The organism is Rhizobium sp. CRRU65 (genome assembly GCF_048551595.1).
GTDB classification, from domain to species: Bacteria; Pseudomonadota; Alphaproteobacteria; order Rhizobiales; family Rhizobiaceae; genus Rhizobium; species Rhizobium leguminosarum_J.
Map to the genome: position 1 here is coordinate 1 of NZ_JBLYZH010000012.1, position 223,422 is coordinate 223,422.

The following is a 223,422-nucleotide window of genomic DNA, read 5'->3' on the forward strand; positions in this document are numbered from 1 at the left end:
GACGCGGGCAAACCGCCCAAGGTCGCCATCGTCGCCGCCATGCGAAAGCTCATCATCATGATCAACACTATTCTTAAAAGACGAACCCCATGGAACCAGCCCCAACAACACGGTTGCTGAGGTGCCCCGCAGGGGCCTCGAAGGGCGAGGCGGGCATTCCGCGTCGGACAATGCAAGGAGCAGCGTTGCGGCGTGTCCTTCGAGGCTCCGGCCTTTGGCCTCCGCGCCTCAGGATGAGGGACGTCAGAGGGTGGCGCGCTGTTACGAGGCCGATGAGTTCGTGACCGTCATCCGCTCCCCTCACTCCCACACATATTCCCCACCAAGCATGACTCTGATACATCTCGCCAACGCCGCAATGCTTCGCGCTTAACCCAGAGATCACAATCACGATGATGCAATCCAAGCTGGCATCCCTGACTCTGAAGGGTTTTCTCGCGTTCGGCCTGTTTTTCGGTGTGCTTTTCTCAAGTTTGGCCGCATCGGCCCAGCAGGTGTCCCCCTCGCTGCCGTTGCTCTTCGATGCGCGCGAACGTCTTGCCAGGCCCGATCTCTCCTCGCTGGTGCGATTGCGCTTCCTGACGTCGGTCGATTTTCCGCCCTTCAATTTCACCGATCAGAACGGCAAGCTCTCCGGTTTCAATGTCGATCTCGCCCGCGAAATCTGCAGCGAGCTGGAAATATCGGACAAGTGCCAGATCCAGGCGATCCCCTTCGCCGACCTCAGGGATGCGCTCGCCGCCTCGCAGGGCGATGCCGTCATCGCCGGTTTTGCTGTGACGCCGGAACTCCGCCGGCAATTCGTCTTCTCCAGACCCTATCTGATGCTGCCGGCGCGCTTCGTGCGCAATCTCGCCGTGCCGCTCGACGGAAAGACGGCTTCCGCCCTTTCCAGCCACCCGGTCGGTGTCGTCAGGGGGACGGTGCACGAGGCGATGCTGGCCGCCTTTTTCCCCACGCTCAAGGCCGAGCCGTTCGACACAAAGGACGCCCTGCTGGCGGCGCTCAGAGACCGCAAGGTCGATGCCGCCTTCGCCGATGCGCTGCAGCTTTCCTTCTGGGTTTCTTCGCCGGCGTCAGCCAAATGCTGCGCGCTGTTCGACGGCCCCTATCTTTCCGAGCATTTCCTCGGCGAGGGCATGACGATCATGCTGCGGCAGAAGGACAGCGTGCTGACGTCAGCCATCGACCACGCACTCGCCACGCTGTCGCGCAACGGCCGCCTCCAGGAAATCTATCTGCGCTACTTTCCCTACGGGCTTTATTGAAGCCGCTAAAAGCACGGGACGCGTTTTAGCTTTTAGCCCTTGCGGAACCGGGCAATCGCGCTGCGCTCGATCGCCGCACAGGTGAGCTTGTCGAGGCCGAGCCGGTCCCGCAGCAGGCTGAGCAGCCGCAACTCCTCCGCCTTGACCGAGAGATCGGCGGATGCCACCTCGACGGCCAGCGCATAGGCCGTGTCGTAGAGCTTTGCGGGGAGGGTGTCGCGCACGGTTTCGAGAACGACGTCGAGACCTTCCGGACCTGCAAGCAGCGAGGCGCAGTCGCGCGCCACCGCAATCAGTTTGTCGTCATCGAAATCCCGGAAAACTGGCAGGAATCCGATCAACTGGCCGATCCTTTCCATTTCCCTGTCGTTCATCGTGCTGTCGACGGCGGATGCCATCACCATCACGTAGATCAGCGCATCATGGGCGGAAAGCGGCTTGTTCATCTCTGATTCCTTTTTCGATCAGCCGAGATTAGGAATTGGCGGCAGCCATTACAAGGGATCGGCCCGATCCGGGACTGTCCGATCGCTGTCATGACTGCCGGTTTAATGGCGGCGCGGGTCGTCGCCGTAAAGGCCTTTTCCTGCTTGCCTGGCCTTTTCGGCGGCCGCCGTAAGCGGCGAACCCACTGCTGCTTCCGCCCAGCCGTTTTCGGCGAGCCATGCGCCGAGATCCTCTGTGCCGAGCCGGCAGGCAGTCGTTACTGTGTCCTTCCATTCCACCGTCTCGAGATCGCAGCTGACGCTGCGGTTGCGCAACAACAGGCGCAGCGCCGTCTTCGCCATCATGCCGCAGGGCCATTGCCGGCCCGCCGGCCCGCATATCCTGTCGACCGGCGTCGGCACGATCCCGGCAAGCTGAAGCCGACGCTCGCCAAAGGAAAGCATGCCGGCATTGTCGACCATCGGCCGCGCCAGCTCCACCGCCTTTTTCGCGCTCGGACTCGCTGTTTGCCCGGCCGCCGTGTCGGCTTGTTGCGGTAGATCGGCCGGTCTGGATGTCACCCCGTCGCCTGGCGCCGGAGAGGGCGAAGCCGCCGGTTCCGTTGAGCGAGCGATCATTTCGGCACGGTCGTCCGAGATCGCCGCACCTTCGTCGGCGTCGGAGGCAGCATCCACCGCTGCGGTTGCCGTCTCCTCCGCGGACGCCGTCTCTTCGCCAGCCGTGCCGCCGCCAAGCCTTGCTTCGCCTGCCAGCAGCAGGCCGGTCACCACGACCATCCCCGTGATACCTGTGATGAAGGCGGCAGGGCGCATGGAATATCTTCCTATTGGCTGGCCCAGATGATGCGGGCGATCCAGTCGACGTCGGAAAGCTCGAGGGTGCGGTTGGGATGTTCGGGATTGAGAGACAGCAGCTCGATCGACCGCGGGCTCTGGCGCAGCAGCACCTTGGCCATCACCTCGCCCTCATTTGTGCGCACGACGACGCGGTCGTTGCGGCGCACCTGCGCCCCCGGCTCGACGATCAGCACGTCGCCGTCGCGATAAAACGGCATCATGCTCTCGCCCTGCACCTCCAGCGCATAGACGCCGGCCTTTTGCGACGGGGCGGCCGGAAATTCCACCACGTCCCAGCCCTGGCCGGCCGGAAAGCCGCCATCGTCGAAGAAACCGCCGGCGCCCGCCTGGGCGAAGCCGAGCAGCGGAATGGAGCCGCCTTGCGGCGGAAACGCGTTTTCCTGCTGCCCGGCCGGCTGCTTGGAAAGACCGGCGTCCGGCCGCATGAAAGCCATAAACTGTTCCATGCTCGCCCCTGTGGCGTCGAGCACCTTGGCGATCGATTCCGTCGAAGGCCAGCGCAGCCGCCCATCGGCGGAAAGCCGTTTCGATTTGTTGAAGGAGGTCGGGTCGAGGCCGGCGCGGCGCGCAAGTCCGGATGGCGTCAGCTCGTGCCGTTCGGCAAGCCTGTCGAGCGCTTCCCAGATCTGGTTGTGTGACAGCATGCGCGCGATTCCGTCGCGGCATTCAACGCCGCGCTTCAACCATGTCGAATATTAATCGACCGTGCCGTCTGAGTAAAGATGAAAGAGGAATAAAATCCTGTTTCCAAAGGGAAATGTATCGTTCAGGCGACCATCGCCATATTGATCTTGCCGAGCTGGATGACGGCCTGCGTCCGGCTGTCGACGTCCAGTTTCAACAGGATCGCCGAGACATGCGCCTTGATCGTCGCTTCGGAGACGCCGAGTTCGTAGGCGATCTGCTTGTTCAGCAGCCCTTCGCCAAGCATGGTCAGCACCCGGCTCTGCTGCGGCGTCAGCGTATGCAGGCGGTGGATCAGGTCGGCGACATCGGGATCCTGCTCCTGCCCGTCGCGATAGCTTTCCGGCGTGGCGATGTCGCCGGCAAGCACCGTCTGGATGCCGCGGCGAATGTCGTCGATACCGGAGGATTTCGAAATGAAACCGGAAGCGCCGAGCTCCAGCGCCCGGCGGATGGTCGTCGCGTCGTCGGTTGCCGAGACGATGACGATCGGCAGGCTGGCAAATTCGGAGCGCAATGCCATCAGGCCGGAAAAGCCGCTGACGCCGGGCATGGCGAGATCGAGCAGCATCAGATCGGCATCCGCATGGGCGCCGGCGGCCCGGCGCGCGGCAGCGAAATCGCCGGCCTCGACGATCGATTGCCGGCCTTCCATGCCGATCACCGCCTGGCGCAGTGCGTCACGGAAAAGCGGATGATCGTCCGCAATGATGATGGTCTGTTCGTGCATCGAAAACTCCCTCCCAAGAGCCCGATCATGCCTTGCATGCGACGCCATCCCTCCGCGTTGCATGCCGGCTTGCTCATATCGACTATATCAGATCAGGTCTTCTGCGGAAGGGGATTGGTGTTTTCCTCGGCCTGGAACTCCTTCACCATCCCCATGAAACTCTTCATCATCCGCTCCATGATGCTGATCGAACGGTCGACCTCGGCGTCGCTCGGCAGCGCGCGCTGGGCGACATTGCCCTGTTCGAGCGCCGTCACCCGCTTTGCCAACCGGTCGAGTTCGTCCTCATAGGCCGCCCGCTCGTCGGCTGCCATCCGGCAGACGAGGGCGCCGTCCTTGTCCTGGCAGATCGACATTGCCCCGGTCTGCCGGTCGAGCCGGACGAAATGATCGCCGCTCTTCTCCAGCTGGAAGCGGCCGGCATCGGCTTCGGCCGCCGCGGCCGCCAACGGCATGAGAAAAACGCCAAGCGTGATAACGAATGCCTTCATCGTCTCATCCTCCGGATTTTCTGGAGCAGGATGCCGAAAAGTGTGCGCGGTTTTCGGACGACATCATGCTCTAATTCTGTTCCAGCTGTCCCGTTTTTCGGCGCCGGGGCGTGGACATCGCCGCCTCTTTCCGGCAAAGCCCTGGTGACCAAGGAACAGCCCATCGTGAGGCCATGATGACCCTGACACCGACCCTTTACAAGATCGTGACGGAAACGCTCTGGCAGCAAGCCAGACAAACCGGCACTTTTCATGGCGCCGGCATCGATCTCCAGGACGGCTTCATCCATTTCTCGACGGCAGACCAGGTAAAGCAGACCGCCGCCCTGCATTTTGCCGGCCAGTCCGGCCTGCTGCTGATTGCCGTCGATGGTGGCGGCTTCAGTGACAAGCTGGTCTTCGAGCCCTCGCGCGGCGGCGATCTCTTCCCGCACCTCTACGCCGATCTGCCGCTTGCCGCCGTGCTCTGGGAGGCGCCGCTGCCGCTCGACGAAGCCGGCGCCCATGTCTTTCCGGAGCTGCAGCCATGATCGATCCCTTCAAGCGTCTCGCCCGCAAGGGTCTCTTCCTGTTCGATCCGGAAACGGCGCACGGCATGTCGATCGCCGCCTTGAAATCCGGTCTCGTGCCCGCCTGCCAGATCACCCCCGATCCGCGCCTGCGCCAGACCGTTGCCGGCCTTACCTTCGAAAATCCGCTCGGCATGGCCGCCGGCTACGACAAGAATGCCGAGGTGCCGGAGGCGCTGTTGAAGCTCGGTTTCGGCTTTACCGAGATCGGCACGGTGACGCCGAAGCCGCAATCCGGCAATCCGCGCCCGCGCATCTTTCGCCTGGTCGAGGATGAAGCCGTCATCAACCGCCTCGGCTTCAACAATGAAGGCCATGATGCTGCTTTCGGGCGCCTCGCCGCGCTAACGGGCGGGGGCATGATCGGCGTCAATATCGGCGCCAACAAGGACAGCGAGGATCGCATCGCCGATTATGTCGCCGGCATCCGCCGCTTTTATTCCGTCGCGCGCTATTTCACCGCCAACATCTCCTCCCCGAACACGCCTGGCCTGCGCGACCTGCAGGGGCGCGAAAGCCTTGCGGTGCTGTTGTCATCAGTGCTTGCGGCGCGTGACGAGATGGCGGCGACATCCGGCCGGAAGATCCCGGTCTTTCTGAAGATCGCGCCTGATCTGACCGAGGAAGGCATGGACGATATCGCCGCCGAGGCGCTTTCGCATGCGCTCGATGGCCTGATCGTCTCCAACACCACGCTGTCGCGCGACGGCCTTAGGGATCAGCGCCAGGCGAAGGAGGCGGGTGGCCTCTCCGGTGTGCCGCTTTTCGAAAAGTCGACGGCGGTGCTCGCCAGGATGCGCAAGCGCGTCGGCCCTGATCTGCCGATCATCGGCGTCGGCGGCGTCTCCTCGGCCGAGACCGCGCTGGAAAAGATCAGGGCGGGCGCCGATCTCGTCCAGCTCTATTCCTGCATGGTCTATGAGGGCCCCGGTTTGGCCGGCGATATCGTCCGCGGCCTGTCGAAACTCCTGGACCGCGAAAAGGCCGCCTCGATCCGCGAGCTGCGCGATAGCAGGGTCGATTACTGGGCAGGGCGAAAGGTCTGATCGGCCCGTCGCTTGACGAGCATCGCCAGGAAGAAGCCGCGGAAGAGCAGGAAGGCGTTCATCGCCAGCCACAGGCCATGATTGCCGAAGAGCGGCACAAAGATCGCGAGCATCAAGAGATAACCGGCAAAAGAGATCAGCATGCGGTTGCGCATGTCGGCCGACCACGTGGCGCCGATGAAGACCCCGTCCATCACGAAGGCGAGCGCGCCGGTCAGTCCGGTGACCGCCGCCCAGGGCAGATAGGTTTCGGCCGCCTGCCGCACATCGGGTGAGGTCGTCAGCACCGAGATCAGCCAGGGGCCGGCGAGGAAGAAGAAGGCGGAGCCGAGCGCCGCCAGCCCGAAGGACCACAAGGTCGTGAGCTTCAGCCCCCGGTCGAAGGCCAGCCGGTAATGCGCGCCGATCGCCCGGCCGATGATCTGTTCGGCGGCATTGGCAAGCCCGTCGAGGTAATAGCCTGATAGTAGGAAAAAATTCATCACCACGGCATTGGCGGCTAGCGTCACCGCGCCGAAGCTGGTGCCGATCCGCGTCATGATGGTGAAGGCGCCGATCAGCACGAAAGTGCGGATCAGGATGTCGCGGTTGAGCGCGAAAAGCTCGGCCAGCCGGTGGCGGGAAAAGACCTCGGACCATGCCGGTCGCGCTGCCTTGCCGAAGCCGCTGAGCACGATGAAAAGCCCGGCGAGCGCGCCGACGCTTTCGCCGGCCATGGTCCCCCAGGCGACCCCCGCCACGCCCCAATCGAGCGTCAGGCCGAGATAGATGGAAAGCAGGATGTTGATGCCGTTGATGATCGCCTGCAGCAGCAGCCCGATCTTGCCCTGTCCGCGCCCGAGCACGAAGCCGAGGATGGCATAATTCGCCAGTGCCGCGGGTGCTGCCAGCATGCGGATCGAAAAGTAGGTGCTGGTTGCCTCGGCGATCGCTCCTTCCGCCCCCATCAGCCTCAGCCCGCCGGTGATTAGCAGCGGTGAAAGACAGAGCAGCGCCAGTCCGCAGCCGAGCGCCGAAATCATCGCCCGGGAAAAGACCGCCTGCTGCTCGTGCTGGTCATGACGGCCATAGGCCTGCGCCGTCAGCCCGGTCGTCGAGGCGCGCAGGAAGTTGAAGCTGCCGAGGATCAGATCGAAGAGCATCGCGCCGATCGCCAGCCCGGCCAGCGCTTCCGCATTGCCCATGCGGCCAACGACGGCGGTGTTCGTCAGCCCGAGCAGCGGCGTCGTCATGAAGCCGAGCGTCATCGGAAGGGCGATCGACAGCACCATCCGGTGCGTCACGTCGAATGCGAGCGCGTTGCGATTGCTGCGTGTATCCATGCCGGCCTCGTCGCGACGGCACGACGCGTCGTTTCAGACGCGCAACCGACGCTGCATCACTTGAACTGCTGCCGGCGGAATCACCTCAGCTGGAAAGCACCATGGCCCAATAGGGCAGGTTCCTGGAAGATGTATTGTGGGCGACGGCGACGCCAAGGCCGCCATAACGTCCGAGCATGTTTTCCAGGTGATGCGGCGAGTTGATCCAGGCCGTCACCACGGCATCGACGCTCTGTTGGCCCGACGCGATGTTTTCGGCCGCCGGCAACCGCACGCCGCTCGCCTTGACGCGCGCGCCGAAACTGTCGGTCATACCCATGAGATGCGCCATTTTGCCCACACTCGCCATGCGTTTTGCCTGGAACAAGGCGGCAGTACTCGCCGCCGGATCGATGGTAAGTGGCGGCAGGCCGTTTTTGGCCCTGAGCCGGTTGACAAGCGGCAGCACGCTCGCCGTCTCGTCCTCGCCGTCCGACGGCGTGCCGGCCATCCGCGGGGTCGTGGTGCAGCCGGCGATGCCGGCGGCAAGCGCAAGTCCGGAAAGGCGCAGCAGGCCGCGCCTGGAAAGATCGATGGATGTCATGTTACCGGCGGTAGCTGAAAAGACGAAGGATGATGAAGAGCGGGATGACGATCGTTGCTCCGAGGAGGAGATAGTCGCCGACGCGCCCAAGCGCCGAGAAGCCGCGGTACCAGATCTCCAGGATGAAATCGCGTATGCCGTAGATGATGCCCCACGGCGTCAGGCCGAAGACGGTCATGACGAAACCGACGATCAGCGACACCACGATAAGCTTTATCAATGTACGGCCGATCGAATCACCGAGGAACCTGTTCGCCTGATCGGACATAAGCCATCTCCTGTTTGCCCTTGGAATAAGGTCGCGGCGCGGCGCCCGCAAGCCCTTTCCGGAATTGGCCGCTTCGCCTCTGAAATAGGACTTGAGTTTTTTTGTGGCCGCCGCCAAATGCGGGCCAATGGATGTCGCCCGGAAGTGTGCAGCGGTTCCGGGAAAACGACATGCATAAAACAAAGAGCTACAGGCCCATTGATGCAGCCCCACCAGCTTTCCTCAGGCGATGTCATCGCCGACCGCCGCGCCGATTATGCCCGGATGCTCGAAGAAGGCGGCGAGCCGGAAGCGGCCGCCGAGCTGATGGAGCAGGCCCTCGAGCTCGTGCCTGCCTGGGCCGCCGGCTGGTATCGCCTCGCCACCTACCTGGAAAAGGCGGGCAGGGGTGAAGCCGCGATCGAGGCCTATCGCAGGACGCTTGCTCTCGGTCCCGATGACATTTTCGGCGCCGCCCTCAAGCTCGCCCTTCTCGGTGATGGCGCCGTGCCTGACCGGCCGCCGAGCCGCTATGTCGAGCGCCTCTTCGACGACTATGCCGACCGTTTCGAATCAGCACTTGTCGAAAAGCTCGACTACAGCGTCCCGCAGAAACTGGCCGCGCTTATCGCCTCCACCGGCAGGCGCTACGAACGCGCCGTCGATCTCGGCTGCGGCACCGGCCTGCTCGGCCCGGAGATCCGGGCCAATGTCGACCGCCTCGAAGGCTTCGATCTCTCGCAGAACATGCTGGCGAAGGCCGCCGAGAAACATGTCTATGACAGTCTCGCCCAGGCCGATCTTTCGCTCGCCCCCGATCTCTCCGGCGTCTTTGCCGATGCCGCGCGCCATCGCGCCGACCTGGTGACGGCAGCCGATGTGCTGATGTATCTCGGCAATCTCGAGAGCGTCTTTGCCATCGTCGGAGAACTCGCTGCATCAGGCGCCGACATCGCCTTTTCCGTCGAGGATGCAGGTGAGGGCGACGGCTTTCACCTCGCTCCCTCTCTGCGCTACGCCCATTCGGAAAGCTATGTCAGGATGTTGCTTGCCCGTCACGGCTTCCAAATCCTCAAGACCGTGAAGTCGGTCATTCGCAAAGATGGCGGAAAACCGGTTTCCGGCATTCTGTTCCTTACGCAGAAGCCGGCGTGAGCGAACATTTCTTGCGATTTTTTAATAGGTCAGCATTGCTTACCTATTTCGCTTGATCGGAAGACCGAAAAACCCGATACTGCACCGCATCGGCAGAGAGCCCGGCAATATTACGCCGAGGCGCTCGTGCTCCTTTCATGATCCAAAATTCCGTCGCGCCCGGGTTTTCCCAAGCGCGTTCTTGAACTCGTCTGCCGTGGAGACTGGCGACATGACACAGCTCATCAATGCCCTTGGCTTCTGGAATACGACTGCGACGCGCCACACGCCGATCGAAGACGTGCAGGGCATATTCTCCGGCAGCCTCGTTGCCGCTCTCGGCCTCTACGTGCTCGCCAGCGCCGGCCTTCTCACTGGCAGCACGGCCGGCGTCGCTTTCCTCCTGCATTATGCCTTCGGCGTCAATTTCGGGCTTGCCTTCTTCCTGCTCAACCTGCCGTTCTTCTATCTCTCCTGGAAGCGCCTCGGCATGGCCTTCACCATCAAGACCTTCATCGCCATCGGCCTGACCTCGGTGATTGCCGACGTGCAGTCGCGCTTCCTGTCCATTTCGAGCATCCATCCAGCCTGGGCGGCCCTTCTCGGCGGCCTGCTGCTCGGCTTCGGCCTGCTGGCGCTCTATCGCCACCGCGCCAGCCTCGGCGGTGTCGGCATTCTCGGTATCTACCTGCAGGAGCGGTTCGGCATCCGCGCCGGCCTCGTCCAGCTCGCCATCGATATGTGCGTGCTCGCCGCCGCCTTCTTCGTCACCACGCCGCCTGTCGTCTTTTATTCGGTTCTCGGCGCCGTCGTCCTCAACCTCTTCGTCGCCATCAATCACCGCGCTGATCGCTACATCGCGCTTTAGTTTTACGCCTGTCGTTGTAGCAAAATCGCCGCACACTTTTGCGCGACATGCTCTAACATTACCAATCGGTAAGCCATTCTAAATAAAACGTAACTTGCCTGTCATCGGTCTTGGCGCGAAACTCATCTCGCGCCGGATTTGATGAGGTGAGTTATGTCAGATTTGGAAAAACTTGTCAGACGCCGTATGCAGGAAGAATACGCCAAGGGCGCTTCCGCAGAAGAAATTGCGAAAGTCGTCCGAGACCTATTCAATAGCGTCGACCTCTCTGGCAATCGGTTTGACGCCGTTGCCGTACGGGCCACCAGGGATCACGAGTGACCCGATATTCGACCGACCCGAGATTTTCGGGTCGGTTGCAAGGATGATTTCCTCTCAGCAGATATCTCAGGCGGCCTTCGCTGCTGCATCAATCGGATGCTGCGAGCGGAACCCGACGGCAAGCCGGTTCCAGATGTTGATCGCGCCGATCGCCACCGTGATCTTCATCATTTCTTCTTCGGAGAAATGCGCCTTCAGCGTCTCGTAGTCGGCATCGGGCGCCCCTGTTTTGGCGATATTGGTCACTGAATCCACCCAGCCGAGCAGCGCCCGTTCGCGGGCGTCATAGACAGGCGATTCCCGCCAGACGCACATCAGGTTGATCCATTGTTCGGAGAGTCCATCATGGCGGGCTTCTTTCACATGCATGTCGACGCAATAGGCACAGCCGTTGATCTGCGAGGCGCGCAGCTTGATCAGGTGGATGAAGCGGCGCTCCAGCCCGGAGGACTGGACATATTGCTCGAGCGCGGCGACTGCCTTGTAGGCATCGGGAGCGGCTTTGGCGAAATTGAAACGTGGTTGCATGCTCTTTCTCCTTTGTTATGGCTCAACGAGCCGTCTTGCGTTCATGGATTTCAAGGAAGGCGCAGCCCCTAGCTGCGATCGATCCGTCGTCGACGGCGGCAAGTTCGATGCCGATATCCGCCAGGCTCGTCTTGGCGAGTTCGGCGCGATAGACCCGTTCGGCTTTCAGCATCGCCGCGTTGATGGTGCAGGGCTGGGCGAACAAGCGATCGGAGACCGGGTTCGGTCCGCGCTGGCGGATTTCGGCACAGCGGAACGCCGGCGCAGACCCCTCGACCGCGAGCACGATGTCGAGCAGCGAAATCTCCTTCGGCGCTTTTGCCAGCCGATATCCGCCCTTCGGCCCCGGTACGGTATCGAGGATGCCGGCGCCCGACAGCGCCTGCAGATGCTTCAGCAGATAGCTCGTCGAGACGCCGTGGAATTCCGCCAGCGCGGCGGCCGAAAGCACGCCGCCTTCGGAGAGGCCGGAAAGCATCGCAACGCTGTGAATGGCCTGCTCGACCCCATCGCCCATCTTCATGCACATGGCCTCCTCAATTCGTGGATAAAAAATATCCATGATTATGTCAGCTGTCAAGAGGTGTCCTCTCTGCTGCCACTTGCCTATATCCTGACCGCGGATAGAAGACGGAAACGCCGACAGGGGAACAACATGGCATCCAACGCTTTCGCAGGCATTCTGAATTCCAGCGCCGACCGTCATTCGCTCTTCGACGACGCCCAGGGCATCGTTGCCGGCAGCATGCTCGCCGTGCTCGGCGTAACGCTTCTCTCCAGCGCCGGGCTGCTTGCCGGCGGCACGGCGGGCCTTGCCTTCCTCGCCCATTATGCGACGGGCTTCAGCTTCGGCCTCTGCTTCTTTGTCGTGAACTTGCCCTTCTATTATCTCGCCTTCCGCCGCTTGGGCCTCGCCTTCACCATCAAGACCTTCGCGGCCATCGCGCTGACCTCGGTCCTGTCGGAATTCATCTCGGGCTTTGTCAGCATGGCGCATGTCGATCCCATCGCCGGCGCGCTCTTCGGCGGCCTCGTCATCGGCGCCGGCATGCTGGCACTCTTCCGCCACCGCGCCAGCCTCGGCGGCATCGGCATTCTCGCCCTCTATATCCAGGATCGCTTCGGCTGGCGCGCCGGCTTCGTCCAACTCGGCTTCGACGGTATCATCCTGGCGCTCTCCTTCTTCGTCGCTAGCCCCTTCATCATCGCCTGCTCGGTGCTTGGCGCGATTGTTCTCAACCTGACGATTGCCATCAACCACCGCAAGGACCGCTATATCGCCATGTGAATTGCTAAAGCGCGTCGCGATCTTTCAGATTCGCTCCTCGCGCTTTAGCTCTTTATTTTTACGCATGTCGTTATCGCAAAACCGCTGCACACTTTTGCGCGACATGCTTTGGCCGCTCTTCTCTTTCCCCGGCGTTTCACTACTTTCAGGGCGTGGACCAGATCGATTCCGAAGCCCGTACCCTGCTTCCTGCCGCCTTTACCCGCTGGTTTGCGGAAAAGGGCTGGCGCCCGCGCGCCCATCAGCTGGAACTGCTCGCCCGCGCCGAGGCCGGCGAAAGCACGCTGCTGATTGCCCCGACCGGCGCCGGCAAGACGCTCGCCGGTTTCCTGCCCTCGCTCACCGATCTCACCCGCCGCGGCAAGATCCCGCCGGGCTCGGCCTTCACCGGCATCCACACGCTCTATGTCTCGCCGCTAAAGGCGCTTGCCATCGATATCGAACGCAACCTGATGAAGCCGGTCGAGGAGATGGGCCTGCCTGTCACCGTCGAAAACCGCACCGGCGACACGCCGAACGCCAAGCGCCAGCGCCAGAAGCTCAACCCGCCGGATATTCTGCTGACGACGCCGGAACAGGTCGCCCTGCTTCTGGCAAACCGGGAGGCCGAGCGGTTCTTCAAGGACCTGAAATATATCGTCCTCGACGAGCTGCATTCGCTGGTCACCTCCAAGCGCGGCCATATGCTTTCGCTCGGCCTAGCGCGTCTCCGCCGCCTTGCCCCCGGCCTCAAGACCATCGGCCTGTCGGCCACCGTCGCCGAGCCGATGGACCTGCAGAAATGGCTGGTCGGCCAGGAAGAGGGTGGCGAACATCATGCCGGCCTCGTCGTCGTCGAAGGCGGCGCCAAACCCGATATCTCGATCCTGTCGACCGAAGAACGCATTCCCTGGGCCGGCCATTCCGCCCGATATGCCATTCCCGATGTCTACAACAAGCTCGTCGAACATCGCACGACGCTGCTTTTCGTCAACACCCGCAGCCAGGCCGAAATGCTTTTCCAGGCGCTCTGGACGATCAATGACGACAACCTGCCGATCGCGCTCCATCACGGTTCGCTCGATGTCGCCCAGCGCCGCAAGGTCGAGGCGGCGATGGCCGAAAACCGGCTGCGCGCCGTCGTCGCCACCTCCACCCTCGATCTCGGCATCGACTGGGGCGATGTCGATCTAGTCATCCATGTCGGCGCGCCGAAGGGCGCCTCGCGTCTTGCCCAGCGCATCGGCCGCGCCAATCACCGCATGGACGAGCCCTCGAAGGCGATCCTCGTGCCGGCCAACCGTTTCGAGGTCATGGAGTGTCAGGCAGCCCTCGACGCCAATTATATCGGCGCACAGGACACCCCGCCGGTCGGGCGCGGCGCGCTCGACGTGCTCGCCCAGCATGTGCTCGGCATGGCCTGCGCCGAACCTTTCGACATGCTGGAACTCTACGATGAAATCATCAGCGCCTCGCCCTATGCCGATCTGAGCTGGGAGACCTTCGAGCGTATCGTCGATTTCGTTGCGACCGGCGGTTATGCGCTCCGCACCTATGAGCGCTACGCCCGTATCCGCAAGACTGCGGAGGGCCGCTGGCGCGTCTCCAACCCTGCAGTCGCCCAGCAATATCGCCTCAACCTCGGCACCATCGTCGAAAGCCCGATGCTGAATATCCGCATGGTCAAGCGCGGCGAGGGCGGCAGGATCGGCCGCGGCGGCGCGACACTGGGGAAGGTCGAGGAATATTTCCTCGAGCAGATGTCGCCGGGCGATACCTTCGTCTTCTCCGGCAAGGTGCTGCGCTTCGAGGGTATTCGCGAAAATGAGTGCTTGGCGTCGCAGGCCTTTTCGCTCGATCCGAAGATCCCCTCCTATAATGGCGGCAAATTTCCGCTGTCGACCTATCTCGCCGAGCAGGTGCGGGCGATGATCGCCGATCCCGACCGCTGGCGCCGCTTGCCGGATCAGGTGCGCGACTGGCTGTCGCTGCAGAACGACAAGTCGATGCTGCCGAAGCGCGACGAGTTCCTGATCGAAACCTTCCCGCGCGGCAGCCGCGGCTATATGGTCGTCTATCCCTTCGAAGGCCGTCTCGCCCACCAGACGCTCGGCATGCTGCTCACCCGCCGGCTGGAGCGGATAGGCGCCAAGCCCCTCGGTTTCGTCGCCACCGATTATTCCCTTGCCGTCTGGGGCCTCGAGGATATGGGCCTGATGATCCGCAATGGCCGGCTCAACCTCTCCGACCTCTTCGACGAGGACATGCTCGGCGACGATCTCGAAGCCTGGCTGGACGAATCCTTCCTGTTGAAGCGCACCTTCCGCAATTGCGCCGTGATTGCAGGCTTGATCGAGCGCCGCCATCCGGGCAAGGAAAAGAGCGGCCGCCAGATCACCGTCTCGGCCGATCTGATCTACGACGTGTTGCGCAGCCACGAACCGGATCACATCCTCCTGCAGGCGACGCGGCAGGATGCGGCGACGGGACTTTTGGATATTGGCCGTCTTGGCGATATGCTGAGACGAATCAGGGGCCACATCACCCACCGCGCCCTCGACCATATTTCCCCGCTCGCCGTGCCGGTGATGCTGGAAATCGGACGCGAGGCGGTGCCGGGCGAGGCCCATGATACACTGCTCGCCGAAGCGGCGGACGATCTGATCGCCGAAGCGCTCGCTTGACGAGAATTGGGCCTGACTGACGTATTTGGGAATAGGAGAAGTGATGAACCGCCTGGCGCTCGCGCGCGACATTTCAGGACTGGCCGCGATACCAGGCATCGAGACATCGGTCCATGGCATTGCCGCCGTCTGCGATCCGCTCGGCGCCCTCTATCTGCCCGATGCCGGCCTGCTCGTCGTCTCCGACCTGCATCTGGAAAAGGGCGCAGCCTTCGCCCGCCGCGGCATGATGCTGCCGCCTTACGATACGCTGGCAACGCTGACCGTCCTTGCCGCCGTCATCTCGCGTTATGATCCGAAGCTCGTCATCTCGCTCGGCGACAATTTCCACGACCGCATCGGTTCCAAGCACCTGCCGGAGAATTTTCGCGTTCTGATCGTCGAGATGGCGCGCGGCCGCGAATGGATCTGGATCAATGGCAACCATGATCCGGATGGCATCGTCGACCTGCCGGGCACATCTGCCGACGAGATGTATTATGCCGGCCTGACCTTTCGGCACGAGCCGAAGAACGGCTTGCAAAGCGGCGAGATCGCCGGCCACCTGCACCCGTCGGCGACGGTCCGCCGCCGCGAGAAATCCGTCCGCCGCCCGTGCTTTGCCACCGACGGCGCCCGCCTGCTGATGCCGGCCTTCGGCCTCATGAGCGGCGGTCTGGATCTCGGCCATCAGGCGATGAAGGGCCTGTTCGACAAGGCTTTGCTGGTGGCGCATCTGCTGGGGCGGGATCGGATTTATTCGGTCAGATATGGGAACTTGAGGGGGTAGTGCCCTCCATATTTGGACGGCACCACCTAAACTCAATCGCACTCCTGCAGCTGCCGCTGATACGTCCCTGCCATCCGCGCAAACTTCTGCGCCGTCTGCTGCAACTGCCCGTTCGAGCGCCAGTCGCCGCGTTTGTATCCCGTCGGCCCGGAATAATAGGCGAGATAGAGATTATAGGCATCGTTCAGCGGAATGCCAGTCTCCACGCTGTTCTGATAGTGATACCAGCCAATGAAATCGATCGCGTCGGCGAAGTTCGCCCGCCGCGCGGTCCAGTTGCCGGTCTGCGACTGATAGTGATCCCAAGTCCCGTCGAGCGCCTGAGAATAACCGTAGGCGGTCGAAGGCCGGGTCCAGGGAATGAAGCCGAACAGCTTGGTGCGCGGTGGCCGCGCATAGGGCTGGAAGCCGGATTCGGTATACATCGTCGCCATCAGGATCGGCACGGGCACGCCGTATTTCTTCTCCGTCCGCTCGGCGGCACTCTGCCAGCTGGAGAAAAGCCCGTCGCGCTCGTCGAAGACGGCACAGATGTTCCTCGTCTGCTTCGGCGCCGTCGCGCAGCCGGCAAGCAGCGCGAGACCCACGGCCGTCAGAACGATACGAGTACGCATGACAAAACCTCTCGTTTCCGAGAGATTACTAACTCGTAAATGTTAAAAACCGGTTTTTAGTCGAATGCGAACTTCCGCGGCTGCCTCCTTGTGTGGCCAGGGATGGATACCCTGGCCTGACCACCGGGCCGGCATCGCATCAAAATCCCTACGCCTTGACGGGCTCGTAGCGCAGGATCACCGCGCCGCCCTCCGTTGTCGAGGATTCGATGAGCTTCAGCGGCAGCTGGCCCTCTGCCTGTTTGAAAAGCGGATTGCCGCCGCCGAGGATCACCGGCACCAGGCAAACCCTGACTTCGTCGATAAGCCCCGCTTTCAGCAGGCTATCGGCAAGCTCGGCGCTGCCGAAGATCAAGATCGTCTTGCCATCCTCCTGCTTCAGCCTGGTCAATTCGGGGATCGGATCGCTCACGACGCGGGCATTGTTCCAGCCGGGCTCGCTCATCGTCCGCGACACGGCGATCTTGGCGATGCCGTTCATATAGGTTTTGATCTCACCTTCGCCCTCGGCGGTCGGCCAGTAGGAGGCCATGCCCTCATAGGTCTTGCGGCCGAAGACCAGCAGATCGCTTTCCCTACCGAACTGTTCGGCATAGCGCTGCAATTCGGGCCCCCAGGCGAGATTGTGGAAGTCGATATCCCACGGCTTCGTGCCTTCGAAATAACCATCGAGCGTCATCAGGTTCCAGACGATAAGCTTTCTCATTTCCATCCTCCTTCTGAATTGCCGTCCATTAAAACTGGTTGCGTTTAACAACTGGTTGAAATTTAAGTCGACTGATAGCGAAATGCAAGCGGTTTTTTTGAAGCAGAACATTCGGGCAAGCAGCTGCTGCCGCGGGCCTTCGCGCTCAGCGTCTTGCCGAGCCTAGTTTCGGGAAGAAATCCTGAGCGCCTTGGCTGTGGATCAGTCCTTGCGGAAGATCAGGCTGGCACCCCAGCCGGTGATCACGGCGAGCAGCACGGCCGCAAAGCCGTAGAGGATCGGCTGATCATGCGCCGCATCGGTGATCGTCTGCTCGATGCCGGTCTTGATGACCCGCAGCGGCAGCGATTTCTCGGTCACGAAAAGGCCGCTCTTGAACAGATAGGCGCGCACACTGTGCACCCCGTTCGGAATGTTTGCCGGCAGGCGCAGGCTCGCCTTGAAGAGGTTGGAGGAAACGAACCGCACGCCGCTCGGGTTGCGGTCATAAAGCCCGCCGCCCTGCTGCAGCCGCCGGAAGGCCTCGCGGAACTCGCCGAGATTGCTGCCGTCGCCGACGAAGCCGACCGGCGTAAGCGGAATGTGGTCGATGCCGATCCCCTGATCGGTCAGGTCAAGCGGCGTCACGATGTCGTCGATCATGCGCGAGCTCGACATCGAATAGGAATGCGGTACCGCTTCGAAGGTCATCGAGCGGGTGTTCACCCAGATGCCGAAGACGCGTTCCTTCTTGCGCACCGTCGCATCCTCGCGCGGGCCTTCCAGCACCACGACCACATCATATTGGCCGACGGCGAGCAGTAGCTGGTCGGTGTTCGAGAGCGCTCCGAAGATGGTCAAATCCGCGCCGTGGAAATCCGAGGTGATGGCGATTTCGCTGGTCGACGTGCCGATTTCCAGCCCTTCACGCACCGCCTCCGTTGCCTGCCCCGGCAGCCACTGCGCTCCGGCCACCGCCGGTAGCAGACAAAGCAACGCGATGACGAAAACAAGCAGGCGCATCAGTTGCCCGCTCCCATCACCACCGAATAGACATCGGCCGGCGTCACCACCAGCGCGATCGCAAGACGCACGCCGACGGCGAGCACCAGCAGGCCGAGCAGCGCGCGCAGCTGTTCGCCGCGCAGTTTTTGGCCGACGCGCACGCCGTATTGTGCCCCGATGACACCCGCTACCATCAGGATGAAGGCAAGCACGATGTCGACGGAGAAGTTCGTCGCCGCCTGCACGATCGTCGTATAGGCGGTCACGAAGATGATCTGGAACAGCGAGGTGCCGACGACCACATTGGTCGGGATGCGCAGCAGGTAGATCATCGCCGGCACCATGATGAAGCCGCCGCCGACACCCATGATCGAGGTGAGGATGCCGATTGCAAAGCCGAGTGCGACGATCGGAATGACGCTGAGATAGATCTTCGATTTCTTGAAACGCACCTTCAGCGGCAGCTTGTGCACCCAGTGCTGGTGGCCGGGCTTGCGCGGTGCGGGCGGCTCGTTGCGCGCTGCTCGCCGCATGGCATTGATGCTTTCGAGCAGCATCAGTCCGCCGACTGTGCCGAGGAAGACGACATACATCAGCGAGATGATCAGATCGAGCTGGCCGATGGCGCGCAGCAGCGAGAAGATCCAGATGCCGACCGTAGCACCCGTAAGGCCGCCGACCAGCAGCACCGTGCCGAGCTTGACGTCGAGCGAGCCGCGCCGGAAATGCGTGATCGCGCCCGATATCGACGACGCCACAACCTGGTTGGCGCCGGTCGCGACCGCGACGACCGGGGGAATGTTGTAGAAGATCAATAGCGGCGTGATCAGAAAGCCGCCGCCGACGCCGAACATTCCAGACAGGAATCCGACGGCCGCCCCCATGCCGAGAATGATGAAAATGTTCACCGACAATTCTGCGATGGGCAGATAGATTGTCACAGCCGACCCCGAATGATGACCGCTCCTGCCGGGCGGTTTCTTGTCACGTCCCCGTTCGAATGCGCACCATACTGTGAAATCGTTGCCAGAGGCTTTCGATCGGCCCCATGATTAGCCATAGAGATTGGCGGAGAGATCGGTGGCAGAGGATTCGCCGAATGCGCGGATCGATATGTCCGGCATAATCCGGCTTTTTTCAGGTTTTGTGACAGGCTGCGGCAAAATTGGAAAAAGCCTTGCGGCATAGTGCCGCCAGGCGTTTTTCATTGCCCGGAAGAAAGGGTCGAGACGATCCCGCGTCGATGCGACGCGCCTCAGATCGCTTTGCCGGCCTGCTTGTTGCGTTCGAGCAGCGCCTTCACGGTCGCATCGGTCACCTTGCCGTCCGGCTCCTGGCCGACCGACTTCTGGAAGTTCTTGATCGCGGTCACGGTCTTCGCGCCCATTTCGCCGTCCGGCACGCCGGCGTCGAAGCCGTTATTGTTGAGGATCGCCTGGATGTTGCGGACCGCCTTCTTCATGTCGACGCTCGCCGTCTTCGCGCCGGTGCCTGCCCATTCGTCGGGAATGTCGATGGCGTTCGTGCGGTGGTCGACCGGCTCCGGTTTCCAGAGATCGACCTTGGCGCGCGCCCGTTCGAGCTGGTCGGGTTTCATGGCTTTGGCCACTTCGTCGCGCTTCTGCGCCGCATCCTTGTCGCCGCCCTTGGCGGCGATCGCAAACCACTTGTAGGACTCTTCGAGATCCGCCGGGACTCCGTTGCCGCGGGCGCAGAGGATGGCCAGGTTGAACTGGCTGTCGGTGATGCCGAGGTTCGCTGCCTTGGTGAACCACGAGGCGGCCGTCGCATAATCCTGTTGGCCAAGCGCGCCGGAGGCGTAGAGCACGGCGAGATTGTGCATGGCGCTGGCATTGCCCTGGTTAGCCGCCTGTTCGTAGAAGCCCTTCGCCTTGGTGATGTCGCGTTCGACGCCGTTGCCCTTCTCGTACATGCTGCCGAGCCGGTATTCGGCCGGCGCAAAGCCCTTGTCGGCCGAAAGCTGGTACCAGCCTGCGGCCTGCTTCTGATCGACCGCCATGCCGTTGCGGCCGTCCGAATAACGCGCGCCGATCTCGAACAGCGCCAGCGTATCGCCGCTGCTCGCCGCATCGGCAAGCGATTTCGGCTGGACGGTGTCGGGAATGGTGATGGCCGGTGCGGGTGCCGCCGCAGCCGGGGCGTTCGGAACGAAGCCCGATGTCTCCTGTGCCGCGCCGGACGGAGCGGGAGGGGCAAGGGTCGCTGCCCCTTCGCCGTCAAGCGGTGTCATATCGGTCAGATGGTCGCCGCCGGCCGGTGGGGTTGCTTCCGGCTGCGCCTGTTCGGCAGCGGGCGGGACAGCTTCGGCTGCCGGAGCGGTCGTTCCGAGAGCGGCGGCATCCGGCTGGGCAGGTGTCGCCTCAGGCAAGGCCGGCGCCGGGTTTTCCGCAGCACCCGTCAGCGCCGAGACTTCGGCTGGCGGCTGCGGCGCGCGCTCGCCGCTCGTCAGCGTTCGGGCAAGCGGAAAGGCCATGATCGCGAGCAGCACGGCGCCGACGGCCAGCAGGATCGGCCGCCGGTAGCGCGAAAAGGCGCTGGTCTTGCCCGTCTTGTCGGAAGCCTTGCCGGCCTTGTCGGCGTTTGCGCCCTTCTTCTCGGCCTTGACGGCTGCCTGTTTCGGATTGGCATCCACCTCCATCGCGGCCGCCTGCGCCGCACGGCGCGCAGCAGCGATATAATCGGCGCGATCGGTTTCGCCGGCAGGCTTGCCGCGTGCCGCACTCTGGCTGGCGCGAACCCGTTCAAGGATCTTCTTCACGTCAGGTGCGCCCGAGCCCGGCTCGAGCAATTCGTTTGCCGCATCCGTCGGCACCACGTCGGTGGGATCGATCGACGGCGCGGGGTCGATCATCGGCCGTTCGGTCGCCCGGCTCTCGGCTTTCTTGCCGGGCAGCAGCCGCTTGCCGAGGCTGGCGAGCAGGCTGGCCTTCGCCGGGGCCTGTGTCCGTGCCGCTGTCGCAGCCTCCGTCGTCCTGGTCGCGGCTTCGATGGCGATCGCGCTCGTTCCGCTCATGGCGTTGGTTTGTGCCGGGGCGGTGGCTTGTGCCGGGGCGGCAGGTTCGGCGGCGACCTCGGCCGTGCGAATAACAGGAGAAGCCTTCGCTGTCGGGGCAGCGGCCGGCGTCCTGTTCATCTCCGCTTCGGCCACCATCAGGGCATAGGGATCGACATCGAAATCGACGTCGGCGACCGGCATCTGGGCGAGCGGCCGGCCGCGATCTTCCATGCCGTCGAGGCGATCGGCGATATGCACCAGCGTCTCGTGCAGCGCCTGGAAAGTCTTGTGTGTGCGTTCCTCGCTATCGCGGCTGAGATCCTCGAGGTGGCGCAGATCCTCGGCCAGCGCCGTCAGCGCCGACATGTCGGCGGCCGGCATGACACCCTGCGGGCCGCCATGACGCGAATAGGCTTCGACCACGGCCTCTGCCGCCTGGCGTGCGGCCTCGATGATATATTCGTCGCTCGTCGCCATATAGTCTTCGATCGCGCCCATGCGCTGGTCGAATTCGGGGGGTATTACAGCGCTCTCGCGCGGCGCGCTCATCAGCGCCGACAGATTGGCGATCTGGTCTTCGAGGTTCTTCAGCGCGTGCGGATCGGTCGGAGGTGCCGATGTGCTCTCTTCGAGCCGGGCGGCAATGTCGCTCAGCCGTCCTTCGAGACGCTGGAAGGCGCTGTCGTCGACTACCGCGGCCGGTGCCGGCGCCTGCTGCTGATGGGCCATCTCGTCGATACGCCGGGCAAGATGGTCGAGCCGCTGCGCCAGCACGTCGTTGACGGCGCCGTTCTCAAGCGCGTCGATCTTGCGGGAAATGTCGGAAAGCGTGCCGGTGAGGTCGGCCTGCGGCGCCGTCTCCTGCGTGCGCTCCAGCAGATAGGAGAGATGTTCCAGCCGTTCGTCGAGCCGCGACGTCGCTTCCGCCTTCGTCATCTCCTCGACGCGTCCCGTCAGCGCCTCCAGCCGCATCGCCAGCTCGTCGGCCGGGTTCACGCGGCTGGCCGCATCATGGCTCATCAGGTCGATCTGATCGGCCAGCGCCTCCAGCCGATTTTCCAGCCGCTGCATCAGGCCCGGATCATTCGTGGTGGCCGTGCGCCCGCTTGCCGCGATTGCCCGGCTGATCTCGTCGAGCCGCATATCCATGGCGGCGAACTGTTCGGACATCACCCGGTCGTGCGGCTGGATCATATTGCCGAAATGCTCCATCGCCGTGGCGATCGAGATCAGCTTGTCTTCCAGCGCCCGAACGGCCGGGCTCTCGCCCATGCCGCCGATATGGCGCTTGATGTCGTCGAGCCGATAGGCGAGCGAAACGAGCTCTTCCTGCAGCCCCTCGGTATCGAGCGCCGCAAGCCGGTTTTCGAAACCGTCCCAGCGGTTTTCCATATGGCGCAGCGAATCCTCGCGCGCCAGCCCGTCCATCAGCGAGCGCAGCTCTTCGAAATCCTCGCGAAGGCCGGTGGCCTCCGGTGCGACGGAGCGGCCGGTCAGTTGGGTGATGCTCTGGGCAAGGCGGCCCATATCGGCGCGCATGTCGTCGGCGAAACGGCCGTCTCCGGCATTTGTTTTGATTTCGCGCAGCTCGGCGCGCAACGCGTTCATCTCGCGGGTGACGCCCTCGGAAATGTCGCGCTTCAGGTCCTGCCGCAGGTTGACGAGCGCCTGGGCGATCTCCGTCATCGTGTCGTTGCCGGCGCGCAAGGCCGGCGCCGGCACTGGGGCAGCGGCGCGAGGCGCAGGTTCACGAAGCTGCGGGGCCTGTTCGCGTGCATAAGGCCGCTCGCGGCTAGCTTCAAGCGCGCGCTGGCGTTGACGGATTTCGGCGAGCGGATCCGGCCGCGGCTCGGGCGGGGCCTTTGCGGGCCGGGGAGCATGGGAAGCGGCATAAGGATCGCGCTCGGCCGCTGCCGTGCGCGGCCGCTGTTCGCGCCCGCTGCCCATCAGCCCTTCGATGCGCGCCTCCAGCCCTTCGATCGTGCGGTTCAGCGCATCGAGCGAGGTCCTGTCGGACTGTCGGGAAGGATTTGATCGCGATCCGTTCATCTTCTTGCTCGCTTCGACTGCTCGACCCCTCGTCAGAGCTCGATCTTTGGCTTTTCGTCTGCTGCCCGCTTTACGCGGACCTGAGCGCACCATTCATAAGACGATAGTCAATTAGACTTTCCTCAAGCTGAACGATGTAGCGGCATCCTAAGGGAACGCGAGACTGGGAAAAGGAATGCGGATCGCTACTGCTCAATCCGCACCTTTCACGAAACGTGGTAAACAAGCCGTTAATGTCGATGGGAATTTTTTAACGTTTGTGTTCAAAACGCCGTTTTTGGCGGCAATTGCCCCCGGACGCGTCACATCGAATGGCGACGCTGCGCTCAGGCGGGCCTGGGATATTGCAGCTCGATTTTCACGCCTTCGGGGCCATAGACGAAGACCTGGCCGAGATCGGTGTCGGGAATATCGTAATATTCGTAGCGATAGCCGGTCGCCTTGATGCGTTCCAGCGCCGGCTCGAATTCGTAAAGGCTGAAGGCGACGTGGTTGAAGATGCCGGGCGGAAAATCGGTGCTGCGTGATGTCAGGCTGAGATGAATGACCGGGCACTCGTCGAGATAGAGCCAATGGCCGGGCGAGGCGAAGGGTGGCCGATAGCCTTCCCTGACGCCGAGCAAGGTTTCCAGAAAACCGATCATGACGGGGGCATCACGGGTTTCGATGGTGACGTGGTCCAGGCGCGGCATTGGTGTCCTCCCAGCCAGCATTGACGGCAAAGTCTAGCCTGTTTGAAGCCGCCGCGAAAGTTGCTGTATCCGTCTATAGCAAGAGCTCAGAAGCTCTCCGTCCAGGGCCGGACTTCCACCTCCAGCGACCATGCGCTGCGGTGCTGGCGAAGCACGTCGATATAGGTCTGGGCGATGGCCTCCGGCAGCAGCGTGCCATCCGGCTTCTCCACCCGGTCCGGCCGGATCTGCGAGCGCACCGCGCCGTCGATGACGAAATGCGCGACATGGATGCCCATCGGCCCGAGTTCGCGGGCTGCACTCTGGGCAAGGCCGCGCAACGCGAACTTGCCCATCGCGAAGGGGGCTGATTGCGCAAAGCCCTTCACGCTTGCCGACGCGCCGGTGATCAGAATGGCGCCGCGGCCGCGCGGGATCATCCGCCGCGCTGCCTGCTGCACCACCAGGAAACCGCCGAAAGCGGAGGTCGCAATCGCCTTCTCGACATCGGCGGGATCGAGTTCTGCGAGCGGGCCGCGCTGACGAGCGCTGGCATTGAAGATCACCACGTCAGGCCCGCCGATTGCGGCGGCAGCCTCTTCGAAGAGTGCTGCGACGCTCGCAGGTTGCGAGACATCTGTTGTAAAGGCGCTGGCGCCGGTCTCTTCGATGAGCCCTTGCAGTTTCTCGATATTGCGGGCGGCGAGCCCGACCTTGACGCCCTGCGCCGACAATTGCCGGGCAAGCGATGCGCTGATGCCGGAGCCCGCGCCGACGATCAGCGCACTCTCATAGGGAAAGTCGGTCATGATGTCTTCCTCGATGAATCGTCCGAAAGACTTAGGAAGTCCGAACGACTTGCGCTACTGCCCGGCGGTGACTCCGTTGCGATGGACAAGCAAGATGAGATGGCGTTTGCTCCTTTCGGCGCTTTATGGCCCGCGGATTCATGCTCTCGAATTTTTTCAAGAAAAGACGGCACAAGTGCGGACTTTGACGTTTACGCAAACGTCAATATTTTGTAAGACAGTGCCCAAGGCCGGCGCGATCCGGTCAGTCGAATGGGAGGAATTTGAGAGATGCCAGTCTACAAGGCCCCGGTGAACGATACGCTCTTCGTCTTGAACGACGTGCTGGGTCTCGAACGCTACAACAATCTGCCGGGTTTTGCCGATGCGACCCCCGATATGATCGAAGCAATCCTCGGTGAGGCCGGAAGGGTTGCCGAGGAAGCTCTCTTTCCGTTGAACTATTCCGGCGATCAGGAAGGCTGCACGCGCCACGACGATGCCAGCGTCTCGACGCCGAAGGGCTTCAAAGAGGCTTATAAAGCCTATCGCGAAGGCGGCTGGATCGGCCTTGCGGTGCCGGAGGAATTCGGCGGGCAGGGGCTTCCCTATACGCTGCATACCGCCGTCGGCGAATATACCTCCGCCGCCAACATGTCGCTGATGATGTATCCAGGCCTGACACAGGGCGCGATCGCCGCACTCCTCGTCCACGGCTCCGACGAGCAGAAGGCCACCTATCTGCCGAAGATGGTGGACGGCACGTGGTCCGGCACCATGAACCTCACCGAGCCGCATTGCGGCACCGATCTCGGCATGCTGCGCACCAAGGCGGTGCCGCAGGCTGACGGCAGTTACAAGATCTCCGGCCAGAAGATCTTCATCTCCGCCGGCGAGCACGACCTGACCGGCAATATCATTCATCTGGTGCTGGCCCGCATCGAGGGTGCGCCCGAGGGCACCAAGGGCATTTCGCTCTTCATCGTTCCGAAATTTCTCGTCGGCAAGGACGGCGCACCGGGCGCCCGCAACGCTGTCTCCTGCGGCGCCATCGAGCACAAGATGGGCATCCACGCCAACGCCACCTGCGTGATGAATTACGACGAGGCGACCGGCTTCCTGATCGGCGCCGAAAACCGCGGCCTCAACGCCATGTTCGTGATGATGAACGAGGCCCGCCTGATGGTCGGCCTGCAGGGCATCGCCATTTCCGAGATCGCCTATCAGAACGCCGCCAGCTACGCCCGCGACCGCATCCAGGGCCGCTCGCTGTCCGGCCCCAAGGCGCCCGACAAGAAGGCCGATCCAATCATCGTCCATCCGGACATTCGCCGCACACTGATGACCATCCGCGCCTTCAACGAGGCCGGCCGCGCCTTCCTGCTCTGGACCGCGCTGAAGTCCGATATCGCTCACCGCGCCAGCGACGAGAAGGAGCGCCAGACGGCCGACGATATTCTCGGCCTCGTCACCCCGATCCTTAAGGGCGTGATGACCGACAAGGGCTTCGATCATGCCGTCATGGCCCAGCAGGTCTTCGGCGGCCACGGCTATATCGAAGAGCACGGCATGAGCCAGTATGTGCGCGATGCCCGCATCGCCATGATCTATGAGGGCGCCAACGGCATTCAGGCGCTCGATCTTGTCGGCCGCAAGCTGGCGCTGAACGGCGGCCGCGCCGCGATGGCCCTCTTCAAGGAGATCGGCGATTTCTGCGAGGAGAACCGCGGCAACGAAAAGCTCTCCTTCTTCACCAAGCATCTGAAGAAGGGCTTGAACGATGCCCAGGGCGCGACCATGTGGTTCATGCAGAATGCCATGGCCAAACCCGACAATGCCGGCGCCGGCTCGACCGACTACATGCACCTCTTCGGCCTCGTCATTCTCGGCTATATGTGGGCGAAGATGGCCAAGGCCGCCGAGGACGGCCTTGCATCCGGCGATGCCGCCCGCGAGGAGTACCTGAAGAACAAGCTGGTCACCGCCCGCTTCTTCATGGAACGCCTGATGCCGGAAACCGCGCTTCGCAAGGCCCGCATCGAAGCCGGCGCCGACACGATGATGGAACTGGCCGCCGAAGCGTTTTGATTGTGTCCCTCTTCTCCCCAGCGGGGGTCCGAAGGACGGGTCGAGACCGGTGGCTCGACCCAGGCAGAGGTGGCCCGCTGGGGAGAAGAGGGAAGAACGAAATTCACCGGCGCCGCCGCGCCGTCAGGGAGATGAGACAATGACCGAGGTTTTCATTTACGACCACGTGCGTACGCCGCGCGGCCGCGGCAAGAAGGACGGCGCCCTGCATGAGGTGCCCTCCGTTCGCCTCGCGGCAAAGACGCTGGAAGCGATCCGCGACCGCAACGGGCTCGACACGGCCACGGTCGACGACATCATCATGGGCTGCGTCGATCCGGTCATGGATGCCGGCGCCGTCATCCCCAAGGCCGCCGCCTTCGAAGCCGGTTACTCCACCAAGGCACCCGGCATGCAGATCTCCCGCTTCTGCGCCTCCGGCCTCGATGCCGTCAATTTCGGCGCCGGCAAGATCGCCCAAGGCGCCGACGATATTGTCATTGCCGGCGGCGTCGAAAGCATGTCCCGCGTCGGCCTCGGCATGTCCGGCGGCGCCTGGTTCATGGACCCTTCTGTGAATTTTCCGGCCTATTTCATGCCGCAAGGTGTCTCGGCCGATCTGATCGCCACCAAATACGGCTTCAGCAGAACCGATGTCGACGCTTATGCGGTCGAGAGCCAGAAGCGTGCCGCCCATGCCTGGGAAAAGGGCTGGTTCGACAAGTCGGTCATCCCGGTCAAGGACCAGAACGGCCTGACGATCCTGGCAAAGGATGAGCATATGCGTCCCGGCACCGATATGCAGGCGCTCGCCTCCCTCAATCCGTCCTTCCAGATGCCCGGCGAGATGGGCGGCTTCGAGGCCGTCGGCATCCAGGCCCATCCGGAGATCGAGCGCATCAACTATGTCCACCATGCCGGCAATTCCTCCGGCATCGTCGATGGCGCCAGTGTCGTCCTGCTCGGCTCCAAAGCCGGCGGTCAGAGCATGGGCAAGAAGCCGCGCGCCCGCATCAAGGCTTTCGCCAACATCGGCTCCGATCCGGCCCTGATGCTGACCGGGCCCGTCGACGTCACAGAGAAGCTGTTGAAACGATCAGGCATGAGCCTTTCCGACATCGACCTCTTCGAACTGAACGAGGCCTTCGCTGCCGTGGTGCTGCGCTACATGCAGGCATTCGACATCGACCATGACAGGATCAACGTCAATGGCGGCGCCATCGCCATGGGCCATCCGCTCGGCGCCACCGGCGCGATGATCCTCGGCACGGTGCTGGACGAGCTTGAACGCCGCGACCTCAACACCGCGTTGGTGACGCTCTGCATCGGCGCCGGCATGGGCACGGCAACGGTTATCGAGAGGGTCTGACGATGGGCTTCAACACCGGCACGATCGAAACCGAATATGCCGAGGTCAGCGAGCACTGGTCGCCCCGCGTCATCGCCGATCTCAACGGCCAGAGCGTCAAGCTCGCCAAGGTTAGGGGCCAGCTCGCCTGGCATTCCCACCGCGACGAAGACGAGCTTTTCCTCATCTGGAAGGGAGCGCTGACCATCGAATATCGCGACCGCCCGCATGTGCATCTCAAGAGTGGCGATTTTCATGTCGTGCCAAGGGGTGTCGAGCATAATCCTGTTGCTGAGGAGGAATGCTGGATCGTGCTTTTCGAGCCGTCGCTGACCAAGCACACCGGCGATGTCGTCACCGAAAAGACGAAGACCTTAGACGCGCAGCGCAGCCATTTGCCGGCCTGATCGGGGAGGAAACCCAATGACCTACACCAATTTCACGCTCGAAACCGACGCCGATGGCATCGCTCTCGTCACCTGGGACATGCCTGGCAAATCGATGAACGTCTTCACCGCCGAGGTGATGGCCGAACTCGACGCCATCATCGACGCTACGACCGCCGATGCCGCCGTCAAGGGTGTCGTCTTCACTTCGGGCAAGTCCTCCTTCTCCGGCGGCGCCGATCTGTCGATGATCAAGTCGATGTTCAGTTCTTATCAGGAGGAGAAGGCAAAGAGCCCCGAGACGGCGGTGCAGAACCTCTTCGGTCTGGTCGGCCGCATGAGTGGCCTGTTCCGCAAGCTCGAAATATCGGGCAAGCCCTGGGTGTCCGCCATCAACGGCACCTGCATGGGCGGCGCTTTCGAACTGTCGCTCGCCTGCCACGGCCGCGTCGCCTCCAATGCCAAGAGCGTCAAGATCGCGCTGCCCGAAGTGAAGGTCGGTATCTTCCCCGGCGCCGGCGGCACGCAGCGTGTGCCGCGGCTGGCGAACGCCCAGGATGCGCTGCAGATGATGACGACCGGCCAGTCGCTGACCGGCTCCCGCGCCAAGGCGATGAACCTCGTGCACCAGGTGGTCGAGCCGGATCAGCTCATCCCCGCCGCCAAGCAGATGATCAAGGATGGCCTGAAGCCGGTCGCCCCCTGGGACGAGAAGGGCTTCAAGGCGCCCGGCGGCGGCATCTGGACGCCGGCTTCCGCCCAGCTCTGGCCGGCAGCTCCGGCAATCCTGCGCCGGGAAACATCGGGCAATTATCCGGCGGCACTCGCCATTTTGAAATGCGTCTATGAAGGTCTGCAGGTGCCTTTCGACACCGGCCTGAAGATCGAGCAGCGTTATTTCACCGAGGTGCTGCAGACCCGCGAAGCCTTCTCGATGATCCGTTCGCTGTTCATCTCCATGCAGGAGCTCGGAAAAGGCGCCCGCCGCCCGGCGGGTCATGCGAAGACCGAGCTGAAACATGTCGGCGTCGTCGGCGCCGGCTTCATGGGCGCCTCGATCGCTTATGTCACCGCCGCCGCCGGCATTCCGGTGACGTTGATCGACCGCGACATCGAAGCGGCGACCAAGGGCAAGACCGTCTCCGAAGGCCTGGTCAAGGATTCTATCGGTAAGGGGCGTCTTACGCAAGATGAGGCAGCCGCATTGCTCTCCCGCATCACCCCCTCGGCAGATTATGCCGACCTCGCCAATGCCGATCTCGTCATCGAGGCGGTGTTCGAGGATCGCGAGGTGAAGAAAGCGGTCATCGAGGCGGTCGAAGCCGTGCTGCCGGAAGGCGCGATCTTCGCCTCCAATACCTCGACCCTGCCGATCTCAGGTCTCGCCAAGAATTCGAAACGCCCGGCCGATTTCATCGGCATCCACTTCTTCTCCCCTGTCGAGAAGATGATGCTGACCGAGGTCATCCTCGGAAGCGACACCGGCGACAAAGCGCTGGCCGTCGCTCTCGATTATGTTGCAGCCATCAGGAAGACGCCGATCGTCGTCAACGACACCCGCGGCTTCTTCGTCAATCGCTGCGTGCTGCGTTACATGTCGGAAAGCTACGATATGCTGATCGAGGGCGTGCCGCCTGTCATGATCGAGAACGCCGCCAAGATGGCCGGCATGCCGGTCGGTCCCTTGGCGCTGAACGACGAGGTCGCCATCGACCTCTCGCTGAAGATCCTCAAGGCGACGGTCGCCGATCTCGGCGAAAAAGCCATCGACCCCAGGCATATGGATCTCATCTCCAGTATGGTGGAAAAGGAGGGTCGTTTCGGCCGCAAGAATTCCAAGGGCTTCTACGACTACCCGCCGAAACCGGCGAAGAAGTCCCTCTGGCCCGACCTCAAGTCCTTCTATCCGCAGAAGCAGGCAGATGAGGTTGATGTCAACGTCCTCAAACAGCGTTTCCTCGTCACCATCGCGCTGGAAGCTGCCCGCACAGTCGAGGAAGGCATCGTCACCGATCCGCGCGAGGCGGATGTCGGCTCGATCCTGGGCTTTGGCTTCGCGCCCTATACCGGCGGGGCGCTGAGCTATATCGACGGGATGGGTGCGAAGGCTTTCGTGGAATTGGCGGAAAAGTTAGCAGGTACTTACGGAAAACACTTCAAGCCGACGCCGCTGCTGAAGGACATGGCCGCCAAGGGCGAGACGTTTTACGGTCGGTTCGACCCCTATGCGAAGGTGGGGAAGGCGGCTTAGGCCGTCTTTGAGTCGTGCAGCTCTTGTCGGGTTTCAAACGTTGAATGGGGCAGGTGGCGATGGCAATCTGAACCGTAAGCAACCCGCGCCTCGCTGTCACCCGGATCGGACCGCCCATGCAACCGTCAACCGACATCCTCGCCTTCGCCGATCCGATGGAGTGGGAATCCTGGCTCTGCCTGCATCACGCGGCATCGACCGGCGCCTGGCTGAAGATCGGTAAGAAAAATCCGAAACGAACTCTCATCACCATCGACGAGGCGCTGGATGTGGCGCTCTGTTACGGCTGGATTGACAGCCAGCGCAAGGGGTTTGACGCGCATTCCTACCTGCAGCGTTATTCGCCCCGCCGCGCCAAAAGTTCGTGGTCGAAGCTCAATGTCGATCGGGTCGCAGCACTCGCAGAAACCGGGCGCATGCGGCCCGCGGGCCTTGCCGAAGTCGCTGCCGCCAAAGCCGACGGACGCTGGGCTGTCGCCTACGCTCCGCAGCGCGATGCCGGCCTGCCGGACGATCTGGCGGCGGCGCTCGCTGAGAACGCTGCCGCCGATGCTGCCTTTGCGCGGCTCGACAAGACCGGCCAATATGCAATCGTCCTGCCGCTCCTGAAGGCTACCACCCCGGAAGTCCGGGTTGCCCGCCTCGGCAAGGCGATCACCAGGTTGGCGCAGGCCGAATAGGCGGTATTTCAGCTTCTGCAAAAAAATCTCGCCCTCGGTTTTCCGCGCCGCGCGGCAGGCAAAGACCTGTCCGCGGTGTCTGAAACGTCACCGATTTCCCTGGCTGCGGCCTTGTCACGGACACAATTTCCGATTACATATCCGCGCATCGATCTTGCTAGATGAACTTTGAAACGGCCTCGTGTCGTTCCTGGCGAACTTCCTCCAAAATCGGTTTTCATCGCCGTTCGGCATTTATCCGGGCTGCATTCTTCTATGAACGATTCGAAAAGGATATCGTCATGAGCACAGGTACCGTAAAGTGGTTCAACGCAACCAAGGGCTTCGGCTTCATTCAGCCGGATGACGGCGCAGCCGACGTTTTCGTCCACATCTCTGCCGTTGAACGCGCTGGCATGCGCGATCTCAAGGATGGCCAGAAGCTGTCTTACGAGCTCGTCCGCGACAACAAGTCCGGCAAGATGTCGGCAGACCGCCTCCAGGCGGCCTGAGCCTTCAAGGCTCTAAATATCATCTCCGGATCGTGACCACGGATGTACTGGCGCGGTTCGTTGAGATAGCAGGGAAGGTCGGGTTCACCCGGCCTTTTTTCGTTTCCGGCCGGTTGATGTTGTGCCCTTTCCCAAGAATTGCGTCCGCGACACCCCCCTCTGCCCTGCCGGGCATCTCCCCTTAGCCGCCTTACGCCTCGCCACCTTCCAGCATCTCCATAACCCGCGCCATCACCACCCGTGCCGCATCGAGTTCCGCTGACGTGAAAGCAGCGCCCAGCCCGTCGGCCCATCCGGCTTGCGCGATCTCGATGACGCCGAGCCGCGCCGCCCCTTCTTCCGTCAATCGTACCAGCTTGGCGCGCTGGTGCTGCGGGTTGTCGGCATAGGCGATCAGCCCTTCATTCTCCAGCACATCGGCAAGCCGCTGCACGCCCTGGCGGGCGACGCCGAGCGCACGGGCGATCTGCGCCACCGACATGCCGCCGCGTCGTGCCGCCGCCAGCACTTGCCAGCGCGCGCTGGTTTGTCCTGCCGGCTTTGCCAACTGGTCGCCCGCCGCCGTCAGATGGCCGGCGAGGCGAAGGGCGGTGATCGCAAAAGCGGAAAAGGCATCCCCCTCCATCGTCCGCTCCGGTCGATTTTGTTTGACAACATGTTGTCGATTTTGTATCTGATTCATAATGACAACACATTGTCATATTTGGAGACTGAAGGCAACGCCGAAGCAGGAGAGCGCCATGAAGAAAACCTACAGAGGAAGCTGCCATTGCGGCAAAGTGCACTACCAGGTGGACATGGACCTCGAGGAGGGCACCGGCCGCTGCAATTGTTCGATCTGCGCCAAGCGGCGCTATTGGGGCGCCAACGTCAAGCCGGAGGATTTCCGGCTGATGTGCGACCAGGCGGAAACGTCCGACTATCAGTTCAACACCATGAGCGGTCATCACCGCTTCTGCCGCACCTGCGGTGTGCCGGCCTATGGCGACGGTTATGTCGAACAAATCGGCGGCGCCTATGTCTCGATCAACATCGCCTGCCTTGACGATATCACCCCTGAGGAACTGGCAGCACTGCCTGTCCGTTATGCCGATGGCAGGCACGATGCCTGGTGGAACGAACCGGCGGTGACGAGTTATCTCTGACGCAATTCCAAAAGTGCGCAGTGGTTCTATCGCTGATGTCGGATCGTCGTCCTCCCCTTCGTCCTCTGTCCATAACGGAGAAGGAGAACGACCGTGAAAGACGAAGCGAATGCCAGGATCGAGGAAGAGGCGATCATCGCCATGCTGATGATGCGCGCCAAGGCGCTGGGTGAGAAGAACGCCAGCGACGCGCTTTCCTATGAGGCCGAGGATTCCGTCGAATTTTCGCTGGCGCCGCCGCTCGTCTACCACGGCCAGGACGAAGCGGGTCTGCAGGCCTGGTTCGATACCTGGGAAGGCCCGATCGGCGGCGAGGTGCGCGATGCCAGACTGACCGTTGGCGAGGATGTCGCTTTCTGGAGCGGCCTCACGCGCATGAGCGGGACCAAGACCGACGGCACCGCCGTCGATCTCTGGTTCCGCCAGACCCTCGGTCTCGTCAAGCAGGATGGCCGCTGGCTGGTTGCCCACCAGCACGCCTCGGTGCCCTTCGCCATGGACGGCAGCGGCCGGGCACTGCTCGATCTCAAGCCGTGAACTGCTTTCTCAGGCCGCGCTCTCCGCCACCCTGCGCCGGTCGGCGCGAATGCTCACCATTCCGACGCCCATCAAAAGCAGGATCGCCGTCGCATAGATATCCGTCGTCAATGCGTAGCCGGCCGATTTCGCGAGGAACCCGGCCAGGATCGCCGGCAGGCTGAAGGCGAGGTAGCTCTGGACGTAGAAGGCCGATAGCAGCCCGGCCCGCTCGTCCGGTTTAGCAAGCGGCATGATGGTGCCGATCGAACCGAGGAAATTGGTGCCGAAACCGACGCCGGTGAAAATCGTGCCGACGAGCAGCAGCGGCACATTGGCAAGATGCACGCCGGCAACGACGGTCAGGATGCCGAGCGTCTTGGCCGACACGCCAAAAACCAGATTGGCCGATGCCGTCTTGCTGCGCCTGAGATAGACGGCGATTGCTCCGCTCACCATCAGCGCGGTGACGACGGCCCCGCCCGTCAGCGGCGCCCGGCTGCCGGTCGTGCTGGCGACCAAGGACGGGACCAGCGAGAGATAGAAGCCGGCAAGCGTCCAATTGGCAATGTTGATCGGCGTCACCAGTGAGAGCGGCCGCTTCACCTGCTGGGGAATGGTGACCCGCGGTATCAGCGAGCCGAGAGCCCCCGGCCGCGTGCCGCCGGTCTCGCCTGTCAGCCAGATGGCAGCCGCCTGCAGCGTGAAGGCGACGAGCAGCAGCGCATAGACCAGATGCATCGGGAAGGGCCCGTATTGGATCAGGGCGCTGGTGCCCACTGCCCCCACTGCCATGCCGCAAAGCGGCGCGATCGAATTGACGATCTGTCCCTTTGCCCGGTCGACATCGACGAGCGCCGCTCCGATCGAGGCGCCGGCGATCCCCGTTGCCAGCCCCTGCACGATCCGCGCCGCGATCAGCCAGGCGGGACCGCTCGCGACGACGAAGAGGCCCATCGCGGCGATTTCGAGCACGAGGGCGAAAAAGATCACCGGCTTGCGGCCGAGATGATCCGAGATCGAACCGGCGATCAGCAGCGCCGCCAGCAGCGCGAAGGCGTAGACCGCGAAGATCACCGTGATCAGCACCGGCGAGACGGAAAAACTTTCCTGATAGATCCGGTAGAGCGGCGTCGGCGCCGCGGAGGCGCCGAAGAAGGTGGCGAGCGTCAGCGCATGAAAGCCGATCGAGGGACGCGGCGAATTCTCGGTGGATTTGGCTGCGGCGAACATATATAAGCCCCTTAAAGCTAAACTGTTGCGTTAGCCTAAGTAGAGCGGGGACTTCGTAAAAGCAATTTATTTGCGTTAATAGTTCTATCAAAGATTTTGAACCAACGGTGTCAAAGGGCGAAGGTCGGGTTGCACGCATGACAGTAAAAGAGAACCTCCGTCCGGGCGGCAGAAGCGCCCGGGTTCAGGCATCGGTGCACAAAGCGGTCCGTGAGCTGATGGCCGAGATGAGCCGCGCCGAGGTGACGATCCCGCTGATTGCCGGCAAGGCGGGGGTAACGCCGTCGACCATCTATCGCCGCTGGGGCGACCTGCAGGAGCTTCTCGCCGATGTCGCCGTCGATCGGCTGCGGCCGGATATGCAGCCGATCGATGCCGGCAGCGGCAAGGCCGATCTCGAAACCTGGGCCGAGCAATATGCCGAGGAAATGTCCTCCGGCCCCGGCCGCGAAATGATCCGCGACGTGCTGGCGGCGCAGGCGGGCGCGAATGCCTGTAAATGCGCTGAATTTACCCGCCAACAGGTCGACGTCATCGCCGAGAGGGCCAAGGCTCGCGGCGAGGCCTTTCCGGATGTCGACCGCGTCATGGACCAGGTCGTGGCGCCGATCATGTACCGCATCCTGTTCGGCGATGTGCCGGCGACAGCGCGTGTGCGCGATCTGGTTGCGCGTGTCATGAGCGCGACGGACTAAGAGCAATTCCAGCAAAAGTGTGTAGCGGTTTTGCGTCCGGAATTGCGTGAAAACAAAGAGATAGAGCATCTCCGTGATTCGGAGAAAAACGGAAATGCTCTGAGTTTTCTGTTACTCCGCGGCGGCGCGCTTGAGGCCGGAAATCTGGGTGATATAGGCGCGTAGCGCCGCCGGCCGCACCGGCTTGTGCTGGACGGCGATACCATCTCGCTCGGCCTCGCTGCGCACCTCCGGCGTGCGGTCGGCCGTGATCAGCAAAGCGGGGATATCGGCGCCGAACTGCCGGCGCAGATGCAGGATGGCGGCAATGCCGGTGCCGTCGCCGAGATGATAATCGGCGATGACGATATCAGGTGGTCCCTCCTGGCCGTCGAGGGCGATGACGTCGGCGAGGCAATCCAGCGCCTCCACCTCGCAGCCCCAGCCGCTGATCAAGAGCCGCATGCCTTCGAGGATCTTCGGCTCGTTGTCGATGCAGAGGATCTTCAACCCGCTCAGCGGCTGGCCGGGACGGTCGGCAGGCGTGATTGCCGCCGTGGCCGCGGCCGGGCGCGAGACGTCGAGCGGCATGGCGATACGGAATTCCGTGCCCTTGCCATGCGTCGACTGCAGCTCGACCGGATGGTTGAGCACGCGGGCGATACGGTCAACGATCGACAGGCCGAGCCCGAGGCCGGAGGCGGTTTTCGCGCCTTCGTCCAGCCGCGCGAATTCCTTGAACACGGTGCGGAATTTCGACGGCGGAATGCCGATGCCGGAATCGATGACCTGGATGATCACCTGGTTGCCGCGCCGTCGCGCGCCCACCAGCACCTTGCCTGAAATCGTGTATTTGATGGCGTTGGAGACAAGGTTCTGCACCAGCCGGCGCAGCAGGTTGGGGTCGGAGCGGACCCGCAATGAGGTCGGCATGATCACCAGCTTCAGCTGTTTTTCACGGGCGATCGGCGCGAAATCGGTCTGGATACGCTCCAGCAGGTCGGAGAGCGCGACGGAGGCGAGCCGCGGCCGCATGGCGCCGGTATCGAGCCTGGATATATCGAGCACCGCCCCGAGAATGGTCTCGACCGATTCCAGCGCGGAATCGATGTTGCGCACGATCAGGCTGTTCTCGGATTGCGCCATGCGCTCGACCAATGCCGAGGAATAGAGCCTGGCGGCATTGAGCGGCTGCAGGATATCGTGGCCGGCGGCGGCGAAAAAGCGTGTCTTGCCGATATTCGCCTCATCGGCGGCGGCGCGCGCCTCGCCGAGTTCGCGGTTGACCCGGGTAAGCTCGGCCGTGCGTTCGGCGACGCGCTGCTCCAGCGTTTCATTCGCCTGTTTCAGTGCCTGGTCGGCGCTGACGCGCTGGGTGATGTCGGTGAAGGTGGCAACGATGCCCTTGTCGGGCATGGCGTTGGAGCGCACCTCGATGATCCGCTCGCCGCCGCCGAGCACCAGCGAAAAGGGCTTGTCGAGCGTCAGGAAATGCCGCACCGTCTGGCTGAGATCGCCGGGCGCGATATCGCCGCGCTGGATAAGCGTGGTGACGATATCAGACAAGGGAAAACCGACCTGGCCGGCACTTTCCGGAAGATCCAGCAATTGCCGGAAACGCCGGTTCCAGATCGTCAGCCGATTGGAACTGTCGAAGACCGCAATGCCCTGGTCCATCTGCGAAAGCGCCGTCTGCAGCATGTCCTGGTTATATTGCAGCGCCTCGCTCGCCTGGTCGAGCAGCCAGGCGGTATCGGAAGAGGCATCCTCGATCTTCTGCAGGATCAATGACAGCACCAGCCTGGCCGAGGACGAGCCGATGGCGCTGCCGAGCAGCTGTTCGCTAAAATGGATGAGCGCCATGTCGGCCGGCTGCTCGTCTTCCAGCTTGCGGCCGGAGCTTTGTTCGTAGGTCGTCAACGAGCGCTGCATGCGCTCTTCGCCGAGATAGCGCGAGATCGCCGCCTTGAGATCGCCGACGCTAATGCGGGTCTTCCAGCCGCGCGTGGCAAATTGCGAGCGCGAATGCCGTTTGACGAAGATACCGGCCTGGATGCGCTCCAGCGGCTTGGCGTTGCGGGTGAGCGACCCGACGACGAAGAAAGCGGTGTTGACGAGCAGGCTCATTGCCGTCGCATTGACCAGCGGATCGGCGTCGGGCGCGGTGAACAACGTCGTCCCGGGAAAGATGAAGCCGAGCACGGCGCTCGCCACATAGGAATAGTCGGGGCCGCCGAGCGAGGGCAGGAACAGCAGGTAGATCCAGATGATGAAGCCGGAGGAAAGCCCGAGGATTGCGCCGCGCGCGTTCGCCCGCCGCCAGATCAGCCCGCCGAACAGTGCTGGGGCGATTTGCGCGATCGCGGCAAAGGAAAGAAGGCCGATCGAGGCAAGGCCTGCCGTGCTGTCGGTCGAACGGTAATAGGCATAGCCGAACAGCAGCACGGCGAAAATGGCGCTGCGGCGGATGTTGAGCAACGTCTTGGCGAAATTGTCGCGCAGGCTGGCGCGGCCGGCGAGTTTGCGCCTGAGGAAGATCGGCATGATGATGTCGTTTGACACCATGATCGACAGTGCGACGGAATCGACGATGACCATCGCCGTCGCGGCGGAGAACCCGCCGATGAAGATGATCAGCGAAATGACGGGCATCTGGCCGGCAAGCGGCAGCGACAGCATGTAGAAATCGGCATTGCCGCTGCCGCCGAAGGTCAGCAGCCCGCCGATCGCCACCGGCAGCACGAAGAGATTGATGGCGATGAGATAGCTGGGAAACAGGATGCCTGCGAGTTTCAGCTGTTTCGGGGTTCGGTTTTCGACAACCGTCACGTGGAATTGCCGCGGCAGCAGGATGATCGCAAAGGCCGACAAGATGATCAGGGTGATCCAGCGGCTGATCGGCGTATGGTAGTTGAGCGCCGACATGACCAGCTCATTGTCGACGGTCCTGCGCCAGAGATCGGTCGGACCGTCGAACAGAAACCAGATGACGCAGACGCCGGCCGTCAGGAAAGCGACGAGCTTGACGACGGATTCCATCGAGACGGCGAGGATGAGGCCATCCTGATGCTCTGTCGCATCCGTATGCCGTGTGCCGAACATGATGGCGAAACAGGCAAGCACCAGCGTTGCGACGAGCGGCAGGTCGAGAAAATAGAGATTGCCGCTGCCGATGCCGTAATCGGACGGATTGACCATGGCGCTGACGGTGCTCGAGATCGCCTTGAGCTGCAGCGCGATATAGGGAATGGCGCCGATCAGCGAGATCAGGGCGACGATCGTTGCGACCGTCGGGTTCTTGCCGTAACGGGCGGCGACGAAATCGGCAACCGAGGTGAGCTTCTCCGCCTTGGCAAGCTCGATGATGCGGCGAAGCAGCGGCATGCCGAGCGTGAAGACCAGGATAGGGCCGATATAGATGCCGGCAAATTCCAGGCCGCGCTGCGCCGCAAGCCCGACGCTGCCGAAATAGGTCCAGGAGGTACAATAGATCGCAAGGCTCAGCGCATAGACCACCGGCCATCCGCCTTCCAGCGTGCCCCGGCCGCGGTCGAGCGTACCCGGGCTGCGGTTCTTGCGGTCGCCATAGCTTGCCACGGCGAAAAGCAGGAGCAGATAACCGAAGGCAGACGCGAATATGACCCAGCCTGGAAGCATTGACCCTCCGCCGGCGGAAAACCCGCCGGGACCTCCCGCAACATGGGTCAGCTTAAGTCATTTCAGACGCTTTGAAAATTCCTGGCCGTCTAGGCCTTAAGTCAAAGACCGCCGGGAGGTATCGCCGAATAATTGCGATTGCCGATTGATTAATTGCAATGAAGATGTAGCTAATAAAAACAATCGCATATCTTTGAAATGGATCAAAGGGAGACGGATCCGATGCTCAATGAGTTCAAGGCCTTTATCGCCCGCGGCAATGTCATGGATCTTGCAGTCGGCGTCATCATCGGCGGCGCCTTCGGTGGCATCGTCAAATCTTTGGTGGATGACCTTATTATGCCGATCGTCGGCGCCATTTTCGGCGGTTTCGATTTTTCGAATTACTTCCTCCCACTGTCGTCGGCCGTCAACGCACAGTCGCTCGCCGCCGCCCGCGAGCAGGGAGCGGTGTTTGCCTATGGCAGTTTCCTCACCGTGCTCATCAACTTCCTCATTCTCGCCTGGATCATCTTTCTGATGGTCAAGGGCGTGAACACCCTGCGTGCCCAAGTCGAGCGCCAGGAAAAGGTGGCACCGGAAGAGCTGCCAGCGCCGCCGGCAGACGTTCAGCTGCTGACGGAAATTCGCGATCTTCTCGCCACGCGCCCGACGGCTTGATCCGGGCTGGAGCCCGTCCGCTTCGGTCGGGCTCATTCATCACCAAAATCGATATGCCATCACTGGATGTCATGGGATTTGCCGGCGCAAATCCGCTATGAAGGCGGAAACCGGAGATTTGCATGTCGATCGTTAGCAGCCTCAGCCCGCGCGCACTGGCGGCGCCCGAAAGCGGGATCGTCGAACTCGTCAACTATGCCCGTGGCCGCGAAGGCCTGCTGCCGCTCTGGGTGGGTGAGGGCGACCTGCCGACGCCTGATTTCATCAGCAGGGCGGCGATGGACGCGCTTGCTAGCGGCGAGACCTTCTACACATGGCAGCGCGGCATTCCGGAGCTTCGCCAGGCGCTTTCGGATTATTACGACAGACATTTCGGAATCCGGCTTCCGGTCGAGCATTTCTACGTCACCGGTTCCGGCATGCAGGCGATCCAGATCGCCGTGCAGGCGCTGACCTCGCCGGGCGACGAACTGGTTTACTTGTCACCTTCCTGGCCGAACATTGCCGCCGCTCTCGAGATAGCAGGTGCGCGCTCGCTCAGTGTCGAGCTGCAGTTCGAAGGCGGCAAATGGGCGGTCGATCTTGACCGCATCGAAACCGCGATCACCCCGAAGACCAAGGGCATCTTCATCAACACGCCGTCGAACCCGACAGGCTGGACGGCAACGAAACAGGACCTTGGCGATCTCCTGGCGCTTGCCCGCAAGCACGACCTCTGGATCATGGCGGACGAAATCTACGCCCGCTACTATTTTGCCGGCGGCCGCGCCCCCTCTTTCCTCGATGTGATGGAACCGGACGACAAGATCATCTTCGTCAATTCCTTTTCGAAGAACTGGTCGATGACCGGCTGGCGCGTCGGCTGGATCGTCGCCCCGCCTGAAATGGGCCAGGTGCTCGAAAACCTCATCCAGTATTCGACATCGGGGGTGGCGCAGTTCATGCAGAAGGGCGCTGTCGCAGCCCTTGATCAAGGCGACGATTTCGTCGCTGCCAATATCGCCAAGGCGGCCCGCTCCCGCGATACTCTCTGCGATGCGCTTGTCGCCACCAACCGCGTCGAGACACTGAAACCGGATGGCGCGATCTATGCTTTCCTGAAGATCGACGGCGTCGCCGACAGCCGCACGGCAGCGCTCGACATCGTCGACAAGACAGGCGTCGGCCTTGCTCCCGGCACCGCTTTCGGATCGGGCGGCGAACTCTTCCTGCGCGCCTGTTTCCTGCGCGATCCCACACAGGTGGCGATCGCCGCCGAGCGCCTCTGCGACTATATCCTCAAGCTCTGAGAAGCACTGGCCGCAAGACGCGTCGTGGCGACCGAGGCGTCGATTTGTGCCGAAATCGCCGGATCGATAAAACTCTAGCAAAGCCCGAAATCGGCCTCTAACCACGACTCCAAACATACCCGTTCAAAGGCCTTCCAAACGCCGTTCGATAAGAAAATTGGAAAGAAAAACCGGCGCCTGATGCCCCTGCTTATAAAAAACGAAAGCAGGGATGCGGGACATGGCGGTTTTGGTGACGGGCGGCGCCGGATATATCGGCAGTCACATGGTTTGGGCGCTGCTCGATGCGGGCGAGGATGTGGTCGTGCTCGACCGCCTCTCCACAGGCTTTCGCTGGGCCGTGGCGCCGGCGGCGCGTTTCTATCTCGGCGACGTTGCCGATCCCGACATATTGAAAAAGGTCTTCATCGAAAACGACATCGAGGCGATCATCCATTTCGCCGGCTCCGCCGTCGTCCCGGTCTCGGTCGCCGACCCGCTCTCCTATTACGACAACAATTCCGGCAAGACCCGGGCGCTGTTGAGTGCTTCGGTCAAGGCCGGTATCCGCAACTTCGTCTTCTCTTCGACGGCGGCTGTCTACGGCCAGCAAAAGACCGACCTGCCTGTGAAGGAGACGGCTCCGCTCAATCCGGAAAATCCTTACGGCCAGTCGAAGCTGATGACCGAATTCATGCTGCGCGATGCCGCCGCCGCCTATGATTTCAACTATGTCGCGCTTCGTTACTTCAACGTCGCCGGCGCCGACCCGCACCACCGTGCCGGCCAGTCGACCTCAGGCGCCACACACCTGATCAAGGTCGCCTGCGAGGCAGCACTCGGCAGGCGCGACAGCGTCAATGTCTACGGCGTCGACTATCCCACCCATGACGGCACCGGCGTGCGCGACTACATCCATGTCAGCGATCTCACGGATGCACATCTGAAGGCGCTGCAGCATCTGCGCAGAAGCAAGGGCTCGCTCGTTGCCAATTGCGGTTACGGCAGCGGCTATTCCGTGCTCGATGTGCTGAACATGGTCACCCGCCTGCACGGACATTCCTTCAAGATCCACATGGCGCCGCGCCGCGCCGGCGATTCGGCGAGCGTCGTCGCAGACGCTTCGCTCGCAAGGCAGGTGCTCGACTGGAAACCCAGATACGATTCGCTGGAAACCATCGTCCAGAGTTCGCTCGATTGGGAACTGTTCCTGTCGAACAAGAACGTCGACGACCTGCACAGCATCCACCGGGCATTGGCCGCCGCTTCCTTCTGATCGGGGAACCCGTTTACCATCCCCGCGCCTGCGGGGGCGCATGCCGTCACGTGAATAAGGAAAAAACAAGCTTTCTCTGGCTGGCTCGGGCCAACGGAAAAGAGAAGATGAAGAACTTTCTGGCCTCATTGCAGCTGCAAAAAGACAATCCGACGCTTCTGCTGGCGCAGTTCCGGGCCCTGTCGTCGCAGATTCCCATTCTCTATGTCCTTCTGGTCATCAACGCCCTTGCGGTGGCGATCACCCACCTCAAATCCGCCCCCCTTTGGCTCTCGCTCTACATTCCCGTGGCCTTGAGCGTCGTCTGTGTCTTCCGTCTCTGCTGGTGGGAGATCCGCGGCAAGGAAAACGTCACCGCCGAGCGGGCCTACAGGCTGATGAAGCTCACGATATCAGGGGCCGGCATCCTGGCCGTCGCTTTCGGCAGCTGGGCGATCGCGCTCTACCAATATGGCGATGCTTCCCAGCAGGGTCAGATCGCCTATTTCCTCGTCGTGACCGGGATATCCTGCATCTTTTGCCTGATGCACCTGCCGATGGCGGCAGCGCTGACCACGGTCATCACCTTCTCGGCCATGGTCGCGACCTTCTTGTTCTCGGGCAATCCCGTTTTCGTCGCGACGGCCATTAGCGGCCTCTTCCTGATCCTGCCCTTCCTCAGGGTGATCAACAGCTATTTCCAGAATTTCGTCGGTCTCGTGCAACTGACCGAAGAGCTGAAGCAGAAGCAGGCGGAAGCCGAAGAGCTGAACCTCGTCAACAGCCGCAATGCGCTGCATGACCAGCTGACCGGCCTTGCCAATCGCCGCAGCTTCTTTCTCTCGTTGGAAAAACGGCTGCAGAAGGATTCGTCGACGCCGCCCGTCCTCGGCATTCTCGATCTCGACGGCTTCAAGCCGGTCAACGACGTCTTCGGCCATGCCGCCGGCGATCTCGTGCTGAAGGAGACGGCCCGCCGCTTCGTCGCGCTGGTCGGCGAAGAGGGCATCGTCTCCCGTCTCGGCGGCGATGAGTTCGGTATCATCTTTCCCTCCTTGATGACGCGCCAGGCGATCGCCGATCTCGGCCAGGCGCTCTGTGCTGCCGTCCGCGATCCTTTCGAAATCCCCGACGGCTCGGTCCGCGTCTTCGGCTCCTGCGGCATCGTCTATCCTGATATTGGCACATACACCGCCGAGGATCTTTACGAGAAAGCCGATTTTGCCCTCTACCAGGTCAAGAGCAAGCGCAGCAGCGGCGTCGAATTCTTCTCGGCCGAGCACGAGAAGATCCTGACGCAGCGCCACCTGATCGAACTCGAACTGCAGGCAAACGATTTCGCCAAGGAATTGAAACTCGACTATCAGCCGATCGTCGAATTGAGGAGCGGCCGCGTCGTCGCCTACGAGGCGCTCGCCCGCTGGGACAGCGCCCGCTTCGGCCGTATCAGCCCAGACGCCTTCATTCCCGCTGCCGAGCGCACGGCGGTCATCGGTCGCATAACCCGCATCCTCTTCGCCAAGGCGCTCGAAGCGCTGGCGATCATTCCACGGCATCTCAGGCTGTCCTTCAATCTCTCGGCGCGCGATATCTGCGACCACGAGACCTCGATGGCGCTGCTCGCCATGATCACCCGTTCCGGCATCGATCCGAAGCGCATCGAATTCGAGATTACCGAGACCGCATTGCTCTCCGATTTCGACACCGCCGATCAGGTGATATCCATGCTGCGCGCTGCCGGCATCTCGATTGCGCTCGACGATTTCGGCACCGGCTATTCGAGCCTCAGCCATATTCATCGTCTCGGCTTCGACAAGCTGAAGATCGACAAGTCGTTCGTGATGAATTTCGATCGAGACGCCCGCTGCATGAACATCACCCGCTCGGTCGCCAATCTCTGCCAGAACCTCGGCATCGCCTCCGTCGCCGAAGGCGTCGAAAGCGAAGAGATTGCCGAGGGATTGAAGGCGATGGGCGTTCGTCTGGCGCAGGGCTATCATTTCTCGCGGCCGCTGCCGCTCGAACTTGCCATCGACTACGCCGCCAGGTGCGAGGCCGCAGCCTCCGCCCGCAATTCGCTGTCTGCCTGACCGATCGATCTCGATCCGCCGCAAATCGACTGGAGCGATGCCGCGGGGTCGTCTATTCATGGTCGCAACAGATGAGGTGAACCATGCAGGACGGCGAAGTCATCATTGAACGGCGGGGTACCGCAGGCGTCATCCGGCTCAACCGGCCGCGAGCACTGAACAGCCTGACGTTGCCGATGATCCGCACGATCACCGCGGCCCTTCACGACTTTGCCGGTGATCCCGAGGTGGCGAGCGTCGTGGCGACGGGAGAGGGCGAACGCGGCTTCTGCGCCGGCGGCGATATCCGCGCCCTGCATGAGAGCGCCCGCGCCGGCGATGGCCTGGCGGCAAGCTTCTGGCGCGAGGAGTTCCGCCTCAACCATATGATTGCCTCCTATCCCAAGCCCTATGTCGCGCTGATGGACGGCATCACCATGGGCGGCGGCGTCGGCCTGTCCTCGCATGGTCGCCACCGCATCGTCACCGAGCGCACCCGCCTTGCCATGCCCGAAACCGGCATCGGCTATGTCCCGGATGTCGGCGCCACCTGGCTGCTGCCGCGTGGCCCCGGCGAGGCCGGAACATGGCTCGGTCTGACAGGGCTTGATATCGGGGCTGCCGATGCGATCCACGCCCGCCTTGCCGACCTTCAGATCGCCTCGTCGCGGCTCGGCGAAGCGATCGATGCTCTCTCCGCCCTGCCGCGCGCCAGCTCATCCGGCGATGTCGATGCCGTGCTGCAGGCGCTTCCGGAGCCTCAGGGAGAAAGCCGGCTCAGGCAGAACGCGGCGATGATCGATCGCGCATTTTGTTTCGACAACGTGGAGGAGATCCTGGCAACGCTTGCCGAGGAGGAAGGCGAATTCGCCGCCGAGACGCGCCGGGTGCTGCTGACGCGTTCACCGACCAGTCTGAAGCTCGCTTTGCGGCTGCTCAGAGCCGGCCGCAGCAGCGCCTCGCTTGCCGAATGCCTCGGCCGCGAACTCGGCGCCTGCCTGCGGATGCTTGATAATCCCGATTTCTTCGAGGGTATTCGCGCCGCCGTCATCGACAAGGACCGCAATCCGAAATGGTCGCCCGCATCAGTCGAGGCTGTGGAAGTGGCAAGGGTCGAGCATTTCCTGAAACCGGCCGAACCGCCGCTTTCGCTCTGAACGCTATCCGGCTATCGCCACATGCCGCGCATGCGGGCGCCGACATCGATGCGCACTTGCCGCGCGTGGGCTTGCGCGGCCTCCGATTTCACCTGCGGCCAGCTGCAGGCCTCGAAGAACTGCAGCAGCGTTGCCGGAATGAAGCGGCTGCGTGAGGCATAGACATGCCGGTCGCCCTGCGAGTTCTGCCCATAGGTGAAGAAGCGTTGCGGAACGACGAGGTCGAGACCATCCCGGGCGCGCGTCATCGCGACATAGAGCAGCCGGCGTTCCTCTTCGATTTCGGCGGTTGTGCCGACGGCGAGATCGCTCGGTATGCATCCGTCGACGACGTTCAGCATGAAGACCTTCGTCCATTCCTGGCCCTTGGCGGAATGGATGGTCGACAGGATGAGATAGTCTTCGTCGAGAAGCGGCACACCCGCCTGGTCGCTGGTCGCATCCGGCGGATCGAGGGTGAGCTCGGTGAGAAAGCGCTCGCGCGAGGCATAACCGCTAGCGATCTGCTCGAGCTGCAGCAGGTCGGCCTGCCGCGTTGCTGCGTCCTCGTGCAGCCGTTCCAGATGCGGCGCGTACCATTGCCGTGCCAGGCCGATCTCTGCCGGCCAGCCGGCCTTGCCGGTCTTCAGCTCCTGCAGCATCGCAACGAACATTGTCCAGTCCTCGCCGGAGCGCGGCGGTGCCGGCATGGCGCCAAGAGCAGTAATCGGGCTGGCATCCTCGGCCATCAGGTCGAGCGTCTTCTGTGCCGTCGACGGGCCGACGCCCGGCAGGATCTGCATCAGCCGGAAGCCCGCCACCCGGTCGCGCGGGTTCTGCGCGAAGCGAAGGGCGGCCAGCATGTCCTTCACATGCGCGCTGTCGAGAAACTTCAGCCCGCCGAACTTGACGAAAGGAATGTTGCGCCGGGTCAGCTCGACCTCCAGCGGCCCGCTGTGATGCGAGGCGCGAAAGAGCACGGCCTGCTGCTTGAGCGTGAGGCCTTCCTCGCGGTTATCGAGCACCATGTCGGTGATATACCGCGCCTGCTCGGCCTCGTCGCGCACAGTGACCAGGCGCGGCCGCTCGGACGATTGCCGCTCGGTCCAGAGGTTCTTGGTGAAGCGCTCCGAGGCGAGATCGATGACGGCGTTGGCGGCGGCGAGGATCGGCTGCGTCGAGCGGTAGTTGCGGTCGAGCGTGACGATATTGGCCGCCGGGCTGAAGGCGGCGGGAAAATCGAGGATGTTGCGCACCGTCGCGGCACGGAAGGAATAGATCGACTGCGCATCGTCGCCGACGACGGTCAGCCCTTGGCCTTGGGGTTTCAATGCGAGCAGGATGGAGGCCTGCAACCGGTTGGTATCCTGATATTCGTCGACCAGCACATGGTCGAAGCGGCTGCCGATATCCTCGGCAATCATCGCTTCGCCGACCATCTGCGCCCAGTAGAGCAGCAGATCGTCGTAATCGAGCACGTTCTGGCTCTGCTTGGCCTGGACATAACTGGCGAAAAGTTCGCGCAGCTGTTTCTCCCACGTCGCGCACCAGGGAAAGACGTCGCGCAGCACGAGGTCGAGCGCGGTTTCCGAGTTCACCGCCCTGGAATAGATGGCAAGGCACGTGCCCTTTGTGGGAAAACGGCTTTCTGTCTTCGAGAAGCCGAGGTCGTGCCGGATGAGGTTCATCAGATCGGCACTGTCTTCGCGGTCGTGGATGGTAAACCCAGGATCGAGACCGATCTGCTCCGCATAATCGCGCAACAGCCGCGCGCCGATGCCGTGGAAGGTGCCGGACCAGGAAAGCGCATCCGCCATCACGCCAGCATTCGCACCAAGCACATCGCGGCAGATGCGCTCGACACGCCGCGCCATCTCGGCGGCTGCCCGGCGCGAGAAGGTCATCAGCAGGATGCGGCGGGGATCGGCGCCCTTGACGATCAGATGGGCGACCCGATGCGCCAAGGTATTCGTCTTGCCGGAGCCGGCGCCGGCAATGACCAGCAGCGGCCCGGCAATATGGCTGCCGTCGATGAGCGTGCCGTGCTCGACGGCCATGCGCTGCTGCGGATTGAGCTTTTCGAGATACATCCAGCCGTCCGGTCGGGCTCCCGCAGAATCACTGGGGAAAGATTAGATGTTCCTTGAATGTTCGCGATTGCGGCCTCTGTCAAGCGCTGCGGCGCGCGAGCAACATCTCAGTCGGGGAAATCCGGACCGATCTCGCGCCGCACCAGCTTCAGGCTACGGTCCGGCTGAAGAATATAGGTTTCCTCCACGCGCTGGCCCGTCCCGTTGTAGAACTGGTTGTAGACGGCGCTGCCGACCGGCGACTTGCTGAGCTTCGTTCGCGGCTGGCCGCCATAGGTAATGCTGCCGGGAATGGGTTCCAGCGCCCGCGTATCGGCCGAGGAGCAGCCGGCAAGCATTGCCCCGGCAAACAAGGCGGGCAGAAGCGCTTTCATCGTCATCATCCCTCTTTCGACTGCCGCCAGATATGGAAGCCGCAGCGCCTTTCGCCAAGGGTCGTCCATGCCACCGAGCAGGTATCACTGTCGAACAGGCTCTTCTTTTCCGGGGGACGCAACGAAATGCGTCGCAGCGGCGTTAACAGACATCAACCAACATCAGGAAACGTTCACGGTGCTCGGCTTTCCAGCATTCACGGGGCATGGCGAGCCCGGCCGCCAGGGCCACAGCGATGCCGCGACGCGCGCCTCGGTGGAAAGCGCCCTTCATGCGGCCGCCGATTTCGAAGCCGGCGAAATCACCGTCAGCATATCGGGCTCCTATGTCATCCTCGAAGGTTTCGTGCGCCGGCGGGGCGATGTCGAGCGGGCGATCGCGATCGCCGAGGGCGTCGTCGGCCGGGGCTATGTGCGTGCTCGCCTGCTGCGACGCTAATGCATGTCGCCCAAAACTCTGCAGCGGTTTTGGAATAGCCGCACGCTCATGTCTTTCTGTTGGACGAGGGAACCAAAATGCTCCCCTGCGTGTTGAAATGCCGGACCTAAACGCTGGAGACTCTCATGCAGTTGCTTCCTCGCCTCTGGGCAACGACCTTGATAGTGGGTTGCGGTGTCTTTGCCGGCTCCGCCCATGCTTCGCTGGAAACCGGCACGAATTATTCCGCTTTGCCGAAGGACCAGATCGCCCTCAACGAATATACCGGGACCGTCGCCTGCACACCGGTAGAGCCGCACTATCTCCCCTCATTCATCCGCGCATCTGATGGCACGATCATCGGCGTCGGTTATGTCGAGGTCGAGAATGAGGGCGGCACGGACTGCTGAGGCATCCGCTGTGCTCGGACGAGGCTCGCCTGCGTTTCCGCAGAGGTGACGAGCCTCTAACCATCATCATGATGGCTGGTCATCTTCTATTGATGCACCTGTACCAGGCGCAACGCCCTTTGCACCAAAACCCGGCACGCACTTGTTGCAGGGTTAAACCAAAATTAAAGCCCAAAATTAAAGCCCAAAATTAAAGCATCGTCCCGTTCCGGCACGCTTGCGCGCCCAGAAGGCGAAAATCGCCCGAAATTCCTTGCTGAAGTGCTAATGCAGCTTCAGCTTCGCCTCTTCGGCGGCCGCCAGGAACTCGGCTCTTGCTTCTTCCACGCTCTTGCGTCCGTCGAGCGCCGCCCGGCAGGCGCTGCGGGCCTTGATATAACGAAGCCCACGCATACTCGGCCAGAGATCCGCCAGGCACTTCAGCGCATCGAACGGCCCATTGACCGTTCGCGCATCGGCACCTTCGAAACCAACCTTGACCGGGCTGTTCCATCTTTCAGTTGCCATCGACGCTCCTCCACGATTTTCGACAGAAACGAAGTGCAGCATCTCCCAGTTCCTCCGGGGAGACTTTGCGATAGTTAATACTCTAGCGTGATTTTTGCCGTCAGCAATGGTGGAATGCATTGCGGCTGATGAGGCGAAATGTCCTCTTGATGAGATTCACCAAGCGACCGGCTTTCGCGGGCCAGGAATTTCGTTGGAATTTGTAATCATGACGCCCCAATGCGAGGGGAATTTTTGGAGGGTGCAACCAAATCCGATGGCGTGGGGGCGCGGCATCATCGCTACCATGCTCTCGAAGCTGAGGGCTCCACATGGGTTTAGGTCGAAATCTGATCCAGGCTGCTTTTCTCTGTGGGGCCTTGGCAATGCCGGTCCTCGCCCGCGGGGCAGAGGTGTCTGCTGAAGACGCTCTGCTGACGCGTCTCTCCATCGAAACCGTGCCACGACTCCAGCGGGAATATTTGCGGGCGACCCTCACGCCCCAGGATGAAGGCACGGCGATAGATGTTGCTGCCTATGTTTTGTCTAAGACTTTTGATCGGTGGTATGTCGAAGGTATATTCGATGGAGCTTTTTCGTGGCTTCACGCGCCAATTAAGGACGAAGTGCTGGTCACCAGAGAACTGATTGAACTGTGGCAGTTTTCGCCGTTTATATCTTACTATCTCGAGGTAACCGAGATTCCCGACTGCGCAAACAACAGCGTGCTGCTTCCCAGCTGTCACTAGCTTTGCCGAGGGGCGCAAATGGAGGTCATATTCTTACCGGAAAACTGGTGCTGCCGAGTGGGATTGAACCACCGACCTCACCCTTACCAAGGGTGTGCTCTACCACTGAGCTACGGCAGCAGGACCAGTACCCGTGCGAGCCGTGTGGCTCAATCGCGAGGACGGGGGGCTATTGCCACAGCTTGGCGGCAAGCGCAAGCCGCAAATTCCAACTTCGCGTCGATTGGGATGAAGGGACTTTTGGATTGGCGCGAATTCAGCTAATCCTGTCGCATGAACGAAAAGACCGAAACCGGCCAGCAGAGCCGCAAACAGGCGATCGAGGCACAGGCGAAACTGCGCCGCGAGCGCGCCGCCGACAAGCTCAGGGAAAATCTGGGGCGACGCAAACAGCAGGTCCGCGCCCGCCGTTCGGGCCAGGCCGACGAAACAAATGGGCTGCCCGCCGCAAAAATGGACGAATCGTAATGTTCCGTCCGACACGAATTGAAGCGTGTCGAGAAATCCCCTAAACACCTCACTCCTTATTCCAAGGCAGAACTTTCAGGAAAGGCGGGCTCGGCCCGTAAGCGCACATGGATCGTATCAGAATCGTCGGCGGTAATGAGCTGAATGGCATCATTCCGATTTCCGGCGCCAAGAATGCCGCACTGCCGCTGATGATCGCCTCGCTTCTGACCAGCGATACGCTGACGCTCGAAAACGTGCCGCATCTGGCCGATGTCGAGCTGCTGATGCGCATCCTCGGCAATCACGGCGTCGACGTCGCCGTTAACGGCCGCCGCGAGCGCCAGGAAGACGCCTATTCGCGCACGATCCATTTCACCTGCCGCACCATCGTCGATACGACCGCATCTTATGAACTGGTCTCGAAGATGCGCGCCTCCTTCTGGGTCATCGGCCCGTTGCTGGCGCGCGAAGGCCATTGCCGCGTTTCGCTGCCGGGCGGCTGTGCCATCGGCACGCGCCCCGTCGATCTCTTCATCGAAGGCCTGACGGCGCTCGGCGCCACGATGGAAATCGATGCCGGTTATATCAACGCCAAGGCGCCTGCCGGCGGCCTGATCGGCGCACGCTACACCTTCCCGAAGGTCTCCGTCGGCGCCACCCATGTGATGATGATGGCGGCAACGCTTGCCCGCGGCACGACTGTCATCGGCAATGCCGCCCGCGAGCCTGAGGTCGTCGACCTCGCCAACTGCCTGAACGCCATGGGCGCCAGGATATCGGGCGCGGGTACGGCGACGATCACCATCGAAGGCGTCACCTCGCTCTCCGGCGCCCGCCATCGCGTCCTGCCGGATCGCATCGAGACCGGCACCTACGCCATGGCGGTCGCCATGGCCGGTGGCGACGTCGTGCTCGAAAATACCGATGTGGCGCTGCTCGAAACCGCGGTGGAAACGTTGCGCCGCGCCGGCGCGGAAATCTCGTCGACCAACAATGGCATGCGCATCAAGCGCAATGGCGCCGGCATCAGGCCGGTCGATATCGTCACCGATCCTTTCCCGGGTTTCCCGACCGACCTGCAGGCGCAGTTCATGGCGCTGATGACCCGTTCTTCCGGCGTCTCGCATGTCACCGAGACCATCTTCGAAAACCGTTTCATGCATGTGCAGGAGCTTGCCCGCCTCGGCGCCAGGATCTCGCTGTCCGGCCAGACGGCGAAGATCGAGGGTGTCCAACGCCTGCGCGGTGCGCCTGTTATGGCGACCGATCTGCGCGCCTCCGTCTCGCTCGTCATCGCCGGCCTTGCCGCCGAGGGCGAAACCACGGTCTCCCGCGTCTATCACCTCGACCGCGGTTTCGAGCGGCTCGAGGAGAAGCTGACCCGTTGCGGCGCCATCGTCGAGCGCATCAGCGAGTAAGCACCGTTCATCCCGGTTGCGTAATTGGTCGCCGCGCCTTATTTCCCTTGTCTGACGCATCGCCATTCCGGCGGTGCCCGGTCTAGGCCGGTAATGGGATGAGGCTGAATGACCGACCTGAAACTTGTTGCGCTCGATAACGAGGATCTTGCGATCATGTCCGCGCATATGCAGGACAGTGTCTTCAAGGTCGGCGACATCGATTGGTCGCCGCGCGACGCGCAGTTCGCGCTTGCCGCCAATCGTTTCGTCTGGGAAGGTGCCGAGCGCAAGCGCAAGGGTTTCGAGCGCCGCCGTGCTGCCCTGGTTTTCAAGCGCGTGCTTGCCGTCCGTTCGCTCGGCATTGATCGCGGCAAACGCGACGAGGTGCTGTCGCTGCTGGCGCTGCGCTTCGAGCAAAAGGGCGAGGGGCCGGAGGGCACGATCGAGCTGTCCCTGTCCGGCACCGCCTCGATTGCGCTCGATGTCGAATGCATCGAGGTCCAGCTGGCCGATATCGGCGGCGCCTGGGAGGCTTCCTCCAAGCCTCGTCACCGCTAATGCATGTCGCCCGGAAGTGTGCAGCGGTTCCGGGATAACGACATGCATAAAACAATGAGTGTTTGACGCCCTAAAGTTTGAACATCGCAGTTTCGAGTTGGGAAGGAATATCGACCTTGGCAATCTGGCTGGATCAGGCATCGGAAGGTTTCGAGCAGCATTTTGCCGCCTTTCTGACGACGAAGCGTGAAGTCTCCGAGGATGTGAACATCGTCGTTCGCGCCATCATCGATGACGTGCGCGCCCGCGGTGATGTGGCGCTGGCCGAATATTCGCTGAAATTCGACGGCATTGATTACGCCACCGTCCCGATGCGCGTCACAGCTGAAGAGATCGACGCCGCCGTCGAGGCGGTGCCTTCGGAAGTGCTGGGGGCGCTGAAGCTCGCGGCACTCCGCATCGAATCCCACCATCGCCGGCAGCTGCCGAAGGACGATATCTACGAGGACGACATGGGCGTCAGTCTCGGCTCGCGCTGGACGGCGATCGAAGCGGTCGGGCTCTATGTTCCGGGCGGCACGGCGAGTTATCCGAGTTCGGTGCTGATGAATGCGGTGCCGGCCAAGGTCGCCGGCGTCGATCGCATTGTCATCGCCGTTCCTGCCACAGGCGGCGCCGTCAATCCGGCGGTGCTTGCCGCCGCCAAGCTTGTCGGTGTCACGGAGATTTATCGTGTCGGCGGCGCCCAGGCGATCGCGGCTCTTGCCTATGGCACCGAGACGATCGCTCCGGTCGCCAAGATCACCGGCCCCGGCAATGCCTATGTCGCCGCCGCCAAGCGTCATGTCTTCGGCACCGTCGGCATCGATATGATCGCCGGCCCCTCCGAGGTGCTTGTCATTGCAGACAAGGACAACAATCCGGATTGGATCGCAGCCGACCTCTTGGCCCAGGCCGAGCACGATGTCAGTTCCCAGGCGATCCTGATCACCGATGATGCCGCATTTGGCAAGGCGGTGGAGCAGGCGGTCGAACGCCAGCTGAAGACGCTGAACCGGGCCGAGACGGCGGCGGCAAGCTGGCGCGATTTCGGCGCGGTCATCCTGGTTGCCGATCTGAAACAGGCCATTCCCTTGGCAAACCGTATCGCTGCCGAGCATCTGGAACTCGCCGTCGCCGATCCGGACCGGCTGCTCGACGGCATCCGCAATGCCGGCGCGATCTTCATCGGCGCCCATACGCCTGAGGTGATCGGCGATTATGTCGGCGGTTCGAACCATGTGCTGCCGACGGCGCGTTCGGCGCGTTTCTCATCCGGTCTTTCGGTGCTCGATTTCGTCAAGCGCACCTCGATCCTGCGCCTCGGCCCGCAGCAGCTCCGCACCCTCGGCCCGGCGGCGATCGCCCTTGCCGTTTCCGAAGGCCTTGATGCCCATGCGCGATCGGTCGCGATCCGCCTCAACCTCGAAAGGTGAGGGCATGGCGAAGGGCGATTTCCGGCTTTGCGACGTCGTCCTTGACGATACGATCGGCCGTTCGACGCCCGATGTCGAGCATGAACGCGCCGTCGCCATTTTCGATCTGATCGAGGAGAACAGGTTTACGCCGCTCGGCCATGCCGGCGGCCCTTACCGGCTGAACATCTCGCTGGTCGACTCGAAGCTGGTTTTCGCCATCACCACCGAAGAAGGCGACGGCGTTGCCACTCATATCCTGTCGCTCACGCCCTTCCGGCGGATCGTCAAGGATTACTTCATGATCTGCGAGAGCTATTACGAAGCGATCCGTTCGTCGACGCCGAGCCGCATCGAGGCGATCGACATGGGCCGGCGCGGCATCCACAATGAAGGCTCGCAGACGCTGAAGGATAGGCTGGCCGGCAAGATAGAGGTCGATTTCGATACCGCCCGGCGCCTTTTCACGCTGGTCTGCGTGCTCTACTGGCGCGGATGACGGCAATGGAGCGCGCCGCCGATGTCGAGGAGGGAAAGCGGCCGGGCGCCATCCTCTTCATGTGCGGGATGAATGCCATCCGCTCGCCGATAGCCGAAGCGATCGCCCGTAGCATTCTGCCGGCCAATACCTATATCAGGTCCGCGGGCGTTCGCGCCGGCGAGCGCGATCCCTTCGTGGATGCCGTGCTCGAGGAGATCGGGCTTTCTCTCGGGCGCCGCCAGCCGCAGACACTGGAAGAGCTCGAGGATGATTATTTCGATCTGATCATCACGCTGTCACCGCAGGCCCATCATGCAGCACTTGAGCTGACCCGGTCGAATGCGGTCGATGTCGTCTACTGGCCGACCATGGATCCGACGGTTGCAATCGGAACGCGCGAGCAGATTCTGGAAAGCTATCGCGAGGTCCGCGATCACTTGGCCGGCCTCATCGAAAGCCGGCTACTCAAACGAAATGGCATTGCCGCACAATCGGCATGAAAACAAATAAAGGAAAGCCTGATCAACGAGGTTCACAAACCTGCGTTGATTGTGTAGTTTCCGCCCAAATTTTAAAGGCGCGCGCTGCGCTGCCTATTCAACCCACAGGAAGAAAACACTTATATGCCTAAAGAAGAAGTCCTCGAATTCCCGGGAATCGTCACCGAACTTCTGCCGAATGCGACGTTCCGCGTGAAGCTCGAAAACGAACACGAGATCATCGCCCACACCGCGGGCCGCATGCGCAAGAACCGCATCCGCGTTCTCGCCGGCGACAAGGTGCTTGTGGAAATGACGCCCTACGATTTGACCAAAGGCCGCATCACCTACCGTTTCAAGTAAGTTTGCCCGAAGGTCCTGCAAGGGTTCTTGCTCCCGTCTGCCGATGGTCGAGGTTCCATGGCGCTGAAATACAAGCTCATTCTGGCCTCAGGCTCGCCCCGGCGCGTCGACCTGCTCAACCAGGCCGGCATCGAGCCTTCGCGCCTGATGCCGATGGATATCGACGAGGCTCCGAAGAAGTCGGAGCATCCGCGTTCGCTCGCCCGCAGGCTTTCGGCGGAAAAGGCCGAAGCTGCCCTTGCCGCCATCAAGGGCGATATCACCTGGAAGGGCAGCTATATCCTGTCTGCCGATACGGTGGTCGCTGTCGGCCGGCGCATTCTCGGCAAGGCTGAGTTCGCCGACGAGGCGTTGAACTCGCTGCATCTCCTCTCGGGACGCAACCATATGGTCTACACTGGCGTTTGCCTGGTGACGCCGGATCGCAAGATCCGTCAGAAGATCGTCGAGACCAAGGTACGCTTCAAGCGTCTCTCCGGCTTCGAGATCGAGAACTACCTGGCCTCCGGCCAGTGGCGCGGCAAGGCAGGCGCCTACGGCATCCAGGGCCTCGCCGGCACCTTCGTGCAGAAGATGGTGGGCTCCTACACCAATGTCGTCGGCCTGCCGCTTTATGAAACCATTCTGCTTTTGACCGGCGAAGGCTTCGATGTGCATAGCCGGTGGCCCGAGGGCTGAGCCCGACGGCCGATGCTTAAAGCGCGTCACGATCTTTAAGATCCGCGCGTCGCGCTTAAGGCTTTATTTTCTCGCATGTCGTTGTCGCAAAACAGCTACGCAGTTTTGCCCGGCATGCTCTAGGACGGACTGATATGCCTGAAGACAAGAAAACGGCCGCGAAGGTAGAACCACTGCGCAAAACGCGCCCTTGCCCCGAATGCGGCAAACCCTCCCACCGCGAACATTACCCCTTCTGCTCCAACCGCTGCCGCGAGGCCGATCTCTCCCGCTGGCTGACCGGCGCCTATGCCATTCCGGTCGCCGACGACGAGACGAAGGCTGATTATCCGGATGAAGAAAATTAAAGATTTCAGCCCGCGAAGCTCTTATTTTTCCTCATGAATCCGCAAAGCCGGCAAGACCGTCAAAAAAGAGTCATTTGACGCTTGCCATGGCCGAACAAGATGCTATAACCCCGCTCGCTTCCGGGGTGAACCAAGGCCCCGCGGTTCCTTTTTCTGAAAGGGACCATCGGAAGCAGGTTAGCCCAGGTAGCTCAGTTGGTAGAGCAGCGGATTGAAAATCCGCGTGTCACTGGTTCGATTCCGGTCCTGGGCACCATTCAATCCACGATGTTTTCATTGCATTTTTTTATCCGCATATCGATGCGCGCGGGCATCCGATTGAAAGAACCTGCAGAATTTAGCAAGTATCGCCACTGGCAATATTATTGTAGCGAAATAGTTAGCTATCAGCTATATTTGCTCATGAAAAGGATCGCCTACAGCAAGGCCGCCACGAAGGCACTCCGCAAGATGCAGCCGAAGCGCGCCGCGGCGATCATCGGCAACGGCGAGCCGGTCGACCTCAAGACGCTGCAAGGCAGCGAATTTTTTCGAATTCGTGTCGGGCAGGACCGCGTCATCATCGACGATCAGACCATGCAGGTTCTCGTCATCAAGGCCGGCCCACGCGGCGACATCTATAACGATTAGGGGACCGCCATGGGTGAAATCCAGAAACTGACCATCGACGGCAAGGGGTACGTGCTGCTTTCCGAAGACGACTATCAGGACCTTGTCGACGTCAGCGACGCGCGTGCCGCAAAGGCGCGTATCGACGCTGGCGAAGAGACCTGGCCTGAAGACGTTGTCAAGGCGCTGATCGCCGGCGAAGATCCTGTCCGGGTGTTCCGTAAGCATCGCGGCATGAGCATCAAGGAACTGGCTGAAAAGTCCGGGCTCTCCCAGCCCTATCTTTCCGAAATCGAGACCGGAAAGAAGGAGGGCTCCCTGGACGCACTCAGGTCGATCGCCAGCGCGCTGGACGTCGACCTTGACGATGTGGCTTGATGTATACGCATCCCAAGGCGGCCATGTTGTGATCGAGCTTGCTGCTTTTAGAGCCGTATCCCTTTGCCCCCACTTGGGGAGGCTCCCTCGTCCAAAAATATGATGCCGAGCTCCTGGTATGCAGGGCCAGAAGGCGGCCAACAAGCCCCTCTCTTTAGAGGTTAGTGTCGCCCTTTCAATGTTTTCGCCAGCATCTCGCTCAGTGTTGCCGCCGAGAGCATGGATTCGGCCAAAAGCTTCTTGAGCTTCTGGTTCTCTTCCTCCAGTGCTCTCAGCCTTTTGGCATGGAGACCGACATTCCCGAACTGCAGGGATTGCCACCGATAGAAGGTCGGCTCGCTGATACCGTGCTTGTGGCAAACATCTGCCACAGTCACTCCGGCTTGGTGCTCCTTCAGAATACCGGTAATCTGGTCGTCGTCGAATTTTCGCTTGCCCATCACCGCCTCAGTCCTCGCGAAATGCTCTGTTGAAACTGTCGAGGAGTGGTCTGACGGCATAGAGCGCCACGCTGCTTTTGCCCGTTTCGATCAGTATCTGCGCGGGCATGCCCGCGACCAGTTCGACATCTTTCATTTTCGCCAACCGCTCGTCCGTTACACGGATCGTCGCGGCAAAGTAGGGCTGGCCGCTCTGCGGATCGGTGAGACGGTCCGCTGATACATACTCCACTCGACCTTTCAGGAGTGGAACGCGCCGCTGATTATATGGAAGGAGGTGGACCTGTGCCTCGAGCCCGGCATGGACGAGATTGATGTCTTCCGGTCTGACGTGAGCAGACACGACAAGGCGATCGGAGCGCGGCAGAAGATCGACGAGCGGTTCACCCGCGCCGATCACCCCACCTGATGTGTGGATGCGCAGGTTCATGATTGTTCCATCCTCGGGAGCACGGATACCGGTCCTTGAGAGTTGGTCGTCGATCGCTCGCAAACGCTCGCGCAGTTGCATGATCCGGCTCTCCGTATCGCGCATGCCCTGGGCGACTTCGCTCAACCGGTCGCTCTCAAGCTTTGCGAGATCGGCCTGTGACCCGCTGATCGCCTGGTAGGCGCGAGAGATCTGTGCCTCGACTTGACCCTGCTGGCCATCAAGGTCTGCTTTTTCCCGCTGGAGGTTGAGAAGTCTGCTTCTTCTTTCCAGACCTTTGGCGCTGAGGATCGTAACCTGATCCAGTTCTTGGCTCGAGATTGTCGCTCTGTCGGCCAGTGCTGCCTTCTGCGCGCCAAGTCCGACGATTTCCTGCCGCACCTGCGCGATCTTTTCATTGGCGATCTGAATTTCGGCCTGCATGACCCGGCGACGGGCTTCGAAGATTTTCTGTTGCCCAATCAGAATCGTGCTGACCGAAGGATATTTGTCCATTGCTGCCCTGAGATCCTCAGGATAGGCGATATGGTCGCCGCCCGTCTGCTCCGCAAGCAGGCGGGCGCGGCTTCCTTCGGCGTCCCAAAGTTGCCCTTGAATGCTGTCGCGCTCCGAGCGGGACTTCGTATCGTCGAGCTCTATCACGATTTGCCCGCCCATGACCGCATCGCCGTTTTTAACGAGTATCCGTCGGACAATTCCGCCTTCCAGGTGCTGAATGGTTTTGCGGCTGGACTCCGGTTCGACAACGCCGGATGCGATCGCAGCGCTTTTCAGCGGCGCCAGGACCGACCAGATTCCCAATCCGACGATGAACACCAGGATCAACAGGTTCCCCGTCCAGACAACACCTCTGAGCCCGGGCATGGGCGAAGGGGGGGCGGGTCCGCGCTGTTTCGACTCGATCACCGGCAAATAGGCCGTCTGTTGCCTGGCCGTCGCTGTCGATCGTGGAACCAACTGCTGACCCGTCCTTGACGAATTTGAAAATTCCGCCGGCGTTGCGTCCAGTTGAACAAGGGCCATGGTGTTTCTCCCTATGTTCCTGTTCGAGACGGTGGTTGAAGATAGGTTTCGTAAATCCGCTCGCTGTCGCCGAAGGCTGCCACCGTCCCGTTACGCATGATGGCAATCTTGTTGGTGACCGGCAGGATCCCCATCCGGTGAGTCATTATAACGACGGTCATCCCCCTGGATTTCATGCGCTCGATTGCCGTGAACAGCATGCGTTCGCCGTCATAATCCAGGCTCGAATTCGGATCGTCGAGAACGATCAGGGACGGATTTCCATAGGCCGCCCGTGCCAAGCCCAGCTGTTGGCGCTGCGCTCGAAGGAGCAGGTTTCCACCTTCACCGATATCGGTCTCGTAGCCCTGGGGCAGCCGCATGATCGCGTCGTGCAAGCCAACCAGCTTTGCGGCGTCGATCGCTTTACCGGGATCTCCTCCGTCCAGCCGGCCGATCACATCCTTGATCGCCCCGCCGAAAAGTTCGATGTCCTGCGGCAGGTATCCGACGTGGCGGGTCCCCCCGCAAAGGCGCAGAGCGGAGATATCGACCCCGCCGAGAAGAGCACATCCGCTCGTTGCTTGCACAACGCCTGCTATGACGCGACCGAGTGTCGATTTCCCTGATCCCGACGGACCGATGAGCGCTATGCAATCGCCGGGCGCGAGGCGCAAGGTGATGCCTGTCAATATCGGCCGATCGGCGAATGGTTTGATATAGCTGACATTATCGAGAACGAGGCCATTGGGTTCCGGTAACGGCACCATTCGAGCATCGTGTTCAGATGCAACTGATATCAGCATTCTGTTCAAGCGATTGAAGGCTTTGCGCGCAAACGTAAAGGAGCGCCATGCACCTATTGCGCCCTCGATTGGTGCAAGCCCGCGTCCGAGCAGCAGGCTCGCAACGAAGATGATCCCGGCACTGCCATTGTTTGCGAGCACCAGCCAGGTGGCGGATCCCATCATGAGGATCTGCGCGAGGGTGCGGATAGATTTGGAGAAGCCAAGAATGATCTCCGTCCGATGCATCGCGATGTCCTGCGCCCTTCTTGCCATTTCCGCATCGCGATAGACGATCAGCGCTGCGCCATCCTGCATGCCCATTGCCCGGATTACCTCGATGTTTTTGAGGGCGGTCGCAAATCGGATATAGCTCCTCGAAAGGGCAAGATTGGCGTAGGCAAGCGGCTCTCTCGTCGCCAGTTCCGTCAGGAACGCAAACAGCAGAAGTGCAAGCGCGCTCAGAAGACCGATGGTCCCAAGCAGCGGATGAACAAGAAAGAGCAGGAACAGGAATACCGGTGCCCAGGGAACATCAAAAAAGAGCGAGCTGGCCGGTGAATCGAGGAACTGGCGTAGTGCGGCCAGGTCCCTGTAGCATTCCGTGGCGGCTCCCGTATCGGCGCGAGCGGCATATTCGAACGATGCTGTCAGCACCATGGGCCGCAGCCTGTGGTCCAGCCAACTGCCGATGCGCGAAAGAGCTGCTCTGCGCACGATATCCAGCGTGGACCCGACCATCACGCCGATGGCGATGATCATCGTCAGCATCAGCAGCGTGTCAGCGCTTCGGCTCGACAGGACCCTGTCATAGATCTGCAGGAGATAGATCGAAGGCGCAAGAAGAAACAGATTGTAGCCGCAGCTATAGAGGAAGACCAGCCCGAAGGCTCCGGCACAAGCCCGGAGCGCAACAACAAGCTGTGTCGGCGGGCGCGGTGGCTTTATGGAAATTGTTGTCATTATCAGATCTCGCTGCACTTGATACTGACAAGAAGAGGCTGCTTACCTTGAGGGCCGCCGGCCGAAACCAGCGGCCCTTGAGGTCTGAGTTCAGGAGCCGAGATGGTCGACGTCGATATGGCCGAAGGCGTTTATGAAGTGATCGAGAGAATTGTTCACCGTCGTCGTTTCGGGATCCGTGTGAACCAGAGCTGACGAGATATCGCCGCCCAGAGCGTTGTTTCCATTGCCGCCGTTGCCGCCGACGCCTGCGAGGATGGTCGCATGCTGATCGGCCACAAGCTGCGTATATTGTGTCGCGGTCGTCGCCGCATTCACGGTAGCCGTGTCGCCGCCGCTCGAGTTTCCTTGGCTGCCGTTGGAGTGGGAATCTCCCCCCGCGCCGCCGTCGCCGCTGTTCGTGACCGCCGCCAGGAAGCCGTTCTTGGCCTGAGCAAAGCCACCGTCTCCGCCACTGCCGGCGTCCCAACCTGCCTTCTGCCAAACGTGATCGCCGTTGTGCAGATGGGTATCGGCCCCGTAGACCGTTTGCACTGGGTCTACATATGCAACCGGGTTGTAGTTGATGTTCCCATCGTTGTGGCCATCTCCGCCGTTGCCGGCATTCGCGTCACCCGCATCCGGGTTGTTGAGATGAATCGTGTCGGATATCTGTGGAATAGGCATTGATGTTACTCCTTCTACTTCGTTTCATCAGTGTTGCTTTTACGGCGTGAGTATCAAGCATGTCACCGCCAGCCAATACAACCGCAGGCAAATAATGCCTGCGATTTAATCTGTGAACCATCTAGATATTCGGTGACATTCATTCGGATGTATACTTCGAGGCGGCGAAGCGTTATTTGAATTGGTACTTGGTGCTTTGGCGTCGGATGGCATGGCCACGATCATGTCTGCGACCTCGTCGAAGCGGCGCCGCTTTTTGAAGCAACGCCCGCCGAAGAAAACCGCCTGTATCCGGGGTTCTCATCAGGTTTGCGCTTGGCAAAGACGATCCTGTTCGGGGCTGAAAACGTTTATGTTCCGCCGCGAGAAAGATGCAGGACCTCTGATCCAAGGGCGGATTGGTGCTCGCAAACTCGCACAACGGGCGCTGCGGTCATGACAGCCAAATGGCTACAGTCCTAGCCGACGGGATGTAGACGAATTGCAGGCTCCGCTTTTCTTCCGTTCAGAGGCACAATGCCTAAACAATTCAGGCTGCATGGCGCCGCACGCTCGGTGGACGTGCGGTTGACCGCGGATGGAGACGGCAATGGCGGAAACTCGTTCCTTAGTGGAAGACTTGCCCAAGGCGGGCACCGATCAACACCTCGCCTCCAATGTGGCCGCGGGACATCTGGCGCTGGTGCCGACTTGGCTTCCATTGGATGTCGCTTCCGGTCCAAGCTCTAATTCAGCCGGCAGCGGTGGTGACGGGATAAGCGAAGGCGTGATCAGCAGCAACGCGTTGGCCGTTTTCATGCCGTCCAATGCCGCTATTGCGGGACCTCATTCGGGTGCCGACGCTTTCCAGGGCAATGATGCGCTCATCAATCAGCATCCCACCGAAATGGCCGGGATAGGCGGGAATGGCGGCAGCGGCAATGTTGCCATCGGCAGCGGCGATGGCGCCAATCATGCCGGCACGGGGGGCAATGGGCTTTTCTACGGCGGACTCGTGAGCACCGAAGTCGCACTGTTTGCCCCCGTCAATACTGCCGTGGCTGCAGGCCCCGGCGCGACGGCTCACGCCGAGCAATCGAACAACGCCCTGTTCCTGCAGGGCGCAACCCAGATCGGCGGCATGGGCGGCTCGGGCGGAGACCATAACGTCGCGAGCCACGGCTCGTCGATGAGCCCGGGAACTGCGCTCACATTGACCGGCGACTTTTATGCAGGTCATGGCGGCGATGGATATTTCGTCGGCACTATGGTCGACGTGAGTATCGCCATCTTCTCGCCGATCAATATCGCCATTGGCGCCGCGGGCGGCTCGGCGGAGGCCCATCAGACAAACAATGTCATTTTCGATCAGGGCGCTGTGCAGATCGCAGGCATCGGCGGCAATGGCGGTGGCTTCAACCTGTCGTCAGACACGATTTTCACCGGCAACCACGCGCTCGGCGGTGGCGGTGACGGGGTCGGATCGTCAACCGGCAGCATGGTCGATGTCAATTTCGGCTATTTCCATCCCATCAACATTGCCGTTCCCGCCGGTGGGACGACGGACGCCCAACAGGTCGATCATGTTCTCTATGATCAACATGCGCTCCAGTTGGCCGGCATCGCGGGCCACGGCGGAGACGGTAACCTCACAGACGCCCATTCGGCTCTCGTAGACGACATTCTGAGCTTCATGCATGGCTAGAGCCTTTCCATTTTTCTTCGAAGCACGGAAATGCTCTATCTCTTTGTTTCCACGCAATTCCGGACGCAAAACCGCTACGCATTTTTGCTGGTATTGCGCTAGCGCATAGCCTCCCCACTTGCATTGCGGAGGCTCAACTGCACGAAACCGTTCTTCGTGCGATCTTTCAAGCCATGTGTTGAATTGTTTCCTCCGCCCGGCATTCGGCTCCTTGGGCCGATATGACACTGAACGGCGGGCTCAGTGAGATCCCGAACATTCCACAATGACCTCATCCGCATTGTCGCCGATTTCGGCCGACTGGGGCCGTGACCTCCGGCCACTATCGGTCGGTGCCGGCGCAGTGCTGTTTGCGGGAGAACAATGCTAACTGGTATTAATGCGTCATTAGAGCACAGTTTCACTAATCATAAGGGGTAGTCAGCGATCTCAAGCTTTTGTTGCTTTTCGCGTTTGTCATTTTGTTGTCGGGTCTGCGACTGCTTTGAATTGAGATATGGAAACAAAGCCGAGCCGATCGGCAACTCGTTATATCCAATGGCGCTTTCCGAAATGGGTCGGTAGCAGATCAGTTGCCTTTTCAGTGCCTTTGAAAGCTTTGTTGACCCGCTTGCCGTACGTGAATTCGGCGAAGGCTGGAAAGTCTGCAGCGACAAGTCGAACCAGCAGGCATTCATGAAAAATCTCTTCAATGTGCTCTGCAATCCCAGTTATCTATCATTGATATTTTATAAACTATAAGAATTATCATGAGAGGTAAGACTATTAATATCAGAAATACACTCACTTTTTCTCATGACATGTAGTGAGAACAGGAATAATATGAACAGCTGTTGCGTTGCAAATATTCTTGGGGAGCACGCAAGTGTCCGACATTACTGGAACTAGGCGCCGTATCGGGCGCAATGCACCAACTGTGATCATCATCGAGCATTCTACATTGGCGCGCACCACCGTGGTGAAGCTTCTTGAGCGTGAACTCGCCGGATGGAACGTTATAGATTTGATCTCGACCGAGAGTCTCGAGAGTGCTCTCGGAGCTGAGGTGCGTTTGATTGTATTGGGTCTGGCTGGCAGAAGTGTTGAGAGCACCAGCCTGCGTGACGATCTCGCGGCGATTGCTGCACGTTTTCCTGAGGCTCCTGTCACGTTGCTCTCAGGTACGGATGACGCCATCATAGCCCGTCAGGCACTCAAGATGGGCCTCCGCGGCTTATTCTCGACTTCACTTCCCATTGACATTGCCCTTGCCGGTCTTCGTCTCGTTCTGGCTGGAGGAACGTTTTTCCCGCAGCTATTGGGAGCTGTTACAGCAGTCCCAAACGATCATACGCCGGTCAGAAATGAGGCCGAAAAGAGTTTGGATGAGAGGACGCAGTATTTGGCGATTGCTGATTTCACTCCCCGGGAAGCGGATGTCCTCGCAGAGCTGCAATGCGGCTGTTCAAATAAGGTCATTGCAGGAAAACTTAATTTGTCGGGGCATACGGTGAAGATGCATTTGCAGCACATAATGCGCAAGTTGCAGGCGCAGAACCGCACAGAAGTGGTTGCCCGCTTAATTCAAAGAGCCGCCGGTGGGCCTGACGTCTCGCCGAGTTAGGCGGCGTCGCCAGTACCGGGGAGTATCGGCGGGGCGTTCGTTTCAACGGGTCTCATATCGTGATGCCTCGATCGGAACCGCGAGTCCGGCCGTCCGTTACCCTTTGAGGAACGGAGGATATGGACATGCGCAAGAGAAAAGCCATCGTCGAGGCGGCGCTCGAGTCCGAGTACGAGCGCCAGGCACTGGGGATCATGAATACCGAGCAAGCTCTCAAGCTTGAGGATTCCGACGGTCTTGTCTTCAGTCATCCGGATAAAGAGGCCGGAGTGACGGACCATTTTGTCGATCAAGATGAGCTGCGCCGATTGGTGCGGCGGTCAACGCCGCCGCTTTCCCGATTGCAATCGCAGCCTCGTACGACGCGTTCGTCCTGAACTTCAAGCAATCATATAACCACCGTCCACCGGCATCGATATCCCGTTCACCATGGCAGCCTGATCGGACAGCAGGAAAAGAACAACCTCGGCGATATCTGCCGGCTCGGCGAAGCGACCGACGGGAATTCGCTTCATCATCCCCGCGGCTTTCTCGGGATCGCTCCATGCCTTCACCGCCATTGGCGTCAACGTCACCGTTGGATGGACGCCGTTGGCGCGGATGCCGTGCGGCGCAAGTTCCTTGGCCATGACCCGCGTCAAGCCATCCAATCCACCCTTCGATGCACAATAGGCCGCGTGGTCGGGGATGCCGACGAAGGAGGCGACCGACGAGACATTGACGATGGCGCCCTTGCGGCCCTCCTTGATCAGCGAACGGGCATATTCCTGGGCGACGATCATCGGAGCGCGCGTATTGACCGCGACAAGACGATCGAACGCTTCGACGGTCGTCTCCAGGAACGGCTGGAGCTCGGTCGTGCCGGCGCAGTTGATAAGGAAATCTGCGGGAAGGGCAGCGATCGCCGCCTCTCTGGTCGCATCGGCGTCCGCGAGATCGACCTGGATTGCCCGGCAGCCGAGTTCCCCTCGCAACGCTTCGACGTCGGCACCGCTGCGCGTCAGCGCGACGACCTGCGCACTCCGTTCGACGAGCATCCTTACAATTTCGCGTCCGATACCTTTGCCGGCGCCGGTCACGATCACCGTCTTTCCTCTGAACTCCATGGGTCGATCTCCTAAAGTCTCTGGCCTGTTTCCCGATCGAAGATATGCGCACGTCGGGGATCGATGTGGAAGTACATCGTCCGTCCGGGGTCGACCTCGATACGCTCACGGATCAGCGCGTCGATCGGCACGCCTCCCGTGCGGCCGAAGATCAACGTCTCGGAACCCGTCGGCTCGAACACCGAGACTTCGACCGGAACGCCTTCTTCGCCGATCGTGATGTGCTCCGGTCGGATGCCGTAGGTAACGGCTCGTCCTTCCTCCGCATTTGTATCTGCCATGGGCAAGGTGATGCCCTGTTCGGTGACGACGATCTTCCTGCCGTCGCGGGTGGCTATGCGGCCCTCAAGGAAGTTCATCGATGGGCTGCCGATGAAGCCGGCGACGAAGAGGTTGACGGGGAAGTCGTAGAGATCGAGAGGCTTGCCGATCTGCTCGACCCTCCCGTCACGCATCACCACGATCTTGTTGGCCATCGTCATCGCCTCGATCTGATCGTGCGTGACGTAGACGGTGGTGGTCTTCAGCCGCTGGTGAAGCTCCTTGATCTCGACGCGCATGGTGACGCGGAGTTTAGCGTCGAGGTTCGACAATGGCTCGTCGAATAGGAAGACCTTCGGGTCTCGGACGATGGCACGACCCATCGCCACGCGTTGACGCTGTCCGCCCGACAGTTGCTTCGGATAGCGGTCGAGATAACGCGTCAGATCGAGGATCTCGGCCGCCCTGCCGACCTTCTCGTCGATCTCCGCCTTCGGACGTTTGGCCATCTTCAGCGGAAAGCCCATATTCTCGGCGACCGTCTTGTGGGGATAGAGCGCGTAGCTCTGGAAGACCATCGCGATGTCACGCTCCTTTGGAGGAGCGTCGGTGACGACACGGCCGCCGATCCGGATGTCTCCGCTGCTGACCGTCTCCAGCCCGGCGATCATCCGGAGCAGGGTGGACTTGCCGCATCCGGAGGGACCGACCAGAACGACGAATTCCCCGTCCTCGATGTCGACGCTCACGCCATGCATGACCTGAAGAGAGCCATACTTCTTGGTGACGTCGCTAACCTGTACGTTTGCCAATGTCGTTCCCCCTAAAGCAGTCCAGTTTGTGTTTTGATGTCATTGACGGAATTCATCGGTTCATCCCTTCCAGACGACATAGGCGCCAAGGACAGCCGAGATTGCCGCCGCGAACCATACCGAAGGCCCGAACGGCTCGATGAACCGCATCCAGAACAGCGAGAGCGCGACCCAGATCACGATCGAGATGAAGAGCCGGTCGAACCAGTTCGTTTCGATGGGCAGAAATCCCGGCTTGCGTTCGTTATTTCCTGATTGAGACGTCATAGTTTCATCCTTTCACGGCGCCGAAGGTCAGGCCGGCGACGATGTGACGCTGGACCACCGAAAAGACGATGAGCGCCGGAACCAATGTCAGCATTGAGATCGCGGCCATGATGCCCCAGGCCGTTCCCGTCGTCGTCACATATTCAGACAAGCCGGTGGTGAGTGTCCGCGCGTGGAAATTGGTGAGCGTCGCTGCCAGCAGGTATTCGTTCCACGCAAACACCCAGGTCAGGATTAGCGTCACCGCAAGTCCGGGCCGTGCCAAAGGAAAGATGATATCATAGAGGACGGTCCATGGGCTCGCGCCGTCCATGTAGGCCGCCTCGTCCAATTCCTTCGGAATGCCTTCCACGGTCGGACGCAGCGTCCAGATGGCGAAGGGAAGGTTGAAGGAGCAATAGACCAGGATCATGCCCAGCTTGGAATCGGCGAGCGAGAAGTCGCCGATCCTGTAGACCTGCGTCAGTAGCAGGAAAAGCGGCAGCAGGAAGACCGCCGGCGGCGCCATGCGGTTGGTTATCGTCCAGAAGAAGATGCTTTCCTTGCCGGCGAGGTCGAAGCGCGTCAGGGCGTAGCAGGCAAGGAAGCCGAGCGTGGTGACGAGCAGCGCGTTGCCTGACGAAATGATCATCGAGTTGAGCATGTATCCGCGCAAGGTCGGATTGGTCAGCACGTCCTGGTAGTTCTTCCAGAAGAAGCTCCGGAGAATGACATCGGGCGTCGAGAACAGGTCGAAGGGCTGTTTCACCGATATGACGAAGAGCCAGTAGATCGGGAAAAGGGTCGCGAGGCTTATCAAGGTCCACAGGACGACCGGAAGCCAGGGAAAACGGGTCTTCTTCATCGCTTCAACCTCTCTTCACGCGGGGCGCAATCAAACCGACGTAGAGCAGCCAGCAGACGACGATGGTGAGATAGAGGACGATGACGGAGATCGCCGAACCGTAGCCGTAATTCGTCTTGGGAAAGACTTCCTTGAAGATATGGACGCCGATGTAGCGCGTCGATGAACCCGGACCGCCGCCGGTCAGCATCAGGACTTCGTCAACGGTGCGCAGCGCATCCATCAGCCTGATGAACACGGTGGCGAGCATGGCCGGACGGATCAGGGGCAGCGTGATGTGCCAGAAGATCTGGCTTTTGCCCGCGCCGTCGATCTGCGCCTGCTCGAACGGGTCTGAAGGAAGTGAGACGAGTGCGGCGATCAGCGACAGGGTGACGAGCGGCGTCCAGTGCCAGATGTCCATGATGACAGTGACGGTGAAGGCCGCGACGGCGCTCTGGCCGATATTCAGATCGTAGCCGAACCAGCTCCTCAGAAGATAGGGAATGATGCCGATGGAGGGGGTGGTCATCAGCTTCCAGACTGAGCCGACGATGATCGGCGCCATGATCAGCGGCAGCGTATGGATCGTGCGAAACACCGCTTTTCCGGGAAAGTCCTTGAGCAGCGCCTGGGCGAGGATGTAGCCAAGGACCAGCTCCGACACGACCGCGAAGAAGACGAATGTCAGGGTGATGCCGAGTGATGCCAGGAACTGCGGGTCGAAGACGAGCCGCCGATAGTTCTCAGCCCAGTTGAAAATCATGCCCGGATTGGCCGCGAACGGGTTCCATGAATGGAAAGAGACCCAGAGGACGTAGATGAAAGGAAAGATCCCGAACAGTCCGAGGATCACTATGGTCGGTGACAGCAACAGCCACCCGAGCTTCTGCGAATGCATCGCCTATCCCCCATTGAACGTTATGTGGACGTCCGCTCCATCTGGGAACGGAAGATGACGGGTCGTCGGAACGACCCGTCAAGTTGGGGAGGATGTTTTATTTGCGATAGCCGAGCGAGGTGAGCTCTTCTTCGGCCTTGGCCGCCATCTGGTCGAGGCCTTCATCGGGCCCGATCTTGCCGGTCAGGATGTCGTAGAAGATAGGAGCGGTCGCTTCACGCACCTGCGCATGGAAGGGATAGGGGGGAGCGCCGGCGAAGAGCTTGCCGTCGTCCTTCAGCATCGTGTAGAAGCCGCCGAGCTTGACGTCCATCTCCTTCACCTTCGGATCGTCGAACGTCGCCTTGTTGGTGATGCGCGGTGCGGCGATCGCCCAATCGGGCTGCACTTCGTTCTGGCCGATGAATTCGAGGAACAGCAGTGATGCTTCCTTGTTCTTGGACGTGACCGGAACGCCGAAGGCGCCGCCATCGTAGTAGCCGATATAGCCCTTTCCAGCTTTCGCGTCGTCCAATACGCCCGGCTCGAGCGGCGGCAGAGCGAAACCGACCTGGCCGACCACCTTCGACTGCGCCGGATCGCTTGCGATCCACGCGGCGTTCTCACCGTAGATCAGGCCCTGGGCGACGCGGCCCGCGGCGAAGGTCGTCGCGGTTTCCGTCCAGGTTGACTGCGTCGATTCCGGAGGAGCGATGTCGCGCAGGTGCAGCCAGTACTTCAACGCGGCCTTGGCCTTGTCGCCGTTCATTGCGCCGCCATGTTCGACCGTCGCCGCATAATTGTTCTTGGCGTCGATGCCCCAATTGTAGACGCCGAAAGTCGGCGCGATGGACTCGAAGAATTCATACCAGGACGCCGGATGGCCGGTATGTGCCTGAGCGGTGGTGCCCCAGAGCTCCATACCGTTGTCCTTGCCGTACTTCGTGAAGAATTCGGCGATCTCGGTGTATTCCGCGTGTGTGGTCGCCGGCTTCAGGTCCTTGCCGGTTTCCTTCTTGAAAGCTTCCTTGATCTTCGGATCTTCGAACAGGTCCTTACGATAGAGATACGCCTTCAGGAAGGCTTCCATCGGAACGCCGAAGAGATCGCCGCTCGCGTCCTTGAAATAGTCGGCAAAGCTGGTGAAGTTCGCATCGTCGTAGGTCGGCGCCTTCAGATCCGGCTGGTCTTTAAGCGTCTTGGTGATGTCGACGAGGAAATTCCTGGCGAGATAGGAGTAGATGATGTCCTGCTCGATGTAGACCATGTCATAGATACCGGTCTTGGCTTCCATGTCCTTGATGGCCTTGTCGTACATCTGATCCCAGGACGTCGTCTCGATGTCGACCTTGATGCCGGTCTTCTTTTCGAATTCCGGAGCAAGCACGTTCCTGATGTAGTTCGATGGCGGGGTGCTTTCGGTGACGCCGTGCAGTGTCACGCCCTTGAATTTGGCGCCGGCGTCGGACCAGAAATCAGCCCAGGCAGGCGAAGCAGTGGCGGCGAGGCTGAGCGTCAGCGCAAGCGCGCTAGCCTTCAAAGCATAGTTCATTTTCAATCCTCCCAAAGTGCAGCGAGATCATTTCGCCGGTCCTTTGTGTAGGCCAAAAAAACCACCGGCGCAACATTTGTTGTCTAAACATGCAAATAGAGGATCTATCCTATTGATTTTCGCAGAAACTAATTTCCGACGGAGGGTTGAATGCAATGGGCGCAAGCTTAAAATGTTGCATTGCAAGGTATTTTTGCAAAGCAGCAGAAGATTTTAAGCCAAAATTATTTGTTGTCTTGCCAAACTAAATGGCATAGCACTGTCCGCAGCCAAAGGCATTTTTTGGAGGAAAAGGCTATGCGTCGATTGGGTATCCATTCATTTGTATGGACAGGCGGCCAAACGCAGGAAGGGCTGGAGATGGCCCTCAACAAGACGGCCGAACACGGATATCGCACCATCGAATTTGCCTATCTGCGCCCCGAGAAATTCAATCTCGATCGACTGGCAAAGCTTGCGCAGTCGCTTGACGTGGAGATTGGCGTGACGATGGGCCTGCCGCTCGACAGGGACGTATCGAGCGAGGATACCTCAGCTGTGTCCGCCGGCAAGCAGACGCTGGCCGACGCCGTTCGGGCGGTCCGTGACATCGGCGGCAACAAGCTCGGCGGAATTCTCTATTCCGCGCACACCAAGTACAATCGCCAACCGACGAAGAAGGGCTGGGACAATAGCGTCGCCGCGATCGCCGCAACCGCCGAAGTCGCCAGACAAGCGAACGTCGACCTCGTCCTGGAGGTTGTCAACCGGTTCGAGACCAACCTGCTGAATACGGCAGCGCAGGGGCTGAAGTTCGTCGCCGAGACGGGATCGGAGCATGTCCGTCTCCACCTCGACACATTCCATATGAACATCGAGGAAGCCAATCCGGCCGCGGCGATCCGCTTGGCCGGCGACAAGATCGGCTACTTCCACATCGGCGAGAGCAATCGCGGTTACCTCGGTGACGGTGTCATCAACTTCGATCTGATCTTCGACGCTCTGCTCGACATCGACTACAAGCGCGACATCGTGTTCGAAAGCTTCTCGACGACGGTCGTGGACGAAGGCCTGTCGCTCGCCTGCGCGATCTGGCGCGACACCTGGGAGGATAATGATCCGCTTGCGGCGCACGCGAAGCGCTACATCGAGCTGAAATATGACGAGGCCAAGCGCCGCCGCGCCACAAACGCGCGGCCCTGATTATCCCTCTGACAGCCTGTTCCAGTCGTGTAAGGGTTGGGCCGACTGAAGGGAATTGAAACATGAACGACACCGTCTCCATCGGAAGTTCGCCGCGCAGGATCCGACAGAACAATATCGTCGCCGCCTTGCAGACGATCTATGCCCACCGAAGCCTCAGCCGGGCGGATCTCGCCCGGAAGCTCGGGATGAATCGCTCGTCCTCGGGAGAGATCGTCGCCGAGCTGACGGAAGGCGGGTTTGTTCAGGAGTCGGACGAGAGCGGCAAGCAGCGCCTGGAGCATTCCCGTGCCGGGCGTCCTGGTATCATGCTCGAACTGGTCCCCGATGCCGCATTCTTCGTCGGGATCGAGATTGGCGTCGAGCATATATCGGCTGCAGTTGTCGATCTCTCCGCCGAAGTCCGGGCATGTCGGAAAATCGCGTTCGACACCATGTCGTCGACCGTGGAGGAGGCCGTGGCGCGGGGTGTCGAGCTGATCGTCGGCGCGATGGCGAAGGGGATGATCGGACGCTGCAAGGGTCTCGGCATATCGGCGCCGGCCCACATCCGGCCGGACGGAATTGTCACCCTCGCACCCATCATCGGCTGGCGGGAGGTGTCGTTGAAGGAGATTGGCCGATCCGCCTTCCTGGCCGCCTTCCCGGCCGCCGTCCCGATCGCAGTTGAAAACGACGCCAACGCGTTTGCGATCGGCGACAGCTATCGTCACGGCGTCTCAGGCGTGACCCTGTTCCTGCTGATGGAAACCGGCGTTGGTGGCGGTATCATGATCGATGGCAAGCTGTTCCGGGGCGGCCACGGCCTGGCGGGAGAAATCGGTCACACCCTGGTGCCGGGAAGCGGCGGTCAGAAGTTTGAGCAACTGATCGGTCGCGAAGTGCTGATCAGGCAGTATCGCGAGGCTATTGGACGTAAGCACGTCGATCTGCAGGAATTCCTTGGCGACGTTCATGACCGTGTCCCGGCCGCGGTCAATATCGCCGAAACCTGGTCGCGCCATCTCGCATATGCATTGCTGCAGGCCTGTCGGCTGCTCGACCCCGACAGGATCGTGCTGGGTGGCTCTGTGGCATCCCTCTACCCGATGGTGGCCGCCCGGGTGGCGGTCCACATGTCGGAGGGCCAGAGTATACCTTTCCCCACGCCGGAGATCGTCGTGGACGATGATGCGGAGTTCGGCTCCGCCTTCGGGGCGGCGTGCATGTTGCACCAGCGCTTTCTGTCATTGGAGAGCGAGGAGTTCGGCGGCGAGGACGGTGCGCTGATCCAGTCGGCGACGAGTTGACGACAAGAACGATCGAAAGCAGGATTGCAAATGACTTCAGTACTGGCTCCGGACCCGCTTGGTCCCACCGTTTGCGTAGGGGAGATCCTCGTCGAGATCGTCGCCACGACGGTCGGAGACGGCTTTCTCAAAGCCCAGCCGCTCGTCGGTCCGTTCGCGAGCGGAGCGCCAGCGATCTTCATCTCGCAATGCGGGCGCCTGGGCGGCAAGGCCGCAATGGTCGGCGCCGTCGGCGATGACGATTTCGGTCGTGTCAATACCGATCGCCTCAAACGCGACGGCGTCGACGTTTCGACGATCTCGATCGATTCGGATTACCCCACAGGCAGCGCCTTTGTCCGCTACCGCAAGGATGGCTCCAGGGATTTCGTCTATAACATCGCCACATCAGCAGCTGCGCGCTTCGGCTGGTCTCAAGCGGTCGGCGATCTCATCCATCGGAGCGGACATCTTCACGTGATGGGTTCCGCTCTGTCGGTCCCCAGCGCGCGCGCGGTGATCGACAAGGCGGTCGACATCGTCAAGGCGCGGGGCGGAACCCTCTCAGTGGATCCGAACATTCGCAAGGAATTGAAGCTGGATGAGGATACCGAGCGCCGCTTTTCCAAGCTTGTCGCTGCCGCCGATCTGCTTCTGCCGTCCGGAGAGGAGCTTGAGCGTGCCGCCGGCGTCGAAGGCGAGGCAGAGGCGATCCGCCGCTTGTTCGAGATGGGTGTCAAGGAGATTGTGCTGAAGCGCGGCGCCGAAGGCGCGACCTACTTCGGCAGGGACGGAGACCGCATCGACGCTCCGGCATTTGTCGTTCAAGAGGTCGACCCCACCGGCGCCGGCGACTGCTTCGGCGGTGCCTATCTTACCTGCCGGCGGCTCGGAATGTCTCCGCAGCAAGCTCTGACCTATGCCTCGGCCGCCGGCGCCCGCAACGTGACGGTCCTCGGTCCGATGGAAGGTGCCGGCACTCAGCAAGAACTCGATGCATTCATCGCTTCAACCGAAAGGCGCCCGTGATGCAGGTGCATCTCAACGAACTGGCCAAGATGAGGATCGAAGGCCACCCCAGAGGCGTGACCTCCGTATGCTCGGCCCATCCCATCGTGCTTCGCGCCGCACTCCGACACGGGCGGCAACAGGCAAGCACCGTCCTGATCGAAGCGACCTGCAACCAGGTCAATCACCTCGGCGGCTATACCGGAATGACGCCAAGCGACTTCGCGTCCCTCGTCCGCAAAATAGCAGTCGAGGAAGGGTGCCCGGAAAATCTGATCGTTCTCGGCGGCGATCATCTCGGCCCCAATCCTTGGCGTGACCGGCCGGCCGAAGAGGCCATGGCCGAGGCGGAGAAGATGGTTGCCGCCTATGTCGAGGCCGGGTTTCGCAAGATTCACCTCGATGCCTCGATGGGCTGCAAGGGCGAGCCGGTGGCGCTCGACGACGAAACCACCGCCCATCGCGCCGCCCGGCTCGCGGCGGTCGCCGAGGCCTCGGCGAAGAAGAGCGGCGGCGCAATGCCGGTTTATGTCATCGGCACCGAAGTGCCGCCGCCAGGCGGGGCCGATCATGCCCTGACAACCATCGATCCGACGGCGGCCGCAGCGGCGCTGAAGACGATCGAAGTCCACCGCCGGATCTTTGCGGAGGCAGGACTCGGCCAAGCGTTTGAACGGGCCATCGGGCTGGTCGTTCAGCCGGGCGTCGAGTTCGGCAATCAGAATGTCATCCTTTACGACCGCAGCAAGATAGACGCGCTGAAGTCGGTGCTCACCAAGGAGCCGCAGTTTGTCTTCGAGGCGCATTCGACAGACTATCAGGGGACCCAGCCCTTGGCCGCGCTGGTGGAGGATGGCTTTCCCATTCTGAAGGTCGGTCCCGAACTGACCTTCGTCCTGCGCGAGGCGCTCTACGCGCTGGATGCGATCGCGTCGGACCTTTTGCCCGATTACGGCCAGCGTCCGCTCTATGCGGCGATGGAAGCGCTGATGCTCGATCAGCCCGGCAACTGGAGCCGCCACTACCACGGGACAAACGCCGAGATGCGCTGGCTGCGGCATTACTCGCTGTCTGACCGCATTCGCTATTATTGGGCGTCGGCTGAAGCCCAAGAGGCCGTCGGGCGCCTGTGCGAGGCGCTTCGAGGGCAAATTGTACCGCTGCCCTTGTTTTGGCAGCATATGCCGGCCGCACAGGAATTCGCAGATGCGCCGCTCGATCCGGAACAGGTTTTGATCTGGAGGGTGACGAAGAGTCTCTCGGACTATCACGCCGCCTGCGGCGTCGGGAAGAATTGACAATCAGGATCAAGACAGGAGGAAAAATCGATGACGGAATTGAATGGGAAGATCGCGGCGGTCACGGGTGCTGCGTCCGGAATTGGACTCGCTTCGACGGAGGCAATGCTCGCCGCTGGCGCGACGGTCGTGCTGGTGGACCGCGATGAGAAGGCCCTTGAGACGGTTTGTGCCCGGCTTGGCGAGCGCGCTATTCCGCTCAAGATCAACTTGCTGGATCCGGGCGAGTGTGCGGGACTGCTCGATGGCATCCTGTCGAAGACCGGCAAGCTCGATATCCTGCATGCCAATGCAGGCACCTATATCGGCGGCGACCTGATGGAAACCGACCTCGATACCATCGATCGGATGCTCAATCTCAATGTAAACGTCGTCATCAAGAACGTTCGAAGCGTCATTCCGCACATGATCGAACGCGGCACCGGCGACATTGTCGTCACCAGCTCCGTCGCTGGACACTCGGCGATTCCATGGGAACCTGTTTATTCGTCATCGAAGTGGGCGATGACGTGCTTCGTCCAGACGATGCGACGCCAGCTTCTGAAAAGTGGCATTCGTGTGGGGTCGGTTTCTCCAGGGCCGGTGATCAGCGCTTTGCTTGCGGACTGGCCGGAGGAAAACCTTCGCAAGGCCAAGGAGGCCGGAGCCTTGATCGAGCCCAAGGAAGTCGCCGACGCGATCATCTTCATGCTGACCCGTCCGCGCAACGTCACTATCCGCGATATCGTCGTGCTTCCAAGCGCCTTTGACATTTGAGGAGACGCGAAATGAGCTACCAGCAGAAATTTCGCCTCGACGGCGAACGGGCGGTGGTCACAGGCGGAGGGCGTGCGATCGGTCTCTGCTGCACCGAGGCGCTGGCGGAGGCGGGCGCCGCCGTCGTCGTCATCGAACGCAGCGAGGCCGACGCTGTGCAAGCACTTGCGTTGCGCGACAGAGGCTACGACGTCGAAGTCCGGGTCGGCGACGTCACAGACGCGGCCCGAATGGACGCGATCGCGGCTGAACTCGCCGACGGCGGGCGGCCGGCGACCATCCTGGTGAACAATGCCGGAATTGGCCAGAGCGGCATCCCGGCGCAGGATCTCACCGACGCCGATTGGCTGCGCATGATGGACGTCAATCTCAACGGCGTCTTCTGGTGCTCGCGCGCCTTTGGTCGTCCGATGATTTCGATGAAACGCGGCGCCATCGTCAACCTCGGCTCGATGTCGGGGACGATCTGCAACCGGCCCCAGCCTCAGACGGCCTATAACGTCTCCAAGGCGGCAGTCCATCACCTCACGCGCTCGTTGGCCGCCGAGTGGGCACACCACGGTATCAGGGTAAATGCCGTTGCGCCCACCTATATCGAGACACCGATGGTGGTGGCCGTCGAAGCCAATCGCGAGCGTATTCCGCTCTGGCTCGCCGACACGCCGATGGGCAGGATGGGAACGCCGGAAGAGGTTGCCAGCGCGGTCCTCTTCCTCGCCTCGGGCGCGGCCAGCCTGATGACCGGGGCGATCGTCAACGTCGATGCGGGATTCACCTGCTGGTAGTTCTTCCCGGACGAGGCGCGAGCGCGCCTCGTCCGCATCGGAAAAACCAGCATGGAAACGTTACCACATTATCTTGACTCGCATTCCTGCTGCGTTTATCCAAATGTGGAAACGTTACCATATCGGGAGGAAGCTTGATGAAATCCGCGCGATTGAACCGACTTTTCGGCGTGTCTGGAAATTGTTTTGACGTTGCTATCGATCACGGCATGTTCAATGAACGGACTTTCCTCGCCGGCATCGAGAACATGAAGACTGCGATCGAGGTGATCGCGCAAGCGGCGCCGGATGCAATTCAGCTGCCGCCGGGAACCGCACCCATGCTGCAGGCGATCCCCGGCAAGCAGCGTCCGGCGCTGGTGCTGCGCACCGACATCGCCAACATCTATGGCAATCCCCTGCCGTCTCAGCTGTTTTCCGAAATGATCGACAGGGCGGTGGAACAGGGCGTTGCGTTGGATGCCGCCTGTGTCGTCGTCAATCTCTTGATGCTGCCGGACCAGCCGGAAGTCTACCGCGCCTGCGTGCGCAATGTGAACAGCCTGAAACGCGAATGCGAGATCTACGGCATGCCGCTGATGGTCGAGCCGCTCGTCATGCAGGACAATTCCAAGGGCGCCTACATGGTCGACGGCGCGATCGACAAGATCCTGCCGCTCGTGCGCCAGGCGGCCGAACTCGGCGCTGATATCATCAAGGCCGACCCCTGCGACAATGTCGAGGAATATCACCGCGTCGTCGAGATCGCCCAAGGCCTGCCGGTGCTGGTGCGCGGCGGCGGCCGCGTTTCGGATCAGGAAATCCTGATCCGCACCAAGCAGTTGATGGAGCAGGGCGCCCGTGGCATCGTCTATGGCCGCAACGTCATCCAGCATCAAAATCCCGCCGGCATGACGCGGGCCTTGATGGCGATCGTCCATGACAAGGCTTCCGTCGAGCAGGCCTTGCTGCATATTGGCTGACGCGCGTCTGGGAGGACATGTCATGACGAAAATATTCCGCTTCGGCGTCATCGGCTGCGGTCTGATGGGGCGCGAATTCGCGAGTGCTGCGGCGCGCTGGCTGCATCTGGCCGATGTGAAGGCGCGACCGGAAATCGTCGCCGTCTGTGATACCAACGCGACGCTGCTCGACTGGTTCAGGGATCATGTGCCGACCGTTCGGCAGTTCGCCGCCGACTATAAGGAGCTTCTGGCCAATCCCGAGGTCGATGCGGTCTATTGCGCTGTCCCGCATGTGCTGCACCAGCAATTCTACATCGACGTCCTGAAGGCCGGAAAACATCTTCTCGGCGAAAAGCCCTTCGGCATGGACGCCGCGCAGAACCGGGATATCATGGCTGTTCTCGCCGAGCATCCCGAACTCCTGGTCCGCTGCTCGTCGGAAATGCCTTTCTTCCCCGGCGCGCAGAAGGTCATCGCGCTCGCAAAAAGTGGCGAGATGGGGGATATAATCGAAGTCGAGGCGGGTTTCCTGCACTCTTCGGATATCGACCGGCAGAAGCCGATCAACTGGAAGCGCATGGCCGATATCAATGGCGATTATGGCTGCATGGGTGATCTCGGCATGCATGTGCTGCACGTGCCGCTGCGTCTCGGCTGGCGCCCGACGACCCTGCATGCGCAATTGGTCAAGAAGGTCACCGAACGTCCTGACGGCAAGGGCGGCATGTTGCCCTGCACCACCTGGGACAATGCTACGATCAGCAGCCGCGTGCGCACCGGCGATCAGGATTTCCCGATGGTGCTGAAAACCTGGCGCATCGCGCCCGGCGAATCCAACACCTGGTACCTCCGCGTTCTCGGCATGAAGAAGAGCGCGTTCTTCAGCACGAAGTCGCCGCGCCAATGGCAGTGGATGGACTATAATGGCGGTGTCCAGGCTTGGAGCACCGAGGATCTCGGTTATGGCTCGCTGTTTCCAGCCATAACAGGCAAGATCTTCGAATTCGGTTTTGCTGACGCCATACAGCAGATGTGGGCGGCCTTCGTCGATGAGCTTGTTGGAGGAAATGCCAACGGTTTCGGCTGCGCGACGCCGGCCGAGGCGCAGGCGCATCATGCGGTCCTGACGGCAGCCCTCAAATCCGGCCTCGAGGACGTCGTGGTACCGGTCGAGTATGACGGGGCGTCAGCCTGATGAAGCGCTCCGAGATCAACGCCGCGTTGCTGCGGGCAACCGAGACCCTCGAGCGCTGGCACTGGTCTCTGCCGGCATGGGGCTCCTGGACGGCGGCCGATTTTGCCGCTCATCCTGAGGCATCAGCCTATTTGCGCGCCCATCAGCTGGGTTGGGATGTCACCGATTTCGGCTCGAACCGCTTCGCCGAATGCGGTCTCGTGCTGTTTAGCCTGCGCAATGGCGTCGTTGATATCAGGGGTGAACGGACCTATGCCGAAAAGCTGCTCTTCGTTGGGGAAGGGCAGGTTACGCCGACCCACCGTCATGCGGCGAAGATGGAAGACATCATCAATCGCGCCGGCGGCGATCTCGTCATCGAATTCGCCGCAACCGATGCCGATGGCAATGTGCTGGCGGAGGATGTGACGGTGCCGGTAGACGGGCTGCAGCACCGGCTCGCCGCATGGGAGCCGCTGGTTCTCCAGCCCGGCCAGAGCGTGACGATCCGCACCGGGCTTTACCACCGCTTCTACGGCAGGAAAGGCGGCGGACCTGTCCTTGTCGGCGAGGTCAGCCAGGTCAACGACGACAACAGCGACAATTTCTTTCTGGAGCCGATCGCGCGCTTTGCCGCGATCGAGGAAGACGAGCCGCCGCTGAGACCCTTGTGGAACGAAGGAGTCAGCTGATGCGAGCCGGGGAGGAGGTTCACGATCGCGACAGTCAAAAGCAGGGCGGCATCGTTTGCGCCGGAAACTTCATCGTCGATCGCGTCCACACCCTGTCTTATTGGCCCGAACAGGGCAATCTCGCCCATATCCTGCACCAGGATCTGGGTGTGGGGGGCGGGGCGGCCAATGTCGTCACCGATCTGGCTTCGCTCGGATTTCCGGGAAAGCTGGCGGCAGCAGGATGCATCGGCGCCGATCAGGACGGAGAGATCGTCAAGGCCCGTCTTGCGGTTGCCGGCGTCGATGTCGGGGGGCTCACTGCGCTTGCCGACCGGGTGACGGCGCATACGCATGTCATGAATGTGCCCGGCCAGAACCGGACCTTCTTCTATCATGGTGGCGCCAACGATGCCGTCACGGATGAGCTTGTCTCACCCGCGGTCTTCGCCACGGCCGGCTATCGGCTGTTCTATCTCGGTTATCTCATGCTGTTGCCGGGTCTCGACCGCATTGGCCCTGACGGCCGTTCGGGAGCATCGCGCCTGCTGGAAGCGGCGCGGCGCGCCGGGCTGACGACCTGTGTGGATTTCGTATCGAGCGAAGACCCGGAATTTGCGGCCAAGGTCGGCGTCGCTCTGCCCTTCTGCGATTATCTGATCATCAACGAGATGGAGGCGGGTCGGGCAACCGGCGTTATCGTTCGCGATGCAAAGGGAGATTTGATCGAGGCGGGGCTTTTGGAAGCGGGCGAGCGCCTGCTTGCGGCGGGCGTCGCCAAGGGCGCGATCATCCATGCGCCGGAAACCTGCTTCTGGTTTTCGCCCGGCGCTTCTCCGATCATGACGCGTTCACGACCCGTCGATCCCGATGACATCGTCAGTACCGTCGGCGCAGGAGACGCTTTCTGCGCCGCCGTGCTCTACGGCCTGCATGAGAACTGGCCTGTCGAGCATATCTGCGCCGTCGCCCATGCCGCAGCTGCGTGTTGCCTTAAGGGGGCGACGGCCACCGATGGCATCCCCGACATGTCTGTCCTTCTTCGCGAGGCGAAGGAGACGAAGCCGGAATCCGCTTAGCCCGTTTTGGCGTCGCCTCCGGAGGGCGGCTCCGATTATCGTTCAGTCAAAAGGGGAGGAGTAACCATGAAGCTATTCGTTACGGCAGCCGCGCACGGCGCCTTTGCCGATTTAGGCGCGACCGGGGAGGCAGTGCAATGACCCATACGGAAACGGCGCGACTTTCCGGCAAGGTGGCATTGGTCACGGGAGGAGCGAGCGGCATCGGCAAGGCGGTCTGCGAGCGTTTTGCCGCCGAAGGCGCCAGGGTTGTCGTGGCGGACCTCGACGGTGAACGATGCGCACGGGTGGCGGAAGCGATCGGCCCTGATGTCTGGGGTGCAGCGCTTGACGTGACCCGCCAGGACAGCATCGAAGAAGCCGTACGCTTCACTATATCAACCGCCGGTCAGATCGACATCCTGGTCAACGCCGCAGGCATTTACGACGTCGAGTCCATCCTGGAAATATCCCGGGAACGGACCGCTAGGGTATTTCAGGTCAATATCGAAGGCCTGATCTTCATGACGCAGGCCGTTGCCCGGCACATGGTGGAAAGAGGGGAAGGTGGACGCATCATCAACTTCTCGTCCCAGGCTGGGCGCCGGGGCGAAGGACCGGCCGTGGCTTACTGCGCTTCCAAGGCGGCCGTCATTAGCATTACCCAAAGCTGCGCTCTGGAGCTGATCCGTTACGGGATCAACGTCAACGCCATCGCTCCCGGCGTCGTCGATACGCCGATGTGGGACGTCGTCGATGCAAAACTCGGCAGCCGGGAAGGTTTGAGACCCGGTGACGTCAAGCGCCGCGTGGCCGCCGCCGTCCCGGCCGGACGATTTGGCGCGCCCCAAGAACAAGCTGCCATGGCCGCCTTCCTGGCCGGACCCGATGCAGCATACATCGTGGCGCAGTGCTACAATGTCGACGGCGGCAATGTCATGAGCTGAGGCGCTTGGCTTCATCAGCCGGAATGGGCAATCGAACTTGATGTCTGGAGGAGTGGAATGAGAGCTGTACGTTTGGAGTCGATCGGGTCTTTGACCATGCGCAGCGTCGAGAGGCCGGTTGCCGGACCGGGCGAGCTGCTTGTCCGGGTTGCAGTGGCCGGCATCTGTGGTTCCGATCGCCACATGTACAAGGGCGAGTATCCGACGGCTATCCCCGTCACGCTGGGCCACGAATTGTGCGGCATAGTGGAAGCGATCGGCGATACCGTTACCCGCTTTACCGGTGGTGAGCTTGTGACGGTGGACCCGAATATTGCCTGCGGCACCTGTCGGGCGTGCACGCAGGCGCGGCCGAACTTGTGCGAGAGCTTGACCGCCATCGGTGTGACACGGGATGGCGGCTTTGCCGAATATGTGGCGGTGCCGCAGGCCCAGGCCTTCGTCCTGCCTGCCGGCCTCGATCCCGTTCACGGCGCCTTCAGTGAACCGCTGGCCTGCTGTATTCACGCCATCGACAAGGCAAGGATCCGTCCGGGCGACAGCGTCGCGATCCTCGGCGGGGGCGTGATCGGCCTGCTCATGGTGCAACTGGCCCGCCTGGCTGGGGCAGGCGAGATTATTTTGATTACGCGGCAGCAATCGAGACGCCAAACCGCTCTGCGCCTGGGGGCGACACACGCCTTCGACCCGGCCGCTTCGGACACAATCGCTTCCGTTCGAGAGGTCACCAAAGGCGGCGCCGACGTGGTCATCGAGTGCGCCGGCGTCAGCGACACGCTTCAAAGCGGTCTGAAGATGGCGCGGCGCGGCGGTAGCTTCGTGCTTTTTGGGGTCACACCGGCGGGTGTCGAGGTGCCGGTTCTGCCTTTCGATCTGCTCGTAAACGAAGTCGATATCAGGCCGGCCTACCTCAACCCCTTCACCCATTCGCGCGCTGCGGCAATGGTCGCGAGCGGAGTGTTGGAGCTGGACGCATTGGTCACCAAAACCATCGGTCTCGAGGAGGTCGTCGACGTGGTGGGCAACGCGCCATTGCCAGGCGAGATCAAGGTCATCGTCCGGCCCTAGCTTCGGGGTCCCACCTCAGTTGCGGACGAGACCGGTGGAATCGCGCTCGATCAGGATGACCGGCACTTTTACGATCGCGCCTTGCCGAGATTCGTCTCCTGTTTGGTGCTCCTCGATCAGCGCTTCCAGCAGCCGTGCTGCCTGCTGTCCGACATCGCGGATCGGCTGTGCGACCGTTGTCAGCCGTGGAAAGACGTAAGCGGCCTCCGGCAGATCGTCGAAGCCGACGACCGAATAGTCGCCCGGAACGGAAAATCCGCGATCCTGGATGGCATGGATTGCGGCAATCGCCGAAACGTCGGTCGTGCCGATGATCGCGGTGACCTCGGGTCGAGACGCCAGCAATTCCCGCGCCAGCCGGTAGGTCTCTGCAAAGCTGTGCTCTTCCGCCATCGCCACGATGGCGGGCGCGATGCCATCTTTCGCCATTTCTGCCGTGATGCCCTGAAGGCGAAGCTGGATCGGCTGGCTGTGGGCCGGCGCGCCGACAATGGCGATTGCCCGGTGGCCGAGGTCGATCAGATGGCGCGCCATCAGCCGTCCGCCTTCCTCGTGATCGGCCATGACAGCGTCGTCAGCGATGCCGCTCAGCTCGCGGTCAATGGCGATGATCGGAATGCCAGCGTCCCGCAGCACGCCGAAATGCTCGATGCTGCCAAAGGCGCTTGCCACGATGACGCCATCGACGCGCTGAGCGAGCAGCATGGAGATATAGCGCACCTCATGGTCCATATTTTCCGCCGTGCTGCAGATCAGCGTCTGATAGCCGTGCTGGAACAATTCCTGTTCGATCGCATGGGCCAGGATGCCGAAGAAGGGCACGTCGATCGACGGCAGCATCAGTCCGATCATCCGGCTTGGTGCACCGCGCAGCATGCGTGCACCCTTGCTCGGCGTGTAGTTCAGCGTTCGGATGGCCGCCTCGACCCGCTCCCTGAGCTCAGGCGAGGCATAACCGCTGTTGTTGAGCACGCGCGAGACCGAAGAGACTGACGTTCCTGCAAGTTTAGCTATATGTCGGATGCTGGTCGTCACGTGCTCGCATTTCTTTCTCTACAGCGCTGCGCGTCTTTTCAGACGCGCATAGGAGGCTAGCACAGGAGCGGTCGAACATTCATCAGACGGACTGCTGACGTTCACTTCCATTTGTCAGTCCACTAGATCACTCGCGGAACGCCGCATCAAGCGCGCCGCTGTTCGAAGACCTTTCTGTCGCTCCGAAACCGCAAAAGTTGCGCGCTATACAAGTCAAAAATAAAATCACATAAAGTCACATTTATAAAGATTGGTTTGTGTTTACGGTCTGATACTGTCGCCTTGGCGGGCGTCCGAGCCATTTTTTGAGAGAAGCAAAATGATCAATTGCCTCGTAGTCGATTTGGGCGCTGGCAGCGGGCGGGCGATGCTGGGCCGTTTCGACGGACAAAAGGTCGATCTTTCGGAGGTCCACCGGTTCTCCGGGATAGAGATGCGCCTCGGTGATGGACCGCACTGGGACCTCAATCGTTTGCTTGAGGAAATCAGGAAGGGCTTGCAGCTGGCACTCGAACGTTGCGCGAAGATCGATTCGATCGGCGTGGATAGTTGGGGGGTAGATTATGCTCTCGTCGATGCCGATGGAAAGCTGCAAGCTGCGCCTCATCACTACCGGCATCCCCGTTCCCAACGAGGTTATGACGCCTTTCCCATGACACCCAGTGAAATGTTCGAACGGACCGGTTCGCAGGTTCTCCCAATCAACACGGTCTATCAGCTTTTCAGCGCAGGCAAGGAAGATCCATCGGTGATCGCCACCAGCCAGCGCGTGCTGATGATCGCCGATGCCGTCAGTTATTACCTGACAGGGGCAGTCGGCGGCGACCTTACGCTTGCGCGCACCTCCGGCCTTCTCTCGTTGGACGGAAAATGGGATCGTTCCATCTGCAGCAGCGCCGGCATCCCCCTCGACCTGCTTCCACCGTTAAAGCAGCCGGGCACAGTCCTTGGCCGGCTTCGGGAAGAGCTCCAATTGGAACTTCAACTACACAACCGAATTCCCGTGATCTCGGTCGCGGCCCACGACACTGCAAGCGCAGTATGCGGACTTCCACTGCGTACGCAGGAAGCATTCCTGATCTGTGGTTCATGGTCAATCATCGGCCGCGAGGTACGTCGCGCGATCACTTCGCAGGACGCCCGGTTAAGCGGTTTCGGCAACGAAGGTGGCATTGAAGGTCGTCAGCTTTTCTTGCGAAGTTTGAATGGGTTACATCTGCTGCAAAAGCTTCGTGCGCACTGGTCGGCGCGCGTAGGGCAGGAGATCAGCTTCCCTCAAATGTCAGGCCTTGCGACGATTGCCTCCACACGTGGGATGTCGGCCTCGATCAATCCGTCGGATCCAGCTCTCTTCGATCCGCCCGACATTGTGGCCGCTTTGACGCGCGCCTGCCCCGAACTCGCTGGATGCACCAATGACGACCTCGGCACTCTCGCACTTGCCGTTTACCGCGGGTTGATTGAAGACGTTGCAGAAAGTCTTTCGGCGCTCGAACGGCAGACGAACGAGCCTGTAGCCCGCCTTCGGATCTGTGGCGGCGGGAGCCAGGACGCTCTTTTGTGCCAAATGATAGCAAACCGCACCAGCCGCATTGTCACCGTCGGACCAATCGAAGCAAGCGCCTGGGGGAATGTCGCAATGCAGCTGATTGGCCTTGGTTTGATCGAAAACCTTGCAGCGGCTCGCATCGTGATTGAAAAGTCGGTCGATATCCTGAATTACTACCCTCAGAAATAACAATGGGTTTCCCCTAAAAAATGCTCGCAGTCGAACGAAGACAGAAAATTCTTGACCTGGTCTATCGTCACAAGACGGTGCAGGTCACTGATCTCAGCAAGTCTTTTGGCGTCACCGAAGAGACGATCCGCCGCGACCTGCAGACCTTGGATGGAAGCGGGCTTCTGAGCCGCACACACGGAGGGGCGGTAGCAAGGGAAGCTGAAGCGGAAGATCTTCCCTACCGGATGCGTCAGGTCACCAATATCGAGGCGAAGCGGAAGATTGCCGCTCTCGCGGCTGCATTGGTGCACGATGCGTATGCCGTTATGATTGACTCTTCATCGACAGCTTTTGAGGTGCTCAGCGCGCTTAAAGATCATCACGATCTAACATTGATTACCAATTCTGTACGCATTACCGCCAATCCCGGAGCAACGCAGCACACTATCGTGTCTGTCGGCGGCGAGCTGCGTAAGCAGTCGATGACCTTCGTTGGAACGTTGGCGACGCAGGCAATCGCCAAATTCAATGCCGATATCGCGCTCATCAGCTGCAAGGCCATCTCGATATCGGGAGGCGTTATGGATGCGAGCCTTCCGGATGCTGAGGTCAAGCGTGCGTTCATTGCCGCCGCCCGAAAGGTATGTCTCCTCGTCGACGGGGACAAGTTTGATGGTTCGGCGCTCACCAGCGTCTGCCCTGTTGATCAAATCAACGCTGTTATCACCGATCGTCAGCCTTCGGACGAATGGATCAAACATTTTCAGAAGATGAGCATCCCAGTTCTCTACTAAAAACAACATTTTCAAACATTAAAATTTCTGTTTTTGTTGACTATGTCGCTGTCGCGGTTATGGTCCTCTCCGGAATTGAAGGTGAGGATCATGGAAAATAATCTCGAACTGCGTGAATTTATCTGCGAGGTGGGCCGACGCGCCTACGCGCGTGAGATGGGCGCGGCCAACGACGGCAATATTTCCGTTCTACTGGATGATGGTGCGCTTCTTTGCACGCCGACCGGTGTCTCCAAGGGCTTTATGAAGCCGGAAATGATCTGCCATATCGATCGCAGCGGAAAGCCCATCGGTGATGGGCTATATCGTCCGTCCAGCGAAATTGGCATGCATTTGTGTGTCTACGATCATCGCGACGATGTTCGTTCCGTCGTGCATGCGCATCCGCTTTACGCCACCGTGCATGCCATTTGTGGCAAGCCGCTGACCCAACAGATCATGCCTGAGTCGACAATGTTTTTGGGCGAAGTCCCGCTGACACCGTACGGCCTTCCGTCGACGCCGGAACTGTCCGACGCCATCATACCCTACCTGCAAAGGCACGATGCGCTTTTACTCGAAAACCACGGCGCCCTGACTTATGGGCATGATTTGAACAGCGCCTATTTCAAGATGGAAGCACTCGATTACTACGCCAAGGTCGTCTACCTCGCGGCCTCCTACGGCGGCGCCAAGGAGTTCAACGCAGATCAGATCGAGAGGTTGCTCGATGTTCGCCGCAAGCACTTCAACCAGCCAGGCCGCCATCCGTTTTTGAATCTCGCAGAGCAAGTTCGTTAGGAAGATCATTGATCTTCTGAAGAGTATGTGGAGGACGCAATGTACGCAGAAAAGTTTCGCCTGGATGGCAAGGTCGCCGTCGTTACGGGTGGCGGACGCGGCATAGGGCTAAGCTGCGTCGAGGCGCTTGCCGAACACGGAGCAAAAGTTGTCATTGCCGATATTGATAAGGCAATCGCCGATGAGGGCGCGGCGGCAATGAAGGCAAAGGGATATGATGTCGCCACCTACCAGGTCGATGTTACGAAATCGGCGGAAGTCGATGGGCTGGCCGACTGGGTGGTCTCGACCTATGGCAAGGTGAACATCCTGGTTGCGAATGCAGGCATCGCTCGTTCCGGCGTCGCCGCAGAAGACGTGACCGACGAGCATTGGCTCCACGTCAATGACGTCAACTACAATGGCGTATTTTGGTGTAACCGTGCCTTCGCCCGGCATATGCTCAATGCCAATTCGGGCTCGATCGTCAACATCGGGTCGATGTCGGGTCTGATATCGAACCGCCCACAGAAGCAAACCTACTATAACGCCGCCAAGGCTGCCGTGCACCAGATGACATCGTCGCTTGCGGCCGAATGGGCCGACCGTGGCATCCGGGTCAACGCCGTTGCGCCCACCTACATCGAGACTGCGATGACCACGTATCGTCACGATAATGAGGGAATGATCGATGTCTGGCTGCGAGATACTCCGATGCACCGTCTCGGCAAACCTGACGAGATCGCTTCCGTCGTCCATTTTCTTGCATCGGATGCGTCAAGCCTCATGACCGGTACGACGGTTGTTGCCGATGCTGGTTTTACCTGCTGGTAAATCTATTCCGCATGCATTTTGGCTGGCGGATCAAACGACAGGCGAGATCATGTCTAGTTTGAGGTTCGCATCCTCGAGGGTGATGGCCAAGCTTGGGCTGCAGGCTTTCAGCCGGTTCCAACTTGCAAACCGAACCGACGCGGCTGAATCTGCAGGTAGCCTCAGCCAAGACACGTCCACAGACCGAATATTTTGGCGATCACTTTCCCATTTTCGCGTCGTAGCTGCCCATGGACAGTTTTTTGCTCGTCAGAAAAATCAATAAGGTCGAAGAAAACGCTTTCATTTTGTTCAATATTTCCAAGGAAGAAGACGTCCTTTCGGACGACCGGCCCCTTCAGGGGAAACCAATTTTCCAAGGCGCGATCGGCCAATGCCTGATACTCGGCAAAGTAAAATAGTCCTGCGCCGTTGAACTCCTGCGAGGCGCTGGGATCAAATCGAAAGGTTCTGAGCGCTTTGTTGGCGGGGACCGGAAACCCGAAATGCGTTGCTGACCGCCCATTCCGGATGTCTGCAGCCTTCTCAGCCAGACGGCTGGGCTGGAACCGCTGTCCCTGCGGCTCAGGCAACGTCACACGGGCAATCGAGTGATTGTTGTCTTTGATCGTTCTGTGAACGAAGGTTGAGATGAGTTCGACCGCGCCGACGCTTCGTCCGTGGATGGACAACTCGTGTCGGGTCGACGTCCGGGTTCGCGAGACTGCGGACAGTCTCGAGTGGATGGTCAAAATGTCGTTCGCCTGCACCACGTCGAAACCTGCATCCGTCAGTGACGTTGCACAGATTGCGGCATAGGCCTCCTCTCCATCGGCCGTTCTGAAATCCGCATTGTCGATCCCGAGATGACAGGCAAGCATCAGCCAGTGACGATGGCCGAGTTCCTTCATCAGCCAGGTCTCGGACAGCCCGTTTCCATTCAAATGCGGCATGCCGAGGAGTATATGCGGATCAAGGGCACGTTCCATCAGGTCGCGTGCTGAAGGTCCTGCGGGCGTAAAGTCGAGAAGGACTGCGCTCATGATCAGGCGCTGACCGATTGCTTGAGAGACGATGTCTGTGCCGAATGTCGCGCTGCGAGATGCCCCACCACATGTTCGGCATCCCTGCCGACGCTGAGGAACCGGCCCGAGCCCCAGGTCCAGAGCCAGGGAAGTCCCAGCACGTAGACGCCATCGACGGCAGTGACGCCGCGGCGATGAACGGGATAGGCGTTGCCGTCGAAAATCGGCAGTCCGACGAAGGACCAATCCGGGCTGAATCCCGTGGCCCAGATGACCGAGGTGATCCCCTCCGCCTTCAGGTCGAGTTCGGTAATCTCAGCCTCAGGCTCCCAGATAGGGACATAGGGGGATGCGGCCGGAGCATCGATGCCTTTCTCGGCGATATGCCGGTCAATCAGGGCATTGATGCCATTATAGACACGGTCGGCGCCGTCGAGATTGGCCTTCAGGTTCGGCTCGAACAGCATCCGGCCGGCGGCGATGCCGGACATGCGGCCATACAGCGCCATGCCCTCCAGCGCGAACTTGCGCAGATCGATATCGCGTCCGCCGTCGCGTCCTGTCAGGTAATGGTTGGTGTCGTGCTTCTTCTTCGTCATGCCATCATGTTCGACCGTGATGTCGTACTGGCCGATATCGGAAAGCCAGTCGACGACATCGCGACCGCGATAGAACCGGGCGCAACGCGGCGCATTGCCGGTGACGAGATGCACCTTGCGGCCGGCAAGATGCAGATCCTCCGCAATCTGGCAGCCGGACTGGCCGGAGCCGACCACGATGACGCCGCCGTCCGGCAGTTGGTCGGCATTGCGATAGGCGGCGGTGTGGATCTGCATGATGTCCTCGGGCAGGCGCTCGGCCGCACGCGGAATGGCCGGATCTGCATAGAGGCTGGTGGCGATCACCACGGCATCGGCAGTCACCGCCCCAGCCGAGGTCTCGAGCCGGAAGAGGCCGCCATGCTTTTCGAGCGACGTCACGCTGGTTTGCTCGAAGACCGGCGCCTCGACCTTCTTCACGAAGCGATCGACATAGGCAAGGATCTCGTCCTTGACCATAAAACCGTGCGGATCCGTGCCGTCATAGGGATGATCGGGGAGCTGGCACTGCCAGTTCGGCGTCACCAGGCAAAAGGCGTCCCAGCGTTCGTTCTTCCATTTATGCGCAACGGTCTTCTTCTCGAAGACCACATGGTCGATGCCGTGCCTCGTCAGGTAATGACTGGCGGACAGGCCGGCCTGGCCACCACCGATGACGGCGGTGCTGTAATGCTGCTTCAGGTTCTGGGGCATGGACTAGTCCTTTCAGAGGATGAAGGTTTTGCAGTGGACGCGGGCATCTGCGTCATTCAGGAAGGCGACAGCGGCGCTTTCAATTCGGGCGAGTTGGTCGTTTGCGGATGAACAGGCAAAACCAAACTTCGCCTCCACGCGATCGCTGGCGATGGTAAGCGCCCTGCGGCTGCGATCGACGAAATCGGCGACCGAATAACTTTCACCCTCGGTGAAAAACTCACGGATGATCAGCGAGGGGGAATAACAGCTCTCTTCCTGGCCATCCGGCCAGGCAATGACGAACCGCATTTCAGGCATGGTCGGGCTCCAGCAGCGTGTGATAGCGGGCAAGATGGGCAGTCGCGGTTTGCTGCCAGCCATGGCGGGCGGCAACCGCGAGGCCACGGGGAATGATCTGCTCGCGGATCGGTGCGACCAGCGCCAGCGCCATGCCTTCGGCAATCGAGACCGGATGATGCGGATCGCACCAGATCGCATCGCCCGGACCCAGATATTCGGTGAAGGGCGCAATCGAGGATGTCACGACCGGAATGCCGCTGGCCATGGCTTCCAGAACGGCGAGCCCGAAGCCTTCCTTGAGCGAGGGGAACACCAGCGCATCCGCCAGCCGGTAAAGGCTCGGCATGTCGGCATCCGCGATCGCACCGGTGATATGCACCGCTGCGGCGTCCCGACCGAGGCAGGCGAGGCAAGAACGGAATTCCTCCTGATAGTCGCCATGGTCGAGGAGGGAGGCGCCGCCGGCAATGACAAGCTGGGCATCTGGCCGGATGGCGCGGACCTGACGAAAGGCTTCGAGAATACCGAGGGTGTTCTTTCGCGCCTCGATGCCGCCGACACTGAGGAAGATCGGCCCGCTTCCCAGCTGCAGCCTGTCGCGCAGAGCGACCTGCTCGCCGCTCCAGGCAGGCGAGAAGCGGTTGGTGTCGACGCCATTGCCCACCACTGTCGCCTCGATGCCGCGCTCGTCTCTCAGCCTGTCCTGCCAGAGGCGGCTGACGGCGAAGAAGATATCGGCCGCATCGATCGCGCGATCCTGCAAGGCCATCAGGCGCGGGTCGGCGAACTGGTCGATGTGGTGGACAGTGCGGGCAAAATTCGGGATCAGGCCGTCCAGTTTGAGCGTCGCCAGCGCATTGCCGGAAATGCCGTCCTGGGCGTGAAAGAGGTCGAAGCCATCGGTTCCCGTTCTCCGGAAATAGTCGACATAGTCTGCAATTCGCTGCTCGACCATTTGCGTCATGTCCGCGGGTGCCGGCGGCACGGCAATGCAGGCCGCGCCGCAAAAGGGTTGACGAAAGAAGCCCGTCCCCTGGGCATCCGGAGCGTGCAGGACCACTTCATGGCCAAGTGCGGTCAGCGTTTCCGAAAGCTGCATGGCATGAACCACGCCGCCACGCGGATTGGTGGAATGGGTCAGCATGGCAATGCGTAGCGTTCGGTGCGGCGGGAGGCTCATGCGGCGACATCCTGTCGGCCGAGTTGCAGCAGTGGTGTTTCGGCATGATTGCGCACCACTGCACGGCTCTCGCCATCGACCAGCACGACTTCGGCGCCGGCCACGACCGCGCCGATGACCGCGGCGCTGATGCCGCGCGCGGTGAAGCGGGTGACGACATCGGCCACATCTTCCAACGCGACCGAGAGCAGATAGCCGAAGCTCGGAAAGGTAACGAGCCAGCGATCGAGATTGACACCGGCGGGCAGGGGAATGGCGGTGACGTCGATGTCGATGCCGACATGCGAACATTCGGCCAGCATGATGGCCGTGCCGACGATGCCGCCCTGGCTGATATCCTTCGCAGACAGCGCCAGCCCGGCCTCGGCGATCTCGGGCAGCAATTCGAGGTCGCCGCGCAGGCGCGCCGGCGCGGCATCGGTGGCGGCTTCCCAGTTATTGAAGGGTTCGCGGTAACGGCCGCGATGGTCGATGGCTGCAACCAGCACATCGCCCGGCTTTGCATCGAAGCTCGTCAGCAACTTCTTGGAGCGACCGAGAATGGCGACCGACAATTGGCCGCGTTCGCTGCGGATATTGGTGTGCCCGCCGACGATCGGCACACCAAAGGCGCTGGATGCCGCCCGCATACCTTCGAGAACGGGTGTCGCACCTGCCTCGCCATTGGCCCAGACGGCATCGACCACGGCGATCGGCCGGCCGCCCATGGCAACGACGTCAGAGATATTGACCATGACGCCGCACCAGCCGGCGAACCACGGGTCGGCGGCGACGAACTCGTTCATGAAGCCTTCGATGGCAAAGAGCAGATAACCGTCGCCGTCGGGCAGCGCGGCGCAATCGTCGCCGACGGCAATCTGCTGCCCCTGCAGGCCGAGCCTTGCCGCGATCGTGCCGATATCCTGCTTGGCGGCGATGCCGCTGCTGGTCGAGAGTTTTGCCGCCAGGGCCCTGATGTCGATTGCGGCCATCCTCACGCTGCCTTTCTGGAAAGGGCGGTGAAGCCTGCCTCGGGTGTGGCGCAGGGCGGATAGTAGGCAAGGTCAGCCTTCATCCTGAGATGCGGCTTGCCATAGACCTCGAACTCCTCGATCACATCCCAGTGCAGCCTGCGGAACAGCAGGCCGTTCTGAACCTGCACATTGGCGAGGAACGTGTGGCATCCGATCGCGTTGGCGGAGGACACGGCGAGTTTGATCAGGGTCGCCCCCAGGGCGCCGATCTTGCGGTAATCGCGATGGACCGCCAGTCGCGAGCCCCACCAGAGACCGGGTTCCGCCTGATGGATGCGCACCGTTCCGACCAGCTGGTCGGCGGCAATGCCGAGCATGGAGAGCGCCACGATCGGGATGGCCTGATCGTCGATCGCGTCGCGGTCATCGCCCTCGAAGATCTGCTGTTCCTCGCAGAAGACGGCACGGCGCAGCGCATGCGCTTGGCTGCGCTCCCAGGCGGAGGTCGCGAATTTCACCTGGAATTCGCTCGAGCGATAGGGAGCAAAGGTTTCGAGCATCATTTGGTAAGCATCCTTTCATAGGTGGAAAGGGCGGAGCAGGCGCCGCATTTGCCGCAGCCGGCCTTGATGTCGACGGCCTTCAAGCCGCTGGCGACCAGCATCCTGGACAAGGGGCCGAGGATCGAGTGCATGAAGTCGGGCCTCGGCGCCGGGTGGCTTTCGAGCGGCGTGCCCGAGATCGGCACGAAGGGCACGACGAAGGGATAGACGCCGAGCGCAACTAGCTTTTCGCAGATGTCCAGAATGGCTTCACGGCTGTCGCCAAGCCCAGCCAGGATATAGGTCGAGACCTGGCCGCGCCCGAAGACCTCCACTGCGGCCTCGAACGAGGCCATGTATTTGGCGATCGAGACCTGCGCCTTGCCCGGCATGATGCGGGCACGCACCTCTGGCGTCACGGCCTCCAGATGCATGCCGAGGGCATCGACGCCGGCCTCCTTCATGCGGGTGAACCATATATCGTCTTCCGGCGGCTCACATTGCGCCTGGATGGGAATGTTGACTGCCGCCTTGATGGCGCGGGCGCTGTCGGCGAGGATCGCAGCGCCGCGGTCGTCGCCCTTCGGCGTGCCGGTGGTCATCACCATATGCTTGACGCCGTCCAGTTCGACGGCCGCCTTGGCGACTTCCGCAAGCTGCTCTGGCGTCTTGTGGGCGATGGTGCGGCCGGCTGCCAGCGATTGGCCGATGGCGCAGAACTGACAGGTCTTGGTGCGGCTCTGATAGCGGATGCAGGTCTGCAGCACGGTCGTGGCAAGCACGTCCTTGCCGTGCAGAACGGCGATCTGCGAATAGGGAATGCCGTCGGCGGTCGAGCGCTCGTAGAAGCGCGGGCGCAAGGGAAAGGAGACCTCGCCCAGCGCCGTGCCATCCCGGCTGATACGGCTGCGGCCCATCTCGTCCGGCTTTTCCACCAGATAGGGGCTCTCGAACGCAGGTGCGGTGTGAACCGGCACCATCACCGTCATGCCGTCAATGGTCAGAGCCTTATGGTCGGAAGGTCCGGCACCACCGCGGCGGCTTTCATGTCCGGCCTTGGGGTCAACGAGCCGGGCTCCGTAGGACTGCAATTCGTTGATCAGAACCTCGGTCGGCAGACGTGTCGTATTCTCCATCGGAAAGGGTCCTTGCTTCGGCTGTGGGGAAAGACGGCTGGGTGGTGGTGATCATCGGCGCAGTGGCCCGGCCATCCATGACAAGATGCAGCAGCTCGGGTCGGGCATAATGGCCGACCGAATCCATCATCCGCTTGCGTTTGACGATCAGGCTCATGTCGAGATCGGCGATCAGGATGCCTTCGCCTTCTGTCAGCGGCGGCACGACGTGTTTGCCTTCGGGCGAGATGATCGCGGTCATGCAGCCGCCGCGCAGGGCCTTCTGCAAGCCGGCGTCGGACGTGATGGAGGCGATCTGCTCGTCGGTCAGCCAGCCTGTGGCGTTGACCACGAAACAACCGCTTTCCAGCGCATGGTGGCGGATGGTGACTTCCATCTGGTCGGCAAAAATCGGCCCGACCATGGAGCCTGGAAACTGGGCGATATGGATGTCTTCGTGCTGCGCCATCAGGGCGTAGCGGGCCAGAGGATTGTAATGCTCCCAGCAGGCCAGCGCCCCAAGGCGTCCGACGGCACTGTCGACCACCTTCAGGCCGGAGGCGTCGCCCTGGCCCCAGATCATCCGCTCGTGAAAGGTCGGGGTGATCTTGCGACGCTTGAGGATGAGCGTGCCATCGGCATCAAACAGCAGCTGGGCATTGTAGAGTGATCCGTGGTCACGCTCGTTGACGCCAAGCGCCACGACGATTCCATGCTCGCGGGCGGCTGCCGAGACGGTATCGGTGGCGGCACTCGGCACCGTGACGGCTTCCTCGTAAAGTCGCACGTGCTCCTTGCCGGAGAGAACAGGCGGCAGCACGAAAGAAAAATAGGGGTACCAGGGGACGAAGGTTTCGGGAAAGACGATCAGCTCGGCGCCTTTGGCGGCCGCTTCACGAATTGCATCCAGCACACGGACCAGTGTTTTCTCGCGCGAGGTCAGATCCGGCGCGATCTGCGCGGCGGCAACCCGGACGCTCGGTTTTTTCTCCATGACGAAATCCTCGATTGACGGGGCAGGAGGCGGAGCGCCAAGGCTCCGCCCCTTATTCTTCGGAGCGCGCCTGGTGCTTAGAGCGTCCAGGTATCAAGGATGAAGGCGCCGTCGCGGCGATGGATCAGGATCAGGTCGAGAACGTCGAGCGGACTGATCGGCGTGATGCCGGGGATCAGCGCGCCTTCGCCATGGCCGTAAAGCGCCTGAAGGGCAAAACGGCAGGCATAGACCTTGCCGCCTTCTTCCATGAACTTGACGATCTGGTTGTTGAAATTCAGATGGCCGGGAAAGGCCTCCGCACCGAGCGTCGGAAAACCACGCTGGACGCCGAGCGTCACGCCCGGGCCGTAGAGAAGGATCGAGGTTTCGAAACCCTTCCGCTTCAGGCGTGTCGCCTGCAGCAGGTTGACGAATCCGATCGATCCTTCGAAGGCCACGGTATGGAAGGTGACGAGGGCTTTTTCGCCTTCGCCGGCCTGTACGTCCTCGAAAACCTTGTCCTCGTAATCGACAAGAAAGTCGCCTTTTTGATTGGCTGGCTTGGTCACTGCGGGCATGGATGGCTCCTTGATTGAAATCCGATCCCCATCCGGGGAGCATCCATCCAATTGCAAGCGTCATGCCAGATTGATTATGCATAAATAGCAGTCAAATCTACCAATTATACATTCAATTATGCTATCAATTACGAGGGTTAAAGTTTTAAAGCCAATTTTCTGGGCGATCGAACGCAAAAAACGAATGCATGAAAGCTCAAAACAAATGCATTCAATTGGTCGTCAACCAGCAGGGAGACATAATATTTGTCCGGCATGAGTCCTCGTCACCGGTCGCATCGGGATGCGGAGGCTCATGTCCGAACATCCGGCCTCGGCCGCATGTCAGTGAATGCGCTCGTTCGCCTTGCGTCAAGATGGCCTATCGCATCAATCGGAAAAGTCTAGCCATGTTGAATGCGATCAATTAATGCGATTTGTATGCATTCATAATGACAATTTGCATCCAAGTGCTACAGCGTCTTTGCGCGCCTGGAGAGACACGCGGTGCTGCAGGAAACAGGAGAAAACTATGAGTAATAAACCGACTATCATTCTGGTGCACGGCTTTTGGGGTGGGGCCGGGCATTGGGGCAAGGTCATACTCGAACTGGCGCATAGGGGCTATCAGTCCATTCACGCCGTCGAACTACCGCTGACGTCGCTAGGCGAGGACGCTGAACGGACACGAAAGATGGTGGCTCAACAGAACGGGCCGATCCTGCTCGTCGGTCATTCCTACGGCGGCGCGGTCATCACCGAAGCGGGAGATCAACCGAATGTAGCGGGGCTTGTCTATATCGCCGCATTCGCTCCCGACGCAGGCGAAAGTCCAGGCAGCATCACTCAACGGCATCCTCCTGCAGCAATGGTCAATATCGAGCCTGACAGCGACAACTACCTGTGGCTCAAGGCTGACAAATTTCACGAAAGCTTCTGCCAGGATATGTCCCCCGAAGACGGTTTCGTTTTGGCGGCGACCCAAAAGGCGCCGCTCGCTGGCACTTTTGGAGATGCCATCACCGCCCCGGCCTGGAGGAAGAAGCCGTCCTGGTATCAAATAGCAAGTGAAGACAGAATGATTGCTCCTGAAAATCAAAAGGCAATGTCGGCTCGTCTCAATGCTCGGAAAGTCGTGACCTTGGCGGCAAGCCATGCTTTGCCCCAATCAAAGCCCCTGGAGGTTGCGGCTCTTATCGATGAGGCGGCGGTAGACGTCTCGAAGTAAGAACAAGGCGCTTGTGGCGGGGGTGTGAGAATAAGCGCCCCCCGCTTTCTCGTCTTGCGTGCTTCGGCTTCGAGCACACATACGCCACAACGAAACTGTTCGAATGTCTGGCCATTTGGCGCATTGATCGACAAGCTTCACCCTGAGAGCTACAGAATAGGCCTGATCGATAGCAGCCCGTTGAGCGGACAGATGATGAACGACACTGTCCTCCTGTTTCACGGCATTGCCCGGACGAAGAAAAGCATGGCGAAGCTCGCAGGCTTCCTGTCCGGTCACGGTTATCGGGTTTTGAATGTCGGTTACCCCTCCACCAAGTATTCGATCAGCGACCTCATCGACCTCATCCGACCCGAGATCGACGGCGCTGCGAAGCAGGCAGGCGACGGCCGGGTCCATTTCGTTGGTTATTCGATGGGTGGGCTGATCATCCGCGCTTTTCTCAGACGCTATCGCCCAGCCAACCTGGGAAGGGTGGTCATGGTCGGAACGCCGAACAACGGCAGTCAGATTGCCGATTTCCTCAAGAACTGGCCCCTATACAGGAAGGTCTATGGACCGGCAGGACAGCAGCTGATTACCGATCAAGCCGCAATGACCGAGCTGTTCGGCACGGTCGATTACGAACTTGGCATCATCGCCGGGAATCGGACCATCGACCCGGTCTCCTCCCTTATCATCGGCCTCAGGGTTCCGAATGATGGAAAGGTTTCGGTGGAGAGCACCCGTCTCGACGGCGCGTCGGCGCATATCGTCATACCGGCAAACCACACTTTCTTGCCCGTCAACAAGACGATGTGGAGCGAGACCCTGTCGTTTCTGCAAGATGGGCGGTTTACAAGCTGAATTTCCGAATATTCAAACATCCGCCACATGCCCTCTGCTTAATTCCCCGCGGCACCGGTATCGAAGGAACTGTAATGACCGCCATCCTGCGAAAGAAAGTTCACGGCGCGTCTACACGCGGACAGATCATCGATGGTGCGCCCGATGTCGGCGTCGCCTATCAGGTGTTTTCCGATACGGTGATCGAAGATGTTATCGTCAAGAATTCCCCTCGCGGCTTCAAATTTCACAATGGCAAGAATCTCACCGTCAGGCGCTGTGAAACGGAGAATGTGAACGGCGACGGCATCTACCTGACGAAGACGACGCACGTGTTGCTGGAGAATAATCGCATCGGCGCGGCACCGGGCGAGGGAGCAGACTGCTGCCAGTTCGCCTATCAAAACAGCGACGACAATATCAGCTCCGATATCGTGATCCGCGGCAACCTCTTCCTGCAGTCGCCGGCGAGCGCATCGAACAAGGGCGCGCTGGTCTGCGACAAAACGCGAAAATACCTGGTCGAGTACAATTTCATCGGCGGCAAGAATTTCTCCTTTTCGTCGATTGGGGATGACGCGGTGGTGCGCAGCAACATCATGCGCGATGGCAGGATGAATGATTATTCCTTCGGCTACGGCGTCGGCGACAAGGCCGACCACGCCGGACATCACGTTTATGACAACTGGATCGAGAACACCAATCGTGGTGTCAGCCTGAGCGGGTTTTCGGATCAGGAGCTGGCATATCGCAAAGACATCGATATCCACGACAACGTCATTAGCCAATGCGACATCGCGTTCTTCGCCAACCGTCGGTGGTCCGGCAGCTTTCGGCGCAACATATTCCTGCGGTGCGAGCAGGACATCGTTCTCGAGAGAAACGGCAAAGCGACTGCGGGTGATATCGATGGCAACTATCGCAACGATGGCAGCTTTCTGAACGTCACCCCGCCGCCGCTTCGCTTGAAGCCTGACGGCAAGGCTTCCGTTTCCTCCGGAGAATGGACATCCGAGCCCGACGAAATCCGCATCCAGTGGCGTGATAAGGGGATCGATATCCCAGGCGCCAATCGGCCTTCCATTGCGGTCGAGCCTGGCATGGAATTGTCATGCGTCTTGCTGGCCCGCAAGGCGCAGAACTGGATGCTGGCGATCGCTGAGACTGCCTATGACGACTTCACGCCGCGCGCATGGCAGGAACACAGGCTGCCTTGGCAGAAGCGCTATCTCTCGATTTAAGCGGTGCGACGGGGGCCCGGATCGCGCAAAATCAGGATCGACGCCAGCGAAGTCTCATGGCCTTTCCTGCGCTGAGCGCTTTGCGAACCGGTTCATCGTAGAGGCGGGTGACGACAATGGCCAATACGACGATCAGCGGAAGAACGATGGCAAAGATCGCCCAGGCTGGCGGTTGTCCCAAGCCAGCGGCTTTCCAGGCTCCCAACAGCAAGCCCAGCAGCGGAACATGAATTGCATAGAGCGCGTAAGACGCCTCTCCCGCAATAAGAAGCGGCTGCCGCAACACGCCATCGAAGTTGGCTGTGTAAAGGACAAGCACGGCGATAGGAAATAAAGCAGTGATGACAATCAGGTCCTTTATGCCAACCCAGGCGGCCGGCGCCTGGAAGACGAGAAGAGCGGTCGCGACGACGATTGTTGTCACTGCGGCGGCTTTTCCGATGCCTGAAGGGGAAAGCCGCTGACGGTAGCGGTACATCAAGATGCCGAGGCTGAAAGAAAAGAGAACGCGGGGAAATCCGGAGAGCAAGGCGCCGTCGAGCGGGATCAGGTCGGCGCTTCCATGGGCCAGCGTTTGCGCCGCCAGCCAAACCCATGACGCAAGCAGGATGAGTGCGAGTACGCCGCTGGACAGCATTCTCGCCGCATAGCCGTAGGCCAGGTTGATCACGATCTCCAGGAATAGGGACCATGACGGACCGTTGAAGGGGAACAGGTTCGGCGCCTTCAGCGATGTTCCACCGATCGCCGGCAGGAAGAACATCGAGGCAATCAACGAGGTGGCAAACAGCATCGGATCGATTTGCTGATTTCTGCTGAGCGACATGCCGGCATATGCGAGTACGCCGAGCAGCAAACCGAGCAGATACAGGGGGTATAAGCGGATGAGACGCTTGATGGCAAAATCATTGGCAGAGAGTGAAGACTCTTGAATGAGTTTCCTCTCATAGGCGTGGCCGATCACGAAGCCGCTGAGACAAAAAAACAGGTCGACGGCGAGATAGGCAGCAGGTGCTGCATCAAATCCGACGAAACCTTCGGTGTGATGCACTGCCACACAAATGGCCGCCAAGCCACGAATCCCATCGAGGCCAACCAGTCTACGATTATTTGAAGTCATCTTTTTAGCCTGATGCATGTTGCGCCCCTGCCTGGGTCGGTTTGCGGAAGCGGGACAGGAACTCCGGGCCAAGGCTCGTAAGCGCGATCACGGTGTGGGGCCACAAGATGAAGGGGGCCAGCATCATTCCGGCTTCGGTGAACGCGCCGATCAAGATCAGGAGGATAATGACAACCTCCTTTCGCTTGGTGATGGCGAGCGCTTGATTGAGGGGTGACGAGGTCATCTTCCCCACGAGCCGCACCACGACGAACGAGGTCCAGATGATGGTGGCTGGTATGCCCATGTTCAGCGCAAGTTCGATATAGGTGTTGTGTGTCGATTGAGCATCCCACGTAAGGCGAACATATTGCTCCATGATATCGGGCTGTCGGAACAAGGCGAATCCCCAGCCTGAAAACGGCCGCTCGTAGATCAGCGGCAGCAACTGTTCCCAGACATTCGTACGTCCGCTGAGCGTAAGGTCTTTCCCGAATGACTCGGCAATCGCCTGGGCCACACCCATCAACGCGACGGAGACGACGAAGCCTAGCAGGGCGAATGCAAGAAGAACGACGAAGGATCTGAAGATGCGGCCTGGAAAGCGCTGAATCCAGCTCATTCCGTAGTATACGGCTATTCCGATCGAAAGCAGGATGATCGCCGTCGATGATTTCGCCAGCACGATGAGCACGAGGTAGAGCAGCATTGCCGCCCATCGCAGGAGATCATAATAGCGCAGGCGCCACATCGGCAGGGCTGGAAGTAGCAGGATGAAGTTTGTTGCCGAAAACTGGCCGAGCATATTTTTGTGGTAGAACGCCCCTTTCACCATCCCGGCATAACTGCCTCTCATCACCGCAAACCGGGGAAAGGCTGCCGTGTAAAGAATATTGATGAAAGCCGTGGCAATGGCAAATTTCGCCAAGCTTTCAAATGTGTCGACGGCTCCATAACGGGCTCGGTAAAGAAGGGGTCCAGCAGTCAGCAATGCGACGGCGACGAGAGCCCGGAGCGAGGCTGTAACGCTGACGGAAAAAGCAATCGACAGAAAGACGCATAAGCAGATTATGCCGACCAGCGGCGAGGCGCTGCGGAGCATTTCAACGACTCGCCTGGGCTCCAGCAAGCAGTAGAGGCCGATGAGTGGAACGAGCGACATCAGCAACAGTCGCATTGGCATGGGATCTTTGCCGACACCCTCCTGGAAGTCGGCGGGCAGCCCGTACCACATGCCAGTCGCTCTCCAGAGGGAAATATAAAATATTGCCGAGAGGAGGATCCGAACGAGGGTTTCACGCCGAATGCGATATTGCGCGCGAGCTCTGGGTCTATGTCTTTGCAGGCCAATCGGTTGGTAGCTGTCAAATGAGGTGCTCATGACATTCCGCCTTACGTTTTGGTAACCACCTGAGCGGCAAAAATCAAAGCTGCAGACCCGCTGCGGCGAGGAAGCTCGTGATCAGCTTGTATGCCCCTTCATTGAAATGAAGATGGTCAGGCTTGTAGTTGGAACAATCCTTATCGCTTGGTTTGCCGCACCGCAACATATCATCGTTCATTTGAACGAAGGTGACACCAGGCATTTCAGCCAATGACGATGCGACAAGTTGGTTGGCCGGAATTCGGACATCCTCGTAGAAGGCGTAGCGCTTGCCCCGAGGCGGTATGGACAACGCATAAATATGGGCGCCTGGCCAAAGAGCGCGAACCTTGCTGACAACAGCCACGACACCCGCCGCCACGGCGCATGGCGCCGTTTTCGCACCCAGGTTATTCGTGCCGATAAGCACGACGACATCCGTCGGATGGAAATCCGGAAGGTCTAGATCATCGAGGCGGTACAATGCATTTTGCGTGGTGTCGCCGGCGACCGCGAGGTTCATCGCCGGGCGGGTGGGAAAGCTGTCCTTGATCCAGGGCTGCCAGAGTTCGACGAGCGAATCGCCGACAAGAGCCAGATTGTATCGGGCCGATTTGACGCGATAGCTGGGAAGAGCGCGATTAAGTCGCTTGCTTGCCTGCTTTTGCTGGGCCGAGGCGTTCGTCGCTTTTGCAGGGTCAGGGCATTCCTGTGCGAAGGACGGCCCAGCATTGCCGACGATGAGAAGGAAATTCAATGCGAGGACGATGACGAGGTTGGCGAAAAGTCGCAACATTCAGATGACCGATATCCTGACGTCTTGGGGCTTTCATTATTGAAGAGGAAAATGGCGGTGGCAAGGAAAGAGTGGTTCTGGTCTCTCCGCCCGCAATGCTCGGGCATGGCAGCCGATCCATGAAATGGACATGCACCGACCGCATCCGATCAACGAAATCGTCAATTGCCGGAACCAAAGACCGAACCCGCCGTTGATTGCCATGCCCCACCGTGTCCGGGAGACATGACAGACATGGCACGTCAGACATTCTGGAAAGGTTATCTCAAGCTTTCGCTCGTCACCGCCGCCGTCTCGCTGACGCCGGCGACGACCGAAAGCAACAAGGTCCGTTTCCACGTCCTCAATCGCCAGACGAAGAACCGCGTCGAAAGCCGCTATGTCGACAGCGTCACCCACAAACCGGTGGCCGAGAGGGACCAGGTGAAGGGTTATCCGCGCGGCGAGGATGACTATGTTCTTCTCGAAGACGAGGAGATCGAGGAAGTCGGGCTCGAAAGCACCCGCACCATCGAGATCGACAATTTCGTGCCGCGCGGCTCGATCGATTGGATCTGGTACGACAAACCGCATTTTCTGGCGCCGGAGGACAAGGTCGGAGTGGAAGCCTTCTGCGTCATCCGCGAGGCGATGAAGGCGAATGACGTCGTCGGCATCGCCCGCCTTGTCCTCTATCGCCGCGAGCGTGCGGTGCTGCTGGAACCGCTGGGCAAAGGCATCGTTCTCTGGACCCTGCGCTATGGCGACGAAGTGCGGGACCCCGTGGCCGAACTCGACAGCAAAACTGAAATCGACAGCAAGCTGCTTGCGCTGATGACGCAACTGGTGAAGGAAGAGACGAAGAATTGGAGCCCGGCCATGGTGCAGGACCCGATTCAGAAACGCCTGAAGTCGATGATCCGCGGCAAGCAGAAGAGCCTGAAGAAGGCGGCGCCTGCGCAAAAACCTGCACCGGTGAAATCGACCGGCAACGTCATTAATATCATGGATGCGCTGAAAAAAAGCCTGGCGGCCGAAGGCGGCCAGAAGCCGCGCCAATGAAAAAGTGGCCAGAGATTTCGGGAAACTGCATATATAAATCAAAGATTTAAAGCGCGCCGCGGGAATCCACTTTGACGCGCTTAAGTCCGGCGGCTTCGCCGGCGCGACAAACCGATGCATTCGCGCGAGGTCGGGTGCGCTTGAGATTGCCCATCGCCCGCCAGGGTCGAGGCCATCTCAGCTTGCCTTCTTGCTGCGGCTGTCGCTGCGCGCCGGTGCCTTCTTCTTCGCCAGGGCCTTCTTTGCTGGAGCGTTGCCGCTCATCTTGGCGCTTTGGCGCAGCGCTTCCATCAGGTCGACGACCTTGCGTTCCGGGGCCGGTTTCTTCTTCGGTGGCGCCCGGCCCTCGATCTTCGCCTTCACCAACTCGACGAGGGCGGCTTCGTAGCGATCTTCGTATGTGCTCGGTTCGAAGCTGCCTTGTTTGGTGCCAATGATATGGCCCGCAAGCGCGATCATTTCCTTGTCGAACTTGATGTCGGGAATGTCCTCGAAAACCGTCTCGGCCGAGCGCACCTCGTAGTCGAAATTCAGCATCGTCGCGACGATGTAGTCGTCATGCGGACGGATCAGCAGTGTCCGGTTGCGCCGGAAAAGCACGGCTTCGGCCAGCGCCGCGACCTTGCCGTCACGCATGCCCCTGGCGATCAGCGACAGCGCCTCTTCGTCATGTTCGTCGACGGGCGCGAGATAATAAGGGCGGTCGAAATAGAGCTTGTCGATATCGTCATAGGCGATGAAAGCCTTGATATTGAGGACCTTGTCGCTTTCCGGCATGATTTCGGCGATCTCGTCGCCCTCGATGACGATGTAATCGCCATTCTCCATCTGGTAGCCCTTGACCTGGTCGCCCCGCTCGACCGGCTTTCCGGTCTCGCTGTCGACGAATTGCCGTTCCACCCGGTGGCCGGTCCTGCGGTTGATGATGTTGAAGGAGACACGGTCGGAGGAGGAAACGGCGGTGTAGAGCCCGACGGCGCAGGCAAGGTCGCCCACCTTCAGATGACCCTTCCAGCTTGCCCGAGCGGCCATTCCATCCTCCGTCGCAATCAGAGCCGGCTGCCGCTCTTGTCGGTTTCGAGTTCCTGAAATGCCCAGCCACGGCCGTCGGGCGCGGGATAGGCGAGCAACGCATCGCCATCGCCGATCTTCTGGCGCGATGCGGCGTCCTTGGCATGGATGATCGCTTCATCCGCTGTCGCATAGGTTTCCGAAAGTGTGTCGCCGAGCTTGTAGGCCCAGCCATTGTCATGCGGCACGACCTGATAGGTGATATCGGCCATTTCGGATCTCCTCTTCTCACTCAAATAGGGTGCATGATGTCGTCGGCTAGTTCCGATTTGCTTTGCGCCGTTCATCGAGCGCGATGATCTTCTCCAGCGAGGCGATATCCTCGCTGGTGACGACGGGAACCGGATCAGCAGCGATGGCTTCCAGCACTTCCTGTGAGACGGCGCCATTTCGGATCGCCCATTCCAGCGTTTCGCGGGTTTCCCGCTCGGCTTTCAGCTGCGCATAGAGCGCAACGATCAGCCGATCGCGAGCATCCATCCGCCGGCCTTGGTTATCCATGCTGCGGACGTCAGGCATCGCAATCCACCTTTGTCACTGATTTCGTTCAGGTGTATTCAACTGATGACGGATCGAAAGGTTCCGAAACCGATGGGCCGCCGCTTGCCATTGCCGCCTCAGGCGGAAATTACTATCTGCAACATGTTCGCCAGAGGATTTCAACATGGCCGATCTCAAGGCTCGTCCCCGCCCGACCGGCGCCACCGCCGTTCTCGGCCGTACCGGTTTCCCGCACGTCACCTCCGCCACCAAGGGCGAAATAGATATCGTCACCGGGCCGTCGCAGCCGGGTTTCAATCCGCTCGATTTGCTCTATTCCTCGCTCTCGGCCTGTCTGGCGCTCAGCGCCCGCATCGCCGCCAGCCAGATGGGCATTCTCGACAAGATCAGCGAGATCACTGCCGAGGTCACCGGCGAGAAAGCGACGGAAGGCCTTTCGCGCGTCGCCAAGTTCAACATCGCCTTTTCGATCAAGGGCGATATCGACGAGGAAACCCGGCAGAAAATTGCCCATGCCGCCGAAGACGAGATCTGCACCGTGAGCAACACCATCCGCGGCAATCCCGAGTTCTCGACGACGATATCGGGGTAAGGCTAAATCTACATAATAATTATAGACAATCGAGAGCGGAGGATTGCGTGACCAATGCCCGGCTTCTATGCTCGGGCATCGAAAGCAATGATCCCGGCCACCATGCAGCCCAAGCCTCTCCCGACGTCTGAACAGCCCGTCGTCGCCATCATCGGCGGCGGTGTCTCCGGCGCCGGCGTCGCCTATCATCTCGCGAGAGCCAACTGCGGCGAGCGCCTTGCCATCGTGGTTTTCGAGCCGCGTGCCGAACTCGGCCGCGGCCTTGCCTACGACACGGCCGATCCGGCCCACCGCATCAATGTTCCAGCCGCCAAGATGAGCCTGCAGCCCGATGACCTGGGCGAATTCCTGGCCTGGATCGAAGTCCGCGATGCGGTCGCCGGCGACCCTGAGGCCAGGCAGCCCGATGGCTCGCTCTTCCCCCGGCGCCGGCTGTTCGGCGATTATGTCGCCTCGCTGCTGAAGCCGCTGCTGGAAGACGGTAGCGTGCGTCATTGCCGCGCTGCAGTGACGGCTGTCGAACGCTGTGCCGGCCGCTGGTCAATCCGCGACGACAGAGGCGGCGTGACGAAGGCCGATATCGTCGCGATCGCCACCAGCCATCCGCCGCCGACAGCCCCAAGCCGGCTTGGGAGCCGGCTTGCTGCCCATCCCCGTTTCGTCGCCGATACCACCAAGCCGAACGCGCTCGACGTGATCCGCCCGCATGACCGGGTGCTGGTCATTGGCAATGGCCTGACGGCCGCCGATGTCATCGCCTCGCTGGCGCAGCGCGGGCATGACGGTTCGGTGACCGCGATCTCGCGCCGCGGGCTGCGGTCTCGCGGCCATCCGCTGGTACCGCAGGAACTCTTCGGCGATTTCGTCTCCAGTGCAGCCCATTCCGCCGTGTCGCTGCTGAGAGGGATCCGTACCGCCATAGGTGCGGCGAAGGCGCAGGGCATAAGCTGGCATGGGGTGATCGACCAGGTGCGGGCGCAGGGATACGATCTCTGGCAGGCGCTGCCGGTCGCCGAACGACGCCGTCTCGTCCGCCATCTGCGTCCCTATTGGGATGTGCATCGTTTCCGGATCGCCCCGCAGGTCGAGGCCGTGCTCGACGCAGCTGTTACCTCGGGCCGTCTGGATATCCTGGCCGGCTCGGTCGCCGATGCGCGCATCGAGGGCGAGCTCATTCTTTGCTCCCTGCAGCCGCGTCATCAGCGCCAGCCGTTGGAGCGGCGCTATGACGCCGTCGTCGTCACCACCGGCCCGGCGCATGGCGGTATTCTCGACACCCAACCCTGGCTCGCAGCACTCGCGGCGAACGGTCACCTGGCGCTCGACCCGACCGGCCTCGGCCTTGCCTGCACCGAGCGCTCGGAGGCGATCGGCCCGTCAGGAAAGGTAGATCCCTCGCTGCTGATCTCCGGCCCGCTGGCGCGCGGTACATTCGGCGAGCTGATGGGACTGCCGCAGGTGACCGAGCATGCCTTTTTCGTCGCCGGCGAGATTGCCGAAAAGCTGCGGACCAGCGCGACGAATAGGCATCCTGCCTGATTTTCCACCAATATGTCGCTCTTCGACTGTCCCCGGTGATCGACTTCTGATAGTCCCTCGGCCATCACTGCATAATTCCTTAAATCGAAGGCGATTTAAGGATAAAATTATGCAGCAATTTAAAGTGTTACAGCGTCCTTTGCGCGTCTGAAAAGACGCGCGGCGCTGTAATATCCCGCCGGCCCGGCATTCGGGCGACCAGAAATATCGAGACCATGTCGCAGGCCGCCCCCACCCTTTCCGAAGCCTCGCCTTCCAATCGTTTCGCCCTTGCGGCGCTCCTTCTCGGCGGCGCGGCGATCGGCGGCTCGCCGATCTTCGTCAGGCTGTCCGAAGTCGGACCGATGGCGACGGCCTTCTGGCGTGTGGCGCTGGCGTTGATCCCGATCGTCATCGTCTCGCTGCTGAAGAAGGAAAGGGGGCCGAAGCCGCAAAGCCTTTCCGACTACGGCATGCTCATTCTCCCAGGCGTCATCTTGGCGCTTGACCTTGCCGCCTGGCATCTTTCGCTCACCATGACGTCGGTCGCCAATGCGACTCTGCTTGCCAACCTCGCACCTGTTTTCGTCACGCTGATTGCCTTCGTCTTTTTCAGCGCGCGGATCAGCCGCGGCTTCGCGCTCGGGCTTGTCCTTGCGCTCTCAGGCGTCGTCATTCTGAAGGGCGGACCGGCAGCCATCGGCAATGGCGACCTTCGCGGCGACGGCATCGCGATGATCGCCGCCTTCTTCTATGCCTGCTACATCCTTGCGATCGGCAGGCTGCGCAGCCGCTTCGATACGCTCCGCATCATGCTGTGGAGCACGACCTGCGCTGCCGCCTGCATCTTTCCGATCGGCCTGATCTACGAGGGCCATATGCTGCCCGCGACCGTCTATGGCTGGTCGATCGTCTTCGGCCTCGCCTTTATCAGCCATGCCGGCGGACAGGTGGCGATCACCTATGCGCTCGCCTATCTGCCGCCGGCCTTTTCCTCGCTGACACTGCTGCTGCAGCCGGTCGTTGCGGCAATCCTGGCCTGGGCGCTGCTTAACGAGGCGATCGGAACGATGCAGGCGCTCGGCGGCGCCGTCGTGCTGGCCGGCATCATGATTGCCCGGACATCCCGCGTTCAGGTGTGAAGCCGCGGCAGATCAGCGGTTTTCCTGCAGCAGCCATTTCTGGATGATCGGAATGTCGGCATCGCCGAGATCGTGGCCGCCGGGGATGACGTCGGAATCGACGGTGGCGCCCGAACTCTTCAGCCTCCCTTCCAACTCGCTCGCATATTTGCCATAGGCATCCGTCTTGCCGCTGATGACGAGCAGGTCCGTGCCTTTCAGATCGGCATGCGGATAATCGCTGAGCACAGGCATGGAACGCAGCAGCACGGCCTTGTGAACCAGGTGCGGGTGTAGGTAGAGCAGCGAGTTTAAAAGGTTGGCGCCATTGGAATAACCGACATAGACGACCTTCTGAGGATCGAGCCCGTAGGATTTGACGGCGCCCTCGATAAAGGCCGCGAAGGCCTCCGCCTCGGTCTTGATGTCGTTCTGGTCGAAGGAGAAGGGCGTAATGCGCTTGTACCAGCGCGGAAAACCTTCCTCCGTCGCCCGGCCGCGCACGCCGAGCAGCGTCGCCCGCGGCGCCGCTTTGTTCAACAGGGGCATCAGCGTCGTCTCGTTGCCGCCGGAGCCGTGCAACAGCACGAAGACGCTGCCGTCGGGATCGGGGGGCGTATAGAAACGGTGGACGAATGGCAGCTCGCGATAATTGACACGCGGCTGGCCGGGCATCGAAAATTGCGGCAGCATCACCTTCAGGTCGTGAAGATTGGTGATGGCTTCGGGCGGTGCGAACAGCTTCCCCCCGAGGGCGGCCTGCTCTTCGTCCACGGTCATGCCGGGCTTGTCGGTGGCGAGCTCCACCAGCGTACCGCCGGGCTCGCGGGCATAGAGCGAGCGGAAATATTTACGGTCATGCATGTTGGTCGGCGATGCGTCAGTCGCCTCCAGAGCCTTGCGAACGACAAGCAGCGTCTCCTCGTCGGCGGCGCGGAAGGCGACGTGATCGACCGTCCCGGTGCCTGGCGCGCCGGACCAGAAGCCGCGCGCATCGCGCACGTCGATAATGTCGCCGGATTGCGACGCCAGCCTGTCGATCGTGCCGCGGCTGGCCTGGAAGCGGTAACCGAAATGGCTCTCGAGGAAGCTGCGGCTTTCGGTGGGCTTCTCCGTCAGCATGGTTGCGCCGCGCACCCGCTGGATGGCATGCTCGACCGGGATCGAGGCGCCGTCCCAGGCGGCCGGCGATACCAGGCTCTTTGCGCCGGCGAGCTTGAGGATGATGTTGTCAGGGTCCTTCAGCCGTAGGACAGGCTCGCCGAATTCGTCGGCCGGTCCCTCGGAGCTGAGGCCGAAGCTCATGGCACGCGTCAGCCAGTAGCCGATGCTGGTGGGGTTGATCGACAGCGATATTTCGCTGATCTGGCCATAGCCGGCCCGGCCGGGCGCACCATCTTCCCAGGCGAGGAAGGTCAGCAGCGAACCCGGCGTCCCCTCTGCATCGCCATAGAAGAGATGAAGCTGCGTCGCGTCCTCGTAACCGGCTGTCTGCTTGACGAGCCGCATGCCGAGAAATCCCGCGTAAAAGTCCACGTTCGCCTGCACCTTTCGGGTGACGGCCGTGACGTGATGTATACCTGATACCATCGAGAGCAGTCCTGATTGAAGCGGCGTCGTCAGGAGCGCGAGTATGAGAGCTGCGAAGGTCATACCGTTGCCAATGACGATCGCTTAGTTTTGTTCCGCACAAAGCGCAAGCGAATCGCCGCGCTGCAACAACTCCAAATGCTCGACATCTTCGAGTGCCTCTTCTAGTTGCTGCAGGGTCGGCGGCTTGACCATATAGGCGCGCGCACCGAGATTTCTGGCCCGCCGCATGTCGCTCTCGTCGCTTGATGTGCTGAGGATGCAGACGGGAATTTGCTTGAGGCGCACGTCGGCTGAAAGCGCATGCAGCACCTCGAAGCCGTCCATGATCGGCATGTTGATGTCGAGCAGCATGAGGTCGATCTGCGGCAGATCGGCAATGCCGGCGCGTTCTTCGAGCAGCCGCATCGCCTCGCGCCCGTTGGTGGCGACATGCAGGTTGAAGTTCACCTTCTCCCTCCGCATCAGCTTGATCTTCAGAAGTTGAATGTCGGCCGGGCTGTCTTCCACCAGCAGCACTTCGGCAAGCCTGCCCGAACCTTCGGCTTGCTGCTCCGCCGGCCTTGTGCTGTGCGGCACGGCCGATGCGGCTGATGGCACGGGCCTCGCCTCGGCGAGCGGCACTTCGAGAATGAAGGTGGCGCCCGGCCCATTTTCTGCCTCGCACCAGATCGAGCCGCCATGCATCTGCGCGATGCGGCGGCAGATGGCAAGGCCGAGCCCGGTGCCTTCGATGCCACGGCCGACGAGACGCTTGAACGGCTGGAAGATCAGTTCGCGGTGCTCGGGGTCGATGCCGGGCCCGTTGTCACGCACCGTGAGGCGGCAGGTATCGCCCTGCGCTTCGCCTGTGATGCTGATCTCCGGAACCTTCTGCTCGCAATAGCGGATGGCGTTCGACACCAGGTTCTGCAGGAGCTGGGTCAGCAGCGTCGCATCGCCCATGACCTCCGGCAGCGCCCCGCGGATGATGACGGCTCCACGGCTTTCGGTCTGCTGGCGCAGATTGTCCTCCACCTGGTCGAGCACATCAGAGAGCGAGACCGGCCTGAGCTCCAGTCCGCCGGAGGCCTCGAGCTTGGTGAAGCCCGAGACCTTGACGATCAGGTCTTCCATATGGTCGGCCGCGCTGAGCACGTAATCGAGCAATTCCCGGTCTTCGGCCGGCAGCGCCGCAGAACCGTGCAGGATGCGGCTGAAGGATTTGATCGTCCGGAGCGGCTCCTTCAGATCATGGGCCATGGCGCGGGTGAAAATCTCCAGCGACTGCCGCTTCTGCTCCAGTTTCGCCTCCAGCATGCCGTGCATGATGGCGTTCTGAATGCAACGATGCAGCGTCTCGGGCGAAAGCGAATCCTTTGTCAGATAGTCGCGTGCCCCGCTCTTCATCACCTCGACGGCCACGGTCTCACTGCCCTGGCCGGTCAGCATGATGACGTTGGCGGCGGGATCATCCTCCAGGATATCGGCAAGAACGCCGAGCCCGTCGCGCCCAGGCAGCGAATAGTCGAGCAGGATGCAGTCCGGCCGTTTCCGGCCATTCAGCGCACGGCCCTCTTCGCCCGTCTCCGCCTCCACGACGGTATAGGCAGTGCTGGAAACGCGGCCCAATATGCGGCGATAGACCTCGAGATCGTCGATGTTGTCGTCGATGATGAGAATAGAGCAGTGTTCCGCCAATCTGTCAGTCCTCGAGTGGCAGGATCGCGATTTCGAACCAGTATTCCTTCAGCCGCTGGATCGCGGCAAAGAGCCCGTCGAGATCCACCGGCTTCTGCACATAGGTATTGGCGCCGAGCGCGTAGCAGCCTTCGATATCGCGTTCGTCGTCGGAGGTCGTGAGGATGACCACCGGGATCTTGCGCCAGCCGGCGTTCGACTTGATCGCCTCCAGCGTCTTGCGGCCGTCAAGACCCGGCATGTTGAGGTCAAGCAGGATCAGCCCCGGTTTCGGCACCATCTCGGCGAGCATGTCGAGCGCTTCCTGACCGGAGGCCGCCCAGCGGATCGAGTTGCGCAGATTGGTGCGTTTGAAGGCGCGCATCGTCGCTTCGAAATCGTCTTCGCTGTCCTCGACGATCAGGATCGGTTGCGTATCACGCTGCTGCATTCTGCCCCTCGCGCTTTTTTCCCAGAGTGAAGTAGAATGTCGTGCCGGTGCCGACCTCGGATTCCAGCCAGATATCGCCATTGTGCCGGGCGATGATCTTGCGAACGAAGGTGAGGCCTGCTCCGGTCCCGTCGTCGGAATCCTGCGACTTTTCCAGCCGTTTGAAAATGCGGAAAATATCCTCGTGGAATTCCCGCGGAATGCCCTTGCCGTTATCCTTAACGAAAAACACGTTGCGGGCAACCGTGCCGTCCTTGCCGACGAACCGGTCAAGATAGCCGATCGAGACGAGCGGCGCCGGCTTGTCGTTGTATTTGATCGCGTTGGTGATGAGATTGCGGAACACTTCAGTCAGCCGCGTCGCGTCGCAGACCACCTCCGGCAGCCGGCCGTCGATGATGACCTTGGCGTGTCGTTCCTCGAGCAGCAACTCCATCGTCGCGACGACATCCTTGACGATCAGGCCGATATCGGTGCGTTTGACCGCCAGCTGCTGGCGTCCGAGCCGGGAGAAATAAAGAAGCTCGTTGACGAGTTTCTCCATGCGCTGGCTGAGACGCACGAGCCGGTTCAGCCGGCGCACGCCGTCCGCATCGAGCTTGTCTTCATAATCTTCCAACAGGAAGCGGGAGTGGTTGTGCAGGCCGCGCAGCGGTTCCTTGAGATCATGCGAGGCGATATAGGCGAATTCATCGAGGTCGTGGTTGCTGCGCTCGAGTTCGGCCGTATAGGCCTCAAGCTGGGAAAGCGTCGTTTTCATCCGTTCTTCCTGCCGGACGCGCTCGCTGATGTCGCGCACGATACCGACGAAGGTCTTCGTATGGCCGGTGACGACGGCGCTGATGGAAACGTCGATCGGAAAGACGATGCCGTTCTTGCGTCGTCCGGAGACCATGCGCGTCGTGCCGATGATGCGCTCGTCGCCAGTCTGCCGGTAGTGGGCGAGATAGCCGTCATGCTCGGAATGGTAGGGTTCGGGCATCAGCATCTTGATGTTCTTGCCGATCGTCTCCTGCGGGGAGTAACCGAACATGCTTTCAGCCGCCGGATTGAAATTCCTGATCGTTCCACGCTCGTCGATGACGACGACGGCATCGGGCGTGCCGCGCACCAGCGCGCCGAAGCGGACGCGCTCGGTTTCGAGGTTATAGTTGTTGCGCATGAAATAGAAGACGAGGATCGCGATCAGCCAAAGCGTGGCAGCCGTGATGGCACGGTTGGCGATTTCCTGCCAGAACGCCGCCTCGTTGTGCTTGACGGCGAAGAAGCCGAGCATCAGGAGCACGGTGCAGGCAAAGGCGAAGAAAAGCGGCGCGTTCCGGTTGCCGAACCAGAGCGCCGTCAGCACCAGCGGTACGTAGAGAATGCCGTTGGCGACACCCAGCGGCGTATAGAGATCGACGAGAAGACCGGTGAAGCAGACCGCAGCCGGGATCCAGAGCGGGATCTGTGCCCGGTTTGCCGGCTGCATCCACCAGGAGCGGGCGAGAAGCCCCGAGCCGAAGATTACCATGCCGGCCGCCGTGTGCAGCGCCATCGCCGCATAGGGGCCCCAGCGGTAGCCCTGTTCGGCATCGGTGACATAGCTGGCCAGCGCGATCATGCCGAGCGTGATAACGACATAGCTCGTCAATTCCTGCACCACCTGGCTTCTCGACTTCTCCACCTGGAGCGAGAGCAGCAGCGAAAGATTGGCAATCAGGAAGACCAATGCCGTGTTCGGCCCCATGCCGCCGCCGATCTCGGCGAGGAAATCCGGCGAAACCAGAAAGCGCGAGATCAGCACGTCGACATTGTGAAAACTCCGCCCGATCGTGACGATTTCGACGAGGCGGGCCGCGGCGATCGCCGCCGCAAGCCCCATCGTGATCGCTGCCATTATTCGAAAACGGCGGGCGGCCAGCGTCGAGGCGGCCAGCCCTGCGCCGGAAAGCACAAAGCAGAGCGCGGTGTTGAAAGCCATCGACGGAAAGCCGGGAACCAGCGAGATGACAATCTCGGCCTGCAGCAGCCAGCCGGTAAGCGCCGTCGCGCCGAGAAGCAACATCAGGCAGCCGACGGCAATCGCAAAGGCTCGGTAGTGCTGTCTTGGCTGGTCCTGCAGGTCCACGTTGCCCTGATCCTGCACCCCTGTGTCCTCCTTCGGTTTGCGCGGCCATCTTTTCCGAAATCGAGGAATACTCAATAGCCAAGGCAGGGCGGTGCCGCGCTTTTTGCGAAATGATTTGCGATGAGGTATATCGAATTTTAGTGGAACCGCGATATGGTGATGTCGAAGGACAGCGAGGTTCATTCGAACAATATCCAAATTACGGTGCTAGATGACCACCCTATTTTATGTCGACGACAGCAAGGATGACCTCTTCTATCTCGACTATATGAGCAGAAAGCAGCAGATAGACATCGATCTATTCTGTTTCTCCACAGCCGAGACCGCGCTTGAGGCGCTGGAGACGCGCGCGGCAGAAGGCAAGACCTCGCCCGATCTTCTGGTCGCCGATCTCTACATGCCGCTCGATAGCGGCATTGGCCTGATCACGCGGTTGCGCCTGGATGATCGTTTCAAGGCGATGCGACTTGCTATCTGCAGCGGATCGGATGCTGCCGAGGACCGCGCCCGCTCACTCGATGCCGGCGCCGATGTCTATCTGGAAAAGCCACTTGACCTTGCCAAGATCATTCTCAATCTTGAGATGTAGAAAACGTCGAAAGCCGCAAGCCCTGTTTCCTCTCATTCGTCCAAGCCATCTGACAAACCGCAATTGACAAGGTCGAGGACGCATCACAAGATGCAACCGAAGCGAAGAATATGGAACGCGAAATAAGCGCTGAGAGAACCGATCAACCCGCGTTCGCCGCCACGAACATCAGCCAACCCCTTAGCTGAATGGGTCTATCGGCTCTCTCGCGCTTACGTCTGGCACTGCCTTCTCGCATTCATGGATGTTGAATGCAGGAAGAATACGATACCCAGGTAAGAACTACTGCCCCTCAGTAAAATCTGCCCGTGCATCACCTGTCGTTGAGATAATTGATGATTTCCGCCTTACATATCGAAAGTCCCCGTTTTCGATATCTCTCATCAACCGTCTCGCAATTTTTGTAGCTCTTCGCGTTTAAGACGTATATCCCAAGATTTCGGGATTAGAGGCATTGGCGGGAGGAGAGGAAGAGTGGGAATGAACAATGCCCCGGCAATTCCCTTTCATGCCGGACCGGAGCTGAGCCGGGCGATCAACCGCACCGATTTTTTCCGTCTGCTGAAATCGGCGGCGCAGCATTACAACTTCGACAATTTTGCGCTGGCCCGCATTTCCGAGGCTTCGGCCCCTTTCGGTGAACGTGATGTCGTCATCACCAATGTCGCCGAGCGGCGTGTCGGCCTTTTCATCACGACGTTGAAGGAAGCGCTGGGCACCGTCCGGGCAAAGACCGCCCAGTTCCTGGCAACGCCGGTCCATGGCAGGAGCGCACAGCCGGAAGTTTATCCGTCCGATCTGGTTTTCAACGAATTCCTGAGCGGCGTCTTTCTCTTCATCCCGCTGTTTACGCCGGAAGGGCGGCGATATTGCCTCGTGCTCAGCGGCGAGCGTCAGGAGCCGGATCAGAGTGAGATCGCCGACATACTTCTCGACGCCATGCGCATTTTCGACAAGCTCTACGAGGAAATCCTGACGCCGGAAATGTCCGGACGGCTGACGCAGCGCGAATCGGAAATCGTCAAATGGACGAGCGAAGGTAAGACGTCGGCGGAAATCGCCATCATTCTCGGTCTCTCCGAACATACGGTCAATTCGCACATCACCGCGGCCGCGCGCAAACTCGACGCTGTCAACCGCGTTCATATGGTGGCGATCGCCTTGAGGAATGGTTTGGTTTCGTGAAGTTGGTTTCGGGATTGGGGAAATGAGACGATGATCACCGAAACGGGCCGGAGGAACGCCGTAAAGGTTCTCTTTGTCGACGACGAATTTATCGAATTCCGCGCGCTCAAGAAGAAGATCGCCGATCTCTCCGAGCCGGCAGTCGAGGTTGAATATTCGCCATCGATCGGTGACGCGCTGGAAAAGATCCGCTTGGCGCGCTTCGATCTCATCCTGCTCGACAATCGCCTTCTGCCCAATGCCGATTTCCGCGAGACGGTGCCGGAGCTGCGTGGCATCGGCTACACCGGCCCGATCGGCGTCGTCTCGACCGATATATCGGGCGGCTATTTCCAGGAATTCCCGGATTACGGCGTCGATTTCCGCATCGGCAAGGACGAAATCGATGCCCAGACGCTACAGCACATCATCCGCGAATATGTGACCTATGACGTCCCGGATTTCTGGAAGGACGATTATAGTATCTAACCATCAAGCGATGGGAAGGCGGATGATGAAGCGACTGCCGCTTTCATCCGAACGTTCGAGGCTGATATCGCCGCCAAGCGCCGCCAGAAACTCACGCGCCGTGGTCAATCCGAGACCGGCGCCCGGGACCGCTCCCGCCTTCGGCAATTTCCAGAACGGCTCGAATATCCGCTCTCGATAAGCCGGATCGATGCCTGTCCCATTGTCGGAAATCCGGATGAACCAGTCCGTCCGCTCGCGCTCCGCGGCAATGGCCACATGCGGCGGCGCTTCCCCGCGGTAGGTGAGGGCATTGGTCAAAAGGTGCCGCAGCACCAGACCGAGGAGGGCAGGGTCGGTACGGATCGAGGGCAGGCCGTCGCTTTCAAGCGTCGCTGCGCCGACCGCCGTCTCGTCGGTCAGTTCGCCCCAGACATTTTCGGCGAGCGCCTGCAGATCGACCTCTTCAGGCGTCACCTGAGGTGTGCCAGCGGCAAGGCTCATCAATGCCTTGGTGAGGCGCTGCGCCGTCTGCGCCTTTTCCATGATCATCCGGAGGCTCTGAAGCTGTTCGCCGTCGAGCGTCTCCTCGAGATCGTCGAGCAGCAGCTCGGCATACATGGCGATATGGCGGAGCGGTGATTGCAGGTCGTGCGAGGCAGTCGCGAGAAAACGCTTGATGCGCTCCTCGCTGTCTCCGGCAACGGTGGTTTCCGGCGGTCTTGTCGGGTTGGATGACATCTGGCGGCTTCCCCGATCTCAATTACAGCGCGCGCGTCCTTTCAGACGTACGAAGGACGCTGTAACACCTTGAATTGGCACATAATGCAGTAGCCGACACTAGAAAGAGGGCGCCGGCTGTGCAACCGGCGCCCTATCAAGGATGCGTCAACGGGATTTTAGCTCGCGGACTTGCGCGGACGACCCTGTTCCGGCGGAATGATCTCGACTGCCGCATCGGTTGCCGATGCCTTGGCATGGCGGCGGCGCCAGTCGCCAAGGAAGAGCAGGATCGGTGCCGCGATGAAGATCGAAGAGGCGCCGGCCACGAGAATGCCGAAGACCATCGGGATCGCGAAGCTCGACACAGCACTACCGCCCCAGATCGCCATCGGCACCAGCGCGAGGAAGGCCGTCGCATTGGTGTAAAGGCTTCGCGCCAGGGTCTCGTTGATCGACTTGTCGATAATCTCGCGCAGCGGCATCGACTTGTAGAGCCGCATGTTTTCGCGCATGCGGTCATAGACGACGACCTTGTCGTTCACCGAATAACCTACAAGCGTCAGAATGGCGGCGATGGCCGTCAGATTGAAGTCGAGACCGGTGATCGCGAAGAAGCCGATCGCCTTTGTGACGTCGAGCACCAACGTGACGATGGCGCCGACGGCAAACGGCCATTCGAACCGCACCCAGATGTAGATGAGCATCGCGAAGCTCGCGATCACCACCGACAGGATACCGGCCCAGGCAAGCTCGCCGCTGACCTTCGGGCCGATGACGTCGGTGCCTTCGATGGTGGCGGTTGGATCGATCTTGGTGACTTCTGCCTTCAGCTTGGTCACCGCTGCCGTCTGTGCCTCTTCGCCGCCTTCCTGCCGTTGAGCGCGAACGAGAATGCTGTTCTTGTCGCCGAAGGACTGCAGCGAGATTTCGCCGAGACCAAGCGTGTTCAGGCCTTCACGGAACGTCCCGAGGTCGGCCGGGCCGGTGGTCTTGACGGCCATCTGGATGCCGCCGCGGAAATCGACGCCGTAGTTGAGGCCCGGATGAATGAAGAGCACGATGGAGGCGATCGAAAGCAGCGCTGAAACGGTGATGCCGAAGAAGCGCGCCTTCATGAACTGGATGTGCTTGTCATAGGGGCTGAACGGGATCAGCGGCCGGATGTTCAGCACCTTGAGCTTGCTGCGGCGGGTGATCTCGATCATCGCCACACGCACGAAGGCGACCGATGTGAACATCGAGATGATCAGGCCGAGCGCCATGGTCACGGCAAAGCCGCGAACCGGTCCGGAGCCGAAAAAGAACAGGATGGCCGCAGCGATCAGGGCCGTCATGTTGCCGTCGATAATGGTCGAATAGGCACGGCGGAAACCGGTATCGATGGCGGCGAAGGCGCTCTTGCCCTTGCGCGTTTCTTCGCGGATGCGCTCGTTGATGAGAACGTTGGCGTCGACCGCAAGGCCGATGCCGAGAACGACACCGGCAATGCCCGGCAGCGTCAGCGTCGCACCAACCAGCGTTAGCGCCGAGAAGGTCAGGATCGTGTGGATCAACAGCGCGATATTCGCCAGGAAGCCCCAGGTGCCATAGAGTACGAAGATGAAGACGGCGACGAGCACAAAGCCGACGATGCCGGAATAAATGCCCATCTTGATGGCGTCGGCTCCGAGGTCGGCGCCGACGGTGCGCTCTTCGATGACCGTCAGCTTGGCGGGCAGGGCGCCAGCGCGCAGCATGGCGGCCAGCGTCGTGGCGCTATCGGCCGAGAAACTGCCGGAGATCTGACCGGAACCGCCGGTAATCGGCTCGCGGATAACAGGCGCGCTCAGCACCTTGTCGTCGAGGACGATGGCGAAGGGATTGCCGACGTTCTGGCGGGTGATCTCGGCAAAGCGGCTGGCGCCGGCGCTGTCGAATCTGAAGCTGACGATCGGCTCATGCGTGTTCGGGTCGAAGCTGACGCGGGCATCCGAAAGGCGGTCGCCGGAGATTTCGACGCGGTCGAGGACCGGAAAGGACCGGCCTTCGTCGTCCTTCAGCATGGTCACGCCGGGTCCGGGCGCATTGTTCGGCGACAGCATGTGGAACGACATTTTGGCGGTGGAGCCGAGAAGTTCGCGCAGGCGTGACGGATCCTGCGCGCCCGGAAGCTGGACGAGCACGCGGTTGGCGCCGATGCGCTGGATGGTCGGCTCGGAGACGCCGACCTGGTCGACGCGCTGGCGGATGACTTCGAGGCTCTGCTGGACGGCATTGTCGACATTGGCGGAGATGCCGGCCGGCGAGAAGCCGACGGTGATGGTGGCGCCGTTCGCAGTGACGGCCAGATCGGCCTGGCCGGCGCTGAGGCCGGTGCTGATCGGGTTGGCAAGCGTCTTGAGTTCGGTGACGGCAGCATCGCTCTGCGCGGCATCGGCAAGCGTCACGACGATCTGGTTCTGGCTGCGGACCACGGCCTTCGGCTGAATGCCCTTTTCGCGCAGCACACGGCGCGCGTCCTGAAGCAGCGATTGCAGCCGCTCCTTGGTCAGGTCGGCTTCGTCGACTTCCAGAACGAGGTGCGAACCGCCGCGAAGGTCGAGGCCGAGCGACACCTGCTCATGCGGCAGCCAGGCCGGCACGCGCTGGAGGACGGATTGCGGCAGGACGTTCGGCAGGGCGATCAATAGGCCGAGTAGGATGATCACCGAATAGGTGATCACCAGCCATCGTGAAGTACGCATGTTGTATTCCTTGATATCGAGGGCCGGCGCTCGGGCGCTGGCGGCATGTCGTCAATGGTCGGAAGCGCCGATCGGCGCGAGCGTCAGGCAGCGACCGGCGGTGCGCGCGGCTGATGGGTCCTGGAGACTGCGGCGTGAAGCGAAGCTTCAAATACCGGAAAAGCCGCTGATATATTCCAGCCGGCGAAGTTAAGGGTCGGAGCGGCGGCAAGGGCAGGCGATCCGCCGTCATGTGCCGTCTGCTTCGGCACAAGCTTGCGCTCCGTGGCAAGCAGCCCACGCACGGTATCGCGCGCAGTCAGCTGCGGCGGCTGAGGATCTCGACCGGAAGAGGAAAGCGTATTGGCGGCCGCCGCCGGCGAGATCACCAGATTGCCGCCGAAAAGCAGGCCAAGATAGGCAAGGACGGCGACGAGGACGGAAGCGGCGATACGGCTCGTCAGACGGTGCTGTTCCAGCTCCATCTTCTCCGTCCCGGCGATGTCACTCCCGTATCGGCTCAAAAGCGCGCCAATCTCTCATTCTCTTTCCGGCGGGGGGTCATCCGTCGGGGCAATTGTATCAGGCCCATGGCTGTCTTCATAGGGCACACTCTCATGATGCACTTGGGCGAGCCGGTCAACCATGCCAAGCGCAATTTCACGCTCGCCCATGATGACGGTGTCGGCGCCATATTGCTTCAGCTCATCGACTTCGGCGTCGGAATGGGCTCGGGCGACGATGAGGATCGATGGATTGACGCTGCGTGCCTGCTCGGCGATGCGGCAGGCCTCGAAGGCGTTGGGGATGGCGATCGCAATGCTGCGGGCGCCGGAAAGATTGGCTAGGTCGAGCGTTTCCCGCATCACCGCATTGCCCGCCAGAGTTTCGATGCCCTGCGCCTTCAGCTCGCCGATGCGCTTGTCAGAATCCTCGATGACCAGAAAAGGTGTGGCTGACGACTTGAGATTCTGTCCGACGATGCTGCCAACCCGCCCGTAGCCGACGAGAATGGCGTGGCCGCGGAGAGCGGTCGGGTGCACCTCGTCATCTTCGGGCGGTATCTCCTCCGGCGCTGCTATTGCATCTGCAGCGGGAGCAGGGTCTGCCGCGACGTCTTCGCGCTTTGCACCATCCAGCAGCGGCCGCATGCGGTCGCAGAGGAAGAACAGTAGCGGATTGAGGATGATCGAGATGATGGCGCCGGCAAGGATCAGATCGCGGCCTTCCTCCGGCAGCAGCCCCAGTTCGACGCCGAGGGCGGCGAGGATGAAGGAGAATTCGCCGATCTGGCCGAGGCTGGCCGAAATCGTCAGCGCCGTACTGAGCGGCTTCTTGAAGGCGAGCACGATCAGGAGCGCGGCGACGGACTTGCCGATGACGATGATGAAGATGGTGGCGAGGATCGGCAGCGGCTTGTCGATCAGGATGTTCGGATCGAACAGCATGCCGACCGAGACGAAGAACAGCACGGCGAAGGCGTCGCGCAGCGGCAGGCTTTCCTGTGCGGCGCGATGGCTGAGCTCGCTTTCGGCAAGCACCATGCCGGCAAAGAAGGCGCCGAGCGCCAGCGACACGCCGAAGAGCTTCGCCGCTCCGAAAGCGACACCGAGCGCGATCGCCAGCACGCCGAGCCGGAAAAGCTCGCGCGAACCGGTATGGGCGATGCGATGCATCGTCCAGGGAATGAGCTTGCGGCCGAAGACCAGCATCAGCGCCACGAACAGCGCCACCTTCACCAGCGTCATGGCGATCATGCCGCCGATGCCGAGATCGAGGCCGAACAGGCGGCTGAGCGCGGCTGAGAGCGGCTCGACGGGAGCGTGCCCCTCACCGCCGATGCTGGCTGCGGCCGGGATCAGCACCAGCGCCAGCACCATGGCGAGATCCTCGACGATCAGCCAGCCGACGGCGATCCTGCCGCGCTCGGTCTCGACCAGGCGCCGCTCCTGCAGCGCCTTCAAGAGCACGACGGTGGAGGCGACCGAAAGCGCTAGGCCGAAAACCAGGCTGCCGCCGGTCGGCCAGCCCATGAAGGCGCCGAGCCCCCAGCCGAGCAATGTCGCAAAAGCGATCTGCACGATCGCGCCGGGCACGGCGATGCCGCGCACCGACAGCAGGTCTTTCAGGGAAAAATGCAGCCCGACGCCGAACATCAGCAGGATGACGCCGATTTCGGCCAGCTCCGGCGCAAGGTTCTGATCTGCCACATAACCTGGCGTATGTGGCCCGACGAGCACGCCGGCGATCAGATAACCGACGAGCGGCGGCATCCGCAGCCGATGGGCGAAGGCGCCGAAGATGAAAGCCAGCACGAGGCCGCCGACGATTGTCGAAATCAAGGGCGTATCGTGTGGCATTGTTGTCTCCCGATCTGGAAATCCCGATTGTAATATGACATATATGGTCTATATCGACCAATATGGGCAACTTGAAATCATGGGTCAAGGCGCAAGAGAAACAATTCTCACTCCCGCTCTCTGCCGCGCGGCGCGCGGCCTGCTCGACTGGACTCAAACCGATCTTGCCGACAGGGCTGCCGTCTCGCGCAGCACCATCCGCGACTATGAGGGCCGGCACCACGACATCCACCGCGCGACGGAAGCGCAACTGCGCCTCGCCTTCGAGGAAGGCGGCGTCAAATTCGTGGAGATCCAAGGGGCAGGCACCGGCGTTTACCTGCCGACTGCATAAAATGATGCAGCAATTCAAAGTGTTACTGCGTTGCGCCTCTGAAAAGAGGCTTGGTGCTGTCATCGGGCAGACTGAACACGCTCAGGGTGCCAGGCAGGCGGCAGAGACCTTGTAGATGGAAAGTGTCTTACCCTTGTAGTTGCCCTCCGTCGGCTGCCAGTTCTTCAGCACCTCGGGCGTCTCGGTGGCGCAGGTGAAGGCCCCGTCCGTCAGGAAAAGCACCTTGCCGGTGATGTCGGCGGGCAGAGCGAATTCCTGCTCGTAATAGCTCTCCGGAAGGCCCGCCGGCGCCCGCGCATAGATCCTGTAGGATGCATCGCGCAGCGTATAGAAAAGATCGGCGACCATATCGCGATTGTCGGTGACGATGATGTCGGTGCCGGCCTGAGCTGCGAGTGCGGCGGCCTCGCGGCTGACCTCGGCGCGGCCGAGATAGCGCTTCATCAGCGCGTCGCCGTTCGGCAGCAGCAACTGATGCGGAAAGATCGTCGCCAGCGGAAAGAGCAGGCTGGCGATGCCGTTGATGGTCAGCGACAGCCTGAGCCCCTTCGGCCACTTCAGGTGAAGCAGCCAGACGGCAAGGATGGTGCCGGCGACATAGGCGGTCACCGCCCAGTTGGCGTAGGCCTTGGCGACCGTTGCCTGTAGCGTGATGAGAACCACCACCGGCATCGACAGCCAGACCAGCATTTTCTCGCGGTCGTCGCTCCTGCCCTTGATCATGCGATAGACCGCCCAGAGCATCGCGAAGAAGATGATCGGCCCGACGACGCCGAATTGGGCGGAGAAGAATTCAAGCCCGCGACGGAGATTGATGCCGAGTTCGCTCCAATGGGCGATGTCCTGGGTATGGCGCACCGTCGTGTTGTCGTGCTGCAGGTTCCACCAGAGGTTCGGCAAGGCGACGATCGCCGCGACCGCGACCGCGATGATGAAATCCCGGATGGCGATGCGCGCCGCCGGAATGAGGAGGAGGGCAATCGCGCCGCCCGGAACGACGAACAGCACGGCATATTTCGTCAAGAAGGCGAGGCCGACGCCAAGGCCCATGACGAGCGCCAACCCGACCGAGCGCCGCTGCGTCAAGCCGAAATAGGCAAGCAGCGCGATCGCGATGAAGAACAGCAGGATCACGTCGGTCGAGAAGAACACCGAAGACAGCGCAACGCCCGGGAGGGTGATATAGGTGGCGCCCGTCCAGCCTTCGATCTCCGGCCCGACGAAACGTTTTGCCGTCTTCATCAGCACCAGTGCCGCCGCCATGTGGATCAGCGGTCCGAGCAGCCTGATCCAATAGATGGCGTTGGAGCCGGAAAGCTCGGTCATCGCCCGGATCACCCACGCAATCATCGGCGGCTTGGAATAATAGCCGAGGTCGAGGTTTTGCGACCAGAACCAGTACTGCGCCTCGTCGACGAAAAGGTCCGTCGTATCGAAATTGAGCATGACGACGCGCCAGAGCGTGAAGCCAAGAACGATGAGGAGACCAGATCTGGGGGACATGAACCGATAGTTCCGCTGACATGAAAGGCGCGAGTGCGATACACCAAAGGTGCCGGACTGCCAACGGGGAAGGGTGGGTCTAGCGCATCGGCCCGAAAATCGATTCCGATTTTCGGAAAGCACGATGCGTAGATTCAAAGTGTTAGAGCGTCCTTTGTGCGTCCGAAAGGACGCACGGCGCTCTAAAGCATGTCGCGCAAGACTGTGCAGCGGTTTTGCGACAACGACATGCGTAAAACAAAGAGCTAAAGCGCAAGGAGGTATCTGAAAGATTGCGACGCGCTTAGAACACCCGAAGGGCGCGGATGTCGCGGTTTGCGGCGATGGAATCGAGGCGAGCGACGGCTGCAAGCAGCGTCATTGCAATCAAGCAGGCACCCAATCCGAGAACAATCATTGCTCTGTCCTTGTCGACGTCATGTCTTGGTTATCGACCGGCATATAACACGGAGCTTGCGTGTGCCTTGTAGCAGCCATGCAACTCCGCAACAGTATTTGCTGCGAACTGCCTTGAATTGCTGAAAAGCCTGTCCTCCGAAAGGCTTATTAACCTTCAAGCAAGGAATTAACCATAAACATTGATGTACACGTCGGAATGGGAAGATGCACTCGTTCCCACCAGGCATGACGCCGTCCCGCCGTACCGGGTTGATCCGGTATCCATCTCTTCAGACAGCTCCGAAACATAGCTGATCAGAGGGCTTCGATCCGCCGGTTGTAACCGGTGGTGAGGACCGTCTCCACGCTTCGCGTTCATCGGCTGCTGCACAAGTTTTTGGCCGGGCCTTCGCCCGGAAAGTGGTTGGGGACAGGCGTTGAGGCAGGACATGCCATCAGATCAGGCTCGTGGAGCGCAGGCAGGCAGCTTGCGCGACCGCCTGCGCTTTGCCGGTCTCGATACCGACCAGTGCGAGCTGGTGCGCCGTAACCGGCCGGCGCTCGAAGCCCATCTGAAGGCGGGCCTCAGGGATCTCTTCCACCGATTCCAGTCATTCCCCGACGCCTCGCGCAATTTCGAGAGCGAACGCCAGGTCGAGCGTCTGCACGATCTGCAGTCCTCGCATTGGGACGTGCTGACGGATGCGCGGTTCGACAGCCTCTATGCCGAGCGCGTCAAGGTTCTCTCCGATACCGAAAGCAAGATGGGTCTTGACCCGCGCTGGCACGTGGCCGGCCATGGCGTCATGCTGGAGCATGTCGTTTCCGGCCTCGCCGAGCAGATTGCCGGCCGTCCGCTGCTGCCGTCGGCCAAGCGCCGCACCCGCGAAATCTCCGACCTGATGACGGCGATCATCCGCATCGTCATGGTCGATGTGGAAATTGCCGTCTCGCTCCGCTTCAATGCGCTGCGCGCCGGGGAGCAGCGCGCGCTCGCCGATCAGCGCGCCGCCAACGAGGCCGAGATCATCAGGATCTTCGGCGATGTCATCGAAGGCCTGTCCGCACGCGACCTGACGCGCCGCGCGCCTGTCGACGGCGACGGCGCCTATGGCGGGATCGCCGCGGCGCTGAATGGCGCGCTGGACGGCCTCCAGGCCGAATTCACCGCTATTACCGAGCGCACGGTCAAGGCCGAAGCGGCGACAGGTTCGCTTGCCGGTCTGTCGCGGCAGTTCGCCGGCACGGCGTCCGGCCAGGCCGATCGGCTGCAGCTTTCCGCCGCTGCCCTTGCCGGCATCGCCGGCAGTGTGCGCGATGGTGCTGCTGACAGCCGCGCTGCCGAACAGGCGGCCGCCACGACGCGCGCTGCCGTCGAGGAAAGCGGTGAAGTCGTCGGCCGCGCGATCAGCGCCATGGCCGATATCGAGCAGTCGGCCGAAAAGATCGGCCAGATCATCGGGGCGATCGACGAGATCGCCTTCCAAACCAATCTTCTGGCGCTGAATGCCGGCATCGAAGCCGCGCGCGCCGGCGATTCCGGCCGCGGTTTTGCCGTCGTCGCCCAGGAAGTCCGCGCCCTTGCCCAGCGTTCGGCCGAAGCCGCCCGCGAGATCAAGACGCTGGTGACGACGACCAAGGCGCAGGTCGACGCTGGCGTGCAGATGGTCGGCCGCACACAGGATTCGATCGGCAGCATCGTGCGCCAGGTCACCGACATCAACGCCGCCATATCAGGCATCGCCACCCGAACCGGCGAACATGCCGCAAGCCTCGACAGCGTGACATCAGACGTCAAGGGCCTGGGTGGCGAGGTGGCCGATAGCGCCGGCCTTGCGGAGCGCTCGGCCGAAGGCGCCGACCACCTCCACAGCGTCATTCTCGAGCTCGGCCAGACGATTCGCGAATTCCGCATCGCCCGGGAAAACGCCACTGCCGGGCGCCCTGCGCCGGTGCGCGTGACACCGCCGCGGGCCCTTGAGGGCGCTACCCGCCCGGCACCGGTCGTGGACGAATACGAAAATGACGATTTTGGCCTTCCGCAAGCGTTCGCAAGCGTCGGAGGTGGGCGGAATGTTTACTAACCTATCGGATGATTGCCGCAGCTCGTCTTTTCGGGCCGGGACAAGGGGACAAGGAAAAGCTGATGGCAGCAAAGAAGAGTGGCAAAACGCTGGATTTGACAGCGGTGCTCGACCTCAACGAGGCTTCCGCCTTGCGCGATAAACTCCTCTCCCTCCGGGGTAGCGGTCTTTCGATAGACGCTTCCGGCGTCGAACGGATCGGCGCGCTTTGCGCCCAGGTTCTGATGTCCGCCGAGAAGACCTGGGAGCAGGACACGCAGCCGTTCACCTTCTCCAAGGTGTCCGACGCATTTCAGAAAACCATGCAGCTGGTTGGCGTCAATATTGACCACCTGCTTGCCAAGGAGATTCGGCAATGAAGAAAAAAGTGCTGACTGTGGATGATTCCCGCACCATCCGAAACATGCTTCTCGTGACGCTGAACAATGCTGGCTTCGAGACGATCCAGGCGGAAGACGGCATCGAGGGCCTTGAGGTTCTCGAAGAGTCCAATCCCGACGTCATCGTGACCGACATCAACATGCCGCGCCTCGACGGTTTCGGCTTCATCGAAGGTGTCCGCCGCAACGAGAAATATCGGGCGATCCCGATCCTGGTCCTGACCACGGAAAGCGACGCGGAAAAGAAGAACCGTGCCCGCCAAGCCGGTGCCACGGGCTGGATAGTCAAGCCTTTCGACCCGGCCAAGCTGATCGATGCCATTGAGCGTGTAACCGCTTAAACCCAGGATTTGCTCCTATGGATATGAACGAAATCAAAGAGATCTTTTTCCAGGAGTGCGAGGAACAGCTCGCAGAATTGGAATCCGGTCTTCTGAAAATGAATGATGGCGATCGCGATCCGGAAACCGTCAATGCGGTGTTCCGTGCCGTGCATTCGATCAAGGGCGGCGCCGGCGCCTTCGGCCTTGACGATCTGGTAGCCTTCGCCCATGTTTTCGAGACCACTCTCGATTGCGTTCGATCCAACAAGCTTGAGCCGAACCAGGACGTCCTGAAGGTGATGCTGAAGTCGGCCGACGTGCTCGCTGACCTGACGAACGTTGCGCGCGACGGCGGCAGCGTCGATGAAAGCCGCAGCCGCGGCCTCGTCAGGGAGCTCGAGGCGCTGGCCAACGGTGAAATGCCGTCTCCCTCGGCGTCAGTCGAGGCGCCTGCGCCGAAGGCAGTCGCAAAGGCCGCTCCGGCGCCGACCCCCAAGCCGACGGACGACAGCGGCTTCCAGCCGGTCCCCTTTTCCTTCGACGATTTTGGCGGCGAGGGCGATGCCGGCGGCATGCCGGCCTATGAAGTCATCTTCAAGCCGCGCTACGAACTCTATTCCAAGGGCAATGACGCCACCCTGCTGCTGCGCGATCTCTCGCGCCTCGGCGAAATGACGATCTATTGCAATACGGATGACCTCCCGGGCCTCGAGGAGCTCGATCCGGAAGGCGCTTATTTCTTCTGGAATGTCACGATCAAGACGGACAAGGGCGAGGACGCCATCCGCACCGTCTTCGAATTCGCCGAGTGGGATTGCGAACTGACGGTAAAGCCGGTCGAAGAAGCAAGGGCCGAGGCGACCAGCAACGACGAACTGCCGATGGTGCCGGTTCCTTTCGACCTGTCGATCCTGGACGAAGCCGGCGCAATCGAAGAGGTTTCCGGCTCAGACGCGCGGGCCGAGGAGACGGCCGCAGCCATTGCCGCAGCCGAGACTGCCTCCAACGTCACGCAGATTGTCGCCGCCCGCGTAGAGAAGAAGGAATCGGCCGCCGCCGCAGCGGCCGCAGCAAGTGCTGCCGCTCAGAACAATGCCGCCGGTGCCGGCCAGACGATCCGCGTCGATCTCGACCGTGTCGACCGCCTCATCAACCTCGTCGGCGAATTGGTCATCAACCAGGCGATGCTGTCGCAGAGCGTCATCGAGAACGACACGACCGGCACCTCCTCGATCAATATGGGCCTCGAGGAGCTGCAGCAGCTCACCCGCGAGATCCAGGACTCGGTCATGGCGATCCGCGCGCAGCCGGTGAAGCCGGTCTTCCAGCGCATGTCGCGTATCGTCCGCGAAATCGCCGACATGACCGGCAAGTCGATCCGCCTGATCACCGAAGGTGAAAACACCGAAGTCGACAAGACGGTCATCGACAAGCTGGCCGAACCGCTGACCCACATGATCCGCAACGCCGTCGACCACGGCATCGAAACGCCCGAAAAGCGTGCAGCCGCCGGCAAGAACACCGAAGGCACTGTCCGCCTGACCGCCAAGCATCGTTCGGGACGCATCCTGATCGAGCTTGCCGACGACGGTGCCGGCATCAACCGCGAGAAGGTCCGCCAGAAGGCGATCGACAACGACCTCATCCCGGCCGATTCCAACCTGTCGGACGAGGAAATCGACAACCTGATCTTCCTGCCGGGCTTCTCGACGGCCGACAAGATCTCCGACATCTCCGGCCGCGGCGTTGGCATGGACGTCGTCAAACGTTCGATCCAGGCGCTCGGCGGCCGCATCAACATCACCTCGAAGCCGGGTCACGGCTCGGTCTTCACCATGAGCCTGCCGCTGACGCTCGCCGTCCTCGACGGCATGGTAGTCACTGTCGCCGGCCAGACGCTGGTCGTGCCGCTGACGGCGATCGTCGAAACCCTGCAGCCGGAAGCGGCCGCGATCCACTCCTTCGGTGCCAACCACCGGCTGATCTCGATCCGCAACAGCTTCTGCCCGCTGGTCGATGTCGGCCGCATCCTGAACTTCCGCGCCACCCAGGCCAATCCGGTCGAGGGCGTGGCGCTTCTGGTGGAATCCGAAGGCGGCGGCCAGCGCGCCCTGATGGTCGATGCCATCCAGGGTCAGCGCCAGGTGGTCATCAAGAGCCTGGAAGCGAACTACACCCATGTGCCGGGCATTGCCGCCGCCACCATCCTCGGTGACGGGCGCGTCGCTCTCATCCTCGATGTCGACGCAGTCGTCGGCGCCTCGCGCGGCCAGTCGCTCAAAGCGGAAATGTCGTTAGCAGCGGTGGGATAAGGGAATGTCGTACACTGTAAAAAATCTGAACGAGGGGGATCGCGAGCTGATCGCGTTCCGCATCGGGGATCAGGAATTTTGCGTGAACATCATGTCGGTTCGCGAAATCCGCGGCTGGACCCCGGCGACCGCGATGCCGCATTCGCCTGGCTATATGCTGGGTGTCATCAACCTGCGCGGCGCGGTGCTGCCGATCATCGATCTTGCGGCCCGGCTCGGCATGAAGCCGGCCGATCCGACTGCCCGTCATGTCATCATCGTCGCCCAGGTCCGGCGTAAGGTCGTCGGCCTGCTGGTCGACGCCGTTTCCGATATCCTGACGGTGACCGACGAAACCATCCAGCCGACGCCCGAGATCTCCTCCGAGCTCGAGCGTCAATTTGCCCGCGGCATTCTCGCCATCGAGAAGCGCATGATCTGCCTGATCGAACTCGAATCCCTCTTTCCAGAGACCGAAAGCGAAGCCGCATGAGTGTAATGGGCGCAAAAGATCAGAGACAGGGATCGGACGAGGTCCTGGCGAGCGGAGAATATCCGCTGACGCGCCGCGACCTCACTGAAATCGCCGCAATGATCTATTCGGATGCCGGCATCTTCCTCAACGAAACGAAGGCGTCGCTCGTCTATTCGCGCCTGTCGAAGCATATCCGCAATCTCGGCCTGTCCGGCTTCCGGGAATATTGCGACCTCGTCGCTTCGCCGGCCGGTGCTGCGCCGCGCCGCGAGATGCTTTCGCATCTGACGACCAATTTTACTCGCTTCTTCCGCGAAAACCATCATTTCGATCACCTGCGCGACCATGTCCTGCCGGAGCTTCTGCAGCGGGCGAGATCGGGCGGCAGGGTGCGCATCTGGTCGGCCGCCTCTTCCGACGGGCAAGAACCCTATTCGATCGCGCTGACGGTGCTGTCGCTGATGCCGAACGTCGCCGATTACGACTTCAAGATCCTGGCGACCGACATCGACCCGAAGATCCTCGCGATCGCCCGCGCCGGCGCCTATGACGAGAGCGCGCTCGAAACCGTATCGCCCGCCATGCGCAAACAATGGTTCAGCGAAGTCGAGATACAGGGCCGCCGGAAGTTCCAGGTCGACGACCGCGTCAAGCGGCTGATCACCTACAACGAGCTGAACCTGATGGCGCAATGGCCGTTCAAGGGCAAGTTCGACGTCATCTTCTGCCGCAACGTCGTCATCTATTTCGACGAGCCGACGCAGATGAAGATCTGGCAGCGTTTCGCCGGCCTGCTGCCGGAGGGCGGTCATCTTTATATCGGTCATTCCGAGCGTGTTTCGGGTGAGGCAAAACACGTCTTCGACAATATCGGCATCACGACCTATCGCTACACGTCCAAAGGTCTCGGGAGGAAGGCATGAGCGCTCCGGCAAGGGTTCTCGTTGTTGACGACTCGCCGACGATGCGGGGGCTGATCACCGCCGTCTTGAGTTCCGACCCCGAGGTCAACGTCATCGGCCAGGCCGGCGACGCGCTGGAAGCGCGGGAGGCAATCAAGCGGCTGAACCCCGACGTCCTGACGCTCGACATCGAGATGCCGAACATGAACGGTCTCGATTTCCTCGAAAAGATCATGACGCTGCGGCCGATGCCTGTCATCATGGTATCCACAATGACCCATCGCGGCGCCGAGGCGACGCTTGCGGCGCTGGAGATCGGCGCGTTCGACTGTGTCGGCAAGCCGGCGCCGGGCGAACTCAGGCCGTTTGGCGACCTCGCCGAGAAGGTCAAGGCCGCCGCGCGCACGCAGCGCCAATATTCCCAGCCCGTCGCCGCCGTCGCGCCACCGCCCTCGGTTGCCGACTTCCGCGTCGGCCGCAAGATCGTCGCGATCGGCTCGTCCACCGGCGGCGTCGAGGCGCTGATCGCCGTGCTGCAAAAGTTTCCGGCGAATTGCCCGCCGACCGTCATCACCCAGCATATGCCGCCGACCTTCACCAAGAGCTTCGCCGAACGGCTGAACCGCCTCTGTGCGCCGGTGGTGCAGGAAGCGACCGACGGTGCCCGTCTCGAAATCGGTAAGATCTATCTGGCGCCCGGCGGCGAGCGTCACCTCCAGGTCAGCAACGCCTCGGCACCATGCTGCCGACTCATTGACCGGGCACCGGTCAACGGTCACCGCCCCTCGGTGGACGTGCTATTCGATTCGGTCGCTGAACTGGCGGGCCGTAATGCCGTCGGCGTGATTTTGACCGGAATGGGCCGCGATGGCGCCGCCGGATTGTTGAAAATGCGCCACGCCGGCGCCAGAACGCTCGGCCAGAACGAAAAAACCTGTGTCGTTTACGGAATGCCAAGGGTTGCCCACGAACTTGGCGCCGTTGAGCAGCAGCTGCCGCTGTCTGCCATTGGTGAAGAAATATTGAAAATGACAGCAGCCCGAAAGGAAGGGACCGAATAAATGTCGATCGCGGAGAAAATCAAAGTTCTGATCGTCGACGATCAGGTAACGAGCCGGTTGCTGCTCAGCGACGCGCTGACCCAGCTCGGTTTCAAGCAGATCACCTCGGCCGGTGACGGTGAGCAGGGCATGAAGATCATGGCCGAGCAGCCGCACCACCTGGTGATCTCGGACTTCAACATGCCGAAGATGGATGGCATCGGCTTCCTTCAGGCCGTGCGCACCAACCCGAACACCAAGAAGGCGGCCTTCATCATCCTGACCGCCCAGGGCGACCGCGCACTGGTGCAGAAGGCGGCCCAGCTCGGCGCCAACAACGTGCTCGCCAAGCCGTTCACGATCGAGAAGATGAAAGCGGCCATCGAAGCCGTGTTTGGAGCCCTGAAATGATCACTGAGGGGGCAGCCCGCCGCGTGCACATCATTCAGGGCGAGTACAAGGTTCTGAACGATCCGAATGCGGTCCTCTCGACCATTCTCGGTTCGTGCGTGGCTGCGTGCCTCAGAGATCCTGTCGCCGGTGTCGGCGGCATGAACCACTTTCTGCTGCCCGGTTCGGCGACGTCGCCGACATCAGGCGGCGATGCCACGCGCTACGGCGTGCATCTGATGGAACTGCTGATCAACGGTCTCTTGAAGCAGGGCGCCCGGCGCGACCGGCTGGAAGCAAAGATCTTCGGCGGCGCGAAGACGATCTCGACATTCTCCAATGTCGGTGAGCAGAACGCGGCCTTCGCCGTGCAGTTCCTGAGGGATGAAGGCATTCCGGTGGTCGGTTCCTCGACCGGCGGAGAGCATGGACGCAAGCTTGAATATTGGCCGGTCTCCGGTCGTGCCCGGCAATACCCTCTGACCGGCGCCGAAACGCAGAGAACCGTCGCTCTCGAGCAGCGTCCCGCCGCTCCGCAGAAACCCGTCGAAACCAGTATCGAATTTTTTTGATGGCGAGGATTTTCATATGACATTTACCCAGATGATGGAGCCGCCCGCGCCTGTCGAAGCGCTGAGCGACATCCTGATGCGCATCGTGTCCGAACTGCACGATGTCGCCTACCTCATCGAACGCATCGAGCCCCAGCTTCTCGACCTCGGCAGCGCCGAAATCCTGAACTCGCCGGATGCCATGAAGGTCATGCAGGGCATCGATCTGGCCGTGCAGAAATCACGCGGCCTTGCCGAATTCATCGACACCATCACCGGTGAAATCCCGCACGGCTGGGCAGTCGACGTCGCAACCGCGCTCAGCCTCGTCAAACTGGCAGAGATGCAGAAGGCATTGGGCGGGGCCACACGCCACGGCCATTCCCAGCCATTGAGCAAGGCAGCCGGCGACTTCGATTTCTTCTAGAACGCTCCGTTTTTCTCCGACTGACGGAAACGCTCTCTCCTTGTTCTTGCGCTATCCCGGACGCAAAACCGCTGCGCATTTTTGCTGGAATTACTTTAGGCCTTTTCGCTCCCGCACGCTCTCACGAAACGCTCGCACAAGTTTCGCCGACTATTCGTCTGATGAGGCAATAAGCCTGCTTTGTCTTTGACGAATCGTGCGAGAACAGAATGAATCTGTTAAATCAATTAGTTCAGATCTTTAAGAACTTCGGTTCCCTTGGCCGAACACGCCTGATGATTCTGGGAGGCGTCGGTGCCGTTTCCATTGCAATCGTCCTTGCGGCCGCTCTTTTCGTCAACAAGCCGGCACAGGAAACACTCTATGTCGGTCTGGATTCGCCCGATCTCAACCAGATCAGCATGGCGCTTGCCGAAGCCAACATCAATTTCCAGGTCGGCACCGACGGCACCAGCATCAGCGTTCCCGCTGGGATGACGGGCAAGGCCCGCCTGATGCTTGCCGAGCGCGGCCTGCCGAACAGCGCCAATGCCGGTTACGAACTCTTTGACAATGTCGGCTCCCTCGGCCTGACCTCCTTCATGCAGGAGGTGACGCGGGTTCGAGCGCTGGAAGGCGAAATCGCCCGCACCATCCAGTCGATCTCGGGTATAACAGCCGCGCGCGTCCATATCGTCATGCCGGAGGTTGGAAACTTCCGGAAGGCGGAGCAGAAACCGACCGCATCCGTCATGATTCGCGCAAGCGCTACCACCGGGCGCAGCGCGGCGACCTCGATCCGCCACCTCGTCGCCTCGGCCGTGCCGGGGCTTGACGTCGATGACGTCACCATCCTCGATTCCGCCGGCCAGCTCCTCGCTTCCGGCGACGAGGCGAGCAACAGCTCGCTGAACCGCTCGCTCAACATCGTCCAGAACGTTCAGCAGGAAGTCGAATCCAACATCGACAAGGCGCTGGCACCCTTCCTCGGCATGGACAACTTCCGTTCCAGCGTCACCGCCGATCTCAACACCGACGCCCAGCAGATCCAGGAAACGACCTACGATCCCGAATCCAAGGTCGAACGTTCGGTCCGCTCGACCAAGGAAGCCCAGCAGTCGCAGCAGAAGCAGTCCGATAGCGCGACGACGGTCGAGCAGAACATTCCGCAGGCGGCTCCCGAGGCCGGCGGCTCCGCCGGGCCCGAATCGCAAGACAAGTCCGACAAGCGCGAAGAGCAGACCAACTACGAAATCAACAGCAAGACGACGGCGACGACCCGCAGCAGCTATAAGGTCGAAAAGCTTTCGATCGCCGTGGTGGTCAACAAGGGCCGCATCGCCAAGATGGTCGGTGAGCCCGCCGACCAGACAAAGGTCGACGCCTATCTCGCCGAAATGCAGAAGATCGTCGCTTCGGCGGCCGGCATCGACGCCAAGCGCGGCGACGTCGTCACCGTCACGGCGATGGACTTCCTCGAAAATCAGCTGCTCGAAGACGCCACCGGTGGTGTCCGCGTCATGGATATGCTGAGCCGCAATCTGGCCGGCATCATCAACTCGCTCGCCTTTGTCGCGGTCGCCTTCTTGGTGGTCTGGATGGGCTTGCGGCCACTGGTGCGCAGCGTCAGCGGCAACGGCAGCTCTGCGGCTTTCGGCGACGCGACGCCGGAAGCGGCCGGCCTCGAGCTTCCGGACTTCGCGCCTGCATCGGGAGCACCCGGAGGCGCTCTCATGGACGGCTTCGGGTCCGACTTCGGCTTCGACAGTACCGAGGACCTGCTCAGCCTCGGCGACGACGATGGAAACTTCAATCGGCGCGTCAAGGAAGGCCCGGAACGCAAGCTTTCCCGTATGGTCGAGATCAACGAGGAACGCGCCGCGAAAATCCTCAGGAAATGGGCGATCGACGAAGCAGCGTAAAACAAAGGCCGGGCAACCGGCCTTTTTTCATGTCGGTACCGAAGCTTGATTCCCGAACCGCTGTTTGCTGAAAAGCCGTGACTGGAGATGCAAGAGACCCGGCATGACATCAGGGTCGAGAATTCGAATAAGACGTTAGACCCGACAACTGAAATGCGGCTGTAGCGCGACTTGATGAGATGGACTCGCGTAAAACGCGAAGCAAGTTGCGATACCGCCAGAATCACCTTAGCCTCCCTCTATCTGAAGGCTGGAACGAGTGGTCGAATCAGTGCATTGGCGACAGCGAAAGTAAATCCCTAGAAGTCGGAGATGGTGATTTGCATCGACTGGCTTACCCTTGGGTGATTCGAAATGGGATTCGAGCGGAAGTTGACTTGAATCCCTTACAGAAAAATTGCTGTTGCACCGAGTTCGATCGTTTCTCAGCCGCAGGACATTGCCAGTGGATATGAATGTAATTCAGGCGAGCAAAGGCGAGAGGCAGATGGCGAATTTCGCGAGTGCGGCGGTGCCGGATCTGTTGCCGCGTGATGAGCTGCTCCAGCGCCTCCACGGCGTCGCCAGCACCGGCAGGTTGCAGTCTGGTCTGCGCGCACTGACGGACTACGTGGGTGCTTCGTACTACCTTCTGGCGCGCTGCGATCTCCTCCAGGAAAGTGGCCTCGATTTCATCGTTTCGTCTGACTGGCCTTTCGACCTGGTCAGGGACATCGCCAATGATCTGGTCCGCGGCTATGCCCGGTCGACCGAGCTGGAAAAATGCATGCAGGTCTTCCAGCCGAATTTTGCTCTTCTGCCTGACAGTGCCGAGGTCCCGGATGGCGCCAGCCGCCAATATTGTTCGGTGACCTTCAATGTCGGCCGGTCGCGGCTGGCCTTGATGTTCCTGTTCGGGGAGGGATTCATCCTTTCGCCGGAGCGCCTGCGCGATGTAGGCTTGCTTGCAGGTTATGTCGCGAGCTTCCTTCGCTGCGGCGGTACGAAGGTCGATCGCGATTTCGAATTGACCGACCGCGAGCTGGAATGCCTGTTCTGGATCGCCGAGGGCAAGACCAGCGACGAGATCGCGATGATTCTCGGAATATCCCGCAATACCATCAACAACTACATCACCAGCGTGATGCGCAAGACGGCGACCAAGACCCGGTCCGAGGCCATTGCCTTCGCCGTCCGCAATAATCTCGTATAGGGGGATATATGGGGTATCCATCAGGCAGGACCATGAGCAGCGCCGAGCAGCTGCGAATGGTACGTGTGAACAGGATTTCCAGCCGGTCCGATCTTTTTCCGCGGCTGATCGCGATGCAGAAGCTCGCCGATGCGCAAGGCTTCGCGATCTTCCGCGTCAGCGGCTCGGGCATTCCGGCAAAGCAGCGGCTTGTCTGCGAGCTCGAGAACTGGGGGTCTTCCAATGCCGGTTTCGGCAAGGCCTTCACGGATGCCTACGGCGATATTCTTCTCGACCATATCGACAAGTCGCTGCTGCCGCTCTCATGGGCAGGCGGTTACGACCGTGCGGCACCCGGTCCGGCGGACTTCTCGCCGTTCATGACGCGGCTGCAGGACGGTATTCTGCCTTTCTCCGGACTTGCCTTTCCGGTGCGGCTTGGCGCCGTCGGCAACGGTTTCATCCTTTTCACCGGCGATGAGATCGATCCTTCGAGCGATACCATCGTCGAGCTGCACGGTCGATGCTGCCATATCATGATGGATCTGCTCTCGCTCGACGAGCGCCGCACGGCGGCTGCCGAGGCGCTCAGCGAACGCGAGATCGCCTGTCTGCAATTGGCCGGCGACGGCCGCATCAGCGAAGAGATTGCCGACAAGCTCGGCCTGTCCGTGCACACCGTGAACGCCTATCTCGGCTCGGCGACCATCAAGCTCGATTCCGTCAATCGCATCCAGGCGATCGCCAAGGCGATCCGGCTCGGTTATATCAGCTGAACCCGCGCGGTCGTTTTCAGCGTCGCGCGTTTTTCCAGACGCGCAAGCGACGCTGTAACGCTTTGAATTGCTGTCCAAGGCGAATGCGAAAGCTCGGTTGTCTTGAAAGACGTCAGCCGGCCAGCGTCTGAGGCGGCTGGTTGATGCTGTAACGCGATTCCCGAAGGCTTCTTCTGAGGAATATGGTGTTCTCGTCAGGATCCGCCGAGGGGTTCTGGAAGGCGATATGATTGATCTCGATGCCGGCGTGGTCTTCGGCAAGGGTGAGCTGTGCGTAGACGGTGACACCGCGTGGCTTGATTTCCAGATCGAGAACGACTTCGGGCTTGCCGCCCCATTCCAGAGTATAATTGCCGCCCAGGCCGAAATTCACCGTGCCCGGATGAAAGAAAAGCTCCGCCGCCGAAGCGACGAGATCGGAAAGGTTGCCGTAATACTCGAAGCGCAGCAGTGAAATAAGGTCAGAAGCATCCAGAAGGCGCAGTTCAGTAGCGACCGGGCTGATCGCGTCTGCGAGGATCTTTTCACGCTGGGTAGAGTGAGGGCATTTTTTCATTCGGCTTATCTTACCCGTTTGTTCTTGGCGTCCGCAGCGTAGACCCGGTGGATGAGCTCCGCTACCGCCTTATAGAAGACTGACGGGATGACACTATCGATCGAGACTTGCGCAAACATGGAGCGCGCAAGGGGCGGATCCTCGAACACCGGTATGCCGTTCTTCTCGGCGATCTCCCTGATTTTGAGCGCAATCAGGTCCTGACCCTTGGCCAGCACCACCGGCGCATCGTTCTCTTCACGCGCGTAACGCAGCGCCACCGCATAGTGCGTCGGGTTAGCGATCACCAGCGTCGCGCGGTGGACGTCGGCGATCATGCGCCGGCGCGCGCGGTCGCGCATCAGTGAGCGCTGCCGGCTCTTGACGAAGGGGTCGCCCTGCGCCTGCTTGTTTTCTTCCTTCACCTCGTGCCGCGTCATCTTCAGCTCGGTGAACCAGTGATGGCGCGTCCAGAAAAGATCGGCGATTGCCACGATCGCGGTGGCGATCAGCATGACGATGATGATCTTGCGCATCGCCGCCATCAGTCGCACCAGAATCGTCTGCGGATCGGAGAACATCGCGTCGATCGAACCGAAATATTCGCTCCTGAGCACAAAGAACAGGATCACCCCGACGACGACCACCTTGAACAGCGACTTTCCGAATTCGACCAGGCCGGGCACGCTGAAGAGCCGTGACCAGCCTTTGATCGGCGAGATACGCGAGGCCTGCGGGCGGATGCGTTCCAGCACCAGTGTCGGCAGATTCTGGAAGACGGAGGAGGCGACGCCGAACACCATGAACAGGATGAAGGCGGGCGCCACCAGCGCCGCACTTGCCCAGCCGAGCCGCACGAATAGTGCCAGCACATCCGGCCCCGTCTCGATCTTCCATTGGTCGGGCTGTTCGAAGATGTCGCGCAGCGTTTCACTCATGCGTCCGACGCTGTCGGGAAGGAAGAATACGAGGTAAATGAAGGTCGCGAGGATGGTCGCAAAGATCGAAAGTTCGCGCGAAGACGGCACGTTGCCCTTTTCCGCGGCATCGCTTTGCTTTTTCGCGGTTGGGGCTTCTGTTTTGCTGTCCTTGTCATCGTCTGCCAAGTCGCGGCCCTCTTCAAAGAAATAGGCCGCAGCTAATGCATGCCGCCCAAAAACGTGCAGCGCTTTTGGGATGACGACATGCATCAGAACAAAGACCTAAAGCGCGTCGCAGGAACCGAGTTCTATGCGACGCGCTTTAGAGCACGGTCTGTTGCTGGAAGGGTAGCCGCCTGTGGCACGGCGATCAACAGCCGCCGTTCGACATGCCGGATTTGTCAACAGTCTCGAAGCGCCAAAGCATGTCGCGCAAAAGTGTGCAGCGGTTTTGCGACAACGACATGCGTAAAAACAAGGACCTAAAGCGCGAGGAGCGAATCTGAAAGATCGCGGCGCACTTTAGGCGGCCGCCGAAGCGTCGCCTTCCTTTTCCTTGAGCTCGATCTGGCCGGAATTGGCCAGGCGAATCGCTTCCTGCGCCACGGCGCGGCGGGCAATCGCGATCTCGCGCGGATTGACGCCGCCCATGCCGCTCTGCAGATCCGATTCGATCATGCGGCGCTGGCGTGGGCTGATGGCGGAGAGAACCGATTCGCGGATCTCGGGGGGCGACCCGCGTAGCGCGACGGTGAGCACATCCGTCGAGATGTCGTTGAGCAGCATGACGCGGCTGCGCTGCGGCATGTACATGAGGTCCTCGAACAGGAAGATCTTCGGGCGAACCTTGTTGACCGATTCGCGGCTGATCGATTCGAGCGAGCTGAGCAGCGTGTCGACCTGCGGCTTGTCGAGTTCGTTCATGAGATCGGCGACCTTCGTCGAGCCGGCCGCATTGCGCTCTGCCTCGACTTCGGCAAGCAACGTCATGACCTGGTTCTCGATGATCTGCGCAGCCTTCGGGCTGACGGTCTTCATATTGACCGTTCTGTTCATGATGTCGGCGCGGCGATTGTCGGGAAGCTGCAGCAGCACCTTGGCGCCGAAGGAGGAGGGCATCATCGAAAGAATATAGGCGACGGTCTGCGGATGCTCGCGCAGCAGGAACTGCGCGACGAATGTCGGCTCCGCCTCGCTGAGGCGATCCCAGATCGAGGTTTCGTAGGCCTGGAATGCAGTGCGGCGGCCGAGCAGGCTGTCGACCTCGTCGGGCGTCAGGCCTTCTTCAAGAATGGCTTCGATTGCCTTGGCATTGTCCATCAGTCCGGCGCCCTCGGTGAAGAGGTCTTCGAACTCGGAGACGAGCAACAGCAGCTCGTCCGGCGGAATGGCGCGCAGCGACTGGGCGGATGAGATAATGGTCTGCAGTTCGGCCTGGGTGAAATATTTCAACAGCCGGCCGGCGACTCCCTTTCCCATAGCGAGAAGAACAGCCGCCGCCTTTTCAGCCTGGGTCAACGGTTTCCCGGCTAATGCGCCGCCGAAATCGTCAAAGTCCATCATGGTCTAACCTCTCCGTCCCACACAGGGATCAGGCTTTTTTCGTACTCAAAACTTCAATCAGCTTCACACCGAATCGCGTGTCGTCGTTATCAAGCACCGTAATTTCGCCACGTGCAATCCTGCGGCCGTTCACCATAATCTCGACCGGTTCGCCGATCTTCTTGTCGAGGGCGATCGTCGCCCCTTCATTGAGGTTCATCAGGCCGGAGACCTGCATGCGGCTGGTGCCGAGCATGATCTGGACGTCGATCGGGATGTCCATGATCAGGTCGAAGTTCGAATTCAAAGCGCTGCCGAGTGGAGCCGGTGACTCCTCGAAGGAGGGGCTGCTGCCGAAATCCATGCCGGCAGCCGAGCTCGCACTGCCGCCGAAATCGCCGCCGAAATCGTCGCCGCCGAAAGGACTTTCCGAAGCCTCGCCGCCGAAGGCCGCCAGGTCCGTTCCTGCTGCGAAGGGGTCGCTCTGCGGGTCGTCGCCAAACTGCGGCAGGTCGCCGTCGGCATCCTGCTTCAGTACGCCGCGCAGATCGTCGATCGCCTGATCGAGATCGGCTTCGCTGCCCGGAAGATCCAGGGAGAGGTCGCTGTTCTGCTGTGTTTTCTTCGTAGCCATGAAATCACTATTCCAGTTGAAACTTGCCTCAAACTGCCTTTGCAGCCCAAAAGCCAGAGAACCGATTAATTCATTAAATGACGGATGAGTTCGTCATCCGAGTTCATCGTATCCTTGACGCGGACCATGTAATTTTCGCCTGAACGCCCGAACTCGCACACATACAATTCCTTGCTGTTGGCGCTGACCTCGACCCGCACGTCGCCGTGGTCGCGGAACGGAATGACGTCGCCGACCATCAGCTTCGATATCGTGCGAAGCGTCAGGTCCTGCAGCCTGATCTTCGCCTCGAGCGTGACATGCGAGCGGCGGACCTGGTCGCCGAGCTGCTCAGTCCATTCCGGTGACTTGCCGGTGGCCTGGCGTTTCGGCTTCGGCGGCGTCACCTTGGTCTTGAGCAGCGCCGTCTGCGGAACGATCAAGGCGAATTCCGAAACGATGCCGGCAAGTGTGATCGACATGTTGATGGCAGCGGCGAATTCGTCCGGACGATCTTCCGGCGGCCGGGCGCGCGCGTCAAGGGCGTGCGGGGCCGAAAGGCTCGGTTCGAAGCCGCCCGGCGCGTTGACGGCCGAGCGCAGCACTTTGGCGATCTTGTCGAAGACCATGACCGCCAGATCGAGCTCGATGATCGAAAGCAGCCGGTCGGCCGGTTCCTCGATCGTATCGGCGGTGGCGCCGAGCAGGTGCTCCATCAGCGTGATGACGAAGCCGTTGCCGCAGGCAAGCGTGATGTTCTGCGACCAGTTGCGCAGCGTCGCATCGACCAGCGTGACGTTCGCGCTCAGATCTTCGATCAGGTGGTTCTTGTAGCCGATCTCGCAGCCGAGATAGTTGACCGTCACGTCGAGGCCGGTCTCGCTTTTGATGACGTCGGGAAAGAATTCGCTGTAGATTTCCCCGAAGGAACTGCAGATCTTGGCAACTCCGCCTCTGTCGCCGAGCCCGCCTGTCAGCTTGGCGAGAAGGGCAGGATCCATTGCCGGTTTGTCGTGCGAAGCATTGCTCATAGTCATTTAAGCCGCCTTGTTTTCGCCACCAGGGTTCATCATTTCCTGCTCGACCGCGTCGATGGAAGGACGCTCGTAAGCCGAGATCGTCTTGCGGCCGTATTCGAGAGCGACCTGCGGCACCGAGCCGTTCATATAGGCAAGCAGCGTCTGCTTGACGATGACGTAGAGGCGGTGCTGCTTGTTGCGCACGACCTTGATCTGGGAGACCAGCGGCGAGCAGACGCAGTAGGACAAGAGAATGCCGAGGAAGGTGCCGACGAGTGCCGAGCCGATCAGATGACCGAGCACTTCGGGTGAATCGTTGATATGGGCCATCGCCTTGATGACGCCGAGAACAGCCGCGACGATGCCGATCGCCGGGAAGGAATCGCTCATGATCTGGATCGAGTGGTAGGGCTTCATCTTGTCGTGCATGATTGTGTTGAGCTCTTCGTCCATCAGCGCCTCGATCTCGTGGCTGCGGGCGTTGCCGATGATGATCAGGCGCACGTAGTCGCAGATGAACGCCGTCAGCTCCTTGTTCTTCAGAACCGTCGGAGCCGACTGGAAGATTGTCGATTCGGCCGGATTGTCGATATGGGCTTCGATTTCGTTTCGCGACTTGGTGCGCAGGTCGCGCATCAGCGAATAGAGCACGCCGAGCGTATCGAGATAATTGCGTTCCTTCGGTACGGCGTGCCGGAAGGCTTCGCTGAGCGCTTTGCCTGAGTCCTTCACCACCTTCATCGGGTTCGCCATGATGAAGCTGCCGAGGCCGGCGCCGCCGATGATGAGGAATTCGAAGGGCTGGAACAGCGCGTCCACTTCGCCGCCCATCGCCATGAAGCTGCCGACGATACAGCCGCAAGTCACTATAAATCCGATAATGATGTTCATCGTCAGCCCAATCTGAACGTTGCTTTTCTTTTAGACCGATAGGGTTTCTGCCTTGCGTGAGGCTGATGAAAGGCCCGATCGCAAGGCATTTCCGCGTGCCAGCTTCGCGCAAGCATCTGCCGTCAGTCTAAAGAAGACGAATGGGTGCCCGCGCCCGTTTCTGAGATGCCGCCTCAGCGAAATCCCGGCCGAACCACATGAGACGACCCCCGGCTTTTCGTTCCGTTCATCGCCAATGCTTGGAGCTTACCGACATGCAATCCGGTCTTTATGTTTCTCTGTCGTCGCAGATGGCTCTCGAAAAGCGTCTGAACACCATCGCAGACAACATGGCGAACGTGAACACGACGGGTTTTCGCGCCACCGAGGTGAAGTTCGATGAGATGGTGGCGGCCACTAAGAACAAGCTGAACACCAAGGTGGCCTTCGTTTCCCAGGGCAACGACTACCTGAACGAGGGAAATGGCGAGTTGCAGCACACCGGCAACATGCTCGATTTCGCCATCAAGGGCGATGCCTGGTTTGCGCTCGATACGCCGGCCGGCCGCGTTCTGACGAGGGACGGCCGCTTCACGATCAAGGATACCGGCGAACTCGTCTCGATAAGGGGATATCCGGTTCTTGACGCCGGCGGCGCGCCGATTCAGCTCAACACGAAGGGTGGCGAGCCGGCCGTCGGTACGGACGGCATCATCTATCAGGCCGACCGCCAGGTTGCTTCGCTCGGCCTGTTCGAGGCCGATATCAGCAAGGGTTACCTGCGTTACGAAAACAGCGGCATCATGACCACCGACCAGCCGCGCGCCGTCGTCGACCGCTTCAATGTCGGTGTCGAGCAGGGCTATCTCGAAAACTCCAACGTCAACGCCATGCGCGAGATCACCCAGCTGATCGAAGTCAACCGCGCCTTCGAAAGCGTCTCATCGCTGATGCGCGACAGCGAGGATTCCTTCAAGGAAGCCGTCCAGACGCTTGGCGGCAGCCGCTAATGCATGTCGTCCAAAAGTGTTTGGCGGTTTTGAGAGAACGACATGCACAAGAACAAAGACCCAAAATACGTCGCATGCCGCGAGCTGCACGCAACGTATTTCAGGGCGGGATTTGAAGCATGAGCACCACGCTACTGTCTATGGACGGTCTTTCTCCGAAGCTGGCGCATCTGGCGGGCCTCGTCGACCGATACGCATCGCCGGAGTTTGCGGTTGCCCATGGCGGTCGCGTGCAGACCATCGCTGCCGGCCACTACACGGTTCACGGTCTCTCCCGCCACGTTCGTCTCGGCGAGTTCGTGGCCCATAAATCGGCGACCGGCATCCATCTCGGCGAAGTCGTGCGCGTCGAGCCGGAACTGATCTATGTCTGCCCGATCGAACCCGGCGAGCCGATCGGCATCCACGATACCGTCATCCGCAAGGGCGCCTTCCGCATTGCACCGACGGACAGCTGGTGCGGGCGCACCGTCAACTCGCTCTGCGAGCCGATCGACGGGCTGGGCCCGATCGCCGAGGGCCTCGATCGCCGCTCGATCTCCAATACCGCGCCGCCCTCGATGACCCGCAAGCGTGTCGAGACCGGCTTCAAGACCGGCGTACGCGCGATCGACATCTTCTCGCCGCTCTGCCTCGGCCAGCGCCTCGGCATCTTCGCCGGCTCCGGCGTCGGCAAGTCAACGCTTCTTTCCATGCTCGCCCGCGCCGATGCTTTCGACAAGGTTGTCATTGCGCTTGTCGGCGAACGCGGCCGCGAGGTGCGCGAATTCATCGAGGATACGCTCGGCAGCAATATGAAGAAGGCGATCGCCGTCGTCGCCACCAGCGACGAGAGCCCGATGCTGCGCAAGATGGCGCCGCTGACGGCGGTCACTATCGCCGAGCATTTCCGCGACAAGGGCGAGAACGTCCTCTTCATCATCGACAGCGTCACGCGTTTCGCCCATGCGATCCGCGAGGTGGCGACCGCCTCCGGCGAGCCGCCGATCGCGCGCGGTTATCCCGCCTCCGTCTTCACAGAGCTGCCGCGCCTCCTGGAACGCGCCGGTCCCGGTCCCGAGGGCGCCGGCACCATCACCGCGATCATCTCGATCCTCGTCGACGGCGACAATCACAATGACCCGATCGCCGATTCGACCCGCGGCATCCTCGACGGACATATCGTCCTGCAGCGCAGTCTCGCCGAAGAAGGGCGTTATCCCCCGATCGATCCGCTCGCCTCGATCTCGCGTCTTGCCCGCAAGGCCTGGACGCCGGATCAGGAAAAGCTGGTATCGCGGCTGAAGGTGCTGATCCACCGTTTCGAAGAGACGCGCGATCTGCGCATGATCGGCGGTTACCGTCAGGGTGCTGATCCCGATCTCGACATGGCGATCAAGCAGGTGCCGATCATTTACGACGTCCTGAAGCAGTCTCCGGGCGACCGCGACTCGCTCGACGCTTTCGCCGATCTCGCCGGTGCGCTCAAGGCTGCAGCCGGCATGGGCAATCAGGGCGCCCCTATTCAGAGGAGAGGCTAGACGTGGCTGATTTCGACGACGAACGCATTGCTTCCCTGAAGCAGCGCAGGAAAGCCGCCATCCTGGATCGGTTTCTGACCTTCGCCGGCCTGGCGCTTGCCGGCGCCTCCGCCTTCTTTCCCTGGTACGTCTTCTTCAACGCGGACAAGTTCGGCATCAATGTCGCCAGCAGCAGCAATTCGCGCGAACTGCCGGACTGGCCGGCCCGCAACGTCTTCAGCGTCTCGCCGCTTGCCATGGTCAACAAGAACGAAGCGGACAAGAAGGCCCCGCCGATCGATCCGCTGACGACGGCGACGGTCTCCGATCTCGGCAAGGAGCGCGATGGCCGCGCTATACAGGAGGATCAGCCCTTCCCCGGCAAATCGTCCTTCCGGCTGTTGCATGTTTCCAACGGCCGGGCGCTGATCGAGGATCCCTCCGGCATGTATGTGGTGCGCATCGGCTCGATCCTGCCCGATGAAAGCCGCCTTGCGACACTCGAGCAGCGCGACGGCAAATGGGTGATCGTCACCTCCAAGGGCGAGACCTACCAGAACAATTGAACCTGTCCGCAAACGCGGAAGGCAACAGGGGCTCCGCCGTGACCGGCCGGAGCCCCTGTTTTTTACTGCGTCATTCCTTAAATCGATTCCGATTTGGGGAAATGACTCAGCAATTCAGAGAGTTACAGCGTCCTGGCGCATCGGCAAGACGCGCGGCGCCGTCATAGCGGCGGCCTTCGCCGAAAACCGCCTCGAAGCCTGAATTCCCGTAAGTCCCACGCAAGATTACCGCACTAGGTTCGGGACAGTAAAAACGGAGAGTTCTCATGCAACCGATCCAACTTTTCGACTTGGCTTCGCGGCAGGCGGAATGGCTGACGATTCGTCAGCAGGTTGTTGCCGGCAACATCGCGAATGCCAATACCCCGAAGTTCCACGCCAAGGACGTTACGCCCTTTGATGCGGTGCTCGACAATTCCAATATCAACATGGCGCGCACCAATCCGGCGCATCTCAGCGGCAACGATTTCAGCGACAGCGGCGATATCGACGTCAAGGATGCCGCGCTCGACCAGGAAATCGGTGTCCAGGAATCCGGCAATACGGTCGGTTTGGCCGAGGAGCTCTCCAAGTCGGGCGATATCAAGCGTCAGTACGATCTGAACACCTCGCTGGTCAGTTCCTTCAACCGCATGATGTTGATGACCGTCAGGAAGTAAAGTTATGGATCCGCTTTCAGCAGCAATGAAAATCGCCGGTTCCGGGCTCGAGGCGCAGTCGACGCGGCTGCGCATCGTCTCGGAAAACATCGCCAATGCCCGCTCGACGGGTGACACGCCCGGTGCCGATCCCTATCGCCGCAAGACGATCACCTTCGGCCAGCAGATGGATCGCACCAACGGTGTCGAGACTGTCGGCGTCAAAAAGGTCGGCGTCGACGAAGGCGACTTCAGCACTGAATTCGACCCCAGCAATCCGGCTGCGGACCCGAAGGGCGTCGTCAAACTGCCGAACGTCAATATCCTGGTTGAGATGGCCGACATGCGCGAAGCCAACCGCTCGTATGACGCCAATCTGCAGACCATCAAACAGACCCGCGATCTCATCTCCTCCACGATCGACCTCCTGAAGAGCCAATAATAATGATCAGCAGCGTCCAGAACGTCAGCAACCTTTCGATGACCCGTGCGCTCGGCGCCGTCGACACCGAAAATTCCACCTCGTCGTCTGCCGCCACCATGCCGGGCGCCGCAGGTGCGGCCAACGGCATGAGCTTCGCCTCCGTCATGGGTAACATGGCGAGCGACGCGGTCAGCAGCCTGAAGGGTGCGGAAAGCATGTCCTTTGCCGGTATCAAGGGCACGGCGACGACGCGCGAAGTCGTCGATTCCATGCTCCAGGCCGAGCAGACGCTGCAGACCGCGATTGCCATCCGCGACAAGGTCGTCTCGGCCTTTCTCGAAGTCACCAAGATGCAGATGTAACTGATTTGAGGACGAACACATGAGAGCGCTCGCCATCGCAGCAACGGGCATGGATGCCCAGCAGACCAATCTGGAAGTCATCGCGAACAACATCGCGAACATCAATACGACCGGTTTCAAGCGCGCCCGCGCCGAATTCTCGGATCTTCTCTACCAGACCGAACGTGCCAAGGGTGTCGCCAACCGCGCCAACCAGGCCGTCGTTCCGGAAGGTGCCAATATCGGCCTCGGCGTCCAGACCTCAGCGGTCCGCAACCTGCATCTCCAGGGCGAACTGACCCAGACCGGCAACGATCTCGACGTGGCGCTGATCGGCAAGGGCTTCTTCCAGATCCAGTCGACCGACGGGACGACGCTTTACAGCCGCGCCGGCGCCTTCAACAAGAACGACCAGGGCCAGCTCGTCACCATCGACGGCTACGAGGTCCTTCCCGGCATCACCATTCCGACGGGCTCGACCGAACTGACGATCAGCCGCTCCGGCCAGGTCACAGCCAAGCTGCCGGGTGCGACGGAGGCAACCGAGCTCGGCCAGTTGACCCTTGCCGACTTCGTCAACGAGGCGGGTCTCCAGCCGCTCGGCGACAATCTCTTCCAGGAAACGCCGGCCTCCGGCGAAGCCGTCATCGGCAATCCCGACGAGGAAGGTTTCGCTTACATGAAGCAGGGTTACCTGGAATCTTCGAACGTCGACCCGGTGAAGGAAATCACCGAGCTGATCTCGGCCCAGCGCGCTTATGAAATGAATTCCAAGGTGATCACCACCGCTGACGAAATGGCCTCCATCGTCAGCAAGAATCTGAAGTAAAGGGAAGGGCCGAAACATGATGTTTTGCCGGGCAGGACACATCTCAGGATGGGTGGCAGCAGCCACGATCGCAGTCGCGGGCATTTTCTTGCCCGCGGACGTGGATGCCGGCATGGGTTATGCCGTCGTTCCGACGACGATCATCTACCCCGGCGACACATTGTCGTCCAGCCAGCTTCAGGAGGTCGAGGTTACCAACCCCAACCTCGCCGGCGACTATGCCAAATCCATTTCCCAGGTCGAAGGCATGGTCTCCAAGCGTACGCTGTTGCCGGGCCGGACGATTTCGGTTTCGGGCCTGCGCGAGGCCTATACGGTGACGCGCGGCTCTTCGATCCGTCTGGTTCTGTCGTTCGGCGCGCTGACGATTTCCGCCGCCGGCACGCCGCTCGAAGACGGCACGACCGGGCAGGTCGTCCGCGCGCGCAATATGGACTCCGGCGTCATCGTCAGCGGCACGGTGCTTGCGGACGGCACGGTCCATGTGAGGGCAAAATGAAATTGTTCTTCCGCTTCGTCACCCTTGTCGCGGTTCTCGCCATGAGTTTGGCTGATGTCGTGCCCGCCTGGGCGCTGACTTCCCGCATCAAGGACATCGCTTCCCTTCAGGCCGGCCGCGACAACCAGCTGATCGGTTATGGCCTCATCGTCGGCCTCCAGGGGACCGGCGACGGCTTCCGGTCCTCGCCCTTCACCGAGCAGTCGATGCGCGCGATGCTGCAGAATCTCGGCATCTCGACGCAGGGCGGCCAGTCCAACGCCAAGAACACGGCGGCCGTGATGGTCACCGCCAACCTGCCACCCTTCGCAAGCCCCGGCAGCCGCATCGACGTGACGGTGAGCTCGCTCGGCGATGCGACGTCGCTGCGCGGCGGCACGCTCGTCATGACCTCGCTTTCTGGCGCCGACGGCCAAATCTATGCCGTCGCGCAGGGTGCCGCCATCGTTTCCGGTTTTCAGGCGCAGGGCCAGGCGGCGACCGTGACCGAAGGTGTCACCACCGCCGGCCGCGTGCCCGGCGGCGCGATCATCGAACGTGAACTGCCGTCCCGCTTCAAGGACTCGGTCAATCTCGTCCTGCAGCTGCGCAACCCCGACTTCTCGACGGCGATCCGCATCGCCGACATCGTCAACGGTTATGCCTCGGCGCGCTTCGGCGGGCCGGTCGCCGAAGCCAAAGATTCGCAGGAAGTCGTGATCCAGAAGCCGCGCACAGCCGATCTCACCCGGCTGATGGCCGATATTGAAAATCTCATCGTCGAGACCGACACGCCGGCCAAGGTGGTCATCAACGAACGCACCGGAACGATCGTCATCGGGTCCGACGTCCGCGTCTCGCCGGTCGCCGTCAGCTACGGCACCTTGACCGTCCAGGTCACCGAGACGCCGCAGATCATCCAGCCCGAACCCTTCTCGCAAGGCCGGACCGCCGTCCAGCCGCAGACCGATATTGCAGCCGAGCAGACCGGCGGGCGCGTCGCCATCATCGATGGTCCGGATCTCAGGACCCTTGTCGCCGGTCTCAACAATATCGGCGTGAAACCGGATGGCATCATCGCCATTCTTCAGGGCATCAAGTCGGCGGGCGCCCTGCAGGCGGAGCTTGTGCTGCAATGATTGATATCATCAACCCTGACATGACGGTTTTGCAATTGCTGCGCCGGCTGGCGCTGCCCGCCGCAGGCCTCGTCCTTCTGTCGATCCCCAGCGCCTTCGCGCAGGAACATGCGCCGGCCGGCGACATCACGTCCCAGGACGAGATCAAGCAGTTCTGCACCAACATCGCCGAGCCCGCCCGCGACCAGCGTTACCTCCTGCAGAAGCAGGAACTGGAAAAGCTTCGCGCCGACATTGACGCCCGCATGGCGGAAATGGACAAGCGCAAGGCCGAGTACCAGGACTGGCTGAAGCGGCGCGACGATTTCCTGAAGCAGGCGGAGGCCGGCCTCACCGAAATCTACAGGAAGATGAAGCCGGATGCGGCCGCACTCCAGCTGCAGGACATGAAGATCGAGGTGGCCTCCGCCGTGATCATGCGGCTCGGGCCGCGTCAGTCGAGCCTCATCCTCAACGAGATGGACCCTGAGAAGGCCGCGGTCATCGCCAGCGTCATCGCCAGTGCGTCCGATCCCAATACGTCGAAGGATCCTTCATGAATATGCGTTTCCCGGCCGCGATCGCCGCCCTCGCACTCCTTGCAGGTTGCCAGTCTCCGACGGCGGTCAGCGAGATCGGCCGTGCGCCTGCCATGAGCCCGATCGGCAGCGGCCTTGCCTACGGGCAGACGCCGCAGATGGCGCTTTATCCGAAGCAGCCGCGCGCCGTGGCGCAGGGCTATTCGCTGTGGAGCGATTCGCAGGCCGCCCTCTTCAAGGATGCGCGCGCGCTGAACGTCGGCGACATCCTGACCGTCGACATCCAGATCAACGACAAGGGCTCCTTCGACAACGAGACCAACCGCAGCCGGAAGAATTCGAGCGGCATGAACTGGGACGTCAACGCCCAGATCTTCGGCTGGACGCCCGAGTCCAAGACCGACCTCACCTATGGTTCCGACACCAGCACCGACGGCAAGGGCAAGATCGAGCGCACCGACAAGCTCACCCTTCTGGTCGCCGCCGTCGTCACCGGCATTCTCGAAAACGGCAACCTTGTCATATCAGGCTCGCAGGAAGTCCGCCTGAACCAGGAACTGCGCATCCTGAACGTTGCCGGTATCGTTCGTCCGCAGGACGTCAATGCCGAAAACCAGATCTCCTACGACAAGATCGCCGAAGCCCGCATCTCCTACGGCGGCCGCGGCCGTCTGATGGAAGTGCAGCAGCCTCCGCGCGGCCAGCAGGCCGTCGATCTTTTCTCGCCGCTTTGAGGCTGAACGACGATGGCAGAGCCAGACGCAAGCGCAGGTCAATCGCAGAAGAAATCCGGCGCGCTGATGACGATCATCGGCATCGCCGTCCTGACCCTGCTCGGCGCCGGCGGCGGCTGGGCGGTCGGCACGATCGTCGCGCCCAACATCAAGGGCGCCAAGGAGGTCGAGCAGGCCAAGGATGCTGAGGCCAAGAAGAAGGCCGAGGAAGGCCTGGCGCGCATCTCGACCGAGGCCAACAACGTCGTCCAGCTCGAGCCGATCACCTCGAACCTCGCCTACCCCTCAGAAAACTGGGTGCGACTCGAAGTCGCGCTGCTGTTCAACGGGCCGCCGGATGTCAAGGTTTCCGAGGATATTCACCAGGATATCCTCGCCTATATCAGGACCGTTTCCCTCCAGCAGATCGAGGGGCCGCGCGGCTTTCAATATCTCAAGGATGACATACAGGAACGTGTTGACCTTCGCTCGCAAGGGCGGGTATCGAAGGTCATGTTCAGGACATTTGTCATCGAATGATTCGTCTCATAGTTTTCCTTGCCGCCATGATGGCGGTACCGGAACTGGCGGTGGCACAGCAGCTGCCGACTGACTTGTTGAACGTGCCGGTCGATGGCTCCGTCGCCGCCTGGATCATCCGCACATTCGGCCTGCTGACCATTCTTTCGGTCGCTCCGGGCATCCTGATTATGGTGACGAGCTTTCCGCGCTTCATCATCGCCTTCTCGATCCTGCGCTCGGGGATGGGCCTCTCCTCGACGCCCTCCAACATGATCCTCTTGTCGCTGTCGCTGTTCATGACCTTCTACGTCATGTCGCCGACCTTCGATCAGGCCTGGCAGAACGGCGTGCAGCCGCTGCTTGCCAATCAGATCAACGAGACCGAAGCGGTCCAGCGTATCGCCGAACCCTTCCGCACCTTCATGGCGGCCAATACCCGCGACAAGGATCTGGCGCTCTTCGTCGATCTGGCGCGCGAACGCGGGCAGAATATCCAGACGACCGATCCGATCGACTACCGCGTGCTGATCCCGGCCTTCATGATTTCCGAAATTCGCCGCGGCTTCGAGATCGGCTTCCTCGTCGTGCTGCCGTTCCTCGTCATCGACCTCATCGTCGCGACCATCACCATGGCGATGGGCATGATGATGCTGCCGCCGACCTCGATCTCGCTGCCTTTCAAGATTCTCTTCTTCGTGCTGATCGACGGCTGGAACCTGCTCGTCGGCAGCCTGGTGCGCTCGTTCAGCTGACCGGCTGCCGCCGCTTGGATATTCGCCAATGAGAAACCCGCCGGATCGCTCCGGCGGGTTTCTCATTATGCAGCAATTCAAAGAGCTACAGCGTCCGTTACGCGTCTGAAAGACGCGCGGCGCTGTAGCGGTCGAAAAGCCTCATTCGGCCGCGAACGGCGCCGTGCGCGGCGGCAACGCCGGAATGTCCATGTGATCGGGGGCAAGACCCTGCTTGGCGCGCTCGGCCATGATTTGATAGGCCTGCTCCAGATGGTCGCAGAACCGTTCTGCGTCGAAGAGCGGCGCGGTATAGCGCTTCTCCTTGAGATGCGCCTTGTACTCAGCGATCCGTCCGGGATTCTCAGCCAGTTCGACAGCCATATCCTCATAGGCCTGCAGGTCGGGCGCGACGAGCTCAGGCAGGTCGATGGCCCTGAGCAGGCTCTCGCTGACGCGTGAGGCGAAGTTGGTGCCCTTGACGGTCAGGACCGGCAGGCCGCCCCAGAGCTGCTCCGAGGTGGTCGTGTGGCCATTGACGGGGAAGGTATCGATGCCGATATCGGCCGCCTGCTGGCGGTCGATGTGCTGTTCATAGGGCGCGCGGGGGCAGAAGATGATCCGCTTGGCGGAAATGCCCGCCGTCTGGAATTGCTTCAGGAGGTTTGCCTGGTTGCGCGGCGTATTCGCCATCAGCCAGAGCACGCTGTTCGGTGCGCGCTTGAGAATGCGGCACCAGCTGTCGATCGTCTCCGGCGTGATCTTGCGGTTACCGTTGAAGGACGCGAAGATGAAGGCGTCATCAGGCAGGCCGAGTTGCTCGCGGGTGACAGGACGCGGCTTCGGACGATGCATCGGGTCGTTCGGCTGGTAGCTCTCCGGCAGGCGGCAGAACTTCTCGTGGTAGAAGGGCTTGGCCACCTCGGGCAGGACGAAATGGTCGCCGATGACGTAATCGAGATCGACATTGACCGTGCTGCCGGGAAAACCGAGCCAGCCGACATGCACCGGTGCGAGCGGCAGGTTGAAGGCCGTCGCGCGACTGCCCGAAGTGTGGCCCTTCAGGTCGACCATGATGTCGATATTATGCTCGCGCACCGCTTCCAGCACCGCTTGATCGGAGAAGCCGTGAACGGTGACGATCCGGCCCCAGCGGCTGCGGTCGATCGTGTTGTGCTTGAGGTATTCCGGGCCCGTATGGCAGAAGAGCGTCACCTCGAACCGGTCCGTGTCGTGCAGTTCCAGGATGCGCTGCAAGAGCTTCATCGTCGCATGGCGATCCCAGAAGTCTGATGACATGTAGCCGATGCGGATCTTGTCCGACCATGTGTGCGGTTGATTGCGGCGGAAGGCCACCCGTTCCTGGTTGAGGGGGGTGGTGCCGATCGTCGCATACCGGTTGAAGTCTTCGTTGCCGCACCAGTGCAGATGATAGAACGGGTTGTCCTTGCGCAGGATCTCGATATCGCCCTTTGCAAGGGCCGCGTCGATTACCGCCTGATGCTTGCTCGCCTCTTCGAACTCATTGAATTCGCGGGCGAAAACAAGGTGAAGGAAGCGAAATGCGAGGTTGCCGGGAAAACGCTTGAAGATGTTGCGCGCGAGGTTCTGGTTGGTTGCGTCGTTCAGATCGTCGCTCAGCAGCAGGGCCGCCAGGCGCATATGATCGGGATTGGCACTCTGCGACAGCACCGTCTTGAACGGGCGGATGATATCCCGCTGCTGGCGCTTCAGATAGATCGCGGTGATGATGAAGGCGAGTTCCGCATCTTCCTGCGCCCTGGTGAGGTTTCGCATGGCGATCAGCAGAGCATCGTCCTCGTTGCCGGTCTCGTAATGCAGCTTGGCAGCCTGTTTCTGGTATTCGTAGGAATTCGGTCCTTCGCAATTCCCGGCCAGGCCATAGGCTTTCGCGGCATCGGCCTTGAAGCCGAGCTGCACGAGGTTCTTGGCCAGCAGCGCATAAGTCTTGGCGTCCTGCTGGATATCCATCAACTGGTTGAGCGTCGCCAAGGACTGTGTGTAGCGGCCCATCTGGTAATCCTTGGATGCCGCAGAGAACGAAACTTTGCTGTTCAAAACCCAACTCCGTGAAGGAAATGTTCTGGCATGGCTGTCGATCGCCGAAGCGCGCATGGACCGTCCTCCCAAAAACGAGGTCAGTCCGATGATGCTATCCCGGCATCTGCCATACTGGCATTCGAAGCTTGCTTGAAACCGGTGGCGCGATGAGTGCCTGCTTTGTCCGGAAAGCCTCGACTGTCCCAGGAAAACGCCCCTTCCGCCGGTAAAGTTTTCTTATGCCGCTCGAATTCGGATGCCGAAAATTATCTTCAGCAGGCATTAACTAAGCCTTGTGAGAAGGCATTAACTATGCCCTGCGAGGAGCCGGCCGAGGGTCCGTATTTTTAAGGAGTTGGCAAGCATTGGCTGCGAGATTGCCCTGGACATGACGGGTTTGGGCCAAACAAAACAGGCGCCGAGTAGCATGAAGCTGGTCCGTCATCGCCGGTACTATAGTCCGGTATGTCCTCCTTTTTGTATCTAGTTTCCAGGGGACAGACTTATGACAAGCATTAACACGAATTCTTCCGCACAGGCCGCTCTCCAGACGCTGCGCAGCGTCAACCAGAACCTGAACAACACGCAGAACCACGTTTCTTCTGGTTACCGTGTTGAAAAGGCTTCGGACAACGCTGCTTACTGGTCGATCGCAACGACCATGCGTTCTGATAACAAGGCTCTCTCGGCCGTCTCCGACGCTCTCGGCGTAGGCGCCGCCAAGGTCGACACTGCTTACACCGCCATGGACAGCGCCATCGACGTCGTCGGCGACATCAAGGCGAAGCTCGTTGCCGCCACTGAAAACGGCGTCGACAAGGCCAAGGTCCAGGAAGAAATCGGTCAGCTGCAGCAGCAGCTCCTGAGCATCGCTCAGTCGGCTTCCTTCAATGGGGAAAACTGGGTTGCCGGCGCTGACGGCACCAAGAGCGTCGTCTCCTCGTTCGTCCGTGACGGCTCCAACGCCGTTTCGATCACCACGACCGACTATGTTCTCGACAGCGGCTCTGCAGGCAACGTTCTGTTCGGCATGAGCGGCGGCTCGGTCGAAACCTCCACGGGTATCCTCGGTACTTCGAGCGGTGCGACCGGTTCGATCTACGCGATGGACATCACCAGCTTCACCGCCGGCCAGATCCAGTCGGCTCTGACCAACGTTGAAGCAGCTCTGAAGTCCATGACCAGCGCAGGCGCTGCTCTCGGCTCGCTCTCCAGCCGCATCGACGCCCAGGACGACTTCGTCTCGGCTCTGAGCGACTCGATCGACTCCGGTGTCGGCCGTCTCGTCGATGCCAACATGGAAGAAGAGTCCTCCAAGCTCAGCGCCCTGCAGACCCAGCAGCAGCTGGCGATCCAGTCGCTGTCGATCGCGAACTCCTCTTCGCAGAACATCCTGTCGCTCTTCCGCTAAGACCGGTCGGCACAAGGTTTCCAAGTTTCGCGGCCGGGTCATCCCCGGCCGCGAAATATTTTAATATAAGGTTAATGAAAATCCTTCTAAGCCTCAGATATTTTTAAGTAATTTCAAATTCGAATTCAGCTTTCCTTAACCATCTTGGTGTTTTCTAGGCCCATCGAAACGGCGAGTTAACCTTAACGGAAATGGTTAACAGGCATGATGCTGATCGCTGTGGGCCGGCCGAAAATCCGGAATGTCCCTGTTTAAAATCTGCCAACAAGGGGCAAGCAAACTATGACGAGCATCAACACCAATAACGCTGCAATGGCAGCCCTCCAGACTCTCCGTGGCATCAACCAGGGTCTCCAGGAAACCCAGGCCCACGTTTCGTCCGGCTATCGCGTCGGCAAGGCTTCGGACAACGCTGCTTACTGGTCGATCGCAACGACCATGCGTTCTGATAACAAGGCTCTCTCGGCTGTCTCCGACGCTCTCGGCCTCGGCGCTGCAAAGGTCGACACCGCTTACTCTGCTATGGACAGCGCCATCGACGTCGTCGGCGACATCAAGGCCAAGCTCGTTGCCGCCACTGAAAGCGGCGTCGACAAGGCCAAGGTCCAGGAAGAAATCAGCCAGCTGCAGCAGCAGCTCCTGAGCGTCGCTCAGTCGGCTTCCTTCTCCGGTGAAAACTGGGTTGCTGGCGCTGACGGCACCAAGAACGTCGTTGCCTCCTTCGTCCGTGACGGCTCCAACGCCGTTTCGGTCGTGATGACCGACTATGTTCTCGACAGCTCCTCCATGGGCAACGTTCTGTTTGGCATGAGCGTCGGCTCGGTCGAAACCTCCACGGGTATCCTCGGTACTTCGAATGGTGCGACCGGTTCTGTCTACGCAATGGATATCACCAACTTCACCCTCGGCGAAATCCAGTCGGCTCTGACTAACGTTGAATCGGCTCTGAAGGCGATGACCAGCGCCGGCGCTCAGCTCGGCTCGATCTCCAAGCGCATCGAACTGCAGGAAAACTTCGTGTCCGCTCTCAGCGACTCGATCGACTCCGGTGTCGGCCGTCTCGTCGACGCCAACATGGAAGAAGAGTCCTCCAAGCTCAGCGCCCTGCAGACCCAGCAGCAGCTGGCCGTCCAGTCGCTGTCGATCGCGAACTCCTCTTCGCAGACCATCCTCACGCTGTTCCGCGGCTAATAACCCGCCGAAACATCAGCCCGCCGGTCTCCGGCGGGCATCTCGGAATCGAGCCGCGCTTCAATGGAGCGCGGCTTTTTTAATGTCCGTTAACGATCGATTAACCATAATGCTGTCTTCTGCGGTCAACGAGACGGTGGGTTAACCAAATTTAAGAACCGGTTAACAGGCATGAGGCTGGTCCCCGTTCCCGGTAGCTTTCCGGAATGTCCCTTTTTTCCATCTGCCAACAAGGGGCAATCATTTCATGACCAGCATTTTGACGAACGTTGCGGCAATGGCCGCTCTTCAAACACTTCGCGGAATCAACGACAGCCTCGAGGATACGCAGAACCGCGTATCATCGGGTTACCGCGTCGAGAAGGCGGCCGACAACGCCGCCTACTGGTCGATCGCAACGACCATGCGTTCCGACAACAAGGCTCTCTCGGCTGTCTCCGACGCTCTCGGCCTCGGCGCTGCCAAGGTCGACACCGCTTACTCCGCCATGGACAGTGCCATCGATGTCATCAGCGAGATCAAGGCGAAGATCGTCGCTGCAACCGAAAAGGGTGTCGACAAGGCTAAAGTGCAGGAAGAAATCGGCCAGCTGCAGCAGCAGCTCCTGAGCATCGCGCAATCGGCTTCCTTCTCCGGTGAAAACTGGGTCGCGGGCGCTGACGGCACCAAGAGCGTCGTTTCCTCGTTCGTCCGCGATGGCAACGGCAATGTCTCGGTCAAGACGACGGACTACATTCTGGACACGAGCTCCACGGGCAACGTTCTCTTCGGCATGGACTCGACCGGCGCGATCGAGACCAGCTCCGGCCTTATCGGCACATCATCCGGTACGATCGGCTCGATCTACTCGATGGACATCACCAACTTCGATTCGCCTGAGATCTCCATGGCCCTGACGTCAATCGAGGCAGGCCTTGAGGCGATGACCAAGGCTGCATCGCAGCTCGGCTCTATTTCCACTCGCATTGAGCTGCAAGAAGGCTTCGTCAGCGCGCTCAGCGATTCGATTGACTCCGGTGTCGGCCGCCTCGTCGACGCCAATATGGAAGAAGAATCCTCCAAGCTCAGCGCTCTGCAGACCCAGCAACAGCTGGCTATCCAGTCGCTGTCGATCGCCAACTCCAGCGCTCAGAACATCCTCACGCTGTTCCGTAGCTAAGTCAGGCGCTGAAGCTGGACCGAATCTTGCGCCGTCGTCTGGCCGCAAACGAGAAGCCTCCCGGACCGCGCCCCAAAACGGCGCGGTTCTTCCTTTTATATCAACGGCTTGATCGAAATTTCTGGCGACGCGCCGGGCTCGGCGCCAGGCTCTTGCCCAACCGGTTGATATCGAGTTAACTTCGCTTTGAGTTGATTTGCTTTGCGACACACCGGTGGAAACTCTGCCGGAGGCATGACGCCACCCCAGTCGCCGCCGGCAATCCGGCCTGCCCTTTCACCCCGATTCCGAGACCTGTCGATGACCGTTAAGATTACCAGCGCGGCCGCGGTGAATGCGCTTGCGGTGCTGCGCAGCATAAACAAAGAAGCCAGCCAGACCCAACAGCAAGTATCCTCGGGATATCGTATCGAGACGGCCGCCGACGATGCGTCCTACTGGTCGGTCGCGACCGTCATGCGTTCGGACAGCACCAATCTCGGAACGATCGGAGATGCGCTCGGCCTCGGCGCTGCCAAGGTGGATGCGACCTACACGGCGATGGACTCGGCGATCGATCTCATCGGTGAGATTCGCGCCAAGCTGGTTTCGGCAAGAGAACCAGGCGCCGACAAGGACAAGATCAACGCCGAGATCAGTGAATACAAGGAGCAGTTGCAGACGGTCGTCGAATCGACGTCGTTTGCGGGTGAAAACTGGCTGTTGAACGGCGATGCCGCCGCGCCGCCGACATGGCAGGTGATCTCTGGTTTCGTGCGCGCTCCAACCGGCGAATATCAGGCTCAGACCATCGATTTCCCATCCTCGCAGACCATCCTCATCGACAAGAACAATGCGAGCGGCGGCCTGCTGACCAAGTCGGTCGATGCCAACGCGATCAACAACAGCGGCGCGACGTCGCGGAACTATTATCTGCTGAACGCCAACTCCACCACGCCGGCGACAGGTACGGAAATTGCGATTGGCAAGAACACGACCGATGCACAACTCACCGACATGCTTGACGTGACCGACTCGCTGCTCTCCTCGCTGACGACCACGGCCGCGTCCATCGGCGTGATGAAGACGCGCATCGACGATCAGATCGACTATACCGCCAATCTGTCCGATTCGATCGACAAAAGCGTCGGTGCGCTCGTCGATACCGACATGGACGAGGCTTCGATCCGGCAGAAGGCGATCGAAACCCAGAAGCAGATGGCCGTCGAAGCGATCTCGATCCTCAACACGGCCGCAAGCAAGATCCTGATCCTGCTGGAATAGGGGCGGGCGCGATCACGGGTGGCGGCGGCGCCATTCATCCTCGCGCAAGTTTGACTGCCTAGTTTCCGGCATGAAGGCATCGTCCGAATCCGTGCCGGCGCAAGGTCAGGCTCTTGCCCGTTTCGAAGGGGATGCCGACGCACAACGTCACTTTGAGCGGGGGCGGGCATGTTGCATGCCTCCCGAATGCTGGATGGTTTTTTATGAGCATTGCGCTTTCCCGGTATTTGAAGGATTTCGGTGAACCGGAATCGTCAGCGCCGATCCTCGACATGGACGATTTCGGCAGCGACGCTTTCCCCGAAATGGCGAGCGAACCGGCGATCGACGTCGAGGCGGAGCGCCGCGAAGCCTATGCGGAAGGTCATGCCGCAGCGACCGTGGAATTGACTGAGAAATACGAACGCGAGGTGCGGATGCTGGCGGAGGTCCATGCGCGTGAACTCGAAGAGCTGAAGCTGCGTTACGAAGTCGAGGCGGCGGCGGTCATTGCATCCCGCATCCGCGATATCGCCGAAGAGATCGCTCAACTGGTCAGCGCCGGCGCCGCCGTTGCCATCGCGCCTGTGATGACCGAAGCGCTTGCCGCCAAGGCTGCCGAAAGCCTCGCCTCTCTGCTGCGTGACGCGATCCTCGAAGGCGCGGCCGGAGCGGTCGTCGTCAGGGGGCCGACCCGGCTTTTCGACATATTGAAGGCCGAGCTCGGCGAACATGCCGAGGCGGTTCGCCACATTGAGACCGACGATATCGATCTTGCCGTCGAAATCGGTGATGCCGTCATCGTCACCCGTATGTCCGCCTGGGCGGCCAGCTTGAAGAAAGTTCTCGAATGAGCGAAGGCGAAAACCACCACCACGGCAAGAACGAGATCATCATCGTCAAGAGACATGGCGGCGGTGATCACGATGGCGCCCATGGCGGTGCGTGGAAAATTGCCTATGCCGACTTCATGACGGCGATGATGGCGTTCTTCCTGGTCATGTGGCTGGTCAATGCCGCCAACGAGGAGACCAAGGCCTCGGTCGCGACCTATTTCAATCCGATCAAACTCTCCGACGAAAAGCCGACCGAGAAGGGCCTGAAGAAGCCCGTCGACAACGCCGAGGGCGAAGAGAAGCAGGAGAAGTCGAAACAGAAGGAAGAAGATCCGAACGACGGCAAGGCCGCGGCGGATGGTGACGACCAGACATCGACCTCAGGCGACCAAACCAATTATTCCGAGGCCGATTTCTTCGAAAATCCCTATTCGGTTCTGGCCGAGATCGCCCAGGAAGTCGGCCAGCAGGCCAATGTCAGCGCCAAGGGCGACGGCGGTGCCGCCGATTCCGGCCCGGCCACCGGCGCCGATGGCGGCGAGGCCTATCGTGATCCCTTCGATCCGGATTTCTGGACGAAACAGGTCGAAGTCACCACCGCCGGCAAGACGTTGCCGCCCGGCAAGAGCGACCAGCAGGCGGTCGAGAGCGAGACAACCGAGATCGCCAAGGTCGAGGATATGAAGCCTATACCGCTGACCACCGATCAGAAGGCCGCCAAGGAAACCAAAGAAACTAAGGAAACCAAGGGCGCGGTCGAAGCCAAAGACGGCAAAGCGCCGGCTGGCAAGTCGCCCGAGGACAAGAAGGCCGAAGCTCAGAAGGCAGCCGATCATCAGAAAGACGCAGACAAGATCGCGGCCGAAACCGAACAGCAACAGCAGAAGGAAGCAGAGCAGCTGCAGGCGCAGATCGCCCAGCAGATCGGCGGCGTTGCCGGCAAGCTCGCTGAAGGTCTGACCGTGACGGCGTCCGAAGGCGGTTTGCTGGTCAGCATCTCCGATCAGACCGACGATTCGATGTTCAATATCGGTTCTGCGGTTCCGCGCCAGGAGATGGTGCTGGCCATGGAAAAGATCGGCGCGATCCTGAAGGAGAGGGGTGGTGCGGTTGCCGTCCGCGGCCACACGGATGGTCGCCAGTATAAGGGCACGCAGAATGAGAACTGGCGGCTTTCGATGGATCGCGCCCAAAGCGCCTACTACATGCTCGTACGCGGCGGGCTCGACGAGAAACGCATCTCCCAGGTCTCCGGCTTTGCCGATCGTCGGCTGAAGCTGCCGTCTGACCCGTTCAACGCGACCAATCGCCGGATCGAGATCCTGGTGCAGGCGGATCAAGGATAGTCGAATGGCGCGTCGGCAGCACCGTTACGTCGGATTTGTGGCCCTCGGCCTGGCGCTGCTTTCGCCGGCCGGAGGCAACGCGCAGGATCCGGACGATCTCGCGCCGTACAAGATGCTGCGATCGTTGCAATTCGTGCAGGATTCCGTCGTCAGCGGCGATCATTCGGCCGGCGAGATGCAACGCTTCATGCTGGGCACGATCGACGAGCGGCTGCGCACTGTCGATCCTTCGACATTCGACGACGACCGCAACGTCGACGCAGCGCTGATCTACGCGATGAGCGGCGGCAATCCCCAGACACTCGAATATCTGATCGCCCATGACGTCAACGGCTATTTCGACAACCGCGTCACCGATGTGCTGCGCAAATATCTGAGCGGCAAGGGGCTGCTCGTCGCCAAGACACTGGAGGAGACGGCCAGAGAATATCGCGACAAGAAGATCGGCCCCTACCTTGCCCTGATCGGCGGCAACGTATTGATCGCGACGAAACCGACAGACGCGCTGGATCTCTACGACCAGGCGCGTCTTGCCGCTCCGGGTACGATCGTCGAGGAGGCGGCGTTGCGCCGCTCCGTCGCCATCTGCGTCGACAAGGGAATGCTCGACAAGGGAATGGCCTATTCGCAGCGCTATGTCAGACGCTTCCTGCATTCGCCCTATGCCAGCCAGTTCGCCGATCTTTTCGTCACGCTCGTCGTCGGCCACGATCACGACGTGAAACCGCAGGATGTCATCGACATCCTGTCCTTCATGGACGCCCCGCGCCAACGCGAGGTCTATCTGCGCATCGCCCGCGCTGCCGCGATATCAGGCAAGCCGGAGCTGGCGCGCATGGCGGTCGGTCGCGTGCAGTCGCTTGGCGCCGGCACCGACAATCCATTCGGTTCGCTTGCAGATTTCTATGGCGGCATGGCCGGCCTTCCTACGGAGGATATCGATCAGGCGGCGAAGAATGTCAGCGGCATCGACGGCAACGCGCTTTCGCCGCGGGATCAGGCGCTGCAGGAGGCCGCGCGGTCCGTCGCCGACCAGATCCTGCGCGCTCCCGACCCGGCAAGCCTGACGCAAGCCTCGGATCCTAACACTGACCATCAAGAAATCACTTCTGAAAAGGCTGCGGCTATAGCCACGCAACCGGGAGCGCCAGGCGCGCTTCCCGAGCCTGTTCCGGGAGGTGTGGCATCGACTGGCCAAAGCCAGGATACCGACCCCTCATTCAACGCATTTGTGACGACCAATCGATCCAAGCTCGACGAGATCGACGGTCTTCTGGCGCAGGAAGGCAACGAACAATGATGGATATGAGCGTCTCGGGCGGAGCCCCCGGTGCGGAGTCCGCCGCGACTGCGAAATCTGCGCGACCGGCCGGAAAAGACGATGCCGCCGGCCAAAAGAACGGCTTCTCCGACGCGCTGGCCAAGGCAAGCGGCAGTGCTGCCAATGACGATGCCGACGATGCGCAGCCGAATCAGGGCGTGGCAGCCGATGGCAGCGCCGAGAAAGCGGCGCAGTCGATCCGCGGCCGCAACGGCGCAAAGCCGTTGATCGATCTTAGCGACGCCGCGCTGAAGGCACAGGCGGAGGCGCAGCCGGAAACGATCGTCAGTGCTGACAAGGCCGCGGCAAAGCCGGTAAAGGCCGAGATCAAAATGCCGACCGATCTCGCCCTCGGCAAGCTCGATCCGAAGGACAGTTCCGCAAACGGGGTCGCTCCGGCAGCCAAGGGCGGCAAACACACCAAGGCCGACGCGCTGGAAACCGATACGGATAAGGCCAGCGACGATGATGACGGCGGCATTTCCGATGTTCTGGGTCTGCTGAAGCAGGAGCCCGCCGACGGGACCGTGACTTTGCCGGCGGCCACCGCGCATCACGTCTCTGCAAACGTCGACGAGGCTGGAGCTGCCGACAGAAAACTCGATGGTATCGAAGCCAAGGCGGGCGGCCATGCGTCCGACGCTCTTGCCGCCGTCAGCGGCAACGTCGAGAGCGGCAAGGCGGATAATATCAAGGTTCCCGGATCGGAGGCTGCCGAAGCCGCCGATGGCAAGACATTCAGGATCAGCCGCGCCGATGGCCGCGGCGTCTCGATGGATGTCCACATCGGCACCGATCAGGTCGGTCCGAAAGATGGCTCGAAGAAGGCCGATGTCGAAAACGTTTCGGTGCTCGAATCGCGCCGCTATATCGGCCTGATGCAGAATTCGAATTCCGCTGCCGTTACCGCCGCTCTCTCCGGCGATTCCGAATGGGCGCGCGCCATGGAGCCGAGCTCGGCGCTCTCCAACGCGGCGGAATGGACGAGCACCGGCAGGGTGGTCAATACGTTGAAGATCCAGATGAACCCGCTCGATCTCGGTCTGGTGACGGCGACCATGCGCCTGTCCGGCGACGCCCTGAACGTCGACCTCAAGGTCGAAACCGGGGCGGCCTATCGTCAGATGAAGGAAGATCACGGCAAGATTCTCGAAGCTCTGCGCAGCCAGGGTTACGCGGTCGAAAACGTCACCATCAGCATGGCGCCGGTCGAGCGTTCCGACGCCGGCAACCAGGGCCAGGCCTCCCAGCAGCAGTCGCCCCCCCAGCAGGGGCAGGGCGGCGAGGCGCGCGAGCGCCACAATCAGACGGCACAGCGGACGGACGGAGGCTTCAATGGCGCAGGCGAGACTGGTATTGAAGACGCTCGTGCTGGCGGCAGCAGTGGTACTGGCGGCGTTTACCTCTGAGGCATCAGCCTCCACCGGCGCCTGCGAACGCGAGATCCAGTCGGCAGCGGCCAAATACGGCATCCCGGAAGGGATCCTCTATTCGGTCGGTCTGACGGAAACCGGCCGCAAGGGCTCGCTCTATCCCTATGCCATGAACGTCGAAGGCAAGGCGATCTTTCCGCCCTCGGAGCAGGACGCGATGCGACAGTTCGATGTCGCCCGCAACAGCGGCGCCAAGCTCATCGACATCGGCTGCATGCAGATCAACCATTACTTTCACGGCGAGAATTTCCGGTCCGCCGAGGAGATGTTCGACCCGCATCGCAACGTCGAGTATGCGGCAAAATTCCTCCGCAATCTGCATGACCGTCACGAGACATGGACGATGGCGGTAGCCAGATACCATGCCGGACCGAACAATAATCCGGCACAGAAGCAATATGTCTGCCGCGTCATCTCCAATCTCGTCGCCACGGGTTACGGCAAATGGACTCTCAATGCGAGTAACTTTTGCCGAAATTGATTCAACCAAAGATAGAAGAGGCGTATTGTGACGAAACTGTGTCACAATGTGGCGGGAATCCGGCGTGAATCCCCCGCGCAAGTCATATTTAACCGACTGTTAACTTTTCCACGAAATTTTGGTGGGCATATTTAGGGCTACCCACTAGATATAGATCAAATCGCTACCCAGATCTTAATCAATTATTAGTTTCTGCCATTAACTTTAACGAGTTGTCGCCGATTCGTGCGATTCGTACCCATAGATCATCGAAGTGCCACACTGATTCGGAGGCGGACGAATGATCGTAGTGGTTGATGAGCGTGAGCTCGTGAAAGATGGATACACATCTCTGTTCGGTCGTGAGGGCATTCCCTCCACCGGCTTTGATCCAGCGGAATTCGGCGAGTGGGTACAAACCGCCGCCGATTCCGATATAGCTGCAGTCGAGGCCTTCTTGATCGGTCAAGGCCAGCGCAACTTCGAACTGCCCCGGGCGATCCGGGATCGGTCGATGGCGCCGGTGATTGCGGTCAGCGATCAGCACTCGCTCGAAAACACCCTTGCGCTGTTCGATTGCGGCGTCGACGACGTGGTGCGCAAACCGGTGCATCCCCGCGAAATCCTCGCAAGGGCGGCTGCGATTCGGCGCCGGCTGAAGGCGATCACCAACTATACCGAGATCGGCGGGATTCGCGTCTTCTCGGATGGCCGTGACCCCGAGATCAACGGTGAAGTCTTCGCACTTCCCCGGCGCGAGCGCCGCATCCTCGAATATTTGATCGCCAATCGCGGTCGCCGCGTCACCAAGACCCAGATCTTCAACGCCATCTACGGCATCTTCGATGAAGAGGTCGAGGAGAACGTCGTCGAAAGCCACATCTCGAAGCTGCGCAAGAAGCTGCGCAAAAAGCTCGGCGTCGATCCGGTCGATTCCAAGCGCTTCCTTGGTTACTGCATCGATTGGGCCTGATTTTCTCCGCCGGGCGGCGCCTGGCTGAACCGCATATCCGGCCTCGCAGCTCGCATGACAGACAGCTTCACGCAAGGCCCGACAAATACTCTCGTGCATAACAGGTAAAGCGAGGTTTTCAGATGAGCATTTTCGGCAGCATGAAGACGGCAGTATCGGGGATGAACGCGCAGGCCAACCGCCTCAGCACCGTCGCCGACAACATCGCCAACGTTAACACGACCGGTTACAAGGCCGTGTCGACGAGCTTCTCGTCGCTGGTTCTGCCCTCCTCGGGCGGCAACTACAATTCCGGCGGCGTTCAGACCTCCGTCCGCCAAGCCGTCTCCGACCAGGGCGATATTTCCTACACCACGTCGAGCACCGACCTTGCAATCTCAGGCGACGGCTTCTTCATCGTCCAGGGTCCTGACGGCACCCCGGTTCTGACCCGCGCTGGCGACTTCACCAAGGACGACGAAGGCAATCTCGTCAACGCCGCCGGCTTCATGCTGATGGGCTATTCCTACGACTCCGGCTCTCCTGCTGTCGTCGTCAACGGCTTCGATGGCCTCGTTCCCGTCAACGTCAACCAGGATGGGTTGACCGCCATCGCCTCGACCTCAGGTATCTTCAAGGGCAACCTCGACTCCAATGCCAAGATCGCTCCGGTCGCTCCCGCGACGCTGCCGAGCGCCAACCTCGCCACGACGACGACCGACACCAAGAAGGTCTCGATGGTCGCCTATGACCGTCTCGGCAACAAGGTGATGTACGACTTCTACTTCACGAAAAAAACAGTTGTTACGCCGCCGCCGGCAACGCCCGCTACGGCTGCCACCTGGGAAGTGTCGATGTTCCGCAACGCCGATGCTGCGGTGGGCGGCACGACCTCCTTCCCCTACAGCACCGCCTCTGTCGGCACCGGAACGCTCAGCTTCGACGCCAACGGCAAGTTGACCGCGGGCGGCGCCGTTAACATCGTCGACCCAGTGACTGGTCAGACGATTGCCATGGACTTCTCCGCCTTCACACAGCTCGGTGCCGACTTCTCCGGCACCGGCACGCCGAACGGTCAGGCAGCGACCCCGGTCAAGGACGTCACGGTTGATGGCGACGGCATCGTCTACGCGAAATACGAAGACGGCAGCACCAAGCCGCTCTATCGCATTCCGCTGGCCAATGTCGCCAGCCCGGACAAGCTGACGCTGATGAGCGGCAACGTCTACAGCGCCAACGGCCAGTCGGGCGTCACCGTCACCGGCTTCCCGCAGACCAACGGTCTCGGCACGATCAAATCAGGCGCTCTCGAAGGTTCGAACGTCGACCTCGCCGGCGAGCTGACCGAGATGATCGAATCGCAGCGCAGCTATACCGCCAATTCCAAGGTGTTCCAGACGGGTTCCGACATTATGGACGTTCTCGTCAACCTCAAGAGATAAGCAAGGTACCGGGTAAGCCATGTCGCTCACATCCGCACTTAATACCGCGCAGAACATATTCAACAATACGGGCACTCAGAGCAGTGTCGTATCGAACAATATCTCGAATGCGGGCAACAAAGATTACGTGCGCCGGCAGGCGATGCTCACCACGTCCTTGAATGGCGCACAGGTCGTCAAGATCGATCGGGCGCAGGAAGAGGCGCTGCTGCGCCAATACCTGAAGACATCCTCTCAGGACAGTGCCCAGCAGGCATTGCTCGGCGGTCTCGAGGACCTCAAGTCGATCGTGGGTGGCAACGACTACGAAACGTCGCCATCCACCTATCTCGGTGTTTTCCAGCAGAAGCTTCAGGCCTTCCGCACGACGCCGGGCAGCACCGTCGCTGCTCAGGGCGCCATCACCGCCGCGCAGGACGTCGCCAACTCGCTGAACAATGCCTCGCAATCCGTTCAGAACGTCCGCGCCACCGCCGACAAGCAGATCGCCACCGACGTCGATAAACTGAATACGCTTCTCAACGACTTCGAGAAGGCCAACAACGCGGTGAAGACCGCCACGGCCTCGGGTGCGGATGCATCCGGCGCGCTCGACGAGCGTGAGAAGGCTCTCAAGCAGATTTCGCAGATCGTCGGTGTCAACACGACGACGCGCGACAATAACGACATGGTGCTGAGCACCTCTGACGGGACGATCCTCTTCGAGACGATCCCGCGCAAGGTGACGTTCAAGTCTCAGGATGTCTATACCGCGACCATCACCGGCAATTCGGTCTATGTTGACGGTGTGGCACTTCCACGGGGCAGCGGATCGACGACGACGGGGCAGGGAAGCCTTCAGTCTCTCCTCCAGGTCCGCGACGAGATCGCCCCGAATTTCCAGAAGCAGCTCGACGAAGTCGCCCGCGGCCTGGTCTCGCTCTTCAAGGAGCAGAACACGGTGGCCGGCCCGGCCTATGTGCCCGGCCTCTTCACCTGGAGCGGCGGCACGGTCGATACCGGCGCCACCGCGGTTGCCGGCATGGCGGCGACCATCACAGTCAGCAGCCGCGTCATCACCTCGCAAGGCGGCGATCCGATGCGCTTGCGCGATGGCGGCGTCAACGCCACCGGCCTCGTCCTGAACACGTCAGGCGCCAGCGGTTATACGACGGAACTCGATCGTCTCTATACCGCATTGGGCTCCGACATCGATTTCGATCCAGCGGCGGGGACGCCTGTCGGGTTCGACGCCACGACAGGCATCGATTCAAACGTCAGCATCATGGAATTCGCCACAAATTCCCTCGGCTGGCTCGAACAGTACCGTAGCAATGCCACGACGGCAGCGGAAAACACCTCGGCGGCGCTGTCACGCTCTGACGAAGCCTATTCCAACGAGACGGGCGTCAACCTCGACGAGGAGCTGACGCTGCTCCTCGACATAGAGCAGTCCTACAAGGCGGCGACCAAGATCTTGAACGCCGTTGACGAAATGTTGAAGTCATTGCTGGATATTGCGAGTTAAGCCATGAAGAGCTCATTTATTTCAAGTTCGGCCATTCAGAATGCGATGCGGTTGACGATCCGTCAGGCGCAGAACCAGATGACGAAGGCGACGATGGAAGCGACGACGGGAGTCTATGCGGATATCGGTGTCTCGCTCGGCGGCAACGCCGCCAGGAGCGTGGACTTCAGCCGCGAGGTCGACAGGATAGACTCGATCAAATCAAGCAATTCGCTTGTCACCGCGCGCATGGAATCCTCGCAGCTCGGCCTTTCCAAGATGAAGGATGTCGGCGACGGCCTCGTTTCGAAGCTGACGGCGCTCCAGGGCAGCCATGATCCCGGCAGCATCACCGTCGCCATCCAGTCGGCGACCAGCGCCCTGTCCACAATGATGGACACGGCCAATACCATGGTAAACGGCGAATATCTGTTCTCGGGCATCAACACCGATGTGCAGCCGCTGACCGACAAGACGACCGCGACCAGTGCCGCCATCGTCACGGAGTTGAATACTTACGCCGCCGCTCTCGTGCCGCCGAAGGCGGTCAGTGCTCTCACCGGCGCCGAAATGAGCACCTTCATCACCACGAAGGTAGAGCCGATGTTCAGCCAGGCCGCCTGGACCGACCCGACGACCGGCTGGTCGCAGGCATCGAGCCAGAACATGACGAGCCGCATCAGCAACTCCGAGGTGATCGAATCCTCGACCAATGCCAATTCCGAGGGCATGCGTTACTTCGCGCTCGCCTCGGTGATGACCTCGGCGCTGTTGGGCCAGGGCCTCAGCAGCGATGCGATGAGCACGGTGTCCAAACAGGCGATCAGCTATACGACCAAGGCGACCAGCGGCCTCGTGACCCAGGCAAGCCAGCTCGGCCTTTCCCAGGAGCGCGTCAAGAAGTCCAACGACGCCCTCGACGCCCAGTCCAACATCATCAAGAACAAGCTCGTCGACCTCCAGGGCGTCGATCCCTATGAAGCCTCGACCCTCGTCAAGACTTTGGAAACGCAGCTTGAAACCGCTTACACGATCGTCTCGAAGATCCAGCAGTTGAGTCTTGTAAACTACCTTTGATGAGCAAAGGCGCGCAATAAAGAAGGATGCATGAATGTATCAGTTCTCATATGCCGAAGTCATGCAGGACTCGGTAGCCGACGCGAAAGAGCGGGAATGGCAGGTTCTTGACCGGTCCATAGACTTGCTGGCGGCGGCGCGCGAAAAGGAAAAATACGGCCGGGAAGCCATTGAAGCCCTGTTTTATACACGCCGGGTCTGGATCAGCTTCATCGAGGATCTCAAACATCCCGACAACCAGCTGGAGATCGGGCTCAGGGCCAACCTCATCTCGATCGCGATCTGGATATTGAAGGAATGCGACAGGATCAGAAAACGTCAGTCTAATAACTACCAGGGCATCATCGACGTTACCACCATCATCAGGGATGGACTTAAATGAAAAGTACACTTCGCATTTCTCTGAAAGCCGGAGAAAGAATCTTCATCAACGGCGCCGTCCTGCGCGTCGACCGCAAGGTCGCGCTGGAATTCCTGAATGATGTGACGTTCCTTCTCGAAAACCACGTCCTCCAACCGGAGGGCGCCACGACGCCGCTGCGTCAGCTCTATTTCATCGCGCAGATGATCCTCATCAATCCAGAGGGCAAGGACCACTCGACGGCGTTGTTCCGCAAGTCGATCACCATGCTGCTCACCTGCTTCAAGAACGAAGAGATCCTCGCCGAACTGAAGCGCATCGATGCGCTCGTCTCGACTGGTCGCGCCTTCGATGCACTCAAGGCGATCCGCGGCCTCTACGCGATCGAAGACAATATCCTCAACAACCACGAAATGCCGCCGACGATGGTCGAGCAGATTCGCAGGGAGATTGCACCATGGCGGTAGATGCAACATCAAGCGTGGCCAACACGAGTTCGACGAGTACGACGAACACGGCCCAGCAGAAGGCGACGCTGAACTACGACAATTTCCTTCAACTGCTCATCGCGCAGATGAAGAACCAGGATCCGACCGATCCGGTCGACGCCAGCGAACAGATGTCGCAGCTGGCGAGCTTCTCGCAGGTCGAGCAGACGATCCAGACCAACACCAAGCTGGACACGCTGCTCGCCAGTTCGAGCCTCACCCAGGCCAGCAGCTACGTCGGCAAATACATGGAAAGCGCCGACGGCACCGTCAAAGGCACCATCGAATCCGTCAAGGTTTATTCCGACGGAATCATTGCGACGACCACGGATGGCGGTAATATACTCGTGCAGGCGGGAATCACCGTTGCCGACAAGGCGCCGACGACGTCGACCGATACCTGATACCCACGGCGCCGGTGCGCCGCATAGCTCGGGTGATACCAATCAATGGCGGTCCGGCCACGGCGGGGCTGCTTCAAGGCGATATGAGGTTGCCTTCGGATGAATGAAGCTGATGCATTGGATCTGTTCCAGGCGGCGATCTGGACCGTGTTGATTGCTGCCGGTCCCGCCGTCATCGCCGCGATGGTGGTAGGTCTCGTCATTGCCTTGATCCAGGCGCTGACCCAGGTGCAGGAAGCGACACTGACCTTCGTGCCGAAGATCGTCGCGGTGCTGATCACGGTCGGTGTCACCGCGCCGTTCGTCGGCTCGCAGATCTCGATTTTCACCAATCTGGTCTTCTCGCGCATCCAGTCCGGTTTCTGAGCCACCTTCGCGCAAGCTTCGCCATTTAACTCTCGATCCGAATTGGGCGGACCGCATGTCCGCCTCCTCTCATGAAGAGACGGAATCGTCATGGCGCAACCACCTGCACTCCCCCTTCCGAAAGTCGCCCCGAACCTGCGCGATGTCGGTTTTGCCCTCGGCATCATCGTTATCATCTGCATCCTCTTCCTGCCGATCCCGCCATTCCTGATCGACATGGGACTGGCCTTCTCGATCGCCCTCTCGGTGCTGATCCTGATGGTCGCGTTGTGGATCCAGAAACCGCTCGATTTCTCGTCTTTTCCGACCATTCTTCTGATCGCGACGATGACGCGGCTGGCGTTGAACATCGCGACGACCCGCGTCATTCTTTCGCATGGCCATGAGGGCCACGATGCGGCAGGCGGCGTCATCGCCGGTTTCGCAAGCCTGGTGATGTCCGGTGACTTCGTCATTGGTCTGATCGTCTTCCTGATCCTCATCACCATCAACTTCATCGTCATCACCAAGGGTGCTACGCGTATCGCCGAAGTCGGCGCGCGTTTCACCCTGGATGCCATCCCCGGCAAGCAGATGTCGATCGACGCCGATCTATCGGCCGGCATTATCGACGAGAGGGAAGCCCAGCGCCGGCGCAAGGAGCTCGAGGAGGAAAGCTCCTTCTTCGGGGCGATGGACGGTGCGTCGAAATTCGTGCGCGGCGATGCCGTCGCCGGCCTGATCATCACCTGCATCAACATCTTCGGCGGCATCATCATCGGCTATTTCCGCCACGGCATGCCGATCGGCGAAGCGGCCGACGTTTTCGTCAAGCTCTCCGTCGGCGACGGCCTCGTCGCACAGATGCCGGCTCTCATCGTCTCGCTCGCGGCCGGCCTTCTCGTCTCGCGCGGCGGCACCACCGGCTCCACCGACCAGGCGGTCGTCAATCAGCTGAGCGGTTATCCCCGTGCGCTTTCCGTCTCGGCGGTGCTGATGTTCATCCTGGCCCTGATGCCGGGCCTGCCGTTCGTCCCCTTCGTATCCCTCGGCGGTCTTCTGGCCTTCGGCGCCTGGTTCATCCCACGTCAGGTCGAGGCAGAGAACATGCTTCGCCGCGAGCAGGAAGAAAAAAAGGTCGTCCAGAGCAAGGAACTGGAAAAGGATTCGGTCAAGGCAGTGCTGCGCACCTCCGAAATCGAGCTCGCACTCGGCAAGATGGTCTCGACGCGCCTGCTCGGCGCCCACCAGGAGCTGGCCTTCCGCGTCGGCAAGATGCGCAAGAAGTTCGCCACGCAATACGGCTTCGTCGTGCCCGAGATCAAGGTCACCGACGATATCGCCATCGCCGAGAAGTCCTACCAGATCCGTATCCACGGCACGACGGTCGCCTCCAACCTACTGCGCGTCGGCGAAGTCCTCGTCGTGACCGGCGCCGGCCGCCGGCCGAGCATTCCCGGCGACGAAATCCGCGAACCCGCTTTCGGCATGCCTGCCGTCTCGATCCTCGAAAACTTCGCCGACGATCTGAAACGCGAGGGCTTCCAGCCGATCGACAACGTCTCCGTCGTGTTGACCCATATGAGCGAGGTGATCCGCAACAACCTGCCGCAGCTTCTGTCCTACAAGGACGTTAAGGTGCTGATCGATCGGCTCGACCCAGAATACAAGAAGCTCGCCGACGAGATCTGCTCGTCGCACATGTCCTATTCCGGCCTGCAGGCGGTGCTCAAGCTGCTGCTTGCCGAACGCGTCTCGATCCGCAACCTGCATCTCATTCTCGAAGCGGTGGCCGAACTCGCCCCGCATGTCAGGAAGACCGAGCAGATTGTCGAGCATGTCCGCATCCGCATGGCCCAGCAGCTTTGCGGCGACTTGGCCGACAACGGCGTGCTGCGCGTGCTGCGGCTGGGCAGCAAATGGGATCTCGCTTTCCACCAGGCGCTGAAGCGCGACGCCAAGGGCGAGGTGATCGAATTCGACATCGATCCGCGCAGCCTGGAGGAGTTCAGCGAGCAGGCCACCAAAGTTATCCGTGAGTTCATGGATCGCGGCCTGCCATTCGCACTTGTCACGTCGCCGGAAACACGCTCCTATGTGCGCATGATCATCGAGAGGCTGTTCGCCACGCTCCCGGTCCTGTCGCATGTCGAACTGGCCAAGGGCATCGAGATAAAGATTTTGGGCTCTATTTCATGATAACAGACCCGCAAGGGACCGTTCTCGCGCTGTTTCTGGTTTTCTGCCGGATCGGTGGCTGTGTGCTGGCTCTTCCGGGTTTTTCCTCGGCGCGCGTGCCCGATCAGCTGCGCGTCTTCATTGCGGGGGCGCTGTCGATCGCCGTCATGCCGTTGCTCTGGGATACCGTCTATCCGGCCGTTCACACCGGTGCCGGAACCTATATCGGCCTGATCTTCAGCGAATCGCTGATCGGCGTGATGTATGGCATGCTGGCGAGGATCTACACGCTCGGCATGCAGTTCGCCGCGACGATCATCGCCATGATGGTCGGCTACACCCAGCCGGGTTCCGCCGACATCCTCGAAGACACGCCGGAGACCAGCCTTTCCGGCTTCATTACCTTTGCCGGCATGATGATTCTCTTCATTATGGATTTCCATCACATCGTCTTCCGCGCGCTGATCGATTCCTACACGACCATGCCCTTCGGCGGCTTGATGCAGATGCGCGCGACGCTGATCTCCTTTACCGACACGCTGGAGCAGACCACCTACATCATGCTGCGGCTGTCGAGCCCGTTTTTGATCTACGGCCTGATCTTCAACGTCTCGATCGGTTTCATCAACAAGCTGGCGCCGCAGATCCCGGTCTACTTCATCTCCACGCCCTATCTGCTGATGGGCGGGCTCTTCCTGATCTATTTCTCGATTGCGGCGATGGTCAGCCAGTTCGGCCAGTCCTTCGGCTCGATCTATATCGGGCGATGAGGCTGATATGATCGAAAAGAAGCGCTCCCAGAAGCTCAAGCGGCTGCTCTCGGTGCAGCGGCATATCGAAAGAATGGCCGAGAACGACCTGGCCGAAACCAGCCGCCAGCGTGTCGAGGTCAATGTGGCGATGGACGACGTCATCCTCGCGCTCGGCTCGATGGACCCCGTCCACCACGCCTTCTCGCAAAATTACGCCGACCGATTCGGCAGGCTCACCATCAAGGACCAGCAGCTGACCGGCATGCAGCAGATCCACGAGATGCGGCTGACGCGCGAGCGCGCCAAGGGCGACCGCCTCGAAGAGGGCATGCAGGAAGCCCTCGAGGCCGAGCGCCGCGAGGCAGATGACAACGCCGTCTACGATGTCATCGATCAGCAATTCGCAACGCCAGCCTCCAGCAAGCTTCAAAAACCATAGTCATTACGATCTTAAATTCAGAGGATTGTAACGTGGCTATTTCGCCCCCCAGTGATCTGGTCCTGGACGTTGTCAAAGCTGCCGACCCCATGGAGCTTCAGGCAGCCCAGGAAAAGTTGAAGGCAAATCGCGCGGCCTTTGCCGCAACGAGCCTCGCCGAGAATGGCAAGGGCTTCTCCAATACGGTCGACGTTCTCGATCAAGTCGGCCAGAAGAGTGGCCTCAACAACATTCAGAACCGCACCAAGGCCGAGGAAGCTCCGGAAAGCTACCGGAAGTTCGAGGCCATGGTACTGCAGAATTTCGTCAAGTCCATGCTGCCGAGCGAAAGCGAAGACGTCTACGGCAAGGGTGCGACCGGCGATATCTGGAAAGGCATGATGGCCGAACAGCTCGGCAACGTCATGGCCAAGGGAGACGGCATCGGCATCGCCAAGCAGATGTACAGCGAGCAGTTGCGCCGGCAGGAAGGCAAGATCGTCAATGCCTCCACCGACGACGATGACCGCAACACCGCGCTCAGCATGATCGACGACTTCCAGCGCAAGACCTTTGGCACGCCGACCGCCGAAGCCAAGACCGACAGAACAGGATGATTTTAGGCCCGTTGGCCCAAAATCTGAATCCTGTTCTCAATTAAAGAGTTAGAGCGTGATGCCGTCCGAAAACCGCGCACACTTTTCGGCATCATGCTCTAAGCGACGCATAACCGAGGGTACAATGGAAATAGTTTCGAACGAATACAGGATCAAATCCGTTCTCGGACGCCTCGAAATGATCATCGATAATGAGAACACCCGGATCGGCAACGATCCGCAGTTCGATCTCAAGGTCTCCAATGCGCATAAGAGCCGCTGCCTCTACGAGCTGTCGACGCTTTTCCGCGACACCGATCCGGCCGAGCTTGCCGCTGCCCATCTCGATCAGCTGCACGGTCTGAAGAAGAAACTGGTTCTCAATGCCCGTCGCGTCGAGGCGCATCTCGAAGCGGTTCGCGCCGTCGCCGACCTCCTGAAGAACGCGGTTCAGGACGCCGATGCCGACGGCACCTATTCCCAGGAACAATTCGCCGCGCGTGGAAACTGATGATCAAGCTCGTCCTCACCGGTGTCTGGGTTTGCGCCATCACCTTGGCATCGGTCTATTTCTCGGTGTACCTGGCGACCGCGCCGGCGCCCGCAGCAACGGATTCCAAGCAGAGCGCTCTTGAACTGGTGAAGGGCGAAACGATCACGGTGCCGATCATTGGCAACGGTGCGATCACCGGTTACTTCCTCGGCCGCGTTTCGTTCATGATGAACAAGGACATGTTGAAAGGCGTGACGTTGCCGCTGAGCGAGATGACGACGGACGAGCTTTTCAGTTTGCTCGTCGGCAACAAGATGGTCGATATCGCCCACATCAAATCCTTCGATCCGAAGGCCTTCCGCGAGGAGATCAAGAAGGGCATGAACGAGCGCCTCGGCGGCGAATACGTCGCCGACGTGATGCTGGAGCAGCTCGATTATCTCTCCAAGGAAGAGGTCAAGGAAAGCTCCGCCGGTCAGCCGAAGAAGGTGGGCAAACCCGTCAAGATCGTCGAGACCGCACCGGCCGCCGAAGCACCGGCCCCAGCGGCCCACTAAACATCATTTGATCATCGACGACAAACGGCGCCCGAGGGCGCCGTTTGTCGTTGGCGCGTGGTTAATAATCCACTTATACGAGCATGGAAATTCAAGGAATTTTCCTAAGGGTTGTTTGAAACCGTCCTGTTATATCAGGTGTCACAGCTTGGCATGCGCCGCTTATCCGAGATCGGAGCGACGCCGTCCCGGCGGGACGCGACCGGTCCTTTCGAGACCTCCGGTGCGGAAATATAGGCTTGTTTTCCGGGATGTCGGGCGCATGCAGCACCCTCGGCAGGAGGTAGGAATGAATCTGATTGCAAACTTCGCGGTGCTCGCATCGCGGCGGACGATCTTCGATCTGCCGGTCTGCGATCTCGGCTGGGACGATGCCCTCGTTTTCATCAACGAGCTGGCCTCTATTCCCGTCGGCCAGACCGTGGTTTGCTTCGTCAACGCCCACAACATGCTGACCGCGCTGCGCGACGACGAATATTACCGGATCATGTCGCACAATCTGGTGCTGCCTGATGGTATCGGCCTCAACATCGCATCGCAGATCGCCCATGGTTCGCCGTTTCCCGCCAATCTGAACGGCACCGATTTCGTGCCGGCCTTCCTCACCTTCATGGAGGCCCCGCGCCGCATCGGCCTCATCGGCGGTGAGCGTTCGGTCGTCGAGGCAGCGGCGGAAAATTTCCGCAGGCACACGCCCTGGCACGAATTCGTCGTCGTTTCCGACGGTTACTTCGACAAGGTCGATCCCACAGATGTCATCGAGGAACTCGAGCGCCAGAAGGTCGATATCCTGATCGTCGGTATGGGGACGCCGCTGCAGGAAAAATGGGTTCACGATCATATTCGCGCCGATCATGCACGCCTGGTGCTGACGGTGGGCGCTCTCTTCGACTTTGTCTCCGGCGCCGTCCCACGCGCGCCGAGGACGGTGCGGATGATGCGCCTGGAATGGGCCTATCGCCTGCTGCAGGAGCCGACGCGCCTCTGGCGCCGTTACATCATCGGCATCCCGGTGTTTCTCTTCCATGTCCTGCGCTACCGCTTCCGCCGGCGCGAAAGGATCCTCAGCCATCCGGAAGAGCACGGCAGCGCGCTGCAGCCGCGGTCGGATCATAAGAAGGCGAGCTGACCTTATAGCGCCGCGCGTCTAACAAGACGCGCGGCTTAGCAATTTTTGCCCGCTGCGGTTAACCATTTCTTTGCCATGAATATTTAGAGTGGCTTAATCATCTGTATCCGTGCGGATGAGCGAACTCGGCCATCATGTGCATGAGATGTGGCGCAAATGTACGATATCAGGGCCAGAAACAACTTCCAGGATCGCGTAGCCGCAGGGCCGCGCCATGATGACGATTCCTATGGGGCACCCCGGTCTCGCCAGCCTGATATCGCGCCGCCCGAGGCCGAATTGCTGCGCGCCATCGGCCGGGTGCTGGAGGAGCAGCGCGCCAGGGCGGCGCGCACCGCACCGCTGGTCGACCGCATCGAAACCATCCTCGGCAACCGCCTCCGGGCCGCCAACGACGTCGGCCATCCGCTTCTTCAGCAGCCGGCGGGCGACGAAGAGCTGAGCGTTCCGGCCGACGAGCCGATGATCTCACCCGAACCGTTGGCAGCGGTCCGTGAAGAACCCGCGGCGGCCCGGTCGGTCGCACCGCGCCGCCGCGTGGGCGGCATTGGTCTTGTGATGATGGTGGCCGCCGCGACGATCGTCGGCGCGGGCTTGCCGGCGCTGATGCCGGCTTCGCCGGCCCTCTACCGTGCCGAGGCGACGCTTGCGGTGAAGAGCGATGCCGCAAGCCGCGCTGCCTTCACCCAGGCCGCGGCGAAAGGGCTGCTGTCGGCGCGGGTGGTTGCTTCGACGGTGGCCGCCCTGAAACTCGATCACGACCCCGAATTTGCCGGCGCCAGTGCCAATGCGCTCGGCGTCGCGCTCGATCTCCTCTCGGCGACCGGCGCTGCTGCCGATCCGGCCTCGCGCGCCGAGGCGACGCTGAAACATGCGGTCGAGATACTGCCCGATGCCGCCGCCGGCACCATCCTCGTCAGGGCGACGACCGGTAATAGCGGCAAATCCATGCGCATCGCCGCAAAGCTTGCCGAAGCGGTGTCCGCAGCAGACGGACCCGGCGGCAACGTCGAGACCGATACCGCCTTGCGCAAAACCTATGACGAGGTGAAAGTGGAGCTTGCCGCCTTCACGGCGAAGAGCGGCGAGGGCAACGTCAAGGTGGCGATCGATCTTCGCCGCCAGATCGACCAGCTCGATGCCGATCTGAAAGCGGCCGACCAGAACATCCTTGCCGCCAAGGCGCAGACCGACCGGCTCAAAGCCGCAAAACTTGCCGAAGTGCTCGACGGTTCGCTCCCCTCCGATATGCTTTCGCCGGCGCTGCAGGACTGGCGTGACAAATATGCCGTCGCCAAAACGACGCTTGCGCAGCTTTCCGCCGAGCTCGGCCCGCGCCATCCGCGCCTCTTGCAGCAGCAGGCCGAAACCGACGGTCTGAAGGAGAATATGGGCAAGGAGCTGACCCGTCTTGCCCAGACTGCCAACCTCGCCGCCAAAGCCGCCGTCGATGCGCGCAAGGGCCTGAACGATCGCCGCAACACGCTGATCGCCCAGAGCCGGGACACCGGCGTCGATTTGTCACGCCTGACCGAGCTCAGCGAAAAGGCGAATGCCGCCCGCTCGCGCCTCGAAGAGGCGACGTCCACAGCGGTGGAAACGGCCGCCGACGGTCGTATCGTTCTCCTGAAGCCAGCATTGGCAACCGCAGTATCGGGAAGCGATGGCCTGACCGGCCGCTCGCTGGCCGGTGCCGCAGCGGGCCTTGCGATAGGCCTTGCCGCGGCTTTCTTGCTCCGGCTGCGGAGGCCCGTCGCCGATCCCGCAAGGGAAAAAATGCCAGTACTTCGGCCGCAGGCCGCACTGCCGTCGATGCCCGCGCAGGCCCCCGCACCGGTCGACGAGATGGAGCTGCTGCGCTCCGAGATCTCCGGCCTGCGCGACCGGCTTCGTGTTCATGCGCTCGAAGCGCGGCAGCCCCTGCGCTGAAAACATTTCCTTGCAAGCTTGCTATTGCCTTGCCGCTTTCGGACAGGATAGGGCGTTAGCGGGCAATTGACGCTCGCCGAATATCCATAGATTGACGCGAAACAGGGCGGAGAGACGCGTGACGACAGTAATCGACGGAAAGAACGTAGCTGCATCGGTCATTCAGACGGTCAAGAGTGCGACGGCGGCGCTGGAAAAGAGCAGCGGCGTCACCACCGGTCTTGCGGTTGTCATCGTTGGCGACGATCCGGCAAGCCACGCCTATGTCGGCTCCAAGGGCCGCATGGCCAAGGAGTGCGGCTTCAAGTCCGTTCAGCACACGCTGCCGGCCGAGACGAAGCAGGAGGATCTGGCAGCCCTCGTCGCCAGCCTCAACGCCGATCCGTCGATCCACGGCATTCTGGTGCAGCTGCCCCTGCCGAAGCCGCTCGACAGCGAGGCGATCATCCAGTCGATCCTGCCGGAAAAGGATGTCGACGGTCTGAGCGTCGTCAATGCCGGCAAGCTCGCCACCGGCGATCTGAAGACCGGACTTGTCTCCTGCACCCCGGCCGGCGCCATGGTCTTCGTCCGCCGCACCCATGGCGAGGATCTCTCCGGCCTCAACGCCGTCGTCATCGGTCGCTCCAACCTGTTCGGCAAGCCGATGGCGCAATTGCTGCTCAACGCCAATGCGACGGTGACGATCGCTCATTCCAGGACCAAGAATCTCGCCGAGGTCTGCCGCAACGCCGATATCCTGGTGGCCGCCGTCGGCCGGCCGGAGATGGTCAGGGCCGATTGGGTCAAGCCCGGTGCGACGGTCATCGACGTCGGCATCAATCGGGTGGCAGCCCCCGAAAGAGGCGAGGGCAAGACCCGGCTCGTCGGTGACGTCGCCTTCGAGGAGGTTTCGGCGGTCGCCAGCACCATAACCCCGGTTCCCGGCGGCGTCGGGCCGATGACCATTGCCATGCTGATGGCCAATACGGTCATTGCCGCCCATCGCACCGCAGGGCAGACACCGCCGCAGTTTTGATTAGAGCATGATGCCGAAAAGTGTGAGCGGTTTTCGGACGACATCCTGTTCTAGGCCTGGGGAACAGGACCGGTCGAGGCCCTGACGATCAGCTCGGTCTTCCAGAGCTCCTGGTCGGGGAAGGGGCCCGCCTGCTTTACCGTGCCGATCAGCCGCTGCGCGATGCGAACGCCCGCCGCCCGCAGTGAAGAGCGCGTCGTCGTCAGCGGCACGGAAAAGCTTTCCGGTTTCAGCAGCGGCAGTACGTCGTCATGGGCGATCAGCGAGATATCCTCGCCGAGCCGCAATCCGGCCTGGTTGACCGCGCGGATCGCGCCGAGCGCCAGCACCGTGCTGGAGCAGAGGATCGCCGTCGGTCGCTCCGGCAATTGCAGGAAGTGTTCCATTGCCAGCAGGCCTTGTTCGTCCGTCATCAGCGCGTGGCTCATGCAACCCTCCTCGAGCGCAAGCCCGCGCTCGGCAAGGGCGGCGACGACACCGTTCTTCCTGCGGATGGCGAAATCGAGATGCATCGGTCCGTTCATCAGCGCAAAGCGCGTATGGCCGAGCTGTAGCAAGAGCCGCGTCGCGTCGTAGAAGGCGCCTTCATTGTCGATGTCGAGATAGGGATAGTCCGGCTCCGAACCGAAGGACCGGCCGTGCACGACATAGGGCATCGAGAGCGATTTCAACATGGCGAGCCGTGGATCGTGGCCGCGCATATAGGCGACGAACAGGGCATCGACATTGCCGCTGATCGCAAGGCGGCGCAGCGCCGCCACCTCGTCATCCGGGTCGGCCGGCATGATCACGAAGTGGAAGTCGTGGCGCACGGCCTCTTCGCCCAGCCCTGCCAGGAATTCGCCGAAATGAACGTCGGACTGGTGGCCGGGCGCCGTCGGCATGACGAGGCCGATCGAGCCTGCCTTGCCGGTCGCAAGCCGTTGCGCCGCCTTGTTCGGGCGGTACCCGGTTTCCTTGACAGCCTGAAGCACGCGCTCCCGGGTCGCCTCGTTGACCTCGGGATAGCCGTTGAGCGCTCGGCTCACCGTCGTCTGAGACAGCCCCAGCAATTCCGATAGCTGTTTGAGATTCACCTGCTATGCTTCCTCCCGGCCCGCCCGTCAGCCGTCTTGAAAAGGCCTGCCGCCTCCCAGTGGTATCCAAAGCGCTTTCAATTATGTATCATCTGGCGCGCTTGACTCAAGAAAAATCGCTCCATAGTTCCCGATAGGTGCTGTTGCGCCGCGATATGCCCCGATATCTGGCGTGTTTGCAGCGGGTTTTCGCGAATTAACTTGACTTCATTCCACCGAAAGTGGAATGAGTTGGGTGTCAAAGCGCTTTGAAATTTCTTTATTGAGGGAATTCGGCGCGGTTGGGATTGTGATGGGAGGTTGATCACATGAAAAAGTCATTTTTGATGGGCGTTGCCGTGGCAGCGCTTTTTGCCGGTGCTGCGTCCGCGGCCGATTTGAAATTTGCCCCGGGACAGGATTCCAAGTTCAACTGGAAGAGCTATGACGAGTTCAAGGCTGCGCATGCCGATCTGAAGGGTCAGCCGCTGACGATCTTCGGGCCGTGGCGCGGCGAGGACGAGGCGTTCTTCATGAGCGTGCTTGCCTATTTCACCGAAGCCACCGGCATCGATGCCAAATACTCGTCTTCCGAAAACTACGAACAGCAGATCGTTATCGACACGCAGGCGGGCTCGCCGCCGAACATTGCCGTTCTGCCGCAGCCCGGCCTCCTGGCCGATCTCGCCAGCAAGGGCTTCCTGACGCCGCTCGGCGATGACAACTCCAAGTGGATCAAGGACAATTACGGCGCCGGCGACAGCTGGGTCGGTTACGGTACCTACAAGGGCAAGGACGGCAAGGAAGCCTTCTACGCCTTCCCGTATAAGGCCGACGTAAAATCGCTGGTCTGGTACGTGCCGGAGAATTTCGAGGAAGCCGGTTACAAGATCCCGACGACCATGGAAGAACTGCATGCCCTGACCGACCAGATCGTCAAGGACGGCGGCGTTCCCTGGTGCATCGGACTCGGTTCCGGCGGCGCCACCGGCTGGCCGGCGACCGACTGGGTCGAGGACATCATGCTGCGCATGCAGCCGCCGGAAGCCTACGACAAGTGGACGACCAACGAGCTGAAGTTCACCGATCCGGCGGTCGTTGCCGCGATCGACGAGTTTGGCAAGTTCGCCAAGAACGCGAAATACGTCGATGGCGGCGTCGCAGCCGTGGCCTCGACCGATTTCCGCGACAGCCCGAAGGGCCTCTTCGCGGTTCCGCCGAAGTGCTACATGCACCATCAGGCCTCGTTCATCCCGTCCTTCTTCCCTGAAGGCACGAAGCTCGGTCAGGATGCCGACTTCTTCTACATGCCGACCTTTGCGTCGCATCCCGAACTCGGCAAGCCGGTTCTCGGCGCCGGCACGCTCGTCTCGATCGCCAAGGACTCGAAGACGGCCCGCGCCTTCATCGACTTCCTGAAGACCCCGATCGCCCATGAGGTCTGGATGGCGCAGTCGAGCTTCCTGACGCCGTATAAGGGCGTCAGCACCGAGGCCTATGCCAACCCGCAGATGAAGAAGGAAGGCGATATCCTGACCTCGGCCACCACCTTCCGCTTCGACGGTTCCGACCTGATGCCGGGCAAGATCGGCGCCGGCGCCTTCTGGACTGGCATGGTCGATTTCGTCGGCGGCAAGTCCGCTGAAGAGGCCGCTGGCGAAATCCAGAGCGCCTGGGACGGCATCAAGTAATCTTTCAAAATTATGCCGCCGGCTTGCCGGCGGCATGGGCTTGCATGACTGGCCGGGCTCGCAAAGAGCCCGGCCATCGCAGGATATATTGTGATTGGGCTATACAAATAGATTGACGGTGACCGGCGTTGACCCGTCAGAATAAAAGCCGGTCGGAATAAGATCAGGGGAAGCAGGGGAGGGACGAAATGCTGTCGCAGATAGTGTCCGCTTTGGGCGTCGTGGTCGGAGCCGTTATCGCATGCTCGGCCTATTTCTATTTTTCGAACAAGATCCTGGATCTCGCTCTGCCGGTGAAGGATGGTGACATCCGCGCCGCATCGCGCAATCTCAACCGGCGTGCACTCGTCCGGCCGTGGTTGTTCATCGGCCCGGCGCTCTTCCTGCTCGTCGTCTATCTCGTCTATCCCGTCGTTGCGACCTTCATCCTCTCCTTCTACGACCGTGCCGGCCTGCAGTTCGTCGGCCTCGCCAACTACAAATGGGCGCTCGGCGACCGCGAATTCCGCCAGTCGATCTTCAACAACATCCTCTGGCTCGCCGTCGTGCCGGCCGCCTGCACCTTCTTCGGCCTCGTCATCGCCGTGATGACCGATCGCATCTGGTGGGGCAATATCGCCAAGAGCATCGTCTTCATGCCGATGGCGATCTCCTTCGTCGGCGCCTCGGTCATCTGGAAATTCATCTATGAATATCGCGGCGGTAACGACGTCCAGATCGGCCTGCTGAACGCTATCGTCCAGACCTTCGGTGGTACGCCGGAGGTGTGGATCTCCATTCCCTTCTGGAACAACTTCTTCTTGATGATCATTCTGATCTGGATCCAGACCGGTTTCGCCATGGTCATCCTGTCGGCCGCCCTTCGCGGCATCCCCGAGGAGACGATCGAAGCCGCCGTGATCGACGGCGCCAATGGCTGGCAGATCTTCTGGCGCATCATGGTGCCGCAGGTCTGGGGTTCCATCGCCGTCGTCTGGACGACTATCACCATCCTCGTCCTCAAGGTCTTCGACATTGTGCTGACCATGACCAACGGCCAGTGGCAGACGATGGTGCTGGCGAACCTGATGTTCGACTGGATGTTCCGCGGCGGCGGCGATTCCGGCCGAAGTGCGGTCATCGCCATCATCATCATGCTCGCTGTCACGCCGATCATGGTCTGGAACGTGCGCCGCGCCAATCGCGAATTGAAGGGCCACTGAGATGACCGCTATCGGAAGCTACTTCAAGATCGGCCCCGCCCGGCTCTTCGTTCACGCAGCCGTTCTGTTGATCGTCATCATCTGGCTGATCCCGACGCTCGGCATCTTCGTCAGCGCGCTGCGCGACAAGGACCAGATCGTCGTCTCCGGCTGGTGGACGGCCTTCGTCGGCTCGACCCAGACGGCCGCGGTCCGCCTTGGTACACCCGACCAGCAAAAGCAGGAGGGTGCCACCTACGTCATCTCGGGCAATGTGCTGGAAGGCCAGACCGGCCGCGCGGTGAAGGCCTTCGGCAACCGCATACAGCAGCCGGCCGCCTTCAAGGCCGGTGAGACCGCCGATCTCGGCGACGGTGAAACCCTGCAGATCAACAGCGACGGCAGCTACCGCTATGTGAAGAACGCCGCCTTTTCGCCCGACCAACGCCCGAAGCGCATCTATGCATCCGTCTCGGCGCCGCCGGAATTCACGATGCAGAACTACAACACGGTTCTGACCGGCGAGGGCATCGGCCAATCCTTCATCAACTCGCTGACCGTGACGATCCCGGCGACGATCATCCCAATCCTGATTGCCGCTTTCGCCGCCTATGCCCTGAGTTGGATGGAGTTTCCCGGCCGCGGGCTGATGATTGCGCTCGTCGTCGGCCTCATCGTCGTGCCGCTGCAGATGTCCCTGATCCCGCTGCTGCGCCTCTATAACGAGATCGGCAACATGCTCGGCCAGCCGTCGAAGACCTATCCCGGCATCTGGCTGGCTCATACCGCTTTCGGCATGCCGCTCGCCATCTATCTCTTGCGGGCCTATATCGCCGGCCTGCCGAAGGAGATCATCGAATCCGCCCGCGTCGACGGCGCGAGCGATTTCGAGATCTTCGTCCGCATCGTTTTGCCTCTGTCCTTCCCGGCACTCGCCTCCTTCGCCATCTTCCAGTTCCTGTGGGTGTGGAACGACCTGCTCGTCGCCATGGTCTTCCTCGGCACCGACAAGGACCACATCGTGCTGACCGGCAGCCTGAACGCGCTGCTCGGCTCGCGCGGCGGCAATTGGGAGATTTTGACGGCGTCCGCCTTCGTCACCATCATCGTGCCGCTGCTCGTCTTCTTCGGGCTGCAGCGTTACCTGGTGCGCGGTCTGCTGGCGGGTTCGGTCAAGGGAGGCTGACCATTTCCAAACGTGACTTCAAACAGGATATTCCATGAACGTGGCTTCCCAATCGATCTCGACCCCTGACAAGGACTGGTGGCGCGGCGCGGTGATCTACCAGATCTACCCGCGCTCCTACCAGGATTCGAACGGCGACGGCATCGGCGACCTGAAGGGCATCACCGCTCGCCTGCCGCATGTGGCAAACCTTGGCGTCGATGCGATCTGGATCTCGCCCTTCTTCACCTCGCCGATGCGCGATTTCGGTTACGACGTTTCCGACTACGAGAATGTCGATTCGATCTTCGGCACGCTGGTGGATTTCGACACGATGATCGCCGAGGCCCATCGCCTCGGCATCCGCGTGATGATCGACCTCGTCATCTCCCACAGCTCGGATCAGCATCCCTGGTTCGTGCAGAGCCGATCCAGCAAGACCAACGCCAAGGCCGACTGGTATGTCTGGGCCGACGCCAAGCCGGATGGCACGCCGCCGAACAACTGGCTGTCGATCTTTGGCGGCTCGGCATGGGCGTGGGATCCGACGCGCATGCAATATTACCTGCACAATTTCCTGACCTCGCAGCCGGACATGAACCTGCATAATCCTGAGGTGCAGGACCGTCTGCTCGACGTCGTGCGCTTCTGGCTCAATCGCGGCGTCGACGGCTTCCGCCTCGACACCATCAATTTCTATTTCCATGACACGCAACTGCGCGACAATCCGGCGCTTGCCCCCGAGCGCCGCAACGCTTCGACGGCGCCGGCGGTCAATCCCTATAATTTTCAGGAGCATCTCTACGACAAGAACCGCCCGGAGAACCTTGCCTTCCTGAAGCGCTTCCGCGCCGTTCTCGAGGAATTCCCGGCAATCGCCGCCGTCGGCGAAGTCGGCGACAGCCAGCGCGGCCTTGAAATCGTCGGCGAATACACCTCCGGCAATGACAAGATGCACATGTGCTATGCCTTTGAGTTCCTGGCGCCCGATCCGCTGACGCCGGAGCGCGTCGAGGAGGTGATGCAGGATTTCGAAGCTGCCGCACCCGATGGCTGGGCCTGCTGGGCCTTCTCCAATCACGACGTCATGCGCCATGTCAGCCGCTGGGGCGGGCTGGTCGCCGATCACGACGCCTTTGCCAAGCTTTATGCCTCGTTACTGATGACGCTGCGCGGCTCCGTCTGCCTCTATCAGGGCGAGGAGCTGGCGCTGACCGAGGCCGATCTCGCCTATCAGGATCTGCAGGACCCCTATGGCATCCAGTTCTGGCCGGAATTCAAGGGCCGCGATGGCTGCCGCACGCCGATGGTCTGGGACAGCCAGGTCGCCCAGGGCGGCTTCTCGACGGTCAAGCCCTGGCTGCCGGTGCCGGTCGAGCATATCCTGCGTGCCGTCAGCGTCCAGCTGGGCGACGAGGCTTCCGTGCTGGAGCACTATCGCCGCTTCATCGCTTTCCGCAAGCTGCATCCGGCTTTTGCCAAGGGCGAGATCGAATTCGAGGAACAACAGGCCGATAGCCTGGTCTTCACCCGTGAATACGGCAACGAGAAGCTGCTTTGCATCTTCAACATGAGCCCGGCCGAGGCCGCCGTCATTCTGCCTGCGGGAGAATGGCAGGCATTGACGGGCCACGGCTTTACCAGCAACAACTATGGCGACAAGATCGATATTCCGGCCTGGGGGGCGTATTTCGCCCGTCTTGCCTAAGGAACATAGGCCTAAGGAAACACAGGCCCAGGGAACACAGGGAGAGAGAAATGACTGGACTGACGCTGAAGGATATCCGCAAATCCTACGGTTCCGTGGACGTTCTCCACGGTATCGACCTCGATATCAAGCAGGGCGAATTCATCGTCTTCGTCGGTCCGTCCGGCTGTGGCAAGTCCACGCTTCTGCGCATGATCGCCGGTCTCGAGGCGATCACCGGCGGTGAGATGTATATCGATGGCCATCTCGTCAATGACGTGCCGCCCTCCAAGCGCGGCATCGCCATGGTCTTCCAGTCCTATGCGCTCTACCCGCATATGACGGTGTTCGACAACATGGCTTTCGGCATGAAGATCGCCGGCGAAAGCAAGCAGGAAATCGATCGCCGCGTCAAAGCGGCGGCCGAGAGCCTGCAGCTGACCCAATATCTCGGTCGCCTGCCGAAGGCGCTTTCCGGCGGCCAGCGCCAGCGCGTGGCGATCGGCCGCGCCATCTGCCGCGATCCCAAGGTCTTCCTGTTCGACGAGCCGCTGTCCAACCTCGATGCCGCGCTGCGCGTCGCGACCCGCATCGAGATCGCCCGCCTGAACGAACAGATGGCCGATACGACGATGATCTACGTTACCCACGACCAGGTCGAGGCGATGACGCTGGCTGATCGCATCGTCGTTCTCTCCGCCGGCAATATCGAGCAGGTCGGCGCGCCGCTGGACCTCTACGAGCGCCCGGCAAACCTCTTCGTCGCGAAATTCATCGGCTCGCCGGCGATGAACATCATTCCGGCGACGGTCGCCGGGACTGGAAGCCAGACGACGGTGACGCTGACCGGCGGCATGTCGGTGACGCTGGATGTGGCGACCGACGCGTCGGAAATGGGCAAGCAGGCAAGCTTCGGCGTTCGGCCGGAGGATCTCCGGGTTGCCGATGGCGCCGACTACCTTTTCGAAGGGGAAGTGTCGATCGTCGAAGCGCTCGGCGAAGTGACGCTGCTTTATATCGAGGGTCTGGTCCCGGGCGAGCCGATCGTCGTCAAGCTGCCCGGCATCTATGATGTGAAGAAGGGCCAGAGGATGCGGTTTGCCGCCGACAGGCAGAAGTTGCATCTGTTTGACGCAACCGGCCATACCTACCGAAAGTGAGGCGGCCATTTTTGGGGTGATGGCCCCAAGAATTGTGCGGGACGGGCCGAATTCTCACTTTCTGTTAAAGATCGGCTGCTACCTTTTCCCTGTCAATTTATGAGGGGGATAAGCAGGTGGCCGCTTCCAATCCGTCACAGCCAAAATCTCATTTCCTGAGCAAGGAAGAATCCTTCATGTATGACCGCGAGGCGCGGTTCAAGATGGAGGACACCATGAACGCCGCGCGCATCGAATATACGGAAAAGGGCGTCATGCACGCGGCTTCGCGCCGCTGCGACATTGTCCGGATCTCGATGAGCAGCGCGACGCTCGCGATCCTGACCCAGTTCAGCCTGCCGAAGCAGTTCTATCTGGATATTCCGGATGCCCGCATCACCAAGGTCGGATGCCTGCTGATGAAGGTCAACGCCAACAACACAGTGGAAGTTCGCTTCTTGCGCCTGCTGACGCAGAAAGAGCTGAACAAGATCTTCGTCTACAGCACCCATCCGGCGCACCGCGACTACGTTCTCGATATTCGAGCCTAAAGTCGCGCGTTCACCAGGACGCATTGAAATCAAAACCCGTGGGCGCTTCAGGCTCCCGCGGGTTTTTGTTTGCCAGAAGCCACCCGCTCAGTGGTGGAAGAGCACGCTCGCACCCTGGTCCGAAGGCCCGACGGCGCGGCGGAACGGCGCGAAGAGCTCGCGGCCCATGCCGAATTCATTGTCGGAGAGATCGACGACGACAGGTTCACGCTCGGCCATGTCGGCCGCATCGACGAGCACCTCGAGCGTGCCCTTGATCGCGTCGAGGCGAATGATGTCGCCCTCGCGGATGCGGGCGATCGGACCGCCGTCGACCGCTTCCGGCGTGACGTGAATCGCGGCCGGCACCTTGCCGGATGCGCCGGACATGCGCCCGTCGGTGAGCAGCGCCACGCGGAAGCCGCGGTCCTGCAGCACGCCGAGCGGTGGCGTCAGCTTGTGCAGTTCCGGCATGCCGTTCGCCTTCGGGCCCTGGAAGCGCACGACGGCGATGAAATCTCGGTTGAGCTTGCCATCCTTGAAGGCATCCTGCAGCGCCTGCTGGCTATGGAAGATGATCGCCGGCGCCTCGATGATGTGGCGCTCCGGCTTGACGGCGGATATCTTGATGACCGCCTTGCCGAGATTGCCGCGCAGCATCTTCAACCCGCCATTCGCCTGGAACGGCGTCTCGATGCTAGAAAGCACTTTGGGATCGACGCTTTTTTCCGGCGACGGCTCGCGCATGACGGCGCCGTTTTCGCCGAGACGGGCATCCACCGTATAGGCTGCGAGGCCCTGGCCGAAGACTGTGCGCACGTCGTCATGCACCAGGCCGTGCTTCAAGAGTTCCTTGATGAGGAAACCCATGCCACCGGCCGCCTGGAAATGGTTCACGTCGGCGAGCCCGTTCGGATAGACGCGGGCAAGCAGTGGGACGATTTCCGAGAGCTCGGCAATGTCCTGCCAGGTAAGATGGATGCCGGCCGCCCGCGCCATGGCGACGAGGTGCAGCGTATGGTTGGTCGAGCCGCCGGTCGCATGCAAGCCGACGACGCCGTTGACGACCGAGCGTTCGTCGATCATCTCGCCGGCCGGCGTGAATTCGTTGCCGAGCGCGGTGATCGCCAGCGCCCGCTTGGCGGCTTCGCGCGTCAGCGCTTCGCGCAGCGGCGTGCCGGGATTGATGAAGGACGAGCCGGGCATGTGGAAGCCCATGATCTCCATCAGCATCTGGTTGGAATTGGCGGTGCCGTAGAAGGTGCAGGTGCCGGGGCCGTGATAGGATTTCGATTCCGCCTCCAGCAGCTCGGCGCGTCCGACCTTGCCTTCGGCGAAGAGCTGGCGCACGCGTGACTTCTCGTCGTTCGGCAGGCCTGTGGTCATCGGACCGGCCGGAACGAAGATCGACGGCAGGTGTCCGAAGGACAATGCCGCGATCACCAGGCCGGGCACGATCTTGTCGCAGACGCCGAGGAAGAGGGCGGCATCGAACATGTTGTGCGACAGGCCGACGCCCGCCGACATGGCGATCAGGTCGCGCGAGAACAGCGAGAGCTCCATGCCCGGCTGTCCCTGCGTGACACCGTCGCACATCGCCGGCACGCCGCCGGCCACCTGCGCCACGCCGCCTGCCTCGGCCGCCGCCTCGCGGATGATCGCCGGATAGGTCTCGAATGGCTGGTGGGCCGAGAGCATGTCGTTATAGGCGGTGATGATGCCGAGATTGGGGATGCGGTCGCCGGCGAGCGCATCCTTGTCGGCGGGGGAACAGACCGCGAAGCCATGGGCAAGGTTGGCGCAGCCAAGCACCGAGCGCGCGACACCCTTGGAAGCGGCGGCGCGCAGGCGTTCCAGGTAGCGCTCGCGGCTTGGCTTCGAGCGTTCGACGATGCGATTGGTGATCGCAGAAATGCGTGCGTGAGCGGACATGGAAAATCCCTGCCTTGTTCGTTGTCTTTATCTGTTTCGGCGGCTCTGGCCTGAATCTCAATCCGGATGACGGTGGATCAGGGAGCCCAGTAGATCTCGACCGGGGAAGTGGCCCGGCGCAGAACGGCGCGGATCGGCATTTCTGCCTCGTCACCGCTGCCTTCCGCCTTGACGAGAACGTCTTTTTTGCCTTCGCCCTCAATATGGAGAACCAGGAGTGCGGCATCCTCAAGACTGGAGAAGGTGAAGGTCAGGCGCGGCTCGCCGGCTCCTTCCGCTTCCATGGTAATGATGCCGCGCGGCGTCGACGCATCGATCGCCTTGGCAAGATTGCTGCCGCCGGGAAAGAACGAGGCGGTGTGTCCATCGCCACCCATGCCGAGGATGACGATGTCGAAGGGTGAACTGATCGCCCTGGTCTTCTCGGTTGCGAGCCTTGCCGCCTCCTCCGCGGAGGCAGCATCCTGATAGAGCGGCAGGAAGCGTGCCGCCTTTGCCTTGTTCTGCAGCAGATTGGCATCAACAAGCAGATGGTTCGAGCGCGGATTGTCGGCCGGCACGAAACGTTCGTCGACAAGCGTGATCGTCACCTTGTCCCAGGCGACGTCGCGCGTCGAAAGCGTCTGGAAGAAGACCTTCGGCGTGGAGCCGCCGGAAACGGCGATGGACGCCGTTCCGCGGGCGGCAATCGCCGCCGAAAGCGCATCGGCGACCTTGTCGGCGAGACTGCCGGCGAGGTCTGCGGCGCTGGCGAAGGAATGCAGGGTCGATGCCATCGATTTCGTCCTAGATTTCGTCATGCCAGGTGCGGCCGTCACGCTCGATCAGCGCGATGGCCTGGCTCGGCCCCCAGGTGCCGGCTGTATAGCCCTGCACCTGCTGGCCGGTCGTTTCCCAACCCTTGAGGATCGGATCCACCCATTTCCATGCGGCTTCGACTTCGTCGCGGCGCATGAACAGCGTCTGGTTGGAACGGATCACGTCCATCAGCAGGCGCTCGTAGGCGTCGGGATTGCGGACGTTGAAGGCCTGGGCGAAGCTCATGTCGAGCGAGACATTGCGCAGGCGCATGCCGCCCGGACCCGGATCCTTGATCATCAGCGACTGCTTGACGCCCTCATCCGGCTGCAGGCGGATGATCAGCTGGTTGGCGTTGATGCGTCCGGCCGCCTGGTCGAAGATTGCGTGCGGGATCGGCTTGAAGGTGATGACGATCTCGGACATGCGCCCCGTCAGACGCTTGCCGGTTCTTATATAGAAGGGAACGCCCGCCCAGCGCCAGTTGTTGATCTCGGCCTTGATGGCGACGAAGGTTTCGGTGTTCGAGACGCCGCCTTCGAGTTCTTCGAGGTAACCCTTGACCGGTCCGCTGCCCGATGCGCCGGCGCGATACTGGCCGCGGACCGTCGCCTGCTCGACGTTGGAGGCATTGAGCGGCTTCAGCGCCCGCAGCACCTTCAGCTTCTCGTCGCGCACGGCTTCCGAATCCATCGACGAGGGCACTTCCATCGCCGTCAGGCAGAGCAGCTGCAGGATGTGGTTCTGCACCATGTCGCGCAGTGCGCCCGCCGTGTCGTAGTAGCCGGCGCGACCTTCGAGGCCGACCGATTCAGCCACGGTGATCTGCACGTGGTCGATGTAGTTGGCGTTCCACAGCGGCTCGTAGAGCGCGTTGGCGAAGCGCAGCGCCATCAGGTTCTGCACCGTCTCCTTGCCGAGATAATGGTCGATGCGGAAGATCTGCTCTTCCTTGAAGGCACGGCCGATCGTGTCGTTGAGCTGCAGCGCCGAGGCGAGGTCGCGGCCGATCGGCTTCTCGACGACGATGCGGGTCGATTTGGTGATCAGCTTGTGGTCGTGGATCTTCTGCGAGATATCGCCGAAGATGCCCGGAGCGACGGCGAGGTAGAAGGCGCGCACGCGATCCTTGCCTTCGTCGAGCAGCTTCTTCAGCTGATCCCAACCGGCATCCGTGCGGGCGTCGACCGAGACGTAGTAGAGGCGGGCACAGAATTTCTCCACCTCCGCCTCGTCATATTCACCCTTCTTCAGGTGCTCGTTCAGCGCGTCCTTGGCGAATTTGCGGTATTCCTCGTGCGTCAACGGGCTGCGCGAGGCGCCGATCACGCGGGTCGGTTCGCTGAACTGGCCTTCGATCTGGCGATGATACAGCGCGGGCAGAAGCTTGCGTTCTGCAAGGTCGCCGCTGCCGCCGAAGACGACATAATCAAAGGGCTCAACGGGAATGATTTGGCTGCTCATGAGCTTGTCTCTCAATCAGGCTGGTTGGCGGCCCTTTTAATCTAATCGATTTAAAAAAGCCAGTGTGCAGTGCAATGAATCTCTCAGGAACTGGTTTTAGAGCGAATTTCCGGAAGAGGAAATCCGCAATCGGACTAAAACTTGTCGCGAAGTGCAAACCACGACAAGGCGAGGAAAAGCAACGGTGCGCGCATCCGGGCTCCGCCGGGAAAGGCGGGAATATCGAGCGATGTGAAGAGATCGAGATCGCCGGATTTTCCAAGCACCGTTTCCGCATAGAGCTTGCCACAGTAGTTTGACAGCATGACGCCATGGCCGGAATAACCGCCGATCGAGGTGACCCCGGGCATGACCTCCCGCACGAAGGGCTGGCGCGGCAGGGTGATGCCGACGCTGCCGCCCCAGGCATGGGTGATCTCGATGTCCTTCAGCTCTGGATAGATCTCGGCGATCTGCCGGCGGATGTGCTCTGAAATGTCGCGCGGATTGTCCGAGGTATAGGCTTCGCGTCCGCCGAACAGCAGGCGGCCATCGCCGAATTTGCGGAAGTAGCGCACGACGAAGCGCGAATCGGCCACGGCCTCGCCCCCGGAAAGCACACCGGCATGCCCGTCGAGGGGCGCCGTGGCGCCGATGAAGGAGCGGATCGGCATGACATGGCTCGCCGTTACCGGTTCAAGGTCGCCGATATGACCGTTGCAGGCGATCAGTGCGCGCTCGGCGGTGATCGTTCCCCTTTCGGTTTCGATCGTCACCTTGCCGCCGCTTTGGCGGATCGCCGTTGCCTTGGTCATCTCGAAGATTTCAGCGCCGGCATTGGCGGCGACCCGCGCCAGCCCGACCAGCAGCTTCAGCGGATGGATGTGGCCGGTGCCGACATCGCGCACACCGCAATGGAAACGCTTCGAACCGAGCCTCTCCTGCGTTTCCTTCTCGTCCATAAAGCTTAGATGCGGATAGCCGTACCGTAAGGCGGCGATTTCGGCATTTTCGTAATAGTCGCGTTTGTAGCTCGCCTTGTGTGCGACGTTGAGCTGGCCGGGCACATAGTCGATCTCGATCTGATGCTCGCGGGCGAAATCGATGAGATGGCGCTTGGCCGCTTCGGCAAGATCGAACAGCGCCTTCGAGCGTTCGTAGCCGATCTTCTCCTCGAGTTCTTCCGGCCACCATCGCTGACCGGTGCCGAGTTGGCCGCCATTGCGCCCGGACGCCCCGTCGCCGAAGCGGTAGGCCTCGATAAGGACCACCGAAACGCCTGACTTGGCAAGATTATAGGCGGCCTGCAGGCCGGTATAACCGCCGCCGACAATTGCGACGTCACATGTTCTCGAGCCGTCGAGAGCGGGGTAGGTGGGCCGCTCCCCGACGGTTGCCTGATACCAGGACAGCCCGGGCGCGATCGGGCTCTGCCACGTCTCCTGCGATGCCATTTGATGCTTGCCTCACACGTTGAGCAGAAGGAATTCCCGCTCCCAGGGGCTGATCACCTGCATGAAGGTCTCGAACTCGCCGCGCTTGACGCCGGCATAAAGGCCGATGAACTGCTTGCCGAACATCTCCTCGAAAGCGGGTTCGTCCTCGAGCAGCGCCACGGCTTCCAGCAGGCCGCGCGGCAGGTCGATCGATCCCTCATTGGCCGAATCCTCGGTCGGCGCCGTCGGCTCGATCTGCTTCATGATGCCGAGCAGGCCGGAGGCGAGCGAGGCGGCGAGCGCGAGATAGGGGTTGGCGTCCGAGCTCGGCAGCCGGTTTTCCACGCGCCGCGCCTGCGGATCGGAGACCGGGACACGGAAGGCGGTCGTCCGGTTGTCGTAACCCCAGGCATTGTTGACCGGGCAGGACATATCGGGCTGCAGGCGTCGGTAGGAATTCACGTAAGGCGCCAGCATCGCCATCGCGCTCGGCACGAATTTCTGCATGCCGCCGATGAAATGGAAGAATTCCTTCGAAGCCGAGCCATCGGCATTGGAGAAGATGTTCTTGCCGGTCTCGATATCGACCACCGACTGGTGGATATGCATCGCCGAACCCGGCTGGCCCTGCATCGGCTTGGCCATGAAGGTCGCATAGATGTCGTGTTTCAGTGCCGCCTCGCGGATCGTCCGCTTGAACAGGAATACCTGGTCGGCAAGTTCGATCGGATTGCCGTGGCGCAGGTTGATCTCCATCTGCGCCGGTCCCTCTTCATGGATCAGCGTATCGATCTCCAGCCCCTGCTTCTCCGAGAAATGATAGACGTCGTCGATCAGTTCGTCGAACTCGTTGATGCCGGCGATCGAATAGCCCTGGCCGCCGAGGATCGAGCGGCCGGACCGGCCTTTGGGCGGGTGGAGCGGATAGTCGGGATCGTCGTTTTTGGCGACGAGATAGAATTCGATCTCGGGCGCCACGATCGGTTTCCAGCCGCGCTCATGATAGAGGCTCATGATCCGCTTCAGCACGTTGCGCGGCGTATAGGGCACTTCGCCGCCGTCCGAATCGACGATATCGCAGATCACCTGTGCCGTCGGGTCGGTCTCCCAGGGCACGACGGACAGCGTCGAAAGGTCGGGCATCAGCTTCAGGTCGCTGTCGCGCGGCTCATAGCGGAAGCTCTCCGTCTCGTCGGGATATTCGCCCGAAATCGTGTGCCGGTAGATGGCCGAAGGCAGCGCCAGCGAGGTGTTGGAGGTGAATTTCGAGCTCGGCATCATCTTGCCGCGCGCAACGCCGGCAAGGTCCGGCGTGATGCATTCGATGTCTTCGATGCCTCTCGCCCTCAGCCACCGCGCTGCTTCCTTCCAGTTCGCAACGCCACGCAGGGATCCGGGTTCCGGGGGAGTTTTCTTCGAGGCGGGTACGTTTCTGGCAGGCTTCAGCGTCGTCTTTTTTGGGGACATGACACACCGGTTTGTATTGATCGTGGTGCCATCATAACCAGACTTTGCCAATTGGCGAGGGGTGGCAAACGTTGACTTTCGCCCTTTGATGGAAAAAGAAGACGCGGGTTTGATCGGGGAAACGGGTTTGCAGCGCAAAAGCGACGTTATCGTCATCGGCGCCGGAGCGGCGGGCATGATGGCCGCCATCCGCGCCGGAAAACGCGGCCGCTCGGTCGTCATCCTCGACCATGCCAGGGCGCCTGGCGAGAAGATCCGCATATCAGGCGGCGGCCGCTGCAATTTTACCAATATCCATGCCGGACCGAAGAATTTCCTCTCCGCCAACCCGCATTTCTGCAAGTCGGCGCTTGCCCGTTTCACGCCCGCCGATTTCATCGCCATGGTCGACCGTCATGGCATTACATGGCACGAAAAGACGCTCGGCCAGCTTTTCTGCGACGATAGCGCCAAAGACATCATCCGTATGCTGCTGGCGGAGATGCGCGCGGCCGGTGCAACGCTGCATCTTGGCACCGAGATATCAGGCGTCGAAAAGACCGAATCCGGCTTCCGGGTATCGACGAGCGAAGGTCACTGTGAAGCATCGTCGCTGATCGTCGCCACCGGCGGCAAGTCGATCCCGAAGATGGGCGCCACCGGCTTTGCCTATCGCCTCGCCGAGCAGTTCGGCTTGGCCGTGCTCGAAACCCGACCCGGCCTCGTGCCGCTGACGCTCGATCCCGGCCTGCTGGAAAGCATCGCGCCGCTCGCCGGCATTGCCGCCCCGGCCGAAATCCGCCACGGCAGGACCGGCTTCCGCGAAGCGCTGCTGTTCACCCATCGCGGGCTCAGCGGCCCGGCCATCCTGCAGATTTCCTCCTATTGGCGCGAGGGCGACGAGATCGTGGTCGCCATCGAACCGGATATCGATATTGCCGCCCATCTGAAGGTGGCAAAGCAGCTCAATGGCCGTCAGTCGCCGCAGACGGCACTCGGCGATATCCTGCCGAAGCGGCTGGCACAATTTCTCGTCGAGCGCGAGAAAATCTCCGGCAACATGGCCGACCTGCCTGACAAGGCGCTGCTGCGTCTTGCCGCCGGCGTCCAGAACTGGGCAGTCAAACCCTCCGGCTCGGAGGGCTACCGCACCGCCGAAGTGACGCTCGGCGGCATCGACACGGCAGCGCTCGATTCCCGCAGCATGGAAGCAAAAGCCGTGCCCGGCCTTTATTTCATCGGCGAATGCGTCGACGTCACCGGCTGGCTCGGCGGCTATAATTTCCAGTGGGCCTGGGCTTCCGGTTTTGCCGCGGGCGAATGCGTCTAATGCATGTCGCCCAAAAGTGTGCAGCGGTTTTGAGATAACGACATGCATAAAACAAAGACCTAAAGCGCGTCGCATGGTCCCGATTCAGCGCGACGTGCTTTAGAAATGCCGATTCAAGACTTTTTAATAGAGGTGCGCCATCCTGTCTCAATTGGCGGTTTGTAAGGTCGTTCCTAAATTAAGCTTTACCGGCAAGCCGTTTTGTTGGATTGTTGTTGTGTCAGAGAGAAGTGAGGTTTCGACCATGAACAGAAACGCACGACGCGCCCGCGCCATCGCAATTGCCGAGGCAAAGCCCAACGCTCGAATGGTCGCCCTGCGCTATCTGATGCTTGCAGCCGGCGCCACCGCCGCCAGCCTCGCGCTGCTGCTCTCGCACTTCATCTGATCCCGTCCGCAGGCCTGGAGCAAACGTTCCGGCATGGTGATCACCTCACCGCGACGACGCGGCCCATAATTTTGCAACTATTTCACTGCCTTGGCTTAACCCGCCGTCACTGCTTATCCGAAAATTAATATCTAATCTGACACAATTGCCCGCGAATATTTGGGCATCTCCAAGTTGTTTGGACATGAACTGGCAATGACTGCCGCCTGGCTTCCGGGTTCCCCAATGTAAAATAAGAACAGCTCGATGTGCACCCGGCTGGCGCCATGTGGCCGCCTGCGGGAGGAGTGGTGTATGAAAGGCCCGGAACGCCATGTTGATTGATAAGATTCTTTCCCGCTTCAGGATCAAGACCAAGGTTCTGATCTTCGTTCTGCCTTTCGTCGTCACCATTTCGGCGGTGGGCCTGACCGGCCTCTACGCTTCGGGACTTCTGCAGGGCCGCATGGAAATATCCAACAGCGTGCTGCAGTCGCTGAGCGGCTTCAAGGATCTCTATGGTTCGATGGATGATTTCCTGCGCGTCACCAGCCCTGAAGCGCGCGACAAACTGAGCGCGGATCTGAAGATCCAGCAAGGCGTGCTCGACCAGACGCTGAGCCAGGTCGGTGACGAAGCCGCTGGCCGTGACAGCCTTGCGGAGGCATCGCGCCGCACCAAGGAAATTTCGGGCGTCGTCGACAAGCTCTGGGCCCTGCACGAGCAGGAACAGGCATTGCATGAGCAGATCGACGCGGCCCAGAAAAGCGTGATCAGCACCCGTTTCACCGTGTCCTACCAGGCCGAGCAGTTGCAGAGCACCGTCCAGAGCGACGAGAGCGCCGCCACCAGCACCCTTCGCACGGCCGACCGCCTGCTGAAGGGCGGCGATTTCCTCGGCACCGTCGCCAGCGGCTTCAGCAAGCCGCAGACACCGCAGGACAAGATCGCCTTCATCAACGAACAGATGCCGGAGATCATCAAATCGCAGCGTCTGATCGCCATCTCGGTTCCGAGCAATCAGAAGAATGTCATCGAGGCGCTGGCTGCGACCATCGACGGCATCAAGGCGATCGTCCAGACGCCCAATCCGACCGACGAGACCGCCACCGAACTCGGCCGCCTTGTTTCGCGCTTCCGCCAGACCTCGACCTATACGCAGCTGACCGCAACGCAGAAGATGCGTGACGCGACCCAGGAATTCGCGGCGCTCGACGGCCGGATCGCCCAGGCCAACTCGGTCCTGCAGGATACGAGGCGCCTCGAAAATTCCGTCTATTCGCTGCAGATCGTTCTTTCCGACTTTCTCGCCGACTCCAGCAAGGAAAATCTCGTGCGTCTGCAGCAGCAGGCCGGCACGCTCGGCAAGGACATGCAGGTGCTGGTCACCAGCGCCAAGGGCATGGGCTTTGCCGAAGGTATATCCGGCGCGATCCAGCCGGCGCTCGACGTCATCTCCGGCGGCGGCTCGAAGATCGTCGACACGATCGGCGAGCGCGTCACGGCCTATGCCGCCGCCCGCCAGGAGCTCGACCAGATCTGGAAAAAGCTGACCGATTTCGCCGAACTGCAGAAGCAGACGGCCGGCACCGAGCGCACTCAGGCAAACAGCATTTCCGTCATGACCACCGGTCTCGGCATCCTGCTGTCGATCCTCGGCGGTATTGCCCTGGTGCTGACGCTGCAGCGCCCGATCAGCCATATCACCGCCGCCATGCGCCGCATCGCCGAAGGGGCGCTGGACACCAGCATCTCCGGCGAGCAGCGCCACGATGAAATCGGCGACATGGCCCGCGCGCTCGGCATCTTCAAGGAAAACGCCATCTCGAAGATCCGCATCGAGGAGCAGAGCGACGAGGAACGCGCCGCTGCCGAACATGAGCGCCTGCGTAACGACGCCGAAAAGCGCGAGATGGATCGTCAGATCGAATTCGCGGTCAACGCGCTCGCCGCCGGCCTCGAACGCATGTCGCAGGGCGATATCTCGACGACGATCGAAACGCCTTTCATCGGCCGCCTCGAACAGCTGCGCCAGGATTTCAACGGTTCGATGATGCGCCTGCAGGCGACGATGAGCCAGATCCGCGACAATGTCGAATTGATCCAGGGCAACGGCAACCAGATGGCCCAGTCGGCCGAGGATCTCTCCAAGCGCACCGAACAGCAGGCTGCCTCGCTCGAAGAGACCGCGGCTGCCGTCGATCAGATCACCGTCACGGTCCGCTCGTCGGCCGAACGGGCCAAGGATGCCGACCAGATCGTCCGCCAGGCCAAGCGCAGCGCCGACGATTCCGCCGTCGTCGTCAGCAATGCGATCGACGCGATGAGCCGCATCGAAGGTGCCTCGCGCCAGATCGAGCAGATCATCGGCGTCATCGACGAGATCGCCTTCCAGACCAACCTCCTGGCGCTCAACGCCGGCATCGAGGCGGCGCGCGCCGGTGAGGCCGGTAAAGGCTTCGCGGTGGTCGCGATGGAAGTCCGCGAACTGGCCCAGCGCTCCGCAGCCGCGGCGCAGGAGATCAAGGGGTTGATCAACAAGTCGACCAACGAGGTCAATTCCGGCTCGCAATTCGTGCAGGAGACTGGCACGGTGCTCGCCAAGATCAGCGCCCAGATCGTCACGATCAGCCAGCATGTCGAGATGATCGCTCGCGCCAGCCACGACCAGTCCAACGCGCTGCAGAGCGTCAACGCGACGGTCAACCAGATGGACCAGATGACGCAGCAGAACGCCGCCATGGTGGAGGAGACGACTGCCGCCAGCCGCGAACTAGCCGACGAGGCCGGTTCGCTGCGCCGGCTCATTCAGCAGTTCAAGATCGACGGCGACGCCACCGGTGCGCCGGTCTATCGCGCCGCCTGATCATCGACCGACCGCCTTCGTGCGAACGGCCCCGGAGTTTTCCGGGGCCGTTTTCTTTATTTCGCAGAAATCGCGCTCCGGTCGGATTGCGAGCGGCGGCGCGGCCATCACGCATAGATGGTCCGTCCGAAACGAGACCGATGAATACCTCCGACAGCCCTGATTTACGGAGAATCTTCCTTAACGCTTTTAGTCTAATTTAACCTTGGTCTATCTCCCGGGGGTCTCGATGCTGCGCCTTTTCTCTACGTCGATCGTACGCCAGATCGTTGCGATCACGCTGTTTCTGCTGGCGATCAGCACGGCCGCCATCGTTGGCGTGACCTATTACAATTTGAGCCATCAGGTCATGGACGGGGCCGTCTCCGATGCGAAGGACGCCGCCCGTGCGATGGCTGTCCTCTACGGCGCGGCTGATCAGGCTGCAAAGATCGAACTGAAGGACAATCAGCTCTCCGCCGTCACCGAAGACGCCATCCCGGCCCTTGCCGATCATTCGCTGGTCGACCGCACGGCGCAATCGATCGCCGGTGTCGCGACCATCTTCCAAAAACAGGGCAGCGACTACGTCCGCATATCCACCAACGTCAAGAAGGAAAACGGCGACCGCGCCGTCGGCACCAAGCTGATAGCCGAGCACCCGGCCCAGCCAGTTCTCGCCAGGGGTGAGGCTTATTACGGTCCGGCGGAGCTTTTCGGCCGCAAGTTCATGACCGGTTATTTCCCCATCAAGAATGCCTCGAACGCCAATGTCGGCATTCTCTTCATCGGCATTCCGATGGAGGTCTATTACCAGCGCATGTATGAGCTGCAGATGCTGGTTCTCGGTGTCGGCGCCATCGTCATGCTCATCGTCGGCGTTCTCGCCTTTTATGCGATCCGCCTGTCGGTGAAGCCTTTGCAGGCGCTGACAGCGAGCGTGCACTCGATTTCCGCGGGCGATCTCGAAGGGGCGATCCCCTGTGTCGAAAAGAAGAACGAGTTCGGCGACATCGGCCGGGCCTTGGCGCTTTTCAGCGACAGTGCCCGCGCAAGGCGCGACCTGGAAACCCAGGCTGCCGAACAGCGCGAATTGAGCGATGCCGAACGGGCCAGGAACGATGCCGACAAGCGCTCGCTCGACGGCCAGATCGACTTTGCCGTCAACCAGCTTGCCGCCGGCCTCGGGCGCCTGTCGCAGGGCGATGTCTCACAGACGATCGGCACGCCCTTCGTCGGCCGGCTGGAGCAGCTGCGCGTCGATTTCAACGCTTCCCTCTTGCGGCTCCAGGATACGCTGTCCGGTATCCGTGACAGCGCCGCGACGATCCAGCGCAACAGCGGCGCCGTCTCCGCCTCTGCCGGCGAGCTTTCGAAACGCACCGAGGCGCAGGCGGCGAACCTCGAGGAGACTGCGGCCGCGGTGGAAGAGATCACCGTGACCGTTCGTTCATCCGCCGAGCGTGCCCGTGAAGCCAACAATGTCGTGGCTGCGACCAAGAAGACGGCCGACAATTCCGGCGCCGTCGTCGGCGATGCCGTCGCCGCCATGGATCGCATCGAGCAGGCTTCGCAGCGCATCGAGCAGATCATCGAGGTGATCGACGACATCGCCTTCCAGACCAATCTTCTGGCGCTGAATGCCGGCATCGAGGCGGCGCGCGCCGGCGAGGCGGGCAAGGGTTTTGCCGTCGTCGCTCAGGAGGTCCGCGAACTCGCCCAACGCTCGGCCGATGCGGCTCGCGAGATCAAGTCGCTCATCGAGACGTCGAGCCGCGAAGTGACGGCAGGCTCCGAACTGGTCCAGAAGACCGGCAGCGTCCTTGCCTCGATCAGCCAGGAGATCATCGCGATCAGCGGCCATGTCGAGACCATCGCCACCGCCAGCCGCGACCAGTCGGCCGCGCTGCAGGAAGTCAACGGTTCGGTCAACGCCATGGACCAGATGACCCAGAAGAACGCGGCGATGGTTGCCGAGACGACGCAGGCAAGCCGCCTGCTTGCCGGCGAAGCCGATACGCTGATGGCGCTGATCGAGCGCTTCCGCATCGTCGCAGAATCGGCACCGGCTCATCTCGGAGCAAGAAGAGTCGCCTGACCCGCGCAGCCGCTGCCACCGCGGGATTGCGCCGCGGTCTTGCGGCGCCTTCTGAGGTCGAGGTCGAGCGACGTCAGCCAGGCGGCGAAGCCAATGAGGCTATTGTTTCCGAACTCGGCATAGAATCTGTCCTCTTCCGCCTTGCAACGGCTTCGCTTGGGATAGTGCCGATAGCCGATGGTGCCTGCGATGGTGAGCATGTCGATCATGACGATGTCCTTTCCTGTATAAGACATCACCTGATTTAGGCGTCGAATTTCTCTTTATAAACGGGAAAAATCCCGCTATGTTTTTCATTGATGAAAAATGCGAGTTGGGATTCCTATCAGCTTTTCCTGCAGGTGGCCCGGCTTGGCGGGCTGACGGGGGCAAGCACCGCAAGCGGGCTCAGTCCTGCGACTGTCGGCCGACGCATGCTCGATCTCGAGCAGGAAATCGGCCGCGCATTGTTTTCGCGCAGCCAGACCGGATACCGTCTGACCCAGGATGGCCAGGCCCTGCTCGATCACCTTCAGGAGATGGAGGCCGCCGCCCGCAAGGTGGCGGCATGGCGGCAATCCGGCGAGGGCGGCACGACCGTCAGGGTCGCTGCCGGCACCTGGCTCGCCTGGCTGCTGACCGAGAATTTCGCCGCAATCCGCATGCCGGGCGATGCCTTCGCCATTTCGCTCACCATTGGCGAGGCGCGGGCAAGCCTTGCCTATCGCGAGAGCGATATCGGTATTCGCGCCTTCGAGCCTGAGGAGGCCAATCTTGCCGCACGTCTGCTCGGAGAGGTGGCCTATGCCGTCTATATCAGGCGCAACGCCGCCGAGACCGACGAGCGCTGGATTGCCGTTGCTGAGGAAGAGGCGATATCGGCCTATCTGCGCTGGCCGCACGCCCATGCCGCAACAGGGATCGTCGCCACCGTCAATCGGCCGCGTTCGCTGCCGGATCTGGTGCGCGCCGGCGCCGGCAAGACCGTGCTTCCCTGTTTCGTCGGCGATCTCCATCCCGAATTGCAGCGGCAGGGTGGCGAGTTGCCGGAATTGCGCCACCGGCAATGGATCGTCATGAATGCCGAGGACCGCCACCGCCCGGAGATCCGGATGGTCGCCGACCGCATGACCAAGCTCATCAAAAGTTATGCCGATCTCTTCGCCGGAAAACGACCGAGCCGCGGCTGATGCGCCGCGGCTGGCTTTGGTCAATGCCGGTTAGTGACGACGACCGGAATCAGCAGGTCGCCCCAGTGGCCGTCGCCGCCGTGATGACGGGCCGAGCGCACCAGTTCGACCGAGACGCCGGCCTCGACGGCTTTCATGACCGATTGGTTCAGCCGATGCAGGTCGTTGGCGAGCATGCGGATCGTCGTCTGCTGATCCTCGCTCATGCTGCTTGCCTGCTCTTCGGCCCGTTCTCTGACCCGTGTGATGGATGCCATGATCTTCTCCTCCTCTTCGATTTATTCGGCAGCCGGTTTGAACTGCGCATGTTCGGTCGAGCCGTGCATCGCCGTGGTCGACGACCGGCCGCCGGTGATGGCGAGCGACACGGCGTCGAAATAGCCGGTGCCGACCTCGCGCTGATGTTTGGTGGCGGTATAGCCATTGACCTCGGCGGCGAATTCCGCCTGCTGCAGCTCGGAATAGGCCGACATCTGCCGCTGCCGGTAGCCGCGCGCCAGTTCGTACATGCCGTAGTTCAGCTGGTGGAAGCCGGCGAGCGTGATGAACTGGAATTTGTAGCCCATCGCTCCGAGTTCGCGCTGGAACCGTGCGATCGTCGCCTCGTCGAGATTCTTCTTCCAGTTGAAGGAAGGTGAGCAATTATAGGCGAGCAGCTTGCCGGGATGGACCTTGTGCACGCCTTCGGCAAAGCGGCGCGCCTGATCGAGGTCCGGCTTCGAGGTCTCGCACCAGATGAGATCGCAATGCGGCGCATAGGCGACGGCGCGCGCGATACAGGGCTCGATGCCGTTTCGCACCTGATAGAAACCTTCGACCGTACGGCCGGCATCATAGTCGACGAAGGGTTGGTCGCGTTCGTCGATGTCCGACGTCAAGAGCTTTGCCGCTTCCGCGTCGGTGCGGGCGATGACGAGCGTCGCAACGCCCATGACGTCGGCGGCAAGCCGCGCGGCATCGAGATTGCGGATATGGGCGGCCGTCGGGATCAGCACTTTGCCGCCGAGATGGCCGCATTTCTTCTCCGAAGCGAGTTGGTCCTCGAAGTGAACGCCCGCGGCACCCGCCTCGATATAGGCCTTCATGATTTCGAAGGCGTTGAGCGGTCCGCCGAAACCTGCTTCGGCATCGGCAACGATTGGCGCGAACCAGGTCTCGACGGAAAGTCCCTGGGCTTCCGCGGTCTCGATCTGGTCGGCGCGCTGCAGCGTGCGGTTGATGCGTTTGGCCAGTTCCGGACCGGCATTGGCCGGATAGAGAGACTGGTCGGGATACATCGCCGATGCCGTATTGGCGTCGGCCGCCACCTGCCAGCCGGAGAGATAGATCGCCTTCAACCCGGCGCGCACCATCTGCATGGCCTGGTTGCCGGAAAGTGCGCCGAGCGCATTGACGAAATCGTCCTGATGCAGAAGCCGCCACAACCGGTCCGCGCCCATTTCGGCCAGCGTGTGGCTGAGCGCCACCGAGCCCCTGAGCCGCTGTACGTCATCGGCCGAGTAGGGTCTTTCGATGCCGTCGAAACGATCAACCGAAGCGTTTGGGACAAGCTTGTAAAAATCCGTCATGCTGCTCTCCTGGCTAAACTCCGCCACTGGGTGGCTGCGTGACAAGATTGACAATATGAGCCGATATGACCAGAAAAACCTTTGATTTCTTGCTCGGAAAGAGGTTAAGATGACGAGGATTGACAGAGCGGCGCTGTGAATTTGTAAAATTTTGTAAATATGGCGCTCCTTGCCTGTCAAAGGGTGTGACATGGCGGAACGAAAAATATTCGCAGGCCCGAAAGTCAGGCGCATCCGCAATGCGCTGGCGCTGACCCAGACCGCCATGGCCGAGGCGCTGGAAATATCGCCGTCCTACCTGAACCTGATCGAGCGCAACCAGCGGCCGCTGACGGTGCAGCTGCTTCTCAAGCTTGCAAGCGTCTACAGGGTCGATCTTGAGGAGTTGCGCGGACAGACCGGCGGCAGTCTCGGTCAACTCAAGGAGGTCTTTGCAGATCCGCTGCTATCGGGCGAGCTGCCGGGTGACCAGGAACTGGTGGAGGTGGCCGAGGCCGCACCCAATGCCGCAAGCGGCATGATCAAGCTCTACCGCGCCTATCGCGAGCAGGCGGCGAGGCTCTCCGATCTGACGGCGCTGATGGTCGCCGAAGGGCATGCGCCGGTCGCCGCCGGCCGCTTGCCGCTGGACGAGGTGCGCGAGATGCTGGAGCGCCGGTCCGGCTATTTCGCGCGGATCGAGACGGCGGCGGAAGCCTTTGCCGCAACGCTTCCCGGCGGCCTCGATCTTGCCGCCGGACTGAAAGATTGGCTGCGCTCCGAGCGCGGCATCGCGGTGCGTGTCTTGCCCGTCCATGTCATGCCGGATCTGCGCCGCCGTTTCGATCGCCATTCGATGCGGCTTTTCATCTCGGAGCGCCTGTCGCAGGCCGACCGGGCGCATGAGATATCAGTCGAGGCCGCGACTCTGGCCCTGCTGCCGGCAATCGATGCCGAGCTCGACGATCTCTCGCTCTCCTCCGCCGAGGCGCGCCGCATCGCCCGCTTCGAGCTTGCCCGCATCGCCGCGCTGGCGCTTGCAATGCCCTACGAGGCCTTTCTCTCGGCAGCGAAGGCGACGCGTTACGATATCGATATTCTGCGTGCACGCTTCGGTGTCTCCTTCGGCCAGGCGGCTGCACGTCTTGCGATGCTGCAGCGCCCCGGAGCGGCCGCCATTCCCTTCTTCCTGATCGAGATCGATGCCGCGGGCCACCGGCTGCGCAGGGCAGGCGCCCAGGGTTTTCCGCAGGCCCGTTTCGGCGGCAGCTGTCCGAAGCTCAATCTCCATGCCGCCTTCCTGCAGCCGGGCCAGATCCTCGCCGAAACGGTCGTCATGCCTGACGGGGCATCCTTCCTGACGGTCGCCCGCACCCTGGAGGGACCGAGCGTCGAATTCGGCGAAAGGATCAGGCGCACGGCGATCCTGATCGGCTGCGACGCTGCCCTTGGCGAGGGCGTGGTCTATGGGCAGGCGATGGCGCTCGAGCCGGTCGCGGTCGGTCCGGCCTGTCGCCTTTGCGAGCGGCGCGGCTGCCTTTCCCGGGCCGAGCCGCCGGTGACGAGACCGCTTGGGCTCGACGAGATGGTGGCAGGCCTCAGCGCCTTCGATTTCCAGTGATTGTGAAATCATTGAGGGCGCAGGATTTTGCGCTTGTGGGCTGTGAAATTCCTTCCTAGTCTGCATGGAAAACCAGAGGGAAAAGATGTCCGGGGGTGCGGAATCTTTGAACAAACAGGAGAAGTCATGAGGTCAACCATCCTATGCGTGACGGCCGCCGCCGTTACCGCACTCCTTGCTGCCGCGCCGGCCCTTGCGCAGGAGCGCGTGGTCAACGTCTACAACTGGTCGGATTATATCGACAGTTCCATCCTCGAGGATTTCACCAAGGAAACCGGCATCAAGGTCGTCTACGACACTTTTGATTCCAACGAGACGCTGGAAACCAAGCTCTTGGCTGGTGGTTCGGGGTACGACGTGGTCGTCCCCACGGTATCCTTCATGAAGCGCCAGATCGCCGCCGGCGTCTACCAGAAGCTCGACAAGTCGAAGCTGCCGAACCTGGTCAACATGTGGGACGTCATCATGAAGGGCGTGGCGTCCTTCGACCCCGGTAACGAATACAGCGTCGACTACATGTGGGGCACGACGGGCATCGGCTACAATGTCGACAAGGTCAAGGCTGCCCTCGGAACCGACGAAAAGCCCAATTGGAACGCGCTGTTCGACCCGGCGAAAGCAGCAAAGCTCAAGGATTGCGGCATCTACATGCTGGATTCCCCCACCGACGTGGTGCCCTCGGTGCTCGCCTATCTCGGGCTCAATCCGAACAGTACCGACGCTGCCGACCTCAAGAAGGCGCAGGCGGTCCTCACGGCCGTTCGTCCCTTCGTCCGCAAGTTCCATTCGTCCGAATATATCAGCGCGCTGGCGAACGGCGATATCTGCATCGCGCTCGGTTATTCCGGCGATATGTTCCAGGCCCGTGACCGTGCTAAGGAAGCCAATGCCGGCGTGAAGGTCGATTATTCGGTCCCGTCGCAGGGCGCCCAGATCTTCTTTGACGTTTTCGGCATTCCGAAGGATGCGCCGCATGTCGCCGAAGCCCATGAATTCATCAACTACATGATGAAGCCCGAAGTCGTCGCCAAGGCATCCAACGTCGTCTTCTATGCCAACGGCAACAAGGCGTCGCAGCAGTTCCTCGACAAGGAAGTCCTCGACGACACGGCGATCTACCCAACGCCCGAAGTCATGGCGAAACTCTTCACCGTTCCGCCGCTCGATCCGAAGGCGCAGCGGCTCGTGACGCGGCTATGGACCACCGTGGTCACCGGCCAATGATCTGATCGTGGCCCGGACGGAAACGTCCGGGCCTTTTTTTGACGATTCCAGTCGGGTGAAGCCGGGAACAAAAGCCGAGAACAAAAGAAAATAATGTATTTTCGGGGAACAATATGAAGTCTTTAGGCAATATTCGCCGCTCTTTCGCACCTTGGACCGATCCGTCCGCCAAGCCCTTCATATCGATCAAGAATGTCACCAAGCGTTTTGGCGATTTCACCGCCGTCGACAACCTGTCGCTCGACATCTATCACCGTGAGTTCTTCGCGCTGCTCGGCGCTTCGGGCTGCGGCAAGTCGACGCTTCTGCGCATGCTCGCCGGCTTCGAGCAGCCGACCTCGGGCGAAATCGTGCTCGACGGCACCGACATGGCCGGCACGCCGCCCTATAGGCGCCCCGTCAACATGATGTTCCAGTCCTATGCGCTTTTCCCGCACATGACGGTCGAGAAGAACATTGCCTTCGGCCTGAGACAGGACGGCATGGCGAAAGACGAGATGACCGACCGCGTCTTGCAGATGTTGAAGCTCGTCAAGCTGGAGCAATTTGCATCCCGCAAGCCGAACCAGCTTTCCGGCGGCCAGCGCCAGCGCGTCGCGCTGGCCCGCTCGCTCGCCAAGCGCCCCAAGGTGCTGCTGCTCGACGAACCGCTCGGCGCGCTCGACAAGAAGCTGCGTGAGGAAACCCAGTTCGAGCTGATGGACCTGCAGCAGAATCTCGGCCTCACCTTCGTCGTCGTCACCCACGATCAGGAAGAGGCGATGACCATGGCCGACCGTATCGCCGTCATGAGCCACGGCAAGGTCGTGCAGGTGGCGACGCCGGCCGAGATCTACGAGGCGCCGAATTGCCGTTTCGTCGCGGATTTCATCGGCGACGTGAACATCTTCGACGGCAAGGTCGCCTCATCGGGCAACGGCACCGTCGAGATATCAGTCGACAGCGGCTTCAGCGTGCGTGTCGCCGCCGCCGAGACTCCCTCGGCAGGCAGCGCCGTCGGCTTTGCCATCCGGCCGGAAAAGATGCGGGTCGGGCGCACGCCTCCCGCCAACGCGTCGGTCAACGCTGCGAGGGGCGAACTCTGGGACATCGCCTATCTCGGCGACATGACCGTCTTCCATGTGAAATTGCAGAGCGGCAACGTCGTCAAGGCATCCTCCCTCAACGCGCAGCGCTCCGTCGACGACCCCTTCACCTACGATCAGGAAGTCTGGGTCTCCTTCGACGAGAATGCCGGCGTCCTGCTGAAGGATTGACATCATGGGCAAGTTCACTTCCGGCCTCTACAATCGCCTCGTCATCGTCATCCCTTACGCCTGGCTACTGCTTTTCTTCCTGGCGCCTTTCTTCATCGTCTTCCGCATTTCGCTGTCGACGACGGCGATCGCCATGCCGCCCTATGAGCCTGTCTTCTCCTTCGCCGACGGCTGGGCCGGACTCTTAAGCAAGATCGGCGAATTCTCCTTCGACAATTACACCTACCTCACCGACGACCCGCTCTATTTCAACGCCTATGTGTCGAGCGTGGTGATCGCCGGGATCTCCACCTTCCTGACGCTGCTGATCGCCTATCCGATCGCCTACGGCATGGCGCAGGCGCCACGTGGCCTGCGGCCGACGCTGGTGATGCTCGTCATCCTGCCCTTCTGGACGAGCTTCCTGATCCGCGTCTACGCCTGGATCGCCATCCTCAAGCCGGAGGGCCTGTTCAACCAGCTGCTGCTGTCGCTGCACCTGATCGATACACCGCTGATCATCCTGAACACCAATACCGCCGTCTATATCGGCATCGTCTATTCCTATCTGCCCTTCATGGTGCTGCCGCTTTATTCGGCGCTCGAGAAGATGGACGGCACGTTGATCGAGGCTGCGCAGGATCTCGGCTGCCCGCCGATCACAGCCTTCTGGCGCATCACCTTCCCGCTGTCTATCCCCGGCGTGGTGGCCGGGTGCATGCTGGTCTTCATCCCGGCCGTCGGTGAATTCGTCATTCCCGATCTGCTCGGCGGGTCGCAGACGCTGATGATCGGCAAGACACTGTGGAACGAGTTCAATTCCAATCGCGACTGGCCGGTCTCCTCGGCGGTGGCGACCATCCTGTTGCTGATCCTGGTCATCCCGATCGTCTTCTTCCAGAATGTCCAGGCCAAGGCCGAAGAGCGGGGGAAATAAACCATGCTGAAATGGACCCGTTTCAACATCGTCTCCGTCACGCTCGGCTTCGCTTTCCTCTATCTGCCGATCGTGCTTCTCGTCATTTTCTCCTTCAACGAATCCAAACTCGTGACCGTCTGGGGCGGCTTCTCGACGAAATGGTATGTCTCGTTGATGAGCAATCAGGCCTTGCTCGACGCTGCGTGGGTGACGCTGCGCGTCGGACTGCTGTCGGCAACGTTTGCAACCATCCTCGGCACGATGGCGGCGCTGACATTGGTGCGCTACACGCGCTTTCGCGGACGCATGCTGTTTTCGGGCATGGTCTATGCGCCCCTCGTCATGCCGGAGGTCATCACCGGCCTGTCATTGCTGCTGCTCTTCGTCGCGATCGGTCTCGACCGCGGCTTCTGGACGATCACGCTCGCGCATACGACGTTGACCATGTGCTTCGTCGCCGTCGTCGTCCAGTCGCGCCTGCTGAGTTTCGATCATTCGATCGAGGAAGCGGCTCAGGATCTCGGCGCGCCGCCGGTGCGGACTTTCTTCGAGATCACCCTGCCGATCATCGCGCCCGCCGTCGCCTCCGGCTGGATCCTGGCCTTCACCCTGTCGCTCGACGATCTGGTGATTGCAAGCTTCACGTCGGGGCCTGGCGCCACCACGCTGCCGATGAGGATCTACAGCCAGGTCCGCCTCGGCGTAACGCCCGAGATCAATGCGGTGTGCACGATCCTGATCGGCATCGTCGCCCTCGGCGTCATCTGCGCCTCGATCATCACCAAGCGCCGCGAAACGCAGCGACAGAGGGACGAGCGCGCCGCTGCGGCCGGTGCGTGAGGTCTAAAGCGCGTGCTCCTCGCGCTCTATGTCTCTATTTTGCGCATGTCGTTATCGCGAAACCGCTGCACAGTTTTGCGCGACATGCTTCACTGCGCGTGGGGTGTATTGCCGAATAGCGGAACCGGCGAGATCACCGGGTTCGGCCATGAGCCGCCGATGAAGAACGGCAGAAGCGGCAGCTCCGCCGCCTTGGCCGGATCGGTTGCATCCAGTGATCCGGAAAGTGCCAGCCCGTTCGAATGATAGGTGATGATGCCGGAAAGCGTCAGTGTCTGTGTGGGTCCGGCGATATGGGCGTCATGGATCTCGGCGGAGCCGTTGGCGAAATCGGCCTGTAGGTTCAACTGGCTGAAGGCGAAGGCGCCGCCTGCTGCCGCGCTCAGCGGAAAGAACGGCTTTTCGGCTGCCTGCGTCCGAAGTGCCGTGGCATCGATGCCGGGAATCGTGCCTTCCCCGGTCCAGAAGTGCAGCTTGCCGGTGACGTCGGCAAGGCCGGTCGTCCAGATCGCCTTGGGCGACTGCAGGTCGAGATCGATCGATCCTGTCGCAAGCGGCAGCGGACCTTTCAACTGCAGGCGTTCTGCAAGGGCCGCGAAGTCGGCATCGCGGATCGACAGCCGCAGCTTGCCGCCGCCGTCGAAGTCGCGCTGCGTCGCTTCCAGATGCGCGGTCATTTCACCGCCTTCGAACTGGCTGTCGCCAATATCGAATTTCGCTTCGCCGCCGGCAACGATCACGCTGGCGCCAACGTCGGAAAGCTCGAAGAGACCCATCTGCGCGCGCCGCGCCGAAAGCCTGACGTCGATATCGAGCAGCCGCAATGGTCCGCTGATGCCGGCGGAAATTTCCTCCGCCTCGCCGGCCGCGAGGCGGAGCGCGAAGGCGTCGAGGAAGGGCTTGAGGTTCATCTGGTCGAAGGCGAGCGTGCCGCCGATTTTCGGTCGTTTGCCGGGTTGGGCGAAAAGGTCCATTACCCCGGTGGCGCTCGCTTCGTTCAACGAGAGGCTGAGATTGTTGAAACGCAGCCCATTACCCGACGACATGATGTCGGATTCCAGCGAGGCGCTCTTCAACGTTGCGATGCCGGGGATCGATTTGCCCGACCATGTCAGAAGTGCCGGCACATCGGGAATGGTGGCTGTGACATTGCCGGAAAGGGCCGAAAGGTTGGCGATGCTGGCAATGCCTTGGAAGTGCGCCGTCAACAGGTTTGATGTGAGCGACGTCCGTGTCTCGGCATTCCTGCCGGCAAAGGCGAGCAGCGGCTGGCGCGAGGCGAAATCGACTTTCAGGTCCTGGCCGTTGATGCGGGCGATGACGACCGACGAGATTGCGCCGGATAGTCTCGGCCAGGCGATATCTGCGGTGACGCTGTCGAAATGATAGGTCTTGGCGGACTTGATGTCGGTGACTACAAGCGTGCCGTCCTCGACGGTCACCGCGCCGATCTCGGCATCGAGATCGGGATCGAGCACCTCGGCTCCGTTTTCGGAGCGTACGCCGCTGATCGCGCGTGCGAGCAGGCCGGCATAACTCCAGTCGATCAGCCCTTTTTCGTCGCGCGTCAGCGCCAGGTTGGGGCGCACCAGGTGGAATTCGTGGAAGCTCGTCCGGCCTCTCAACGCATCGATGAGGCTGAAATCAGCCGACAGACTTTCGATGCTGCCGAGCAGCTTGTCGCCGCTTTCGCGCGGTTGGCGGATGGTGATCTGGTTCAGCGTGATGCGCGGCGTCGGCCAGAATTCGAGAACCGGACTGCCCTTGATCTCGGCATGGTAGCCCGTCCATTTCGACAGCGCGTCCTCGATGCCGGAGCGCACGAAGCCGGTCGAGATGAGATAGGGGGCGGCAACCCTGAGCGCCACGAAAAGCGCGAGCGCGATCAGCAGGAATACCGTCGAGAGGCGGGCGAAGGCGGGAAGCCAGCGCGAAACGGGTCCGATCTTCCTGCGCCACCTGCGATGTCTTGACGTGCTCATGATCTCCGCCGGCAAATTCAGCCGGTCATCCCGTTATGCGCTGATTTCGCCGGATATAGGAAATATCAGGCATATGCAAATCCCGACAGCGCCGCGTCTCTTTTCAGACGCGCAAAGGACGCTGTAGCACTTTCAATTAAATAGTTGGAGCATGATGTCGTCCGAAAACCGCTCACACTTTTCGACATCATACTCCAAGCGTCGGATCGCGTCGGTTCCACGCTTTATAATGCAATGCAGCATGATATAAGGACGGCATTGGGGAGGAGGATTGAATGCAGGATAACAGACCACTTTGGGTGCCCTCGGAGGATGCCATTGCAAAAAGCCCGATCCATGCCTTCATGGAGCGCTGCAATGCCGACTTCGGGCTCTCTCTTTCGGGCTTTGAGGATCTGCATGCATGGTCGGTGGCCGAGCGGGAGAACTTCTGGTCGGCCGTCTGGGATTTTTGCGGCGTACAGGGGGAGCGTGGCGCAGAGGTGCTTGCCAATGGCGACCGCATGCTGGAAGCCCGCTTCTTTCCCGATGCGACGCTGAACTTCGCCGAAAACCTGCTGTCTGGCCGCGGTGACGGCGATGCGATCATCTTCCGCGGCGAGGACAAGGCCGAGGACCGCTGGTCGTGGGACCGGCTGCGCGCGCTGGTCTCGAAGCTGCAGCAGGCCTTTGTAGCACGCGGCATCGGCAAGGGCGACCGCGTCGCCGCGATGATGCCAAACATGCCGGAGACCGTCGCCGCCATGCTCGCCGCCGCCTCGATCGGCGCCATCTGGTCGTCGTGTTCGCCTGATTTCGGCGAGCAGGGTGTGCTCGACCGCTTCGGCCAGATTGAGCCAAGGCTGTTCATCGCCTGCGATGCCTATTGGTATTCCGGCAAGCTGCAGGATGTCGGCGCCAAGGTCGCCACGGTCGCAAAGAGTTTGGGTGTCCCCACGGTCATCGTCCATTACGCCGGCGATGCCGAGGCCGTGGCGCGCCAGACGCCGGGGGCTTTAACGCTTGAGGCCCTTGTCGCGCCCTACGAGGCAAGGGAGGTCGAGTTCACACGGCTTGCCTTCGCGCATCCGCTCTACATCCTCTTTTCGTCAGGCACGACAGGCGTACCAAAATGCATCGTGCATTCGGCCGGCGGCACGCTGCTGCAGCACCTCAAGGAGCAGCGGCTGCATTGCGGCCTGCAGGCGGGCGAGAAGCTGTTCTATTTCACCACTTGCGGCTGGATGATGTGGAACTGGCTGGTCAGCGGTCTTGCCAGCGGGGCGACGCTCTGCCTGTTCGACGGCTCGCCCTTCGCCCCCGATGGCAACGTGCTGTTCGACTATGCCGAGGCCGAAAAATTCGCCATCTTCGGCACCTCGGCGAAATATATCGATGCGGTGCGCAAGGGCGGGCTGACGCCGCGCGTCAGCCACGATCTCTCCGGCCTGCGGCTGATGACCTCCACCGGCTCGCCGCTGTCGCCGGAAGGGTTCACCTTCGTCTATGAGGGCATCAAGAAGGATGTGCAGCTCGCTTCGATCTCGGGCGGCACCGATATCGTCTCCTGCTTCGTGCTCGGCAATCCGCTGCAGCCGGTCTGGCGCGGCGAGATCCAGGGGGCCGGCCTCGGCCTTGCGGTCGACGTCTGGAACGATGACGGCAAACCGGTGCGCGGGGAGAAGGGCGAGCTCGTCTGCACCAAGGCCTTCCCCTCGATGCCGGTGATGTTCTGGAACGACCCTGATGGCGCCAAATATCGCGCCGCCTATTTCGACCGGTTCGACAATGTCTGGTGCCACGGCGATTTCGCCGAATGGACGGAGCATGGCGGCCTGGTCATCCACGGCCGTTCGGATGCGACGCTCAATCCTGGCGGTGTTCGTATCGGCACGGCCGAGATCTACAATCAGGTGGAGCAGATGGCGGAGGTGGCCGAGGCGCTGTGCATCGGCCAGGACTGGGACGACGACGTACGCGTCATTCTTTTTGTCCGCCTTGCCCCTGATGTGACGCTGACCGAGGATCTCGTCAAGGCGATCAAGACCCGCATCCGCACCGGCGCCTCGCCGCGGCATGTGCCGGCGAAGATCATCGCGGTTGCCGATATCCCCCGCACCAAGTCCGGCAAGATTGTCGAGCTTGCGGTACGCGAGGTCGTTCACGGCCGGCCGGTGAAGAACCAGGAAGCGCTTGCCAATCCAGAGGCGCTGGGGCTCTTCGCCGGGCTAAGCGAACTGAGGGATTGACGGCGATCGTAGATTACAAGCTTTCACCCTTTATCAATCTCCTGTCATGGAAACCTTTCGTTAAGAAAGGTTTGTCAAAGGTGAAGCTAACTTGGGGGCCGCGCATGAACGATGCGGCCTGGGGCCTTCCGGCCTCCGAAACATGACGTTGATCGACTGAGCTCTTGTTGAACAGCACCAAATTCAAAGGCGGCCTCTTGGCTGCCTTTTCTTTATCAACCGGCCAGCACGCGCTGCGACGGGAAGGTGATCTCGACGAGCGTGCCCTCGTTCGGCGCCGAATTGATCGTGAAGGTCGCCCGGTTGGCATCCACCATCGCCTTGGTCAGCGGCAGGCCGAGCCCGGTGCCGTCGCCGCGATGACGCGATTGGGTCGAGGAGACCTGCCGGAACGGCTTCATCGCCTGGTCGAGTTCGCTGCGCGTCATGCCGATGCCGGTATCGCGGACCCTGAGGACAACGCTGCCATTCGCCTCATAGGACGTCGAAACGACGATCTGCCCGCCTGAGGGGGTGAAGCGGATGGCGTTCGACAGGATGTTCAGCGCGATCTGCTTGATCGAGCGCAGATCCGCTACGACCTCGGGTACTGCCTGCGACAGCGCCGTGCGGATGATGACGCGCTGGCCGTTCGCCTGCGGCTGTACCAGAGCCACGGCTTCGGAAACCGCCTCGTTGAGGCCGACGGCGGCAAAATCGAGATCCATCTCGCCCGCCTCGATCTTCGAGATGTCGAGCAGGTCGTTGACGATATCGAGGACGTGCCGGCCGGAGCGGCCGATGTCGTTGGCATATTCGATATAACGGGGATGGCCGATCGGCCCGAAGCGCTCGCCGGCCATCATGTCGGAAAAGCCGATGATGGCGTTGAGCGGCGTGCGGATCTCATGGCTGACGCGGGCGAGGAAATCGGTCTTGTGGGCGTTGGCGGTTTCGGCCGCGCCTTTGGCGTTGCGCAGCTCGTCCTCGGTGCGCTTCCACTGGGTGATATCGCGGATGACGGCGCAATAGCCGTTGGAGGAGGTGAGCTGGCCCATCGTCATGAACAGCGGCACGAAGCCACCGGCGGCCTCGCGGCCGATCACTTCGCGTCCGTCGTTCAACACGCTTGCTACGCCATGGCCGGAGAGGCCGTTCAGATAGTCGATGACTGCCTTCTGGCTCTCATGGGCAAACAGCATGACGAAGGGTTTGCCGCGCGTCTCCTGTTCGTCGTAATTGAAAAGCGCGCTGGCCGACCGGTTCATCGAGCGGATGTCGCCCTCGGTGCCAATGACGACGACGCCGTCGGTCGCCGTTTCCAGGATCGAGCGCAATTCCTCCACTTCGACCTGGAGTTTAGCGACCTTCTCGACCATCCGCTCGGGGCGGTCTTCGGACCGACCGTCGAAACGGTTTGCGTCGCCGCGGCCATCTTCCTTGCCTTCCACCGGCATCAGCGCCAGCATCAGGGCGTTGGCGTCTTCCCAGCGCACCGATTGCAGCCGCGCGGTCACCGGCGCCAGCGTATCATCGGCCTTGACGAGCATCATGGTGCCGGAGCCCGCGGCCTTCTCCTCGAGTTCGCGGCGCTGCAGCAGACCTTCGATGCCGCCTACCTCGCGCAATGCGTCGAGCGAACCGTAGCCCGTCAGCCGCATGAATTCCGGATTGGCGTGGATCAGCGCATCGCCGATATGGATGAGCACGGCAACAGGCAGTTGGTCGACCGTGCCCACCGAAAGCCCGTCCGTCATCTTGATGCGCGGCGGGATGAAGCTTGTGAGAACCTCGATCTGGCTGGCCGTCTCCTCCAGCCCTTCCGTCGCCTCGTCCTCGACTATGACAGCCGGCTCTTCGGTGGCGCCGTCGTCTTCGCGCTCCGCCTCAACGGCATTCTCGAAGATCGCCTCCTGCGGCGCGATCTCCTCGAGCGACGGTATGTCCGCCTGGTCGGCGGTGGGTGTTTCGGCCCCGAACGCTTCGGGTCCGGAGGCCTCGTTGAAGGCGGCCGTTTCCGTGGCGTTGGGTTCCATCGGCGCCGGGGCGGCGGGCTCGTCCTTGTTGGCGCCGAAGGCTTCGAGGCGCTTGGCGATCTCGCGGAAATTGGCCTGTTCGGCGGCCGTCAGTCCGGCACCGGTGTTGTGGAGCTGAACGATCTTGTCGGAGAAACGGCGATTAGGCGTTTCCGAAATCCGAAGCGCCGGCGGCTCTTGCGGAAGTTCCGCTACCGGCTCGGCGGCGGAAATGTCGCCGGCATCGGCGCTGCCTTCCGCTTTTTCGGCAGCACTTTCTTGGGCAGGTATCTCGGCCGCCTGCTCGGTGGCAATCTCTTCCGGCGCTGGCTCCGCCTGTGGTTCGCTTGCCGTAAGCGCCTGATCCTCGACCTCCTGCGTCGGGGAGGGATCGATCAGGGGCTCTTCAAGCACTGTCTCCGCTTCGTGCGCCACCTCGGCAATGGTCTCGGCGGGCGGGCCGAGGCTCGCTGCATCATGGCCGATACCATCAGGGCCGAGTGTCAGGCCAAGCGCCAGCGGATCTTCCTGCGCGTCGGAAAGCCGGACGACGCCGAAGCCGCGGAAGCCATCGAAGTCGCGGTTGCGGGTATAGGTCGGCAGCGCCGCCAGATCGACCGGAACAACGAGGCTGGTGCCTTCGACCGGCCAGAGGATCGTCTTGCCCGACCATGTGTCACGGCGGGCGAGCGCCTCGGAAAGCTTGCCGTCAGGATCGAGATTGAAGAGGGCGGCGACATCGCCGAAGGCAGAGCCGATGATGTCGGACGCATGCGGACCGACGGCCGCGGCAAATTCGTGGCTGACTTCGTTGAATCGGCCTTCGGCGTCGATCTTCCAAACGAAGCGCGTGGCGCGGCTATTTGGCCTGAAAACGAAGCCCGGCTCAGCCTCAAGCTGAGGGGCAGGGGGCACGTCGGGGACCACAGGCGTTGCGATAGCGGTCTCTTCGTGGACTGCTTCCGGCGCGTCTTCAATAGGCGTTTCGCTGGCTTCAACAGGCGGTTCCGCCGTCTCCGCAATGGAAGTCACATCGTCCTCAATGACCGCGGCGGGCTCATCCGCGCTGCTATCGGTCACGCCGTCGTCGCTCTTCGGCTCCGCGTCCTCGGCAGGATCCATCCCGTCAATCGCCTCGTCTGCGGATGCCACAGCTATCTCAGCCGGCTGCTCGTTTTCGCCGGTGATCTCCTCGAGCGTCTCCTCGACCTCTTCGATCCCCGAGACCGCGTCGATGATTTCGGTGAAGCCTGTAGCGGCGACGGGTTCGTCCTGAAGCACCTCCATCGGCGGCGCGCTTTCTTCCTGTGCGGGCGCATCGACTGGATCGAGCGCGGGCGCATCGACCGGGGCGAGCGCGGGCGCATCGACCGGGTCAAGATGACCGACCGCGGTCTCGACAGCAAAGAGCAGATTGAGCGCCGGATCGTCGCTGAGCTTGCCGACCGCGGCCGGGAGATTGCCTCTGCCGGTGGCGACAGGTCGCTTCACCAGCCGGTCGGGATGCGCGCCGGCAAGGTTGATCAAGGTCTTTGCCGTCTGCTCGGAGATCCCGAGCGAGGCAAAGCCCGGCGAAGCGGCGATGACCTCGCCATTGGCGCCGATCACCGCCATATGCGTGTCGGGATCATCGAGCCCCTGCAGCATCTGGGCCGCCGATGCGCCGGCCGCGAGTGGTTTTGCCGAGACCGGCACTGAAAACAGGATGGCCTGTTCGCCCTGAGAAAGCCGGATCAGTTCAGCGGCCGCCTGCACCTGCGCACGCTGAAAGCCCTTGGCAACGCGGATCATCAGGCTGCGGCTGTCGCCGATATCGGTCAGCTGGCGCGCGGCGGTTTCCAGCTGGCGGAAGGTGATGTCGGCGCGGTCGACCCCCTGATCGAGCAGATCATAGACCGCCGAATGGCCGAAAAGCTCGGCACCCGCACCGTTCGCCCAGAGCAGACGGGCGAGATCGGCCGAAAACAGCACCATGGCCTCGCCGCGTGAAAAGCGTTCCCGTACCCGTGCATGCACGGCGATATCGATGAACGGATATTGGACTGCGGGCATGTTCGAACCTTGTCGCTGTCGGCCTTCTTAAATTAACGGCTTATTAATAACTGCGGGGCGCATGCCGGTCCAGAAGAGGAGGGGGTTTTCGGCCGGAAAGGTTAACGTCTTGTGCATCGCACAATAATTGTTGCAATGCACAATAGAATGTCTTATATAAGCATCATCCAACAAACGCAGGCAGCGGCTGCCTCAACCCAAAGGATGCGACCCATGGCTACCATAAAGACCGACGACGTTTTTTCAATCGCTTCTTTCGACCCGTCCAAGTTCACGGAATCTTTCCGTGAATTCGCCGAAAAGGGCGCTCAGCAGTCGAAGGATGCCTATGCCAAGCTGAAGACCGCTGGCGAGGAAGCCGGCAAGACGCTCGAAGCCACCGTCCAGACGGCACAGGCCGGCAGCGTCGAGATCGGCCTGAAGGCGATCGACATCCTGCGCATCAATTCCGAGAACTCGCTGTCGCACTTCGAAGCGCTGCTCGGTGTCAAGTCCCCGGCCGAATTCTTCGAGCTGCAGACCTCGTTCATCCGCAAGCAGGCGGAACTCACCGTCGAGCAGGCGAAGTCGATCCAGGAAACCACCAAGCAGGTGGCCGAGAAGCTCGCAAAGCCCTCCAAGGACGCCGCCGAAAAGGCCATGGCTTCCTTCAAGGTTGCCTGATCGGTCCTTACCGATCGGAGATAAAAGGCTGGACCTCGCGTCCAGCCTTTTTGTATATTGACGAGGAATGGGGCTTGAATTCATCTCCAAGTCCTCGTATGTGACCCCCGTCGCGCCAAGCGCGATTTATGCGGTTGTAGCTCAGTTGGTTAGAGCGCAGGTTTGTGGCACCTGAGGTCGGAGGTTCGAGACCCCCCAACCGTACCATCTCCCCCTTGTCCATATCGAAGACATAGGTGACAGATCGTACCTAAGACACGGGTGACAACCTCGTGTGGAACGGGCCGTCGATCGCTCCCAAAGTTCTCTGTTCGACGGCACGCGCACATCGCCGGCCAGGCTCTTGACCAGCAGCTCTCTGATCTTCCTGGCAGCCCAATGCGGCTTCTTTTACGAGATGATCAACAACTCGACCGGCTCAAGTAGTGGTTGGCGCAACGCATCGACTGTCGCGACCGATCCGTCAGGGCCTCCAGGCCGTCATCTTTGTAGCAATTGAAGAATTTTGTAGCCGCTCGTGTCCGAGATGCCGAATTCCAGTCACGCAGCTGGTCAACCGCATGACAGCGAATCTCGATTGATTATGTCGCTGCCAACCATTCCTTTGAGGACCTCCAGGTGCCCTTCGCAAACCGTCTTGACCAGTTCGAGCAGGACCGTCGTTCGCTCACCGAGCCAAGTCAGGGCTTCCTCGCTGATCTCATAGTGCTTCGAATAGCGCGCTTTCACATACGCCTCGTTCAGTGAGTTGAACCAGGCGCGTTCCTTGTGCTGATCACGCGGAAAGGCTTCGGCCAGCCGGCGGTCCTGCTCCTCGGCGAGCGAGCGCAGGAACTTGATGTTGTGCGACGGTGGGCCGTAATTGGTGAGGGTCAGTAAGACGCAGGAGTAGGCTTGTTCAAGTGATTGATGCAGGCTGAATGCCGACCAATTTATCCAGGCGTCCGCGATCCTTTCCGACTTGCTGAGTTGAAATTTAGCTGTCTCAAGGATGGTCGTCGCTTCGGCAAACCTTTGCTCAAAATGCTCCCTCGCCAACCGCAGTCGGTCCTCCGACGAAAGCGGTTCGGACTCGGGCAGGGGCTCATCGTCAAGCTCATAAAGAACAATGCCTTCCTTGCGAATGTCGGAGAAGAAATACTGCCCTTCCTTGAGGTAGGTATTCACCTCGCGTCTGGAATGCACAATGAAGCTCACCGGTGTTTCGATCGAAGCGTCGTGGATCAGCCGGTCGGCAGCCTTGTGCCAATATTCGGCGAATTCGCAGAGCTTGCGGTTGTTGACGATGATCAAGAGATCGAAATCGGAGCGATACCCCTTCATCGTGAAAGGTTCATCGACCCATCCGCCCTTGGCGTAGGAGCCGAAGAGCAGAATCTTCAGGATCCTACCGCGCTTCTTGAAATCGGCCGTGCCTTCCTTCAGCGCGTCCTCGAACTCCTCGTGGAGGATTTCGAGAACCCGGCCGAGTTCTCGCTGCTTGCGAAGCGGCATATGATCGAGCGACGATTTCATGAGCAATCGATAGGCGAAAGATCCAATATCGTCTACTGGCAATTTTAGCATCGCTCAACTCCAGTTTTGCCCTTATGTCTCCTCCGATTGCCAACACCCGCTAGGGATTGATGAAAAGCTTCAAGCGCTTAGGGACAAGGATCGTCTGATTCCGGTATCGTGGGACGCCGCGCCCTAGGGCGAACAAAGCGTGAAGGTGGCTTCAGATTATACTATCTTGAATACGTCAGTAAAATCGCCTATTTGTCGCAGTTGATATGGACCCGCGCGAAAACCGGAGACAAGCGCGGAGCGCGTCAGTCGTTCGGTCTGACTATTGTGAAAGAGCGATGTCGCTCGTTGGTGCAACTGCTCCGAATATGCGAGGACAATGATGGCGATCATGTTCGTCAGAGCGCAGGTGATCAGCCGGGGAACCGGACGCAACATCGTCTCGGCCGCCGCCTATCGTCATCGCACTAGGATGATGGACGAACAGGCCGGTACGTCGTTCAGCTATCGGGGCGGGGCGTCCGAGCTGGTGCACGAGGAACTGGACCTGCCGGATCAGATTCCGGATTGGCTGCGGTCGGCGGTCGAGGGGCGTTCGGTCGCTGGTGCCAGTGAGGCGCTGTGGAATGCTGTTGAAGCTTTCGAGAAGCTGGCAAACGCGCGGCTGGCGAGAGAGCTGATCATCGCGCTGCCGGAAGAACTGACGCGGGCCGAGAACATCGCGCTGGTTCGCGAGTTCGTCCGTGATAACTTCACGTCCGAGGCAATGGTCGCCGATTGGGTCTATCACGACAAGGACGGCAATCCGCATATCCATCTGCTGACGACCGTGAGACCGCTGACGGAGGAAGGCTTCGGTCCGAAAAACGCTCCTGTTTTGGGAGAGAATGGCGAGCCATTGCGTTTTGTCACCCCCGGGCGGCCCACAGGTCGGATTGTTTATAAGTCCTGGGGCGGCGACAAGGAAACCTTGCAGGCATGGAAGGTCGCCTGGGCGGAGACGGCCAACCGGCACCTGGCGCTTGCCGGTCACGAGATCCGGCTCGACGGCCGCTCCTATGCCGAGCAGGGGCTCGATGGCATCGCCCAAAGACATCTCGGTCCGGAGAAAGCGGCCCTTTCCCGCAGGGGTGCCGAGATGTATTTTGCCCCGGCCGACCTTGCCCGACGGCAGGCGATGGCCGACCGGCTGCTTGCCGAGCCGGAGCTTCTGCTGAAGCAGCTCGGCAATGAACGCTCCACTTTCGATGAGCGCGATATCGCCAAGGCGCTGCATCGCACGGTCGACGATCCCTTGGACTTCGCCAACATCCGCGCGCGGCTGATGGCGTCGGACGATCTCATCATGCTGAAGCCGCAACAGGTTGATACCGAAACGGGGAAGGCAGCGGAACCCGCCGTCTTCACCACGCGCGACATTCTTCGCGTCGAATATGACATGGCGCGGTCGGCGCAGGCTTTATCGGAACGTCGCGGTTTTGCAGTTTCGGCCGAGAGCCTCGCCGCTGCGATCGAAAATGTCGAAACAGCTGATCCGGAAAAGTCCTTTCGGCTCGATCCGGAGCAGGTCGACGCCGTCCATCATGTCACCGGCGACAATGGCATTGCAGCCGTGGTCGGCCTTGCTGGCGCCGGCAAGTCGACACTGCTTGCCGCCGCACGCGTCGCCTGGGAGAGCAGTGGCAGCAGGGTGATCGGTGCTGCCCTTGCGGGGAAGGCGGCTGAGGGACTGGAAGACAGCTCCGGCATCAGGTCGCGAACACTCGCCTCCTGGGAACTCATCTGGGCCAATGGCCACGAGACGCTTCACCGCGGCGATGTGGTGGTTGTCGACGAGGCCGGCATGGTGTCGTCGCAGCAGATGGCCCGCGTGCTGAAGCTCGTCGAACAGGCAGGGGCGAAAGTCGTGCTGGTCGGCGATGCGATGCAACTGCAGCCGATCCAGGCGGGGGCGGCGTTTAGGGCGATCACCGAACGGATCGGTTTTGCCGAACTTGCCGGCGTACGACGGCAGCGCCAGCAATGGGCGCGCGAGGCATCGCGGCTTTTTGCGCGCGGCGAGATCGAGAAAGGTCTCGACGCCTATGCGCAGCAGGGCCATCTCATCGAGGCTGGGACACGAGCGGAAACGATTGATCGGATCGTTTCCGATTGGAGCGACGCGCGCAAACAGGCGATCGAGACGTCGGTCCTCAAAGGCAATGACGGCCGTCTTCGCGGCGACGAGCTTCTCGTGCTCGCCCACACCAATCAAGACGTGAAGCGTCTGAACGAAGCGCTGCGATCGGTGATATCGGAGGCGGGCGCGCTGGGTGAGAACCGCTCATTCCAGACCGAACGCGGTGGGCGGGAGTTTGCCGCCGGCGACCGCATCATCTTCCTGGAGAATTCCCGTTTCCTCGAGCCCCGTGCTCCCCGTCTCGGCCCGCAATATGTGAAGAACGGCATGCTCGGCACGGTCGTTTCCACCGGCGACAAACGCGGCGATACACTGCTGTCGGTCCGTCTCGACAATGGCCGTGACGTCGTCATCAGTGAGGACAGCTATCG

Annotated in this window: 214 protein-coding genes, 3 tRNA genes and 3 pseudogenes (1 of these 220 only partly in view); 140 read left to right on the forward strand and 80 right to left on the reverse strand. The window is 61.1% G+C overall.

Annotated elements, in window-relative coordinates:
• Window positions 1–120 (forward strand): annotated as a pseudogene (locus ACM5SV_RS22665) (IS110 family transposase); the annotation flags it as partial.
• Window positions 121–392: 272 nt separating this feature from the next.
• Entirely contained in the window at window positions 393–1,268 is an 876-nt protein-coding gene (locus ACM5SV_RS22670) for a transporter substrate-binding domain-containing protein (RefSeq protein ID WP_012755942.1), read from the forward strand.
• 32 nt (window positions 1,269–1,300) lie between these two features.
• Here ACM5SV_RS22670 and ACM5SV_RS22675 read toward each other — a convergent pair whose 3' ends face one another.
• The 5 genes from ACM5SV_RS22675 to ACM5SV_RS22695 form a co-directional block, all read right to left on the reverse strand.
• Window positions 1,301–1,714: a tellurite resistance TerB family protein gene (locus tag ACM5SV_RS22675; protein ID WP_012755943.1), complete on the reverse strand. Its 414-nt coding sequence runs from the start codon at window positions 1,712–1,714 to the stop codon at window positions 1,301–1,303.
• 102 nt (window positions 1,715–1,816) lie between these two features.
• Window positions 1,817–2,527 carry a thermonuclease family protein gene (locus ACM5SV_RS22680; RefSeq protein WP_128439623.1) on the reverse strand — a complete coding sequence of 237 codons (711 nt, stop codon included), beginning with the start codon at window positions 2,525–2,527 and terminating at the stop codon, window positions 1,817–1,819.
• Window positions 2,528–2,538: 11 nt separating this feature from the next.
• Complete coding sequence (locus ACM5SV_RS22685) at window positions 2,539–3,216, reverse strand: S24 family peptidase (protein WP_128439622.1); 678 nt, start codon at window positions 3,214–3,216, stop codon at window positions 2,539–2,541.
• Window positions 3,217–3,338: 122 nt separating this feature from the next.
• Window positions 3,339–3,986 (reverse strand): response regulator, encoded by a 648-nt coding sequence (locus ACM5SV_RS22690; RefSeq protein WP_012755946.1) that lies wholly within the window; start codon window positions 3,984–3,986, stop codon window positions 3,339–3,341.
• A 92-nt stretch (window positions 3,987–4,078) separates the two neighbouring features.
• A complete protein-coding gene (locus ACM5SV_RS22695) occupies window positions 4,079–4,477 on the reverse strand; it encodes a hypothetical protein (RefSeq protein WP_113547958.1) in 399 nt (132 codons plus the stop codon).
• A gap of 176 nt (window positions 4,478–4,653) precedes the next feature.
• Here ACM5SV_RS22695 and ACM5SV_RS22700 point away from each other — a divergent pair, with 176 nt between their 5' ends.
• Entirely contained in the window at window positions 4,654–5,007 is a 354-nt protein-coding gene (locus tag ACM5SV_RS22700) for a DUF952 domain-containing protein (protein WP_012755948.1), read from the forward strand.
• Window positions 5,004–6,092 carry a quinone-dependent dihydroorotate dehydrogenase gene (locus ACM5SV_RS22705; RefSeq protein WP_017992851.1) on the forward strand — a complete coding sequence of 363 codons (1,089 nt, stop codon included), beginning with the start codon at window positions 5,004–5,006 and terminating at the stop codon, window positions 6,090–6,092. Before ACM5SV_RS22700 ends, ACM5SV_RS22705 begins: the two co-directional genes overlap by 4 nt.
• Here ACM5SV_RS22705 and ACM5SV_RS22710 read toward each other — a convergent pair.
• From ACM5SV_RS22710 to ACM5SV_RS22720, 3 genes are all read right to left on the reverse strand, one after another.
• Window positions 6,068–7,414 (reverse strand): MATE family efflux transporter, encoded by a 1,347-nt coding sequence (locus ACM5SV_RS22710; protein WP_017992852.1) that lies wholly within the window; start codon window positions 7,412–7,414, stop codon window positions 6,068–6,070. The two genes, ACM5SV_RS22705 and ACM5SV_RS22710, sit on opposite strands and share 25 nt — an antisense overlap.
• Before the next feature lie 85 nt (window positions 7,415–7,499).
• Window positions 7,500–7,997 carry a CAP domain-containing protein gene (locus ACM5SV_RS22715; RefSeq protein WP_128408215.1) on the reverse strand — a complete coding sequence of 166 codons (498 nt, stop codon included), beginning with the start codon at window positions 7,995–7,997 and terminating at the stop codon, window positions 7,500–7,502.
• Window position 7,998: 1 nt separating this feature from the next.
• The gene (locus ACM5SV_RS22720; protein ID WP_003545236.1) at window positions 7,999–8,265 is read right to left on the reverse strand and encodes a DUF6460 domain-containing protein; all 267 of its coding nucleotides are present in this window, start codon (window positions 8,263–8,265) and stop codon (window positions 7,999–8,001) included.
• A 201-nt stretch (window positions 8,266–8,466) separates the two neighbouring features.
• Here ACM5SV_RS22720 and ACM5SV_RS22725 point away from each other — a divergent pair, with 201 nt between their 5' ends.
• Together ACM5SV_RS22725 and ACM5SV_RS22730 are read left to right on the forward strand one after the other, a co-directional pair.
• On the forward strand, window positions 8,467–9,399 hold the full coding sequence (locus ACM5SV_RS22725) for a class I SAM-dependent DNA methyltransferase (protein WP_128408214.1): 933 nt from the start codon (window positions 8,467–8,469) through the stop codon (window positions 9,397–9,399).
• Between the two features lie 211 nt (window positions 9,400–9,610).
• Window positions 9,611–10,246, forward strand: a complete 636-nt coding sequence (locus ACM5SV_RS22730; RefSeq protein WP_012755954.1) for a YitT family protein — start codon at window positions 9,611–9,613, stop codon at window positions 10,244–10,246.
• Window positions 10,247–10,633: 387 nt separating this feature from the next.
• Here ACM5SV_RS22730 and ACM5SV_RS22735 read toward each other — a convergent pair whose 3' ends face one another.
• Together ACM5SV_RS22735 and ACM5SV_RS22740 are read right to left on the reverse strand one after the other, a co-directional pair.
• The gene (locus tag ACM5SV_RS22735; protein WP_017992858.1) at window positions 10,634–11,095 is read right to left on the reverse strand and encodes a carboxymuconolactone decarboxylase family protein; all 462 of its coding nucleotides are present in this window, start codon (window positions 11,093–11,095) and stop codon (window positions 10,634–10,636) included.
• 22 nt (window positions 11,096–11,117) lie between these two features.
• Window positions 11,118–11,618 carry an RrF2 family transcriptional regulator gene (locus ACM5SV_RS22740; protein WP_003545245.1) on the reverse strand — a complete coding sequence of 167 codons (501 nt, stop codon included), beginning with the start codon at window positions 11,616–11,618 and terminating at the stop codon, window positions 11,118–11,120.
• Window positions 11,619–11,750: 132 nt separating this feature from the next.
• Here ACM5SV_RS22740 and ACM5SV_RS22745 point away from each other — a divergent pair, with 132 nt between their 5' ends.
• The 3 genes from ACM5SV_RS22745 to pdeM all read left to right on the forward strand — a co-directional run bounded on the left by ACM5SV_RS22745 (window position 11,751) and on the right by pdeM (window position 15,815).
• Entirely contained in the window at window positions 11,751–12,383 is a 633-nt protein-coding gene (locus ACM5SV_RS22745; RefSeq protein ID WP_128439621.1) for a YitT family protein, read from the forward strand.
• Between the two features lie 152 nt (window positions 12,384–12,535).
• The gene (locus tag ACM5SV_RS22750; protein ID WP_128439620.1) at window positions 12,536–15,046 is read left to right on the forward strand and encodes a ligase-associated DNA damage response DEXH box helicase; all 2,511 of its coding nucleotides are present in this window, start codon (window positions 12,536–12,538) and stop codon (window positions 15,044–15,046) included.
• A gap of 43 nt (window positions 15,047–15,089) precedes the next feature.
• The gene (gene pdeM / locus ACM5SV_RS22755) at window positions 15,090–15,815 is read left to right on the forward strand and encodes a ligase-associated DNA damage response endonuclease PdeM (protein ID WP_032996226.1); all 726 of its coding nucleotides are present in this window, start codon (window positions 15,090–15,092) and stop codon (window positions 15,813–15,815) included.
• A gap of 32 nt (window positions 15,816–15,847) precedes the next feature.
• Here pdeM and ACM5SV_RS22760 read toward each other — a convergent pair whose 3' ends face one another.
• From ACM5SV_RS22760 to ACM5SV_RS22790, 7 genes are all read right to left on the reverse strand, one after another.
• Window positions 15,848–16,429, reverse strand: a complete 582-nt coding sequence (locus tag ACM5SV_RS22760; RefSeq protein ID WP_003545252.1) for a transglycosylase SLT domain-containing protein — start codon at window positions 16,427–16,429, stop codon at window positions 15,848–15,850.
• A 148-nt stretch (window positions 16,430–16,577) separates the two neighbouring features.
• The gene (locus tag ACM5SV_RS22765) at window positions 16,578–17,135 is read right to left on the reverse strand and encodes a dihydrofolate reductase family protein (protein ID WP_012755961.1); all 558 of its coding nucleotides are present in this window, start codon (window positions 17,133–17,135) and stop codon (window positions 16,578–16,580) included.
• A gap of 201 nt (window positions 17,136–17,336) precedes the next feature.
• Complete coding sequence (locus ACM5SV_RS22770; RefSeq protein WP_128408057.1) at window positions 17,337–18,137, reverse strand: TIGR02186 family protein; 801 nt, start codon at window positions 18,135–18,137, stop codon at window positions 17,337–17,339.
• Window positions 18,137–19,060 carry a sulfite exporter TauE/SafE family protein gene (locus tag ACM5SV_RS22775; protein ID WP_003556284.1) on the reverse strand — a complete coding sequence of 308 codons (924 nt, stop codon included), beginning with the start codon at window positions 19,058–19,060 and terminating at the stop codon, window positions 18,137–18,139. The genes ACM5SV_RS22770 and ACM5SV_RS22775 overlap by 1 nt, the downstream gene beginning before the upstream one ends.
• A gap of 314 nt (window positions 19,061–19,374) precedes the next feature.
• On the reverse strand, window positions 19,375–23,184 hold the full coding sequence (locus tag ACM5SV_RS22780; protein WP_222016342.1) for a peptidoglycan-binding protein: 3,810 nt from the start codon (window positions 23,182–23,184) through the stop codon (window positions 19,375–19,377).
• Window positions 23,185–23,510: 326 nt separating this feature from the next.
• Window positions 23,511–23,876 (reverse strand): VOC family protein, encoded by a 366-nt coding sequence (locus ACM5SV_RS22785; RefSeq protein ID WP_012755964.1) that lies wholly within the window; start codon window positions 23,874–23,876, stop codon window positions 23,511–23,513.
• A gap of 86 nt (window positions 23,877–23,962) precedes the next feature.
• On the reverse strand, window positions 23,963–24,664 hold the full coding sequence (locus ACM5SV_RS22790) for an SDR family NAD(P)-dependent oxidoreductase (protein ID WP_012755965.1): 702 nt from the start codon (window positions 24,662–24,664) through the stop codon (window positions 23,963–23,965).
• Between the two features lie 270 nt (window positions 24,665–24,934).
• Here ACM5SV_RS22790 and ACM5SV_RS22795 point away from each other — a divergent pair, with 270 nt between their 5' ends.
• From ACM5SV_RS22795 to ACM5SV_RS22820, 6 genes are all read left to right on the forward strand, one after another.
• Window positions 24,935–26,731 (forward strand): acyl-CoA dehydrogenase C-terminal domain-containing protein, encoded by a 1,797-nt coding sequence (locus tag ACM5SV_RS22795; protein ID WP_012755966.1) that lies wholly within the window; start codon window positions 24,935–24,937, stop codon window positions 26,729–26,731.
• 139 nt (window positions 26,732–26,870) lie between these two features.
• Window positions 26,871–28,079: an acetyl-CoA C-acetyltransferase gene (locus tag ACM5SV_RS22800; protein ID WP_012755967.1), complete on the forward strand. Its 1,209-nt coding sequence runs from the start codon at window positions 26,871–26,873 to the stop codon at window positions 28,077–28,079.
• A gap of 2 nt (window positions 28,080–28,081) precedes the next feature.
• Window positions 28,082–28,465 carry a cupin domain-containing protein gene (locus tag ACM5SV_RS22805; protein ID WP_012755968.1) on the forward strand — a complete coding sequence of 128 codons (384 nt, stop codon included), beginning with the start codon at window positions 28,082–28,084 and terminating at the stop codon, window positions 28,463–28,465.
• Between the two features lie 16 nt (window positions 28,466–28,481).
• Window positions 28,482–30,695: a 3-hydroxyacyl-CoA dehydrogenase NAD-binding domain-containing protein gene (locus ACM5SV_RS22810; RefSeq protein ID WP_012755969.1), complete on the forward strand. Its 2,214-nt coding sequence runs from the start codon at window positions 28,482–28,484 to the stop codon at window positions 30,693–30,695.
• Window positions 30,696–30,811: 116 nt separating this feature from the next.
• On the forward strand, window positions 30,812–31,375 hold the full coding sequence (locus ACM5SV_RS22815) for a YdeI/OmpD-associated family protein (RefSeq protein WP_012755970.1): 564 nt from the start codon (window positions 30,812–30,814) through the stop codon (window positions 31,373–31,375).
• Between the two features lie 281 nt (window positions 31,376–31,656).
• On the forward strand, window positions 31,657–31,866 hold the full coding sequence (locus ACM5SV_RS22820; RefSeq protein WP_003545273.1) for a cold-shock protein: 210 nt from the start codon (window positions 31,657–31,659) through the stop codon (window positions 31,864–31,866).
• 190 nt (window positions 31,867–32,056) lie between these two features.
• Here the strand turns inward: ACM5SV_RS22820 and ACM5SV_RS22825 are convergent, their stop codons facing one another.
• On the reverse strand, window positions 32,057–32,548 hold the full coding sequence (locus tag ACM5SV_RS22825; RefSeq protein WP_041935458.1) for a MarR family winged helix-turn-helix transcriptional regulator: 492 nt from the start codon (window positions 32,546–32,548) through the stop codon (window positions 32,057–32,059).
• 58 nt (window positions 32,549–32,606) lie between these two features.
• Here ACM5SV_RS22825 and ACM5SV_RS22830 point away from each other — a divergent pair, with 58 nt between their 5' ends.
• A complete protein-coding gene (locus tag ACM5SV_RS22830; protein WP_012755972.1) occupies window positions 32,607–33,011 on the forward strand; it encodes a GFA family protein in 405 nt (134 codons plus the stop codon).
• Window positions 33,012–33,104: 93 nt separating this feature from the next.
• Window positions 33,105–33,548: a YybH family protein gene (locus ACM5SV_RS22835; RefSeq protein ID WP_012755973.1), complete on the forward strand. Its 444-nt coding sequence runs from the start codon at window positions 33,105–33,107 to the stop codon at window positions 33,546–33,548.
• A 9-nt stretch (window positions 33,549–33,557) separates the two neighbouring features.
• Here the strand turns inward: ACM5SV_RS22835 and ACM5SV_RS22840 are convergent, their stop codons facing one another.
• The gene (locus ACM5SV_RS22840) at window positions 33,558–34,760 is read right to left on the reverse strand and encodes an MFS transporter (protein WP_012755974.1); all 1,203 of its coding nucleotides are present in this window, start codon (window positions 34,758–34,760) and stop codon (window positions 33,558–33,560) included.
• Between the two features lie 137 nt (window positions 34,761–34,897).
• Between ACM5SV_RS22840 and ACM5SV_RS22845 the strand changes: the two genes are divergently transcribed.
• Window positions 34,898–35,455, forward strand: a complete 558-nt coding sequence (locus tag ACM5SV_RS22845) for a TetR/AcrR family transcriptional regulator (protein WP_012755975.1) — start codon at window positions 34,898–34,900, stop codon at window positions 35,453–35,455.
• A gap of 111 nt (window positions 35,456–35,566) precedes the next feature.
• On the opposite strand, the gene ACM5SV_RS22850 is transcribed toward ACM5SV_RS22845, so the two are convergent.
• Window positions 35,567–39,091, reverse strand: a complete 3,525-nt coding sequence (locus tag ACM5SV_RS22850; protein WP_012755976.1) for a PAS domain-containing hybrid sensor histidine kinase/response regulator — start codon at window positions 39,089–39,091, stop codon at window positions 35,567–35,569.
• Between the two features lie 222 nt (window positions 39,092–39,313).
• Between ACM5SV_RS22850 and mscL the strand changes: the two genes are divergently transcribed.
• From mscL to ACM5SV_RS22875, 5 genes are all read left to right on the forward strand, one after another.
• Window positions 39,314–39,751: a large conductance mechanosensitive channel protein MscL gene (mscL, locus tag ACM5SV_RS22855; protein ID WP_012755977.1), complete on the forward strand. Its 438-nt coding sequence runs from the start codon at window positions 39,314–39,316 to the stop codon at window positions 39,749–39,751.
• Window positions 39,752–39,873: 122 nt separating this feature from the next.
• Window positions 39,874–41,040 (forward strand): pyridoxal phosphate-dependent aminotransferase, encoded by a 1,167-nt coding sequence (locus ACM5SV_RS22860; protein WP_012755978.1) that lies wholly within the window; start codon window positions 39,874–39,876, stop codon window positions 41,038–41,040.
• Between the two features lie 220 nt (window positions 41,041–41,260).
• Window positions 41,261–42,295, forward strand: a complete 1,035-nt coding sequence (gene galE / locus ACM5SV_RS22865; RefSeq protein ID WP_012755979.1) for a UDP-glucose 4-epimerase GalE — start codon at window positions 41,261–41,263, stop codon at window positions 42,293–42,295.
• 107 nt (window positions 42,296–42,402) lie between these two features.
• Window positions 42,403–44,364 (forward strand): putative bifunctional diguanylate cyclase/phosphodiesterase, encoded by a 1,962-nt coding sequence (locus ACM5SV_RS22870; RefSeq protein WP_012755980.1) that lies wholly within the window; start codon window positions 42,403–42,405, stop codon window positions 44,362–44,364.
• Between the two features lie 83 nt (window positions 44,365–44,447).
• Window positions 44,448–45,500 (forward strand): enoyl-CoA hydratase/isomerase family protein, encoded by a 1,053-nt coding sequence (locus tag ACM5SV_RS22875; protein ID WP_012755981.1) that lies wholly within the window; start codon window positions 44,448–44,450, stop codon window positions 45,498–45,500.
• An 11-nt stretch (window positions 45,501–45,511) separates the two neighbouring features.
• Here the strand turns inward: ACM5SV_RS22875 and ACM5SV_RS22880 are convergent, their stop codons facing one another.
• Window positions 45,512–47,569 (reverse strand): ATP-dependent helicase, encoded by a 2,058-nt coding sequence (locus tag ACM5SV_RS22880; RefSeq protein ID WP_222016340.1) that lies wholly within the window; start codon window positions 47,567–47,569, stop codon window positions 45,512–45,514.
• Between the two features lie 107 nt (window positions 47,570–47,676).
• A complete protein-coding gene (locus ACM5SV_RS22885) occupies window positions 47,677–47,943 on the reverse strand; it encodes a hypothetical protein (protein WP_221991854.1) in 267 nt (88 codons plus the stop codon).
• Window positions 47,944–48,121: 178 nt separating this feature from the next.
• Between ACM5SV_RS22885 and ACM5SV_RS22890 the strand changes: the two genes are divergently transcribed.
• Window positions 48,122–48,382 (forward strand): BON domain-containing protein, encoded by a 261-nt coding sequence (locus ACM5SV_RS22890; protein ID WP_221991853.1) that lies wholly within the window; start codon window positions 48,122–48,124, stop codon window positions 48,380–48,382.
• A gap of 125 nt (window positions 48,383–48,507) precedes the next feature.
• Entirely contained in the window at window positions 48,508–48,771 is a 264-nt protein-coding gene (locus ACM5SV_RS22895; protein WP_221991852.1) for a hypothetical protein, read from the forward strand.
• A 264-nt stretch (window positions 48,772–49,035) separates the two neighbouring features.
• Here ACM5SV_RS22895 and ACM5SV_RS22900 read toward each other — a convergent pair whose 3' ends face one another.
• The gene (locus tag ACM5SV_RS22900) at window positions 49,036–49,278 is read right to left on the reverse strand and encodes a DUF982 domain-containing protein (protein WP_011650393.1); all 243 of its coding nucleotides are present in this window, start codon (window positions 49,276–49,278) and stop codon (window positions 49,036–49,038) included.
• A 311-nt stretch (window positions 49,279–49,589) separates the two neighbouring features.
• Here ACM5SV_RS22900 and ACM5SV_RS22905 point away from each other — a divergent pair, with 311 nt between their 5' ends.
• The gene (locus ACM5SV_RS22905; protein WP_041935459.1) at window positions 49,590–50,006 is read left to right on the forward strand and encodes a hypothetical protein; all 417 of its coding nucleotides are present in this window, start codon (window positions 49,590–49,592) and stop codon (window positions 50,004–50,006) included.
• 45 nt (window positions 50,007–50,051) lie between these two features.
• Here the strand turns inward: ACM5SV_RS22905 and ACM5SV_RS22910 are convergent.
• A tRNA-Thr gene (locus ACM5SV_RS22910) sits at window positions 50,052–50,126 on the reverse strand.
• Between the two features lie 153 nt (window positions 50,127–50,279).
• Here ACM5SV_RS22910 and ACM5SV_RS22915 point away from each other — a divergent pair.
• The 12 genes from ACM5SV_RS22915 (at window position 50,280) to ACM5SV_RS22970 (ending at window position 57,143) form a co-directional block, all read left to right on the forward strand.
• The gene (locus ACM5SV_RS22915; RefSeq protein ID WP_012755987.1) at window positions 50,280–50,474 is read left to right on the forward strand and encodes a hypothetical protein; all 195 of its coding nucleotides are present in this window, start codon (window positions 50,280–50,282) and stop codon (window positions 50,472–50,474) included.
• A 107-nt stretch (window positions 50,475–50,581) separates the two neighbouring features.
• A complete protein-coding gene (murA, locus tag ACM5SV_RS22920; RefSeq protein WP_012755988.1) occupies window positions 50,582–51,874 on the forward strand; it encodes a UDP-N-acetylglucosamine 1-carboxyvinyltransferase in 1,293 nt (430 codons plus the stop codon).
• Between the two features lie 108 nt (window positions 51,875–51,982).
• On the forward strand, window positions 51,983–52,414 hold the full coding sequence (locus ACM5SV_RS22925) for a DUF2948 family protein (RefSeq protein ID WP_012755989.1): 432 nt from the start codon (window positions 51,983–51,985) through the stop codon (window positions 52,412–52,414).
• 116 nt (window positions 52,415–52,530) lie between these two features.
• A complete protein-coding gene (gene hisD, locus ACM5SV_RS22930; protein ID WP_222004520.1) occupies window positions 52,531–53,829 on the forward strand; it encodes a histidinol dehydrogenase in 1,299 nt (432 codons plus the stop codon).
• Between the two features lie 4 nt (window positions 53,830–53,833).
• Window positions 53,834–54,307 carry a UPF0262 family protein gene (locus ACM5SV_RS22935; RefSeq protein WP_130741362.1) on the forward strand — a complete coding sequence of 158 codons (474 nt, stop codon included), beginning with the start codon at window positions 53,834–53,836 and terminating at the stop codon, window positions 54,305–54,307.
• Window positions 54,304–54,789 (forward strand): low molecular weight phosphatase family protein, encoded by a 486-nt coding sequence (locus ACM5SV_RS22940; RefSeq protein ID WP_197729311.1) that lies wholly within the window; start codon window positions 54,304–54,306, stop codon window positions 54,787–54,789. Before ACM5SV_RS22935 ends, ACM5SV_RS22940 begins: the two co-directional genes overlap by 4 nt.
• A 123-nt stretch (window positions 54,790–54,912) precedes the next feature.
• A complete protein-coding gene (gene infA / locus ACM5SV_RS22945) occupies window positions 54,913–55,131 on the forward strand; it encodes a translation initiation factor IF-1 (protein WP_003545338.1) in 219 nt (72 codons plus the stop codon).
• Between the two features lie 57 nt (window positions 55,132–55,188).
• Complete coding sequence (locus tag ACM5SV_RS22950) at window positions 55,189–55,809, forward strand: Maf-like protein (protein WP_003556345.1); 621 nt, start codon at window positions 55,189–55,191, stop codon at window positions 55,807–55,809.
• A gap of 134 nt (window positions 55,810–55,943) precedes the next feature.
• Complete coding sequence (gene yacG / locus ACM5SV_RS22955; RefSeq protein ID WP_221991848.1) at window positions 55,944–56,156, forward strand: DNA gyrase inhibitor YacG; 213 nt, start codon at window positions 55,944–55,946, stop codon at window positions 56,154–56,156.
• Between the two features lie 180 nt (window positions 56,157–56,336).
• Window positions 56,337–56,412 (forward strand) — tRNA-Phe (locus ACM5SV_RS22960).
• A 146-nt stretch (window positions 56,413–56,558) separates the two neighbouring features.
• Window positions 56,559–56,786 (forward strand): type II toxin-antitoxin system RelE family toxin, encoded by a 228-nt coding sequence (locus ACM5SV_RS22965; protein ID WP_419425423.1) that lies wholly within the window; start codon window positions 56,559–56,561, stop codon window positions 56,784–56,786.
• Between the two features lie 9 nt (window positions 56,787–56,795).
• Window positions 56,796–57,143 carry a helix-turn-helix domain-containing protein gene (locus tag ACM5SV_RS22970; protein WP_003545376.1) on the forward strand — a complete coding sequence of 116 codons (348 nt, stop codon included), beginning with the start codon at window positions 56,796–56,798 and terminating at the stop codon, window positions 57,141–57,143.
• Between the two features lie 176 nt (window positions 57,144–57,319).
• Here ACM5SV_RS22970 and ACM5SV_RS22975 read toward each other — a convergent pair.
• The 4 genes and pseudogenes from ACM5SV_RS22975 to ACM5SV_RS22990 all read right to left on the reverse strand — a co-directional run.
• A pseudogene (locus ACM5SV_RS22975) lies at window positions 57,320–57,583 on the reverse strand (transposase); the annotation flags it as partial.
• Window positions 57,584–57,590: 7 nt separating this feature from the next.
• The gene (locus ACM5SV_RS22980) at window positions 57,591–59,036 is read right to left on the reverse strand and encodes an HlyD family type I secretion periplasmic adaptor subunit (RefSeq protein ID WP_222016338.1); all 1,446 of its coding nucleotides are present in this window, start codon (window positions 59,034–59,036) and stop codon (window positions 57,591–57,593) included.
• A gap of 11 nt (window positions 59,037–59,047) precedes the next feature.
• On the reverse strand, window positions 59,048–60,763 hold the full coding sequence (locus ACM5SV_RS22985; protein WP_017992886.1) for a type I secretion system permease/ATPase: 1,716 nt from the start codon (window positions 60,761–60,763) through the stop codon (window positions 59,048–59,050).
• Between the two features lie 90 nt (window positions 60,764–60,853).
• Window positions 60,854–61,429, reverse strand: coding sequence for a hypothetical protein (locus ACM5SV_RS22990; RefSeq protein WP_012755996.1), 576 nt, complete (start codon window positions 61,427–61,429; stop codon window positions 60,854–60,856).
• A gap of 589 nt (window positions 61,430–62,018) precedes the next feature.
• Here ACM5SV_RS22990 and ACM5SV_RS22995 point away from each other — a divergent pair.
• Window positions 62,019–63,113, forward strand: coding sequence for a hypothetical protein (locus ACM5SV_RS22995; RefSeq protein WP_221991845.1), 1,095 nt, complete (start codon window positions 62,019–62,021; stop codon window positions 63,111–63,113).
• 407 nt (window positions 63,114–63,520) lie between these two features.
• Here the strand turns inward: ACM5SV_RS22995 and ACM5SV_RS23000 are convergent, their stop codons facing one another.
• On the reverse strand, window positions 63,521–63,790 hold the full coding sequence (locus ACM5SV_RS23000) for a hypothetical protein (RefSeq protein WP_221991843.1): 270 nt from the start codon (window positions 63,788–63,790) through the stop codon (window positions 63,521–63,523).
• A gap of 161 nt (window positions 63,791–63,951) precedes the next feature.
• Between ACM5SV_RS23000 and ACM5SV_RS23005 the strand changes: the two genes are divergently transcribed.
• A complete protein-coding gene (locus ACM5SV_RS23005; RefSeq protein ID WP_017992889.1) occupies window positions 63,952–64,716 on the forward strand; it encodes a LuxR family transcriptional regulator in 765 nt (254 codons plus the stop codon).
• A 119-nt stretch (window positions 64,717–64,835) separates the two neighbouring features.
• The gene (locus ACM5SV_RS23010) at window positions 64,836–65,093 is read left to right on the forward strand and encodes a hypothetical protein (RefSeq protein WP_017992890.1); all 258 of its coding nucleotides are present in this window, start codon (window positions 64,836–64,838) and stop codon (window positions 65,091–65,093) included.
• A gap of 3 nt (window positions 65,094–65,096) precedes the next feature.
• Here the strand turns inward: ACM5SV_RS23010 and ACM5SV_RS23015 are convergent, their stop codons facing one another.
• The 6 genes from ACM5SV_RS23015 to ACM5SV_RS23040 all read right to left on the reverse strand — a co-directional run bounded on the left by ACM5SV_RS23015 (window position 65,097) and on the right by ACM5SV_RS23040 (window position 70,417).
• On the reverse strand, window positions 65,097–65,822 hold the full coding sequence (locus tag ACM5SV_RS23015) for an SDR family oxidoreductase (protein ID WP_221991841.1): 726 nt from the start codon (window positions 65,820–65,822) through the stop codon (window positions 65,097–65,099).
• An 11-nt stretch (window positions 65,823–65,833) separates the two neighbouring features.
• Complete coding sequence (locus ACM5SV_RS23020) at window positions 65,834–66,895, reverse strand: ABC transporter ATP-binding protein (protein WP_012756002.1); 1,062 nt, start codon at window positions 66,893–66,895, stop codon at window positions 65,834–65,836.
• Between the two features lie 60 nt (window positions 66,896–66,955).
• Window positions 66,956–67,162 carry a DUF2160 family membrane protein gene (locus ACM5SV_RS23025; RefSeq protein ID WP_003556377.1) on the reverse strand — a complete coding sequence of 69 codons (207 nt, stop codon included), beginning with the start codon at window positions 67,160–67,162 and terminating at the stop codon, window positions 66,956–66,958.
• A gap of 4 nt (window positions 67,163–67,166) precedes the next feature.
• Entirely contained in the window at window positions 67,167–68,006 is an 840-nt protein-coding gene (locus ACM5SV_RS23030; protein ID WP_012756004.1) for a carbohydrate ABC transporter permease, read from the reverse strand.
• 4 nt (window positions 68,007–68,010) lie between these two features.
• Window positions 68,011–68,886, reverse strand: coding sequence for a carbohydrate ABC transporter permease (locus ACM5SV_RS23035; RefSeq protein ID WP_012756005.1), 876 nt, complete (start codon window positions 68,884–68,886; stop codon window positions 68,011–68,013).
• Window positions 68,887–68,983: 97 nt separating this feature from the next.
• Window positions 68,984–70,417, reverse strand: a complete 1,434-nt coding sequence (locus ACM5SV_RS23040; protein WP_012756006.1) for an extracellular solute-binding protein — start codon at window positions 70,415–70,417, stop codon at window positions 68,984–68,986.
• A gap of 297 nt (window positions 70,418–70,714) precedes the next feature.
• On the opposite strand from ACM5SV_RS23040, the gene ACM5SV_RS23045 reads away from it, so the two are divergent.
• From ACM5SV_RS23045 to ACM5SV_RS23100, 12 genes are all read left to right on the forward strand, one after another.
• A complete protein-coding gene (locus tag ACM5SV_RS23045; RefSeq protein WP_017992894.1) occupies window positions 70,715–71,599 on the forward strand; it encodes a sugar phosphate isomerase/epimerase family protein in 885 nt (294 codons plus the stop codon).
• Between the two features lie 62 nt (window positions 71,600–71,661).
• Entirely contained in the window at window positions 71,662–72,888 is a 1,227-nt protein-coding gene (locus ACM5SV_RS23050; RefSeq protein WP_130721478.1) for an ROK family transcriptional regulator, read from the forward strand.
• A 30-nt stretch (window positions 72,889–72,918) separates the two neighbouring features.
• A complete protein-coding gene (locus ACM5SV_RS23055) occupies window positions 72,919–73,896 on the forward strand; it encodes a sugar kinase (RefSeq protein ID WP_128439591.1) in 978 nt (325 codons plus the stop codon).
• Window positions 73,896–75,173, forward strand: a complete 1,278-nt coding sequence (locus tag ACM5SV_RS23060) for a D-tagatose-bisphosphate aldolase, class II, non-catalytic subunit (protein WP_128439590.1) — start codon at window positions 73,896–73,898, stop codon at window positions 75,171–75,173. The genes ACM5SV_RS23055 and ACM5SV_RS23060 overlap by 1 nt, the downstream gene beginning before the upstream one ends.
• Window positions 75,174–75,203: 30 nt before the next feature.
• Entirely contained in the window at window positions 75,204–75,929 is a 726-nt protein-coding gene (locus ACM5SV_RS23065) for an SDR family oxidoreductase (RefSeq protein ID WP_012756011.1), read from the forward strand.
• An 11-nt stretch (window positions 75,930–75,940) separates the two neighbouring features.
• Window positions 75,941–76,714 (forward strand): SDR family NAD(P)-dependent oxidoreductase, encoded by a 774-nt coding sequence (locus tag ACM5SV_RS23070; RefSeq protein ID WP_012756012.1) that lies wholly within the window; start codon window positions 75,941–75,943, stop codon window positions 76,712–76,714.
• 137 nt (window positions 76,715–76,851) lie between these two features.
• A complete protein-coding gene (locus ACM5SV_RS23075) occupies window positions 76,852–77,676 on the forward strand; it encodes a class I fructose-bisphosphate aldolase (protein ID WP_128439589.1) in 825 nt (274 codons plus the stop codon).
• 22 nt (window positions 77,677–77,698) lie between these two features.
• Entirely contained in the window at window positions 77,699–78,853 is a 1,155-nt protein-coding gene (locus ACM5SV_RS23080; protein WP_128406001.1) for a Gfo/Idh/MocA family protein, read from the forward strand.
• Window positions 78,853–79,524 (forward strand): D-lyxose/D-mannose family sugar isomerase, encoded by a 672-nt coding sequence (locus ACM5SV_RS23085; protein ID WP_012756015.1) that lies wholly within the window; start codon window positions 78,853–78,855, stop codon window positions 79,522–79,524. Before ACM5SV_RS23080 ends, ACM5SV_RS23085 begins: the two co-directional genes overlap by 1 nt.
• Window positions 79,524–80,582: a carbohydrate kinase family protein gene (locus ACM5SV_RS23090; RefSeq protein WP_113548214.1), complete on the forward strand. Its 1,059-nt coding sequence runs from the start codon at window positions 79,524–79,526 to the stop codon at window positions 80,580–80,582. Before ACM5SV_RS23085 ends, ACM5SV_RS23090 begins: the two co-directional genes overlap by 1 nt.
• Before the next feature lie 137 nt (window positions 80,583–80,719).
• Window positions 80,720–81,508 (forward strand): L-iditol 2-dehydrogenase, encoded by a 789-nt coding sequence (locus ACM5SV_RS23095; protein ID WP_113548215.1) that lies wholly within the window; start codon window positions 80,720–80,722, stop codon window positions 81,506–81,508.
• A gap of 57 nt (window positions 81,509–81,565) precedes the next feature.
• A complete protein-coding gene (locus ACM5SV_RS23100; protein WP_222016335.1) occupies window positions 81,566–82,576 on the forward strand; it encodes a zinc-dependent alcohol dehydrogenase family protein in 1,011 nt (336 codons plus the stop codon).
• Between the two features lie 15 nt (window positions 82,577–82,591).
• Here the strand turns inward: ACM5SV_RS23100 and ACM5SV_RS23105 are convergent, their stop codons facing one another.
• Window positions 82,592–83,611 (reverse strand): LacI family DNA-binding transcriptional regulator, encoded by a 1,020-nt coding sequence (locus ACM5SV_RS23105; RefSeq protein ID WP_113548217.1) that lies wholly within the window; start codon window positions 83,609–83,611, stop codon window positions 82,592–82,594.
• Window positions 83,612–83,930: 319 nt separating this feature from the next.
• Here ACM5SV_RS23105 and ACM5SV_RS23110 point away from each other — a divergent pair, with 319 nt between their 5' ends.
• The 4 genes from ACM5SV_RS23110 to ACM5SV_RS23125 all read left to right on the forward strand — a co-directional run bounded on the left by ACM5SV_RS23110 (window position 83,931) and on the right by ACM5SV_RS23125 (window position 87,718).
• Complete coding sequence (locus tag ACM5SV_RS23110) at window positions 83,931–85,349, forward strand: rhamnulokinase (protein WP_222016333.1); 1,419 nt, start codon at window positions 83,931–83,933, stop codon at window positions 85,347–85,349.
• Window positions 85,350–85,369: 20 nt separating this feature from the next.
• The gene (locus tag ACM5SV_RS23115) at window positions 85,370–86,125 is read left to right on the forward strand and encodes a DeoR/GlpR family DNA-binding transcription regulator (protein WP_221968085.1); all 756 of its coding nucleotides are present in this window, start codon (window positions 85,370–85,372) and stop codon (window positions 86,123–86,125) included.
• Between the two features lie 90 nt (window positions 86,126–86,215).
• Window positions 86,216–86,905: a class II aldolase/adducin family protein gene (locus ACM5SV_RS23120; RefSeq protein ID WP_221968084.1), complete on the forward strand. Its 690-nt coding sequence runs from the start codon at window positions 86,216–86,218 to the stop codon at window positions 86,903–86,905.
• A 39-nt stretch (window positions 86,906–86,944) separates the two neighbouring features.
• Window positions 86,945–87,718: an SDR family NAD(P)-dependent oxidoreductase gene (locus ACM5SV_RS23125; RefSeq protein WP_017992908.1), complete on the forward strand. Its 774-nt coding sequence runs from the start codon at window positions 86,945–86,947 to the stop codon at window positions 87,716–87,718.
• 161 nt (window positions 87,719–87,879) lie between these two features.
• On the opposite strand, the gene ACM5SV_RS23130 is transcribed toward ACM5SV_RS23125, so the two are convergent.
• The 9 genes from ACM5SV_RS23130 to ACM5SV_RS23170 form a co-directional block, all read right to left on the reverse strand.
• Window positions 87,880–88,740 carry a Pnap_2097 family protein gene (locus ACM5SV_RS23130; RefSeq protein ID WP_222016331.1) on the reverse strand — a complete coding sequence of 287 codons (861 nt, stop codon included), beginning with the start codon at window positions 88,738–88,740 and terminating at the stop codon, window positions 87,880–87,882.
• Window positions 88,741–88,742: 2 nt separating this feature from the next.
• Window positions 88,743–90,014 (reverse strand): MSMEG_0569 family flavin-dependent oxidoreductase, encoded by a 1,272-nt coding sequence (locus ACM5SV_RS23135; protein ID WP_222016329.1) that lies wholly within the window; start codon window positions 90,012–90,014, stop codon window positions 88,743–88,745.
• A 12-nt stretch (window positions 90,015–90,026) separates the two neighbouring features.
• Window positions 90,027–90,314 (reverse strand): MSMEG_0570 family nitrogen starvation response protein, encoded by a 288-nt coding sequence (locus ACM5SV_RS23140; RefSeq protein WP_221991821.1) that lies wholly within the window; start codon window positions 90,312–90,314, stop codon window positions 90,027–90,029.
• Window positions 90,307–91,476, reverse strand: coding sequence for an MSMEG_0565 family glycosyltransferase (locus tag ACM5SV_RS23145; RefSeq protein ID WP_222016327.1), 1,170 nt, complete (start codon window positions 91,474–91,476; stop codon window positions 90,307–90,309). The genes ACM5SV_RS23140 and ACM5SV_RS23145 overlap by 8 nt, the downstream gene beginning before the upstream one ends.
• The gene (locus tag ACM5SV_RS23150) at window positions 91,473–92,447 is read right to left on the reverse strand and encodes a sll0787 family AIR synthase-like protein (protein WP_017992913.1); all 975 of its coding nucleotides are present in this window, start codon (window positions 92,445–92,447) and stop codon (window positions 91,473–91,475) included. The genes ACM5SV_RS23145 and ACM5SV_RS23150 overlap by 4 nt, the downstream gene beginning before the upstream one ends.
• 2 nt (window positions 92,448–92,449) lie before the next feature.
• A complete protein-coding gene (locus ACM5SV_RS23155) occupies window positions 92,450–92,992 on the reverse strand; it encodes an MSMEG_0567/Sll0786 family nitrogen starvation N-acetyltransferase (RefSeq protein WP_017992914.1) in 543 nt (180 codons plus the stop codon).
• A complete protein-coding gene (locus ACM5SV_RS23160) occupies window positions 92,989–94,107 on the reverse strand; it encodes an MSMEG_0568 family radical SAM protein (protein WP_113548223.1) in 1,119 nt (372 codons plus the stop codon). The genes ACM5SV_RS23155 and ACM5SV_RS23160 overlap by 4 nt, the downstream gene beginning before the upstream one ends.
• Window positions 94,034–95,080: a Nit6803 family nitrilase gene (locus ACM5SV_RS23165; RefSeq protein WP_113548224.1), complete on the reverse strand. Its 1,047-nt coding sequence runs from the start codon at window positions 95,078–95,080 to the stop codon at window positions 94,034–94,036. Before ACM5SV_RS23165 ends, ACM5SV_RS23160 begins: the two co-directional genes overlap by 74 nt.
• Before the next feature lie 77 nt (window positions 95,081–95,157).
• Window positions 95,158–95,640 carry an MSMEG_0572/Sll0783 family nitrogen starvation response protein gene (locus ACM5SV_RS23170; protein ID WP_003545449.1) on the reverse strand — a complete coding sequence of 161 codons (483 nt, stop codon included), beginning with the start codon at window positions 95,638–95,640 and terminating at the stop codon, window positions 95,158–95,160.
• Window positions 95,641–96,151: 511 nt separating this feature from the next.
• On the opposite strand from ACM5SV_RS23170, the gene ACM5SV_RS23175 reads away from it, so the two are divergent.
• The 3 genes from ACM5SV_RS23175 (at window position 96,152) to ACM5SV_RS23185 (ending at window position 98,913) form a co-directional block, all read left to right on the forward strand.
• Window positions 96,152–96,847 (forward strand): alpha/beta hydrolase, encoded by a 696-nt coding sequence (locus ACM5SV_RS23175; RefSeq protein WP_017992917.1) that lies wholly within the window; start codon window positions 96,152–96,154, stop codon window positions 96,845–96,847.
• A gap of 195 nt (window positions 96,848–97,042) precedes the next feature.
• Window positions 97,043–97,693, forward strand: a complete 651-nt coding sequence (locus tag ACM5SV_RS23180; protein ID WP_222016325.1) for a lipase family alpha/beta hydrolase — start codon at window positions 97,043–97,045, stop codon at window positions 97,691–97,693.
• Between the two features lie 74 nt (window positions 97,694–97,767).
• On the forward strand, window positions 97,768–98,913 hold the full coding sequence (locus ACM5SV_RS23185) for a right-handed parallel beta-helix repeat-containing protein (RefSeq protein WP_222016323.1): 1,146 nt from the start codon (window positions 97,768–97,770) through the stop codon (window positions 98,911–98,913).
• A 31-nt stretch (window positions 98,914–98,944) separates the two neighbouring features.
• Here ACM5SV_RS23185 and ACM5SV_RS23190 read toward each other — a convergent pair whose 3' ends face one another.
• From ACM5SV_RS23190 to ACM5SV_RS23200, 3 genes are read right to left on the reverse strand one after another with little or no spacing between them, the layout of a single operon-like run.
• Window positions 98,945–100,051: an acyltransferase family protein gene (locus ACM5SV_RS23190; protein WP_222016321.1), complete on the reverse strand. Its 1,107-nt coding sequence runs from the start codon at window positions 100,049–100,051 to the stop codon at window positions 98,945–98,947.
• A complete protein-coding gene (locus ACM5SV_RS23195; protein ID WP_012756023.1) occupies window positions 100,038–101,393 on the reverse strand; it encodes an O-antigen ligase family protein in 1,356 nt (451 codons plus the stop codon). The genes ACM5SV_RS23190 and ACM5SV_RS23195 overlap by 14 nt, the downstream gene beginning before the upstream one ends.
• A 43-nt stretch (window positions 101,394–101,436) precedes the next feature.
• Complete coding sequence (locus tag ACM5SV_RS23200; RefSeq protein WP_012756024.1) at window positions 101,437–102,171, reverse strand: GDSL-type esterase/lipase family protein; 735 nt, start codon at window positions 102,169–102,171, stop codon at window positions 101,437–101,439.
• Window positions 102,172–102,405: 234 nt separating this feature from the next.
• Here ACM5SV_RS23200 and ACM5SV_RS23205 point away from each other — a divergent pair, with 234 nt between their 5' ends.
• Window positions 102,406–103,212, forward strand: a complete 807-nt coding sequence (locus ACM5SV_RS23205) for a Ku protein (RefSeq protein ID WP_128406006.1) — start codon at window positions 102,406–102,408, stop codon at window positions 103,210–103,212.
• Between the two features lie 177 nt (window positions 103,213–103,389).
• Here the strand turns inward: ACM5SV_RS23205 and ACM5SV_RS23210 are convergent, their stop codons facing one another.
• The 3 genes from ACM5SV_RS23210 to ACM5SV_RS23220 are packed head-to-tail and all read right to left on the reverse strand — an operon-like array spanning window position 103,390 to window position 104,802.
• Entirely contained in the window at window positions 103,390–104,244 is an 855-nt protein-coding gene (locus ACM5SV_RS23210) for a Ku protein (RefSeq protein ID WP_012756026.1), read from the reverse strand.
• 17 nt (window positions 104,245–104,261) lie between these two features.
• Window positions 104,262–104,495, reverse strand: coding sequence for a DUF2188 domain-containing protein (locus tag ACM5SV_RS23215; RefSeq protein WP_012756027.1), 234 nt, complete (start codon window positions 104,493–104,495; stop codon window positions 104,262–104,264).
• Between the two features lie 46 nt (window positions 104,496–104,541).
• Window positions 104,542–104,802, reverse strand: a complete 261-nt coding sequence (locus ACM5SV_RS23220; protein ID WP_011650444.1) for a hypothetical protein — start codon at window positions 104,800–104,802, stop codon at window positions 104,542–104,544.
• A gap of 145 nt (window positions 104,803–104,947) precedes the next feature.
• Here ACM5SV_RS23220 and ACM5SV_RS23225 point away from each other — a divergent pair, with 145 nt between their 5' ends.
• From ACM5SV_RS23225 to ACM5SV_RS23235, 3 genes are all read left to right on the forward strand, one after another.
• The gene (locus ACM5SV_RS23225; protein ID WP_222016319.1) at window positions 104,948–105,376 is read left to right on the forward strand and encodes an OsmC family protein; all 429 of its coding nucleotides are present in this window, start codon (window positions 104,948–104,950) and stop codon (window positions 105,374–105,376) included.
• 54 nt (window positions 105,377–105,430) lie between these two features.
• Complete coding sequence (locus tag ACM5SV_RS23230) at window positions 105,431–106,915, forward strand: FAD/NAD(P)-binding protein (protein ID WP_171815670.1); 1,485 nt, start codon at window positions 105,431–105,433, stop codon at window positions 106,913–106,915.
• 215 nt (window positions 106,916–107,130) lie between these two features.
• Window positions 107,131–108,036, forward strand: coding sequence for a DMT family transporter (locus tag ACM5SV_RS23235; protein ID WP_012756031.1), 906 nt, complete (start codon window positions 107,131–107,133; stop codon window positions 108,034–108,036).
• A 12-nt stretch (window positions 108,037–108,048) separates the two neighbouring features.
• On the opposite strand, the gene ACM5SV_RS23240 is transcribed toward ACM5SV_RS23235, so the two are convergent.
• The 4 genes from ACM5SV_RS23240 to ACM5SV_RS23255 are packed head-to-tail and all read right to left on the reverse strand — an operon-like array spanning window position 108,049 to window position 114,008.
• On the reverse strand, window positions 108,049–109,668 hold the full coding sequence (locus ACM5SV_RS23240; RefSeq protein WP_222016314.1) for a VOC family protein: 1,620 nt from the start codon (window positions 109,666–109,668) through the stop codon (window positions 108,049–108,051).
• A 21-nt stretch (window positions 109,669–109,689) separates the two neighbouring features.
• Window positions 109,690–111,285 (reverse strand): response regulator, encoded by a 1,596-nt coding sequence (locus tag ACM5SV_RS23245; RefSeq protein WP_113548232.1) that lies wholly within the window; start codon window positions 111,283–111,285, stop codon window positions 109,690–109,692.
• Between the two features lie 4 nt (window positions 111,286–111,289).
• Window positions 111,290–111,715, reverse strand: coding sequence for a response regulator (locus ACM5SV_RS23250; protein WP_003545468.1), 426 nt, complete (start codon window positions 111,713–111,715; stop codon window positions 111,290–111,292).
• The gene (locus tag ACM5SV_RS23255) at window positions 111,702–114,008 is read right to left on the reverse strand and encodes a sensor histidine kinase (RefSeq protein WP_017992927.1); all 2,307 of its coding nucleotides are present in this window, start codon (window positions 114,006–114,008) and stop codon (window positions 111,702–111,704) included. The genes ACM5SV_RS23250 and ACM5SV_RS23255 overlap by 14 nt, the downstream gene beginning before the upstream one ends.
• 28 nt (window positions 114,009–114,036) lie before the next feature.
• Between ACM5SV_RS23255 and ACM5SV_RS23260 the strand changes: the two genes are divergently transcribed.
• The 3 genes from ACM5SV_RS23260 (at window position 114,037) to ACM5SV_RS23270 (ending at window position 116,067) form a co-directional block, all read left to right on the forward strand.
• On the forward strand, window positions 114,037–114,414 hold the full coding sequence (locus ACM5SV_RS23260; protein ID WP_012756035.1) for a response regulator: 378 nt from the start codon (window positions 114,037–114,039) through the stop codon (window positions 114,412–114,414).
• A 480-nt stretch (window positions 114,415–114,894) separates the two neighbouring features.
• Entirely contained in the window at window positions 114,895–115,599 is a 705-nt protein-coding gene (locus tag ACM5SV_RS23265; RefSeq protein WP_012756036.1) for a helix-turn-helix transcriptional regulator, read from the forward strand.
• Window positions 115,600–115,629: 30 nt separating this feature from the next.
• Window positions 115,630–116,067, forward strand: a complete 438-nt coding sequence (locus ACM5SV_RS23270) for a response regulator (protein WP_003556461.1) — start codon at window positions 115,630–115,632, stop codon at window positions 116,065–116,067.
• 3 nt (window positions 116,068–116,070) lie between these two features.
• On the opposite strand, the gene ACM5SV_RS23275 is transcribed toward ACM5SV_RS23270, so the two are convergent.
• The 4 genes from ACM5SV_RS23275 to ybaL form a co-directional block, all read right to left on the reverse strand.
• Window positions 116,071–116,787, reverse strand: coding sequence for a sensor histidine kinase (locus tag ACM5SV_RS23275; RefSeq protein ID WP_012756037.1), 717 nt, complete (start codon window positions 116,785–116,787; stop codon window positions 116,071–116,073).
• Between the two features lie 158 nt (window positions 116,788–116,945).
• The gene (secD, locus tag ACM5SV_RS23280; protein WP_012756038.1) at window positions 116,946–119,492 is read right to left on the reverse strand and encodes a protein translocase subunit SecD; all 2,547 of its coding nucleotides are present in this window, start codon (window positions 119,490–119,492) and stop codon (window positions 116,946–116,948) included.
• A gap of 83 nt (window positions 119,493–119,575) precedes the next feature.
• Window positions 119,576–119,956, reverse strand: a complete 381-nt coding sequence (locus ACM5SV_RS23285; RefSeq protein WP_222016313.1) for a hypothetical protein — start codon at window positions 119,954–119,956, stop codon at window positions 119,576–119,578.
• A 54-nt stretch (window positions 119,957–120,010) separates the two neighbouring features.
• Complete coding sequence (ybaL, locus tag ACM5SV_RS23290; RefSeq protein WP_012756040.1) at window positions 120,011–121,831, reverse strand: YbaL family putative K(+) efflux transporter; 1,821 nt, start codon at window positions 121,829–121,831, stop codon at window positions 120,011–120,013.
• A 34-nt stretch (window positions 121,832–121,865) separates the two neighbouring features.
• Between ybaL and ACM5SV_RS23295 the strand changes: the two genes are divergently transcribed.
• Complete coding sequence (locus tag ACM5SV_RS23295; RefSeq protein ID WP_012756041.1) at window positions 121,866–122,165, forward strand: helix-turn-helix transcriptional regulator; 300 nt, start codon at window positions 121,866–121,868, stop codon at window positions 122,163–122,165.
• Between the two features lie 81 nt (window positions 122,166–122,246).
• Here the strand turns inward: ACM5SV_RS23295 and ACM5SV_RS23300 are convergent, their stop codons facing one another.
• On the reverse strand, window positions 122,247–123,668 hold the full coding sequence (locus ACM5SV_RS23300) for an ArnT family glycosyltransferase (RefSeq protein WP_222016312.1): 1,422 nt from the start codon (window positions 123,666–123,668) through the stop codon (window positions 122,247–122,249).
• An 827-nt stretch (window positions 123,669–124,495) separates the two neighbouring features.
• Here ACM5SV_RS23300 and ACM5SV_RS23305 point away from each other — a divergent pair.
• From ACM5SV_RS23305 to visR, 13 genes are all read left to right on the forward strand, one after another.
• The gene (locus ACM5SV_RS23305) at window positions 124,496–126,130 is read left to right on the forward strand and encodes a globin-coupled sensor protein (RefSeq protein WP_012756043.1); all 1,635 of its coding nucleotides are present in this window, start codon (window positions 124,496–124,498) and stop codon (window positions 126,128–126,130) included.
• Window positions 126,131–126,192: 62 nt separating this feature from the next.
• On the forward strand, window positions 126,193–126,489 hold the full coding sequence (locus ACM5SV_RS23310) for an STAS domain-containing protein (protein WP_419425424.1): 297 nt from the start codon (window positions 126,193–126,195) through the stop codon (window positions 126,487–126,489).
• Window positions 126,486–126,851 carry a chemotaxis response regulator CheY1 gene (cheY1, locus tag ACM5SV_RS23315; protein WP_003545492.1) on the forward strand — a complete coding sequence of 122 codons (366 nt, stop codon included), beginning with the start codon at window positions 126,486–126,488 and terminating at the stop codon, window positions 126,849–126,851. Before ACM5SV_RS23310 ends, cheY1 begins: the two co-directional genes overlap by 4 nt.
• A 17-nt stretch (window positions 126,852–126,868) precedes the next feature.
• Window positions 126,869–129,145, forward strand: coding sequence for a chemotaxis protein CheA (locus ACM5SV_RS23320; protein WP_419425425.1), 2,277 nt, complete (start codon window positions 126,869–126,871; stop codon window positions 129,143–129,145).
• Between the two features lie 4 nt (window positions 129,146–129,149).
• Complete coding sequence (locus ACM5SV_RS23325; RefSeq protein ID WP_012756045.1) at window positions 129,150–129,617, forward strand: chemotaxis protein CheW; 468 nt, start codon at window positions 129,150–129,152, stop codon at window positions 129,615–129,617.
• Complete coding sequence (cheR, locus tag ACM5SV_RS23330; protein WP_012756046.1) at window positions 129,614–130,522, forward strand: protein-glutamate O-methyltransferase CheR; 909 nt, start codon at window positions 129,614–129,616, stop codon at window positions 130,520–130,522. The genes ACM5SV_RS23325 and cheR overlap by 4 nt, the downstream gene beginning before the upstream one ends.
• A complete protein-coding gene (gene cheB / locus ACM5SV_RS23335; protein ID WP_003556486.1) occupies window positions 130,519–131,562 on the forward strand; it encodes a protein-glutamate O-methylesterase CheB in 1,044 nt (347 codons plus the stop codon). The genes cheR and cheB overlap by 4 nt, the downstream gene beginning before the upstream one ends.
• The gene (locus ACM5SV_RS23340) at window positions 131,563–131,952 is read left to right on the forward strand and encodes a response regulator (protein ID WP_003556488.1); all 390 of its coding nucleotides are present in this window, start codon (window positions 131,563–131,565) and stop codon (window positions 131,950–131,952) included. It begins immediately after the preceding gene.
• On the forward strand, window positions 131,949–132,503 hold the full coding sequence (gene cheD, locus ACM5SV_RS23345) for a chemoreceptor glutamine deamidase CheD (protein ID WP_003545509.1): 555 nt from the start codon (window positions 131,949–131,951) through the stop codon (window positions 132,501–132,503). The genes ACM5SV_RS23340 and cheD overlap by 4 nt, the downstream gene beginning before the upstream one ends.
• A gap of 16 nt (window positions 132,504–132,519) precedes the next feature.
• Window positions 132,520–132,909 (forward strand): chemotaxis protein CheT, encoded by a 390-nt coding sequence (gene cheT, locus ACM5SV_RS23350; RefSeq protein WP_017992935.1) that lies wholly within the window; start codon window positions 132,520–132,522, stop codon window positions 132,907–132,909.
• Between the two features lie 209 nt (window positions 132,910–133,118).
• Complete coding sequence (gene fliF / locus ACM5SV_RS23355; RefSeq protein ID WP_012756049.1) at window positions 133,119–134,810, forward strand: flagellar basal-body MS-ring/collar protein FliF; 1,692 nt, start codon at window positions 133,119–133,121, stop codon at window positions 134,808–134,810.
• A gap of 445 nt (window positions 134,811–135,255) precedes the next feature.
• Window positions 135,256–136,002 (forward strand): transcriptional regulator VisN, encoded by a 747-nt coding sequence (gene visN, locus ACM5SV_RS23360; protein ID WP_012756050.1) that lies wholly within the window; start codon window positions 135,256–135,258, stop codon window positions 136,000–136,002.
• Between the two features lie 8 nt (window positions 136,003–136,010).
• Window positions 136,011–136,757 (forward strand): transcriptional regulator VisR, encoded by a 747-nt coding sequence (gene visR, locus ACM5SV_RS23365; protein WP_012756051.1) that lies wholly within the window; start codon window positions 136,011–136,013, stop codon window positions 136,755–136,757.
• A 112-nt stretch (window positions 136,758–136,869) separates the two neighbouring features.
• On the opposite strand, the gene ACM5SV_RS23370 is transcribed toward visR, so the two are convergent.
• The 6 genes from ACM5SV_RS23370 to motA all read right to left on the reverse strand — a co-directional run bounded on the left by ACM5SV_RS23370 (window position 136,870) and on the right by motA (window position 142,277).
• The gene (locus ACM5SV_RS23370) at window positions 136,870–137,313 is read right to left on the reverse strand and encodes a hypothetical protein (RefSeq protein WP_012756052.1); all 444 of its coding nucleotides are present in this window, start codon (window positions 137,311–137,313) and stop codon (window positions 136,870–136,872) included.
• 5 nt (window positions 137,314–137,318) lie between these two features.
• Window positions 137,319–138,398 carry a flagellar biosynthesis protein FlhB gene (gene flhB, locus ACM5SV_RS23375; RefSeq protein ID WP_012756053.1) on the reverse strand — a complete coding sequence of 360 codons (1,080 nt, stop codon included), beginning with the start codon at window positions 138,396–138,398 and terminating at the stop codon, window positions 137,319–137,321.
• 336 nt (window positions 138,399–138,734) lie between these two features.
• On the reverse strand, window positions 138,735–139,775 hold the full coding sequence (gene fliG / locus ACM5SV_RS23380; protein WP_012756054.1) for a flagellar motor switch protein FliG: 1,041 nt from the start codon (window positions 139,773–139,775) through the stop codon (window positions 138,735–138,737).
• 28 nt (window positions 139,776–139,803) lie between these two features.
• A complete protein-coding gene (gene fliN / locus ACM5SV_RS23385) occupies window positions 139,804–140,388 on the reverse strand; it encodes a flagellar motor switch protein FliN (protein WP_012756055.1) in 585 nt (194 codons plus the stop codon).
• A 65-nt stretch (window positions 140,389–140,453) separates the two neighbouring features.
• Window positions 140,454–141,404: a FliM/FliN family flagellar motor switch protein gene (locus ACM5SV_RS23390; protein ID WP_012756056.1), complete on the reverse strand. Its 951-nt coding sequence runs from the start codon at window positions 141,402–141,404 to the stop codon at window positions 140,454–140,456.
• Window positions 141,405–142,277, reverse strand: a complete 873-nt coding sequence (motA, locus tag ACM5SV_RS23395; protein ID WP_003556508.1) for a flagellar motor stator protein MotA — start codon at window positions 142,275–142,277, stop codon at window positions 141,405–141,407.
• A gap of 254 nt (window positions 142,278–142,531) precedes the next feature.
• Between motA and flgF the strand changes: the two genes are divergently transcribed.
• The 13 genes from flgF to fliP all read left to right on the forward strand — a co-directional run bounded on the left by flgF (window position 142,532) and on the right by fliP (window position 151,685).
• Window positions 142,532–143,266 (forward strand): flagellar basal-body rod protein FlgF, encoded by a 735-nt coding sequence (gene flgF / locus ACM5SV_RS23400; RefSeq protein ID WP_012756057.1) that lies wholly within the window; start codon window positions 142,532–142,534, stop codon window positions 143,264–143,266.
• 119 nt (window positions 143,267–143,385) lie between these two features.
• The gene (gene fliI / locus ACM5SV_RS23405) at window positions 143,386–144,786 is read left to right on the forward strand and encodes a flagellar protein export ATPase FliI (RefSeq protein WP_017992941.1); all 1,401 of its coding nucleotides are present in this window, start codon (window positions 143,386–143,388) and stop codon (window positions 144,784–144,786) included.
• 2 nt (window positions 144,787–144,788) lie between these two features.
• Complete coding sequence (locus tag ACM5SV_RS23410) at window positions 144,789–145,331, forward strand: hypothetical protein (RefSeq protein WP_012756059.1); 543 nt, start codon at window positions 144,789–144,791, stop codon at window positions 145,329–145,331.
• A 266-nt stretch (window positions 145,332–145,597) separates the two neighbouring features.
• A complete protein-coding gene (flgB, locus tag ACM5SV_RS23415; RefSeq protein WP_012756060.1) occupies window positions 145,598–145,990 on the forward strand; it encodes a flagellar basal body rod protein FlgB in 393 nt (130 codons plus the stop codon).
• 4 nt (window positions 145,991–145,994) lie between these two features.
• On the forward strand, window positions 145,995–146,411 hold the full coding sequence (gene flgC, locus ACM5SV_RS23420; protein WP_003556520.1) for a flagellar basal body rod protein FlgC: 417 nt from the start codon (window positions 145,995–145,997) through the stop codon (window positions 146,409–146,411).
• Window positions 146,412–146,413: 2 nt separating this feature from the next.
• Window positions 146,414–146,755 (forward strand): flagellar hook-basal body complex protein FliE, encoded by a 342-nt coding sequence (locus ACM5SV_RS23425; protein ID WP_003556525.1) that lies wholly within the window; start codon window positions 146,414–146,416, stop codon window positions 146,753–146,755.
• Window positions 146,756–146,774: 19 nt separating this feature from the next.
• Window positions 146,775–147,563 carry a flagellar basal-body rod protein FlgG gene (flgG, locus tag ACM5SV_RS23430; RefSeq protein WP_012756061.1) on the forward strand — a complete coding sequence of 263 codons (789 nt, stop codon included), beginning with the start codon at window positions 146,775–146,777 and terminating at the stop codon, window positions 147,561–147,563.
• Window positions 147,564–147,579: 16 nt separating this feature from the next.
• Window positions 147,580–148,062 (forward strand): flagellar basal body P-ring formation chaperone FlgA, encoded by a 483-nt coding sequence (gene flgA / locus ACM5SV_RS23435; protein WP_012756062.1) that lies wholly within the window; start codon window positions 147,580–147,582, stop codon window positions 148,060–148,062.
• On the forward strand, window positions 148,059–149,180 hold the full coding sequence (locus tag ACM5SV_RS23440; protein WP_012756063.1) for a flagellar basal body P-ring protein FlgI: 1,122 nt from the start codon (window positions 148,059–148,061) through the stop codon (window positions 149,178–149,180). Before flgA ends, ACM5SV_RS23440 begins: the two co-directional genes overlap by 4 nt.
• On the forward strand, window positions 149,177–149,719 hold the full coding sequence (locus ACM5SV_RS23445) for a MotE family protein (RefSeq protein ID WP_012756064.1): 543 nt from the start codon (window positions 149,177–149,179) through the stop codon (window positions 149,717–149,719). Before ACM5SV_RS23440 ends, ACM5SV_RS23445 begins: the two co-directional genes overlap by 4 nt.
• Window positions 149,716–150,432, forward strand: a complete 717-nt coding sequence (gene flgH / locus ACM5SV_RS23450) for a flagellar basal body L-ring protein FlgH (protein ID WP_003556536.1) — start codon at window positions 149,716–149,718, stop codon at window positions 150,430–150,432. Before ACM5SV_RS23445 ends, flgH begins: the two co-directional genes overlap by 4 nt.
• 12 nt (window positions 150,433–150,444) lie before the next feature.
• On the forward strand, window positions 150,445–150,951 hold the full coding sequence (locus tag ACM5SV_RS23455; protein ID WP_012756065.1) for a flagellar basal body-associated FliL family protein: 507 nt from the start codon (window positions 150,445–150,447) through the stop codon (window positions 150,949–150,951).
• Entirely contained in the window at window positions 150,948–151,685 is a 738-nt protein-coding gene (gene fliP, locus ACM5SV_RS23460) for a flagellar type III secretion system pore protein FliP (RefSeq protein WP_003556541.1), read from the forward strand. The genes ACM5SV_RS23455 and fliP overlap by 4 nt, the downstream gene beginning before the upstream one ends.
• 141 nt (window positions 151,686–151,826) lie before the next feature.
• Here fliP and ACM5SV_RS23465 read toward each other — a convergent pair whose 3' ends face one another.
• Window positions 151,827–153,800, reverse strand: coding sequence for a glycosyl transferase (locus tag ACM5SV_RS23465; RefSeq protein WP_222016307.1), 1,974 nt, complete (start codon window positions 153,798–153,800; stop codon window positions 151,827–151,829).
• Window positions 153,801–154,230: 430 nt separating this feature from the next.
• On the opposite strand from ACM5SV_RS23465, the gene ACM5SV_RS23470 reads away from it, so the two are divergent.
• The 26 genes from ACM5SV_RS23470 (at window position 154,231) to folD (ending at window position 179,749) form a co-directional block, all read left to right on the forward strand.
• Window positions 154,231–155,136, forward strand: a complete 906-nt coding sequence (locus tag ACM5SV_RS23470) for a flagellin (protein ID WP_012756067.1) — start codon at window positions 154,231–154,233, stop codon at window positions 155,134–155,136.
• A 282-nt stretch (window positions 155,137–155,418) separates the two neighbouring features.
• Entirely contained in the window at window positions 155,419–156,327 is a 909-nt protein-coding gene (locus tag ACM5SV_RS23475) for a flagellin (RefSeq protein WP_011650481.1), read from the forward strand.
• 247 nt (window positions 156,328–156,574) lie between these two features.
• Window positions 156,575–157,486, forward strand: a complete 912-nt coding sequence (locus tag ACM5SV_RS23480) for a flagellin (RefSeq protein WP_012756068.1) — start codon at window positions 156,575–156,577, stop codon at window positions 157,484–157,486.
• A gap of 300 nt (window positions 157,487–157,786) precedes the next feature.
• On the forward strand, window positions 157,787–158,749 hold the full coding sequence (locus ACM5SV_RS23485) for a flagellin (RefSeq protein WP_012756069.1): 963 nt from the start codon (window positions 157,787–157,789) through the stop codon (window positions 158,747–158,749).
• A gap of 203 nt (window positions 158,750–158,952) precedes the next feature.
• A complete protein-coding gene (locus tag ACM5SV_RS23490; protein ID WP_012756070.1) occupies window positions 158,953–159,582 on the forward strand; it encodes a hypothetical protein in 630 nt (209 codons plus the stop codon).
• Window positions 159,579–160,910: a MotB family protein gene (locus ACM5SV_RS23495; RefSeq protein ID WP_113546501.1), complete on the forward strand. Its 1,332-nt coding sequence runs from the start codon at window positions 159,579–159,581 to the stop codon at window positions 160,908–160,910. The genes ACM5SV_RS23490 and ACM5SV_RS23495 overlap by 4 nt, the downstream gene beginning before the upstream one ends.
• A gap of 4 nt (window positions 160,911–160,914) precedes the next feature.
• A complete protein-coding gene (gene motC, locus ACM5SV_RS23500) occupies window positions 160,915–162,210 on the forward strand; it encodes a chemotaxis protein MotC (protein WP_222016304.1) in 1,296 nt (431 codons plus the stop codon).
• Window positions 162,207–163,640 carry a flagellar hook-length control protein FliK gene (locus ACM5SV_RS23505; protein ID WP_221963693.1) on the forward strand — a complete coding sequence of 478 codons (1,434 nt, stop codon included), beginning with the start codon at window positions 162,207–162,209 and terminating at the stop codon, window positions 163,638–163,640. Before motC ends, ACM5SV_RS23505 begins: the two co-directional genes overlap by 4 nt.
• Window positions 163,588–164,145 (forward strand): transglycosylase SLT domain-containing protein, encoded by a 558-nt coding sequence (locus ACM5SV_RS23510; RefSeq protein WP_222016347.1) that lies wholly within the window; start codon window positions 163,588–163,590, stop codon window positions 164,143–164,145. Before ACM5SV_RS23505 ends, ACM5SV_RS23510 begins: the two co-directional genes overlap by 53 nt.
• Window positions 164,146–164,425: 280 nt before the next feature.
• Entirely contained in the window at window positions 164,426–165,097 is a 672-nt protein-coding gene (gene rem / locus ACM5SV_RS23515; protein ID WP_003545558.1) for a transcriptional activator Rem, read from the forward strand.
• 122 nt (window positions 165,098–165,219) lie between these two features.
• On the forward strand, window positions 165,220–166,518 hold the full coding sequence (locus tag ACM5SV_RS23520; protein WP_012756075.1) for a flagellar hook protein FlgE: 1,299 nt from the start codon (window positions 165,220–165,222) through the stop codon (window positions 166,516–166,518).
• Window positions 166,519–166,537: 19 nt separating this feature from the next.
• On the forward strand, window positions 166,538–168,025 hold the full coding sequence (flgK, locus tag ACM5SV_RS23525; protein WP_222016302.1) for a flagellar hook-associated protein FlgK: 1,488 nt from the start codon (window positions 166,538–166,540) through the stop codon (window positions 168,023–168,025).
• 3 nt (window positions 168,026–168,028) lie between these two features.
• Window positions 168,029–169,081, forward strand: coding sequence for a flagellar hook-associated family protein (locus ACM5SV_RS23530; RefSeq protein ID WP_012756077.1), 1,053 nt, complete (start codon window positions 168,029–168,031; stop codon window positions 169,079–169,081).
• A 34-nt stretch (window positions 169,082–169,115) separates the two neighbouring features.
• A complete protein-coding gene (gene flaF, locus ACM5SV_RS23535; RefSeq protein WP_003556569.1) occupies window positions 169,116–169,463 on the forward strand; it encodes a flagellar biosynthesis regulator FlaF in 348 nt (115 codons plus the stop codon).
• The gene (gene flbT / locus ACM5SV_RS23540) at window positions 169,460–169,909 is read left to right on the forward strand and encodes a flagellar biosynthesis repressor FlbT (protein ID WP_012756078.1); all 450 of its coding nucleotides are present in this window, start codon (window positions 169,460–169,462) and stop codon (window positions 169,907–169,909) included. The genes flaF and flbT overlap by 4 nt, the downstream gene beginning before the upstream one ends.
• Entirely contained in the window at window positions 169,900–170,334 is a 435-nt protein-coding gene (flgD, locus tag ACM5SV_RS23545; protein WP_012756079.1) for a flagellar hook assembly protein FlgD, read from the forward strand. The genes flbT and flgD overlap by 10 nt, the downstream gene beginning before the upstream one ends.
• 99 nt (window positions 170,335–170,433) lie before the next feature.
• Window positions 170,434–170,700: a flagellar biosynthesis protein FliQ gene (fliQ, locus tag ACM5SV_RS23550; RefSeq protein WP_009992823.1), complete on the forward strand. Its 267-nt coding sequence runs from the start codon at window positions 170,434–170,436 to the stop codon at window positions 170,698–170,700.
• Window positions 170,701–170,790: 90 nt separating this feature from the next.
• Window positions 170,791–172,878 carry a flagellar biosynthesis protein FlhA gene (gene flhA / locus ACM5SV_RS23555; RefSeq protein WP_012756080.1) on the forward strand — a complete coding sequence of 696 codons (2,088 nt, stop codon included), beginning with the start codon at window positions 170,791–170,793 and terminating at the stop codon, window positions 172,876–172,878.
• On the forward strand, window positions 172,875–173,627 hold the full coding sequence (gene fliR / locus ACM5SV_RS23560) for a flagellar biosynthetic protein FliR (RefSeq protein WP_012756081.1): 753 nt from the start codon (window positions 172,875–172,877) through the stop codon (window positions 173,625–173,627). Before flhA ends, fliR begins: the two co-directional genes overlap by 4 nt.
• Window positions 173,628–173,634: 7 nt before the next feature.
• Window positions 173,635–174,048, forward strand: a complete 414-nt coding sequence (locus ACM5SV_RS23565) for a hypothetical protein (RefSeq protein ID WP_017992949.1) — start codon at window positions 173,635–173,637, stop codon at window positions 174,046–174,048.
• A 32-nt stretch (window positions 174,049–174,080) separates the two neighbouring features.
• Window positions 174,081–174,644, forward strand: coding sequence for a rod-binding protein (locus ACM5SV_RS23570; protein WP_221968056.1), 564 nt, complete (start codon window positions 174,081–174,083; stop codon window positions 174,642–174,644).
• 124 nt (window positions 174,645–174,768) lie between these two features.
• A complete protein-coding gene (locus ACM5SV_RS23575) occupies window positions 174,769–175,134 on the forward strand; it encodes a hypothetical protein (RefSeq protein WP_012756084.1) in 366 nt (121 codons plus the stop codon).
• Window positions 175,134–175,673 carry a hypothetical protein gene (locus ACM5SV_RS23580; protein ID WP_012756085.1) on the forward strand — a complete coding sequence of 180 codons (540 nt, stop codon included), beginning with the start codon at window positions 175,134–175,136 and terminating at the stop codon, window positions 175,671–175,673. Before ACM5SV_RS23575 ends, ACM5SV_RS23580 begins: the two co-directional genes overlap by 1 nt.
• 289 nt (window positions 175,674–175,962) lie before the next feature.
• Window positions 175,963–176,802, forward strand: a complete 840-nt coding sequence (locus tag ACM5SV_RS23585; protein ID WP_012756086.1) for a WecB/TagA/CpsF family glycosyltransferase — start codon at window positions 175,963–175,965, stop codon at window positions 176,800–176,802.
• A gap of 156 nt (window positions 176,803–176,958) precedes the next feature.
• Window positions 176,959–178,731: a succinoglycan biosynthesis protein exop gene (locus ACM5SV_RS23590; protein WP_222016298.1), complete on the forward strand. Its 1,773-nt coding sequence runs from the start codon at window positions 176,959–176,961 to the stop codon at window positions 178,729–178,731.
• A gap of 118 nt (window positions 178,732–178,849) precedes the next feature.
• Window positions 178,850–179,749, forward strand: coding sequence for a bifunctional methylenetetrahydrofolate dehydrogenase/methenyltetrahydrofolate cyclohydrolase FolD (gene folD / locus ACM5SV_RS23595; protein ID WP_012756088.1), 900 nt, complete (start codon window positions 178,850–178,852; stop codon window positions 179,747–179,749).
• A gap of 50 nt (window positions 179,750–179,799) precedes the next feature.
• On the opposite strand, the gene ACM5SV_RS23600 is transcribed toward folD, so the two are convergent.
• Window positions 179,800–180,825, reverse strand: coding sequence for a LacI family DNA-binding transcriptional regulator (locus tag ACM5SV_RS23600; protein ID WP_012756089.1), 1,026 nt, complete (start codon window positions 180,823–180,825; stop codon window positions 179,800–179,802).
• A 308-nt stretch (window positions 180,826–181,133) separates the two neighbouring features.
• Between ACM5SV_RS23600 and ACM5SV_RS23605 the strand changes: the two genes are divergently transcribed.
• The 6 genes from ACM5SV_RS23605 (at window position 181,134) to ACM5SV_RS23630 (ending at window position 188,218) form a co-directional block, all read left to right on the forward strand.
• Window positions 181,134–182,495, forward strand: coding sequence for an ABC transporter substrate-binding protein (locus ACM5SV_RS23605; RefSeq protein WP_012756090.1), 1,362 nt, complete (start codon window positions 181,134–181,136; stop codon window positions 182,493–182,495).
• A 188-nt stretch (window positions 182,496–182,683) separates the two neighbouring features.
• Window positions 182,684–183,697, forward strand: coding sequence for a carbohydrate ABC transporter permease (locus tag ACM5SV_RS23610; RefSeq protein ID WP_003545587.1), 1,014 nt, complete (start codon window positions 182,684–182,686; stop codon window positions 183,695–183,697).
• A 1-nt stretch (window position 183,698) separates the two neighbouring features.
• Window positions 183,699–184,862 (forward strand): carbohydrate ABC transporter permease, encoded by a 1,164-nt coding sequence (locus ACM5SV_RS23615; RefSeq protein ID WP_221968052.1) that lies wholly within the window; start codon window positions 183,699–183,701, stop codon window positions 184,860–184,862.
• A 34-nt stretch (window positions 184,863–184,896) separates the two neighbouring features.
• Window positions 184,897–186,549, forward strand: a complete 1,653-nt coding sequence (locus tag ACM5SV_RS23620; protein ID WP_221968050.1) for an alpha-glucosidase — start codon at window positions 184,897–184,899, stop codon at window positions 186,547–186,549.
• A 50-nt stretch (window positions 186,550–186,599) separates the two neighbouring features.
• Entirely contained in the window at window positions 186,600–187,688 is a 1,089-nt protein-coding gene (locus tag ACM5SV_RS23625) for an ABC transporter ATP-binding protein (protein ID WP_017992956.1), read from the forward strand.
• Between the two features lie 176 nt (window positions 187,689–187,864).
• Window positions 187,865–188,218 (forward strand): hypothetical protein, encoded by a 354-nt coding sequence (locus ACM5SV_RS23630; protein ID WP_003545591.1) that lies wholly within the window; start codon window positions 187,865–187,867, stop codon window positions 188,216–188,218.
• Window positions 188,219–188,305: 87 nt separating this feature from the next.
• Here the strand turns inward: ACM5SV_RS23630 and edd are convergent, their stop codons facing one another.
• The 5 genes from edd to ACM5SV_RS23655 form a co-directional block, all read right to left on the reverse strand.
• Entirely contained in the window at window positions 188,306–190,129 is a 1,824-nt protein-coding gene (edd, locus tag ACM5SV_RS23635) for a phosphogluconate dehydratase (RefSeq protein ID WP_221968048.1), read from the reverse strand.
• Between the two features lie 77 nt (window positions 190,130–190,206).
• Entirely contained in the window at window positions 190,207–190,905 is a 699-nt protein-coding gene (pgl, locus tag ACM5SV_RS23640) for a 6-phosphogluconolactonase (protein ID WP_017992958.1), read from the reverse strand.
• Window positions 190,906–190,915: 10 nt separating this feature from the next.
• Complete coding sequence (zwf, locus tag ACM5SV_RS23645) at window positions 190,916–192,391, reverse strand: glucose-6-phosphate dehydrogenase (protein ID WP_012756097.1); 1,476 nt, start codon at window positions 192,389–192,391, stop codon at window positions 190,916–190,918.
• Window positions 192,392–192,525: 134 nt separating this feature from the next.
• A complete protein-coding gene (locus ACM5SV_RS23650; RefSeq protein ID WP_221968046.1) occupies window positions 192,526–193,824 on the reverse strand; it encodes an NAD(P)/FAD-dependent oxidoreductase in 1,299 nt (432 codons plus the stop codon).
• A 12-nt stretch (window positions 193,825–193,836) separates the two neighbouring features.
• A complete protein-coding gene (locus ACM5SV_RS23655; protein WP_012756099.1) occupies window positions 193,837–195,273 on the reverse strand; it encodes a glutamine synthetase family protein in 1,437 nt (478 codons plus the stop codon).
• A gap of 88 nt (window positions 195,274–195,361) precedes the next feature.
• Between ACM5SV_RS23655 and ACM5SV_RS23660 the strand changes: the two genes are divergently transcribed.
• From ACM5SV_RS23660 to ACM5SV_RS23675, 4 genes are all read left to right on the forward strand, one after another.
• Window positions 195,362–196,582 carry an NAD(P)/FAD-dependent oxidoreductase gene (locus ACM5SV_RS23660; RefSeq protein ID WP_113546494.1) on the forward strand — a complete coding sequence of 407 codons (1,221 nt, stop codon included), beginning with the start codon at window positions 195,362–195,364 and terminating at the stop codon, window positions 196,580–196,582.
• A gap of 244 nt (window positions 196,583–196,826) precedes the next feature.
• Window positions 196,827–196,970 (forward strand): hypothetical protein, encoded by a 144-nt coding sequence (locus tag ACM5SV_RS23665; RefSeq protein WP_012756101.1) that lies wholly within the window; start codon window positions 196,827–196,829, stop codon window positions 196,968–196,970.
• A gap of 313 nt (window positions 196,971–197,283) precedes the next feature.
• Window positions 197,284–199,815 (forward strand): methyl-accepting chemotaxis protein, encoded by a 2,532-nt coding sequence (locus ACM5SV_RS23670; protein WP_113546493.1) that lies wholly within the window; start codon window positions 197,284–197,286, stop codon window positions 199,813–199,815.
• Between the two features lie 229 nt (window positions 199,816–200,044).
• Complete coding sequence (locus ACM5SV_RS23675) at window positions 200,045–201,892, forward strand: methyl-accepting chemotaxis protein (RefSeq protein WP_128406378.1); 1,848 nt, start codon at window positions 200,045–200,047, stop codon at window positions 201,890–201,892.
• On the opposite strand, the gene ACM5SV_RS23680 is transcribed toward ACM5SV_RS23675, so the two are convergent.
• Entirely contained in the window at window positions 201,865–202,101 is a 237-nt protein-coding gene (locus ACM5SV_RS23680; protein ID WP_222016293.1) for a hypothetical protein, read from the reverse strand. The two genes, ACM5SV_RS23675 and ACM5SV_RS23680, sit on opposite strands and share 28 nt — an antisense overlap.
• Window positions 202,102–202,191: 90 nt before the next feature.
• Here ACM5SV_RS23680 and ACM5SV_RS23685 point away from each other — a divergent pair, with 90 nt between their 5' ends.
• Window positions 202,192–203,061, forward strand: coding sequence for a LysR family transcriptional regulator (locus tag ACM5SV_RS23685; protein ID WP_012756105.1), 870 nt, complete (start codon window positions 202,192–202,194; stop codon window positions 203,059–203,061).
• 20 nt (window positions 203,062–203,081) lie between these two features.
• Here ACM5SV_RS23685 and ACM5SV_RS23690 read toward each other — a convergent pair whose 3' ends face one another.
• Window positions 203,082–203,318, reverse strand: a complete 237-nt coding sequence (locus ACM5SV_RS23690) for a hypothetical protein (RefSeq protein ID WP_003545603.1) — start codon at window positions 203,316–203,318, stop codon at window positions 203,082–203,084.
• Window positions 203,319–203,339: 21 nt separating this feature from the next.
• A complete protein-coding gene (aceA, locus tag ACM5SV_RS23695) occupies window positions 203,340–204,629 on the reverse strand; it encodes an isocitrate lyase (RefSeq protein WP_113546490.1) in 1,290 nt (429 codons plus the stop codon).
• A 190-nt stretch (window positions 204,630–204,819) separates the two neighbouring features.
• On the opposite strand from aceA, the gene ACM5SV_RS23700 reads away from it, so the two are divergent.
• The 5 genes from ACM5SV_RS23700 to ACM5SV_RS23720 all read left to right on the forward strand — a co-directional run bounded on the left by ACM5SV_RS23700 (window position 204,820) and on the right by ACM5SV_RS23720 (window position 210,447).
• Window positions 204,820–206,229 carry a helix-turn-helix domain-containing protein gene (locus ACM5SV_RS23700; protein ID WP_113546489.1) on the forward strand — a complete coding sequence of 470 codons (1,410 nt, stop codon included), beginning with the start codon at window positions 204,820–204,822 and terminating at the stop codon, window positions 206,227–206,229.
• A 126-nt stretch (window positions 206,230–206,355) separates the two neighbouring features.
• Window positions 206,356–207,453 carry a polyamine ABC transporter substrate-binding protein gene (locus ACM5SV_RS23705; RefSeq protein WP_419425426.1) on the forward strand — a complete coding sequence of 366 codons (1,098 nt, stop codon included), beginning with the start codon at window positions 206,356–206,358 and terminating at the stop codon, window positions 207,451–207,453.
• A gap of 113 nt (window positions 207,454–207,566) precedes the next feature.
• Window positions 207,567–208,709 carry an ABC transporter ATP-binding protein gene (locus tag ACM5SV_RS23710; protein ID WP_012756109.1) on the forward strand — a complete coding sequence of 381 codons (1,143 nt, stop codon included), beginning with the start codon at window positions 207,567–207,569 and terminating at the stop codon, window positions 208,707–208,709.
• A gap of 4 nt (window positions 208,710–208,713) precedes the next feature.
• Window positions 208,714–209,625, forward strand: coding sequence for an ABC transporter permease subunit (locus tag ACM5SV_RS23715; RefSeq protein ID WP_012756110.1), 912 nt, complete (start codon window positions 208,714–208,716; stop codon window positions 209,623–209,625).
• 3 nt (window positions 209,626–209,628) lie between these two features.
• A complete protein-coding gene (locus tag ACM5SV_RS23720; RefSeq protein WP_012756111.1) occupies window positions 209,629–210,447 on the forward strand; it encodes an ABC transporter permease in 819 nt (272 codons plus the stop codon).
• A gap of 89 nt (window positions 210,448–210,536) precedes the next feature.
• Here ACM5SV_RS23720 and ACM5SV_RS23725 read toward each other — a convergent pair whose 3' ends face one another.
• Window positions 210,537–212,429 (reverse strand): AsmA family protein, encoded by a 1,893-nt coding sequence (locus tag ACM5SV_RS23725; RefSeq protein WP_222016291.1) that lies wholly within the window; start codon window positions 212,427–212,429, stop codon window positions 210,537–210,539.
• A 275-nt stretch (window positions 212,430–212,704) separates the two neighbouring features.
• Between ACM5SV_RS23725 and ACM5SV_RS23730 the strand changes: the two genes are divergently transcribed.
• Window positions 212,705–214,657 (forward strand): acetoacetate--CoA ligase, encoded by a 1,953-nt coding sequence (locus tag ACM5SV_RS23730; RefSeq protein WP_222016289.1) that lies wholly within the window; start codon window positions 212,705–212,707, stop codon window positions 214,655–214,657.
• A gap of 215 nt (window positions 214,658–214,872) precedes the next feature.
• Here the strand turns inward: ACM5SV_RS23730 and ACM5SV_RS23735 are convergent, their stop codons facing one another.
• Entirely contained in the window at window positions 214,873–218,703 is a 3,831-nt protein-coding gene (locus tag ACM5SV_RS23735; RefSeq protein WP_222016287.1) for an ATP-binding protein, read from the reverse strand.
• A 213-nt stretch (window positions 218,704–218,916) separates the two neighbouring features.
• On the opposite strand from ACM5SV_RS23735, the gene ACM5SV_RS23740 reads away from it, so the two are divergent.
• Both ACM5SV_RS23740 and ACM5SV_RS23745 read left to right on the forward strand, forming a co-directional pair.
• A complete protein-coding gene (locus tag ACM5SV_RS23740) occupies window positions 218,917–219,366 on the forward strand; it encodes a phasin (RefSeq protein WP_003545621.1) in 450 nt (149 codons plus the stop codon).
• 130 nt (window positions 219,367–219,496) lie between these two features.
• A tRNA-His gene (locus ACM5SV_RS23745) sits at window positions 219,497–219,573 on the forward strand.
• Between the two features lie 105 nt (window positions 219,574–219,678).
• Here the strand turns inward: ACM5SV_RS23745 and ACM5SV_RS23750 are convergent.
• Window positions 219,679–219,903: pseudogene (locus tag ACM5SV_RS23750) on the reverse strand (IS481 family transposase); the annotation flags it as partial.
• 15 nt (window positions 219,904–219,918) lie between these two features.
• The gene (locus tag ACM5SV_RS23755; RefSeq protein WP_222016285.1) at window positions 219,919–220,932 is read right to left on the reverse strand and encodes a nucleotidyltransferase and HEPN domain-containing protein; all 1,014 of its coding nucleotides are present in this window, start codon (window positions 220,930–220,932) and stop codon (window positions 219,919–219,921) included.
• 322 nt (window positions 220,933–221,254) lie between these two features.
• On the opposite strand from ACM5SV_RS23755, the gene traA reads away from it, so the two are divergent.
• On the forward strand, window positions 221,255–223,422 hold the 5' end (the start) of the coding sequence (gene traA, locus ACM5SV_RS23760) for a Ti-type conjugative transfer relaxase TraA (protein ID WP_222016283.1). It continues 2,473 nt past the right edge of the window; 2,168 of the gene's 4,641 nt are visible here — the first part of the coding sequence; the start codon lies at window positions 221,255–221,257; its stop codon lies off the right edge, out of view.

What these genes read in the sequence shown, in the direction of transcription:
- ACM5SV_RS23100 (WP_222016335.1), top strand. Translation starts at nt 81,566, where the DNA reads ATGAGAGCTGTACGTTTGGAGTCGATCGGGTCTTTGACCATGCGCAGC.
- ACM5SV_RS23185 (WP_222016323.1), top strand. Translation starts at nt 97,768, where the DNA reads ATGACCGCCATCCTGCGAAAGAAAGTTCACGGCGCGTCTACACGCGGA.
- ACM5SV_RS23165 (WP_113548224.1), bottom strand. Translation starts at nt 95,080, where the DNA reads ATGGAGAAAAAACCGAGCGTCCGGGTTGCCGCCGCGCAGATCGCGCCG.
- ACM5SV_RS23120 (WP_221968084.1), top strand. Translation starts at nt 86,216, where the DNA reads ATGGAAAATAATCTCGAACTGCGTGAATTTATCTGCGAGGTGGGCCGA.
- ACM5SV_RS22875 (WP_012755981.1), top strand. Translation starts at nt 44,448, where the DNA reads ATGCAGGACGGCGAAGTCATCATTGAACGGCGGGGTACCGCAGGCGTC.
- flhA (WP_012756080.1), top strand. Translation starts at nt 170,791, where the DNA reads ATGGCGCAACCACCTGCACTCCCCCTTCCGAAAGTCGCCCCGAACCTG.
- ACM5SV_RS22795 (WP_012755966.1), top strand. Translation starts at nt 24,935, where the DNA reads ATGCCAGTCTACAAGGCCCCGGTGAACGATACGCTCTTCGTCTTGAAC.
- ACM5SV_RS22825 (WP_041935458.1), bottom strand. Translation starts at nt 32,548, where the DNA reads ATGAATCAGATACAAAATCGACAACATGTTGTCAAACAAAATCGACCG.
- fliP (WP_003556541.1), top strand. Translation starts at nt 150,948, where the DNA reads ATGATTCGTCTCATAGTTTTCCTTGCCGCCATGATGGCGGTACCGGAA.
- ACM5SV_RS23700 (WP_113546489.1), top strand. Translation starts at nt 204,820, where the DNA reads ATGGCGGAACGAAAAATATTCGCAGGCCCGAAAGTCAGGCGCATCCGC.
- ACM5SV_RS23585 (WP_012756086.1), top strand. Translation starts at nt 175,963, where the DNA reads ATGAATCTGATTGCAAACTTCGCGGTGCTCGCATCGCGGCGGACGATC.
- ACM5SV_RS23255 (WP_017992927.1), bottom strand. Translation starts at nt 114,008, where the DNA reads ATGAACCTCGCTGTCCTTCGACATCACCATATCGCGGTTCCACTAAAA.
- ACM5SV_RS22925 (WP_012755989.1), top strand. Translation starts at nt 51,983, where the DNA reads ATGACCGACCTGAAACTTGTTGCGCTCGATAACGAGGATCTTGCGATC.
- flaF (WP_003556569.1), top strand. Translation starts at nt 169,116, where the DNA reads ATGTATCAGTTCTCATATGCCGAAGTCATGCAGGACTCGGTAGCCGAC.
- ACM5SV_RS22790 (WP_012755965.1), bottom strand. Translation starts at nt 24,664, where the DNA reads ATGACCGACTTTCCCTATGAGAGTGCGCTGATCGTCGGCGCGGGCTCC.
- ACM5SV_RS22815 (WP_012755970.1), top strand. Translation starts at nt 30,812, where the DNA reads ATGCAACCGTCAACCGACATCCTCGCCTTCGCCGATCCGATGGAGTGG.
- ACM5SV_RS22680 (WP_128439623.1), bottom strand. Translation starts at nt 2,527, where the DNA reads ATGCGCCCTGCCGCCTTCATCACAGGTATCACGGGGATGGTCGTGGTG.
- ACM5SV_RS23130 (WP_222016331.1), bottom strand. Translation starts at nt 88,740, where the DNA reads ATGAGCGCAGTCCTTCTCGACTTTACGCCCGCAGGACCTTCAGCACGC.
- ACM5SV_RS23010 (WP_017992890.1), top strand. Translation starts at nt 64,836, where the DNA reads ATGGACATGCGCAAGAGAAAAGCCATCGTCGAGGCGGCGCTCGAGTCC.
- fliN (WP_012756055.1), bottom strand. Translation starts at nt 140,388, where the DNA reads ATGGCTACGAAGAAAACACAGCAGAACAGCGACCTCTCCCTGGATCTT.
- ACM5SV_RS23725 (WP_222016291.1), bottom strand. Translation starts at nt 212,429, where the DNA reads ATGAGCACGTCAAGACATCGCAGGTGGCGCAGGAAGATCGGACCCGTT.
- ACM5SV_RS22730 (WP_012755954.1), top strand. Translation starts at nt 9,611, where the DNA reads ATGACACAGCTCATCAATGCCCTTGGCTTCTGGAATACGACTGCGACG.
- ACM5SV_RS23690 (WP_003545603.1), bottom strand. Translation starts at nt 203,318, where the DNA reads ATGGCATCCATCACACGGGTCAGAGAACGGGCCGAAGAGCAGGCAAGC.
- ACM5SV_RS23610 (WP_003545587.1), top strand. Translation starts at nt 182,684, where the DNA reads ATGCTGTCGCAGATAGTGTCCGCTTTGGGCGTCGTGGTCGGAGCCGTT.
- ACM5SV_RS23670 (WP_113546493.1), top strand. Translation starts at nt 197,284, where the DNA reads ATGTTGATTGATAAGATTCTTTCCCGCTTCAGGATCAAGACCAAGGTT.
- flgC (WP_003556520.1), top strand. Translation starts at nt 145,995, where the DNA reads ATGGATCCGCTTTCAGCAGCAATGAAAATCGCCGGTTCCGGGCTCGAG.
- ACM5SV_RS23025 (WP_003556377.1), bottom strand. Translation starts at nt 67,162, where the DNA reads ATGACGTCTCAATCAGGAAATAACGAACGCAAGCCGGGATTTCTGCCC.
- ACM5SV_RS22760 (WP_003545252.1), bottom strand. Translation starts at nt 16,429, where the DNA reads ATGCGTACTCGTATCGTTCTGACGGCCGTGGGTCTCGCGCTGCTTGCC.
- ACM5SV_RS23490 (WP_012756070.1), top strand. Translation starts at nt 158,953, where the DNA reads ATGAGCATTGCGCTTTCCCGGTATTTGAAGGATTTCGGTGAACCGGAA.
- ACM5SV_RS23030 (WP_012756004.1), bottom strand. Translation starts at nt 68,006, where the DNA reads ATGAAGAAGACCCGTTTTCCCTGGCTTCCGGTCGTCCTGTGGACCTTG.
- yacG (WP_221991848.1), top strand. Translation starts at nt 55,944, where the DNA reads ATGCCTGAAGACAAGAAAACGGCCGCGAAGGTAGAACCACTGCGCAAA.
- ACM5SV_RS22725 (WP_128408214.1), top strand. Translation starts at nt 8,467, where the DNA reads ATGCAGCCCCACCAGCTTTCCTCAGGCGATGTCATCGCCGACCGCCGC.
- ACM5SV_RS23095 (WP_113548215.1), top strand. Translation starts at nt 80,720, where the DNA reads ATGACCCATACGGAAACGGCGCGACTTTCCGGCAAGGTGGCATTGGTC.
- ACM5SV_RS23720 (WP_012756111.1), top strand. Translation starts at nt 209,629, where the DNA reads ATGCTGAAATGGACCCGTTTCAACATCGTCTCCGTCACGCTCGGCTTC.
- ACM5SV_RS23505 (WP_221963693.1), top strand. Translation starts at nt 162,207, where the DNA reads ATGATGGATATGAGCGTCTCGGGCGGAGCCCCCGGTGCGGAGTCCGCC.
- pdeM (WP_032996226.1), top strand. Translation starts at nt 15,090, where the DNA reads ATGAACCGCCTGGCGCTCGCGCGCGACATTTCAGGACTGGCCGCGATA.
- cheD (WP_003545509.1), top strand. Translation starts at nt 131,949, where the DNA reads ATGATCACTGAGGGGGCAGCCCGCCGCGTGCACATCATTCAGGGCGAG.
- ACM5SV_RS23055 (WP_128439591.1), top strand. Translation starts at nt 72,919, where the DNA reads ATGACTTCAGTACTGGCTCCGGACCCGCTTGGTCCCACCGTTTGCGTA.
- ACM5SV_RS22970 (WP_003545376.1), top strand. Translation starts at nt 56,796, where the DNA reads ATGGGTGAAATCCAGAAACTGACCATCGACGGCAAGGGGTACGTGCTG.
- ACM5SV_RS23440 (WP_012756063.1), top strand. Translation starts at nt 148,059, where the DNA reads ATGAAATTGTTCTTCCGCTTCGTCACCCTTGTCGCGGTTCTCGCCATG.
- ACM5SV_RS23630 (WP_003545591.1), top strand. Translation starts at nt 187,865, where the DNA reads ATGTATGACCGCGAGGCGCGGTTCAAGATGGAGGACACCATGAACGCC.
- ACM5SV_RS23190 (WP_222016321.1), bottom strand. Translation starts at nt 100,051, where the DNA reads ATGCATCAGGCTAAAAAGATGACTTCAAATAATCGTAGACTGGTTGGC.
- ACM5SV_RS22845 (WP_012755975.1), top strand. Translation starts at nt 34,898, where the DNA reads ATGACAGTAAAAGAGAACCTCCGTCCGGGCGGCAGAAGCGCCCGGGTT.
- visR (WP_012756051.1), top strand. Translation starts at nt 136,011, where the DNA reads ATGGGGTATCCATCAGGCAGGACCATGAGCAGCGCCGAGCAGCTGCGA.
- ACM5SV_RS22720 (WP_003545236.1), bottom strand. Translation starts at nt 8,265, where the DNA reads ATGTCCGATCAGGCGAACAGGTTCCTCGGTGATTCGATCGGCCGTACA.
- ACM5SV_RS23730 (WP_222016289.1), top strand. Translation starts at nt 212,705, where the DNA reads ATGCAGGATAACAGACCACTTTGGGTGCCCTCGGAGGATGCCATTGCA.
- ACM5SV_RS23235 (WP_012756031.1), top strand. Translation starts at nt 107,131, where the DNA reads ATGTCGCAGGCCGCCCCCACCCTTTCCGAAGCCTCGCCTTCCAATCGT.
- ACM5SV_RS22765 (WP_012755961.1), bottom strand. Translation starts at nt 17,135, where the DNA reads ATGAGAAAGCTTATCGTCTGGAACCTGATGACGCTCGATGGTTATTTC.
- ACM5SV_RS23170 (WP_003545449.1), bottom strand. Translation starts at nt 95,640, where the DNA reads ATGCCCGCAGTGACCAAGCCAGCCAATCAAAAAGGCGACTTTCTTGTC.
- ACM5SV_RS23250 (WP_003545468.1), bottom strand. Translation starts at nt 111,715, where the DNA reads ATGCAGCAGCGTGATACGCAACCGATCCTGATCGTCGAGGACAGCGAA.
- ACM5SV_RS23650 (WP_221968046.1), bottom strand. Translation starts at nt 193,824, where the DNA reads ATGGCATCGCAGGAGACGTGGCAGAGCCCGATCGCGCCCGGGCTGTCC.
- ACM5SV_RS23305 (WP_012756043.1), top strand. Translation starts at nt 124,496, where the DNA reads ATGCCATCAGATCAGGCTCGTGGAGCGCAGGCAGGCAGCTTGCGCGAC.
- ACM5SV_RS23285 (WP_222016313.1), bottom strand. Translation starts at nt 119,956, where the DNA reads ATGGAGCTGGAACAGCACCGTCTGACGAGCCGTATCGCCGCTTCCGTC.
- ACM5SV_RS22695 (WP_113547958.1), bottom strand. Translation starts at nt 4,477, where the DNA reads ATGAAGGCATTCGTTATCACGCTTGGCGTTTTTCTCATGCCGTTGGCG.
- ACM5SV_RS23340 (WP_003556488.1), top strand. Translation starts at nt 131,563, where the DNA reads ATGTCGATCGCGGAGAAAATCAAAGTTCTGATCGTCGACGATCAGGTA.
- ACM5SV_RS23145 (WP_222016327.1), bottom strand. Translation starts at nt 91,476, where the DNA reads ATGAGCCTCCCGCCGCACCGAACGCTACGCATTGCCATGCTGACCCAT.
- ACM5SV_RS23040 (WP_012756006.1), bottom strand. Translation starts at nt 70,417, where the DNA reads ATGAACTATGCTTTGAAGGCTAGCGCGCTTGCGCTGACGCTCAGCCTC.
- ACM5SV_RS23085 (WP_012756015.1), top strand. Translation starts at nt 78,853, where the DNA reads ATGAAGCGCTCCGAGATCAACGCCGCGTTGCTGCGGGCAACCGAGACC.
- ACM5SV_RS23265 (WP_012756036.1), top strand. Translation starts at nt 114,895, where the DNA reads ATGAACAATGCCCCGGCAATTCCCTTTCATGCCGGACCGGAGCTGAGC.
- flgD (WP_012756079.1), top strand. Translation starts at nt 169,900, where the DNA reads ATGGCGGTAGATGCAACATCAAGCGTGGCCAACACGAGTTCGACGAGT.
- ACM5SV_RS23735 (WP_222016287.1), bottom strand. Translation starts at nt 218,703, where the DNA reads ATGCCCGCAGTCCAATATCCGTTCATCGATATCGCCGTGCATGCACGG.
- ACM5SV_RS22805 (WP_012755968.1), top strand. Translation starts at nt 28,082, where the DNA reads ATGGGCTTCAACACCGGCACGATCGAAACCGAATATGCCGAGGTCAGC.
- flgH (WP_003556536.1), top strand. Translation starts at nt 149,716, where the DNA reads ATGAATATGCGTTTCCCGGCCGCGATCGCCGCCCTCGCACTCCTTGCA.
- fliF (WP_012756049.1), top strand. Translation starts at nt 133,119, where the DNA reads ATGAATCTGTTAAATCAATTAGTTCAGATCTTTAAGAACTTCGGTTCC.
- ACM5SV_RS23180 (WP_222016325.1), top strand. Translation starts at nt 97,043, where the DNA reads ATGAACGACACTGTCCTCCTGTTTCACGGCATTGCCCGGACGAAGAAA.
- ACM5SV_RS22850 (WP_012755976.1), bottom strand. Translation starts at nt 39,091, where the DNA reads ATGCTTCCAGGCTGGGTCATATTCGCGTCTGCCTTCGGTTATCTGCTC.
- ACM5SV_RS23215 (WP_012756027.1), bottom strand. Translation starts at nt 104,495, where the DNA reads ATGGCCGATATCACCTATCAGGTCGTGCCGCATGACAATGGCTGGGCC.
- ACM5SV_RS22990 (WP_012755996.1), bottom strand. Translation starts at nt 61,429, where the DNA reads ATGCCTATTCCACAGATATCCGACACGATTCATCTCAACAACCCGGAT.
- ACM5SV_RS22705 (WP_017992851.1), top strand. Translation starts at nt 5,004, where the DNA reads ATGATCGATCCCTTCAAGCGTCTCGCCCGCAAGGGTCTCTTCCTGTTC.
- ACM5SV_RS23310 (WP_419425424.1), top strand. Translation starts at nt 126,193, where the DNA reads ATGGCAGCAAAGAAGAGTGGCAAAACGCTGGATTTGACAGCGGTGCTC.
- ACM5SV_RS23275 (WP_012756037.1), bottom strand. Translation starts at nt 116,787, where the DNA reads ATGTCATCCAACCCGACAAGACCGCCGGAAACCACCGTTGCCGGAGAC.
- ACM5SV_RS22965 (WP_419425423.1), top strand. Translation starts at nt 56,559, where the DNA reads ATGAAAAGGATCGCCTACAGCAAGGCCGCCACGAAGGCACTCCGCAAG.
- ACM5SV_RS22860 (WP_012755978.1), top strand. Translation starts at nt 39,874, where the DNA reads ATGTCGATCGTTAGCAGCCTCAGCCCGCGCGCACTGGCGGCGCCCGAA.
- ACM5SV_RS22820 (WP_003545273.1), top strand. Translation starts at nt 31,657, where the DNA reads ATGAGCACAGGTACCGTAAAGTGGTTCAACGCAACCAAGGGCTTCGGC.
- aceA (WP_113546490.1), bottom strand. Translation starts at nt 204,629, where the DNA reads ATGACGGATTTTTACAAGCTTGTCCCAAACGCTTCGGTTGATCGTTTC.
- ACM5SV_RS22830 (WP_012755972.1), top strand. Translation starts at nt 32,607, where the DNA reads ATGAAGAAAACCTACAGAGGAAGCTGCCATTGCGGCAAAGTGCACTAC.
- ACM5SV_RS23320 (WP_419425425.1), top strand. Translation starts at nt 126,869, where the DNA reads ATGGATATGAACGAAATCAAAGAGATCTTTTTCCAGGAGTGCGAGGAA.
- mscL (WP_012755977.1), top strand. Translation starts at nt 39,314, where the DNA reads ATGCTCAATGAGTTCAAGGCCTTTATCGCCCGCGGCAATGTCATGGAT.
- ACM5SV_RS22995 (WP_221991845.1), top strand. Translation starts at nt 62,019, where the DNA reads ATGGCGGAAACTCGTTCCTTAGTGGAAGACTTGCCCAAGGCGGGCACC.
- ACM5SV_RS23225 (WP_222016319.1), top strand. Translation starts at nt 104,948, where the DNA reads ATGGCCGATCTCAAGGCTCGTCCCCGCCCGACCGGCGCCACCGCCGTT.
- ACM5SV_RS23160 (WP_113548223.1), bottom strand. Translation starts at nt 94,107, where the DNA reads ATGGAGAATACGACACGTCTGCCGACCGAGGTTCTGATCAACGAATTG.
- ACM5SV_RS22670 (WP_012755942.1), top strand. Translation starts at nt 393, where the DNA reads ATGATGCAATCCAAGCTGGCATCCCTGACTCTGAAGGGTTTTCTCGCG.
- ACM5SV_RS23530 (WP_012756077.1), top strand. Translation starts at nt 168,029, where the DNA reads ATGAAGAGCTCATTTATTTCAAGTTCGGCCATTCAGAATGCGATGCGG.
- cheB (WP_003556486.1), top strand. Translation starts at nt 130,519, where the DNA reads ATGAGCGCTCCGGCAAGGGTTCTCGTTGTTGACGACTCGCCGACGATG.
- ACM5SV_RS23070 (WP_012756012.1), top strand. Translation starts at nt 75,941, where the DNA reads ATGAGCTACCAGCAGAAATTTCGCCTCGACGGCGAACGGGCGGTGGTC.
- ACM5SV_RS23740 (WP_003545621.1), top strand. Translation starts at nt 218,917, where the DNA reads ATGGCTACCATAAAGACCGACGACGTTTTTTCAATCGCTTCTTTCGAC.
- ACM5SV_RS22840 (WP_012755974.1), bottom strand. Translation starts at nt 34,760, where the DNA reads ATGTTCGCCGCAGCCAAATCCACCGAGAATTCGCCGCGTCCCTCGATC.
- zwf (WP_012756097.1), bottom strand. Translation starts at nt 192,391, where the DNA reads ATGAGCAGCCAAATCATTCCCGTTGAGCCCTTTGATTATGTCGTCTTC.
- ACM5SV_RS23050 (WP_130721478.1), top strand. Translation starts at nt 71,662, where the DNA reads ATGAACGACACCGTCTCCATCGGAAGTTCGCCGCGCAGGATCCGACAG.
- ACM5SV_RS23135 (WP_222016329.1), bottom strand. Translation starts at nt 90,014, where the DNA reads ATGCCCCAGAACCTGAAGCAGCATTACAGCACCGCCGTCATCGGTGGT.
- ACM5SV_RS23665 (WP_012756101.1), top strand. Translation starts at nt 196,827, where the DNA reads ATGAACAGAAACGCACGACGCGCCCGCGCCATCGCAATTGCCGAGGCA.
- motA (WP_003556508.1), bottom strand. Translation starts at nt 142,277, where the DNA reads ATGAACATCATTATCGGATTTATAGTGACTTGCGGCTGTATCGTCGGC.
- ACM5SV_RS23175 (WP_017992917.1), top strand. Translation starts at nt 96,152, where the DNA reads ATGAGTAATAAACCGACTATCATTCTGGTGCACGGCTTTTGGGGTGGG.
- ACM5SV_RS23705 (WP_419425426.1), top strand. Translation starts at nt 206,356, where the DNA reads ATGAGGTCAACCATCCTATGCGTGACGGCCGCCGCCGTTACCGCACTC.
- cheY1 (WP_003545492.1), top strand. Translation starts at nt 126,486, where the DNA reads ATGAAGAAAAAAGTGCTGACTGTGGATGATTCCCGCACCATCCGAAAC.
- murA (WP_012755988.1), top strand. Translation starts at nt 50,582, where the DNA reads ATGGATCGTATCAGAATCGTCGGCGGTAATGAGCTGAATGGCATCATT.
- ACM5SV_RS23465 (WP_222016307.1), bottom strand. Translation starts at nt 153,800, where the DNA reads ATGCGCGCTTCGGCGATCGACAGCCATGCCAGAACATTTCCTTCACGG.
- pgl (WP_017992958.1), bottom strand. Translation starts at nt 190,905, where the DNA reads ATGGCATCGACCCTGCATTCCTTCGCCAGCGCCGCAGACCTCGCCGGC.
- infA (WP_003545338.1), top strand. Translation starts at nt 54,913, where the DNA reads ATGCCTAAAGAAGAAGTCCTCGAATTCCCGGGAATCGTCACCGAACTT.
- ACM5SV_RS22675 (WP_012755943.1), bottom strand. Translation starts at nt 1,714, where the DNA reads ATGAACAAGCCGCTTTCCGCCCATGATGCGCTGATCTACGTGATGGTG.
- ACM5SV_RS22935 (WP_130741362.1), top strand. Translation starts at nt 53,834, where the DNA reads ATGGCGAAGGGCGATTTCCGGCTTTGCGACGTCGTCCTTGACGATACG.
- ACM5SV_RS23200 (WP_012756024.1), bottom strand. Translation starts at nt 102,171, where the DNA reads ATGTTGCGACTTTTCGCCAACCTCGTCATCGTCCTCGCATTGAATTTC.
- ACM5SV_RS22700 (WP_012755948.1), top strand. Translation starts at nt 4,654, where the DNA reads ATGACCCTGACACCGACCCTTTACAAGATCGTGACGGAAACGCTCTGG.
- ACM5SV_RS22980 (WP_222016338.1), bottom strand. Translation starts at nt 59,036, where the DNA reads ATGGCCCTTGTTCAACTGGACGCAACGCCGGCGGAATTTTCAAATTCG.
- ACM5SV_RS22905 (WP_041935459.1), top strand. Translation starts at nt 49,590, where the DNA reads ATGGGTTTAGGTCGAAATCTGATCCAGGCTGCTTTTCTCTGTGGGGCC.
- ACM5SV_RS23675 (WP_128406378.1), top strand. Translation starts at nt 200,045, where the DNA reads ATGCTGCGCCTTTTCTCTACGTCGATCGTACGCCAGATCGTTGCGATC.
- ACM5SV_RS23140 (WP_221991821.1), bottom strand. Translation starts at nt 90,314, where the DNA reads ATGCCTGAAATGCGGTTCGTCATTGCCTGGCCGGATGGCCAGGAAGAG.
- ACM5SV_RS23390 (WP_012756056.1), bottom strand. Translation starts at nt 141,404, where the DNA reads ATGACTATGAGCAATGCTTCGCACGACAAACCGGCAATGGATCCTGCC.
- ACM5SV_RS22870 (WP_012755980.1), top strand. Translation starts at nt 42,403, where the DNA reads ATGAAGAACTTTCTGGCCTCATTGCAGCTGCAAAAAGACAATCCGACG.
- ACM5SV_RS23205 (WP_128406006.1), top strand. Translation starts at nt 102,406, where the DNA reads ATGGCACGTCAGACATTCTGGAAAGGTTATCTCAAGCTTTCGCTCGTC.
- ACM5SV_RS22880 (WP_222016340.1), bottom strand. Translation starts at nt 47,569, where the DNA reads ATGTATCTCGAAAAGCTCAATCCGCAGCAGCGCATGGCCGTCGAGCAC.
- ACM5SV_RS22915 (WP_012755987.1), top strand. Translation starts at nt 50,280, where the DNA reads ATGAACGAAAAGACCGAAACCGGCCAGCAGAGCCGCAAACAGGCGATC.
- ACM5SV_RS23035 (WP_012756005.1), bottom strand. Translation starts at nt 68,886, where the DNA reads ATGCATTCGCAGAAGCTCGGGTGGCTGTTGCTGTCACCGACCATAGTG.
- ACM5SV_RS23195 (WP_012756023.1), bottom strand. Translation starts at nt 101,393, where the DNA reads ATGAGCACCTCATTTGACAGCTACCAACCGATTGGCCTGCAAAGACAT.
- flgB (WP_012756060.1), top strand. Translation starts at nt 145,598, where the DNA reads ATGCAACCGATCCAACTTTTCGACTTGGCTTCGCGGCAGGCGGAATGG.
- ACM5SV_RS23220 (WP_011650444.1), bottom strand. Translation starts at nt 104,802, where the DNA reads ATGCCTGACGTCCGCAGCATGGATAACCAAGGCCGGCGGATGGATGCT.
- ACM5SV_RS23655 (WP_012756099.1), bottom strand. Translation starts at nt 195,273, where the DNA reads ATGTCCCCAAAAAAGACGACGCTGAAGCCTGCCAGAAACGTACCCGCC.
- ACM5SV_RS23240 (WP_222016314.1), bottom strand. Translation starts at nt 109,668, where the DNA reads ATGACCTTCGCAGCTCTCATACTCGCGCTCCTGACGACGCCGCTTCAA.
- ACM5SV_RS23620 (WP_221968050.1), top strand. Translation starts at nt 184,897, where the DNA reads ATGAACGTGGCTTCCCAATCGATCTCGACCCCTGACAAGGACTGGTGG.
- ACM5SV_RS23605 (WP_012756090.1), top strand. Translation starts at nt 181,134, where the DNA reads ATGAAAAAGTCATTTTTGATGGGCGTTGCCGTGGCAGCGCTTTTTGCC.
- ACM5SV_RS22985 (WP_017992886.1), bottom strand. Translation starts at nt 60,763, where the DNA reads ATGACAACAATTTCCATAAAGCCACCGCGCCCGCCGACACAGCTTGTT.
- ACM5SV_RS23625 (WP_017992956.1), top strand. Translation starts at nt 186,600, where the DNA reads ATGACTGGACTGACGCTGAAGGATATCCGCAAATCCTACGGTTCCGTG.
- secD (WP_012756038.1), bottom strand. Translation starts at nt 119,492, where the DNA reads ATGCGTACTTCACGATGGCTGGTGATCACCTATTCGGTGATCATCCTA.
- fliR (WP_012756081.1), top strand. Translation starts at nt 172,875, where the DNA reads ATGATAACAGACCCGCAAGGGACCGTTCTCGCGCTGTTTCTGGTTTTC.
- ACM5SV_RS22715 (WP_128408215.1), bottom strand. Translation starts at nt 7,997, where the DNA reads ATGACATCCATCGATCTTTCCAGGCGCGGCCTGCTGCGCCTTTCCGGA.
- ACM5SV_RS23150 (WP_017992913.1), bottom strand. Translation starts at nt 92,447, where the DNA reads ATGGCCGCAATCGACATCAGGGCCCTGGCGGCAAAACTCTCGACCAGC.
- ACM5SV_RS22900 (WP_011650393.1), bottom strand. Translation starts at nt 49,278, where the DNA reads ATGGCAACTGAAAGATGGAACAGCCCGGTCAAGGTTGGTTTCGAAGGT.
- ACM5SV_RS23045 (WP_017992894.1), top strand. Translation starts at nt 70,715, where the DNA reads ATGCGTCGATTGGGTATCCATTCATTTGTATGGACAGGCGGCCAAACG.
- ACM5SV_RS22780 (WP_222016342.1), bottom strand. Translation starts at nt 23,184, where the DNA reads ATGAACGGATCGCGATCAAATCCTTCCCGACAGTCCGACAGGACCTCG.
- ACM5SV_RS23115 (WP_221968085.1), top strand. Translation starts at nt 85,370, where the DNA reads ATGCTCGCAGTCGAACGAAGACAGAAAATTCTTGACCTGGTCTATCGT.
- ACM5SV_RS23520 (WP_012756075.1), top strand. Translation starts at nt 165,220, where the DNA reads ATGAGCATTTTCGGCAGCATGAAGACGGCAGTATCGGGGATGAACGCG.
- ACM5SV_RS23060 (WP_128439590.1), top strand. Translation starts at nt 73,896, where the DNA reads ATGCAGGTGCATCTCAACGAACTGGCCAAGATGAGGATCGAAGGCCAC.
- ACM5SV_RS23295 (WP_012756041.1), top strand. Translation starts at nt 121,866, where the DNA reads ATGACATATATGGTCTATATCGACCAATATGGGCAACTTGAAATCATG.
- ACM5SV_RS22940 (WP_197729311.1), top strand. Translation starts at nt 54,304, where the DNA reads ATGACGGCAATGGAGCGCGCCGCCGATGTCGAGGAGGGAAAGCGGCCG.
- ACM5SV_RS22810 (WP_012755969.1), top strand. Translation starts at nt 28,482, where the DNA reads ATGACCTACACCAATTTCACGCTCGAAACCGACGCCGATGGCATCGCT.
- ACM5SV_RS23125 (WP_017992908.1), top strand. Translation starts at nt 86,945, where the DNA reads ATGTACGCAGAAAAGTTTCGCCTGGATGGCAAGGTCGCCGTCGTTACG.
- ACM5SV_RS23230 (WP_171815670.1), top strand. Translation starts at nt 105,431, where the DNA reads ATGCCCGGCTTCTATGCTCGGGCATCGAAAGCAATGATCCCGGCCACC.
- ACM5SV_RS23155 (WP_017992914.1), bottom strand. Translation starts at nt 92,992, where the DNA reads ATGATGCTCGAAACCTTTGCTCCCTATCGCTCGAGCGAATTCCAGGTG.
- edd (WP_221968048.1), bottom strand. Translation starts at nt 190,129, where the DNA reads ATGTCCGCTCACGCACGCATTTCTGCGATCACCAATCGCATCGTCGAA.
- ACM5SV_RS22800 (WP_012755967.1), top strand. Translation starts at nt 26,871, where the DNA reads ATGACCGAGGTTTTCATTTACGACCACGTGCGTACGCCGCGCGGCCGC.
- ACM5SV_RS23260 (WP_012756035.1), top strand. Translation starts at nt 114,037, where the DNA reads ATGACCACCCTATTTTATGTCGACGACAGCAAGGATGACCTCTTCTAT.
- ACM5SV_RS22885 (WP_221991854.1), bottom strand. Translation starts at nt 47,943, where the DNA reads ATGAAAGCGCTTCTGCCCGCCTTGTTTGCCGGGGCAATGCTTGCCGGC.
- ACM5SV_RS23015 (WP_221991841.1), bottom strand. Translation starts at nt 65,822, where the DNA reads ATGGAGTTCAGAGGAAAGACGGTGATCGTGACCGGCGCCGGCAAAGGT.
- ACM5SV_RS23090 (WP_113548214.1), top strand. Translation starts at nt 79,524, where the DNA reads ATGCGAGCCGGGGAGGAGGTTCACGATCGCGACAGTCAAAAGCAGGGC.
- fliQ (WP_009992823.1), top strand. Translation starts at nt 170,434, where the DNA reads ATGAATGAAGCTGATGCATTGGATCTGTTCCAGGCGGCGATCTGGACC.
- ACM5SV_RS22685 (WP_128439622.1), bottom strand. Translation starts at nt 3,216, where the DNA reads ATGCTGTCACACAACCAGATCTGGGAAGCGCTCGACAGGCTTGCCGAA.
- cheT (WP_017992935.1), top strand. Translation starts at nt 132,520, where the DNA reads ATGACATTTACCCAGATGATGGAGCCGCCCGCGCCTGTCGAAGCGCTG.
- ACM5SV_RS23110 (WP_222016333.1), top strand. Translation starts at nt 83,931, where the DNA reads ATGATCAATTGCCTCGTAGTCGATTTGGGCGCTGGCAGCGGGCGGGCG.
- ACM5SV_RS23590 (WP_222016298.1), top strand. Translation starts at nt 176,959, where the DNA reads ATGTACGATATCAGGGCCAGAAACAACTTCCAGGATCGCGTAGCCGCA.
- ACM5SV_RS23755 (WP_222016285.1), bottom strand. Translation starts at nt 220,932, where the DNA reads ATGCTAAAATTGCCAGTAGACGATATTGGATCTTTCGCCTATCGATTG.
- ACM5SV_RS23370 (WP_012756052.1), bottom strand. Translation starts at nt 137,313, where the DNA reads ATGAAAAAATGCCCTCACTCTACCCAGCGTGAAAAGATCCTCGCAGAC.
- ACM5SV_RS23495 (WP_113546501.1), top strand. Translation starts at nt 159,579, where the DNA reads ATGAGCGAAGGCGAAAACCACCACCACGGCAAGAACGAGATCATCATC.
- ACM5SV_RS23715 (WP_012756110.1), top strand. Translation starts at nt 208,714, where the DNA reads ATGGGCAAGTTCACTTCCGGCCTCTACAATCGCCTCGTCATCGTCATC.
- ACM5SV_RS23000 (WP_221991843.1), bottom strand. Translation starts at nt 63,790, where the DNA reads ATGAATGCCTGCTGGTTCGACTTGTCGCTGCAGACTTTCCAGCCTTCG.
- flbT (WP_012756078.1), top strand. Translation starts at nt 169,460, where the DNA reads ATGAAAAGTACACTTCGCATTTCTCTGAAAGCCGGAGAAAGAATCTTC.
- ACM5SV_RS23480 (WP_012756068.1), top strand. Translation starts at nt 156,575, where the DNA reads ATGACCAGCATTTTGACGAACGTTGCGGCAATGGCCGCTCTTCAAACA.
- ACM5SV_RS23685 (WP_012756105.1), top strand. Translation starts at nt 202,192, where the DNA reads ATGAAAAATGCGAGTTGGGATTCCTATCAGCTTTTCCTGCAGGTGGCC.
- rem (WP_003545558.1), top strand. Translation starts at nt 164,426, where the DNA reads ATGATCGTAGTGGTTGATGAGCGTGAGCTCGTGAAAGATGGATACACA.
- ACM5SV_RS23475 (WP_011650481.1), top strand. Translation starts at nt 155,419, where the DNA reads ATGACGAGCATCAACACCAATAACGCTGCAATGGCAGCCCTCCAGACT.
- ACM5SV_RS23580 (WP_012756085.1), top strand. Translation starts at nt 175,134, where the DNA reads ATGATCAAGCTCGTCCTCACCGGTGTCTGGGTTTGCGCCATCACCTTG.
- ACM5SV_RS23680 (WP_222016293.1), bottom strand. Translation starts at nt 202,101, where the DNA reads ATGATCGACATGCTCACCATCGCAGGCACCATCGGCTATCGGCACTAT.
- flgA (WP_012756062.1), top strand. Translation starts at nt 147,580, where the DNA reads ATGATGTTTTGCCGGGCAGGACACATCTCAGGATGGGTGGCAGCAGCC.
- ACM5SV_RS23080 (WP_128406001.1), top strand. Translation starts at nt 77,699, where the DNA reads ATGACGAAAATATTCCGCTTCGGCGTCATCGGCTGCGGTCTGATGGGG.
- ybaL (WP_012756040.1), bottom strand. Translation starts at nt 121,831, where the DNA reads ATGCCACACGATACGCCCTTGATTTCGACAATCGTCGGCGGCCTCGTG.
- ACM5SV_RS22735 (WP_017992858.1), bottom strand. Translation starts at nt 11,095, where the DNA reads ATGCAACCACGTTTCAATTTCGCCAAAGCCGCTCCCGATGCCTACAAG.
- flgG (WP_012756061.1), top strand. Translation starts at nt 146,775, where the DNA reads ATGAGAGCGCTCGCCATCGCAGCAACGGGCATGGATGCCCAGCAGACC.
- ACM5SV_RS23300 (WP_222016312.1), bottom strand. Translation starts at nt 123,668, where the DNA reads ATGTCCCCCAGATCTGGTCTCCTCATCGTTCTTGGCTTCACGCTCTGG.
- ACM5SV_RS23485 (WP_012756069.1), top strand. Translation starts at nt 157,787, where the DNA reads ATGACCGTTAAGATTACCAGCGCGGCCGCGGTGAATGCGCTTGCGGTG.
- ACM5SV_RS23710 (WP_012756109.1), top strand. Translation starts at nt 207,567, where the DNA reads ATGAAGTCTTTAGGCAATATTCGCCGCTCTTTCGCACCTTGGACCGAT.
- ACM5SV_RS23615 (WP_221968052.1), top strand. Translation starts at nt 183,699, where the DNA reads ATGACCGCTATCGGAAGCTACTTCAAGATCGGCCCCGCCCGGCTCTTC.
- ACM5SV_RS22740 (WP_003545245.1), bottom strand. Translation starts at nt 11,618, where the DNA reads ATGAAGATGGGCGATGGGGTCGAGCAGGCCATTCACAGCGTTGCGATG.
- ACM5SV_RS22745 (WP_128439621.1), top strand. Translation starts at nt 11,751, where the DNA reads ATGGCATCCAACGCTTTCGCAGGCATTCTGAATTCCAGCGCCGACCGT.
- ACM5SV_RS23455 (WP_012756065.1), top strand. Translation starts at nt 150,445, where the DNA reads ATGGCAGAGCCAGACGCAAGCGCAGGTCAATCGCAGAAGAAATCCGGC.
- ACM5SV_RS23075 (WP_128439589.1), top strand. Translation starts at nt 76,852, where the DNA reads ATGAAATCCGCGCGATTGAACCGACTTTTCGGCGTGTCTGGAAATTGT.
- fliG (WP_012756054.1), bottom strand. Translation starts at nt 139,775, where the DNA reads ATGATGGACTTTGACGATTTCGGCGGCGCATTAGCCGGGAAACCGTTG.
- flgF (WP_012756057.1), top strand. Translation starts at nt 142,532, where the DNA reads ATGCAATCCGGTCTTTATGTTTCTCTGTCGTCGCAGATGGCTCTCGAA.
- cheR (WP_012756046.1), top strand. Translation starts at nt 129,614, where the DNA reads ATGAGTGTAATGGGCGCAAAAGATCAGAGACAGGGATCGGACGAGGTC.
- ACM5SV_RS23575 (WP_012756084.1), top strand. Translation starts at nt 174,769, where the DNA reads ATGGAAATAGTTTCGAACGAATACAGGATCAAATCCGTTCTCGGACGC.
- ACM5SV_RS22710 (WP_017992852.1), bottom strand. Translation starts at nt 7,414, where the DNA reads ATGGATACACGCAGCAATCGCAACGCGCTCGCATTCGACGTGACGCAC.
- flgK (WP_222016302.1), top strand. Translation starts at nt 166,538, where the DNA reads ATGTCGCTCACATCCGCACTTAATACCGCGCAGAACATATTCAACAAT.
- ACM5SV_RS23270 (WP_003556461.1), top strand. Translation starts at nt 115,630, where the DNA reads ATGATCACCGAAACGGGCCGGAGGAACGCCGTAAAGGTTCTCTTTGTC.
- ACM5SV_RS22895 (WP_221991852.1), top strand. Translation starts at nt 48,508, where the DNA reads ATGCAGTTGCTTCCTCGCCTCTGGGCAACGACCTTGATAGTGGGTTGC.
- ACM5SV_RS23425 (WP_003556525.1), top strand. Translation starts at nt 146,414, where the DNA reads ATGATCAGCAGCGTCCAGAACGTCAGCAACCTTTCGATGACCCGTGCG.
- galE (WP_012755979.1), top strand. Translation starts at nt 41,261, where the DNA reads ATGGCGGTTTTGGTGACGGGCGGCGCCGGATATATCGGCAGTCACATG.
- ACM5SV_RS23445 (WP_012756064.1), top strand. Translation starts at nt 149,177, where the DNA reads ATGATTGATATCATCAACCCTGACATGACGGTTTTGCAATTGCTGCGC.
- ACM5SV_RS23470 (WP_012756067.1), top strand. Translation starts at nt 154,231, where the DNA reads ATGACAAGCATTAACACGAATTCTTCCGCACAGGCCGCTCTCCAGACG.
- ACM5SV_RS23210 (WP_012756026.1), bottom strand. Translation starts at nt 104,244, where the DNA reads ATGGCCGCTCGGGCAAGCTGGAAGGGTCATCTGAAGGTGGGCGACCTT.
- ACM5SV_RS23565 (WP_017992949.1), top strand. Translation starts at nt 173,635, where the DNA reads ATGATCGAAAAGAAGCGCTCCCAGAAGCTCAAGCGGCTGCTCTCGGTG.
- ACM5SV_RS23065 (WP_012756011.1), top strand. Translation starts at nt 75,204, where the DNA reads ATGACGGAATTGAATGGGAAGATCGCGGCGGTCACGGGTGCTGCGTCC.
- fliI (WP_017992941.1), top strand. Translation starts at nt 143,386, where the DNA reads ATGAGCACCACGCTACTGTCTATGGACGGTCTTTCTCCGAAGCTGGCG.
- ACM5SV_RS22690 (WP_012755946.1), bottom strand. Translation starts at nt 3,986, where the DNA reads ATGCACGAACAGACCATCATCATTGCGGACGATCATCCGCTTTTCCGT.
- ACM5SV_RS23660 (WP_113546494.1), top strand. Translation starts at nt 195,362, where the DNA reads ATGGAAAAAGAAGACGCGGGTTTGATCGGGGAAACGGGTTTGCAGCGC.
- ACM5SV_RS22950 (WP_003556345.1), top strand. Translation starts at nt 55,189, where the DNA reads ATGGCGCTGAAATACAAGCTCATTCTGGCCTCAGGCTCGCCCCGGCGC.
- ACM5SV_RS22785 (WP_012755964.1), bottom strand. Translation starts at nt 23,876, where the DNA reads ATGCCGCGCCTGGACCACGTCACCATCGAAACCCGTGATGCCCCCGTC.
- ACM5SV_RS23325 (WP_012756045.1), top strand. Translation starts at nt 129,150, where the DNA reads ATGTCGTACACTGTAAAAAATCTGAACGAGGGGGATCGCGAGCTGATC.
- ACM5SV_RS22770 (WP_128408057.1), bottom strand. Translation starts at nt 18,137, where the DNA reads ATGCGCCTGCTTGTTTTCGTCATCGCGTTGCTTTGTCTGCTACCGGCG.
- motC (WP_222016304.1), top strand. Translation starts at nt 160,915, where the DNA reads ATGGCGCGTCGGCAGCACCGTTACGTCGGATTTGTGGCCCTCGGCCTG.